Genomic DNA, 230,686 nt, shown 5'->3' on the forward strand with positions numbered 1-230,686 from the left:
ATTTCCTAGAATAGCCTCGGCATAAATTAAATATACATCTGCTAGTCTTTGAATATAGCTATTGTTTGGTGCGTTTTGTTGTTGGCCAAGACCGCCGTTATCGTCTGGAGTACCCACTATATATTTTTTAAAGTGTGCCATAGTTTCCCAAGCATCATCAGCAGGGATCGGCTCTTTCCAGCCTCCTTTGGCTTTTATTAGTTCGGGATAATGGTCTCCCGGAAGCATAAATGTGGCTTTTCTTCGAACAGAATCCGCAGGGTCAGCATTTACTAAATAGTCGTAGGAAGCTCCGTTTCCGCCTCCCCATCCGTCTTGAAAGCCGGTTAGCTGGCTATTTGCTGCAAACTGAGACTGAAATTGGTTTCCTGAACCATAGCCGCCATTGCTAACCCATAATAGCCCAAAAAGTTGTTCAGGGTTATTGTTGTTTTTGGTTAAAAATAAATCCGGATAGTTAGGCATAAGTTGATACGTACTATTTTGGATTACATCTTTTGCATAAAATTTGGCACTGTCTAAATCTGCTTGGTTTCGTTGGCCATTGGTAGAGCCATAGCCCGCATGTGTTAGATATATTCTGGCTAACATACCTTTTGCCGAATATGAATTTAAACGACCAGAACCTGAAGGCGTAACTGCAGGAAGCAGGTTTTTGGCAGCTTGCAAGTCCCGAATGATAAACTGATACACGGTTTCTACGGTGTTTCTTCTTAGTGTAGTGTCGGCTCCTTGTTTTAGATTGTCAGTAATGATGGGTACTGGACCCCAGTTTTGAACCAAATACGAATACGCCACTGCTCTCATGTAACGGGCTTCGCCTATAGCTCTATTTTTTGCTGCTTCAGTTACTGCTGGTTTTGCGTAGGTGTTTACATTGTAAATCAATACGTTAGACTGAGCCACAATAGTAAAAAATGAGTTCCAAGAGTTTTTTAAATCCGTGTTTGTGTTCGAAACATTGAATTGGTAAAACTGCTGCCAATTGGCATTATATGGACTAATCATGTTTCCGGCACGGCCATCGCCAAAGGCCAAAAGTGCCTGTCCGTTTGAGCCAAACCAAACTTTGTTATAAAGTCCAGCAGTACCTGCCAATAATTCGGCATCGGTGTTAAAAAAATTGGGAGCTGTAAGGCTTCCTTGAGGAGGAGTATCCAAAAAATCGGGATTACATGCGGTAAAACCTATAGCTGTTAAGGCTATAAGAAGGAAGGTATATATCGAATATTTTTTCATAGTATTTAATGTTTTTTTTGCTTGCATTGGGTGACTTATAATTCAAATGAAGCTGAGAACGTGTACATTCTTGAAGAAGGGTAACGGCCGTTGTCAAAACCAGGTACGCCCGCTGAAATTCCCACTTCAGGGTCATATCCTGTATATTTTGTAAACGTAAGAGCGTTTTGGATACCGCCATTAAATCGCAATCCGTTTATTGGTAAAAATTTCTTCAACATGGCTTTAGGCACATTATACGTAAGTTGAATGTTTTTCACTCTCAAGTATGAACCATCTTCCACAAACTGGTCTGTAGCTCTTCCACTATTTCCATAGCTAGAATATGCGATTCTTGGCACAGTGGTTCCAGGATTTAAAAGAGTAAGGTTTTCATCTAAAACATTACTCGAGGGTATCGCAAAATTTGCTGCTTCTTTGTATGCACCGTGTATGTAGTTTCTAAAGGCACTGTTGTCAAATTTCAATTGGTTAAAAATTTGATTTCCATAAACCCCTTGCATAAATATAGACAAGTCGAAGCTCTTGTAGGTTAAGCTATTGGTAAAGCCAAAGGTGAACTTAGGCCAAGGGTTGCCTATAAACGTTCTGTCTTTGTCGTCAATAACTTGTACGTTCTTACCTAGTACGGGGTCGTAATATTCAGTTTTATCTAGGTTTACATATTTGATGTCACCTACCCACGCTTGGCCTGGTGCTATGTGCACATTTGTTGGCAATGCGGCCGTGGTTAGGTCTTTGTAGTCTTCTATAAGACCGTCAGCTTGGTATCCGTAAAACTGGAACAATGGCTGACCTACTATAGAGCGAGAGATTACCCTACTAAACCACGGGAACCTGTCTATAATTGCACGGTCAGTGTTCAGTTTTAATAGTTTATTACGGTCAAAGGACATGTTTAGGCCACTTCTCCAGGTAACGCCATTGGCATTGCTGGCTTTAAGTGGAATAGTGTTTATCGAAAATCCGATGCCTTTATTTTGCATATCGCCGATGTTTACCACAGGAGCACCTATGCCACCTTGGCCAGAAGTACCAGCATAGGCAGGTAATGGCAAGTCTGTAATTAGATCAGATGTTCTTCTTAAATATGCATCAAAAACTAATTGGATTCTGTCTTTTAATAGATTCATATCAAAACCTACGTTATAGGTTCGTGTATTTTCCCATTTGATATCTGGATTGGGGAATTTTCCGGCTAAAAATCCTTGGCCTGACTGCGTAGCTACTGTGCTTAATGGTGCGTAGGTGTTTTTGCCCCAATATTGGTTTCCTGTAGTACCCAATTCAACTCTGATTTTTAAGTCATTGATTAACGTTTGGTTTGCCATGAAAGGCTCTTTGGTTACACGCCAAGCGGCTGATGCCGAAGGGAAATATCCCCACCTGTTATTTGGCCCAAAATATGAAGAAGCATCTGCTCTAAATGTACCTTGGAAAATATATTTATCATCAAAAACATAACCCACTCTTCCAAAATACGACTCTTGTGAGTTGTCGTCTCTATTGCTGCCACTAAGCGAAGTTTTTGGGTCACCTAGGCTAAGTTCCGAAAGGGCATTGTTTGTAAAACCCGTAACTCTTCCTGACAGCGTTTCATAAAATCCGTACTGTGCCTCGTGGCCAACAGTCACATTAATGTTGTGTTTTTCAAAAAGTCTTTTTGAGTAGTTTACACGTTGATTGGCACTCCAATAATAGTTATTGCCGGCATATCTTTCTGAAACAGAAACTGGGTTAACTGCACCAAGTGTGATGGCATTGCCTCCAAAAGAATAGGAAGGTCTAAAAATAGCCCGGGTATCATTTCCGAAGTTTCCGTTAAATTCACCATGGAAGGTAAAGTCTTTAAGGAATGTCAGATCACCGTACATAGTACCAAAAACAGTGTTTCTTTTAAAATCATTGGTGTTGGTATAAGCCAAAGCCACAGGGTTGGTTATCTGTGCCGAATATTTACCTGGTACCACGTCTTGCGGACCGCCAAAAGAGCCGTCAGGGTTATAAACCGGAGCATTAGGCGACTGCTGAATGGCTGTACTGATTACATTGTCTTCATTGATAGAGAGCTTCTCTGCTGTACCAGAAACCGATAAGTTGGTTCCTATTTTTAAGTAGCTGCGTACTTTGCTTTCCACATTCATTCTGATTGATTTTCGTTTAAAACCAGAGTTTGGAGCTATACCGTCTTGGTTCATCAATTCGGCAGAGATATAATAGGTGGTGCGTTCGGTTCCGCCACTTAGCGATAGCTGTTGTTTTTTCATGGCAGCAGTTTTAAACAAGGCCGACTGCCAGTTGGTGCCTTCTCCCAATATTTCGGGGTTAGAAAACTCGAAGTTAAAACCAGAGCCTACCTCTTTGGCCCAGGCATTGCTATATCTCGCATATTCGCGGAGGTTCATCATTGGTAGTTGCTTCGGTAGTGACTGAAAGTTGTACATCGACGTAAAACTTATTTTAGACTCTCCTGCTTTTCCTTTTTTGGTTGTCACCACGATTACACCGTTGGCGGCTTTTGAACCATAGATAGACTGAGCAGCTGGACCGCTCAATACGTTCATAGACTCTATGTCGTCGGGGTTAATACTCGAAATAATATTTGACTGACCGTCAGAACCTATGCCTTGTGAATTAGCGTCTTGTGGGATAATCTGCACACCGTCAATTACATACATGGGCTGGGTGTTTCCGTTAATAGTAGATAGACCTCTGATATAAACTGCTGCAGCTCCACCCGGCTTACCCGAGTTAGAGGCCACATATACGTTAGGGGCACGCCCTTGAAGTGCCTGGTCCAAGGTGGTGTTTACTGTCCTATTAAGTTCGGTTTCGCCTATGTTTGTTTGAGCACCAGAAAGCAAACGCTTGCTTGTGCTTCCATAACCTACTACCACCATTTCATCGAGAGCGTTTAGGCTTTCGATGATGGTAATGGTAATGTACGTTTGGTTTTTAATTTGGACTTCTTGCTTATCATACCCAATAGATGAAATAATTAAAGTTGCTGTGTTTGGTGCCTCTATGTTAAACTCACCAGATGCATTGGTAACTGTACCCGTTTTGGAGTTTTTAATGACCACACTTACGCCGGGTACCACCTCCCCATTTTCTCCAATTACTTTTCCGCGTATTTTTGAAGCCTTCTGGGCTTGTAGTTCATTAGAAAAGAGCAATAAAATGGAAATAAAAAAGAGGGGATAAAAAAGCTTCATACAGCTAATACATGTAGGTCTTATCCTACTCAATTGTAGATTTTTAGGCATAGTTTTGAAAAAAATAAGGTTGAATAAATGCTGTCTAAAAGCTAACGGAGTTGTTTTAACTTGTCATCATTATGCAAATTTAACTTTCTTTTATCCTATTTATGTCAGTAGATTCCCCCAAATAAAAAACTCAGGGTTTACCCTGAGTTTTTTCAATTCTTTAATAAATGTTTGTACAGAAATACCCTTATTTGAGTGGAATAGAAACTGTAACGCTGGTTCCTGCGGTGGGGTCTGTATGTAAGTTTAAGGTGCCTTGTAGATAATTTACCCTCGATTTTATGTTGTGCCAGCCGCTACTTGCTGTTTTTGTTTTTCTTTCATCAAAGCCTACTCCGTCGTCTTCTACTGTTAGATTTAGGCTTTCCGAGGTAAACATTATTTGTATCAAAATCTCATTTGCAGATGCGTGTTTAAGTGAGTTAGTGAGCAATTCCTGCACTATTCTATAAATCATCAGGTTTTCGTTCATGTTTAACTTCACTATGTCACCAAAATACTGAAACACAATGGCCGGTTTTTGATGGTTATATTTTGACACAAAATCTTCGATGGCCTTTATTAATCCAAAATTAGTGAGGGTGTTGGGCTGAAGGTTAGACGATATATTTCGTACCTCAGAGCAGGCTTCGTCTATCATTTTCAGCGAGCTTTCGAGCGAGGTACCTTTTCCCATCAATATTTTGGTTCGGGAAAGCATAGTCCCGAGTCCGTCGTGTAGTTCTTGGGCTATACGGATACGCTCCAGTTCTTGGCCTTTAATCAAGGCATTGAGAGTTTCTATTTGGTTGTTTTTAGTAGCTTCGGCTACTTTAAGGGTATTAATCCTTTTTCGGTTAATGTAGGCTATGGTAAGTAAAATCATGATTAGCATCGAAAAAATCAATATTCCGATATACATTTCCTGCCTTATTTTTAGCTTTTCTATTTCTATGTCAGACAGTTTTTTTTCGAGTTCTATTTTCGAAACTATCATCTTTTGCTTTTCCAGAAGATTGTACTCGCTAAATGACCGCAGGTCGCTCTCTATTTTCGAATTATAAATAAAATCGTTATGCTTATGCGATATCAAGAGATATTCGTAAGCCTTTAAGTAGTTTTTAGTCTTAAAATAATGGTTTTGAATATCATAATACACCTCTTTTTTTAACTGATATAAGTTGGTGTTTTTATCTATAATATTCATTGCCTCAAAGAGGGCCTTTATTCGTAAGTCATCTTGTTTTAGGTTTTCGTAGCACTTGGCTTTATAATAATAAGCAAGGGCTTCTATCCAGCCTATTTTGAGGTCTTTGCCTATTTTTCTACTTATTTCGGCATTATCTATGGCTTCTTTATATTTGCCCAATCGAACATAATAGTCAGCATATGAAGAGTGTATTCTGCCATTAAAGTCTTGGCTTTTAACCTCCAAGTTGAGTTTTATAGCTTTTAGCAAAAGTTTCTCTACAGGGGCAAAATTGTTTTCATGGATATGTATGTTGGTTAAGTTAATCAAATGCCCGATTTCACTTTCTGGTTTGTGTATTTTTTCGAAATAATCGACGGCACTTTGTATGTACTCTTCGGCATATTTTTTTATGAAATTTCGGTCCATAAAATAAGAGCCGATAGCTCCTTTTACATCATAAAAATTTGAAGAATCTTTGATTGCCTGAAAGCACTCCATACTTTTTCGGAGATTGGTCAGCGGCGAATCGTTTAAACTATTAGCATTTTCCTCGTTTTTGGCATACGCCCAATAGGCAAATGCCAAACCAAGCGTATCTTTTTTTTCTTGGTAATGCTGAACCATTTCTTCTAACTGGGCTCTGCTGTATATCTTATCAATATTGGGATATTGAGTTTGTCCAAAACAATTTTGAATCGCAAAATAAGCCAAGAAAATGAGGGATAGTTTTATGTTTTTACCTTTATTTGTCATATTCTTTTGGTCGATATTTTTTAATTATAGCCACTTATGATTCGTGTTTTGTTAGTTGATGATCACAAAATTTTTACCGAGGGTGTAGCTTCAATCCTTTGTCACGAGCCCGACTTAGAAATAGTGGGGGAGTGCCAAAAGGCCGAACAAGTTAAACATTTTTTGGAAACAAACGAGATAGATGTGGTTTTGTTAGACATTAACCTAGGTGAGGAAAGCGGCCTCGATGTCTGCAAATATATAGTGGAAAAATATCCGAAAGTACGTGTTTTGGCGATGTCTATGTATAACGACGAGAGTTTTATAACGCGTATGCTCAAAAATGGAGCCTCGGGTTATATACTTAAAAACACAGGAGCCGATGAGGTGATTAATGCCATTCGGACGGTATACAAAGGCGAGAGTTATCACTGTAAAGAAATCACGGATATTATAATGCGTGGGCTTTCTCGTCAAAAAACACAAGAGTTAAATCTTTATCAGCTGCGAATAACACGGAGAGAAAAAGAAGTTTTGGCATTAATAGCCAAGGGCAAAACCTCCAAAGAAATGGCACAGGAACTTTTTATCAGTGAAAAAACCGTAGAAACACACAGAAGTAATCTACTTTCAAAATTTGATGTAAAAAATATGGTGAGTCTACTCAAAATAGCGATTGAATACGGCTATGTAAGTTAAGTTTTATTTAAAGTAAAGTTTAGTTAGCTGATAATCAACTTATTGAATATTTGTAAAAGTAAATTTATCAAAACAAAACTGCAAGTTGTTACTCGTAAATGTTTAGCTTGTTTTTTGCAATGATAAGTTCACGCTGTAAGTCTTCTATTTTTTTTAATAAATTAAAAATAACGTCTATACCTTCTGGATTAACTTCGAGGTCTTGGTGTAAACGCAGCATTTTTTCTATTTCTGTCAGGTTTTCTTCTGGCACGAAGTGAGCTTCATTTACGGCCGTAATCTGGATTAGCCCAATGTTTTCGAGCGATTTGAAAAAAGACTGCTCTACTTCAAAATGGGTGCACAAGTGCTCGATTAATATTAAGTTTTGATTGCTCATCGTAGTTTTTTTAATTCTTCAAACAATGCTTTCTCTTTTTCGGTCAATTGGCTTGGGTTCTTTATTTTGTATGTAATTATTAGATCGCCAAACTGTCCTTCTTTTTTATAGACCGGAAATCCCTTTCCTTTTAATTTTACCTTGGTTTCGTTTTGAGTTTCGGGAGTTATGGTGAGTTTCACTTTTCCGTCAAATGTATCCACGGTGATATTGCCCCCTAAAATTGCCGTGTACAAATCCAAATCTACGGTAGCGTACAGGTTGTCGCCGTCGCGTTTAAATGCCGTGTCGTTTTCTATCGAAAACTGAATATACAAGTCGCCATTTGGCCCTCCATTTACACCCGGGCCGCCTTTACCCGCTATTTTTATTACTTGGCCGTTTTCTATGCCGGCAGGTATAGTGATTCTTATTTTACTATTATTTACCGTCAAAACCTGCTTTTGAGTTGTAAATGCATCGCGGAGGCTCATTTTAAGCTCTGCATTGAAGTCTTGGCCTTTAAACTTGGCACTTTGGCGAGAGGATCTACCACCACCGCCAAACATCGATTCAAAATAGTCAGAAAAGTCGTCTTGCCCAAAGCCTCCTTGCCCCGAATAACTCTGTTGGCTACCGCGGCTACGGTTTTGTTGTTGGGCTTTTTCAAACTCTTCGCCGTGTTTCCAGTCCTTGCCGTATTTGTCGTATTTTTTTCGGTTTTCGGGGTTGCTCAAAACCTCATTTGCCTCATTTATTTGCTTAAATTTATCCTCTGCCGCTTTGTTGTTTGGGTTTACGTCTGGGTGAAATTTCCGAGCCAATTTTCTATATGCTTTTTTGATTTGGTCTGGCGTAGCGGTTTTATCTAGTTCTAATATTTTATAATAATCTACAAATGCCATGTTGCTCAAAATTAATGTAAATGCGAATGTGAAATTGGTAAAATTAAAAATACGCTGAATATTACCAAAGGTATTGAAATTCAGTTTTGTACAATATGATTTAGCTTAGTTTTCAATTTATTTTTTCTCATAAAAAAAGCTTGTTGAATTGTCACACAAGGTAGTGGTTTAATTGCCTTTAGTTAAAAATGCCTGTTTTCTTTTTCAGGTATTTTTACCTAGAAGATTACCCAAAATTATATTGAGATTTGAAAAGCGTTAAGTTCTTTGGTAACAAAAGAATAAGTCCTATGGCTCAAAAAACAAGAATTCTCTTGGAAAATGCCATTAAATCATAAAAACATGAAAACTATTAAATTTGTATTTTTGTCGGCGATATGCCTGCCTCTTTGCTTCGGTTGCTCCACTTCCTCTGAAAATTCAGATGAAGACGTAAATGGGGCTAAATATGTTTCCGTAAAAAGCACCACGTGTGAGGCTCCTTCAGATTGGTTTAATTTGGTAAACGGAACTCGAAAGACGCTTGCTCCAAACGAGGGGAGTAGCAGTGTTTTTGCCGATAACGCGACGGTGTCAAACTGCGATTTCCATGCGTGGTCGTGGCAGAAATTCCTGTTTCTGACTTCATATACTAACGGTAAGCCTTTTTTTTTAGATAGCTTAATGCAAGTTAGTGCCATAGGTACGCAGTTGTCTCAAAATCAGGGTATTCAGCTGACGGATGTAGGGCAGGCAAGCAGTGCTACTGATATTCTGAAAACAAACCCTGATTTTGGTAAAACTCAAAAATCGGATACGGTTTATTATTCCATTCACATGAACGATCTGATGTATAATACGATTCAGAAATTTGCCCCCATTGCAAAAATGAACCCGGCTTTGGTACAAAACCAGACGTTTCCGGTGGGAGCTTTGGAATTGAAAATCTCTTGGGTTAATGTGCGTTCGTTGGCAGATTCGAGCACCTATTTTATTACGGATGGGCTTATAAACGGCAAAAAAGCACGAATTGCACTTTTGGGTATGCACGTAGTGGGTGTTGTCGAAAATCATCCAGAGTTTGTTTGGGCTACTTTTGAGCATGAAAAACTAGCTCCTGATTATAATTGGAGTGTCGCCACTCCTTCAAAAGACGCACCTGTTAGTAGTACAAATAACTTTCTACTTTTCAACAAATACGCGAACGCCACAGTTAAAAATATCACTACTGGAAATGGCATTTACACTAACGTGTTTTCGGTATATAAATTCGGTGTTCCGGTAGAAAAAGCGATAAAAGGAACCGCAGATGTGCAGCTTTATATGGAAACCAGTCAGCCCGGAGCCGAAAATTTTAATAATATAAGAACTATAAACCAAAGTGTAAAAACTCAGCTTTCGGGCATTTGGGATAATTACTTTTACAACGGGTCGGTTTGGATAAATACGGCAGGTTTTCCTACAAATGCTTCCCAGGCCAGTTTGCTCGATTCGCTCGGTGGTAACCTTTCAAGTTCGAAGAAAGGAGACCTAACGAGAGGGTCAGTTTCGGCGTATAATATTACGATGGAAACTTATGTGCAGGTGGGATTTGCTCCAACTTCTATCCACGAAAACTCGGTAGGTAACTTAGTAAACTGCTTAACCTGTCACAACGCTTCCGGAAATAAAAGTAACCTTTCTCCGCTGTATATAAGTCATATTTTTACGGGATACTTAAAAACACTGCAAGGTGCTACGCCTAAGCAAGTTAAGCAGCAGCATGTAGATGAAATAAAGGCATTTTTCTTAAAAAGAGCCAAAACGCTAAAGTAAATTTTTTATAACCCGAGCTTCGAGAGAGGCCCGGGTTATTTTTTGAAATAATAATACTTAAAGTCTTGAAAACTCAAACGGAATCTCTTTGCCTTCGCCTGAACCGAAGCATTTAGTTTGTCTTTGGTTTTCCAATATTTAATCAGTTTTGGAAAATCGTGTTTGGGGTTTTCTACGTTAAATGTGGAGTCACTGTATGTCGTCATTTCAAACTTTACCATATCTTCATTTCCTGGCGTAACGATAGACATTGTCCAGGTCGAATCGCTTAAACTTAAGTCCATTTTTTCTTGCCAAGTGGTATCTTTTCCACTCATCACAAAGCCATGACCCGCGTATTGGGTTTCGCTTATTTTAGCCCAAAACTCAAAGGTTTCAGTTTTTGTATCTTCGTTTATTTGCTTCCAATTTCCGATTAGCCAATCAAAATTTTCTCTTTTATTCGGATAGTTTTCAGCTGACTCTGTAGTTTTTTGATTGCATGCGTTTAGTGCAAATAGTAGCATTGCTGGGAATAAAAACTTTTTCATTTGAGGCGATTTTTTTTAGTAAATCTACTCACTTTTGGTTTAAAATTCCATTCACAAACTCACTTCATTTGTAGTTTGGTCTACTTTTCTTGAGCATATAATTTTAAAAGTCTGTAATTCCTACTGCTATATTTTGTTAAACTTCATTTTCATTTTTTTCAAAAGTCTTGCGTAACCAAGTAAAATTTGAGGAGCAAGCATAGACTTGTGCAAAAGAAAAATTAGAGATGAAAATCACCAATAACAAAGTGTTTTTTAGTGATTTCAAAGCGTAAGATTTTAAGTTGAATTAAGATTATGCAAGAGTAAAAAAAAGCAAACTCTTTAGTAATTGAAATAAAGAATCAACTGATTTTATATTCGAAAGTGTGAGTTTTTGGACTAATGTTTTTTTATAAATAATTATTTTTTTTGGCTCTTTTTTTATGGAATGTTAAGTTCTAGTTAAATGCTTGTAAATCAGAAGTTTAAATATTATTTTTTGATTTTTTTTCAAAGCTTTAATATCTGTTTTTTTGACTTACCGAAAGATAAAATTAGGTTGATTTATATCAATTTAGCAATTTTTAAAAAATAGCTTTGTACCACATACAGTTCTAAAATAAATTATAAAATCCATGATTACTATTAAAGAATTCACCAAATCCGCAGTCGTTGTTCAGACTGTTTTTTTAGTCTTTTGTGGCTATTTGGCTTTGGCTCAAAATGTAATAATTAACGAAGCGATGTCTCAAAATTCGGATAGTTTTGAAGATCCTATTTTTGAAAAAACATTCGACTGGATTGAGCTTAGAAATACTACAAATACAGACATCAACTTGTTTGGATATTACCTTACGGATGATAAAACTAACCTCCAAAAATTTCAGTTTTTGAATCCAAGCGAAATAGTAGGAGCACAGGGGTATCGGATTTTTTGGGCGAGCGGAACTCCGCTTTTAGGAAGTGATCATTTAAATTTTAAACTTTCAGACAATGGAGAGTCTATTTATCTAGTGGGGCAAGATGGGCTAACGATAATCGATAGCCTCATAATGCCAAAACTCTCACATGACATATCGTACGGTAAAGAAGTTACTAACCCCGCAGTTTTACGGTACTATTTCCCGGCATCACCTGGTATTGAAAACAAGACCGAGAATGCATTTTTAGGAATACTTGAAGATCCAACTTTTAGCCATGAAAGCGGATTTTATTCCAATGCATTTTCTTTGACTTTTCTTGATACCATGCCGGGCGATAGTATTGTGTATACCGTAGATAGCTCAGACCCAGAAATTGGGAACATTACTCCTAAAAACTGGTCCTATATTTCGAGTTATCCTTATGGCTCTGGGGTTACTAGTTATACCCAAAATACTAAAACGGCCCAAAGTTACTTATATCAAAATGGCATTTCGGTTTCAGCTGCTAGTCCAAGTTTGCGGTATTCTGATATTCCAACAGATTGGTCTGCAAATCCTCAATATTTGTATTCGGGCCAATATTGGGATGCCTGCAAAGTGGTGACCGCCAAAAGAATAAAGCACGGATATATTTCGTCAAAAACTGTTTCTAAGAGCTACTTTAATACTTTAAATAAGGTAAATCCAAGTTTCCCGATTGTGTCTTTGCGTGTAAATCCTAAAGATTTATTTGAAAAAAACGGAGGAATCTATATACCCGGGATGGTGCCTGTGTCATATAAAATTTCGAACAACCAAAGTGAGCCCATTTATAAGAAATTCAATAGTTTCAATTTTAAAGACAAAAACCTATACGGAACCTTTACATATATAGAAAATGGCGAGAATATCATTGATAATCAAGTTAGGGTAAACATTAGGGGGAAATATTCTTCTCAGTTTCCACTTAAAGGATTTAATCTAAAAATGCGAGATTCAAATGAGGATGATTTTGATTTAGAAAAATTTGGCTGGAGTGGAACTGATAAAAGCAATAAAATTATGCTTCGAAATGGAGGGAATGACTATTTAGCCAGCCATTTTAAAGATGCTCTCACGCATGAAGTGTCTAAAAATATGAATTTGGAGCTTATGCGATATAGGCCGGCTAATCAGTTTTTGAATGGAGAATATTGGGGCGTAATAAATATCCGAGATAGGATTAAATCAGACTATCTAGCCAATAAGTATGGCATTGAAAAAAACTTTATTGAAATCAATGAATTCAATGTGGAAGGAGACGACCTTTCGCCTGACTTTGAAAGTTTTTTGGATTTTGTAAAAAACAACAACATGGGGGTTTCTTCTAATTTTGAGTATTTTAAGAAAAAAGTTAACATTAACAGCCTGATCGACCACAGTATTTCTTACGCTTTTTTTGGAAACTGGGATGCGTTTTTTAACAATAATAAATTTTGGCGAAGTGTAGACAGTACATCCACTTCCATAGATTCTAGCTACCTAAAATACAACTATGTTTTATACGATATGGATTTGAGTTTGGACCGCACCAATACCTTTGATATACTGAATTCACCTAATAATACCGACTACTTTTATGGTTATTTGATAACAAACACGGCATTCAAACATATGTTTATCAATAGGTTTGCTGATCTTTTAAATACCAATTACAAGCAGTCTAATTTAACGAATGCTATTGACTCCTTAAAAAACAACATAGATGGTCAAATGGCTAGTCATTGGGAAAGGTGGCGGAAACCGTGGGATTATTCGGAGTGGACTTCGGTGGTAGGTGATGCCAAAACAAAGTTGCTTTTGAGGCCTAATAAAGTCCTACAAGATATTTTAACGGAGTTTTCGCTTGGAGGTACTTTTAATTTAAACTTAAATGTAGCAATCACTGATGGTTATGTGCGGGTAAATACAGTAGATATTAAAAATGGAACCAAGGGTGTTCCTGCTGATTATTCAACTTGGACAGGCAAATATTTTGACAATATACCTTTTCAAATAAAGGCCATTCCACATAACGGCTATAAGTTTTCACATTGGATAAAAAATGGAGTCACTATAACTGACTCCGTATTAACCATAAACTCTAGCGTAGACCTAACGTATTCGGCTTATTTTACTCAAATAGTGCTTTCAGAAAACCCAATTCCCGCAGCTTTTAATCTGAGTGCTTGCAGCTACGAACTAAGGAGATGGGACGCCGACAATGCCGCCGAAACATATCCGAATAATATGCGATTTGTATATTTTCAAAACCAAGACACCCCATATACCACCACTACTTTTGATTTTCAAGCCTTTACTTCAGGTGCGTATAACCATACCTCCAGAACCCGTATAGTGGGTGATAATCATAAAGGCTTTAGTTTTATAAATACATCGGGTTCTAACTCAAATCCGGGATACCCTATTGGCAAAATGGGAGGAGCAGTTTTAGCATTAAATACTCAAAATTTAGATTCGGTAACGGTCTCATTTATAGCCAGAACAGTGGGCTCAAATAGTAGAAGATACGGTCTGAGTTTACAATATAGAATCGGCGATGTGTTAGATTTCCAGGAGTTTGATACTCCGATAAACTACGTGGGAGCAGAAGTAGCCGATGATTCGGTCGCTTTTGAAAATATATATCTGCCAGAAATTTTGCTAAATAAGCCTTATGTGCAGCTTCTTTGGAGATACTATTATATTTCGGGTGAAACCGGAAGTAGGGATCAGCTTGGCGTAGATGATATAGTGGTGAAGGGTATTGTGAAAGATGCTGCAGTGGTCAATAACAGCGTGGTAAGCATCAATCGCCCTGCTAAAATTTATAGTACGGGTCAGATAGGAAACAATTCCAATGTGGTGTTTGAATCTCAAAATTCCATCACCTTGTTACCTGGTTTTAGTGTAGAGCCGGGTTCGGTTTTTAAAGCAGAAACCCAAACATGTTTGTAATGGTTTTATAGAGAGATTTTAAAAGAAATTTTGGTATGTCTTAATTTGGTGATTTTACAAATAGGGGATGTGATTTATTCGTCTCCTATTTTTTTAAAAAAATCACAAAACATCTTTAAAATCATCGTTTAAGTGCATGACTTTGTTTGCAAATGGGCAAAGTGGTACTATTTTGATGTTTTTATTTCTTGCCATTTCTACTGCTTTCATCACCAACTGTTTTCCAGCTCCCTTGCCTTTTAGAGCCTCCGATACCTCGGTGTGTTCTATTATTATGCGGTCGGTTCCGGCCCAATGATAAAATAGGCGGCCTAGTTTTTTGCCCTTTTCTTCTATATAAAATTCTCCTCTCTCGTCGGTTTCTTTATGTTTAATTTCCATGATTATTAGTTTTTAAATTTAAGGGGGTTTAGGTGCTGATTTGCAGCAATTTAAGGTCGTGATAGATTTTCTAACACATAATTCGGGTTAAATCAAAAGTTACGAATAATGACTACGCCAGCTACCACTAAAACTATGCCGAGCACTTTCATAAAACTTATGGGATTTTGCTGAGAAACTAATATATTAAAGTGCTCAAGAAGCACCGAAACTATCATTTGCCCAGCCACTACTAAACCAAAAGTTAGTCCAGGGCCCAGTTTTGGGAAAGCTAAAATAATGACCGTTACATAAAATGCCCCTAACAAACCTCCGAGCCAAATATAAGCGGGTGCCTCCTTGATTCCTGATAGCGAAACCGTTTGGCGAGTTAAAACAATATATCCGATTAACCCAACTGCTCCTACCACAAACGAAAACATAGAAGCATGTACGGGGCTCGCTACGGCTTTGCCTAACTTGGTGTTTAAGCCGGCTTGTATTGGTAAAAAGGCTCCTGATAAAAGGGCCATAATGACCCAAATGAATTTGTTCATGGTTTTAAAGTTTTCATGTATAAAAAAATAAAGAAAGGCCACTCAAGTGTAACCTTTCTTTAGCAAATATAAACCTTAAGCCTGTTTGATAAACTGTGCTTCTACCTGAATTTTCACTTTGTCAGAAACTACTATGCTTCCGGCCTCGGTTACGGCGTTCCAAGTCAGGTTGAAGTCTTTACGCGAAATCTCCCCTTTTATTTCAAAACCAGCCTTTGTTTGGCCGTAAGGGTCTACCGCTATGCCGTTTAGGTCTACGTCTAGTGTTACTTCTTTGGTTACGTCTCTTATAGTTAAGTCGCCTACCAATGTTTCGCCATCAAATGATTTTGAAACGAATGTCATCTCTGGATAGGCCTCTGCATTAAAGAAGTCGTCTGATTTTAAGTGCCCATCTCTGTCTGCATTTTTGGTGTTTATAGAGTCTATTTTAGCAGAGAAATTGATTGATGCATCCACGAAATTTTCATTGTCAGTTTCTAGGTTTGCGTCAAATTCTTGAAAATGACCCGTAACTGTAGAGATCATCATGTGTTTTACTTTGAATGTAATTTCTGAGTGCGTTGGGTCAATCGCCCATTTTGTTTTTAAAGCTTCCATTGTATTAATTTTGATTTAATTATTGTTTGTATTAAAGACTCATTGGAACTTCCATGAGTAATATTTTCGATCCTTCGTTGACTGAAACCGAAACACTGTCTAGGTCCCATACTCCGTATCCGTCTCTTTTTTCTAATTTTTGGCCATTTACGGTTGCTTCTCCTTCTAACACAAAGAAGTAAACGCCGTTTTCTTTGCTATGTAGCTTATATTCCTGGATGGTTTCTTTCGTAAATTCGCCTAAACTAAACCATGCATCTTGGTGTATCCAAACTCCTTGGTCGTCGGCATTGGGTGATAATATTTGGTAGAATTCGTTATCTTTTCTTAAGTCAGCTATCGATATTTGGTCGTAACGAGGGGCCACTTGCTTTTTGTTAGGGAATACCCATATTTGTAGAAATTCTACTTCTTCGCCTTCGTTTTTATTGTATTCGCTATGGAAAATCCCTGTACCAGCACTCAATACCTGCACATCGCCTTTTCTGATTACTGCCACATTGCCAAGACTATCTTTGTGCTCCAAATCGCCCTGAAGCGGAATCGATATTATCTCCATGTTATCGTGTGGGTGGCGTCCAAACCCCATGCCCCCAGACACTTTGTCGTCGTTTAGTACTCTTAAAACCCCAAAGTGCATACGCTCAGGATTGTGATAATTTGCAAAGCTAAATGTGTGGTGCGAGTCTAACCATCCGTGGTTGGCGTGTCCTCTTGTGTTGTTTTTGTGAAATACAGTGTTCATGATCTTATCCGTTTTATTTGGTAAATGATTAAAACCTACTTGTTGCATTAGGGCGTCGAGCGTGGGGCTTTCTGTTGAAGCCGAAAGGGCAGCTGGGGCTGTTAAACCTAATAAGCTTGCTCCGAGCGACTGTTTGATAAACTTTTTGCGATCCATTTTCTTTGCCTTTTGTATGATACAAAGGTCTACACAAATCAGAAGCTAGAAAATATAATAAAACGGTACGGACATATGAAAATCCGATATTTAGCCTTGAGGGCGAAATTTTGAGGGGGAAGTGCCTACGCAATTCTTAAAAAAAGCAGAAAAATTTGCGGGTTCAGAGAAACCCAATGTGTACCCGATTTCTTTGGTAGAAAGCTCACTGAAGTATAGGTAGCGTTTGGCGGCTACTATTATTCGGCTTTGAATATGCTCTTTGGCGGTTTTGCCTGTTTGCATTTTTACCACGCGGTTTAGGTGGTCGGGGCTTATGTTAAGTGCATCTGCATATTCGGTGGTGGTGTGCCAGGTTTGATGGTGCTCGTCTATTAGGGTTTTAAACTGACCTAATATTGAACTTTGCCCTGCAAGTGACTGCTCCGTGGCCTTGGGCAAAGAACAAATATTATTACACTGAATCAATATTAGTTTTAACAATGAACCAATGGCCTCATATTTAAAAGCAATATCGGATTGGTTAAGCTCAAAAATCTCTTTTGCATATCCATTTACCTTGGAAAGTTCGGCTTCGTTGAGCATTAGCGGCGGGCTTTCGCCGAAGTCGTTAAAAAGGTTAAGGTCTGCAATAAACCGAACGGGGATATTATTTTTAACCAAAAACTGATGCGAAAACACCATAGAAAAACCAACCGAAGCTTGCTCTTCTATAACTTGATGCACCTGCCCGGGCGAAATAAAAAAAATCTGATTGTTGGCCAATGCATATTCACTAAAATCTATAAAATGCTTTCCTTTGGCAGTTTGAACTATTAAAACCGTAAAATAATCGTGGCGGTGTGGTTCGTCTGGCTTGCCTTTATGTTTCAAATAGATTTCCTCCATTTTGGATATACCAAAACTCAGGCTGCTATCGGCTTTGTTAACTACCTCATACGTTTTTACGGCGTCCATATTTTTGAAGAAAGTTTGGCTATTTGTTATTCAAAGAAATTTAAAACTTAGGTGAACAAGAAAGATATTTCTAAAAGATAATAATCCAATAAGCGGAAAATATGAAACGAAAACCTAAAGGGACATTTGCATTTTCACAAAGTCAATTCCTTTTTTTGTATAAGTTTCATCGGTAGTTTTAAATCCGAATTTTTCGTAGAAATACGCTTTTTCCGAGCGTGCATTGCACCAAAGCAATTGAACGCCTTTAGACTTTGTGAAGTCAATCATGTGATGGAGCAACTGACTGCCATAGCCATGCCCTTGTTCGGTAGTTTCGGTTGCAAATTTCCTAAACTGGGCTTCTTTTTCATTCAAAAAAACAGATACGATGCTGATTAAGACCTCGTTTTTCCAAAGGCCAAAGTGTACGCCATTGGCATCTTCGGGCAGTATAGCAAAAGAAATCGGTTGGTCGGGCCACATTACACGGTGCCGCAAGTCGTGGGTTTGTTCGGCGGTTATTTCGCTTATTTTTGTTTCCATTTCTTAAATGATTGCTTTCGAGCGGCAATTAATCTGTTTTATTTTTTAGAATTGCTTATTTTATCTTTTTTTATCGGGGAATAGTCGGTTTTTGTTTCTCCGTTTACACTTAAATTTTCAAAATAACACTTTACGCCCGTGGCGATATTCATGTCTTCCACATTTTGAATATGAAAATGCAAATGCGGCTCCGAAGAATTTCCTGAGTTACCACATAAGCCCAACAGCTCTCCACGTTTTACTTTTTGTCCTTCTTTTACTACTATACTATTTTGCTTAAAATGTGCATAAAACAGATATTCGTTATTGGCGGTTTTGAGTATCACGGTGTTGCCCGGCACGTATATCGGGTTTAGTGTACCAGGCGTGTTATCTTTTATGCCATCTACCGCCAGTACCACTTCGGCATCGCACGGTGCCAATAGTTTTTTGCCAAAGGCATAATAGTCTTCGTTTTTGCTGCCTGTGTTTTTATGTGAGCTTCCGTTTAGGTCTGTTATTACAAAATCAAATGCATTTTTCTGGGCATCACTTTCTACGTGATAGTTGAGTTCTTTAGTGTCACCTCCCCAAGTTACGGTCCATTCTTCTTCAAATGGCAAGTCTAGTTTAGTGGTATTTCGGGTGGGTTTTGGTAGTTTGTTTTCTACAAGTGGTTTTACCAAGAAGCCGTTTATTTTCGAGCTGTTATCTACCGAAATATTAAGTGCCCAAGTGGCTCTTTCAAAAACAGTTTTATAGGAAGCGTAGCTTTGCTCATATTTAACAAAATCCCTCTGTATGATTTTTCCCGATTGAGTCATTAATCCGCCTAAAAATGCGGTTGTTTTATTGATTGGCAGAGCATTTTGCATTTCAGGCGAAAATGAATCAAAAATGGCTTGGTAGTTTTCTGAGTTAAAGTTTTCTTCAAATGCTTTAGCTGTAGCAGCGTAGTTTGCTTTTTCTTTTTGGGCAAAAACAGTGCAACATGATATAGAAAATAAAAAGAGTAGGAGGTAGTTTTTCATAAAAAATAAGCAGTTTTCTGTTTGATTAAGACCTTTTTGCTTAAAAATAACAGGATGAACAGATTTTAAATACTAATAATATTTAAACGGTTAAGGTGTATTTTTTTGAAAACGCTCAAAGCTAATAATAGTTATTCCAGAACTTAAAAAGTCTTCACCATAGATTTGGTGTATGTATAGCCAATTTTAAAAATCGCTTCCATTTTATTTATATCAAAAAGGCCAAATTTATGTAGATCTTCGGGTTCAATGTACATAAAACAGTCTTTTGCAGAGCGACTTACCATTTCTCTAAAACTAAGGTGAAGCGAGCGGTCCATGAGCTCAAATACGCCCGTGTCAAGTTTAAATAGTTTGAGCGGATTTACATAAATACTCACTACGTTTTGTTTTTGATCTGCAAAAGGCTCCACCGGCAAATTGTTTGAAAGGCCGCCGTCTACATACGGCACATCGTCAATAAAAGTAGGCGGAAACAGCACCGGGATAGAACTTGCGGCCATTACGGCATCTACGACATTACCTTGTGTAAAAATCTTTTGCCGGCCATCTACAAAGCTGGTGGCGGTAACATGAAGCGGTATCGGTAGCTTATCAAATTCGGTATAACGCAGGTTTTTCTCTAAAAACTCTCGGATGTCTTTGTGTGAAATAAGGCCGAGTTTAAAAGAATTCCATGAGAGCAAATGCAGGCTAAATCTCGAAACGAGCATTTCAATGATTTCGTCTGGGGTAAAACCATTCGCCAAAAACGCACCCGCTATGGCTCCAGCACTAGTTCCGGCTATTTCAGAAGGGACTATATTGTGCTCAGCCAAAGCCTTAACCGCTCCCAAATGTGCACAACCCCTAACGCCTCCTCCTGACAAAACAAACGGCTTCTTTTTCATCAAATTTAATAATTCAAAAACGACAATAATCTGTAAATTCTTTGCTCAAATATACAAGGTAATTAGCGGATGTGTAAAGATTTGTTTGAAGTGTTTATACAAATATTTTGACAAAAAAATAGCCCCGAAGGGCCATTTAAAAGTCTGTGGGCCTTAACTCATTTTTCGTAATGTATTTACGGTAACGTGCGGCCAAACCACCATTTGTTTGGCACCGGTAGGAGGGAATACCAAATTGATAGTCTGTGTGTATTGTAGCTGGAATATGTTAGCTTGCCCTGCCACAGGATTTGGAAGTTCTTCTATCCAAAAAGTGGCCTCCATGTCTGTGGTTTTAATGTTTTTTTGAATAAACGGAATGTTTAGCACCCCTCCATCTGTATTTTTTGTAGAAAAATCAAGTGTGGTCATTGCTGATAGTTTTTGGTCGCCGAGTGTTTTTTGTAAGAAAAGGTTAGGGTTAGTTTGTGGAAAATTCGCAAACTGAAGTGTGTTAAATTGCCCCTCGCCATACCCAAACGGTAAACTTCCCGTAACCGCCGAAGGCTCAGTGCTTGCTTCACCAAAAAAATCGTTAGTTGCTGGTATGGTATTGTTAGAAGTGCCAGGAGCTAAAACAGAGTTGCCATGCGGAATAGTAGAAAGCCTGACAACGTCAAACCCCGAATTAAAATTAGCGACGTTTAAGAAAATGCCGCGTTCGGCGTGTATCATGGCTCCACTCGGAAAACCTCGTTGTTTGCAAAAGTCGGTGTCGCATTCGCTAAAAATCTCTTGCTCATACAGCAAACCTACTAGATTCTGCGTTTCCTCTTGGCCTTCAATAAATGGCCCGCGGTTACTGGCCGCCACTACAGGCGTAAAAGTCAGTTTTTCGGTATACGGAATTACTTCATACACAAATTCCTGCTCTTTAGTGCCGGGTACAGATATTACGTTCCAGCCCATTCCCGAACTGCTGCTCCAGGCTCCTTGGAGGTTTTTTAATGCTCCGAGGTCTGCGGTACTCGCCTCTATTTCTGTTAAGATTCTAATTCCTACTCCAAATGGTAAATTGTCGTTATTCATGGTTATAAAGTTTAAAAATTTTTAGATTTTTGGACAGATAAACGGATAGTTCGTTTCGTCAATAATTGGCTTAATATGAAAGAAGTCATTGAGCACAGACTCGGCTGTACAATAAGCTCCCTCAACCCAGGCTTGATCATTTGAGTAGGTTTCGCCTACTATAAAAATGTCAGCGTCTTCTTCAAAGAGCAGTTGAGAGGGTTTTCGGATAGACTGCTGCACATCACCGATATCAAAATGAGCGGCATAGGCATGATAGCCCGCATTAAACGGCGGCAGCGACCAGTCCATATACGAAGTTTCGATAGGTTCGGGCACGGCGGTGTAGTCAGCACTAGGTCCAAAGTGAACCTGAGCCAGTTGTTTTCTGAGCATTTTTACCATGTCGGCAGGTGCTTTTCTTGGTCCTTCTAGCGGTTGAGTGTCGTCAGAAGTAGGAATTTCCTTGTTTCTGTCCGGACCAATTTCTAATTCTTTCCAAAAACTCGTAAACATCTCGTCGTCATAAGAAGCCAATAGGCCATAGACGGCTTTTTCGCTGTCTGCTGTCGCATTATTTCCAAAATACACCACTTGCCTGATCGGCATGTCGGTTACACTTGGGCCTATCGTATTTCTTTTTGCTTTCGTTAGAACTTCGTCTTCTTGTGCGTAAGTCAGCTTTGTTTTTAGGGTGTTTTCTATGGTCGCCAAAAAGTCTTTGGCATTGTCATAAGGCGTCTCTAAAAGGTTCTCGTTGTTTAATATTTCCTCTTTTTGGTTTTCAGAAAAATGAGTTAAAGAATCCGCTACTTTCTCTGTGATTTCGTAGCTCAAAAGCTGAGCAGGGTAGGGCGTAGCCGGGTTAACCCACCATTCGGTATCGAAAAACATTCCGACTTTGTACGAGGGCTGCATAATAGCCGATTCTAAGTAAAGTTGTACTTTTTGATCGTTTAATACATCAAGACCTTCTTCATCAGAAAAGCGGGTGGCCTGAGCTACCAAATCTATGGCAGCACGTGGCATGGCTAACCAAGCGGCATCACAGGTTTTGGAGGCACTTTTCTTATTTGGATTTTGGCGGGTCGCCAGTGTGAAGTGTATTTTGTCACCTTTTTTTAATATTGAATGTAGGCGTGTATTTGGTTGATAGTCAAGCAATACGCCTTTTTCGTGAGCGAGTTTTTCTATGGCATCAAATAGTGCATTAAACATACTCGAAAAGCCCGTAGTCAGTGTTTTGTATTCGTTTCCAGGCGTAAATTCATTGTTTGCCTGAAAAGCCACCGCCGAGTTCCAGTTGATAACGTTAGAAGAATATCCGTTGCCGTCTGCAGTATAGTTATAACCTTCAGCACCCAGTTGGTCAAACATAAGGTTCCAGTATCCGATGTCTTTTAGCAAGTCGCCTTTTTTATACACAGACGAATCAGGCAGGTCAACTTCTATTTTTCCTTTTTGGTAAAATTCACACCACTCGGCTCGGGTTTGAGGGCCGGTGGTAGCAGTCACAGCTAGGTTTTCTACAGTAGCAAAACCCGTGTCGGGAGAGTCGGTGGCTCCGTAATTATTGACATTGTATGGAGCTGGATTATCAGAGGTTATCTGATTGAGATACATGTTTTTTGCTCGTAAATAATACAAAGGATTGGTAGATTCATTAAACGGTACCGAGTTTATGTCGAGTCCAAGCTCTTTTATTACGGTAGTTACCAGTCTATGGCCCGGGCTTTCTGCGTCATTATTGCCGTCCCAATAAGCATACCGCATGCCGCCCAACTCCAAATACGAATTGTCTTTGTTGTTTTCAAAATGCCAAGTACACACCCTAGCACCCGGTGCCCGCGTGCCCGCGTGTTTGTCTGAGAAATTATATTTACCCCAGTCATAAAGCTCCAATCGGTCGCCTTTGGTGAGTTTTTTTTTAAGGCCTTCGGCTTTATGTTTTTCAGATAAATCGCCGCTCAAAAGTCTCCAAGCAGTGTATAGGCCAGAGGCACCTGCCCCAAAGATGGAATAAGTTTTCATGTTTTTATAAAGGTCAAATAGTGAAATAATATAAATTTCAAAAACAGGCAGTGTGGGCTAATTTATAGCAGCAAAAGCTTAAATAGCTCGGAAATATTTAGAGCCAAGTTGAAAATGCGAAATGTCGTATTTGGTTTTGCCATCAATACTTAAGTCGCTCAAGATTTTACCCATAAACGGTACAAATTTACCCGCCCAGCCGGTAGCATAAAGCACGATATTTTCGTGATTCGGGATATAACTTGGAGCAAAATCTATGATAAGTTCTTTGGTAGGGACATCGCTAAGTGCCACTAAACACGTGGAGGTAAAATGTGGCGTCGGGTCAAGGCCTGTCATGTGTTTTTTTACCCATTCGGCTGTGTATGCCAACTCTTTTGGGTTGGGCACCAAGGTCCGTTGGTTTGGATTCGTGAGTGGTTCCATCACAAAGTCGGGTGCTACACGAATGTATTCTGGATGGTTCCAATCTACACTCGGGAAGCCATAAAACTGATTGCCGCTTTCACCTACAGGATTTTGAAAAACAAACCAAGTAGGGTACTGCACCTCAGGGCTTTTCTTTTTAAAAAACGCCGAAGACATGTTCCAATACGTGGCACGAATGGTGAACCCGAGCATCTGAATAATGTTATCTACATACGGCCCAGGTACTATCACCAGCTTTTCAGACAAAAAAGTACCTTCTGGTGTAGTTATTTCAAAGCTGTTGCTGTGTTGTTTTATTCCTATTACCGGACATTCCTCTCTTAGGTCTACATACTCGCTTTGTTTGTTAATTTCATAGAGCGATTCTTGAGTGGCTTTGAGGTCTATACTGGCTCCGTCTGCCTGAAAAAGCCCCGTATATTCTTTCGGAAGATCCTTAAAATGGTATTCTTTTTCGATGTCTGAAGCTGTAAGTGTGGTATAAGGTACGTTTAGTTCTTTGAGGGCCTTTTCGGCTTGGCCAATGTTACCTTCAGTAGAGTGTACACTTGGGTCACCAAACCAAAGTGTGCCCACAGTGTCTAGCAGTTTCCGTTTGGTTTGACTTTGGAGTTCAGCCCAATATGGCTCAGACTCCAGTACCATTTGTACCATGTAGCTTTCGGGATATGGAATGCGGAATTGGCGAGAAACGCCTGCCGAGCTACCGAGTTGATTGATGAACCGAAACTGCTCTAAAACAAGCGTTTTGATTTTCCGTTTGCCGAGGTGATAACCGGTAGAGAGCCCCATGGACCCTCCCCCGATTACGATTACATCGTAAATTTTATTCATGGCTATAAAGTTTAATGTGTTAAGGTTGGCACTTAAGTGCTTGTAGTTTTCATTAAACAAATCTAGTCATACTGCAACTGTCTGGTAAGCCAATATATACCTGTTTTTAAAATCAGGTATTTTTACCCGTTAGTAGGTATTTTTTGGTGTATTTGATTAATTTTAAGTGTTTTCAAACTTTATGTGTTACACTAATTTTTTGCAGATTTCTGAAACTATTTGACCTGCAAAAGTTCCAAATGTTTCTTTGTTAATAGGCCTTTTGGCCATATAGGCTGGGATTGTGTTCGCAATTTCAGAAATCAATCTAAATTGGGTTTCTTCCATTTGCATACCTTTTACTAAATATTTGCGATAAGTGTTATTAATCAATTGTTGGGTTACTTCTATTTTTGAAAGTGTATTTATTTCTATATCTTCTTCTCCGATTTCTATAAAAACTATGCCCAATACTTCATGTTCTTTTTGCGAAAAGTCATTATGAAAAGAGAAGCCGTATTTGTTAAATTCTACATCTTGAAGGAGCCGTTGCTTTTGATTGTGGTCAAATAGGTTTTGGTTTTCAAAACTTTTTTGCCAAAGTCTTATCATTGGGTATGATGCTGTGGCAAATACTTTGTTGTCTTTTTTGTGTAAAATAGCCGTGTCATCAGTAAAAACGGGATAACCTTTTTCTTGGAGATTAATAGCTGTGGTAGATTTTCCTGTACCTGATTTTGCCGCTATCAGAAGAACCTTATTTTTGTTCAAAAATACGCCAGAAACATGAAATGGGATAACTCCTCGCTGATAAAGTGCTGCGGCTAATCCATTTGAATAGAAATATAAAAGCACATCATCCAATCGTGAGTTAAAGGTTTCCAAAATTACCAATGACCCATTACTTACATAAATTTTTATCTTTTCTGGCACTTGAAATAAAAATTCTGTCTTGCTAAAGCATATGTTTTTATTTAAAGAAGGTGCTTCATTTTTAATATTTTCAGGTACTTTCCCTATTTTGATGTAAATAGCATTTTGGTCTGAGTCTGTTGTTTTTTTAGAAAGTGCAGGTAGTAGTATTTCTGATTGTATAAGAATTCCAAAAGCTGAGTATTCATATATTTTAGTTTGAGCCATTGAGTTTCGTGTATTTATTTGATTTAACATGAAGTTAGGTGCTACAATTTTTTGGGTTTGTATGTTATTAATAGCCCTTAAAGGTCTCATTGGAAGGAAAACCGAATAAAACGCAAAACTCAGAGCAGGTTATTTTCGAATAAGTTTTCATAATCATTCGTATTTTAATATAAAAAAACCAGCCATTATAGATTTTAGTAAGCTATTAACTTCGCCAACATTCGCTTTTTTAGGGTCAGATATTTTTAATAGATTCCAATAATTTTGAAGTTTTTTGACGTCAAACAAATAGTTAAAAGTATGGTTTTTGGTAATTTTCATTAAAGCATCATCTACCTCATGAGGTTTGTTTAAAAGCCTAGCAGTAATGTCGGAAGACTGAAGCCCAAACTTTAATTCTGTGCGAATTTTCTCTGGAAGGCGGCCTTTCATCATGGTTCGGGCTATATTTCGGGTGCACCCTTTTGTTCCAAAAAATGCCTCATTGGGCAATGAAAAACAATATTCGATTACATCTTCAGACCCAGTTGGGTCGGCCATAGAATATCCAAAATGCTTGGCAAATACCCCTCCAGGGGGCATTCTGCTTACTCTCGCCAAGTCTATTAATGTTGACATTTTGGCTTTTGAGGAAACTTTACTTCGCGTAGAGTGATCTGATTTGTAAGCTTCATCTAAGTCAAGTTCACAGATGATATTTTTGTTTAAAAAATGAGGATAATTGTCTAAAATAACCTGCTCTTTTATGTTTAAAAAGCTTTTTAATTGGTGACTTATTGGGCCATAAATTTTGTCTTTTATTCTTCTCAGTGGCATGTTAGAATAAAAGGGATGATTCCAAGGAAGTAGTGATCGAATTCCATCAAATGAAATAGTTCCGTTTCCGTTTTCACCACTTAGCAGCAAATCGTGGCCGTTGATTGCGGCTTGGAGGTGTAAATCATACAACCAAAAAGCATTACTTGCTCCATGGATAATTTCAGCACTGATTTCTAAATATTTTTCTAAGCCTTTTATTGGTGAAATCTGCTCAGATTTAAGCCAATTGGCTTTAATGTTACTGTATTTTTGGAGTACTGTTTTAGCATGCTCAGTTTCATCACCAAATCGATGTGATTTAGTGCTATATTCATTCCCGAATAACGGAATGTGTGTGTATGTCTCTAAGTTTTTATTTGCTTTTTGGAGCAGATTTGCTGCTACACAAACTACCGAACTAGAGTCTAATCCACCACTTAACATAGAGGCGGGTTTTACTGATTTGTCGAGTGCTTTTTTTACCGAGTTTTCGAAAATTAGATATAGTTCCTCTGCATATTCATTGGTGTTTGAATACTTCTTTGTAATCGTATTTTCTGGAAACCAATATCTTTTGATTTCTAACTTTTTTTCTTGTATTATTAATTCATAGCCAGCTGGTAAGCTATGTATTTCGTTGAAGTGCGTTTGTGTTACTTCATCGGTTTTGTAGAAAATCATTAAAGCTGCTATTCTTTTTAAGTTCAGCGTAGTTTTTTTGATTTTTAAAAGTGATTGTATGTCTTCAGAAATATAAAGTGTTTGGTCAGTTATTAAATAAAAAATAGACGTGTAGCCATGTTTATCTCTTATAAGTTTAACTGTTTTTTTTTCTTTATCCCAAACACAAAACCACCACGTTCCTTTGTAGTTATAGCCTGATTTTAAGCCTTTTGCTTGATATTCTCCTTTGACTTTTATATCAAAATTTTCAGTGTTAATATTTTTAGCTAAAACCAGGAGTTTTTCTGAGTTTCTGGATAAAATATTAAGTGATTGAGAAACAAAATTGACGCATTGTATCAAGGTTGAAAATATTAAAAATGTATGAGAGCTTTAAAGTTGAGACTTATACTTATAAATGAATGTTAAGTGATTTAGGGAGCAACGAAATTATTGTTACTCCCTAAAAAAGATGATAAATTTAGCTTATACCACCTGCTCTTCCATCATTTAACGCATTTGTGCTCCCATCAATATGCAGCATTTCTATTTTGGGTTCTACCCATGTTTTCTTTGGTGCTATTATCGTTTCTTCTTTTTCTTCCTTCATTTTTCAAATTGTTTAGTTATTTTAATATTTGATTAATTTCTACTTGGGAAAATTCCGAATAAACAAATGCAAAAGTTTACTACTAAATAAGGCTGAAGATTGTTAAAAGGCACGTTCCCACCTGTATTTCCCACATTGATAGTTAATCCACTTGCATCAATCACGTTATCGTCAAAATAGTTGTTTTCTGTAAATTTTGGGGATTCGTCCATTATTTTTGGTCTTTGCCCATCACTTAAGGCAGCGGCTCCTTGACCAATTGCTCTGCCAATTGTAGCAAAACTATCAGCGGGGTCATCTCCTATTCTGAATTTTATGATACCACCGTGAGTTGCAGTATGTGCGTGTGAAGGTAGGTTTGGCGTTACAAGTGTAACAGTCTCTGTACCACCTAATTCACCAAGCGTGCGGGTACTTAAGCCTGCTCCATGTCCTGCATGCATAGGTACTCTGCTTTGTAGATTTGGCAGACCAAAAGTAGTACGGCCATCACCGCCGTAGGTTGTGCCAAGAATTGAAAACAAGGCAGTATTTGAAGCAATTGCCAATAATTGACCATTACAAAAAGCCCATCCACGTGGGGCAAAATTTCCTCCAAACATATCGATTGAAGCTATAACCGGATCTCCAGACATATTATTTTTATTTAAGGTTTGAAAAATTATTTACAAAATATATTAAGGTCTTCGAGTTGTCTAATTTGCTTTGGGCCAATGTTTGTATTTGGCATGGCATGCACTACTTTAAGTTTAGTTTGCTTTTCGCTTAAACCATTAAATGCATCAATTTTATTGTCGGAACAGTATAAGTCACTAAGATTCAATAGGTTTTCAAGTGGTTTTAGGTCACTGATGGAGTTAATGTGGCAATACAGCTCTTCTAAGTTTGCGAGGTTTTCTATGCCTGCTAAACTTTCTATTTCGTTGTTATTAACATATAGTTTTTGCAATTTTTTATGATACTCTAATTCTCTTAATCCTTTGATTTTGTGAAAAGTGAATATCAATATTTCGAGATGCTTTAAATCGCTTAAACCTGATAAGTCAGAAAGCTCTTCTGTAAAATTTGCATAAGGGCCCTGAGGTCCAACTATTCTAAGAACTTTCAGATTTAGGATGTCTTCTATCTCTGTTTCCGTAGGTTCTTCGGTCTCTTTTTTATTTAGTACAACGGTAGAAAATGCCCTTTGCCACTGTTGACTAAGGCTGTTCCACCAATTTAGGTTTTTCGTTTTCATGGCTATTTCGTTTTCTATGCTTTTTCTAGAAGACAAACTCTCATACTAATTTGCCTACTAAAAAGCGATAGGTTGCTTTTTTGGTATTGTTGTATTTCCTATTAAAAACTATTAGGAAGGTTATCCGTAAAGGCTTTATCTAGAAAATCAGTTTAGTTGATATGGAAAATGGTATTATTAGATATCATGTTATTTGTGTTACAAAGTTGGCTTATTCTGTGCTCTCAGTTACGGGTAAAATTGCCTATTGTTTAAAACAGGTATTTTTACCCATAGCCTTTTGTTTTTTTACCGATTCCTTTGTAATCCTTAGCAGAAGGTGCTTTTTGATTATCCTATGTGCTTTTTTCGATGCATGAAAATTATAAGAAATAACTCTTTTTGAGAATAAAAACTCAACACCTATTACATGGAAACATATAAATTCACTTCGGTTTTTGATGTTCAAAAATTAAGGCACGACTTGGGTATTTGTCAGGGAAATTCATGGAGAAGCCATTTTAATGCCTCTGACTATTCAGGCACTTGGTCAAGTTTTTCCTTAAGGTCTATTTCTGGATTAGAAAACGACATTTTGGCCACTGCCAATGCTCCATATAAAGACACGCCCACCCTCGAAAAATGTACTTATTTTAAAGAAATAGTAGATTCTTTTAAATGTGAAAAAGAAGCCATTAGACTGCTGTCGCTTGCTCCCAATAGTTACATAAAAGAACACACAGACCCAGACGGCGGCTATCAAGATGGTTTTTTTAGGATTCATATACCGATCATGACCAACCCAAAAGTTGAATTTAAGCTAAACGGCAAGTTGCTGCCCATGCAAGCAGGGGAATGTTGGTATGCCAATTTTAGTTTGCCCCACTTTGTGTCTAATTTTGGTGAGGAAGAAAGGGTACATTTGGTAATAGACTGCATTAGGAATGAATGGTCAGACGCACTTTTTGGAGACATTGGGTATGATTTTGATAAAGAAAAAGCAGTAGTCAAAGATCCAAAAATCACACGATTGATTATACAAGAATTAACCAACCAAAACTCTGAAGCTGCCCAAAAATTAATAGCAGAGTTAATGTTAGAACTCACCTAAAGTGGAGCAACAGGGCATTAAAAACTGGATACCATTTAAGTTGGATTTTAGAGAAAATTCAATTCTGTGTAAATGGGTGCACTTGGCTGATAAACAATTTATTGAGCCTTTTTTTCAAGACACGGTTTCGATATGTTCTGTTTTTGAAGAAAATAAAAAAATATATAAATCTGCGTCTACGCTTGAGGGGTTAATTACTTTGGCTGAATCGCTTCCTGAAGTAAAACCAACTGCATTTGTTTTTCATGTTTCAAGGTGTGGCTCAACTTTACTGAGTCAGCTTTTGGCCTTGGATAGTCAAAATGTAGTGATTTCAGAAGCTCCAATTTTGGATGATGTGTTGAGAGAATTACGATTTAGCAATGAAAACTTTACGGATAGGTGTTTAGATGAAGTATTTAAAGCAGTAGTTAAGTTTTTAGGCCAAAAAAGAACAGAAATCCAAAATCACTTTATTGTTAAATTAGACAGTTGGCATATATTTTATGTAGATATTTTAAGAAAACTCTACCCCGATGTGCCCTTCGTTTTTTCTTACAGACAACCCGATGAGGTTATCAACTCGCACCTCAAAGAGCGAGGTATGCACATGGTGGCAGGTTTAATTCAGCCTGAATTGTTTGGCTTTGAATTTCAAAAATCAATAGAACTTTCGCCTGCTGAGTTTATTACCAAGGTTTTGGAGCGGTATTTTGAGGAAATTCATGCATTTGTAAAAAAAGACAGTAACTGCGTTTTGCTTGATTACGGCGATGGCGTTTGGCAGAATTTCGAGAAAATGTGTGGCTATCTAAAATTGGAGTTACCAAAGGAAGTTAAACTTAAAGCCCAAGAGCGATTAAAATATCACAGTAAAAGGCCTTCGCTAACCTTTGATGAAGATAAAGTTGTGCGAGAATTGGATAATTCTCAACAAAAATTGATGGAGCTTTTTGATAGGTTAAATGATTGTAAATAAATCCATTACATTTTTTATTTTACAAGTATTTGTGAGAGCCGTCACAAGTGGGCATTCTTTTCGAATGGCCACAGGTGCAGTCATTTATGCCTTTGCCGCTTAATATTTTGGGGGTATATTTTTCAATTCTATCGAGTCTAGATTTCGCTTGTTTGGCTCCCGAAAAATACAAGTTATACGCCCGCTGTCTTCCAGGAGTAAGTGCTGTAAAAGCCGCTTTGAAAGTGACATCGGCATCAAGTTTGGTTTGAAGCTCTTCGACTAGCACCAATTCATCATTACTTTTAAAAGGAACTTCAATTCCTGCTTTTTCTACTTCAATGGCCTCAAATATGTATGCTTTTAGGGTTGCTTTAAGCGTAGTAATTTGTTCTAATTCCGTGATTTTTACTATGCGAGCCGACTGCGTGTTTTCGCCCTGTTTTACCAAAATGCCCGCCTTGTCTTGTAGTAATACTCCTTTGAAAAAACTGAGGACACAAAAATCTTTGAAACCACCAATAATACAAATGTTTTTTCCTTTAAATGAATAGCACGGCTGTTTCCACTTTAAGTCTTCGGTTAGGCCGCAGTCACGTAATATTATTCGCAATTGCTCAAGTTCGGCTTTCCATTTTTTAATGTTTTCAAAAAATACGTCTACTTCGGGGTTTGGGGCGTTCATGTAGTTCTAATAAGTTTTATATCAATCATTTAGTCCTTTTCCTTCTAAGATCATCGGGATGTATTTCTCTACTCTAGCCTCCCTGGTTTTAGATTGCTTGGGTTGCGAAAAGTTTAACAAATAAGCTCTTTGGCGACCTGGCGTGAGTGCCTCAAAGGCGGCTTTTAGCTTTGGCATTTCGTCTAATTTGGTTTGAAACTCTTCGGCTACTTCAAATTCCTTCGCTTTTTTGAGTTCCACTTTTATACCGGCCTTGTCTAATTCAATGGCTTCAAAAATATATGCTTTTAATGTAGCCTCTAAGTTTTCTATTTCTGCTAAACTGGTAAAACGCATTTGTCTGGCCGCTTGCACGTTTTCAGTTTGTTGGATCAATATGCCGTCTGCGTCTTGAATCAATGCACCCTGAAAAAACAATACGGCACAATACTCTTTAAAGCCATGAATAAGTACGATGTTTCCTTTGTGGTGAATGTAACACGGACAGCCCCATTTTAGCTCTTCTATCAAGCCACACGAAAGTATTATACTTCTAAGTTTTTTGTATTCTTCTTGCCATTGCTTGGCCTTGGTGAAGTAAAAATCTACTTTTGGGTTCATCTTTATCAGATTAAGTGATAAATAAAGTCTAATCTCAATTTTTAAAAAAGCCGCTTCATTTGTCTATTAAAACGAAGGTAAGAAAAGGTTTTTTTATTTTCAATTTACTGCATATTCGCAAAGGCTTTTTAACTATTGTCTTTTGGTATTTTAGCACCTAAAAATACAAGCCATGCCAAAAATATCACCTCACCAAATGTCATGAATTCGCATCCATTAATTATGTTTTCAGCTGCTGGAAATAAGATTTTGATAAATGAACCTGCTAAATAACCGATGCCCCGATAATCACTATAGGACCCAAAACTTTAGGGAAATACCCGGATTTGTAGACCAGGTAACCAAGAGGAAATAACCATAAACCCCAAAATATGGCGGCTATTACTACTCCCATTTTGTGTAAATACAAGAAAAGCTCCAACAATTCGGGGTTATTTAGGGTTTTCAAAACCGCTAAATAGTTGAGTTCATTAAGCATGGCAATGGGTACGCCCACAAGTGTAAAAATCAACATTAAAGTTGCTTGAGTTTTGTGAATGTGTTTAAAAAAGTGGTACAGTAAAACCGCGGCACAAATGTATATTAATTGGGTAAGGAGACTAGCGGCGATGCCGGCTCTGAAAACTAGCTCGTTTGCTAAAATATTCTGTGCGGTTAAAGTGAGATCATTTGCTACTAATAGTTTGCTTGGAATATACATGATGCCAAACATACCGGTGAGCATCCAAATCGGATATAGAATTCTGAGCGAAGTGAGTGTTTTTCGGAGTGACATGCTTTAAGGTGTTTATTTTAAACAAAATAGGTGTAGTTATTTAGAAAAAACTAAAGAGCTTTATAGAAATGTTGATGAAAATTGACAAGAGGATATTATCTCTTTTGAAAGGAGTCGATACGAAATTTTAATTGTAATAATTGACTGGTGGTCAGCGATAACTGTCTTGAATATTTTCAACTTTTATTTTAGCCCGTGTTTACTACTGTTTAAACTTAGGTTTTTGTGGGCATAGTTTTTTGAACATTACTTTAATTCAAAACATGCATAAATGCCCCGCGGCATGGGATAGTAATGGAGCTCTTTTGGCTGGCCTTTGGCCTGACAAAAAGCGGGAATGGATAGCCCGGTGCCTGGCGAAGACGGCAGCCGCCCTAATAATATTGTATTTGTTGTTTTGTATTCGAGTAAGTGCTTGAGATTTAGGTGGAAAATGAGTTAGATTTTGTTTTAAAAATTTGATTGTAAACCGTTGAAGAATCTTATATTTACGCAACTATTTTATTTGACCTATATGAAAAATCTACTTTTGGCGGTATTGGCTTCATGTTTTTTGTGGGCTTGTGTGAATTCTGAGCCTATCAAAAGGGCCAAACCTAGGACCATAATTACGACCGATGGCGAAATAGACGATGTGGATTCGTTTGTGAGAATGTTGCTCTACGCTAACGAATTTAAGATTGAAGGCTTGGTGTACAGCAGCTCCATGTGGCATTACAAAGGCGACGGCAAAGGCACTACGTTTGTGTCAGAAATGGAGATGACCAAACAGATATATCCCAAACCGCGGACAGACCTAAGATGGGCGGGTGTAAACTGGATTCAGGACTTGCTGAAGGCTTATGCTGAGGTGTATCCGTCATTAAGTAAAAACGGAGAGGGATTTCCTTCTGCTGAAGAATTGGGTGGTTTGGTAAAAGTTGGCAATATAGATTTTGAAGGTGAAATGGCAATAGATACCGAGGGCTCAAACTGGATAAAAGAGAAGTTGTTAGACAGTGACTATAGCCCCATTTATCTGCAAGCATGGGGCGGAACAAATACCATAGCGAGGGCCTTAAAGTCGATAGAAGAAACCTATAGTGGGAAAGAAAATTGGAAGGAGATTTATAAAAAAGTGTCTGAAAAGGCGATTATTTACACGATAATGGACCAAGACGCTACCTATAAAAACTATGTGGCGAAGGCGTGGCCTGATATAAAAGTGTTGTATAATTCTAACCAGTTTTTTGTGTTGGCGTATCCTTGGAAATCGGTTATGCCCAAGGATTTGCAGAAGTATTTTGACGGGAAGTTTATGGGTGAAAACATAATAAACGACCACGGTCCGCTAATGAAAATGTACTATAGTTACGGTGATGGGCAAAAACAGACAGGCGATGAGGAGCACATTCATGGTGACCCTAATAAAATGACGAATGCCCAATGGGGGAGTTTTGTGAAATATGATTTTATATCCGAAGGAGACTCTCCGGCGTATTTACACTTGATAGATGTGGGTCTTATGAACTTAGACCACCCAGACTATGGCGGGTGGGGCGGAAGATTGGTGCAAAGTAAAACCAATCCAAACCGTTGGGAAGACGGTGTTACTGCGGCCGATTATAACCCACAAAAAGATACTTTAGATTTAGCTTACGCACAATTGCGATGGTTGGCAGCTATTCAAAACGATTTTGCAGCTCGGGCAGACTGGTGCGTAAAACCCTTCGAGGAGTGTAATCACCCTCCTGTGGTGGCAGCAAAAGCCATGACATTCCGATCAGCCATAGCAGGTGAAACGGTAAATTTTGGGGTTAATGCCACAGACCCTGACGGAGATAAAATGAAAATTAGATTTTGGGAATATAGAGAGGCGGGGAAAAATAGCAGTGCCGTAGCAGTGTCTTATCATGAGGACCTTGCGAGTGTTAAAATACCAGAAACTGCGAAAGCTGGAGACACTTATCACATTATCTGTGAAGTGGAGGATGAGGGAAAACCCGCTCTCACACGATACGCCCGTTGGGTGTTTACCGTAAATTAGGGCTTGATTATTTTCCCCATTTTGCTACCCATGCCGGGTATTCCTTGTTTATGAGGTTATAAGGCCAAGTTCCGTAGTAGGCATATCCGCTTCTTCGCTCAAACTCTATCTCGGCGATTGCATATTTGACTTGGCTGTCGCGACCTACAAAAATAGGTCGGTTTGTTTCTAAGTCATAAAACCTCGCCCAAAGCGTATGTCCAGGAGCTGAAATAAGCACCCGGTCTTTTCTTTTAGAGCCATTTGGGTCGTCCACGAATTTTACATCAGCATCGGGAATTTTCACTTGGTCTAACCATGAGACCGCAGCCTCAATAGCAGTTTTTATTTCTTCTGAAGGGTGCTCTATTTGCATTAAAAATCTTACGATTCCCACGCTTTCGTTTCCACTTAAGGAGGGCAATTCAAACATACGAGCTTTGGCTGGTTCTAGCGTTTGTGCATCGTGTTGGGCACACCAAGCGGTTAGTTTTCCATTTTGTTTGTATTGGGTGTTGAGTAAACATTTAATCCCATTTTCCATGGCCGCTTTGGCTTTGGGTGCATATTGCTCTGGAAGTGAGGCAAATGCCCCAATTTTGTAGGCAGCCATTTTCATGATATTCATTACGTCAATCATGGCCTGGTCGTTGTAGGTGATATGGGTATGGTAGCCTTTTGTATCGGGGTACCATTGTGGCCATCCGCCAGCCTTATTTTGTGCTTTCAAAAGATAGTCGATACCTTTACAAGCAGCATTTAGGTAGGTTTTATTTTGGGTTTTAGAAAAGGAATTTATCAAATATTCTATTTCTAAAGTGGTTGATTTGTCATCTATGGTAGCATCTCCCTGGTTTTTATCTGCTAATAGCATTTTCTTTCTGGCGTCATCTATGGCCAAGTCATAATTAGTAGCATCGCCATGATACTGTGGCCAGCCTCCGTAGCTTCTTTGATACAGGAGCATTTTTTCGGCAGTACTGTCTGTCGCAATTTGGGCAAAAGTACCAAAACTGGCCAAGAAACAACACATAAGTATTTTGTATCTCATTGGATATCAGTGTTTATTTTAAACTAAAAGCCTTTTTTGAAGCTTTAGATTTAAATGTCGCTACGTTTTGAATACCTTTAGTTAGGGTATTGCTCAGGCTGATATTTTTGCTTCGTGCTCCATTTATTTCTACCAAAAGATTAGCCGTAGGGCTATAGCTAATATTTGATAATCGAATGTCCGTACTGTTTTGAATTTGGGCCACTGTTTTTGACTTTGTGTCTAACAAAACGTTTTCGAGTGAAATATTTTGGGCTTCTATGCAAACTAGGCCTTTATTGCTTGAGAAAGTACTATTTTTAATGCTGATGTTTTTGATGTTTTGCTCGGGTAAACCTCTTAACATAATGGCGGTTTCGGCACCTTTGCAATTTATGTTTTCTATATAAAAATCTTTAAAAGCAGGTGTGCCATCGTTATATGGCATCGCCAGAATTTCGGGGAGCGTGTTTTCTTCGCCCTCGAGCGGTACAGGGTCTTTGGCTTGGTAGTACATATCGAAAAGTATGGCCTCGCCCGGGATGTTATTCATCTGAATGTCTGAGATGAAGATGTTTTCTACCACGCCGCCTCGGTCTCTTTTGGTTTTAAATCGCAGGCCGATGTCTGTACCTAAGAAATTGCAATTGGTAACAAAAAGATTTTTAACACCACCGGACATTTCGGAGCCTATTACAAAACCGCCGTGACCATGAAAAACGGTGTTATTTCTGATAATGAAATTTTCGGTTGCTTTGCCGCGAAGTCTCCCTTCTTCGTCTTTACCTGACTTGATACAGATGGCGTCGTCGCCAGTATCAAAAGTGCAGTTTTCTACGATTCCGTTCTTACAAGATTCCAAATCGAGGGCGTCGTTGTTTTGTCCAAACCATGGTTTTTTTACATTTACATTTTTGATGGTTACGTGTTCACACAAAAGTGGGTGAAGTGTCCATGCTGGTGAGTTTAAAAATGTGGGGCCGTCGAGTAAAACATGCTTGCAGTTACTCAAACTGATCATGTTTGGCCTCAAAAAATCGCGATAAGCCTCATAATCGGCTAAGGTTTTTCCTTCGGTTTTTTTATTTAACCAAGTTGGGTTTTCGTTGCCATACTTTGAGGTTTCAGACGGGTACCAAGCATCTTTTTTGTCATTTAAAACCCCTCCTGTGTTGAGTAAAGTTTTCCACTGAGATTCGGTGAGCTTCGATTTTTTTACTTGCTTCCAAACTTGGCCTGCACCATCTAATGTGCCTTTGCCTGTAATGGCAATATTATGGAGGTCTTTGCCCGATATAGGGGCTTGGCAGCGATACGCCACATTGCCCTCCCAAGTGGTTTCTATGATCGGATAGTCTGCTCTATTGTCTGAAAACTGTAAAAGTGCTCCTTCGGCTATGTGTAGGTTTATGTTACTTTTTAGAGTTATCGGACCTGAAATCCAAAGCCCTTTAGGTATTAAGACTGTTCCGCCACCGTTAACTGCAGCCGCTGCTATCGCTTGGTTGATAGCAGCAGTATTTACAGTTTTGACATCGCTTCTGGCACCGAAGTTTCGGATATCGAAGGTGTCTTTTCTAAAAATTGGAGTAATAATTGCCGGTAACTGAAACGTAAATGTGTTAGGATATGGCGATTTTTTGAGCCAATCTTTAAGTGGTATTTTTTGATTGAAAATGTCTTGTGCCACTGCTGCGGCCATCACTTGGGCACCATACGCAGTGAAATGTGTGTTGTCTTCTCTTGCTTCTTTAAATTTTGGATAAAGGCCTCCCTCAAAAATCATGTAAAGGTCTTTGGAGCCTTCTACGCCGTGTTCTTTAATGATGTTTTGGCTTATGGCATGTAGGTCTATTAGAGATACCTGGTTTTTAAGTGCTACCTCTTTTACCACCTGCGGGTAATCGCCGTGGTCATCTACAATAGCTCCGTTCTCGTCAAATTTTCTACGCATTACAGGGGTAATAAGTACCGGAATTCCGCCTTTGGCTTTGGCTTCGTCTACATAGCGTTGGAGGTTTTGGCGGTAATCGGTTTGAGGGGCGGCATAGCGTAGGCTATCGCTTATTTTTTGGTCGTTATGTCCAAACTGAATCAATACATAGTCGCCTTTGCTGATGTTATCCAACACTTTTTTCCAATGCCCTTGGTCTCTAAAACTCTTGGTGCTGCGGCCATTTATGGCATAGTTGATTACTTCTACATCTTCCACAAAAAATGAATGGAATACTTGGCCCCATCCGGTTTCGGGAGCATCATAGCTATTTTTGTTGGCCATGGTGCTGTCGCCCACCAGGTGAATTTTTGGTCCGCTTGATTTCGGAGCAAAAGCAGTGGCTATACATAGCAAGCCAATGGCAAGTATATTTTTCATTTTAAAAAATATGTTTAAGGAAAAATTTGAGAAAAACAGAGAGCCCGAGTGGCTCTCTATAAGCTTTTTTGGTATTATCTTAAATGGTTAAGATTTACGAAGTCCATATCTGTAAAATCTTTGTTTTCACCAGCCATTCCCCATATAAACGAGTAGTTTGCCGAACCTGCTCCTGCATGTATACTCCAAGGCGGCGAAATGATGGCTTGGTGGTTTTGAATCCACATGTGACGAGTTTCGTCTGGTTGTCCCATAAAGTGCATTACGCCTTGGTTTTCAGGTACATCGAAGTAGCAATAAACCTCGCTACGGCGATCGTGTACGTGAGGAGGCATGGTATTCCAAATACTTCCTGAGCTCAATACGGTTAGTCCCATTACCAATTGACAACTCATGATGCCGTCATTGTGAATGTATTTGTATATCGTACGGTTGTTTGAAGTTTCTGCCGCTCCTAACACTACTGGCGAAGCGTCTTCTTTGGTAAAGTGCTTGTTTGGGTAGCTTTGGTGTGCAGGTGCGGAAAGCAAGAAAAACTGAGCGGGGTTGCTTCCATCGGCTGATTCGAATGTTACTTTTTTTGTGCCTTTTCCTAAATACACACATCCTAGTTTCTCTACTTCAAAAGTCTCACCATCGGCAGTAACTGAACCTTTTCCGGCTACGTTAATAACGCCAAGTTCTCTTCTCTCTAGAAAATAATCGCTTTTGATAGCGTTGTACACTCCCAACTCTAAAGTTTGGTTAACTGGCATAACACCACCTAAAATCATACGGTCGTAGTGTGTGTAAGTAAGTGAGATTTTATCTGCTTCAAAAAGGCTTTCCACCAAAAAGTTTTCTCTAAGGGCTTTAGTGTTCATTCCTTCCACTTCGCGTGGACTGCTTTCGTATCTTTCGTTCATGATTTATCGTATGTCTATTTTATTAAAAGCTTTATTTTAAGATTGATTATCGGCCCATCCAGCCGCCGTCTACGGTCAATATGGTGCCATGTACATATGAGGAAAGCTCAGATGCCAAAAATACAGTAGGACCTACAAAGTCTTCAGGCTCTCCCCATCTGTTGGCAGGTATTCTACTTAGTATTGAGGCACTTCTTTCAGGGTCGTTTCTTAGAGCTTCTGTATTGTCAGTAGCGATGTATCCCGGTGCTATACCATTTACATTTACGCCTTTTCCGGCCCATTCGTTTGCAAATGCTTTAATTAAACTGCCTATGGCACCTTTACTAGCTGCATAACCTGGTACATTTATGCCACCTTGGAAGGTGAGTAGCGATGCCGTAAATATTATTTTTCCCGAGCCATTTGCTATCATAGTTTTGCCTATTTCTCTGGTTATAATAAACTGAGCGTCAAGGTTTATAGCAATCACTTTGTCCCAATATTCGTCAGAATGTTCTGCTGCTGGGTTACGCATAATGGTTCCAGCATTGTTTACTAAAATGTCTATTTTGGGATGTGTGCTTTTAACTGAATTTAAAAAAGCATAAATAGAGGGTCTGTCGCTAAAATCGGCTTGGAAAGGGTAAAACTTACGACCAAGTTTTTCGATATTGGTTTGTACTTCTGAACCGCTCGCGGGCATTGTACCAGAAACTCCAATAATATCGGCTCCCGCTTTGGCTAGACCTTCTGCCATGGCTTTGCCTATTCCTCTGTTGCAACCAGTTACAATTGCAAGTTTTCCTTCTAAGTTTATTTCTATCATTTCTCTTTAGAATACTGTTTTTTGAAATGTAAGATTAAGCCACTTTTAGCTGTTAAACAAACAATAGAATTAATTAATTTATGCAATCGTTGCCATTCAAAATATTCAGGCTTCTTTTTTTAATTCTTTTTTAATTCATTTTTGATTATGTTTGTAAACAACCTTTTGTTTATCCCAAAAATTAATTTGACTCGTGGAAATTGTTACACTCAAAGATATTGCTAAAGCACTGAACCTGTCTACCTCTACGGTGTCAAGGGCTCTCCGTGATAGCTATGAGATTAATCCAGTCACCAAAAAAATGGTGGTGGATTATGCCGAGAAAGTTAATTACAGGCCTAATCCAATTGCCTTAAGTTTAAAAGAAAACAAAAGCAGATCTATTGGGGTCATTGTACCCGAAATCGCCAATAATTTTTTCTCCCAAGCCATAAACGGCATTGAAGACGAAGCTTATAAAAGAGGCTACCATGTAGTTATATTCCAAAGTCACGAATCGCTCGAAAGAGAAATCTCGAATGTGAGCCATTTGTATGCACGCAAAGTAGACGGCTTGGTGATTTCGCTATCTGGAGCCACCACCGATGTTTCGCATATCAGCAAATATGGCCATGAAAACTTTCCTGTAGTTTATTTTGATCGTGTTCCCGAAATTGAAGATGTGCACAAAGTGCAAGCCGACAACTTTGGAGGAGCTTATGACGCCACAACTTTCTTGATTAATAGCGGAAAACTAAATATTGCCCACATTACGAGCCCGCCCACGCTTTCCATCACACGCGAGCGTTTAGCAGGTTACAGAAAAGCCCTTGAAGACAACGGAATTGCCTACAATGAAGATATCGTTAGGTTTTGTAGGTTTGACCCCGAAGAGGCCATTGATGTTATAGACGACTTAATTATCAATCACAATCCGGATTCGTTTTTTACGTGTAGCGACAGGCTCGCCATTAATACCTATCAGGCGTTTCAGGCGAGGTATGCAGATGTAAATGACCAGTTTTTGTTTTTTGGATTTACGAATCTCAATGTGGCTCATTTGTTTAAACCACCGATTCATACTGTAGTGCAGCCCGCTTACGAAATAGGCCTAGAGGCAGTGAAAATCCTTTTAGATGATATAGAAAAGCCTAAAAAACGTGTGGGTTTTGAAAATAAAATATTGAAGACCGAAATAAATGTGAAGTAAGCCAAGGTTTTAATTCACTTGACACTTTAGTTTGTACTTTGTTTCAAAAAATAGTACCAATACAAAAAGCCTAGTATATTTGTGTTTTCGAATAGCAATACCGCTAATATGATACCTATGTATAGACCTTTAAAGGTACTTTTTAATGTCAGGCTACTGTTGAGTTTTTTGTTGGTAGTTTTACTTTTCCTTTCGTTCGATTTTCTTTTCCAAAAGCTTAATATTGGTATTTTGCCTGCGTCGCAAAGCGGCATAGCGTATGCAATCAAACTCACTATTTATTGGTTCTTATTTTGGGTTAATTTTCCTGTTTTAAAGCCCGTCAAAATACTCATTCTTACCCTAGCTTTCGGTATCGCCGAATCTTTGCCTTTTTTTCTTGAAACCCCATTACATTATTTAGACCAAGAAAATCTCCTTTTTGGTGCAGTGTGTATGGGTTTTGCGGCATTGGTGTTGCTGAGTTTAACTTTGAAATTCTCGTTTCAGACCATGGTTTTGGTTTTGCTTTTTGCTGTTTTGCCTTGGGTAAACTTAGGGTATGCCAATCACTTCGAAGGAAACTACAGCATGCTTGGCTTTTTTGGAATGTCAAATTGGTCTCAAGTAGTTTTTTCAGACCATATTCTGATTGATTTTAACTTGGCTTTGATTAATGGAAGTATGTTTCTGGGTGTTATTTTCTTGTTACAAGAGCTTATAAATCGAAACGAAAAAGGCCGTAAGGTCAGATTAAACGAACAGCAGTCTTTACAAAAAAAACATATTGTAATTCTAATTTTAATATTCAAAAATCTAGTATTTTGGCTTTTGGCTACCGTTTTGGTGACCTTATTAGGTATAGGAAACTTTAGTTTGTTTTCAAATAAAATCTCTGCGGTTTTAAACAGCCTAGGGGCATTGTTTTATCTGATTTGGTTTGCGTGGTTTATTCGCTCCAAAATCATGCTTTTCTTTTACGACCACACCCACGTGAAAAGCTGGCTGCCCATGTTGCTATTCTTTCCGTTTACCGATGTTTTTACGGTGCTATTATTAGCACTTATACCTGTTAGAATGCTAAGTGGATGGCTGAGTGTGGGGTATTCAAAACTAAACGGCTTATTGTTTGTTTTGGGACTCATTGCGGCGTTTGCATTGTATAATTTTTTCTTTAGGGTGGCTAAGCTGCCCGTTAGTGCCACTGAGCTAAAATCAGCTTTGCTTCAGTTAGATGTGTTTTTACCCATTATTATCGGTGCATTTTTAGCTTTTGTATTTAAAAAGCCTAAAAGCTACTTTTCTATTTTGATATTTATTTTGTTTGGCTTACCTGTCATTGCCCAGTTTATTCTCCCGAAAATTTCCGGAAATATTTCAATTACTACGCTCGTTTCGGATCTTAATTTTTACTTGTTTATTGGCCTAATTATTTTCTTTATTTCTCCAGTTTTTCATTTCAAAACCTTTTTAGGTTTAGATGATCAATAATTCCCTTAAATAGTATTTGTTTTAGAAGAAGTATTTATCTTCTAAGGTTTTTTATAGGAGAGTAAAGGAGAGTATAAGGTATATGTTCGTGTATTTTTGATTAATACAGATTATCAACCTTAATTACACTTTAATGAATGCACTTTTAGGAATCATTTTTCATTCAATCGGCGGGTTTTCGTCCGGTAGTTTTTATATGCCTTTCAAAAAAGTGAAAGGCTGGGCTTGGGAAAGCTATTGGATAGTAGGAGGGCTGTTTTCATGGCTTATTGTACCGCCTATCGCCGCATATTTAACCATTCCAAACTTCGCAGAAATAATCTCAGGAGCTTCCTCGACTGTTACAAATTTTACTTTTTTAATGGGCCTTTTGTGGGGAATCGGTGGCTTAACCTACGGTTTGGGAGTTCGGTACTTAGGCATGTCTCTTGGCAATTCGGTGGTTTTGGGCTTTTGCTCAGCTTTTGGAGCTTTGGTTCCAGCCATTTATTACGACTTTAATCCAACCGAAGGCAAAACTACCTTAACCCAAATGCTGCATAGCACAGGCGGTCAATTGGTGCTTTTTGGAGTTCTAGTTTGCATTATTGGCATCGCCATTTCGGGTAGAGCGGGCATATTGAAAGAAAGGGATTTGACCCAAGAACAAAAACTAGAAAGTGTAAAAGAATTTAGCCTAGTGAAAGGTCTAATCATTGCCATCATATCCGGAATATTGAGTTCGTTTTTTAACTTCGGAATTGAGGCAGGGAAACCTATGGCAGACGTGGCCGTAGAAACGGGAAATAATCCTTTGTTTCAAAATAATGTTACCTACATAATTGTGATGTGGGGCGGCTTAACTACCAATTTTCTGTGGTGTATGTACTTGAATTTTAAAAATAAGACTTTCGGAGATTATACAAATACCAGCACGCCCATCGGTAAAAACGTCATGTTTTCGGCTTTGGCGGGTACTATGTGGTTTTTGCAGTTCTTTTTCTATGGAATGGGAGAGAGCAAACTTGGCAACGGAGCCAGTTCGTGGATACTTCACATGGCCACTATCATACTAACGGCCAATATTTGGGGATTGTACCTGAAAGAATGGACGGGGGTGTCGCCAAAAGCATTCCGAACTTTTTTGGTGGGAATCGCCACTATCATGCTATCAATCGTTTTGGTGGGAATTGGAAATGCAATGTAAAATATGTTTGAACATTAATTGATTTATTTGGTTTAACTTTCGATATTAGTTATCGGTTTACAAACAATCAATTTAAATCTTATGAATAAGTTAATTTTCTTTTTGCCTTTGCTGTTTGTGTATTCGTTTATCAATCCATTTTTTGGGTCGGTTTCGGAGCAAAAATTAGACAGCCAAATTACGGTTTGTCATAACGTTCCTTTCGACGATATGCGTCAGTTTGCTTTAGACCCGGAGTTTCAAGCCTTGCATCCATCGCCAATAGCACTTGAATATGATGGCATGGGAGAGAAAGTAAGTTTCAAAACCACTGATGGGGTTGACGGGACGGGCTATTTTATTAAAGCTAAAAAGAAATCAGATAAGTGGCTTTTGGTTTACCAAGAGTGGTGGGGACTAAATGAGTACATTGAGCGTCAATCAGATATTTTTTACAAAGACTTGGGCGAAAACGTAAACGTGTTAGCAGTAGATATGTATGATGGAAAATCTACTTCGGATCCACAAGAAGCAGGAAAACTCATGATGGGAGCCAAAGAAGACCGCTTAGTAGCCTTGGTAAATGGAGCAGTAGCTTATGCAGGTCCGAAGGCCAAAATAGCCAATGTAGGTTGGTGTTTTGGGGGAGGTTGGTCACTTAGGTCTGCGATTTTAGGGGGCAAAAACACCGTAGGTTCTGTGATGTATTACGGAATGCCTGTGACAGACATTAACGAATTGAAAAAGTTAAATTCAGATGTTTTGGGACTTTTTGCCACAGAAACTAGAATCTCTAAAGAGGTGATTGAGAAGTTTGCGGAAAACATGAAAGCGGCGGGAAAAAAACTAGATTACAAGATTTTTCCAGGCGTGCATGGTTTTGCTAATCCTAGCAATCCTAAGTTTGACGAGGAAGGTAGTAAAGAAGCCTATGCAATGGCAATAAAATATCTTAAAAGTAAGTTTTAAGAAGAATCGCAAGTATTAAAATATTAGATAATTAAAGCCCGAAAGGGCTTTTTTTATTTGTTTGTGTCAAGATGACATTTATTTTTGAAAATACCTTAATTTTTAATAGCTTGCATATTAGAGTTTCAACCTATAATATAGTTTAAATGGCAAATTTAAATACAACCTTAAATAAAACTAACGCTTACGATGCAATCGTGATTGGATCAGGAATGAGCGGAAGTTGGGCAGCTAAAGAACTTTCCGAAAAGGGGCTTAAAACCCTGGTTTTGGAAAAAGGTCGAATGGTAAATCACATTGTAGATTATCCTACCATGATGCAAGACCCTTGGGACAAGGAACACCGCGGTTCACTTACACCCGAAGAAAGGGAACGTCACCATATTCAAATCAGGAGTGGTTTTGTGGGAAGCGACACCAAGCATTTTTATACAAACGATCAAGAAAACCCCTACCAAGAAATTCAGCCTTTCGACTGGATTAGAGGAAACCAAATAGGTGGGCGTTCACTTTTGTGGGGAAAACATACATACAGATGGTCTGATTACGATTTTGAGGCAAATGCCAGAGAAGGGATAGCAGTAGACTGGCCGATTCGCTACAAAGACATTGCTCCATGGTACAGTTATGTTGAAAAATTCGTGGGTATTTCGGGAGAAAAACTTGGGCTTAGTCACTTGCCAGATGGTGAGTTTCAGCCGCCTTTTCCGTTAAACTGTTTAGAGAAAAGTTTCAAAGAAAGCATTCAAGGGAAATTTAAAGATAGATATGTAACTACCGGTAGAGTTGCTCACTTAACGGAGCCAACCGAGGAGCAGTTGGCCTTAGGAAGAGGAAAATGCCAAACCCGAAACAGATGCTCACGTGGATGTCCTTATGGTGCTTATTTTTCTGCCAATTCAGCTACCTTACCAGCTGCAAATAACACAGGAAATTTTGTGATTCGACCAAACTCTGTAGCTGCTGAGATTTTGTTTGATCCCAAAACCCAACTTGCCACAGGCGTAAAAGTAATTGACTCTGAAACCATGGAAGAGCATATTTTTACAGCAAAAATTATATTCTCATGTGCTTCGGCTATGGCTACTGCCCAAATATTATTAAACTCTACATCGGAGCGTTTTCCGAACGGAATGGGCAATGACAGCGGCGAACTTGGGCATAATATTATGGATCACCATTATCATGTAGGTGCCATGGGCGACTTTGATGGTCTTGAGGAAGACTATTACAAAGGCCGTAAGCCAGTGGGTATTTTTATTCCAAAATATGTAAATATCGACAAGGCCAGCCAAAACAAAAGCTTTTTGAGAGGGTATGACTACCAAGGTGGTTCAGGAAGAGCAAATTGGGGCAGAGGTACTGATGCCGTGGGAGTAGGAGCAGACTTTAAGGAGTCGCTTTATAAACCAGGCCCTTGGAATATGTCGCTTATGGGCTTTGGTGAAGTATTGCCTTACCACGAAAACAAAATGCATTTGGATAAAACTAAAACAGACAAATGGGGAATTCCTCAGATAGTTTTTGATGCTGGTTTCAAGAAAAACGAAATTGAAATGCGTAAGCAAATCAAGGCCGATGCAGTTGAAATGTTAGAGATAGCAGGTTTTAAAAACATTCAATCGTTTGATCACTCAGGTGGAATGGGTGTGGGAGTTCACGAAATGGGAACTGCTAGAATGGGTCGTGATCCAAAAACTTCGGTTTTAAATGGAAATAATCAACTTCACAGTGTAAAAAATGTCTTTGTGACGGACGGTGCATGTATGACAAGTTCAAACTGCGTAAACCCTTCAATTACCTATATGGCATTAACCGCTCGTGCGGCAAATTTTGCAGTGGAGGAGTTGAATAAGAAGAATTTGTGAGTATTGAGTAGAGAGTAATGGGTTTCGGTTCTTTATTATTTTGTAAATGAAAATAAATAGATTTGAGGATGTTATTGCTTGGTAAAAAGGCCAGGAATAGGCAGTTCATATTTATACAAATTTTTCAACTTTGAAGGATTATAGACTTAAAAATCAAATATGTCGATGAATTTCAAAATTAATTCGAAGGAAACTCAAACATTATTATAGACTTATTAAAATCACTTGAGTGAATTCATTGAACATTTAACTCGCTACTCTTAATGCTATACCAGAAGTACAGTTTTTCAACCTATTAAAATAAAATAAAAATGAACAGAAGAGATTATATAAAAAATACAGCCGCAGCACTTGGCTTATCTTTGGTTGGGGTTTCTATGTCTGAGATTCTAATATCTTGTAAAGAGCAGGCTAAGTTAGACTGGAAACCGGTTTTCTTTACCAATAACCAAGCGGCTTTAATTGCGGAAATAGCAGAAACTATTTTACCTAAAACCAAAACTCCGGGTGCCAAAGACATGGGCGTGCCTCAGTTTATTGATGTAATGGTAAAAGAAACCATGGACGAAGCTGGTCAAAAGGAATTGGTTGCTGGATTAGATGCTTTTGAAAAAGATGTGGAGTTGCAGTATGGCCATTCCTTTCTTAAGCTTTCTCCTGAAAAGAAAATTGAGTGTATCACCAAAATTGATAAAGATAAACCCCGTTCGGGACTTTCTATGTGGGGTATACCCTTAGAAAATGACCCACCGAAACCTACTTTTTTCAAAACCATAAAAGGCCTTACGCTTTTTGGTTTTTATACTTCCGAAGATATCGGTAAAAATATATTGGTCTATGACCCAGTTCCAGGAGAATTCCAAGGTTGTATTCCTCTAAATGGCCAAAATGCTTGGACTGAGTAAAGTTTTAGTTGTAGTAAAAAGCTCCATTTTGTTAGTTCAATATGGAGCTTTTTTGGTTTTTAATCAAACTGAAAAGCAAAATAGGTTACTTGTTTTTTACCCACATTTTTGATTCCATGTAAGTCCATCGATTGCAAAAATATCACGTCGCCATCTGTGGCAGCATGTGTTTTTTCGTTGATATATTCTTCTACTTGCGAGCTACCTGGCTCCAGCTGAATAGGTAAAATAATTTCGGCAGGTAGGTGTGTATGTGCGGCATGGCTCATAATGCCTGGGTTGAGCGTAGTGGTATGCATCTCAAGGCGATTTAACATGTTTGTTGGTCTATTCAAAAAATCCTTTCTTCCGCCTTTTGGGTTTTCTATAAACTTTGCTTCTTCCCACGGTATCATAACCGAGCCGCCACTGCTTTTTCCTCTTGCCGTATTTGTGGAGTCTTTTGAGAAAAACTGAAACACGTAATACGTTACATTTTGTGAGCTAGTGTTTTCTAGTTTTCGCGTGTCTTCAGGCATTATTAAGGCCAAACTACCAGCAGGTAAGTCTTTGCTTACACCGTTAATCGTTAAGTGTAAAACACCTTCTTTTATAATGAGCATCTCTTCATTTGCCTGAGTATAGTGCTCTTTTAAGAAGCCCTTTGGGTATAGCGTAGTGGCGTGCACTTTAAAAAGGGAAAGGGTTGGAGTTGTAGTCTCCAAAATTTTCCGTTGCTGAGCTATGGGTCTTTCTATCACTTCCTGTTCGCTCCATTTTATAACCTGCGATGCAAGCCGTTTTTGGGCAAATACTGAGGTAGATAAAAGTGATAAAGTCAAAACGAGTGGTTTACTGTTCATGGTTGTTTTGTAGTTTAAATAAATGATATTTATTTGCCTTCTGAAAAACGGAAGACTTAGGCTGAATAATGTCAAATATAGGTTCAAAAGTTTATATTTTCTTATTTCTTTATATTTGTGAGATTTTCATATAATAATTCATTTTTTATAAAAATCAGGTATTGGGATTTCCTCAAATGTCACGAATGTTGAATACCAAGAATACCCTTTTTTAAGCCTAAAGTCAGTACAGTAAAGGACAGTTGCGGGTCGCTATACATATATTTTTACACGATAAACATACCAGAATAATATACATGTCTTCTAACAATTCTACATTCAAACACGTAAGCTATCTATGGGATGACGCCAAAGCCGCTTCAATGGCCGGTGACGAAGTCGCATTGTTTATTTATAGATCTAATTTATTAGGAGCAGACCTCCGATTAACTAATTATGGAGGTGGAAACACGTCTGTAAAAATCACCGACAAAGACCCACTAACTGGCCAAGAAACCGAAGTTATGTGGATCAAAGGCTCAGGTGGCGATATCGGTACTTTGAAAAAGTCGGGTTGTGCGGCATTGTATATGGAGCGTTTACTTAATCTCGAAAAAGTATACAAAGGCATAGCCCAAGAAGACGAAATGGTGGAACTTTTTAACCACTGTATTTTCGATTTGGCTTCAAAAGCCCCTTCGATAGATACACCTTTGCATGGATTTTTACCATTTAAACATATAGACCACTTGCACCCTGACGCTGCCATTGCGATAGCAGCCGCCAAAGACGGCAAAAAAATCACGGACGAGCTATTTAATGGCGAAATCGGTTGGGTAGAGTGGCAAAGACCAGGTTTTGATTTAGGACTAAAGCTTAGGGCTTGCCTGCAAGAAGCAGCCGCAAAAGGAATCGCACTGAAAGGAATCATGTTGGGTTCTCACGGTTTGTTTACGTGGGGAGACACCGCTTACAGCAGTTATATCAACACCTTAGAAGTTATAGAAAAGTGTGCAGAATTTTTGGAAGAAAACTACGGCAAAAAACGTCCAGTTTTTGGAGGAGAAAAAGCACCAAGTTTAGCAGAAGCAGATAGAAAAACCAAAGCGGCGAGTTTAGCTCCTACGCTTAGAGGGTATTGCTCTTCAGAACGAAAAATGGTGGGCCACTTCACAGACGATCCAAGGGTTTTGGAGTTTATCAACTCAAACGACTTGGCTAAGTTGGCACCTTTGGGCACCTCTTGTCCCGATCATTTTTTAAGAACAAAGATTGCTCCTTTGGTATTAGACCCAACCAAAGTGGAAGACGCAGCCTATCTAGAAAGTGTATTTGAAGCCTATAGAGCTGGATATAAAGCGTATTACGACGCATGCAAACATGCAAATTCACCTGCTATGCGTGACCCCAATCCGGTGGTTATCCTTTATCCGGGTGTGGGTATGTTTACTTTTGCCAAAGACAAAACCATGGCACGTTTGGCGTCGGAATATTACACCAACGCCATCAACGTAATGAAAGGTGCTGAGGCGGTTTCAGAGTACACCTCGTTGCCTCACCAAGAAGCATTTGATATAGAATATTGGTTGCTAGAAGAAGCCAAACTTCAGCGTATGCCTAAAGCAAAGGCCCTTTCGGGTAGAATAGCGGTGGTAACAGGAAGTGCAGGCGGAATCGGAAAGGCGATTGCCAAGAAATTTGCCAAAGAAGGAGCTTGTGTAATTTTAAATGATATCAACCAAGAGAGACTAGACGCAGCCACTGCAGAATTTACAGCCTTGTTTGGCAAAGATGCCGTTTCATCCACATTGTTAAATGTAACGGATACTGCTTCAGCACAAGCCGCTTTCGATGCAACTGCCCTGGCTTTTGGAGGCGTTGATTTAGTAGTAAATAATGCTGGAATCAGTATTTCAAAATCTATTACCGAACACACGATTGAAGAATGGGATAGACTCTATGACATTTTGGTTAAAGGTCAATTTATCGTGAGTCAGGCTGCGGTGCGTGTCATGAAAAAGCAAAATATTGGCGGTGATATCGTAAATATTGCGTCAAAAAATGCCGTAGTGGCGGGGCCAAATAACCCGGGATATGGATCTGCAAAAGCAGCACAAGCACACATGACGAGACTAATGGCCGCGGAGTTAGGGGTAGACAAAATAAGAGTAAACACGGTGAATCCCGATGCCGTTATTTCAGACTCAAATATTTGGGCAGGCGGATGGGCCGAAGGCCGTGCAAAAGCATACGGAATTACGGTTGAGGAACTTCCTGCATATTACGCCAAAAGAACTTTGTTAAATGAAATCATCCTTCCAGACGATATCGCAAATGCATGCTTTGCCTTAGTAGGCGGCTTGCTCAATAAGTCGACCGGAAACGCCATAAACGTAGACGGAGGAGTTGCAATGGGTTTTTATAGATAAAAAAATAGCTAATAAACGTTTTTGAAAAAATATTGAAAAGGCAGTTTTTGGAGTATCTTTAAACTGCTTTTTCTTACAAAACATTTAATTATTAGTTAATTATAGATTTTAAAATTAGAATAAAAAATGATTCTTTCGGAGAAAATAATACAAGACCACAATACCAGTTTGTTAGCGAAGCATAAACTACACTTTGAATTTGCCAAAAGCCAAATCAACGATGTAGACAGTATAATCAAAAGATTGGTGGATTTCCAAGTAGCCATACCTTCATGGGCATTGGGAACTGGAGGTACACGTTTTGGTCGTTTTCCGGGAGGAGGAGAGCCTCGTAGTTTAGAAGAGAAAATAGAAGATGTGGGTCTTTTGCATGCATTAAACAAAACTTCGGGTGCTATTTCGTTGCACATTCCTTGGGATATACCGACCGCCCCAAAGGATATTCAGACATTAGCTGCTCAGCATGGTTTGGCTTTTGATGCCGTAAATTCCAATACATTTCAAGATCAAGCAGATCAAGAATATAGCTACAAGTTTGGTTCGCTTCAAAACGTCAACAAGGCCATTCGTAAGCAGGCGGTAGATCATAATATCGAGGTTATCAAGCACGGCGTAGATTTAGGTTCAAAATCGCTAACGGTTTGGTTGTCTGATGGTTCGTGTTTTCCAGGGCAGTTAAACTTTAGAAAAGCTTTTGAGAATACTTTAGAAAGTTTACAAGAGATTTACGCAGCATTGCCAGCAGATTGGAAAATGTTTGTGGAATACAAAGCATTTGAGCCTAATTTTTATTCAATGACCGTTGGCGACTGGGGGCAATCCCTTCTTTTTGCAAATAAATTAGGTGAAAAAGCATATACTTTAGTAGACTTGGGCCACCATTTGCCAAATGCCAACATAGAGCAAATCGTGAGTTTACTCATGATGGAAGGCAAACTTGGAGGTTTCCACTTTAACGACTCTAAGTATGGCGATGACGACCTTACGGTAGGAAGTATTAAACCATACCAATTGTTCTTGATTTTCAATGAATTAACACAAGGGGCTCAGTTAAATAATGCCCCTTTTGATCAGGGTTCTGGTTTTGGTTGGATGATAGACGCTTCGCATAATATCAAAGACCCATTGGAAGATTTGCTTCAATCAGTAGAAGCCATTCAGATTGCCTATGCCCAGTCGCTTTTGGTAGATACCATAGCACTTGAAGACGCCAGACAAAACAATGACGTAGCCAAAGCTCAGGAGATTTTACAAGAAGCATACCGAACAGATGTGCGTGCCTTGGTAGCAGAAGCACGAATCAGAGCAGGTGCCTCATTGTCGCCTATTGCTGCATATAGAGATTTAAAAGTAAGAAAAGAATTAATATCGGAGAGAGGTTTGAAAACCATTGCGACTGGATTGTAAAAAGTAGTATATTTAACTCTTAATCATTGGAAGAGCATTAAAAATGAAAGTAGCTTTATTTGTACCATGTTATATGGATCAGTTTTATCCCAAAACTGCGATTGCTACCTTAGAATTACTCGAAAAATTAGGGTGTGAGGTTTTTTATCCCGAAAACCAAACTTGCTGCGGACAACCGATGGCAAATTCGGGTTATGAGCACCTTAGTGGCTCTTGTACCGCTTTGTTTCAAGACAATTTCAATGATTATGACTACGTTGTTTCGCCTTCGGGAAGCTGCACGTTACATGTAAAAGAACACATTGAGCTAAAAGGCAAAGTGTATGAGTTAATAGAATTTATCACGGATGTATTAAAAATCCAATCTTTAGAAGGTAGTTTTCCTCACAAAGTTGGCTTACATCAGAGTTGCCACGGACAGCGAGGCTTATTTTTGTCTCAAATGTCAGAGCTAAATGCAGCCCCATTTTCAAAACCCGAGCTATTACTTCGTAACCTGAAAGGTATAGAACTTCAGTCTTTATCCCGAAAAGACGAGTGCTGTGGCTTTGGCGGCACATTTTGTGTTACCGAGGAGGCCGTTTCGGTCAGAATGGGAAAAGATAGAGTGGCGGACCACATGCACAGTGGAGTAGAAATAATAATAGGAGGTGATACCTCATGCTTAATGCACATGGAAGGAATAATTAAGCGTGATAACAATGCCATAAAAGTAATGCATATTGCGGAGGTCTTAAATCAAGCAATCTCATGAAAACACATAGCGAAGCTGCAGATATTTTTAACAAAGATTTTGACAGAACTACTTGGCACGACGAAACCCTTTATTTTGTCCGCCAAAAAAGAGATAAAGCCGCTTTTCAAATAAATGATTGGGAATTACTTAGAGAAACTGCCTCTCAAATCAAAAACAATGTACTGTCTAACATGCACGACTATTTGGTGCAGTTTGAGGCAAATGCCTTGGCAAATGGCGTTAAAGTTCATTGGGCTGCAGACGCTAAAAAGCATAATGAAATAGTTTACGACATTATCAAAGATTATTTTGGTGGAAATATCCCCAAAGATACCTTCAAAGGCATGGTAAAGTCTAAATCAATGCTGACCGAAGAGTGCCATATGAATGATTTTTTGAAAGAAAAAGGCATTGAAGTTATAGATACGGACTTGGGTGAAAGAATCGTACAACTGGCCGAAGAGCCGCCGTCGCACATCGTGATGCCATGTATCCACTGGAAAAAAGAAGAAATAGGGGAGCTGTTTCACAAACACCTCGGTACTGAAAAAGGGAATAAAGACCCGCAGTATTTGACAGAAGCGGCGAGGCAGCATCTCAGAGATAAGTTTTTGAGTAGAGAAGTTGCCCTAACGGGAGTCAATTTTGCGGTAGCAGAAACAGGAGAGTTCGTTGTTTGTACAAACGAAGGCAATGCAGACATGGGAGCTCACTTGGCCAATGTACACATAGCCAGTATGGGTTTTGAAAAAATCATTCCTCAGAAAAAACACCTTGGCGTATTTTTAAGGTTATTGGCCAGAAGTGCTACTGGGCAGCCTATAACCACATATTCGAGTCATTTTAAGAAACCACGCGAAGGTCAGTTGATGCACATTGTTATCGTGGATAACGGCCGATCAACACAGTTGGGTCGCGAAGACTTCCGAAATTCGCTGAAATGTATTCGCTGTGCGGCATGTTTTAATACCTGTCCTGTATATAGACGTAGTGGCGGGCATTCGTATCACAGTGCAGTTGCAGGGCCAATTGGTTCTATTTTAGCTCCAAATTTAGATATGAAAGCAAATGCCGACTTGCCATTTGCAAGTACACTTTGTGGCTCATGCTCCAATGTGTGCCCAGTCAAAATAGACATACACCAGCAGCTATATAAATGGAGACAGGTTTTGGTAAAAGAAGGTTATACGCCAAAGTCTAAAACCATCGCCATGAAAGGTATGGAAGTGGTACTTTCTAAGCCCGGTGTTTTTAAGTTTTCGGGAAAAGTAGGCCGAATGTTGATGCGTAAAGTGCCTGGCATGGTAAATAACAAGTTAAACCCGTGGTACACACAAAGAGAAATGCCAAATCCACCCGATGAGAGTTTTGGAGAATGGTATAAAAAAAATAGAAAATGAGCAGAGAATCTATACTTTCTAAAATAAAGAAAAACCAACCTGAGTTATTGCCATTGCCTGACCTATCGGTTTTGGGTAGAGAGCAGTATGACTTGGTGGCAAAGTTTACTGAAATATTAGAAGGAATAGGAGGTAAGGTTCAGCTTGTGTCTCATATTGATGAAATCAAATCTTATATTATAAATACATTTCCACTTAATACACGGGTTATCTCTACCTTGCCCGAGTTTTCTACCAATTCGGATTGGCTACAAGCAGACCCACACACGCTGCAAGACGCCGATTTTTTGATACTAAAAGGTCAGTTTGCTGTGGCTGAAAATGGTGCCATTTGGTTGACTGATACCGAAATGGGACAGCGGGTTGCTCCTTTTATTACCCAATACTTGGCAATCATAATTGAAAAAAACAGCATAGTACCTACCATGCATCAGGCCTACCAAAACATTGGTACTTCTGACTATGGCTTTGGAGCATTTATAGCGGGACCTTCTAAAACCGCCGATATTGAGCAGTCGCTCGTGCTAGGAGCACACGGGGCTCGCGGACTTCACGTGTTCATAGTTTAATTATTTTTTCTACTTGGCAAGCAGGTTAGAGCAGGAGACTTCTGTATGTTTTAAAATATAACTTTATAAATATTATTTTGGATAAACTTAACTGGAGGTACTTTTGAAAATTCCTTGATTTCAAATTTCATATTAGGCAGTAAAATACTATTTTTTGCGGAAAATGAATATTTTATATAGGAATCATACAACTACATTTGCAGTAAAGTAATTTAAAATATTATTTATCTAAGTTAAACCTTTTCAATCAAATCAATTCTATCTATGAAAAAAAGTCTATTTGTTATGTTGGGTATCCTTATGGCCCTTCAAACACAATTTGCTTTCGCCCAAGGCCTCACGGTTTCGGGAAAAGTAAATGATGCGGAAGGCAATGCCCTTCCTGGTGTGAGTGTTACTGTCAAAAAATCTAGCAAAGGGTCAATCACCGATGCAGATGGTAAGTTCTCTATTACTAATGTTGCCGCAAATTCTACTTTGGTTTTTAGCTATATCGGCTTTGTATCTCAAGAAGTAGAAGTGGGAAACAAGTCAGTTGTTAATGTAACTATGCAAGAAGATGCCGCTTCACTTTCAGAAGTTGTAGTAGTGGGTTATGGTACTCAAAAGAAGTCTCAAACTACCGGTGCAATCACGCAAGTAAGTGCAAAGCAAATCAATGAAATGCCTATCACAAACTTAGGTCAGGCTCTTCAAGGTCGTGCTGCTGGTGTTGACGTTTCTCAATCAGGATCAAAGCCGGGTTCTACTCCGAAAATTTTGATTCGTGGTAGACGTTCATTCAGAGCAAGTAATGATCCATTATATGTAGTGGATGGTATTCCATTGGCGGGTGGTTATGAAGATTTTAACCCAAATGACGTACAGTCTATGGAGGTTCTAAAAGATGCTACAGCTACCGCTATTTATGGTGCAAGAGGTGCAAACGGTGTAATTTTAATAACTACTAAAAGAGGTGCTCCTAAAGGCAAAACTACAGTTTCATACGATACGTACTTTGGCCAATCACAAGCTCTTAATACAGTTAATCTTTTTTCAGGAGAGGAGTTTGCTGAATATGTAAGAGAAGCATATAGATCAACTGGAATATACAAAGATGCTGCTGGAAATATCGTTCCTTCTGGTAAGTCTGATCCTGTAGCTGACAATAAAATAGCCGTATTAGGCGGTGACCCTAATGTGGCCGCTGGTATAGCTGCTGGAAGAAATACAAATTACCAAGATTTAATTCTAAAAAATGGTTTTATTCAAAATCAATCGCTTGGTATTCAGGGTGGAAATGATAAAACACAGTTTTATGTTTCTGGAGGTTTTTTCCAAGATAAAGGTATTACCGAAGGTCTAGACTATACCAGATATTCATTAAGATCTAATATTGACCATAATGTAAATAAATTTCTTAAGGTTGGTTTGTCTTCATACATGATGTTTGCGGATAGAAACGGAGAAAACTTAAATCCTTATAGTTTTACTCTTAATCAAAACCCTCTTGGTTCTCCTTATACTGCGGATGGTCAAATTAATTTCTCACCTACAAATGACGCACTATTAACTAACCCATTAGCCGAGATAGTACCTGGAGCTCAAGTTAACAATCGTAAATCTTACAGAATTTTTAATTCAATATTTGCTGAAGTAAAAGTAATGGAAGGTTTAAAATACAGAGTTAATTTTGGTCCTGACTTTAGTATTGATAGACAAGGAAGATTCATTGGTGCTCAAACCAATGCTCGTAAAGGTGGTGATCCACAAGCTAGTAATACCAATGGATTTGGATTTAACTGGACACTTGAAAATATATTGTCTTACAATAAGTCTTTCGGAAAGCATAATTTAAGTGTTACTGCTGTTCATTCAATACAAAAAGATAGAGCAGAGTCATATGGTATCAATGTGCAAGGGATTCCAGCTGAATCACAAGAGTTTTACAATTTCGGAAATGCAAGTTCAGTAACAGGTGTTTCAAGTAGCTTAACTGAGTGGACTATCAATTCATACTTAGGTCGTGTAAACTATGACTTTAATGATAAGTATTTGGTTACGTTAACACTTCGTCGTGATGGTTCATCAAGATTTGGTCAAAATACCAAATACGGTAATTTCCCTGGATTGGCTGTTGGTTGGAACGTTTCTAACGAGCCATTTATGAAAGACATCACGTGGTTAGATTTGTTAAAAGTAAGAGCAGGTTGGGGTACAGTAGGTAACCAAGCGGTTTCTCCTTATCAAACACAAGGACTTCTTAGTAGAACGGTTTATGCTTGGGATAACACGGCGGCTTTTGGTTATAGACCAAACACTATCGGAAACCCTGACCTTAAATGGGAAAGTTCTACTACTGCTAACATTGGTTTTGACTTTAGTATGTGGAGAGGTAGACTACAAGGTTCATTAGAACTTTACCAATCTAATACTACAGATTTACTTCTTGCGGATCAATTACCAGGGTCAATCGGTTTTGACCAAGTAACACGTAACGTAGGTGAAACCAGAAACAGAGGTATAGAATTAGGTATTACAACGGTTAATATGAACACAGCCTCGGGTTTCAGATGGTCAACAGATCTTCAGTTTACTAAAAACAACGAAGCTATTGTGTCCCTTTACAATGGTGCAGTGGATGATATCGGTAACAGATGGTTTATTGGTCAACCTTTAAATTCATACTATGACTACAAAAAAGCAGGTATTTGGCAATTAGGAGAAGAGGAAGCTGCTAAATCTTACGGAAGCTCAGTTGGTCAAATCAAAGTACAAGACACTAACGGTGATGGTAAAATTACTGCAGATGATAGAGTTCTTGTAGGTTCAGATGTACCTAAGTTTTCTATGGGATTAACCAACAGATTATCATATAAAAATATAGATTTATCGTTCTTCTTATTTGGTCGTTTTGGAAACACAATCGTTTCTGGTTTCCACCAAAGCAATAACTCCCTAGCAGGAAGATATCAGCAGATTAAAGTGGACTACTGGACACCAAGTAACCCTACTAATGAGTTTCCTCAGCCAAAAAGCACGCAAGAGTTTCCTGTAAATAACACTACTCTAATATACTTTGATGGCTCTTTTGTGAAATTGAGAAACATAAATTTAGGATATAGCTTTAGTAATGCTATTGCTTCAAAGCTTAAAATGGAATCTCTTAGAGTATTTACTAGTATTCAGCAACCAAAGATTTGGGCTAAGTACATATCTAAATACAATGGCGTTGACCCAGAGGTTAGTATCACAAACGATTCAGGTGGTTCATCACTTGGAAATAACATCGGTGGAGGTGTAACACCTGCTACCAAAGTGATAACAATAGGCTTAAATGCTAAATTCTAAATTTATTATTTCTAAAAACTTGTGAAAAATATGAAACTCAAAAATATATTAAAACCAGCAAAAGTATTAGGCTTAGCCGCACTTATGCTTAGTGGGCAATCTTGCCAAGACATACTTACCGAAACCGTCGTTTCTGGAATTGGAAATGATTATATCAATACCCCAAAAGGATTTGAAGATGCCGTTAATGCAGCTTACTCATCACTAAGGTATTTTTATGGAACTCAACAAGGCCTTACCCTGACCGAATATGGTACCGATATCTATGCCACAGGTGCAGATGGTGGTTATAAAGGCTTTCACTTTTATGATACTCAGTTAAACCCAACTGTAAATTATTTACAAATGGTATGGGACGAACTTTATAGAGGTATAAACACTTGTAATGCAATTATTGATAGAGCACCAGCTTCAAAGGTTGATGAAGCCACCAAAAAGTTGAGAGTTGCTGAAGCAAAATTCTTAAGAGCACATTATTACTTCATATTGTTTCAGCAATACGGAGGAGTAGACTTAAGACTTAGCGAGACATTGGCTCCTACAAAAGCTACCTCAAGAGCTACTGATGCTCAAATGTACGCTGCTATTATTAAAGATTACACAGAAGCGATAGCGGACTTGCCAAATTCTCAAGGTCAATATGGAAGAGCCACAAAGCCTGCTGCAGAAATGGCACTTGCCAAAGTATATTTAGCAAAAGCTTATTCTACTCAAAAGGCGAGTGACGATTTCAGTAAAGCCGCAACTTTATGTACAAATGTTACAAATAATTACGGGTTCAGTTTACTTCCAGACTTCGCAAGTGTATTTGACGAAAACAACCAAAGAAACTCTGAAATTGTATTTGCAGTTCAGTATACCTCTGATCCTTTGACTAACATCACGAACAATACCGGTGCTGTAAACGGGGGAAACAACCTACACTTATTCTTTGGAATGCAGTATGACGTACAAGCAGGTATGGAGCGTGATGTATTAAATGGTCGTCCATTTAAAAGACTGAGACCTACTGAATATTGTATAGAAAAAGTATTTGGTGAAAGAGTAAATGACTCACGTTATAAGAAAACGTTTAAAGATACGTGGTTAGCAAATAAACCAGGTACGTACAATACTGCGTTTGATGATTCAAAAGCCAAAGTAACTTTTGCAGCTGGCGATACGTGTATTTTCATACCGGGTTATGAAATGTCGAAAGAAGAAAGAGCAAAACGCAAGTATCAAGTTTTGGTTCCAAGTAAATATTCGGAAGCTTTATTCCCAACAAACCGTAAGTTTTTTGATACAAAACGTCCAGACAAAACATATGAGTCTGGAAGCCGCGATTATTTTGTATTCCGTTTGGCTGATACATATTTAATGTTAGCTGAAGCTCAACTAGGAGCAGGAAACGTGCAAGCCGCTACTGATGCTATAAATATGGTTCGTCGTAGAGCTGCATGGCCAGGTAAATCACAAGCAATGGAAATTACGCCAGCTCAAATGAATATGGAGATGGTAATTGAGGAAAGAGGACGTGAGCTTGCGGGTGAGCAAACGAGATGGATGGACCTTAAGCGTTGGGGTAATTTAGTAGAAAGAGTTGCTAAGTATAACCCACAAGCAACTCCAAATGTAAAAGCAATTCACTTGTTAAGACCAATACCTCAAACTCAAATCGATAGATCTGATGCGGGAGTTTTTGCTCAAAACCCAGGATATTAAGATTTTAATCAATCATACCGATTAGAATTGGAGTAAAATTAAAAGCACCGCAATTTTTGCGGTGTTTTTTTGTTTTTTAGAGCCTTATTGCAGTATTTTCCGTATATCAAAAGAAACAATACATTTTGGACGCACTCATTATATTTATTAAAAATCCCGAACTCGGAAAAGTAAAAACTAGATTGGCCGCTACCATTGGCGACCAAAACGCTCTCAAAGTGTATCACTTCTTGTCCAATCACGCCAAAGAGGTTGCTATAGAACTGAATGCCGATAGGTTTCTTTTTTATTCTTCATTTATTGATAATTCAGATATTTGGGATAAAGATTACTTCATCAAAAAACTCCAAGATCCTTCGCCTGACTTAGGTCAAAAAATGTTTGCCGCTTTTTCACAATTAAAAGACCAAGGCTACCAAAAGGTCATGATAATGGGTAGCGATTGCTATGACATTAATGTTGATATTTTAATAGAGGGATTTGCTCAATTAGACAGTCACGAGGTGGTCTTAGGGCCTGCTTTTGATGGCGGATATTATGCGATAGGTTTTAACTTTAATCTTTTGGCTGAAAAAGATCTTTTAACTGATGTATTTTTAAATAAAACCTGGAGTCACGACCAAGTGGCAAACGAAGCAAAATCAACGATTGCCAAACATGGTTTTTCGCTTCACCAACTTCCCACTTTATCAGATGTGGATGTAGAGGCTGATATTGAAAATTTTAGAAAAAAAATATTTTAGTCTATACAATAATTGCATTAAACTAAAGTTTTAGTTAAAATATCCTAAATTTTCAATTCGGGTAAAGGTAATCTCGATTTTTATTTAGATTATTGTGCCATAAACTATTACGATACATGAAAAAAATCTACACACTAATGCTATTAGTGAGTGCTAGCTTTGCGGCTATGGCACAAAGTGCATACACTATCAAAGGAAACCTTGTTGATTCCACCGGCGGTTTGCCTTTTACATCCGTTTTTTTACTTACGCCCGGAGACTCGTCTTTAGTTACTTTTACTCGGTCTGACGACAAAGGTGCTTTCGTGTTTAAAAACCTCAAAAAGCAGGACTACTTAGTAAAAGCAACCTATGTAGGCTATTTGCCTTATCAGGAATTGCTAAAGTATGACCCTGCTAAACTTACTGTCGACTTGGGGGGCATTTCTTTAAAGCCCATTCAAAAAGAACTGTTTGAGGTGGTAGTGCGAACTGCAAAGGCTCCCATCAACATAAAAGGAGACACCATAGAATATGACGCTCGTAAATTTAAAGTGCCACCAGGCTCTTCGGTCGAAGATTTGCTGCGGAAGTTACCTGGCTTCCAATTAGACGCCGAAGGAAACATAAAAGCACAAGGTGAATCTGTGAAAAAGATTTTGGTTGACGGAAAACGTTTTTTTGGTGATGATCCCAAAGTAGCTACTAAAAACCTACCAGCAGAAGCAATTAACAAAGTGCAGGTTTTCAACGATTCATCAGAACAATCGAAGTTGACCGGAATTGACGATGGAAAGCACGAAAAAACCGTAAACCTCGAATTAAAGGAAGAGTTTAAGAAGGGTGGCTTCGGGAAAGGTACTATTGGCGGCGGCTCTGACGAAAGGGTAATGGCTAAAGTCAACTACAATAAGTTCGATTCTAAAAATCAGTTTGCAGTGGTAGGTTTTGGGAATAATATCAATCAATCGGGTTTGTCAAATAACGACTACCAAGACTTTAAAGGAAGTCAGTCGTATAACTGGAATGACAACGCTGACTTCGGATTTTCTTTAGGTGGAGGCGTCAGAATCATATACTCAGACGGAGACTCTGAAGACGAAGGCTTGGAAATACCGCAGACTTGGGGTCCTGGGCAGGGTTTTTCTAAAAACTATGCGGGAGGTATCAACTATAACTATGATACAAAAAAAACCAAAGTAAGCACCAACTATTTCTTTAATCAAACTACGCAGACTTTAGACCAACTCACGCGTTCGCAATATTTTTTACCGAGTTCTAGTTATCTGCTTTCAGATTCGAGTTTCAATAGAAATTATGCTCAAAACCATAGAATTAGCCTTCGCGTAGAAAAACAATTAGATTCTTTAAATACGGTTATCTTTAACGTGAATTCTAAAATTGGAAACAAAAGCCAAACTGCAACCAATGACAAACAATTTGACAATGTGCAAGGTGAAAACTTCAGAGACCAAAATTTGAATAACAATTACAATGGCCAAAACTTCATATTTTCGGGAGCTTTGATTTATAGACATAAGTTTATGAAAAAAGGCCGAAACTTTGCGTGGTCAGGTACTTTTAATAAAAATAACAACGATCAAAATGCCTTACAGAAATCTTCTTTGGACCAATTTTCGGTTGTGGGAGATAACTTCCCATTGGGCATAGGCTCTTTCAATATCAACCAAAATGTATTGGCTTTAAATGAATCTCAAGAATTAAAAACTAGTGTACTTTTTATTGAACCTTTGAGTAAAAAGTTTTCACTTGAGACATTTTATAATTTCAGCAATCTAGCTCAAAACGTAAATCGTGATGTATTTGATCAGTTTTCAGACAACAAACCAAGGGTTGACTCGCTAAGTAGGTATTATGAAAATGACATTCAGTTTCAAAGACTCGGAGCCTCTATTAGGTATTCATTTAAAGGTTTTAATGTTGCCGTAGGTGCTGCCGCACAGCAATATGGCATAAACGGTAAGTTTTTCAACCAAAAGGGCGGAGCACTGCAAACGGAATTAAATAAGCCATACTTTAATGTGTTGCCCAATTTGAGTATCAACTATGACCTTAAAAACAACAGGTTTATTTTTGGAAATTATAGTGTAGGTGTTTCAGCTCCAAAACTGAGAGATTTGCAACCGTTTACAGACAACAGCAATCCGCTTTATGTCCGTTTAGGAAATCCAAACCTTACGCCAACTACTTCGCATAGTTCTATGATAGGTTTTGGCTTATTTAATTCGGTTTCGTTTATAAATATTTGGACTAACCTGAGTTTTAATTATTATCAAAACCAAGTGGTTTATAACCAAAAAGTAGGCAGCGACCTCGTGACTACCCTTACGCCAGAAAATATTTCGGGAGGAAAAAACTTCGGCCATTACTTTAGTTTTGGATTTCCTATCAAAAAAACAAAGCTCTCGGCTTCGGTAAATACCAATGTTAATTTTGGTAGAAATTTGGTTTACATCAACAACACCCTAAATCAAAACGACAACCAAATGTATAACCTAAACCTGAGGTTTGACCTCACGCCGGTAGAATGGTTCTCTATGTTTACTACTTTTGGCAAAGGGCTCAATTATGCCAATTATTCTATAAACTCAACTCAAAATCAGCAATATCAAAATAATTTTATACAGTCAAATACCGTCATTCAATTTCCTAAGTTGATTTTCTTAACCGCAGATTTAAATTATAGCAATTACAAAAACGAAAAGCTCAACTTTAATCAGCATTTGCCTATATTAAACATGAGTACGTATAAAATTTTGGGTAAAAACAAGAAGTCTGAAGTGAGAATTAGTTTATACGATGTATTTAAAAGAAACATTGGTGTTAGGCAAAGTGCTTACCAAAACGTAATATCGTCTTCGGTTACACAGACGCTTTCACGTTATGTAATGTTTACGTATACCTATAATATGCGTGGTGTTTCGGCCAATGTCAAAAAGTCGCGTTGGGAATAAATCGTAACACAGTTTTTTAATTCAAAAAAAAGTAAAATGAAGAAGATATTAATCGTATTGTTTTTGGGAGTAAGTGCTTTTGCAAGTGCTCAGAATATAAATGGAAAGATTGTTTTTGAGAGAAAATCTGATTGGATAAAAATTCAGAGTAAAGCCACTTATTTATCAAAAGAAGAAAAAGACCGAATGGCTCAAACTTGGAAAAACGATTCCGAGTTTAAACAAAAAATGCTTTTGGTTTTTGATCAAAACCAAAGCCATTATACCTATGAAAACCAACAAGGAGAGTCTGAAGACGGAACCTATACATGGCGAAACGATGAATACCAACTCACGCGAGATTTGGCAAAAGGTAAAGTCTTAGAAATTCATGAGATGTTAGGCAAAACGTATATTTTAGATGACAGTTTGTATGCCCCAAAATGGAAGATTCACAATGAGATAAAGGAGGTAGCGGGTTATATCTGTATGAAAGCCTCTACAAGAGACACTGTGCGTTCTCAAGATATCGTGGCTTGGTTTGCTACCGACATTCCGGTTTCTATAGGTCCAGAGCGAATAGCAGGCTTGCCGGGTATGATCTTAGAACTGAATATTGATAATGACGCTGTGGTAATAGTCGCAACTTCAATTAAACTAAACGAGGCTGCAGAGATACCAAAGCTACCTAAGAAAATGAGAGGCAAGCGAATAAGCCAAGCCGAGTATGATAAAATAGTATATGAATATATTAAGCAGCAAGAGAGCATGCACCGTTTTCCGTGGGGAATCCGTTATTGAGTTGGCTTTTTAGCAAACCACTTGTAAAAATAAGAGTGCTCTATGTCTGCCATGTAGTTCCAAATCACCTCGTTTTTAGGGTTTAATACCGTTCCGAAGTCTTTTATACAGATGTTTTCATCTTTAATGTCCTCAAGTGCATCACCCATTTTTTGTAAAGTTGGTGTGCTTGAGGCTTGTAAAACATCATCGAAGTTAGTGTTGTGGCTGATGTTTTCTATACCAGTCATTGCCATCGATCTACCAGTTTCTATCACATTGTGCCCAATAGCAGAAACTGCCAAATAAGCCAAAACGGCAATTCTTAAAACGCCAGTTTTTACTTCTCTCAAATACTTACCAACCAAAAGCATTAATAAAAATAACGCGGGTATAGAAACCCTTCCAGGAAAGTCAATTCCATAGCCTTGTTGGAAAAACGGCAAGGGAATCAAAACCCCAACTATTAGCCAAAACAGGGGTTCTTTTTTGTATTTAGGTAAAATAAACACCGCAATAAGTCCCCACGAAAGCAAGATAAACACAATCCAAATTTTGAGGTTAGCGTTAGGTAAAAGTTGAAAAAACTTGCCGGCCTGATTGGTGCTTAAATAAAGTAGATTTAAAATAGAAACAGAACCTGCTCCTATTAAATTTTGAAAGCTAAAGTGCAATTTGAGGTTTTTCTGCCAATCTGCGGCTGATGCAAGGCTTCCTTCAAAGTCTTTAACTGAAATATAAAGCAAAAATGGGATTAGCCCCACAAAGGCAAATGGACTTAAAAAGAAACAAAAGCTACTCAAAAACCACATGTTTTTGATAGAACCTTGGTTAAAAATTAGCAGTATGATAATCCAAGCAGGAAGCGACTGATTGAATGTCCAATAGATGAGCCCAAGATTACTGTCGGCATAGAGACGCATGCCTGCCCACAGGTAGTTTTGCTCATTTATTACCTCGTAAAATGAATATTTGTAAAGAGCACCAATAAAAAACAGAGTGCCCCAACCAAAAAACAGAAGTAAGATTTTGAATGAAAAAGTCTTTAGAAACTTGCCAATCTGGTATGTAACCAATACGGTTCCTATGACTGTCCAAAGGAAAAGTGAAAACTTAGCAAAGCCGAAACCAAATATTTTGCCTAAAGCTGCTGCGGGCAGATAATAACCCAGATAATAGGTCATCATGGTGGTTTTGCCATCTAATATGTGGCCTTCAAAACCTTCAACTTTGTATATGACCGGCCAAGGAGTTTTTACCAAATCTCTAAAAATGGCATTTCTGTATAGGTGATCGGTGTTTTGGAAGGTATATGAACCTATGCCAGAGAAGAATATCCAAATTATGATGATACCTAGCATCCAATAGATACTCTTTTTTTGATTTAGAAAAAGAGCATCTACTGAAGTGTCAGAATGGATATTTTTAAAAACTAAAAAAAGAGAAACTAAAACTACCCCCGAAAACCCGATAGCAGAGGGGATATTGAGCCAGCAGGTAGTAAAAACCAAATAGGGAATGGCTACGAAAAGGATTGATAATCGAGTAAGTAAACCATCTATTTTTGGTGTCATCTGCCTTCTTCTTCTAATATAGTAGTGTATTTTTTTATAAACTTAAGTATCAAGTAAACCACGGTGCTGATAGCAAAACCCCAGAACCAGAAGTTTAATTTTAATTCAACTCTTTCGGTTACAATGTATTGCCTTACCAAGTCAAATATATAAAATAAGCCAAATAGAGCCGCAACCCCGTTTTTCTCTTTCTTAAGTACTTTTTTAATCGAAAATGGATATTTTGGTGTAACAGGTGCTTTGAATTTTGGAATAAAAGCAGGTTTGTCAGAAGCCCATTTTAGATATGGCTCGCCAAATTTCCTCCTTAAAAACGCCTCTTCTGCAAACATGATACGCTCATAGTAAACCCAATACATAAACGTAAAAGCTACTAAATACCACATGTCGGCTGTTAACATGGCAACTCCTAGCCACATCAAAAAATTTCCAAGATAAAGCGGATGTCTCACTAATGAATATATGCCTGTTTGGTTTAGCTCATCGGCTACCTGACCTTCGCTTGTGTTTCGGCCCGAAGTGTTTTTGGGTGTATGAGCTACGGTGTATATTCTTACAAAAAGTCCCAAAAGGCCAACTCCAAGGCAAATGTGCCAGTAATATTGTCCCAAATATGGGTAATCTAAATTTTCTAATTTAAACGCAAAAACAAGTAAACCACTTGCTAAAAATACGATTGGTATATAACTTCTGTACTTAAAAAGTACGTTTCCTTGCTCTTCTAATTCTTCTATAAGTGCCATTCATTAATATTTATTCTGCAAAGGTAATATATTTTTTATCTCAATCAGCCCATTCAAAGTTTTTGGTACTTTTTAAGTGAAATTCTAATATGACTTTTATTGTAAAAAAAACAAATATGTGGTCAAAGACAGTGATAATAGGTGGAGTATTTAAGCTTTAAAAACCAATCAAATATTTTATTCTGAGGTTTTGTTTTCAAGTAGTATTTGAGGTTTAATAGGAAATGCCTTTACGTCTATTTCCCAGTTCATGGAAGCCGCTAGCTGCTTCATCATCACTTGTACTTGGTTTTCGGCTATTTTAGGTAGGTCACTTTCATAGGCTTTTTCTTGCATGAGTTTTTTAGCTTCTGACAGTATAGAGGTGTAGTCGTCGTTGTTAAACTTATTGAGCAGGCCTTGGTTGATGTCGTAAAACTTATAATCTGTATCTATCGAGATTATCTCAGCAGGAGCAAATTCCTCAATTATGAGCATTCGTTCAGTTCCGTCTTTTCTAAATTTCATTTTTGAAAAATCAAAACCCACAGATACTTTGGCTTTGGCTACTACCAAGGCCTTGTTATTGGTTTTAAACACGCCAAACCACTCTTTTTTAGAGTTATGGTCATATATTTCGGTAAAATAACCTTCAGCCAATACCACTTTAAATACTTTCTCTATACGCTCCAAAAGTATGTTGGACTCTACGCGAAGACTCTCTTTGTTGTCTTTTAGTTTTTTGCCATATACCCAATGGAATATCTGCCAAGCGGCTATTCCACCCAAGCCAAGAGCCAATACAAAAAGCAAAAATTCAGTCATCTATTTTTTTATTATGTTTCCCAAATTAACAAACAAATAATATAAATAATAAATTTGCACCTAATCATTTTATTTTGAAAGGAAATAAAATCGCAAAAAGTAAAGGAGAGTTGATGTCGAAAAAATATTTGGTATTGGTGGTAGGGCCTACAGCAGTGGGCAAAACAGAGCTATGTGTGTCATTGGCCCAAAAGCTCCATTGCGATATTGTTTCGTGTGATTCCAGGCAGTTTTATAAAGAGATGGAAATAGGCACTGCCAAGCCGTCGCTATCAGAAATGGGTGGCGTTACACACCATTTTATTAATAGCCACAGCATAACTCAGACGTATTCGGCTGGAGATTATGAGCGAGACGTGGAAGCTTTGTTGGCTACTTATTTTGTGCAAAAAGACGTGGTTATTATGACTGGTGGCTCAGGCCTTTTTGTAAAAGCCATCACCGAAGGTCTTGACGATATGCCCGTTGTTCCGGCTGAGCTTCGAGCACAATTAATGCAAGACTTGGCCGATAATGGCGTGATTTTCATGCAAGAGAAGCTGAAGGAGTTAGATCCTGTGGCCTTTGAAAACATGGATATTTGGAACCACCAAAGAGTGGTGAGGGCCTTGGAGGTGTGTATGCATACGGGCAAACCGTTTTCTTCTTTTAAAAATAATCTTTCTAAGAAAAGAGATTATGAGATTATAAAAATAGGAATTCAAAGGCCGCGTGAGGAGCTTTATGAACGAATAAACTTAAGGGTTGACGGTATGATTGCCAAAGGACTTCTGGATGAAGTGAAGTCACTGCAAGCGTTTGAAAGCCATAATGCACTCCAAACCGTTGGTTATAAAGAGGTTTTTGGATTTTTCAAAAATGAATATGACTTTGCGGCTATGGTGGAGCTGCTCAAAAGAAACACCCGAAGGTACGCAAAGCGTCAGATTACTTGGTTTAATAATCAAGACAGTTTCACATGGTTTTCGCCCAAACAATTCGAAGAAATTTTGGCTTTTGTTAAGTCAAAAATCAGCTAAACCTTAGATCTCTTTTTAGAATCTGGTTTTTAAAACCAACATTATTTTGCACTCTTATCTTATAAGCCTTTACTTTGTGAATTCTAAAATAAACTAGCATATGTCAAAGATAATAATAGCAATAGATGGGTATTCTTCATGTGGTAAAAGCACCACAGCCAAACAGGTGGCGGCTCATTTAGGCTATGGATATATCGACACCGGTGCTATGTATAGAGCGGTTACTCTATATTTTATCCAAAACCACGTCTCGTGTACCAATCCAAACGAAGTCAGTAAAGCATTATCTGAAATATCGATTGAGTTTAGACTCGATGAAAATCAGAAAAACAATACCTACCTAAATGGCCTCAATGTAGAAGAAGAAATACGTAAGCTATATGTGGCAAATAGAGTAAGTGAGGTGAGTGCTGTAGCGGAGGTGAGGCATGCCATGGTAGATCAGCAACGCAAAATGGGTAAAAAAAGAGGTTTCGTGATGGATGGAAGAGACATAGGTACGGTGGTGTTTCCAGATGCTGAGCTTAAGGTTTTTATGACAGCCGACCCACTAGTGAGAGGGCAAAGACGCCAAATAGAACTTATGGAAAAGGGAGACTTGTTGGATTTAGAAGAGATTATGCAAAACCTTAAAAAGCGAGACCTGATAGACACCACAAGAACCGAAAGTCCACTAAAACAAGCGGAGGATGCTGAGGTGATAGACACTACCTACATGACCTTAGATGAGCAAATAGACCAAGTCTGTATTTTGGCGTCTTATGCGATAGCCGAAACTAATAGGAAACCATGAAAGTAGACTATTTGATTGTAGGCGGCGGACTTGCTGGCTCACTGTTAGCAAATGAACTTCTGGACCAAAACAAAAGTGTACAACTAATAAATGACCCCACACTAAAGTCAAGTTCGAGCGTGGCAGGTGGCATGGTAAATCCGGTTACGGGTAAATACCTAACTAAAACCTGGCTCGACGATAAGTTATTTCCCTATCTTTTTCCTTACTATAGAAAGCTACAATCCGAATTTGGTATTACGTGTATTCACGAGACGGGTATTTTCAGGCCTTTTTCGAATGAAGAAAACAAAGCTCATTTTTTAAACCAAATAGAAAAAAACGAACTGCAACACTATGTTTCTGTCATAGAAGATTCTGAAAAAGTAGCTCCTTTTTATGCAGCACCTTTGGGTGGGTTACTGATAAATTCATCGGGATGGGTAGACGTGCCTAAGCTTTTGGCGGGTATTGAAAATAAACTAAAGTCAAAAGAAGCTTATCTCTCAGAAAAGTTTGAGTTTGAAGATTTAGTTATAAGCGACGAAAAGATTAATTATAAAAATATAGAAGCAGACCGCATAATTTTCTGTGAAGGTTTTTATGTAAAAGACAATCCATACTTTAACTGGCTGCCTTTTAATCCTGTAAAGGGCGAAACTTTGCTGGCGACTTTACCAAACTATACGGTGCCTTATATCGTAAATCAAGGTAAATGGGTGATGCCCATTGCCGAAAATACCATCAGAATAGGGGCGACATATTCGTGGCATGAACTAGACTTTATTTCTACCGAAAGGGCTCGGGCGGATATATTGGCTCAGGTTTCTAAATTTTTAAAATCAGAAATAGAAATAAAAAGCCAAGCTGCTGGCGTTAGGCCATCTACCAAAGACCGCAGGCCTATAATGGGGCCTCATCCGAAGCATAAAAATGTATTGATTTTTAATGGATTGGGTACCAAAGGGGTGTCTTTAGCCCCATATTTGATCAAAACATTTTTAGAATTCTTATTTTTAGAAAAAGATATTCAATCTGAAACAACCATAGAGCGTTATTATGCGTTATATTCGTAGGGTAAATTTTCTTAGAGTTCTATAGGTAAAATAGCGACTTATATTTTTCTGAAATACATATGCAGATTCCAAAAAAGCAGTACGTAATCTTATTATTGGTTCTAATTACGATCGGTTTTCAGTCGAAAGCTCAGCGATATTATGGGGTAACAGAAACCACGTATGGTCAAAATAGACTTCAAACCAAACGGATTGACTGGAAAACTATTAAAAGCAATAACTTCGAATTTAACTTCTATAGAGGCGGCGAAGAGTTAGCGAAAAAAGCTGCGAGGAAAGCAGAATCTGAGTATCTCAGAATTACCGAAACACTAGGATATACGCCTTTTTCGGTAATGAAATTATTTATTTTTAATAATCCGGAAGACGTCAAACAAAGCAATATCGGCCTTACTTCTCCAACAGACCTAGACGGAGGTATCCTGAACCTTTCAAAAGCCCGAGTGGAATTAGCTTACAATAAAAACGATTCTCTTTTTGAAAAACAGTTAATCAAAGAAATTACCACTTTGTTTGTTTATGACATGCTCTATGGTGGAAGTTTGAAAGAAGCCGTACAGAGTCAGTTATTGCTAATGGTGCCCGATTGGTATATCAAAGGAATATCGGCATATATAGCCGAGCCAAACAATTCGGCGAGGTTTTATGATTTTAAAGCGGCTATAATTGCAAATGAAAAAACTAAAATTTCACATCTAAAAGACGAGGAGTCTGAATTAATAGGGCAGTCAATCTGGCATTACATTGCCTTAAAGTACGGCCGAGACAATATTTCTAATATTTTGAACTTGACGCGTATTATAAGAAACGAGCAGTCGAGTATCACGAGTACGTTGGGGGTATCATACAATAGGTTTTTAAAGGAATGGAAGGCGTTTTATGTCAATAACGCAGCTGAGGAAACCACCCAAGAAACTTCACCTGCATTGGAAGAGAAGAATGTGGCAGAAGTTCCCCTTAAGTCAAAAATGAAGGACTTGAGGCCGGGAGAGGTGGATACTGATTTTTATGAATTTGATGGTGCAAGCGTGCTTAAATATCAAGAGCAAATAGCTTTGGAGGGAATTTCGGAAAAAGAAAGCGTGTACCAGAAAGACGTTAAGTTTTCAAGACTTACCGAAGAGTTAAAACTAGGGCCTACTAAAGCGTATCAAAACCTCTTGGTTTCAAATGAAATAAAGAAAGAAATACTGATAGATCCGGTTAGAAAGTTTGGGATTGGGGCCGAAATGATACTTAATGATTTATTAGAAAATCACGTGATAAGTATTGGAGGCTATGTAAAACCTTCCACTCCTTTCTTTAAAAACTACGATTATCATGTAGAATATGCCAACTTTAGCAAAAAGGTGGACTTTAAGTTGAGGTTTGATAGAAGGTCCGTAAATTTTGAAAGTATCGACAAAACCAATGACTTCTTGTTTAGGCCTTTAAATGTTTTTCCGCTTGATAATACTAACGCTACTTTAATCTCTAGAAGGGTATTTATGCAAAAGATATCGGCATCTGCTGCTTATCCGCTAAGTCCCAATTTAAGAGTAGAATTTAAGCCGTTTTATACCAAAACTACAGATATAGAATACGAGGTTCCGGGAAGAGACAATATCAGTAACTCATATTTGAGTGGACAATTTAACTTGGTTTTCGACAATACCGTTTTTACTTCTAAACAAGTGCAGCAGGGCACAAAAGTGTTGCTTAGTTACGATAGGAATATGGCGATATCTAACCCCGATAAAAACTTCAAAACCTTAAACATAGACGCCAGGCACTATCAAAAAATAGTGAAAGGTTTGTCGTTTGCTGGGCGTTTTAATTTGGGTAGATCTATGGGCAACTCTCCAAAATATTCGTTTTTAGGAGGCGTAGAAAACTGGATAAATCGGAGCATATATCCTGCACAGGGTTTACTCCCTGGTACCGAAGGGGACTTTCAAGACATATTGTTTTACAACTTCCCTGGAAACCTTAGAGGCTTCGATTATGCAAGGCTATTTGGCAGTAATTATATTTTAACGAATCTTGAGCTTCGCACCTCTCTTTCTGAATATTTCCCTAAAAGTTCACTAACTAGCTCATTTCTTAGAAATCTACAGTTTGTATTGTTTAGCGATATCGGTACTGCCTGGAACGGTAATAAGGGGCCATTTAGCAAACAAAACAGTTTAAATACCATACTAATTGGAACTGATCAAAGAAGCCCATTTTTCGCAGAGGTTACTAATTTCAAGAATCCGTTTCTTCAAGGATTTGGAGTTGGTCTTAGAACCAACATTTTGGGGCTTTACGTAAAAGGTGATTATGCTTGGGGCAGAGAAGATAAGCAATTTAACAAGCCAATGCTTCACCTTTCTTTCGGTACCGATTTCTAATTAAAATGCCTTTTTTTGATTTAAAAAACCTCGGAGCAACGCTTCGAGGTTTTTCGTTTATGGGACCCACTCTAAAACGTGGCATAGTTTTAGTGTAATACTAATTGCACCTTTTAATAATAGATTTTCATGCATGGGTTATCAATGCCAAAAGTTTATTGTGCGGATAGAAAATTTTGTTAGTTGCTCATAATCAGAGTGTTAAATTGAAATTAGTGTCGATGAATATTTTTAAGTCATTAAAAGTACCATTGGCATAGTTTTGGATTAATATATATTGATTGAACTGCTATAAGAAATTTTTCAAAAAAAAAACAACCAGTTCAGATTTCAATTAATAATAATTCGATATGGATAAAATATTTACATCCAGTAGCATTTTTAACTCACTCAAATTGGCCATTGCGGTTGTTTTGAAGGTGGTGGTGAAGTCTAATTTGAATTTATTTCCAAATCAGAGCACCAATAAAAATGATTACAACACAACTGACTTAAACAACAAACGTTCGGTTAAGGTATTGTATTTCAATATGTTACCTACTGTTCGGAACCTTGATTTCCTTTTAAAATTAAAAACAATTAGTATGAAAATGCTTTCCTTTCTGTCAATTTTAATAAGCTTCGTTACGACGCTCATTAAAGGCTTAGGCATGACGATGGAGAAACTTTCCTTTGAAGTTATTCCTGTAAACAACTTTTTTATTCAAAAAAACAAAAAAGCAAATTTCTTGCTTTTGTTTTTGTTTATTTTGAGTTCATCTTTTGCAAGTGCTGCTGAAGTAGATCTAGCTCTAAGTCAGACAGTTAGCTCAGGAAACTTTAAAATAGGTGACCCTGTAACGTATACCGTTAAACTTACTAACCAAGGAAATACCACAGCCACTAATATTGTAGTTGAGGATATTGTTCCGATTGGTGGTTTGACTTCAATAGTAGGGACTTCGGCTTCCGGATCTTGGACAATGAATCCAGTTTCTGGAATCGGAACTTGGACTGTGCCAACACTAGCAGGCGGTCAAGAAGTTATTTTAACTGTTACAGGAAATATTATTGAAAGAGGCGTTTATTTTAATATTGCAACAATTAAATCAAGCCCAGATACAGACATTGATTCTGTTCCGGGAAATTATACATTATCTGAAGACGATGCTGCCACTTCATGTTTTACGGTTCCATTATTATGGTACGTAGGAGATGAGTACTTGGTAGAAATTCCAAGTATGTTTACTACAGGTACGGGAATCGTTTGGTATAGAGACGGGGTAGAGATTACACCAACCACTCAAGAGGCAACGGTCAATCCTGATTATTCATTATCAATTAAAGGAATTGGTTCTTATACATTTTCTACTACACTAACTACTTGCCCGGCTACGGGCTGTTGTGCTATATTGGTAGAGCAAGGCCCTATCTTCGATTTGGCTTTAAGAAAATCATCAGTTGCATCGGTTGTTGTAGCGGGTGGTCAAGTAACATATAATATCGAAATTTTTAACCAAGGAAATCAAACTGCTAAAAGTATTCAAGTTGCAGACTACGTTCCTACGGGCTTAACATTATCTGATCCAAAATGGACAGTGGCTTCTGGGATTGCCACATTGGTAAATCCAATTGATTCGTTAGCGGCAGGAAAAGATAGTACTATTACCATTACTTTTAATGTTTCACCTTCTATAACTGGTAATATTACTAACGGTGCAGAAATTAGTTCGGCAAAAGGACCGAATGGCGAAGATATATTAGATGAAGATTCAACACCAGATAGTAATCCACTAAACGACGGAGTATCTATTGACGATGAAATTACTCAAAACGGTAAAAATGGAGGTGATGAAGATGATAGCGATTTTGCTACCGTTACTGTGACTGCAGCTCCTGTTTTTGACTTAGCTTTAAGAAAAACAACATCTACAACTGGCCCATTATATCCAGGTTCGATGGTTACATTTAAAATAGATGTATTTAACCAAGGTACCATGATGGCTACCAACGTTAAGATTTCGGACTATGTGCCGACTGGTCTTACCCTTGCAGATGCTAACTGGACCATGGTTGGAAATAGAGCTGAGACTAATAATCCGAACTTTACCATTCTTGCAGGAAACGCAATACCGCTTACTATCACTTTTAAAGTGAATGATAATTTTGAAGGTACTGCCATAACTAACTCAGCTGAGATAAGTGCAGCAAAAGGTCCATCTGGCGAAACAGTAACAGACATCGATTCATATTTTGATACAAACCCATTAAACGATGGTGTTGCTATAAATGATGTAATCAATCAAAATGGCAAAACGGGCGGAGATGAAGATGATTCAGACTTCTCTACTATCACCATTACACCACTTGGTAGTATTGGTAATTTTGTGTTTGCTGATTTAAATCAAAATGGAATTCAAGACCCAACTGAATTAGGAATAAACGCAGTAGTGGTTACTTTAGAAAAAACAGACGGCACGATACTTAAATATACCAACACAGATGCAAACGGAAAGTATACTTTCACTGGTTTGCTTCCAGGAAACTACGTGGTTGGTTTTGGTAAGCCTGCAGGTTATACAGCTACTATAGCTAACCAAGGGTTAGATAGTTTAGACAGTGACGCAGATGTTCTTACTGGAAAATCGCCAGTAATTACTTTAGCCTCTGGCCAAAACAATATGACCATCGACGCTGGTTTTTATATTCAGACTTGTGCTGATATTAGTTCAGTGTTGGCTGCTTCAGGAGATATTTGTTCGGGAGACTCTACAAATATTTCGGCAATTTCTTCAAACGGTGCTGCTATAAAATGGTATTTAGTACCATCGGGCGGCACAGCACTTACTACCACTAACAGTGGAAGTAACTTCTTGGTTTATCCTACTACTACTACCGTTTATTATGCTCAGTTAAGCGTGATACCAAGCGGATGTTCTACTACAAGAACTCCTTTGGCAGTTGTGGTAAACCAAAGACCACTTAATCCTTCATGTGGAAATGTCATAGAAATATGTATTGGTGAAAAAGCAAACTTAAATGATCATATTATAAATGGAATTACCACTCCAGGTGGTACTTTCGAATGGCATACTACTGCAAACCCAAGCTCACCATTGGTTTCTAATCCTTTGGCGGTTGGTGCTGGCAAATATTATTTATTTGAAAAATCAGGTGCAGGTTGTTTCAGTAATCCAACTGTTGCTACAATAGTAGAGAAAGCTTGTGATAAAATAATTGACCTTTCCTTGTTGAAAACTGCAAACAAGCGTACAGTTAATATCAATGATATAATTACATATACATTATTGATAAACAATGCAGGACCAGATGCGGCAACAAATGTTCAGATAAAAGATATTTTACCTGCAGGTTTATTGTTTGTGTCAAGCAGTGACATGACGCACTTGTCAAGTGTATTAACCAAAACTATTCCTACTATAGCTGCTGGTCAAACCATTACATTGACATATTTGGCTAAAGCAATTTCGGCTGGTACAATTATAAACGTAGCTGAAATTATAGCCGCTGATCAAAAAGATTCAGACTCTACTCCAGGAAATGGTTTATTAACAAATGAAGATGACGACGATGACGAAATAGTAAATGTGGTTACACCAAACCCAATTGCTGACTTAAGCATTAAAAAACTTGCAAGTAATAGCACGCCAAACAGAAACGACAATATAGTATACACCATCAGTGTATCAAATGCAGGACCTAACATCGCTACAAATGTAGAAGTTAGAGATATATTACCTGAAGGTTTAACCCTTGTTTCAACTTCTGGTGCTGATCAAATCATAACCAAAGGAGATACTGTAATTGCAATCTATAACTCTATTCCTGTGAACTCTGAGCTTGATTTTACAATCACAGCCAAAGTAACCGGAACAGGTTCACTTTCTAACAGAGCAGAAATTACGAAATCAGATCAATTAGATCCGGATTCAACTCCAAATGCAGGTTCTAACGAAGATGATGACGCTACAAATACTATAACTATTATAGAACCTTGTAATCCTACTACTCCAATTATCGCCACAGCCACTCCATTTATATGTAGCGGAGAAAGTGCTACTTTGAGTGCTGTAGGTTGTAACGGAACTATTTCTTGGTCAAATGGGATGACAGGTAACATGATTACCGTTAGCCCAACTGCCAATACCTTATATAATGCTACATGTAAAGTTGGTATTTGTGAAAGCCCAATATCAAATAACATTCAAATAGTTATAAACGCTATTGCTCCTCCTACAATCGCTTCGTCATCGCCAACAGTTTGTGCGGGCGGATCTGTAACACTTACAGCTACAGGTTGTACAGGAACAGTAACTTGGTCAAATGCAGTAATCGGTGCTTCTATCGAAGTGGTTCCTGCATCGCCTTCAAGCAGCTACACAGCTACTTGTAAGCAGTTGACATGTACAAGTGGAAACTCTAACACTGTAACAGTAACTACTACAGGTGCTCCAACTGCTCCTAGTATTACAGCAAACAAAACATCAATTTGTGCTGGTGAATCAGTTGTATTAACAGCAAATGGTTGTGCTGGAACTGTAAATTGGTCAAATAGCCAAACTGGTGCTAGTATCACGGTATCGCCAGTAGCTACTTCTAATTATACAGCTACTTGTTCTACAGGTTCATGTATGAGCCCAATATCTAATATGATAACTGTAAATGTTGGTTCACTTTCAGCTCCAACTATTACAGCATCTAACGAAAATACATGTGGTGGAGAGCCAGTAACATTAACGGTAGGAAATTGTACTTCAGGTATACTTTGGTCTAACAATCAAACTACTGCTTCTATTACAGTTACGCCAACAGCTACGACTACATATTCAGTAACATGTGGAACTGGAACTTGTGCTGGTACTGCATCTAAAGCAATTAACGTAGGAGGCTTAGGTCAAACCCCAACCTTAACTGCTTCTAAAACATCAATATGTGTTGGTGACTCAGTAACCTTTACCGCTACTAGCTGTTCAGGTACATTGACATGGTCATTAACTTCAAATACTACAACTGTATTAGGAACCGGAAATACATTAAAAGTAAAACCTATTACCACTACTTCGTATACCGCAACATGTGCTACAGGTACCGGTTGTAAAGGATATGCTACAATAAGTGCTACGGTGGCAGCTCAACCAATAGCTCCAGTAGTAACTAGTAATAAGCAAAGCATTTGTGCAAAAGATACAATTGTATTAACAGCCTTTAACTGTGAGGGTGTGGTGAATTGGTCAAATGGTGTTACGGGTTCTTCAATTACCGTATATCCTATAGCTACTACAACCTATACAGCTACTTGTACTGTAAATGGTTGTGTTAGTCCGGGTTCAATTCCAACTACAATTACAGTGACAACGCAAACGCCAATAATAACGGCCTCTGCTAACGAGGTTTGTGCAGGTGGCTCTGTAACCTTAACAGCTTCGGCTTGTACGGGAGGAACTTTGTTGTGGAGCACGGGAGAAACTACCTCTTCTATTACCAAAACTATCAATGAGCCTACTACATATAAGGTAACTTGTACAGCTTCTGGTTGTGTGGGTGAGGCATCTAAAGCCATTGGTGTAGGTAACGGTCAAACACCGGTAATTGCGGCTACAAAAAATAACCTTTGTGCAGGAGAAAGTACAACGCTTTCAGTAACAAACTGTACAGGAGCAATATTATGGAGCACAGGCTCTACGCTTAACACCATAACTGTCTCGCCTTTAGCTACTACAGCATATTCTATCTCTTGTGGAGATGGCTCTTGTAAAGCTAATGGTAGTATTTCTATCAATGTAAATGCGGTAGAAAAACCAATAGTTGCAGCTTCAAAAAGCACGATTTGTGCAGGTCAAAGTACTGATCTTACAGTTTCGGGTTGTTCAGGTGGAATCACTTGGAGCAATGGAGCTACATCGGCTACTATTACGGTAAGCCCTTCGGCTACTAAATACTTCTCAGTAAGTTGTGGTTCAGGAGCATGTGTAGGAAAAGATAGCGTAAACATAATTGTTAGTCCATTAGCGAGTCCGACTATTGCTGCCAACAGGACTTCACTATGTGCTGCTGGGGATGTAATATTTACAGCTACAGGTTGTACTGGAACTGTTAACTGGTCTAACGGAAAAACTGGAGCTTCAATGACAGCTACAGTTGCTCAAAACACCACGTTTACTGCTACTTGTGACAATGGAACATGTACGAGTACAAACTCAAATAGCATTAATGTTACGGTAGGAGCTATACCAGCACCAACTATTACTTCAAACGGAACAGCAGTTTGTAATGGGTCAAATGTTACCCTAACCGCTTCGAATTGTGCTACAGGAAACGTACTTTGGTCTAATGGAATGACAGGAACACAGATTAATGTGTCACCTGTGGTTGCTACTGATTACACTGCGGTTTGTAGATCAAATGATGAGAACTGCCAAAGCACTAATTCAAATATTATAAATATTAAAACATCAGGATTGCCAGATGCTCCAACTATTACATGTAGTGCGAGTCGAATCTGTCAAGGAGATTCATTGACATTAACAGGAATCGGATGTGCTGGTACTGTGGTTTGGCATTTTGACAACACTACGGCTACAGGAAATACATTGATTATTAAGCCAAATGTAACTACAGTTTACACGGCAACATGTAAGGTAGGAGCTTGTGAAAGTATTTCATCTGGTGCTGCCACTATTACGGTTGGAAAACCAATAGCACCAATAGTAACTTGTAACCAGCCTACTATTTGTTCAGGTTCTTCTACTACAATTGAAGCAGCCGGTTGCGTGGGTACAGTTAAGTGGTCAAATGGAATGGAAGGATCTGTGATTACAGTTTCTCCAACGGTTTTAACTACCTATTCAGCTATATGTGATGCTGGTAGATGTCAAAGTGATAATTCAAATTCTGTTTCTGTCGTAATTACAGGAAATGGAATTACTGCTCCAAAAGTGTCTGACTTAACCAACGTTTGTCCACTGACAAGTGTTGACTTAACTACTTCGGTTACTAGTCAACCTACTCAAGGTGGTTCGTTTGTCTTCAGAACTGGAAATTCGCCTACTTCACCAATAGTAGCTACGCCTACAAATATTACCACTTCGGGTACATTCTATGTATTTGAATCTGCAGGAACTGGATGCTTTAGCCCAGGCACTAAGATCAATGTGGGAATTGTAAGTTGTGAGCCAACGGTTGACTGTAGCTTATCACCTGCTACTGCTTATGCTGGTAAAGACACAACATTGTGTTTAAATCAAAACTTCATTGCCCTAAACGGAAATATAGGCGGATCGGCAACAAGTTCTAAATGGACAACTTCAGGTGCTGGTACTTTTGAAAACTCACTTAGTCCAATTACTAAATATTACTTTGCTCAATCGGATATAGTTGGTGGAACAGTAACACTTACACTTACCACAAATGACCCTGATAACGGTGGCCCTTGTACTGCGGCAACTTCAAAAATCGTGGTAAACGTAAATGGAGTTAAAACCAGACCAGTGGTTACTGCTTCTAAATCGCCAATCATTTGTTTGGGAGACTCAGTTACTTTAACTGCTAGTCCAGAAGGAGCATATACATACTTATGGAGCAATGGAAAAACTACGAAGAGTATAGTAGTGAAAACTCCAGGTATCTATACAGTTAAGTTTATAAATACAAACGGGTGTTCTTCTTTACCATCAGAAGATATGACGGTAAATACTAACACTTCTATAGTAGCACCTACAGTAATAGCTTCAGCAGCTAATACTTGCCCGGCCACTACAGTAGATCTAAATACGAAAGTTACGAGCACGCCAAGTACACAAGGTGGAGCCTTTGAATTCAGAACATCGGATTCTATTACATCGCCAATGCTTGCTACTACCAATGCCGTAACGGGTGGTACATACTATGTATTTGAGAAAACAATAACAGGATGTTACAGCCCAAGTGCAGCCATAAATGTTACAATTGATAATTGTAATGTTCAAACAGGCGATGCAGACATACAAGTAAGCATAACTGCTAACAAAACCAGCGTAGTGAAAGGTGACACCGTGGTGTATACCATCATTGTGAAAAACAATGGACCTTCTACTGCTACAAATGTTAAAATTAGCAACAAACTTCCAAGTGGCTTAGAAATAGTAGGTAGCACACCAGGACTTAACCTTGTAGATGGAAACTTAGAAGCAATCATTCCTAGCTTAGCGATTGGTGCTACTAAAACATATGTTTACACGGCTAAGTTGATTGAAGCCGGATTAGTGGCTAACGTTATCGATAAAGTTTCGGCTGATCAAAACGACCCTGTTACAAGTAACAACACGTCAAAAGTAGAAATAGAATGTTCTACTTGTCAGGCATCTTGTATAGCTACTGCTCTAAAAGCAGATACATTAAGACAAGCAAACGGAAGTTTCAATATTAAGTTTACAGCACTTATTAAGAACTGTGGAAACATAGACTTAACAGGAGTTGAACTTGAAAATGATTTAGCTTCGATGTTCCCTACGCCATCTACGTTTACTGTGGTTCAAAAACCTACTCCAAACGCAACTAGTGGTTTAGTAGGAAACGATAGCTACAACGGTTCTTCTGATATTTCGATATTAAATAAATTAACGAGTGTATTAGCACACGGTAAAACAGATACTGTAGTTTATGTGATAAATCTAATTCCTAACGGAAAAGAAGGTCCATTCTCTACAAATGCAATTGCAAAAGGACTTGGATACTCAGTTGAGTTTGATAGAACACTTTCTGTGTCAGATGTGTCTAACAACGGTAGCGTAGTAGTAAAAGACAACGCAGATCCAACGGTGGTTAAGCTTTACAAATCTCCAAGTATAGCATTGTCTCTTGCAGTGAAAGATACAGTGAAACTTGCAAACGGAAGCTATGACATCAAGTTCCAGGCGACAGTTTTAAACAACGGCTCATTAGACCTTGCAGGTGTAGTTATTAGCGATACGCTTTCTAAGTACTTCAGAAGCCCAGCTTCATATACAGTGAAAACGTCTCCATCTAAAAACACAGGAAGTGCATTGGTTGTGAACCCAGCCTTTAATGGCTCTTCTGATCCTAACTTGACATTAATCGGAGGTTCGCTAGCTGTAGGTAAGAAAGACACGATTTGCTTCACTATCAATCTAGTACCAGAAACAGTTACACAGTTTGAAAATCAAGCAATAGTAAAAGCAACAGGTACACTTGCCAATGGTGACCCAGAAGTTGTAACTGATATTTCAAATTCAGGTTATAACCCAAGTTTACCAGGAAGCAGCCCTACGCAGCTGATCCTTGGAACTACCGGAGAGGCTTCTGTTATCAATACATGTGTAGGAGTAGCATTAAGTGTTTCTAATAAAGTAAAAGAAAACGACGGTTCATTTACCATAACTTATCAGGCAATCTTGAAAAACTGTGGTAATCTAGCCTTGTCAAGCGTGTCACTTTGCGATACCTTATCAAATACCTTCAACAGCCCAACTACTGTAAAAGTAGTAGGAGCACCTACCGTAGGAGTTGGAAGTACATTGGTGCCAATGGCTAATTATGACGGAGTTACCAATACATGTCTACTTGACTCTACCCTTAGTAAGCTTGCTTCTGATAAGGTAGATACAGTAAGGTGGCAGTTGAATATATTGCCGAATAGCAATAACGGACCATTTAAAAACAATGTTACTGTGACTTCTAAGAGTCCAAGTGGTCAAATAGTGACGGATATTTCGAATGACGGAATTAACCCAAGTGCTGAAGGAAGTGTACCTACTATTCTTAACTTCAATGACAACATTAAAGATGAGAGTATCGGTCTTGCAAAGCAATTGGTTGGTATCACACCAGTTCCTAATAAATCGAAGGTGTTTGATGTAGAATTCAAATTTGTAATCAAAAACTTTGGTATTGTTCCTTTCCCTAAGGTAGAGTTGTTAGATAACCTTTCACATACCTTCGGAAATAAAGTAATGATTGATTCGGTTTACATCAAGAGTGCAGATGCCGGTTTGGTTGCAAATGCGAACTATACAGGTAAAGGTGACTTGATTAATATCTTAGTTGATAGTTTGAGTTCACTACCGGTTAATACCACTAGAAGTATTGGTATAGTAGCACGAGTAGATTTAAATTCAGCAGATACTTTGGTTTACGAAAACATCGCGATGGCGGTTGGACATATCGAAAACGGTACAGTTTCATCTGTTGACGATGCCTCTAACTCAGGCTTAAATCCTGATGAAGATCAAGACGGTACACCAGCGAATGATTCGAAGCCTACAGTAATTGACTTTACTGGTTTGTTAGACATCACACCAAATACGCCTATCGGTGTTGCGAAAGCAATAACAGATACAGTAAGTAGTGCAGATGGAAGTTACTTAGTGACATACACCGTAATAGTTAAAAACTTTGGACAAACTGAGTTAACTAAAGTTCAGTTAGTAGAAGATCTTGCAGATGTATTTAGCAATAAAACACAATTTGCATTGATAACTGCACCAACAGTCAACACAGGAGCAACTTTAAAAGTTAACCCAGACTTTGACGGTGATACTGACAAGAACATGTTAATTGATTCAGTAAGTACATTGGCGGCAGGGCAATCTGATACCTTAGTATTTAAAGTGAAAGTAGCGAACAACGATTTAGATGCTCAAACGTATAAAAACATAATAACGGCCACTGCTTATGCTGACACTGTAATGTTTACAGACAAGTCAACAGAAGGTATGAATCCGGATAAGAATGTAGATGGTAATCCAGGAAATGACAATGTTTCTACAGACATTACTATAGCTCCTGCTAAAGAAGATACCTCTGCCTTTGAAGTGTTAATTACGAATGGTATTTCGCCAGATGGTAACTCGAGCAATGATGTGTTAGTCATTAAGGATAAAAATAACACGGACGGTGCAAACGGTTCATTCTCAGAAGCTGATAATATCACGGTTTACATCTATAACAGATGGGGACATATGGTTTATCAATCTGAAAACTACGTGAAAGACTTTGAAGCAGGTAAAGGATGGGATGCTACATCTAACTTAGGTGTACGTCTTGAGAAAGATAAATATGTATCGAATGGTACTTACTATTATGTGATTGCAAGTACAAACACTAGATTGTTTGGAGGTAAGCCAGTAATAGGATATATAACAGTTCAGAGATAAAAAATGATTGGGGGTAGATTTATTTACCCCCGATTAAATATTATATAGAAAAATTTTTACATTTGTTAAATAGTTGTTATTCAGTAATATGTAGTAGCAATTATTAAAGTCAGGTTTCAGGAAAAATTGAATTATAAATAAAAAAATGATGAAAAACTTTATTTCAATCAAAGTTAAGGCTTTGCTTATTGCAGGTCTGTGTTTTTCAAACATTGGTACTTTATTCGCACAACAAGAGGTAATGTATTCCCAATACATGTTTAATACCTTAGCTATAAACCCAGCTTATGCCGGTAGTCGCGATGTATTAAGTTTGACAGCTTTAGGTAGGTATCAGTGGCTTGAAAGAAATATTCCTGGCTCACCCACCACATATTCATTTACCTTGGATATGCCCATCAAAAACGAAAAAATGGGACTAGGCTTAATCGCTTATAACGATGCCATCGGTGTGGCTAACAATACAGGTCTAAATCTTGCTTATTCGTACAGGTTTAAACTTGGGGCCAAAACTACCATGTCACTAGGTTTACAACCAACAGTTACGAACGTAAGTTTAGCTCTCTCTCAGGTGAAGAACCTTATTGATTTAAACGACCAAGTTTTTATTGGTGGAGATCAGAATAAATTCTTATTCAATGCCGGCCTGGGTATGTTTATTTCAAATGATAAAAGTTATTTCGGATTCTCAGTTCCTCAATTATTGGAGCAAAAAATTGACCCAAATAGCGTTTCTTCTACTATCAAACGTCACTATTTTGCTATGATGGGCTTTGTGATTGGAAAAGGGAATTTTAAAATCAAGCCTTCTACCATGTTGAGATACACAAATGGTTCGCCTTTAGGTGTAGATGGAAACATCAACTTCTGGTTTAAAGACAAAATCTCTTTTGGTATTTCGGGAAGAAAATCTCAAACTGTACTATCAGGAAGAGACAATATAGACGCCGTGGTAGGTATGTTTGAGTTGCAGTTAACCCCTCAAATTAGAGTTGGATATGCGTATGACTATAATAACAACCGATTAAATACTTCAGCAGAAAACTCGAAGATATACAATAAGTTAGTTGGCACTCCTACACACGAATGGTTATTGAGATATGAATTTGGATACGGTAAATCTAAGATCTTGACGCCAAGATACTTCTAATTTACCTTTTCCCCACAAAAAGTAAAAATTTACAATTATGATTGTCAGGTTAAAAAGAAAAATTTCGTTTATGGCGTTGGCTTTACTGCTGTCTTTTATGGCATCAGCACAGAGCACATTGCTAAAAACTGCCGAGCATCATTTTGAAAATCTTAGTTTTGTTAAAGCTATCGATGCTTACGAGCAGGCTTTAGGCAAAAAAGGACTTTCGGATGTTGAGCAATTTACAGCCAGGAAAAATCTTGCTGAAAGTTATCTGAAAATAAAAGATGCTCAAAATGCAGAAAGGATTTACAGAGAGCTAGTTTCTAATACAAGCGATTTTACAGGAGAAAACGCAAGCGTTTTATTGAAATATGCTCAAACTTTAGCCAGTAATGCAAAATATAAGGAGTCGCAAGAGCAGTATCAAAAATACATGTCTATAGTAGAGTCTGATCCAAGAGCTAAAGGGTTCTCAAAGCTATATAATGACGTTTCTATTTTGTCAAAAAATGCAGCTTGTTATAAAGTTGATTACCTTTCGATAAATACCACAGCGGCTGATTTTAGTCCAACGTATTATCAAAATGGGTTAATTTTTGTTTCTAACAGAAGAAATACCTCAGGAGTAAGAAGAGTATTTACTTGGAACAACACTCCGTTTTTAGATTTATATCATTTAGACGACTTAGCATATTTGACTTCTTCTGAAGCTGGTCTTGGTGGAGGTGGTTCAAGTTCTAAAAACAGGAAGAAAAGTGGAGGTGAAGTAGGTTCAGATGAGTATACAGCACCTACAGCCAACGACTCAAGAACTATCGGAAGCTATGGTGGAAAAAACATTTCTTCGGGTTTAGGATACGCAGACAAGCCATTGACTGAAAGTGATAGAATGGGTGGGTCAATAAACTCTAAATATCACGAAGGACCAGCCGCATTTTTTAAAGATGGCTCTAAAGTTATTTTCACAAGAAATAACATAAGTAGCAGCGGTGTAGCTAAGAAAAGTGCTGACGGTATAGTTAAACTTAAAATGTATATCGGCGAAGCCAAAAAAGATAGTTGGGGGAATATCGTAGAACTTCCGTTTAACTCAAACGAATACTCTACTGGTCACCCTGCATTATCACCTGATGAATCTTTGCTATATTTTGCTTCAGACATGCCAGGTGGTTATGGCGGAACTGATATTTATGTAACCCGTTATGACGGAAATGCATGGTCAGCACCTATCAACTTAGGAAAAGAAATTAATACAAAAGGAAACGAAATGTTCCCGTATATAGACGACAAAGGAAACCTTTATTTCTCTTCTGACGGTCACCCAGGCCTAGGAGAACTTGATATTTTCTTTACTCAACTTGACGGAGTTACTCAAAAAGGAAGAATCATAAACATTGGTGCTCCTTTAAACTCAAGCAAAGACGATTTCGGTATTGTAACAGATGGCTTACGTAAAAGTGGGTATTTCAGTTCAAACAGAAAAAGAGGTGGAAATGACGACGATATCTACAAATTTGATAGAGAGTGCGAAATAAAAGAAGGTTGTGAATTGCTTTTGGCAGTTTACGATGCTGAAACCAAAATGCCACTTGATAATACGCCAGTTTCGTATGTAGACGAAGACGGAAACAATATAGAACTAAACACAGATGGCGAAGGAAATATTTTGATTGATAACATCGCCATTGATCATGAATATGTTTTTAAAACTGTTAGAGAAGGATATAGCAATAGCACGGTAAGTTTTTCTACAGACGAATGCGACAACGAACCGTCTAGACTAGAGATTCCACTTGAAAGACCAAAAGAAGCTAAGGTAGAAGAAACCGTTACTTCTATTGGAGGAAAGGATGGGTCGGATAGTTCAACTTCTTTAGATCCTAATGATCCAAACTACTCTGAAGCTACAGGTAAAAATGGATATGCTGACGGGCAAAATTCTGACTCGAAGCTGAAAGGCAAAACATGCGTAATCAGAGGTAAAGTTAAAACTCAATCTGATAAAGCTGCTGTGAAAGGAGTGTTGGTTTCACTTAGAAACAGTTGTGATGGAAGTGTGATTACTACCTACTCTGATGCAAATGGTAATTTTGAGTTTACTGCCGTAGAAGGCTGTGACTATAGCTTAGAAGGCAAAAAAGAAAACATGGCTTCTAAAGCAAAGTCTGTTAAGAAACTTAATTGTAACACCGCCTCAAGCATCGATTCTGATATTTTGATGTTCTCTACAGGCGATATCGTTCAAGTTGATAACATCTATTTTGATTATGGAAAATGTAACCTTCGCTCTGATGCAAGACTAGAACTTGATAAATTGGTTAAGCTTATGAGAGAGTATCCTAAAATGAAAATTGAATTAGGTGCTCACACCGATAGCAGAAGTTCGGATGCATTTAATATGAAGATATCTGAAGGTAGAGCAAAAGCATCGGCTGACTATTTATTTAAAAGAGGCATAAGCCGCACCCGCGTTACCTACAAAGGATATGGCGAAACAATGCTTGTTAATAAATGTGCCGACGGCGTGCAATGTTCGGAGCAAGAGCATCAGCAAAACCGTAGAACTGAAATAAAAATCCTTCAAATGGATTGATAAAAATATATAAAACCTAAATTGGCCGTTTAAGAAATTAAACGGTCTTTTTTTATGTCAAAATTAAGAAATACCCTATTGCTGCTTTTAGTTTTTTATAAAGCTCAAGCTCAATTTGGACTCACTAGTCAATATCAATTTAATTACCTTTCCATTAATCCGGCTTTTGCAGGTGAAAACGGATTGTTTTCTGTAAAAGGAGTCTTGGGGAATCAATTTAATGGTACGCTTGTGCCTAACCAAGTTTCCCAAGTGGCGGCTATCGATGGGCAACTCTATAACAACAGCGGTTTGGCATTTCAAGGATTTAGAAATAACCTTGGAAACTTAATATCTACAGGTTTTGGCTTTAGCTATAGCAAAGGAATGGAACTTGGAGATGTTTTGGTAAAATATGGTGTTGACTTAGGCACAACAGTTCAGCCAAACTTGCTCACTATTCAAGGCAGTCAGCGTTTATCTCCTTTTGCTGGTCTTGGAGGCTTAGTAGACTACAAAGGTGTTTATTTGGGTATTTCTAAGCCTATGTTGGTTTCCTCAAAGCGAATCACAGAGGCTAAGCCTATTTATTTTAATTTAGGTTTTTATCACGATATCGACAATCTGTTTTCATTCAATATTAATACCTTATTTAGTTACGATGCCGTTTCTAAAAAACAAAATACCGACCTTAATTTAAAAGTATGGTTAAACAAAAGATTAGGCGTAAGTGCGGCTTTAAGAAACCATAATATTTACAATGCTTTTGAGAAGAGTAAATGGGTTATTCCTGCTATCGAATATAAGTTTACCGAAGGGTTTCAAGTTGGCTTAAGTTATAATAATAATCCGCTTAAATCTAGTGTGCCTACACAGACAGAAATTAAAACTAATGGTGTTTTCCTATTGACTTTTAGGTACCTAAGTACATCTTCGGACAATGACAGTAGATTTTTTAACAAATTATAAGTTATATTTTTCTTTAAAAAAATGAGAATATAAATATTTAGACAACTGTCTAATTAATTGTGTAAATTTTATGATGCAATTCGGTTCAAAATCTTGTAAATATTCAATAAATGGAAATAATAGGGTCATTATTTATAAATAAAACACAACAATTTTGCTAGTTAAAAATAAATCTATTTAGTTAGCAACAAAATACCGCTACCTAGGTATTTTAAGTAGTTAAGAAAAACAATTTGTAACAATATATCCAAAGCGATATCATATATACAACCAATGGATCAGTTTTCATTTATTGCCAATGCAGATGTGGCAGCCATAGAGTCTTTATACTCTCAATATCTTCAAAATCCAGATTCGGTAGACGCTAGTTGGCAAAATTTCTTTAAAGGTTTTGAGTTTTCAAAAGTTTGGAACTCTGACGAAGCCCCAAGTGCCTCAAATGCAGGTGGTGTGGATAAAAATCATGTACTAAAAGAAATCGAGGTGGTGCACTTCATTAGAGGTATGCGTGCTCGTGGGCATATGATTTCTACCATAGATCCGCTTTTCCCAATCAGAAAGTACAATCCAAATCTAGAACTAAAAGATTTTAATCTTTCTGACAGCGATTTAGATACCGTTTTCGAGGCAGGTATTGAGGTTTTTGGCAAACCCGCAAAACTTAGAGATATAGATTCTGCTTTAAGAACTATATACGGAGGTAAAATTGGTTTTGAATATCAATATATTAGAGATAGAAAAATAAAATCTTGGTTTAGAAAAAAACTTGAAACTGAGTATTTGAACTTCAAACCTTCTTTAGATTCTAAAAAGAGAATTTTAAAGAAATTAAATCAAGCAGTAGCTTTCGAAAATTTCCTTCATACCAAATTTTTGGGAAAGAAAAGATTCTCTCTTGAAGGAGGAGAATCAACTATTCCGGGTTTAGATGCGGCCATACTTAGAGGGGCTGACTTAGGAGTAGAAGAGGTAATAATTGGAATGGCACACCGTGGTAGACTAAACGTGCTTACAAACATTCTTCAAAAACCATACGATCAGGTATTTAACGAGTTTGAAGAAAACGTTCCTACGCTTGAATTTAGCGATGGTGACGTAAAATATCACATGGGGTACTCTAGTCAAATAGAAACGCCTAACGGCAAAAGAGTTTCTATGAAACTAATGGCCAATCCTTCGCATCTTGAAACTGTAGACCCTGTGGTTTTAGGATATGCGAGAGCTCGTGCTGACGCTCACTTCGAAAGTGAAGGTGTTAAGCCAAATGATTTCGATGATATTTATGACAAAATCCTTCCTATCATTATTCATGGCGATGCCTCATTGGCTGGCCAAGGAATTGTATATGAAGTAACACAAATGTCAAACCTGCCGGGTTATTATGTAGGTGGAGCTATTCACTTTATAATAAATAATCAGATAGGTTTTACTACAGACAATCAAGATTCTAGATCAAGTTTATATTGTTCAGACGTAGCGAAGATTTTAGACACGCCTATATTCCACGTGAACGGCGATGATCCTGAAGCGGTAGTTTATGCGATGCAGCTTGCAATTGAATTCAGACAAGAATTTAACAGAGACGTATTTGTAGACATGATTTGCTACAGAAAACATGGGCACAACGAAGCAGATGAGCCTAGGTTTACACAGCCAGCCATGTACAAAATCATAAATGAGCACCCTTCGGTTAGAGAGATTTATATCGAAAAACTAAAATCAAGAGGTGATATAGATGAAAAATTGGCAAAACAAATCAAAAGTGATTTTGATGATAACCTTCAGGGTATTCTAGCAAAGGTGAAACAAAATCAACTGCCGTATCAGCTTCCTAAACTTGAGAGGGATTGGGCAAAGTTGAGACGATCTATGGTTTCTGATTTTGAGCATTCGCCAAAAACAGGCTTATCCGCTCAGGCTATACAAGCAGTTGGAAATGCATTATCTTCAATTCCTGTTGGTTTTACACCTATTAAGCAAATAGAGAAAGTATTAGAAGAGAGAAAATCGATTTTTGCTGGTGAAAAGCCATTTAACTGGGCTGCTGCAGAGTTATTAGCATTTGGTTCTGTTTTAAATGAAGGACTTTGTGTTCGTATGACCGGTCAAGATGTGCAGCGAGGAACATTCTCTCACAGACATGCCGTTTTACACGATATCAATACATACCAAAAATACAATAACCTTCAGCACATTTCGAGCAGCCAAGGCAAATTCGAGATTTACAACAGTTTCTTGTCCGAGTATGCGGTTATGGGCTTTGAGTATGGTTATGCCATGGCCAATCCTAACGCATTGGTTATTTGGGAAGCACAGTTCGGTGATTTTGCCAACGGTGCTCAAATCATGATTGACCAATTTATTGTAGCTGCCGAATCAAAATGGAACACCATGAACGGCTTAGTATTGTTGCTTCCTCATGGATATGAAGGTCAAGGTCCTGAGCACTCAAACGCTCGCCCAGAAAGATTTCTACAGCTAGCCGGTGAATACAACATGTATGTTTGTAATTGTACTTCACCAGCTAACTTCTTCCATATGTTAAGAAGACAACTTGCACTTCCGTTTAGAAAACCATGTGTACATATGTCGCCAAAGTCTATGCTCAGACATCCAATGGCTATTTCTAATATCGAAGAATTTAGTGAAAATACATCATTTAGAGAAATAATTATCGACGAAAAAGCGAATCCTAAGAAAGTTCGTAAGGTATTACTTTGCTCTGGAAAGGTGTACTATGATTTAGAAAAGAAAAAAATAGAAGAGAATAGAGAAGACGTAGCTATCATTAGAGTGGAGCAACTTCATCCTTTCCCTAAAAATCAACTAGAGGCTGAACTAGCTAAATTCCCAGATGCTGAAAAGATTTGGGTACAAGAAGAGCCTCTAAATATGGGTTATTGGTCATTTATAATCAGAGAATTCCCTGTTGGAATAGACGATGTCATTTCTAGAAAAGTGAGTGCATCGCCGGCTACGGGTTATACTAAAAACCATAATGCCATTCAGAATAAAATTATTGAGAAAGCATTCCAAATGAACTAAAATAAAGAACATGGTAATTGAAATGAAAGTACCTTCAGTGGGTGAATCGGTAACAGAGGTTACAATAGCCGCTTGGGTAAAAAAAGACGGGGATTTTGTAAAAATGGATGAGGTTATTTGCGAACTAGAGTCTGACAAAGCCACATTTGAACTTCCAGCTGAAGCGGATGGTATCTTAAGAATCATTGGAAAAGAAGGAGAAACCTTAGCTATTGGTGCTCCAATATGTAAAATAGAACCTTCTGCCGGTGCCGAAAAAAGCCCAGAAGTAAAACAAGAAGAGCCTAAAAAAGAAGCTGCTTCTGCAAGCACTCCTGTGGAAGTTGTAGAAGTTACAGTTCCTACAGTAGGAGAGTCTATTACAGAAGTGACTATTTCTAGCTGGATAAAAAAAGACGGTGACCAAGTAAACATGGATGAGATTATCTGTGAACTGGAGTCTGATAAAGCTACTTTCGAACTTCCTTCGCCTAAGGCGGGTATTTTGAAAATTATTGCAGCCGAAGGAAGCACTGTTGCTATTGGAGGCAAAATCGCGAGTTTAACCATAGGTGGTACTGCTCCAGCTGCTGCTGCACCGGCAGCTACTCCTGCTGCGGATGCTGCACCTCCAGCTGCTTCAGGAAACTATGCATCAGGTCATCCTTCTCCTGCTGCTGCAAAAGTTTTAGCTGAAAAAGGAATTTCTCCTGATGCAGTTTCTGGAACTGGCGTTGGCGGTAGAATTACCAAAGAAGATGCAATGTCAGCAAACAAAACTGCTGCACCAGCAGCACCTGCTTCTGCACCAGTAGCGGCTGCCGCACCAAGTGTAGCAACTGGAGCGAGAAACTCTCGTAGAGAAAAAATGTCTTCGCTTAGAAAGACAATCGCCAAAAGATTGGTGGCTGTTAAAAACGAAACAGCAATGCTTACCACATTTAATGAGGTAGACATGAAGCCAATTATGGATTTGCGTAAACAATACAAAGATAAGTTCAAAGATATTCACGGTGTAGGCTTAGGCTTTATGTCATTCTTCACCAAAGCGTGTGCTATTGCTTTACAGGAGTTTCCAGTCGTAAATTCATTTATTGATGGTGAGGAAATTGTCTATAATGACTTCTCGGATATTGCAATTGCGGTTTCTGCTCCAAAAGGTTTGGTAGTGCCAGTTATTAGAAGTGCTGAGAAATTATCTTTTGCAGAAATAGAAGCAGAAGTAGTGAGATTAGCCTTAAAAGCACGAGGAAATAAATTGACCTTGGAAGAAATGACAGGAGGTACATTTACAATCACCAATGGTGGTATTTTTGGTTCAATGTTATCAACGCCTATTATCAATGCTCCTCAGTCTGCTATTCTGGGTATGCACAATATCGTAGAAAGACCAGTTGCTATTAACGGTTCGGTTGAGATTAGACCTATTATGTATTTGGCCTTGTCTTATGATCACAGAACCATAGATGGTAAAGATTCAGTGAGTTTCTTAGTAAGAGTAAAACAGCTTTTAGAAGATCCAATGAGGATGTTATTAGAAGTATAGAAATATTAAAGGCATCTTTTAGATGCCTTTGTTTTAATAATTAAGTCATAAGTTCGTTTTAAAATCGAAAAAAAATAATATTATGCAATACGATGTAATAGTGATAGGTTCAGGTCCAGGAGGGTATGTTTCAGCCATTAGGTGTTCGCAATTAGGTATGAAAACCGCACTTGTAGAAAAATACAATGCACTAGGAGGAACATGTCTAAACGTAGGTTGTATTCCTTCAAAGGCTCTTTTAGATTCTTCGGAGCATTATTATAATGCCACACACCATTTTGAAGAGCACGGTATAGCTACAGGAAAAGTAAAGGCTGACCTACAAAAGATGATAGATAGAAAAGCAGGTGTAGTTAAAAAAATGAACGACGGGATTAATTTTTTAATGAAAAAAAACAAAATCGATGTTGTGAATGGATTTGGCTCATTTGTAGATAAAAATACAGTATCTGTTAAGAAAGAAGATGGTTCGGATGTTTCTATTACAAGTAAAAATATCATCATAGCTACAGGTTCTAAGCCAACGATCCTTCCATTTATGAATTTTGATGGAGAGCGAATTATAACTTCTACAGAAGCGTTGAAATTGCCAGAGTTGCCAAAACACCTAATTGTGATTGGTGCAGGAGTAATAGGTGCTGAGTTAGGGTCAGTTTATGCTCGTTTGGGTTCTAAAGTTACGTTTGTAGAGTTTGCCGATGGCATGATTCCGACTATGGACAAAACCATGGGGAAAGAACTTTTGAAGTCAATTAAAAAATTAGGAGCAGATTTTCATTTCAATACCAAAGTCTCATTAATTGAAAACTTAGGAAAAGAAGTAAAAGTAACGGCGGAAGACAAAGACGGCAAGCCAGTTGAAATTAAAGGAGATTATTGTTTGGTTAGTATTGGAAGAAGACCATATGTAGATAACCTTAACCTTGAAGCTGTTGGAGTAGCTACCGAAAGAGGAAAAGTTTTGGTCGATGAGCACACTCTTCAGACAAACATACCTGGCATTTATGCCATAGGCGATGTGATCAGAGGTGCTATGCTTGCACACAAAGCGGAGGAAGAAGGTGTTTTTGTGGCAGAAACTATTGCAGGTCAAAAACCGCATATTAACTATAACCTCATACCAGGGGTAGTTTACACATGGCCAGAAGTAGCCGCAGTAGGTAAAACTGAAGAAGAATTAAAAGCAGCAGGTGTTGCATACAAATCGGGTAGTTTCCCATTCAAAGCTTTGGGTAGAGCAACTGCTAGTGGAGACACAGACGGTTTGGTTAAAGTACTCTCTGACAAAGCTACAGACGAGATATTAGGGGTTCATATGATAGGTGCTAGAGCTGCCGATATGATAGGGGAGGCAGTTACAGCTATGGAGTTCAGAGCATCTGCAGAAGATATCTCAAGAATATCACATGCTCACCCTACTTATTTGGAAGCAATGAAAGAAGCATGCTTGGCAGCTACTGATAATAGAGCCATTCATTCTTAAGGTTTTCAGATTAAGAAGGACATAAAAAAAGCGGCTTAAGCCGCTTTTTTTATGATTAGTATGTTTGCTTTACTTTATTTCAGCAAGAATAACCAATTCGTTTTTAACCACATCTTTTTGATCTTGGTTAAAAGATTTAAAAGCATCACTTTCTTTAAATTTCGTTATCTCTTCTTCAGTTGTAAAAGTTAAGTAATGCATTACATCATAATTTTCGTTTACATCCGATGTGAAGCCACCTGAGTAGTTTAAAATTTCGGGACTTTGTTTCTTTAGAGATTTAAAGTTATTCAAATGTTGATTCTTAGCGGTTTCGCTAAGTCCATCATTGAATTTGTAACAAATAACCATTTGTTTTTTCGCAGGTCTTGGGCCAATCGCCATGCTTCCCAAAAATATTACCCCCATAAAAGTGCCAAATAGTGCAGCAGGTAATAAATATTTTAATATACTTTTTCTTGACATTGTATTTTCGTTTTAAGAATTATCTTTTGTTTCTTGTTGCAAAGGTACAAATTATAGTCCAAAAAATTGTATTAAATTTATATTATAATGTACTGAAAGTATAATTTTGATTATATTGCAGAATATAATTCTGTGTATAGTCTAAATCGTAAAATTTTTAATAGGTTAGGCTTTTTGTTAGAATTTTGTCTTTTCGAAGGATTAGTATGAAGAATCGCTGCACTATTTTTAGAAAAATATATTATTTAAATTTTTTTGTTTCAAAATGAGCTTTAAAATATTTTAAATTAAAGTTTTTCGAAAATAAAGGTTCGTTTTTATTTAGTATTTAAACCAAATATAATTTTTTAATAAATTTCAGACAAAATCATAGTTTAATATCTAAAAGCTAAGTTTGTAAGTTTAGGGGTATTAATTTCCCAAATAATAAATAACTAAATACTTGAGAATAATTTTGTTGAAACATACTTAAATTTGTGACAAAATTGTTCTAAATAAATGAAAAAAGGGTCCATTCTAATGATTGGTGTAATATCAATCGTTTTGAGTATTTCTACATTCGCCCAGTTCCCTGCGGGTTTTTCTAAAGTTTCTGTTGGGAATTTTGATGGTCCTATGGGTTTAACTTTTGATAATGATGGCAGAATGTTTGTTTGGGAGAGAACAGGCAAAGTTTTTAAAGTCGAAAACAATGTAAAAACTTTAGTAATAGATATTGAGGAAGAGGTGGTTACTTATGGCGACTACGGCCTTATGGGATTTGTTTTAGATCCAGAATTCCTTACAAACGGTAAGGTTTATCTTTCCTATGTAGTTGATCCATATTATTTATTCAATTTTGGTACAGAAAACTATAATCCATATGTAAGTGAGCAAGGGGCTACTATTGCACGAATTACAAGGTTTACTTTAAATCCAAATATGAACTTTAGTGAGTTGGTGCCAAATTCAAGGTTAGTTTTATTGGGAGAAACTGCACAAACAGGAATGCCATTGACAGGTATTTGGCATGCTGGTGGCGACTTGAAATTCGGAGAAGATGGGTCACTTTTAGCAACTTTTGGCGATGGTGCGGCAGGGGCAGACTATGAAGATGAAGCCTTTGCACTCGGTATATTAAGTCAGGAAGAATATGATGCCAAGAGGTTATGGAGATGCCAATTACAGAACTCTCATGCTGGAAAGTTATTACGTTTAGATCCCGAAACTGGAAATGGCCTAGCGTCGAATCCATATTATAACCCAAGTGCTCCTCGATCGGCCGAAAGTCGCGTTTGGGCTAAGGGATTAAGGAATTCATTTAAGTTTTTTGTGAAGCAAAATTCAGGTGTTCATAATATGGAGGCTGGAAATCCCGGAGTTGTTTTCGCCGGAGACGTGGGGCAAGACACAAAAGAAGAAATAAATATTATTAAAACAGCGGGGCAAAACTTTGGCTGGCCCAGATTTGAAGGGATAGATCATTCGCATCTTTACAATGAACTTTTTGATCCTATAAGTTTTATACTACCAGCCATAGAGTGGGGCAGAGGGGGCTCCACGGCTAGGGTTGTTTCAGATAATAATATTTTGGAAGTCGGTTCAGAAAGTTTTTCTTCTCCAAATTTTACAGGTGGGTGTGTAGTCGGAGGCTTAATTTATTCAGGGAACATATATCCGGCCGAATATCAAGGGAAATACTTTTTTGCCGACTTTAATGATTCATGGGTTAAAGTGGCTGGTTTTGATGCCATGGATAATCCGACTACTATTTCTCCATTTTGTTCCTCTTGTGGTGGACTTACTACATTCGCATATAATCCAAATGATGGCTTAGTCTATTTTAGTTCAATTTCAGGAGAAATTGCCAAAATAGCGTATACTCCTTCAGGAAATCAATTTCCTGTGGCGAATTTTAATACAGATAAATATTTCGGAAACAATCCATTAACGGTGACTTTTGATGCTTCAAATTCCTCTGATCCTGAAAATGGATTATTAACATATGCGTGGGATTTTGGTGATGGGAATGTTGGTGCGGGCGTAAACATAAGTCATCAATTTAATTCACCAAATAATCAAGTTTCAAATTATATCGTAACTCTTACAGTAACAGACGATGGAGGCTTGACTAGTGTTAAGACTTTAAAGATTTTTTTAAACAATACGCCACCAAAAATATTGTCAACTAACCTTGATTCTCTATTTTCATTTAATAGAACAGGCGGAGTTGTCCAAAACCTAAGTGCTATAGTTTCAGACTTAGAGGAAAGTAATTCTAATTTAACCTATTCGTGGGAAGTAGAATTGCATCATAATCAACATTTTCATCCTGAGTTTTCAAGCCAAAGTCTTTCTACAAGTTTTATTTTAGATGCTGTGCCTTGTGATAATAATGTCTATTTTTATCGTTTTAAGTTTACTGTTTTTGATTCTGATGGTTTAAGCACAAGCTATATTAAAGACCTTTTTCCTAATTGTAATTCAGAAGATATTGTTCCCCCTTCCCAGTTTAATTTGAAAGTCCAAAATATTACATCTGATGGATTTGATATTTTATGGTCAAGTATTACTGATAATTACAATATTAAAAATATTCAAATTTTTGTGAATGGCCAATCTTTAGGATTCTTTTCAAAAGATATGGATCTTCATCATTACACTAGTACGACAAGTTTATTTGGTAAAAGTCAAAAAGTTCAGATAATAGCGAGAGATTTTGCTGGCAATCCAACTGTTTCTCCTCAATTGCTTTTCACTCCAATTGCATCCTCTTGTATTTCGAGTTTTACGCTATCGGAATTGGTGCCTCAAACATGGACTAACGGCTTTGGCCCTTTTGAAAAAAATAAAAGCAATGGTAATGATGGCAATGGTGATGGTGGTACACTTACTTTAAATGGCGTAACATATACCAATGGATTTGGGGTACATGCTCCTTCTGAATTGAAATTTGATATTTCTGGTTTGAATTTTACACATTTTGGAGCCGATGTAGGGATAGATGACGAGGTTAACGATTACAGTTGTGGAGAAGTGATTTTTAAAGTTTATTTAGATGGGATAGAATCCTTTAATAGTGGTAGCGTTTTCCCTGTTTCTGCAACACAGTCAATTAATTTACCGTTAGCTGGAGCCACTGAGCTAAAACTTGAAGTAGATCAAGCAAATGGCTCAAACTGTGGCGATCACGGCGACTGGGCAAATACCAGGCTTTTCAATAATTGTCCAAGCTCAGATTATGAAGCACCTAGTTTTGGTATGTTTTTAAACGGGCAATTTTCGCAAGGAAATTTAGATATTACGTGGAATGAAGCCACTGATTTAATTGATAGTAATATTGAATATGAAGTGTTTTTAAATGGGGTTTTAGTACAGGTGGTTTCTTCGTTAACTTATCAGTTTCAAAATATGCCGGTTGGAATAAATAAAGTGATAGTTCAAGCTTTAGATGATGCTGGCAACAGGGTCAATTCTAATGAGTTGGTTGTAATAAAATGTCCCGAAAATCTTTTGATTTCTAATATAAGTTCAAATGTTTTTAATTCTGGAGTAATAAGCAAAGATGCCTCAGTGAGTATAAGTGCTGAAAACCAAATTTCAGGAGCTTCAAATGTTACGTATTCTGCAGGGAATTATATTTTATTATTACCCGGTTTTTTGGTAGATAATGGGGCTGTGTTTTTGACGAAAATTGAGGGATGTAACTAAAAAAAAGCCCGATTTCTCGGGCTTTAAGATATTCATTATAAAAATCCATTCATCACCTGCTTAAGCTGGCTTAGTTGCAGTACGCCACTTTGTCGCCACTTTTGCTGTCCTTTTTGGAAAACCATCATCGTAGGTACTCCAGAAATGTTATACTTCCTCTGCAAAGCTGGGTTTTTATCGATGTCTATTTTGATAATTTTTATTACATCACCCATGTCATTTGCCAATTGCTTTAAGATTGGAGCCAAGGCTTTACAAGGTCCGCACCATTCTGCCGAAAAATCTATTAATACAGGCTTTTCGGAGTTTATTAGTTCTTCAAAACTTCCCGTCATTCTTTTATTTGTTTATTTATTTTGTTAATTCTTTTTTTTCTGGTTCATACTTTATCATAATCATCAACCAAAGTGAGCGAGACATTCTATAAATCCATTTGGTGAGTATCAGAGTTAATATTACGTAAGAAATTATATATCCTCGCCAGTCCACGGAGTCTTCGAAAAATAAGTAATATCCCACAGTTACGGTTACAAAAAGTGCAATATTTAGCATATAAGAAATATACATAGCACCATAAAAAAAACCGAGTTCCTTTTCATATTTCAAGCCACACTCCGAACAGTTGGTATTCATTCCAAACCATCCTTTTTTAGGCAAAATCCCAGTGTTTTCAAACAACTCACCTTTTCCACAACGAGGGCATTTCATTTTTAATGCCGCTGATAATTCACCCATTTTTATTTAATTTCTATTGTTGCTCAAATTTAAGCTTTTATGGCTCAAATAGTAAGTTTTATGTTGGTTTAATATATGAACATATATTCATATATATTGATTCCAAAACTTCAAAAAATACTAAGGCAACATATTTAATATGATTAGTGTTATATTCGTATATATGCTCAGTTGAAAAACAATTATGGAAGAAGAAAACAATAAACTTGATAGGATTATAGAAGCTAGAATGAAGCTGAAGGCGAGATTTGAATCCAAAATGGAAGCATCACCTTCTGTTTCGGACGAGAAGCCTTTGGGCAAAGGCCCAATTAACAGACATGGAATGCCCCAAACGCCCATTGGTCAAACTTTGACAGAGAAATGGCCTGTTTTAGATTTGGGATATCATCCTAAAATTGAACTACAAAACTGGCGATTAAAAATTGACGGTGAAGTAGAAAATCCCGTGATTTTAAACTGGGAAGAGTTTATGAATATGCCACAAACCGAAGATATAAGTGATTTTCATTGCGTAACCACTTGGTCAAAATTGGATATGCCTTGGAAAGGGGTAAGTTTTGCTGATTTAGCCGCATTGGCTATGCCCAAGGCTACAGCTACGCATGTGATGTGTTATGGCTATGATACTTACACCACTAATCTTTCTATCGAAGAAGCCTTAAAGTCTGATGTGCTTTTGGCACATACGGTTTATGATGCTCCTTTAGAACTAGAACATGGCGGACCTGTACGTATGGTCACTCCACAGCTTTACGCATGGAAAGGTTCTAAATGGATAAAGAGAATTGAATTTCTCAATACCAATAAAAAAGGATTTTGGGAAGAAAGAGGTTATTCTAACACGGCATATCCCTGGCGAAACGACCGCTATTCTTGATGAAATTCAACCAAGGCGTCAATAGGTTTCTCCACTATTTTGCTAATAATTAGATTATGACTCGCCGCCACTTGGGTTAATATATCTCCAAAATGGTGAGCAATAGAACCCACAAAACCGATGGGGCTTTGGTTCGGGTATTTTAAAACATATTTGGCAAAAAACTCGTCAAAAGACTGAATTATAAGTTTTTGGCATTGATAGTCTTCTTTGTTTTCTAACAAAAAAGGAGCAAACGAAGCAAAATATTTATTAGGCTTTGGCTGTGAATACGCTTGGTTCAATATTTCTAGGCGGTCTATTGTACCGTATTTTGATATAAATTTTGCGTTTAACTCTTCACTTAAATTTTTGTGTAAATAATCTAAAATAAGTGTTTTACCTAAGTGGCCGCCACTGCCTTCGTCGCCAAGCCAAAAGCCCAGAGGGGGTATTTGAAAAGAATTCATTTGCCCATCCCAATAGCAGCTGTTTGAGCCTGTGCCTAAAATACACGCCAGGCCCTCATAGTTGCCAAACAGGGCTCTTGCAGAAGCAATTATGTCGCTATAGGTAAATATTTCAGTCCTGTTTTTAAGAACTTTACGAATTCCATTTTTTATTATGTCGGCTTTGCTTTCGTCAGTTATTCCTGTTCCATAAAAATGAACCTCGGTTATTTCTTCATTTCCTAAGCTAGCAAACGAATCTTTGATGGCCATATATACCTCATCTGAGCTAACGAAATATGGATTTAACCCAACGGTGTTAAAACTTTTGGAAGTCTCGCCTATACACCGCCAATCAGTTTTTGTAGATCCACTTTCCGCTATAATTTTCATAAAATATGCCTTGTTTTAGTTTGTTCAAAGATAATATAAACTGACAAATTAGTACAAAGAGCTCTAAATGAAATATAATAATTGATTTGGTATTGTTTCCTTTTAGGAACAAAGAGTATTTTTATTGGGTTATGTGTCTATTAAATGTAATTAGCGTAACTTTGCAAATTATTTTTTTGGATTTTAAATTTTAAAATGACTGAATTTCAGCTTCATACTCTTCCAAATGGAATCAGAGTAGCATATAAGCAAGTATATAATACCAAAATTGTTCATTGTGGAATAATGTTGGATATCGGGAGTCGTGATGAGCTTCCACATCAAGCTGGCCTTGCCCATTTTTGGGAACATATGGCTTTTAAAGGCACCAAGAAAAGGAAGTCATATCACATTATCAATAGCCTAGAAGCAGTAGGTGGTGAGCTAAATGCCTATACTACTAAAGAAAAAATCTGTTTTTATGCTTCTGTTTTAGACTCATATTTTGAGAAATCGGTTGAGCTTTTAACTGACATCACATTTAATAGTATTTTTCCTGAAAAACAGCTTGAAGTAGAAAGAGGTGTGATTTTAGAGGAAATGTCTATGTATTTAGATTCGCCAGAAGACGCCATTCAGGATGAATTTGATTCCTTAATTTTCCCGAATCATCAGCTAGGAGTCAATATTTTGGGAACGCAAGAAAGTGTGCAGCGTTTTAAACGTCAAGACCTTATAGATTTTATTGACGAAAATTTAGATACCGAAAAAATTGTTTTGTCTATCGTTGGAAACCTAGATTTCAAAAAGGTTATAAAAGTGTCGGAGAAGTTATTGAGTGACATTCCGGTGAAACGTAGAGTTAAAACTAGGCTTTCGCCCACAGAATATGTTTCTACAAACCACAAAATAGATAAGAAAAACAATCAGGCCCATGTGGCCATTGGTAGGCCTTCATATGCTATTCATGATAAAAATAGGCTCCCATTTTTCGCTTTGGTAAATCTCTTAGGTGGCCCAGGTATGAACTCGCGGTTTAACCTAAGCCTTCGTGAAAAATACGGTTTAGTTTACCAAATAGAGGCTTCTTATTCTAGTTTTATGGATACAGGCTTTTTCGGAATTTTCTTTGGCACAGATCCCCAAAATCTAAATAAGGCCATGCGTCTTGTTAACAAGGAAATGGAGCAGTTAATGCAAAAACCTTTGGGCCTTGTGCAATTAAAGACCTTAAAAGATCAGCTAAAAGGGCAGTTGGCTATGGCCGAAGAAGGCAAGCAGGGCTATATGTTAATGATGGCCAAGAGTCTTTTGGATTTAGAAAAAGTGGAGAGCCTTACCCAAATATTTGATGATATCGATAAGATTGACCAAACTGTACTTATGGATTTGGCAAATGATATGTTTGATAAAAACCAATTGTCATCTTTGGTTTATGTATAAAAAAAGGCCCTTTTGAGGCCTTTTTCTTACTTTTTGTTGGGTTACTTTCTTATTATCCTAAAAAAGTAATCTTCTTTTTAAAAATTACTGAATCAAACTGAAAACTCCCTAACTCATCTTTAATCTTTCTAACTGCTTTAACAACATCCTGTTTTTGGGTGTGTTTGCAAAAGTTTGTATGAGGGAAAGGCATTAGCGGAAGGCCTAGAAATAAAAATGGGTAAAGGTTTTTTTTCAAATCACTGTAATTTTATATTTTGACTTTGCTAAGAAATAATGGTCACTCAATCTTCTGTTTATTTAAAGAAAATAGGTCACATATTTTTACTTGCGTATAAAGCAAAAAAAAGCTCACTTCGAATATTCAAAAGTGAGCTTTTTTGTATCTAAATAAAACGCCAATTACTCTATCTCAAGTACCACACCTTCTGACATAGGGTGAGCCACACATGTGAGTATGTATCCTTCTTTTATTTCACTTTCGGTTAATCCGTCTTCTTCGTCCATCAATACTTTACCTGAAGTGCATTTTCCCATACAAGCCGTACACATACCGGCTTGACACGAGTATGGCAAGTCAATGTCTTTTTCTAATGCGGCCTCTAAAATCGTTTGGTGAGGGGCTACTTCTATATCATGTGTTTCACCATCGTATATAACTTTCACTATTTGGATTTTTAACTCACTTGCTTCCGCTTCGTTAAGCTCATCCAATATTGAGGTAGCATGAAATTTTTCAGAGTGAATATTTTCTGAAGGAGTATTAAATAGTTCTAAAGTTTTGTTTACTTCTTGCATAAGGCCTTCTGGTCCACACATGTAGAAAAGGTCTTTTTGGAAATCCACTCCCCAGTCTTTAAAAACCATTGTAGCACTAGCTTGGCTTATTCTACCTTTAAGTCCGAGCCAATTATCGTTAGCCTTACTTAGGACATGTACTATTTCAAATCTCTCTGGGTACGTATCACACAGTTGCCTTAGTTGCTTATTAAAAATGATATTTTCTTCATCCTTGTTGCCATATAACAAGAAAACCTTGGTGTTAGGCTCACTTTTTAGTGCGGTTTTGGCGATCGACATTAGAGGTGTAATGCCGCTACCAGCACCAACCAACACCACGTTTCGGTCAGTGGGTGTTTCCGAAGGTTCAAAAAAGAAGGTCCCCATAGGTTCTACCACTTCTAGGAAATCACCAATTTTTACATGGTCGTTCAGGTAATTTGATACTATGCCGTCTTTTACCCGTTTCACAGAAACAGCCACGGCCGTATCAAAACTAGGAGAGCTACACATCGAGTAGCTTCTTTTTATTTTCTTTTTGTCTTTATCAGGTACCGTAATGGTGATAAACTGGCCAGCTTTGTATTTTACTTGCTCGTTTATAGGGTGCCAAAACTGTATAGTTATCGTATCAGGCGTTTCTTGGATAACTTCTTTTACCTGAAGGAAATATGATTTCATTTCGTTTTTTTTAGACCCAAAAGGTCAATTGTTTTTAAACTGTTTGCCTAACGTATAAAACGTAAAAGTTTACAGTTTGTTTAGTAAATCTGCCATTTCGTCGCTGTCTTCAAAACAAAACAACAATTCTTTTTTAGGAATGTAGTCGTCGTCATCTGGGCCGAGGTCTTCGTCAGGCTCCATCCATTTCCAGTCTTCGCTTATGGCATCAAGCATGTCTAACAAACTCAAGATTTTGTCTTCGCTTCTTTCGTTAATTAGGAAACTTTTAGTGTTTGTAAAATAAACCGCAATTTTTTCATCTTCCAACCAAGATAAATCATTTAGGAGCTCATCGAGTGAGTCCATATTAAATCCAAAATAATCTGGAAAATAGAGTGAAGTAGCTAGAGTTTCGTAAAATTCTCGAAGAGAGGTTACTTTTTTAGAATCAATAGTGATGACTACAAAATCTTTGTGAATTTCTTTCGGCTCACAAATCAAGAGATTTTTCATTGCTTTGTTAAAAAATTATTTTTTTGATGGTTTTATTTTAATAAATGATTGATAATGGTCAGGCGTATAGTACCCATTATTATAATTGTCTGTGACTATTCGTCTTGCTCCTCTGTTTTTACCTTTTATTTTCGGATAAATATCCCATTCTTGATATGAAATATTTTTTCCATTTGAATTTTTTATTGGGAGAAGTTTTTCAAAATTATTGAATTTTCTGCCTCCTACATATCCGTCAGGGGCAGACTGATTCTTTATTACATATGCGTACATTTCAATAGCCTCTGCAGGTATGACTTCTTGGCGGCCCGTAATATCCGAGTTGTGAATGTCTTTTGGAAAGACATCTTGGGAGTTTATGGAGTTAGTTTTTGGAGAAACGCCTTCGGTTTCATTTTCATGAAAGAAATATCCTGCGAGAGCTCCAAAACAAAAAATGGCTACAAAAAGTATTACTTTTTTAAACATGTAAAAAGTAAGGTGTTATTTTGTGTTAAAATTAATAGCACGAAAATAAGACTTGTTTGTTTAATTCTTCAATTTCAATTAAAAAGAATTACTTTAAACCTTACTTTTGTTAAAAAAAAGCCAAAATGAAGGTCTTAGTTACAGGTATTACAGGTTTGGTTGGAGCCGAAATAGGAAAAACATTGCTAGCCAAGGGTTTTAAAGTTCGGGCACTCGTAAGAGAAACTTCGGATCTTAGTGCGTTATCTGAGATCTTGGATGAGATAGAAATAGTCAAAGGTGACATCCTCGATGTTCTTTCATTAGAAAAGGCATTAGAAAACATTGATACTGTAATTCATACAGCGGCCATAGTATCGTTTGCTCCAAAAGATAGAGCAGATATGTATAAAGTTAACATAGAGGGCACTGCCAATGTGGTTAATTTATGTTTGATTCAAGGTGTTTCTAAATTGATATTTATTAGTTCAATAGCCTCTTTGGGTAGACCAACCGCTCACCAATCGGAAGGCAATAAAGCTATCGAGATTTCAGAAAATCAAAAATGGGAAGATTCGGACCTGAACTCGCACTACGCCAAAACCAAATACTTGGCTGAATGTGAGGTTTGGAGAGGCGAAGCAGAAGGCTTAAAGGTTGTAGTTTTAAATCCATCGATAGTGCTCGGTGCAGGAGATTGGACCAAAAGTAGCACTAGGTTGTTTAAGTATGTATTTGATCAAAAGCCTTTTTATACACCTGGTTATATAAATTACGTAGACGTAAAAGATGTGGCAGCTTTAGCTGCTTTGTCTTTAGGTGAGGAGGTTTACGGTCAGCGATTTGTGGTATCGGGTGGTAATATTAAGTATGCAGATTTTTTTAAAGAAATAGCAAAACGGTTTCACAAAAATCCTCCGAATAAGCTTTTGGGGCCGAGGAGCATCGCCATTCTTTGGCGAATAGAAGCTTTGCGTTCTTTTGTTTTTGGGACTAATCCATTAATTACAAAGGAAACCGCCAAAACAGCTCAGACTCAAATTTTATACAAAAACCAAAAGGCAGAAAAATATTTTAATTTCGAATTTAGACCACTAAATCAAACACTTGATGAAGTTTGCGGTGACCTTCTGAAAGAATATTCAGAAGTAATTTGAATTTAAAATGATATTTAATCGTTAGATTTATTTCGAAAAAAAATATAGAATTATGAAAAGTTATCATAGACTTTTATTAATTTTATTTGAGTGAATTTAATAGCAAAACCCCTTCCGCATGAGTCAAGAATATGGTGACCACTTTGATGAGTTTAATGAAGCAACCTTGGCGGATGCGGCTCTGAGATTTGAAAATATGCTCAAAAAAAAAGAGGCTCCTTATTTTTCTGAAGAAACCTTTGAGTCTCTTTCAGAATATTATCTTCTGAAAGGCAAGTTTGAACTTGCTTTTAAAGCCTGTAAATATGGACTAAAGCATTATCCAAATTCTTTGGAGTTGATGTTAAATAAAGTACAGTTGTTGATCAATAAGTTTGAGCTTGAAGAAGCAAATGAGCTTTTAGACCATGCCAGTATTTTTCATCCATCAGACAACGAAATCGAGTATTTTCGCGGTGTAATCTTGATTTATACAGGAGAAAACGAAAAAGCATTGGAGCTTTTTAATAATCTTTTGATTTTAACCGAAGAAAAAGAGAATATCCTCTTTCAGGTTGGCATGGCTAACATGAATCTAGGAGCTTTTGATGAGGCTGTGGTTGCATTTAAAGATGCCATAGAGGGTGGCTCAAGAAACGAAATATTGTTTAATGAACTCGTTTATTGCTACGAAATACAGGGAAAGGCTGAAGAAGGAATTGTCTTTTTTCAAAAATTAATAGATTTAGACCCGTACAATCACCTTGCTTGGTTTGCATTAGGTTTAAGTTTCAATTGTCTTAATTTATTTGAGAAAGCCCAAGAGGCTTTTGAATTTGTGGTGGCTATTTCGGAGGATTTTTCTACTGGATGGTATAACCTGGGGTTAACTTTCATGAATTTGGAGAGTTTTGAAAAAGCAAAGGAGGCTTTTCAGAATACACTAAAATACGAAGAACCTAATGCCGATGTGTTAACTCACTTGGCTGCATCGCATGAGAAATTAGAAGAATATGGCGAAGCCTATAAGTTTTACAAAGAAGCATCTACTTTAGATGAGTTTTGGGACGACGCATGGTATGGAATGGGTTCGGTTTTGTACGAACAAGAGAAATACCTAGAGTCTATTCATTTTGTAAAAAAAGCAATTAAGTTAAATGATATAAATGCCGACTATTGGTTATTGTTAGGTGATAACGAATCAAAGTTAGGCAATGTGGTTTCTTCGGGGGAGGCCTATTATAAAGCCGCAGATTTGGATCCAATCAATCCTGATATTTGGTTAAACTGGTCTTTGTTATATTTCGAAAATGAAGAGTATCACCGTGCGTTTGAAATTGTATATGAAGGTATAGAAGAGTTGCCAGAAGACGCTGATCTTTATTTTAGGGCTACGGTTTATTTACTTTATGATAGCAATTTTAATGAAGCGTATAAGTACTTGCAAGAAGGATTGATATTGGATTATGATAAACATGTACAGTTGTATGAGTTTTTTAGTAACCTAGATACCCTCAAGGCCTTGCAGCGTATAATAGATCAGTTTAGGAAATAAAAGTATTTCAAAATCAATATTTTAGAGTATTTAGCTGATATTGAAGAAAAACTTCCATTTCTTTTTTGCATTTCTTTTACTTATTCCAAAATTTCCTTACCTTTGCACTCCCTTTTTAGGGGAGAAAAATATTTTTTAATTAATTTTTAACAGTTTACAATGCCTACTATACAGCAGTTAGTAAGAAAAGGAAGAGAGACACTTAATTACAAGTCAAAATCTCCGGCATTGGATTCTTGCCCTCAACGTCGTGGAGTTTGTACAAGAGTTTACACTACTACGCCTAAGAAGCCAAACTCGGCTTTGCGTAAAGTTGCTCGTGTGCGTCTTACGAATCAGAAAGAGGTGAATGCCTACATTCCAGGTGAAGGTCACAACTTGCAAGAGCACTCAATCGTATTGATTAGAGGTGGTCGTGTGAAAGATCTACCGGGTGTACGTTATCACATCGTTCGTGGGGCATTAGATACCGCCGGTGTAAACAACCGTAAGCAAAGTCGCTCGAAGTATGGTGCAAAACGTCCTAAGCCAGGTCAGGTTGCAGCACCAACAAAAGGTAAAAAGTAACAAACATTGATCTTTATTAAACATCTTTAAATAGATGTATTGATATAGGGGAAGTAATGTTCAGGTTTTACCGAATGTGAATTAGTTTAAATCATTAAACGAAACCTTCTTAAAAATTTAAGAAATGAGAAAAGCAAAACCAAAAAAGAGGTACGTGTTACCTGATCCTAAGTTTAGGGATGTAACTGTTACCAAATTTGTAAACAATCTTATGTATGATGGTAAGAAATCTCTTGCCTATGCAGTGTTTTACGGAGCACTTGAGATTGTTGAAAAACGTACAAGCGAAAATCCATTAGAAGTATGGAAAAAAGCATTGAACAATGTTATGCCAGCAGTAGAGGTTAAAAGCCGTAGAGTAGGTGGTGCTACTTTTCAAGTACCTACTGAAGTAAGAGCTGAGCGTAAGCAGTCGCTAGGTATGAAATGGATGATTAACTACGCTCGTAAGCGTGGAGAAAAAACCATCACAGAGCGTTTAGCAGGTGAGATTATCGCTGCCTCTAAAGGTGAAGGTGCCTCAGTGAAGAAAAAAGATGATACGCACAGAATGGCTGATGCCAACAAAGCGTTCTCGCATTTCAGAATGTAATTTTTTTGGACTACGACATTATCACAGCCTTTGGCCTTTTGGTCAAAGGCTTTTTTGTTTTAAATTCTGTCTATAATCATTTTTTATTAGTACCCGCTCCTTTAAATTCATGTTTCAACCATAATATGAACATAAAATGACGAGTTTTAGAGTTAGACCAAAATTTGCTTTTGAAACCGATAAGCCATTAAAAGAGGTTTTGGAGCGAATGGCTAAAAACAATGGGTCTACGCACCCACATGTAGAAGGAAGGTTTTCTAAATCTCATGGTTTTTTTACCATCAAGGCATCTGAGCAGCATTTTTGGTCTCCTCAACTAAATATTTCTTTCGAAGAAACCGATCGGGACACTTTGATAATAAGAGGACGGTATGGTCCAAATCCTTCAGTTTGGTTAATGTTTCTTTTTGGCAATATACTCCTCGGAATTGCTTCTTTTTTTATAACCATCTGGGGCTTAGCTAAGCTTAATTTGCACCAAGACGCCACTATACTCTGGATTTTGCCATTTCTACTGGGAGGGTTCGTTTTTTTGTATATAATAGCTCAAACCGGGCAAAAGCTAGGTGTAGAGCAAACTTTCCAAATACATCATTGCTTTGAAGACTGTTTGGGAGAGTCAATTCACATTCAGTAATTACCTGATAAATACAAATTCGTGTTCGGATGAGGCTTTGTCATCGTATTCGTAGTTTCCGTAGTTAAATGTTTTTAGGCTTTCGGCGGCATCTAAGTTGTGGTCTAAAATGTACCTTACCATCATTCCTCTGGCTTTTTTGGCGTGGAAACTCACGACTTTTAGGTTCCCATTTACAAAATCCTTGAAAACGGGGGTAATCACCGGGGTTTTTAGTTTTTGAGGTTTTACTACTCCGAAATATTCTTGTGAAGCAAGATTAATAAAAGGCTCACCTTCAGCTAGTTCCTCATTTATAGCATTTGTGATTTTGTCATCCCAATATTTATAAAGGTTTGGTTTTCTTCCGATTTTCAAAGAAGTGCCCATTTCCAATCTATACGGCTGAATCAAATCTAAAGGCTTTAATAAACCATATAATCCAGAAAGAATCCTCAGTTTATCGTTCATTTGTCCAATCTTAGCTGAATCTAAAGTATATGCATCTAAACCCAAATACACGTCTCCTTTAAAAGCAAATACAGCTTGTCTTGCGTTTTCTTCGGGGTTTTCTAAGTCTCTTAATTGATTCCTTTCAAAATTAAGTTTAGATAAAGCTTCCGAAATACTCATCAAATCAGAAAGTTTTTTAGCTGACTTCTTTTTAAGTGACTCATTTATTATTTTTGATTCTTCTAAAAAACGTGGCAAAGAATGCTCATTGGTAGGTAAAACTGATTCAAAGTCTAACGTTTTGGCTGGCGAAATTACTATCTTCATTTACTAAATATCTGGGTTCAAAAATTAAACAACAAAAAGGGGGGTAGGGTTTCAGTGGTATGAAAGTTATTCCATGTTTTTATACCTTTTCCTAATCCATTTTTTCCAACATACGAAGTATTTATTTTAAAAGTTTAATAGAGATAAAATTCAAGAAAATCGATTTTAATAATTATTTGGTACCGTTTATATAGCCTTAGGCATGAATTTTGAGCGATTATCTTTTTTTTTGACTTTAATTCGCATACATGTTTACAAGAGTATTTGGGATATTATTTTTCATTTTTTCGGGAACCGTAGTTTTCGGCCAAGACTTTATTTTGGATTGGCAAAAGGCATATGGTGGTGAAAGAAACGAGATTGCTTATGACGCTGTAGAGTGTACAGATGGCGGATTTATAGTGGTAGGTTCTACAACTAGTAAAAACTCATTTGATGTAAAAGACTCCCAAGGTTTTGATGGAGCAGGGGGTAGTGATTTTTGGGTAATTAAGGTTTCGGCAAAAGGAAATTTGGAATGGACCAAAACCTTTGGTGGCTCAAAAGAAGATATAGCCACAAGTATAGTAAAAACTATCAATAACGAATATGTGATTCTGGGCTCAACACTCTCTACCGACGGCGATGCTAGTAGCAATGGTATAAATGGCGGACTATTGATGGTAAGGCTAAAGCTCGATGGTAGTGTAGTTTCAAAAAGGATGTTTAACGGCGGAAATAGTTCAAGTTCGAATTCATATCAAGCTACAAATAGTTTTTCGAAACCTACCTTAAAAGTGTTGCCAAGCGGCCAAATGGTAGTAGGAGCTACACGATCTATTAATGCAAGTCCCTTTTCTAGGGCTGATTTTTATTTTGCTATGCTTACTCCTTATGGGGATACCATGTGGGAGAAAACCTATGGTGGTGGTTTAGAAGATTACCTGAATGACATAATTCCAACCTCAGATAATGGATTTTTAATGGTAGGTACCACACTTTCATTAGAGCGTGATATTCCGGGTGCGGGTCAAGGATTTTATGACGGTTTGGCTATAAAAATAGATGCGTCTGGAAGACAATCTTGGGCAAAAGGCTTCGGTGGGTTAAGTTTGGATGTTTTTCATTCTGTAACAGAAATTGGCAGTACCAGAACCTACGCGATAGCCGGAGAGTCTAGCTCTACATCTGGAGTTTTAGGTAGTTCTTTGGGCGAAAAAGATGGTTTAATTGTAAAAATAGATAATCAAGGAAGTCTTCTAAGTGCCACACGAAATGGAGGCACAGGAAATGATGGTTTTTATAAGGTGCTCGAAAGCTCTGATGATAAGCTTTATTTTATAGGAACGAGTGAATCTACTATAGGAACAGTAAAGCCCAAAGGTACCCTCACCGATGTTTGGGTACGTGTGGTTAAAGCTTCCACAGGTCAGGTGCTATACGATAGGTTGCAAGGAGGGGCAGATATCGATTTGGCCCGAGGTGGAACTTTCTCAAAAGATGGGGTGCTATTCTTGGCCGGAAGTTCCCGCTCTACAGACGGAGACTTAAACCTGAATAGAGGTCAATCTGATTTTTGGTCACTTACGCTGGATACACCGCCTCCTGTGGTTTTTGGTAGGTTTGAGTCATTTTTAAATGAATTTGAAGAAATAGAATTATTGTGGACTACCACGTATGAGCGTGGCTCTCAATATATATATGTTGAAAAAAGTGACGATAATAAAACTTTTGTAAGGCTTGATGAAGTCTTTGCAGCGATAAACTCGAGTATTACCAAAACCTATAAATTCAAAGACAAAAATCCTGTAGTAGGTACAAACTATTATAGGCTTAAATACTCGGACCAAGCAGGTAAAACATACGATGGACCTAATTCAAGTTTTAGATTTGTGCCTTTGGCCAATGAGCCACTTCCTAACCCTGAGATAGTTGCATACCCCAATCCGGCTACAGACTATTTAATATTGGAATCTTCTGTTAAAGACTTTAAAGTTCAATTGGTTGATGTACAGGGGTCTGACTTCGGCGTTACTGTGATGGAACTCGATCGCGATACCTTTAAAATTACATTTAATCAAGGATTAAAACCTGGCGTTTATGTTTTAAAAGTCAGCAGTCCCATTTATAAGCAATCAAGAAAAATAGTTATCAGATAATTATTTTACGTTCAAGGTTTGTGGACGCATATAACTTGCCTAAATTTGAGCAATGGAGAAAAAAATAAAGTGGGGAATAATAGGTGCAGGGCGAATTGCTGAAAAATTTGCATCAGATTTAAAAAGTACAACATACGGCGAACTGTTTGCAGTTTCGAGTACATCTTTAGCACGAGCACAAGACTTTGCTCTTAGGCACGATGCAAAGCATGCCTTTGGAAATTACGAAGAGCTTTTCTCCGTTGAAGTTGACGTGGTATATGTAGCCACTCCTCATCCATTTCATTTACAACATACTTTACTTTGTTTAAACAACGGTACTCCGGTTTTGTGTGAAAAACCATTTGGTATGGAAGAGAGCGAAGTGAATCAAATGATTACCACAGCTAGAGAAAAAAAGGTGTTTTTAATGGAAGCAATGTGGACGCGTTTTTTGCCAAGCACCCTTAAAACGTTAGAAATAATACAATCAGGGGTTTTAGGTAAAATAATCACTCTCCATGCAGATTTTGGTTTTAAAGCTATAAAGGATTTTGAAGGCAGAGCTTACAACCAGAAGTTAGGGGGAGGAGCTTTGCTCGATATCGGTATCTATCCTATATATTTATCTTTATTAATTTTGGGGTATCCATCTGCTATCAAGGCTTCAAGTATTTTTGCTCAAACCGGTGTAGATGAAACCACATCGATGCTTTTTCAATATGATAATGAGTCAACGGCATTGCTAAATTGCACATTTGGGTGTGATACTAACTGTGAGGCTATTATATATGGTGAACTTGGAAAAATAACGATTCACACCAAGTTTCATGAATCCAAAAAGGTGACCTTACACCTCAAAGATCAAGAACCTGTGGTTTTTGACTTCCCTCGCGATACTTTTGGGTACAACTATGAAGCAGACGAAGTTCATGCATGTCTACAAGCAGGAAAACTAGAAAGTGAAATTTTCCCGTTAAGTGCAAGTCAAAAACTTATTCATTTGTTAGATAAAACCCGAGAAGCAGCCAAAATATTTTATTAAGTTTATCTGATTGGGATATTCAAAACTGTATTTTCCCAACCCAAATAAAAGTTTAAGCCGTTTTCCTCTTTTTCGAGTTTAATTGTGAGTTGCTCTATTGGCTTATCAGAAGTTTCTGCTTTTACTTTAAATCTAAGGTAATCTGCTTTTTCATCGTAGTTTGTTCCCCACTGACCTGTTTCGTTATTTAATATGACGGTCCAGTAGTTAGGTGAAGGAATGGTCCAAAGGCTGTATTTTCCAGCTTTTACTTTTCTGCCACCGAATGTACCAAAACTAGTAAATTCGATTGTTGTTGCTTCGTTAGCTCCTGTTCTCCAGACTGTTTCGTATGGCACCACCGAACCAAAAATTTTGCGGTCTTTTTTTAATGGCCTGCAATACCCTATCTCAACTTTCCCTTTTTTGGTGTCTCCTTTTATTTTCTCAAAAGGGCTATGGCTTTTTGTCCAATATCTGATTGCAAATAAGGTGATTACCAATACTCCAACTGCAATAAATAAGATGTTCAGTATTTTTTTCATTGAATTATATTTTAAATGTTTTTGAACCAGAGTCGTAAAGTGATATCAGGTTTAGGTTATAGTTTTTGTTTTGTTCTTGTAGGTTTTCTATGTACCATTTTTTATTGGAGCCATCTATTATTATTTGACCTTTATAGTGTTTTAGGATTTCTAAATCTCTAATGGCATCATTCGAAATCATAAGATAGTCCGCTGTCAGGTCAAGGTCTGAGATTGCATTTTGATCAAGTACCCATTGCACCTTTAAGTTTTCTTTCGAAATTTTTAACATACTTCTATTTTCACTCGAAACTCTAGTTTCTGCTTTGATTCCCATGTGGTCATAGTAGTTTTTTAAGTGAAACTGTGTAATCAAGGGGTCATCAATTAACTCTTTAGTAGAAATAAAATTTGCTTCTCTTTGGTCTAAAATACTAATTCCATAACCTCTAGGTATGTAGTGAAAGGTAAGCTCGTTGCTTTGGTTTTGCTCGTAAGTCTTATATATTTTTTGAACACTTAATATTAATACTAAAACACTTGCTGCTATAAGTGAAAGTTTATTTCTTCTAGTGAAAAAATGAATTATTAAGCCGATAAACATAAAAAGCAAAATAACAGAATATGTACCAAGTTCCAGACGCGTAGTAGTTGAGAACTTTAAATCAGAAATATAAAACACCAAGTAATTGAGCACTGCTATGAGCGTTTTGAAAATATATACTAAAAAAGCCCCTATAAACGGCACCTCAAAGAGTAAAATTACAAAGATGCCAACTGGTAAAATTAGCATACTTAATATTGCCACAATGGGGTTTGTTAGTAAGAAATAATTCGGAAATTGATGGAAATAATACAGACTTAAAGGAAATGTAAGCAATTGAGCTGAAAATGAAACCAAAGAGATTTCCCAAAGCCAGCGTAAGTATTTGTTTTCTATTTCAAGGAGGTTTCTGAGTCGAGGATAGAGGAAAATGATGCCAAAAACAGCTAGGTATGACAGTTGGAAACCCACATCGTATATCCAATTTGGGTTAATAATTAATAACACAATTGCAGAAACTAGTAAAACATTAATAGAGTTATGGTCGCGTTTTAAAAGTGGTGCTAATTGTATAAGTGTAAACATAAAAGTGGACCTACATACACTTGGGCTAAGGCCCGTAAATAAAGCATACAGCCACAATACACCTAAAACTGCTACCGTAAACCAGATTTTTTTAGGATTGAGAATCTTTCCAAATATTATTTTTAAAATAAGAAAAAGAATACCGACATGAAGTCCTGATACTGCCAATATATGTACTGCCCCGGCTGCTGAATAAGACTGTTTAGTTTCAAAGTCTAGTCCTGATTTTTCGCCGGCCACCAATGCATTTGCTACTCCTAGTGCTTTTGGATTGTCAAAAACTGTTTCGAAAATTTCTTGGGTGCGATTGTTTAGGCCGTAGGCAAATTGAAATAACGAACTAATTGGGGCTTTGCCGGCATATTTAAAATCTCCTTCTCGGAGAAACTGGTGCGTATAAATATATTTTTTTTGAAGGTATGCTTTGTAGTTAAACTCCAAAGGATTTTTGGGTGCTTCTATTTCTCTTGGAGAGCCTTTTATAAGATATACCTCACCATATTTAGGCAAAACGCCCATGTCTTTTGAGAAATAAAGCAAAGTTTTTTCAGCTTTTTTTTGCCAAAGGCTATCCGTTTTAATTGCTAGTATTTTGCCTTCTACTTTATAGGTCTTAGGTTTTATTTCGGCAGGAGAATTAATTTGGACTAGGTAAGAACTAAATGCTGATCCAGATATAGGCTTTGAAGCGTTTATGCCAATCGAATGAATTTTTGAAATAACTACTCCAAACAAAAACCAAGTGACAAATGTGAGGTTTTTGAAGATACTGTTTTTGTTACGAATGAATACAAAAAACAAAACCAACAAAGAAGTTACGAATAGTCCAATGCTGATTTTGAATGGTATAAATGACTCCAAGACAATGCCTGCCACAAGCATCACTAAAAACAATAGGGCAGGCGTAGACTTGAATTTCATGCTCAATACGATTCTTTTTGGTTAGGGAAATCTCCTGACTTTACGTCTTCTATATATGAGGTAAATGCACCATGCATTATGCCTGCAAGGTCGGCGTATCGTCTTAAAAAACGCGGTGAAAAATCTTTGTTTATTCCAAGCATGTCATGAACCACCAATATTTGGCCGTCGCATCCGTTTCCTGCTCCAATTCCTACCGTCGGTATTTCAATTTGCTGGCTTACCAAAGTTGCAAGTTTGGCTGGTATTTTTTCTAACACTAAAGCAAAACAGCCTAGTTCTTGTAAAAGTTTGGCGTTTTCTATCAATAATTCAGCCTCTTCATCTTCTTTGGCTCTTACCGTGTATGTTCCAAATTTGTAGATAGACTGTGGCGTTAAACCTAAGTGGCCCATAACAGGAATACCCGCACTTAAAACACGAATTATTGATTCTTCTATTTCTTTTCCGCCTTCCATTTTTACAGCATGGGCACCAGATTCTTTCATGATTTTGATAGCTGACCTCAAAGCTTCCTCTGAATTACCCTGATAGCTACCAAAAGGAAGGTCTACCACAACCAATGCTCTTTTAACTCCCCTTACTACACCCTGGGCGTGATAAATCATTTGGTCCAAAGTTATGGGCAAAGTGGTTTCGTGACCGGCCATTACATTTGAAGCCGAATCTCCAACCAATATTAATTCTATACCTGCGGCGTCTACAAGTGTAGCCATAGAGAAGTCATAAGCAGTCAAACAAGCGATTTTCTCGTTTTTCTTTTTAAGTTCTTTTAGTGTGTTGGTTGTTACTCTTTTTATTTCAGAATGTACTGACATACGATTATTTGTTTACAAGCCAAGGCTCGGGGTTAAGTTTGTCGAAATTATGCCAAATTTGGAAATTAATTTCATGATATCCATCTTTTTTTGCGGCAGTGCCTAAAGCTTGGTTAATATTTACTTCTTGATTTATTCTCACATTTACAGTCTCAAGATTAGCATAAACCGTATAATAGTCGCCGTGCTGTATAGCCACCACATTATTTAATCCAGGTATTTGAGAAATATCCAAGACCAGACCTTCAAAAACTGCTCTTACAGTAGCTCCGTTTTCGGTTTGAATATCGATGCCGTTGTTGTCTACTTTTACGCCTTTTAGTACCGGGTGGTTTTTCACTCCAAATCTATCTGAAATAAAGCCATTGACGGGCCAAGAAAGGTTATGTTTTGCAGCCGCAAAATTTTTAAATTTCTTACTACTATTGGTAGCATAGCTAACGGTTTCTTTTTTCTCGGGTTCAGCAGCCTTGGTTTTAGACTCTGTCTTAGCGGTTTTCGTTCTGGTTTCTTCTATCTCTCTTCTTGATGCCGGTACTTTCCGAGTAGTTTTTTCTGCTGTAATTACCTTAGAAATTAAGCTATTAAGGTTAGAAACGGCAGCTTTCGACTTTTCTAGTTGGGCTTTTAACTCTTCTTCTCTTTTACTTAAATCTTCCAAAACCAGACTTTGTCGGTCTTTCAATACCGCCAGATTTTTATTTTCTATTTTTAGCTCTTCTATTAGTTGCTGTTGGCTTATTTTTTTGTGAAGAAGCGTTTTTTGACGCTCGCGGAGCATCTCCGCTATTTTATTGATTTGTACTAATTGTTGCTTTCTGTTTTCAGTATATTGTTCCAAATACTTATACCGCATAAAAAGCTCATTTATAGAACTTGAAGAAAAAAGAAAGCCTAGTTTGGTAAGTTTACTGCTATTTTTTGACTCTTTATAAAGCATTTCTGCGTATTCGTGTCTCAGATTTTTGAGTTTTAATTCCAATTCAGATTGAGCCTTTTTTAGCTCTTCCATCTCTACCTTTATCAGGTTTATATCTTTTGAAACCAATTCGATTCGCTTCTCTTGGTTGTCTATTTGTTCGCCAATTGCTTTTATTTCGCCTACACTACTTTCTTTCTCTTTTTGGGTATTGTTCAGGATTTTTCTAACACTTGCTATTTTTCGGAGGTTGTTTTTTTTCTCTTGCTCAAGCGATGCCCTACTTTTTTTAGTTTGTGCTTGGGCAGCCACAAATGTGGAAAGCGTTATTAATAAGAATATTATTTTTTTTAGGTACTGCACTAATTCTGGAATTAAAATTTAGGAAGTGGCTCAATCGAATATCCTTTAGGAATATTAAAAGGGAACCTAACATCTCTATCTAAAAAATCAAATTTAGAATGTTCTATCTCTATACTTACGTTAGGCGAGCTCGGGTTATTGTCTGTATTTAGTAACACTAAGATAAGCTTAGGTATCAGTTTTTCATCTGCTTTGGTATAGCTTTTATAGGCTATTTTAAGATTTACATCTGAGTTAGTGTCGTTTGCTTCTATTTCAAAAATACGGTTAAGCTCTAAATCAAATTTGTTTAAAACTTCTACCGTGTTTCTTTTTTGAAAAACCTGATTAAAGTTAGGGTTTTTAGTAAAAAGATCTTCGCTGTTTATAGATATCGGGAGGTTTCCAACCAAAAAGGATTGCAACATTTGATAAGTGATTTCAAAATTGAACTGTTTGCTCAGTTCTTTAAAGCTCGCCATGTATGCTTTTCGATTTAGCCTGTCTAACAAAAAAATGGAATCTTTTGTGATACTTGCTCTTGCTGCTTCTAGACCGATAGCCACCGAAATCCAGATGGTGCTGTCTTTTTTGATATGTATGTTTGCAGGTATCGACTGATTTAGCTTTTCCGACTTTATGCTAATTTTAGATTTGATCTTAATACTTTCAAAATTTGTCTCTAAAGTTTCAAAATGAACCTTAGGAATAGCTTCAATAGCCTTAATTGTATCTATTTGAGAGGGTTTAATTTCTTCAGGGATACCGGGGTTCGCTGTAATTACTACCTCGTTTTTTTTGAGTTTATGACTTTTGCAACTTGTAAAACCAGCTACAAAAATTGTTATTATCAGTAGGTTTAAGAATTTCATTTATGGTTTATTATTTTAGGACTAGATACCTTCGTTTAGTTTTTTGTCTAAAGTGGCGTCTTCTGGAGAAAGAGTTTTTGCTTTTTCCCAATACGTTTTAGCTTCTGTTTTTAGGTTTAATTTATATAGAATATCTCCTTTTAGGTCAAATATATATTTTGAGTCCTGAGGTGCATTTTTTTCTGCCTCATTTATCTCTGTTAGTGCTTTTTTGAAGTCGCCCGTTTGAGCCAAAGTTTGTGCATAGATGGCCAAATAGTCGCTTTCTTTTGGTTTAATACTAATAAGTTTTTCGGCTAAAGACTTGCTAACCGGTAGGTCTTTTTTTAGAACCAATAAAAATTTACAATACCCAAAAAGAGCCTGCTCTTGGTTTGGATTTTTGGTTAATATCAACTGGTATGACTTCTCTGCTTTTCTGTAATCTTTGGTAATAGCATACAAGTCAGCCAATTGGGCTTGAATGTGCGTACTGAGCTCAAGATTTTGGGTGCTCAATGCAGCTGCCTCCTCCAATGAGATAATGGCATCCTCATATTTTTTGTTTTGTGTGAGGGCAAAACCGTTATGATACCAAAAGAAACCTTGATTTGGGTAATATTCTAAAGCTTTTTCAGAGTGTTTTTCTAGGTCTTTCATAGACCCTATTTTTGTGTCAAGCTCTACGATAGCCAGCCATGCTTCGTACAAACCTTTATTTAAATCAACCGCTTTAAGATAGTTTTCCCTTGCTTCTTTGAGATTAGCTTTTTTATAATTCAAATCACCTTTTATTACATAAAGTGTAGCTTCGTTAGGATTGCTTACTGAAAGTTCCTCTGCTATTTTTATGGCGGTGTCGGTTTCTTCTAAGCTAAGTTTTCCTTTTGTGCTGCCAATATAGTTAAACAAAAGTTTGATTTTCATTGAGGCCGTCAGGCTCTCCGATTTCAATGCATTGTTAAGTAACTCTAAGCTTTGCTTGGGAGATTCTATTTTAAAATAAATGTCAGACAGTAGGCCATACGCTTCGCCAAAGTTTGGAGCATCTGCAATTGCATTTTTTAGCATCTTCTCTGCCTCATCCGTTCTGTTGTTGGTGAGCATTATTTTCGCTTGCTCCAGTATATACGCAGGGTCATTTTTTACAATTTTGTTGCCTTCTTTTAAGGCCGCATCAACTTTGTTTTTTGAGAGTAGCAACATTTGTTTTCTCTGACTCGCTTCTTCAGAATACCCGATATTTTTTTCGATATCATCAAAAACTCTTAGTGCATCTGAATCTTTGCCTTCTACTGATAGCACTTCTGCAAGTTTAAAATAATTAGCAATTTTGTTTGGACTAATTTTAATTAGTTTTTTAAGCACGTTTGCCGCTTCTTTAAATTGTTGGTTGTGGTTTAGAAGAAGTGCGTATTGCTCTAGATAGTAAGTGTTTTCTTTTTCTATTTCTACGGCCTTTTCAGCCGATTTCTCAGCGAGTTGCCATTTTTCTAAATTCGTCTGACTTTTAGACAACATAAAAAATGCAGCACCTGACTTTGAGTCCTTTTCGGTCAGTCCTTTAAAGACGGTTTCTGCCATTTTAAAATTTTCGATGTTGTAATATTTCATACCATCCATAAAAGTCAATTCGGCTTTTAGGTCGTCAGCGGCCACAAGATTATCTCCTTGTTCGTCTACCGCATTTTGGGAGTAAGACGACAATGAAATGAACAGGCAAAAAATAACAAGACGTATTGGCATAATATATGTTTAGGTAGTTGTAGTTCGTGTTTTTTTAAATAAACTTATTCAAAACCCTATGTTTGGGTGTTGCTAATTATTTATTTTTGTAAAATCAAAGTACAGCAAAACGTAAATTTCACGAATTTGTTACAAATTATCAAACCTAAAGGCTTTTGATTCTAAAGAAAACGTGCATTAACAATGGCAAAAAAAAGTAAAAAAACGATTAATCCAGAAATCTCCGAAAATATAACTTTAGACGCTCCGTCTACTTTAAAACCACTTTACGTATTTTTAGGTTTGGCCGTAGGAGTTTTTCTTTCGTATGCTATGGTTTGGCAAAACGGTTTTGTATGGGACGACGACCCTTACATAAAGCTAAATGAAGCCGTTAAAACCTTTGATTTAAACTCTTTACTTACGGGTTTTCATGTGGGTAATTATCACCCGCTTACCATGCTTACTTTGGCTTTAGAGTATTTGTTGGTGGGCGAAAGTACTTGGCTGTATCATTTTAATAATTTGGTGCTTCATACTATTAATAGTTATTTAATTTTCAAGATATTACGTTACCTGGCTTTTTCTGAATTTGTAGGTTTGATTACCGCAGTTTTCTTTGCTCTTCACCCTTTACACGTGGAATCGGTGGCGTGGGCCGCAGAGCGTAAAGACGTACTTTATACTTTATTTTTGTTGCTTTCGTTTTTCTATTATTTAAAAGTAAAAAAAGAAGAAAAAAAGTCATTTTATGCGATTTCACTTGCCTATTTTGTGCTCGCTTGTTTATCAAAAGGTATGGCTGTAGTGCTTCCTGCATTGTTAATTATTACAGATTGGTGGATTTTAAAGAAGCCTTTTTCAGTAAAAGAGCTTTTAGATAAAATCCCGTATTTTGTCGTTACTTTAATTTTTGCTTACATAGCTACTCATGCCCAAAAAGACGCCGGTGCAGACGCCACCGCTGTTATCAATGCAGCCTATACGCCTTTTGAAAGATTTAAGATTGTATCTTATTCGTTTTTGATGTATTGGGTAAAGGCAATTTTTCCAGTTAATTTGATTCCATTTTATCCGTACCCTCCCAAAATTGACGGCTCCATACCGGGTATTTTTTCATTAGCTGCACTTGGATTTATTTTGTTTGCAATAGCCGCGTTTCTTTTAGGTAGAAAGAATAAGCTCATTTGGTGGGCGGTATCGTTTTTTGTAATTGCCATTTCTACCGTTATTCAGATTTTGCCTGTGGGTAGTGCCATATTTGCAGATAGATACTTTTACCTTTCTTCCATTGGGCCATTGTTTTTGTTTGCGTTGGGACTTGATTATTTAAAGAAGAAAAGTTCTATGTTTCAAGGTTTTGGATATTTAATAGCATTGATATTTGCTGCCATTACTTTTTTCCAAACTACGCACTGGAAAAACCTATATACTTTGTTTAAGCCCGCCGAAGAGTCTTACCCAGAAGACGCTATGGTTTTGAGTAACTTGGGCTGGTATTATTTAGGTATAAATGATTTTCCCATGGCCAAGCAGTATTTACAAAGGGCTGATAACAATGGATTTAAAAATGCCGATGTATGCCGAACTTTGGGTTCTATGTTTGTGGATGAGCAAAATTATCCTGAGGCACTTAAATACATTGAAAAATCGCGAGAGTTTTTGCCGATTTCTTCACGTACTGAGTGGCTTACGGCACTTGCTATGCTTAGGACGGGTCAATTTGAAAAAGCTCTGCCTTATTCAGTAAAGGCGATAGAACAGAACCCTACTGATTTTGATTTCCTAACCACGCATGCTCAAATACTGACGGAATTAAAAATGTATGATAAAGCGGAGGCTACTAATAAGGAAATAATTAGGCTCTATCCTGATAAATACGATACCAGGCTAAACTTAGCTTTTTTGGAAAGGTTACGAGGAAACCTACAAAAAGAGATAAGTATGCTCGATAAGCTAATTTCATTGGCTCCAAGTTATTTGCCTGCTTATAGAAATATTGGGGTGTCTCTTAGCGAACTCGGAGAAAACGACAAAGCCGTAGAGTATTGGCAGAGGGCTATTGTCTATGACACCACGGGTGATTATGAGTATAATATCGGAATAAACTATGCCAATAGAGGTAAAATAGAGGTAGCTAAAGAGTATTATATTAAAGCAGCCAAAAAAGGGAAGCCTGAGGCTATTCAGATATTAAAAAATAACGGTGTTTCTTTCTAAAAAATGATGACAAACATTTCACCCACTGTGTATTTTTGTTTGGTTAGCGGGTGATAAGTGAGCTTTTCTTGGTCTGTTATTAGACAGTCAAAGGACTCTTGTTTTTCGGGGAAATGAAGTTCTGGAAATGGATTGATGTGTTCGAATTTCTTATGGGGGTTCATAACCCAAAGTGGGTATTCCATGGCATCAAAACCTATTTGTAAGCCTATATTTTGACAGTTGTCTTTTTCTAATATGCTTTTTATTTTGTTGTATTCTTCAAACAAATACGGTTTGTTTGCAAAATATTGCTCTGTTCTACTTTGTTTAAATATCCCTTCTCTAGTATTTAATAAGTTTTTCTTTTTTAAGAAGAGATACGCTTCTTTTTTCTGATTTTCAGATAAATGTTTTTTGATTAAAAAGCTGTTGTTAAAGTTTTTGTTTTGGTCTAAATAAAAAAGCTTTAAAGAGTCAATAAACGGTTTTTGAGTAATCGATTTGTCAATTTCAAGCATATTGGGTGGCTGATGAAGCAAGTTTCGTGCGGTTTTCTCGATGACCCAAATAGGCTTTGATTTGTTTACAAAAATTAAAAAAGTACTAAATGCTAAAGAGACTAAAGTAAAATATCGGAGCTGACGCTCTGAAAATGTCAACGCAAACCAAACACAAATCAAACTTGAAATAGGTAATAAAAGCCGCTGATGCATGGGCTGATATTTTAACAAAAAACTAAAAGTTAAAAAGCCAGAAATACAAAAAAAAGCAATTAAGCGTGCGGGCTTTAGTTTTTGCCAGTTTTTGAAAAGTAAAATAAGTGCCCAAACTGAAAGTATAAACCCTAGGAAGTAGCCGATGTTATCTTCGGTATATCCAAAAAAAGCTTTAAACTTTACTTCTCTATACGTATTTACGGGAGAGTCTATCTTTAGATTGAAAATATCATGAAGCCACACAATAATACTATCAATGATATTGTTCCAAATATTAAACGGCAGCCCAAGACTATTGGCTAAATTTCGTAATGCGTTAGAATATAAATTTTGAATATTAAAGGTAGAGTTTAATACTTGGATGTTTAATTTACTATCGCCACTTGGTCCAAACACGCCACCAAAAGTGTGATAGTTTCTATAAAAGAAAGGCGTAAAAAAGAATAAAAAAGCCAATACACCATATGCTGCAATGTGATAGACAGCCCTGAAATTTCTGACTGTAAAGTAGATAAGTATAGGCAAAAAGAAAATCCAAACTGAGAACTTTACCAAGCCACCTAAAGTAAGCGACAAGACAAGCCAAAGTCCGTCAGATTTCTTTTTGGTAAAATTAAAATATTGAAGTCCGAAATATAAAGCACTTAAATAAAAGAAAGTGGCAACGAGGTCATTTTGAGTGGTGGTAGCCTCTAAAATTGCCATTGGGTTTGAGCAAATCAAAATACCCCCTAATAACTGTATATTTTTAGAAGTTGTAAATTTAGAGATTATAAGTGAAATGCTTAATGATGAACCTAATAGGGCGAAAAGTTGAATAAGGTTAACGAAATAGTCATTTCCGAAAATTAAGATTAAGTGTAAAGAAAGGTACTCCGCTAATGGGTTGTAATATAGCTGCCTTAGTATGCTTGTAGGGTAGTGTTCAATATTTCCATTTTGGATCCAATGCATCACCCTAGCCAAGTGATAGGCCATGGAGTCGTAGTTGTTTGGTGGGGTAAAAATGGCGAGTATCGCTAGTAAACCCAAGACACTGAACCAACAGATATCAATAAATTTTGGCTTGTAGTATGTTTGTGGTGTTTTGAACCTAAAAAAAACAAAAACTACTATTAAAAACAAAAGCCAAAATACACGAAACACTCCGCTCGAAATGATATCAAAAAAAGAAAATAGTTCAGTTGCAATATAGGTGACGGCAAATAATAGAATGTATATTTTGACAAATACTTCTCTGCTGATGGTGATACGAAAACGACGTATGTTCGGGTACATTTACCTGAGGTTATCTTCTAAAACTATTAGGCTACATCGAGCCAAAATTTAAAACTAGCAAAAGCTCCCCCAATTTATGAAATAATAGTTCTATTTTTATTTTACGGACGAAATAGAAATTTGAAACTAAACTAATTTGAAGGTTTGCTTCTCTTTTCAGCGTTTAGTTTTATTGACTTTTCTATGCTTTTAGGAGCAAGTTTTCTGGCATAAAATGAGTTCATATCGCCGTGGTATTGATAGGCCTCTCGTTCGGTATATCTTTTCAATAGATTCTCATGTATGTCGGTATATGCATCAAAAACTTTACTATTTTGGTTTTTTTCTAAAAGGAAAACATTACTAAGTTTTAGGTCTTTGGTTTGGTTTTTTAGGGTAGGGATAAAGCCCGAAATGTAAATAATAAACAATAGAATAAAAGATGGGCTTTTGATAAAAGTCTTAAAGTGTTTAACAGCTACAGAACCAAACGAAAAATGTAGAATTAGCAACGGAAGAAGTGTAGATTTTATTAAAAAGTCATTGTAATACCCAAGTTTCAATATTGAAGCAACAGAAAGATAAATTAGCACACTTATTAAAATAGCCCGATTTTGTTTGACCTTAAAAATCAAAAATAATCCGAGCAGGCCAAAGTTTAACAATATGAAAATTAGGTAAGCAAATGGTCCATTTTCTCTTCCAATAGCGGGTAGGACTTCAAACTTTCCTGACATTTGATTACTCCCTAAAAAAAATAAAATTGGTAAGCAACTAACTATCACCAGCAAAAGGCTGAAAATCAATTTGTATTGTTTAAAAAGATAGAAGTCGCTTTTGTTTATACCATTTATTATCACATAAAAAACAAGTATACTTGTAATACTCATACTAACAAATGGCCCCCAAAGTACGGTTAATGGAGCAATCAGAATCGCTAAAATCGGCCATTTATGATTTTTGGTTTCAAATAATATCAGTCCCGCAAATATAAATGAGGGAATAAGTTGGTGAGGTTCCCATTGTAAGCCTTTAAAGAAATCGTGCAGCCAAAGGTTATTGCCCACGTGGACGTATTTTGAATAAAAACCAAATGTGATAAAGTTCAAAAAGAAAATAGACGGAGTAGATACTAATAAGCCTAAAATTATTTTTTTAAAATCAAACTCAAAATAAATGATAAACCACATTAATCCCACAAAAACGCCAAGAGTTAAATAGGCAAAGTTTGTAAATAATAAATAACCGCCTAATATTTTCGAAATAAGCACTGGGGTCAAATAAAAACCAAAATAGTATGCATAATAGGTGTGATTGTTTTGCAAAGTGGCTGGAAAGGCGTGCTCGTATAAGTCGTTAAGTCGGGCATTATGTGTCCAGAAATCATAGCATTGCGGAAAATATCCTCCTGTGCCCGATACTACAACTATTATTGCCGATAATATCAATACTGTCAATGCCGATTTGAGTGGAACTCCCGATGTTTGATAGGCGTATTTAGATCCGACATACCAAAAGTATGAGGCTAGTAAGGGTGGGATTGTTAAAAAATTATACGGGTTGTCTAACCAACAAAACAAGAAAATAATATTAGGCAATAATAAATACAGTATCGTTACGATACTTAAAGTACGTATGTTCATTTCAGTGTATTAGGGGGTGTTTGTGCTTACTAGGTTATATAAGAAAAAAATATTTACCTTTAAATAACTTTTTAACGCTGCAATATACTGAATTAACTTAAAATTCGTTAATAGCCTTTTTCTATTTTAATTAGGTTGGATATTATCCAGAAGTTTGTTGTAGATGGCAAATCGCTTTTCGTCTATTTTTGCCTTGGCTATTATCTCTGCTTTTTTAAATCCTCCTTGGTAATATCTTTGAAACCAAGGCAATACCGCAAATGCCGCATCTAGTGGGCTATTTACAATCGCCGAATGAATACCAAGTGTAAGCAGGCCGCCGGTTAAGATGAATGAATTGAGGCCGTTTTTGATGTCGCCCACGTAAAGTTGGCCCAAGCCGGGGATAATCATACTGAGTACTTTGGCTGTTTTGGGTTTTATTCTGTCTACTTTTTTATTTTGAACAAAAAGGGAATTGATTTTAGTGGTATCTGAGGCTACTTGATTAAAAGAGTTGCGGGACGCTTCAAACTCGTTTTTGGCGAAGTAAATAATGGCTTCTAACGTGTTTTTTTCTTTTTGCTGCTCTTCGGTTAACGCTTCTGGTAAATTGTAAATTTCAATAAGTGCATAGTCGTATTGTTTCAAAATCAATAGACTAGCCGCTTTTTTTAATAAATGATCTGACTTTTTTTCTTCGTTTGATTCTGAAAAATAAGCCAAATCAAAATAGGTAGCTGCTTCGTCGTATTTTTCGGTTTGAAATAGGCAGTCCGCTATTTTAGGGTATGTTTGGTTTGTGTAAACGCCATTTTTGTCAAAAAAAAGTACTCTTTTGTAAGATTCCGTTGCCAGTTCGTAGGTTTGGTTGGTGTAAAGCGAATCTGCAAATCTCAAAGTCTCAGAAAGGCTTTGGGCGTTTACAAAAATCGAATTAATAATACAGATTAAAGTGAGTACTAGCTTCATGCTGTAAGGCGTTGATTTTCTTTTTGTTATAGTTTTTTGCTGACTTTACGGAACCGTATATATTGCCTAAGTAAAATCCCAAGCCAATGCCTCCATACACCCAGCCGCGGTAGTTTTTAAATCCTTTGTTACTAAAGTTTCGGTACGACTGAAATGCCATTCCTCCCACAAAAATCATGGAAACGAGGCCGTCTTTCCAGTTTTTGGTATAGGCTTTACCGCTACCCGGTATTATGGTAGACATTATTCCAGCGAGAGCAGGACTTTTCATTTGTGATAGGTTGCCTCGGTCAAGTATTGAAGCGTAGTTTTTGGCGAGGTAGTTTTCCTTGTTTTGGATTTTAGACAAATAGCCATTGGCGGCTTTAAAGTCAGACTCAAATATACTAACGGTTGTGTTTAGTAATACTTTTTCGTCTGCCGGAAGGTTTTTGCTTTCTTTCCAAAATTCTCTCGCACCCATCCAATCCTGTTTGTTTAGTAGTAGTTTTGAGTACTCCAAAGCAGTATCAAATGGCAGTGCACTTTGGTCTGGGAATAATTGCAAAGTTCGCTTAATTCCCAAGTCAGTTCGGTTTGATAAGCGATAGGCCTTTAAAAGGTTTAGCTTAAGAGTATCATCTGCGGGTTTTAGGTATACGAGTCGCTCATACTCTCTCGAGGCTATCTCGTATTGACCTGATTTTAGTAGGTATTCGCCAAATTTTTTTGAGTTTTCAAACGAAAACAAATCCTGTGCAACTACTTTATGAAAGGAAGCAAAAAAGCAAATATAAATAAATAGTCTTTTGGTCATTTAGGTTTATTTGTTTGTAGACACCAATTGGATTTTTGATTCGGCTCCTGGCTCGTCTTTAAGCAGAAGTGTTTGTTTATCTAGCTCGTAGTTGCTTGGCGAAAGGCCATTGCAGCGGGTAAGCCTGTCCATTGTCATTACACCGCCTTTTACCATTCCGAATTTTTTTACGGCCAAAATTCCATATTCCGAACACGATGGCGTAAAGGTACACACCGTAAGGTCTTGGGAAGAGAAGAAGGTTTTGTACATCAAAAACAAGCCCGAAAACGTGGCTTCTATTTCATTTTTGTTTCCTTTGGCTTCGGTATATTCTCTTTTAATATTGCCATCTGGCAATACTTTTCTGTAGAGCGAGACCGAGGTGGCTTGGGCGTTACTTTTTTGCGGCAGCAGTCCTAGTAATAGGAAGCTTATAACGATATATTTCATCATCGGTATTTTGGTCTATTATTACATTTTTGTAGGTAGTCAGCTGTATATTTTTGTTTCCTTTTTCGCCGTAACTTATCATCGTTACTTCAGACGGAAACTCTACGCCTTTTACGTTTACATATTTCTTAAAAAACTGACGCGAAACTATATTTCCTTTTGGGTCATAGAAAACCATGGCGTCTAGTTTTTTATTAACATTCAGCATTTTTATATTTCCAAATAGCTTTTTGAAGCTTTCTTCAGCTGGCACAAAAGTAGTCATTATGCCTTTAGAGGTTTTCTCTACACTCGCTATTTTATAGATAGATTTTTCGTTGGCAGCGGGTTTGAGTCCATAGTCGGATAGTTTGCCGGTTAGGGCCAAGTGAAACGCAGTAAACTCGGGTATAATTAGCGACCTGCTGGTGCTGCTTATAAGGTTTTTGTCGTTTATGGTATAAAGTACAGTGTCTTGCGATACAATGGTTTCTTTTTGAGGAAAGTGTAGCTGATATACGATTTTTTTGTATAGTTTGTCGTAGTATACTTTACCCATAGTGAGCCTATATGTGCCATTAGCTAGCTTGTCTTTGATAGATATATCGGCTTTAAATCTATAAAACTGCTGGGCTTTAGAGCTGAATAAAAACAGGGAAAATAAAACGATTAGTAAGGAGGTTTTTTTTAACATTTCAGATGGTTTGGCTTATTTCTCTATTTGATAGAAAGTTAAACTTTGTTATGCAAAAATAGCATATTATATGGCTTTAACGAATTTGAGGATTTAAAATTGAAAAGCGTTTAACAAAAAAACCTAAGACAGTTGGCCTTAGGTTTTTTATAATGAATTATTAGAAATTTTTAGATTGCACTAGCTGCAGCTCCAAATATACTTGCTACGAATATTAAGTAAATTACGATACCTGCTCCCCATCCAACTAAACAACCTATTACGGCTTTTTTAGTAAGATCTTTGTCGTTATCGCTTAAGATATAAACTAATAAGATACCGATAACACCCAGTACACAACCCCAAAGGAATGGAGGAATGTTAGCAGGAAGGTCACCAGCTAAAAACGTAGCACTGTTTTCGTTAGAAAGTTCAATGCCAGAAAGTAACTGAGCGTTTTCTTTTTGGATAGACTCCAAAGTAGCACCTTCGTTAGAATTCACATAGTTTTCAATTTTGTTAAGTTGGCTAAACTCTTTGTTTAGGTTTTGCTCATCATAGTTGAATGTGTCTTCAGCAGAAGCCGCTGTAAATGAAAGAGAAAGGATAGTGAGTAGGGTAAGGATTTTTTTCATGATTTTAGAATATTTAATTAAAAACTATACAATAATACTTAAATAAAAATATAAAACAATGTTGGGGTTTTTATTTTTTTTGTAAAAAGTTCCCTGTTATTAAATTAAAACTTAAACGTAACGCCTATTGAACTTAAAGGAACTCCCGCTTCAGCAAAAACACCGATATTTTCTTTAATTGAATATCTTAGACCAGCATAAAGTCCACCAAAAATCCTAACACCTACATCATTAGTTCCTGAGTAGTTGTCACCATAAGATATTGCCTTTATTCCACCAGTGATACCTATATAAGGGTCAATTTTGCTCTCGTCAATATTTAATGGTTCTGCAAGGTATTTTCCTAAGTGAACACCAACACGAGCACCACCAAGTATGTAATTTTGTTTCCATCGATACCCTACTAAACCATAGCTTCTTCTTGAGTACGATCCAATTACACCAACCGAAATAGCATCAGTAACGCCAATGTCAAATGAACCGTTTAAGCCAATACCATACCCTAAACCTAAACCTAGGTTAAGGTTTTTAACGCCTTTGTCAAAGCCTTGTGAGTACGTTGTGAATGAGGCCAAGCAAAATAAAACCAACAGAATCTTTTTCATTTTTTAAAATTGAGATTTTTGTGACTGAGAATATTATATTATGATTTCAAATCACGTCAAAAATACGCTTGGAAGTAATTTTATTCAAGATTTAAACGCTTAAATTTTATTTAACGGAAAGAAGATTTAAATATTCACCTAGATTTTGGCTATTTCCAAAGGTTAGGGATAATGTTTTTAGCACTTCGAAATTATAGACTTTGTCTATTTTAATATTTTATTCATAAATTTGATTTATATATCAAAAAAAGACTCAATGAATATACAGCAGTTAGAATATGTGTTAGCAGTAGATAAATATAGGCACTTTGCAAGAGCAGCTGAAGCGTCTTTCGTGACGCAGCCTACATTGAGTATGATGATTCAAAAACTGGAGGACGAATTAGACGCCAAAATATTTGACAGGAGCAAACAGCCTGTAATACCTACAGACATCGGCGAAAAAATGATTACCCAAATTCGGCAGGTATTGGCTGAAATAGATCATTTGAAAAATATCAGTAACGAAGAAAAAAATATAGTGGCAGGAGAGCTCCGCATCGGAATTATCCCGACGATAGCCCCGTATTTGTTGCCTATGTTTTTGGGGAGTTTCAAAGATAAATATCCCGATGTGAAACTGAAGATTTCGGAAAATATCACCCCGACTATTATTCAGAAATTAAAAAATGGAGAGCTAGATGCAGGAATATTAGTAAATCCTGAAGACGGCGATAGTTTCACCGACTATGCATTATTTACGGAGGCATTTGTGGTTTACAGTCCCAAAAACTTCAAGAAAAAGTATCTTTTGGCCGAAGATATTGATATTTCGGAGCTGCTATTGTTGGAAGAAGGGCATTGTTTTCGATCTCAAATATTGAAGTTTTGTGAGCTGAGCAAAATGCAACATAACAATGTGGAGTATTCGTCGGGGAGTTTAGAGACACTTAAAAACCTTACAGACCGACACTTAGGCATAACCATTTTGCCCGAAATGGCCACCTTGAATTTTTCTGAGCAGGATAAAGCAAAAATAAAGTACTTTGCATCGCCCCAGCCGATCAGGAAAGTAAGCCTGCTCACGCACCGCGACTATATCAAAAAACGACTGGTTTCGATTCTTATTGAAGAAATCAAAAATAACCTCCCCGCCGAAGCTAACAACCCAAGCGAAAACGTGGTAGGGTTTAAGCTGCGGGAGTGAGAATGGACTTCAAATCCTATACATTTCCCTAAAAGCCATCATCCGGTTCTGTCAGCCACGGCCGAAAGTTGGGTAGGAGCGGAGTGACTTGAAGTAAGTTATTCGTTGGTAATTATAAAAAAATGGCCAAGACAAAGCCTTGGCCACAGGAAGTTAGGATTGGTAGAAAATATTTTTTTTATGCCTAAAGGCCTGCTGGTGGGCAAATGATACTTGGGTTTATGGTTGCACTAAATATTGCCCCTAGCTCTGCTTGAAATAAGATGCCTGAGCCAGTTGTTACTAGGTGATTTGCGTTTTTAGCGATAAATGAAACATTCGCCAAGTTTTTTATTTGACTAGTGCTGGTTATTGTTCCTGATGAGTAGACGTATTCGGGACTTGGAGTCGGGTAAAACTTATTATTTATGGTCACATTTCCCCAACAAGAACCGTTAAAGGTAAATCTGTAATCATTTTTTATACATCCGTATTGGTCTGTAATCGAATAAATAGCTCCTATATCTGGAGTTATCACTGGTATAGAGGTTGTTGTGTAAGTACCCACTAAGCCTGAATATTGATTTATGAGTTTATACGTAGGGGTTGGAATTGGCCAATCTATTGGTGTTGTTATATTTTGAAGGTCAGTGCCATCTGTTTCAGATATTTGTAAAACATTTGGTGGGGTAATATTTACATCCTTGATGATGGTAAACTGGTCTCCAACTATACCATCCTCATCTATAAATTTTGATATAAGTACATTATCTTTCACTTCAATATATACAGATCCACCTTTTTGGTCTTGAATAGTACCTCTGTCTGAACTATTGGGAATATTAAATTGGGCACCGTTCAAGGCTAAATGCCCTTTTAAGTTAGTCCCGTCCGGGTTTGAATGTGTGGATTGTTGAAGCTGAGCTGAAGATCCTGCTACCACATATACAATTCCTTCATTTGCTGTCGTAATGTCCGATGATTTTATATAAGGGCAACTTCCTTCACTGTTATAAGAGCCACTTGAGGTAGCAAAAGAATTTAAGTTCGGGTTGAGGTTTGGGTTGTTATGAATAGTTGGATTATATGTGTTTTCAGAAGAATGATGTCCTTTTAGCAATTTTGACCTTTCATAAGAATGACTGTGCCCTCCAATAATCAGGTCTATTTTGTAGTTTTTTTCGTCAAGGTATTTTACTAAGTTTTCCCTAATTCCTTTTAAAATAAACTCATCTGATTCAGTTAAATCAGAATAGTGTCCTCCACTTCTGGCATAAGGAGGATGGTGAAAATACATAATAGTCCACTTTTGGGTGTTTGAATTTAGATCAGCTATAAGCCACTGCAGTTGCGGATTATTAGTGTTTGTATTTGGTGCATTTGGCATATTTGCAAAAAGCATATAGTTGTCGTAAAAACCGTAGGAGTCAAGACATACAAAATGGATATTGTTGTGATTGTAAGAATAGTATGCTTTATTGTCTGAATTGTCCGAAGTTGAATATTTGCCCTTATAACCGTTAGTGGGAAGTTTGAAAATATCGTAATAATGGTTAGATTTTAAAATTCTTGAAACTGAATTTGCTAATCCAAATTGATTAATAACTGTAACAGGGCCGCTGCTTAACTGGTTTTGGTTTTCTAAAATCGAAATTTCTGGAAAGCTAATAGGTCCACCTTGGTAATAGTCATGATTTCCGATACATGGCATAATGGGAGTTTGCTTCATTATGTGATTTGATGTGGATATCCCAATGTTGTCATCATCATATTTATCAAAAAAGCCTGATTGATATTCTGAGTCAAGTCCAAAAGTGTATGCATTGTCTCCTAGCAATAGCCACAGGTCTAGTTCTGCTGCACTTGGGTTTGCTGCTTGGTAGGTTTTAAAGCCATTTATTACATTATCATGTCTGTGAATATAACTCCCTTCGCTAGGGTCGCCCGTAATCCATATTTTAGTAGTAATAGAATTGTCAAAATTTGTTGGAGGGGTTCTAAACGTGTATTTGTCTCCAGCTTCGATAACAGAATTTGGCGTGCTACCCACACTATAGTAGTATCTTTGGTTGGCCGTTAGTGTATTTAAGCTTATGTGATGTTTGGTTGTTGCAGTAACTTCGTTTATACAAAAAATTGCATTATTTTCGGTGGTTATCATGTTTGTGCTGTAACATACCCTTCCTATTTCTGTAATGTCTGTCTGCCAAACTAAGTCCATTGATGTAGGGCTTGGCAGTTGTAAATATGGCCCACGCGTTATATTTGCAGACGAATAGTTTTTTTTATTAGAGGCGTTAACTTGTTCTTCTAGGTAAAATATTTTACTTAAATAATTCTCAGATTTTTGCGGTAGTTGTGCCTTGGTAAATATGGAAGAAAATACTAAGAACGAAAATATAAGGAATTTCATAAAAAACTCGTTTAAGAAATATCAAATTCTATTTACAATAATTCTATTTACAATAATTGTTTAACTGTATCGTATCGGACTTGATTGTCTATTATTATTTTTGGAGATAGCTTTTTTAGGTTTATTGCCGCATTAGTTTTATCTCCGATCAATGCTAAACAATAAGCTTTATTCAGGTAAGTTATTTGATACATATCGTCATATGATAAAACATAATCGTAAATAGCTAATGCTTTATCGTATTGCTTTGTCATCATATACATAGTGCCAAGGTCAAGAATATTTGTATGTCGATATGGAGCTATCTCTTTTAAATGAAGATACGTTTTAATAGCTTCCTCAGGATTGCCAGACTCGAACTGAATAAATCCTAATTGTGATAATAATATGGGATGTTCTGGGTAGTCCTTAAGTGCATTTTTAAAATTTGATTCAGCTTTTTTATAGTAATCGTCTTTAACCATTTCAAGGTTTCTATTATTTGGAATAAGAGATCTCAAAAGTCCTAATTTTAGTAGAATATCATACTTTCCTATTTTTGCTTGACTCAACAAATCATTATATTGATTAACAAAATAAATATTGTCTGTTGTTAATTTTATGTTATTCCATGTTTTATAATTTTGGAAGGTTTTAAAAACTAACTGATATCCACTAAAGATTAAAATTACAATATAAGCAGAAAATGCGATTTTTAAGTTCTTTCTGATTGTAAACTGATTTGCAGTACTGTGTTGTGTGATAAAAATAAAAATAGAAAAAATAATTATGTAGGAAGAGTAAGTCTCGAAATTTGTAAAATGGAAAGATATGAAACTTACAATAAATGCCAATAAGGCTCCTTTTTGAATTGGAGACAAATGGTTTTTTCTATTAAATATACTCAAAATTGAAACACTAATAATTAAGCAATAACTTACTAATCCCAAAATTCCAGACTCAAGGAACTTGTCGATTAAAAAATTATGAGATCTATCGTACCATTCGTCTGAATTATGGAAAGCATTTTGATAATGTGTTGTGAAAAAATAGACAAAGTGCTCTTTCCCCCATCCCAAAAATGGCTTGTCTTTCCAAAAGGTAAAAACTGTTTTCCAAAGGGCAATTCTAGTAAATGAGCTATTATCTAAAAGAGAGAAGTCGCCAATTCGAGACATTAAACTTGTCAAACTGCTTATCTTAACTATGACCGTAATACCCAAACCTGAAATTATTCCAAAAAGGATAAGTATTTTTTTTCTATACCCTTTGAATACAGCTAAACTGTATATTCCTAGAGTAATTATTCCACATAAAAGTGATACAATTGCAGACCTTGCAGAAGTGGTAAAAATACCATAGCCAATAATAAAAAGGATTAGTATGGTGACTAGTTTTTCAATTGATTTATAAGGACTTTGGCTGGTAAGCTTATTGATTAAGTTGCTGAATACAAGTAGAAAGTGGAAAACTAGGTAATATGCCAAAGTAAGTGGGTTTGCAAATGTAGATTTGGCTCTTACAAAATCGTCTTTATGAAATTCAATAATCGCAATTACAGAGATTACAATTGCAATAGCAGTTGAAAATTTTAATATTCGTTGCCAATCATGAATTTCTATTTTTTCGTTAGATAGTAAGAGGTAAAAAACAATTAAGAAAATATAATTTATTATACCGTCCATCCTTTCAAATGTAGAAAAGAAGCTCAATGAGGGGCTTTGGGCGTTAAAACCGGATGCTATTAATACAGTCAAGTATGTCAATAGACAAACTCCAATGTGGTTCAATGAAAAGCTGATTTTGTTGGTGCTGAAATACTTAAAAGATTTTACTAATGCGAATGCAATTATGACAAACCAAAAGAAGAGTATTTTAGGAGTATGGTAACCAAAATCATATTTTTTTAAATATATCAATGGTGAAATTGATAAAATTATAAAAAGCCAAAATCCTATTTTTTTCATGAAACTTAGATTCAAATAACAAAAAGGGCTACTAATGCCATTATAGCCCTTTTTGTTTGATAATTTAATTGCAACCTCCCGGAGTAGCTAGAAAAACTTTATTAGTTTCTGCTAAAAATCCGGGTAGTAAGTTAATGGCTCTAGCAGTATATTTTACATCTGCAGTACCATTTATTTTGTTTGTGGCCGATATGTTTCCTCCAGCATTTGCTGAAGCCGTTTTTAACAGGGTTCCACTACCAATATCGTCTGCTGTACTTGCTAAGGTCAGAGTCATAGGGCATGGTCCTATATTTATAGTATAAGAACCTTGACCGCTAGAGGTGCATGGAGAATTAAAACATCTAAAAGTATAACTTGAACTTGAACTTGGTGATACAATCCGAGGGTTTACCGAACTTAGGTCATCCCATATTACACTTTGACCTGCACAACCATTTGCTGTTAAAGTTATCGGAGAGCCAGGTGAAGGCGAGGTAGTAGGCGATGCTATCAAACTTGTGGGCTGGTTTATTATAACCGGAGAGATAGTTACAGAGTTTGATACAGCAGATGTGTAACCCGTACCAGCACACATAGTAGTATAGGTAGTAGTGGCGGTAGGTGTAACTACTATACTACCATTTGAAGAAGCAAAAGCTACGGAGCTTCCACCTTCAAACCAAGCTGTTTGACTAGGACTAGGACAATTGGTACCAGTCAAGGTGACTCCGGCAGGGGAATTTCCAGAGCAGTAGGTTGCAGAACTTGTTGTAACTACAGGTGTTGGAGTTACTGTTCTAGCAATTATTGTTTGTAAACCTCCAACGTCAGTTTGGTTATTTGTTATTGAAGGTATTCCTCCATTTGGCAGTTCTATTGTAGTCGGATTAGAAGATCCGTCAATTTTGAAATTGTGGCCCACCACACCTGTGCCTTTAGCTCTTGCAATTAAGAAAAAATAACCCGATTGGCCAGCCGCTATAATTGGTGAACTGTCAAAAGAATAAAAAAATAAAGAATTAGTGGCTAGGTAAGGATTTTGGTTTCTCCAACTCCCTGCTAAAAAAGTGGCAGTGTTAAAGTCATTTATTGTGTTGTAAAATAAAAAGAAGCCACTCATGTCTGGTCCATACCAAGGCGAACCTGTGATAGTTCCAGTATTTTGTATTGTTATTGAAGATATGGTTGCAGGCAGAGATGGCGATTCAACCTTTAAGATATATAAAGGATTTCCATATTCTCCTTGATAAACATTGGCGGCAGGTGTTGGTAAAGAACTTAAAATTAATGGAACGTCCTTTATTGTTTGAGTGCCTGCAATATCACTTGGCATTTCTGGTATTAAAGAAATATTGGGATTCTCAAAAAAAGTTAATGTTAATGGATTCGAACTCGCATTAATTTTAATTGTATTATTATTTGTTGCAGATGGACTTGCATCCGCAGTTATCCACAAATATTTATCACCAGTGATGGAAATAGAATTTGCAAAAGTTGAACCTAAGGTACTAGTAAAAGTTACTGATTCTCCGTTGCTTGTTGGTGTTGTGTTTAAATTGTGATAATAATAAGTCGGAATTAAGTTTACGTCGTCGCTATTGGTTATTGAAAGTCTAAAATTCGTAAAATCTCCAGTAGCGTAAGTGCCTGACGTTAGGAAACTTATTGAGTTTAAGTTTACAGCTGGGTTGAGATTACTAATTTTAGCTTTATATATCACATTTTTTGTGCTTCCTTTTACAATATTAGTAGCAGGGACTGCGAGTGGCGTTAATGTGATATTAGATGTTATAATTGACCTACTTCCGGCACCATCTGTCTGAAAGTTGTCTATAGCTGCTCCAGCGGTAGTGAATGTGGTTGTTATTGGGTCTGTAGAGCCATTAATTTTTATTAATCTGCCTACAGTTGCAGTACTACTAATTTTTCCTAGTACATAAATATACGTAGGTGTGCCAGCCATTATAGTTAAATTAATTCCTGTAAAACTTACGTTTTCAATATTGGGTCCTGAAGCTGCAGTCCTTGTAGCCCCGGGTCCTAATAATGAAGTAATGTCAGATACCGTTCCGTATGCTATTCTAAAATTACTTATATCAGCGGGTAAATATGTTCCTCTTGTTTTAAAGCTTAAAGAATTTAAAACGGCATTACTAGTGCTCGGGTCAATTTTTAGTTTATAAAGAATTGGACTTTCATTTTTATAAACATTTGTGGCTGCGAGTGTTTCGGTACTTAAAGTTAAACTGGGTTGAACAATGGTCTGTGTTCCAGTTCCTGACTGTAAATTTATCGGAATAACAGCTGGTTCTTCTGTGATAATACTTGGTGGATTACTATTGGCATTTGTTATATAGGTTGAAGCTGTTAATGCTGTACTTTTTGGTGTCACTTTTAAGAAAAAATATTTTGTTTCTCCATCCCCTACGGTTGGCCAGTATATACTACATGCTCCATTGTTTATAAGAATATTATTTATTGACCCACCTCCAATACTTATAGTTGTAGAAGCACTACAATAAATTGGAATCGCATTTGTCGCCGTGCTTATATCATTTACAGTGTTTTGTAATAATTGAACACTTGTAGATAACTCAGAAGCAGGTAAAGTACCTGTAAATGGAAAATTAAACGACTTAATTTTGTGGTCACCACCTGTAGAAGTTACTTTCATAGTATAAATGTGAGAACTTACAGACGGAAACATGTTTGAAGTGGGTATAATCGTTGTTTCTAACTTTATACTTTTACTTGCTATTGTTGCAATGCCTGCATTATCAATATTCGGATTTGTGAAGGTTGTTCCTAATGGTAAAAATTCAGCCACTGCAGGGTTACTCATACCGTTTATTCGTATAGTATGGCCAACTGTAGCGGTAGGTTTTATCGATGCTCTTAAGTATAGATATCTCTCCTCGCCTGGAGAAACGGTAAAATAAGTATAAAAACTTGGGTCAACATTAAATTCTAAAAATTCTCCATTGCCAGTTGATGTAACAGCAGGTGCAAGGTTGTAATTGATGTTAGCAGTTGGAGAAGCTGCTACTCCCAACGAAAAAGAACTAACATCAGCGGAGGTATAACTACCAGCTTCTGAAGATGTGGAAAAAATGATTTTTTTTAAATTGCTTGTGCCTGAAACAGCTGTAAATTTCAAAGCGTAAACATTTGGACTGCTATTTTGATATCCAGTAAACGCTGGCGTTGGTATTTTAGTTAAGCTTACCGATTGCCCAAATGTCGAAAAGCTAATTAATCCAAACACGATTAATAGATATTTGTATACTCTTTTCATATTTAAAATGGTTTAAACTTTTACCTACCCCCTTTATGCCGGCTCAGTGTTCTGCTTTTATGTTACGCTCTATTGTTACTCTCAAACTGCCCATAAAAGTCCTTGGCTCTTCGTCTTGAAGGCACTACTTTTTCGCCATTTATGAGGTAAATCTTGTTGTTTTTGATGCGTTTTATGCAGTTCATGTTTATGATAACCGAGCGAGACACTCTAAAGAAATTTGGGTAGTCTTCTAGGCGTTCTTCTATGCGTTTGAGGGTAGTGGCTACCGTTACATTTTTCTTTCCTTGCTGAAAGTGCACCGTGGTGTAGTTTATTTCGCCTTTGAGGCTGATCACTTCCTGTGGGTTAATAGTTTGGCGACCACCGATGGGGATAAAATTTTCCATGATTATAATTATTTGTTTTTGGGACTATTTTCTTACATATCTAAGCCGATAGGTATTTTGTAACCATTGGATCAATATTTTTTTTTCGAGTCTCAAATTTCTACAAAATCAGGAAGCAGCGGTATCGCTAATGTTAGGGAGGAGTAGGGGTTTTTAGTTTAAAATAGCAGTTATTTGGGGTAATTTTACCGTATTACTTTTTACAAGGTAGATTTAGTAGGTAAGTTGGCAAGTAGGTGTTTTTCTCCAATTGGTAGATACTTTTTGTGTTTCCTTGAATATTAGGGGACTTTATTTTTTATTTAATGGTAAAAAAAATACATTTGTACATAGCTGTAGCCCCTATCAACCCATAAGTATTTATTAATGTCTGATGTATTTTTAAGCGATTCTTTAATTTTAGAAGGGATTTTGGCTGGCGGATTTTCCGAAACCAAGGCCATAGAGTCTTTGTATAATCAAAACAAAGCCTTCTTTCTTAAGTTATTAAATGAGCCATTGCGGCTTGAAAAAAGCAAGCTACCCGAAGATATTATTTGGGAGGCAATAGAGGCATTTGTTTGGAATGTAAAAGACGGCAAATACGTGTCACAAGCCAATGTGCCTATGGCAGCTTACGTGAGGGCCATCGCCAAGAACCTACTTTTAAAATACCTTTCATCTGAAAACTCTCGTGGCAATCGCCAGGGAATATATATTGAAGAAAACGATGCGTCCGTAGCAGATGTGTCCGAAGCCATTGCAGAGAAAGAAAAATGGGATGTTTATTTAGAGATTTTCGAAAAAGCAGGGAAAAATTGCAAGCGGATATTACAAATGGTGTATGGACTCGGATATAGTATAAAAGAAGTTGCAGACGAACTTATTTCTGAAGGTGTTTTTGAAAACGAGCAAGTAGTAAGAAATGCAAAAAGTAAGTGTTTGAAAAAAGTGATGCTTCAGATTAAATAATATGGAAGAAAAAGATTTAGATATATTAGACCTATACTTGAGAGGAGAGCTATCTCCTGAAGATGCCCTTTTGGTGGAGGTTAGGCTTGCTAATGAGCCGGAGTTGAATGCTATTTATGAGAAAATGCAACTGCTAGCCATGGCTGCCAAAAAGCAGGAGTCGCGGCTAAAAATAAAAGCCGTGCACCAACAAAAAATGCAAGAATGGAAGGAGGTTGGTGTATCAGATAAAAAGAATTTCTCAATTCTGAAATGGACTTCATTTGCTGCTGCGGCGTGTTTAGTGGGTATTTTATACTTAGGCAATGCCGATTTTGATATGCCTAGCCCAGTGGAACTACAGGAAAGAAGTGCCAAGGCAGAAAACAACAGTGAGTCGGTTTATGTGGAGTTTATGAAAGCCAATGAGTTATTGAATAATAAGCAATATGCCGCTGCCGCTGAGCTTTTCGGCAAAGTAAGTTCCGATGAAAACTACATGCCTTATTACAGAGAGATGTCGCGGTGGTATCAGGTGGTGGCAGTCAGTAATGTAGACGAACGCAAAGCTAAAGAATTTTTAGAAGCGATAGAACAAACGCCCAATACCAAATACGAAATACCTGCTCTAGAGAAAATGAAAATGAAAATTAGACTGGCGTTTTAATAGGCAAGTATTTTTCTGAATATTTACTTTAATAGGAATTTTAATTTCAGAAATAAATAAATGATTTTTTTTGTTTTAGTTGATTGATAGCTAAGCAAATAAGGTTAAGGCAAGAGGGTCTATCTCTTGCTTTTTTTGTAAGCTAAAAAGGCTATTAAAACCAGCACAACTAAGCCCAAAATTAGTTGCCATTGATATTTGTTCCAAAACGAAATCTGCAAAGGGGCGTCATTGCCAATCAATATAAAGTTTGCCCAATAGTAGGGGTGGTCAAAGGCTTTTCCAAGGTCAGAGTTTCTAAAATCAATCTTTGCTTTTCTTACCGCTTCGGCTTTTTCGAGGCCATCGTTGAGGTATTTATGTATTCGGCTCGATATCCATGCTGAGCTTTCGTCGTGGGCTTTCCAAAGGGTGGTTATCACTGCTGGGCAACCGGCATACGAAAATCCTCGCGACAACGAAAGTAGCCCCTCGCCTGCCAAAAGTTTTCCATTTCCTGCTTCGCATGCACTTAATATCACAAGCTGGGTTTTACTGAGGTCGAGGTTATAGAGTTCTTCCGTAAATAGCTTATAGTCTTTTGAGTTAGGAAAAAACGCAATGAAAGATTTTGATGGGTCGCTGTCGTCTACCTGAGCGTGAGTAGCAAAGTGTATAACGTCGTGTTTTCTGTAGTCTTCCATAAAGCGATTTTTAGTGGCTTCGTTGTTTCTGAAAATCGACCCACTTATTTTCGAAATTTCTTCATCAGAGTAGGGCAGAGGGTTAAGGTCTTTCTCTCTAAATGTATTTTTAAGAATACTGTTTTTATCAGCAAAAGGAGCTATACCCATTTGATTTTTAATCAGATATTGTCTCAAATTGTTTTTGTTGGCATAATGAATAGATGCCGAATAGTCGTATGAAAAGGTGTATTTGTCAATTAAGTATTCCGAAGGCTTCGACTCCAACACCTCAAAGGGTATAAGGTTAAGTTCTACGTCTCTAATTACCGTAATTCGGTTTTTATCCTTTAAAAAAGGCAATATAGGTTCAAATAATAAGGTGTAAATAAGGTGACTTTGGGTTTGTTTGTAGGTGCCGAGTCCCGGATTTTTATAAAGTGTTTTTATGAAATTTCTAATAATTTCCAGGTAGTTTTCAGGTAGGGCTTTCTTTACTAAAGCTATCTTTTCTTTGGTTATAACGGAAATATACAGCGTGTTGTGCTCTCTAAAATAATTAAGAAATGCGGCATTGGTTGCCAGTCCTTTTTGGATTTGTTCGGCGTTGACTATTTCTTGCTCATATTTTAATTTAAAGTATTGCGGGCTTTCCTTTTCTATTTTTTTCTTCAAAATCCCCAGTTCTAACTCTAAGCCAGTAAGCTCTTTTTTGTCTGTTTTATCGGTATTTAGTCGGAGTTTGTTAATTTTTTTTAGAAGGTCTTTTTCTGCTTTAACTAACTCGGGTTTTACGTTTAGGTGTTTGTTGTATTTATCAAAAAGAGCATCGTTAAGCACTTTTGCTTTGCCCAATTCTATAAAATGAAACGCCGTGTTTGGGTTCGTGTTTATCAAAAGACCTTGGTTAAGTAGCGTTCTAAATTCTTCTTCAAACGCATATTTTTGGTCTTCAAAAACCAACGATTTATTTATCTGCGTGGCTATTTTGGCCGTATTTTCTAATGTTTTAGTAGCAGTGTTATGGTCTTGAACTCCAGCTAGTTTTTTATTGGCGAGCATGTAAATGTCTGGAAAGATAACATCTTCAGCTTTGATGGAAGTTAAATCTGAGGCAGCCACACTTGCCAATACAGCTTCGCTATAATATTTAGCTTTATTTGAGCTTAGGTCGCCCAGTTGTATGTATGCATTACCCAAATAACTACTTTTCTTATTGTTTGTATTTCTTTTGTAAGTTTCTATTTCATTGGATAGCAGAGAGGGAGACTCGGTTATTTGGTTTTCTAATAGAGCAATCCGGAGTTTTGAAAGGTGATATTTGTCCTCCTCGTTTTTCGATAATTCTAAAATTGACTTCGCTTCCTTAAGTAGTCCTCTTAGATTTTTGGGTTCATTTACTTGGATATATATTTCACCTAATGTTAGTAATCGGGTAATTTTATAATAGGGCTTCTTAGTGTCTTTTATCGATTGCTTTATGAAATTCTGTGCAAGCGTAAAATCTTTTCTTTTCACATATAATTCTGCTATTTGGCTTTCTATTATTCCTTTATAGTCATTTTTTTTGAGTCTGGTACTTAGATTCAGTGCACGGAAAAGTATGTTTTCTAATAGATCAAAGTCACCACTTCTAGCCAAAAAGGAAGTGTAGTTATTGTAAAATGCAATTACCTCCTCAGGAATAGTAGTCTCTAGAGAAGGATTATTTTTAAGTAGGTAGAAGTTTTTGTTAAAGTAAGTGGAGGTTTCTGCATAATCTTCATTTGCTTTGTGAAGCAATGCAGCCAAGTTATAATATTTAAAAGAAAGTGAATCGTTTTTAGGTCTAATGTTTTTAATGCCTTTTTTTATTGTTGCTATACCTATTTCAGGTTTATTACTGAAATAATAAATAGCACTTGTAAACAATTCTTTTTCTTGCGAAAGAGTTATTTTCCCTCTTTTCTTAAATTCGTTGTGAATATATTCTATCCGACTAAATGCTTGTTTTTCAGTAATTTTTCCCTCAATAAAAGAATTCGGAATTCTATCTCTTTCTTTCCACAAGCTATCATAAGAAATTTGCTGTGCTACTATATTATGGTAGCACAGCAAAAACAAAAACACATATTTTAATTTATCAATTATCATTGGTCATCTCTCCCATTTGAAGTAGCTGGTAACGGTGGTGAATCCAATGGCTCTACCAATAAGAAATTTAATTTCTTAAAATTCATCTTTGAACCAGTATATGGATTGTATTTGCGGTTGTTGCAGTCACATTCAAATCCTTTTATAGTAGGTTCTAAGTGCCCTGGGAATACTTTATTATTGAGATAGTTAAACCATTCGTTATTGCTTGTTGAGTTTGTAAAACTATTTTCATCTCGTTGGAAATTACAGTTTACCTGCGTTACACGATCAAGGTTGCAGTTGGATTGGCTTTCGCAAAAGTATTTTTTTAAGGTAGAATCGGCGTGTTTTACATATATATGGCGAATTCTATAGCTAAAATTGCTAGGGCTAATACTTTCAAAATATATTTTATCTGTTTTGTCAGCTGCTGTTGGAGCTAAGGTATTATAATCTAATTTTCCTGATGGTATAAGCGTATTGTTATACCTCATTGTGAATTTGGTTTGGTCTAACTCAATCCTGTCAAAAAGGTTTTCAGTCGGCATGTTTGGTCTGAGGTATTCATGAAACCGGAGGAAGTTTTTATAGTCTTCAACCACAAACCTGTTATAATATTTATATATTTTATTCCCATTTATTACGGCAGAATATATGGGATATTCGCCTTTTTCTCTCATATAAATAGTGAAATTCATTTCGTCTACACATATTTCAGCATCCAAGTCTAGTGAATAGGTCTTTTCTCTTGTCCAGTTGGCTTTATTTAACAAATTACACAACACTTTTTCCGCAGTTTGTGTGATATTTTCTGGTATTTTGTTTTCCTCAAAAATATATACATTCCCCTGTGGGTCTTGGTAGGCATTATTTGGCGGGCAAGTTACTTCAGTGTTTATTCTGCTCGGGCCAATAATTGGGGTAATTCTTCCCATGGCGTTGTCAGAAATATGAAATCCTCCATCCGGATTTTTGACATAATTAGAATTGGTTATGTTACCAGACTCTACTGATACTGCCTTTAAAGTGCAATTTTTTATTGAAGGTTTGGTCACCTTGCAATTAACTAACAAAAATGGCAAAATGGCCATTGAAAGCATAAAACTGATTTTTTTCATTTTATTAAAATGGTTGTTTTATAGGGAAATACTACTGGGGTCATTTTTTGTAACCTTTTTGGGTTAGTTTTTTTGAAAGGTTAAGTTTTTTGGGCAAGTCAGTGTGTGTTTTGGTTGTAACTACGAAAAAGTTTAATTGACATGGTTATTCACAAATCTATAAAATTCTGCTATGTGGATGAAATCTTTGAGGTGCTTTTTTTAGGGTTTGGTATATACTTACGGGTCATATATGGGCCATTCATAAGACTGTAATATTATGGTAGTTTTTTGCTAGCGGATTCATTTTGTCTGTTCTCCAACTCCTCATTTATCAACATGTCCAAAATATCAAAAAAGCTATAGTTGTAGTCCCAGTTTAGGGTGTTTTTGGCTTTGGAGTTGTCGCCGTAGATGTCGATTATTTCGGAAGGTCTAAATAGCTCTGAATTTGATTTGTATTTGGCTTTATCTACGCCTATTTTATCAAATACGTAGTCGATTATTTCTTTTAGCGACACTGATTTTCCGGAGCAGATCAAATAGTCAGAGGGTGTGCTTTTTTGCAACATTAGGTGCATAGCTTCTACGTATTTCGGAGCAAATCCAAAATCTCTTTTGATGGAGATGTTTCCTACTTCTAAAATGTCTAGTTCGCCTTTCGATATTTTTATACAGCTCGTTATTACTTTTTTTACGAAAAACGTGGTGTCTCTCAAGTAAGATTCATGATTAAACAAAATGCCGCTGCTGACATGCATCTGATAACTTTCTCTAAAAAAAACGCAGGTGTAATGGGCCGAAGCTTTCGATATAGCGTATGGACTTACGGGGTGTAAAATACTATTTTCGGTAATCGGTAGTGCATTCACTTTTCCGAACATTTCGCTACTGCTGGCCTGATATATACGTATGTTTTTATCGAATTGCTTCACCGCATCCAAAATATTAAAAACACTGAGCGTGTTAAACTCAAAAGTGGCTTTTGGAGAAATGAAAGATTCATATACAGAACTTTGGGCCGCTAGGTTGTAAAATTCTTGTGGTTTGTATTTTTCTAATAAAACATCAATCGCTTTTTTATGCAATAGATTTGCTATTTCAATGGTAATTTTATCCAAAACCTTTAAATATCGAAGTTTCTCCAGGTTGGCCTGCTTTCTTCTGATAACTCCAATCACACGGTACCCCTTGCTGAGCAAAAGTTTTGATAAATAGGCACCGTCTTGTCCATTTACCCCTGTTATAATTGCAGTTTTAATATTCATTTTGTACTGCTTTTTGAAATATTTCAAAACATTCGTCTGCAGTCTTTTTCCATGTAAACTTTCCTGATTGGGCGTAGCCTTTTGTGATATACGCTTTTCTGAAATCCTCGTTTTCCAATACTTTTTTAAGGTTGTCTTCTAAACCTTTTTCGTCATTGAGCTCAAAATAAATGCCTGCCTCACCTGCTACTTCAGGGAATGAGCTATATCGAGGTAAAATCACCGGACATCCGCAGGCCATAGCTTCAAGCACCGGTATGCCAAAGCCCTCATATTGAGAAGGAAAAACAAAGCATTGGGCATTTTGATAGAAATAAAATAATTCATTGACTTCAAATGTTTTATGGATTATTTTGTCGCTTAAGCCTTCGTTTTTAAACAACTTAATTTCTTCGGGTTTAAAAGCATATCCGCCTGCACAAATGAGGTATAAATCAGGGTCAGTTTTTAAAAGTGTTTTGGCTGCGTTAAAAAGGCAAATGAAGTTTTTGTAGGTCATTCTGTAGCCTACAAATAAGATGTATTTTTTTGGTAAATCTATTTTTACTTTCTCGTCTATTTCTAAGCTTTGAGCCAAATGTACCACATCTATTTTATTGGCGTCAATGTGGGGGTATATTTTCACAATGTCTTTTTTAGTATTCTCCGAAATCGCAATTATCCGAGTTGCTTGTTCCATCAGAGTTAACTTTTGAGGCACGGTGTGTTTGTCGTCTAAATAATAGTGCGGTAAGATCTCATGCAGCATGTCATATACAGTGAGCACAAAAGGTTTGTTTCCTATATATTTAAGGAAATCAATATCAAAGTAAGTAGGAACAAAGACATCAAAGTTTTGTTGCTTTAAATAATATCTGGTGAGGGTGGTGTTTAGGCGAGGTGGTGCTTTTTTAATTAATATTTGGGGTGTGTATTTTGTGTAAAATAGCCTGTTTATTAATTTATTAGTAAGTTTTTTGTCTTGTAGTACGAGGTTTTCAGTAAACACTACCGGAAGGGTAGTTTTTGTATTTGCTTTGGTTTTTAAGTTTTTAATTACCTCTGTAAAATACCAAGAAATGCCTCCAAATTTTTGTCTATCAAAAATATCAGAATCAAAAAGAATTTTAATGGCCATGTAAGTTTATTTAATTTTCAAAATTACAATCTTGAGTAGCTATATTTTACGAAATTAAGGTTTGTTTTTTTGTGGAAGTTATTTTCTCTCAGTTATCTATTAAAATTTTTGTTTTGGGGTTAATTTTTTTTTAAAAATGGGTACATTAAATTGAGTAAGGTTTTTATCAGATATATCTAATTCTAAAAAAGCACCCAATTTTATGAATTGAGTGCTTTTTTGCTGTTCTACATTTCTTTACGGTGTAGGTGTTGTGGTAGGAGGGGGAGTTGCTTTTGCACCATCTCCTGGGCCACCACCACCACCTATAAATTTGATGTCAAGTATAGGTTTTCCAGAAGGTATTAAGTCTCCATTTGGTCCTGTTGTACCTTTATAATAAAACACAGCCGGTTTTGGACTTTCTTCGCCTTGGGCATTTATAGATATGCCTGGGTAAACTACTAAAAAGTCCCATTTTACATAATTAGAAGAATCTAAAGGGAGGTTTATTCCTGATTCGGTAAAACCGTTTAGAGCTTGTGCCAATTGCGATTTTGGAATAACTGTGCCATTAGCCTCACCACAATTGTGCTTTTTCTGGAAATTCAGCATATTTATAAAGCTTTCGTTTACTTCACTGCTTCCATAGTCTATTTGGCCAGCTATGAGTGAATCTAGGTGAGCTTGATGTTTAAATTCTACTAAAGCAACACTTTCATTGTTACTTTTACAAGAGTAAAAAGCGATTGCTGTGCAAATTGCTAGTGAAAGAAGAACTTTTTGTTTCATTTTCATTATTATTTATTGTTATTTGATTAAAATTTAAATTTCATATGGTCTTACTTTATTCTGAATTTTTGTATCAAGTTTATAACCTTTCGGCAGATTTATTTAATTTCATTATTTATATTCTAGCTTTATTTACTTTGCTTAATTTTAGAGTCTTTAAAGAAGAATACAAATGGATTTTAATCGCAATTATTGGTTTCGCACTTTTTGAAGTTTTAATGTCTTCGGTTATATTATTAGGTATCACAGATAATCGTTTTTTTAATAATCCATACGCTGTTTTTACAATATTAACAATTGGTATATGGTATTCTAAAGTGATTAATTCTAAGTCTATCAATTGGATTATTGTTGCAATTGGTAGTTTGTTTTTATTTATTATGTTTTACCAAATTGCCATTCCAACCTCACCCCTAAGAGGCTTTAATAATTCAATTATTTTATTTGGCTTGATAATTTTTATGTCATTTATAGTTCATAGAAAGTTAGCCAAATCACCTAAAATTAAAAACTTAAAGCAAGAACCACTTTTCTGGTTTAATTTAAGTTTTCTAATCTACAGTTTACTTAAACTTATCTTCAAACCAATTACTGATGCCATTACTCCAATTTCTGATGACTTGGCATTTATTATGGGAACTATAAAAAACTTATCTGATCCTATATTTTATTTCCTTTTAGCTGTAGGACTTTACAAGCTTAAATCGCAAACCTTCAGACCAATCGCATCTCTATGGCCTTAATGATGGCCTCAGGTGCTGAGTTTACATGTAGTTTCTCATAAATGTGTTTAACATGCGTGTTTACAGTAGCATAGCTAATTTCACAAGCATCGGCTATCATTTTGTAACTCATTCCTTTTACCAAACATCCCAATACGTCTTTTTCGCGAGCCGTCAAGTCTATATAGGTAGGTTGTTGTTTTACAAATTGATTTTGAAACATTTTCATTACTTTAGCTGCTATCGAAGGCGACAGATGTGAGCCCCCATTTTGTACCTCTTCTATAGCTTGTACATATTTGTCAGGGTCTGGATTTTTTGTAATATAACCAGACGCTCCACCACATATTGCTTGAAATATCCGCTCTTCGTCTTCAAAAACAGTTTGTATCAATATCTTAGCATCGGGTACTGCCTTTCTGATTTCTATCAAAGCTTGTAAACCGTTTACGTATGGCATTTCTATGTCCATTAGAATTACATCCGGCTTTTGTTTTTTTACTATTTTGGAGGCATCTCTTGCGTCTGGGTATGACCCAACCATCAAAATATTATCACAGCTACCCAAATATAAGCTCAGACTCTCTCTGAGGTTTTTATTGTCTTCAAATAGTACTACTCGTATCATGGGCTTAGTGTAACTGTAATTGTTATATATGTGCTGTGCGATTGTTACCATTTTGCTTTTTTTTAACAAAATTGGCTTTTTTTTTTAATGTTTAAAATCGCTAATATTAGGGAGAAACCTCAATTGAAATTTCGGTTCCGGTATCTTTTATAGAAATAATTTTCAACTTGAAATTAGACTCTTCGGCTCTATCTTTAAAGTTTTTTAGCCCATTGCCTTCGCTTTGTTGGTTAAGGTCAAAACCATTCCCATTGTCCGTTAATACAAATTCGATTTTGCCATTTTTTGAACTCACTACTAATTTTGCTTCTGATGCTTCGGCGTGTTTGGCAATATTATTTAAACCTTCTTTAAGTATTAAATAAAGGTTTTTGCGGTCTTCCATATCTAATATTAATTTTTGAAAATCAATATTCACATGCTGTTTATACGTTATATTTTTTGATGTAAGAAGTCCTTTGGCATAAGAATCTATCCTACTAAAAAGCTTCTCTGGGGTGTCGTTTTTGGGATTTATAGCCCAAACTGTATCTTGCATAAGGGTAACAGACTCTTTGGAGTTACTTGTTATTTTGTCCAAAATGGAATCATATTCGGCACTTTTTAACTTTTTTCGTAACACCTGGGTGTAAATAGCAATACTGCTTAAGTTTGAGCCCACTTCATCGTGGAGGTCTGATGAAATTTTATTTCTTATCTGCTGTACTTTCATTTCTTGCCTAAAATTGTAAAGGAAAAAAAAGTACATGCCAATGCCTATCAGTAGCAAAATATAGAAAATTATCATCGGAAAAAACCACCATTTTTGCCAAATAGCTTCTTCTATATTTACTTTAATAATACTATACTTTGGCTGGCTTGCAAGTCGATATTTTAGTTCATAATCGCCGCCGACAAGGTTGGTATATCTGATTTTCGGATAAGCAGATTTTGCCTGTTTTTCATCATAACCCATCAGTTGATAATAAATAGAATCTTTACTGTTTGGAAATTCAATATCAACCAAGTTTTCCAGGCCTTTTATAGAAATAGAATCTTTTGATTTGCTGACAAACGTTTGGCCTCCAAGTCCGTTTAAGGTAATGGTAGGAAAATTTTTCTGGCTTTGTGGAAAAGCAAAAAATGAACTAAATAAGAATATTAATAGTGTAGAATATCTCAATTTTTGTAGGTTTAATTGGGTCGTGCTACCAAAATACTGAAAATTATTTAACCGTTAGATAAAATAAAAATAAAAATTATAGAACTTAGACAGAAAACGCCTATTCAGTATCACTCTTCAATCTTAACCACAAAAAAAACAGAGCCTTGTGAGCTCTGTTTTTTTATAAAAACAATGAATTTTAATTATTTGATTTTTGCTAAAATGCCATTTAGTGTAGCACTTGGACGCATAGCTGCTGATGCCAATACAAAATCAGGCTTGTAGTAACCACCTGTGTTTTGTGGCTTTCCTTGAGCCGCTATTAATTCTGCGTTTATCTCTGCTTCTTTCGCTGTCATTTCCTCTGCTATTGGCGTAAATGTAGCCTTTAGATCCGCATCTTTCGTTTGAGCAGCCAAAGCCTGTGCCCAATATAGCGAAAGGTAAAAATGTGAGCCACGGTTATCTAACTGTCCCACTTTACGTGCAGGAGACTTATCGTTGTCTAAGAATTTACCCGTAGCCTCGTCAAGCGTGTCTGCCAATACTTGAGCTTTTGGATTTCCAAAAGTATTAGAAAGGTGCTCAAAAGAAACCGCAAGTGCTAAAAATTCACCTAGCGAATCCCATCTTAAATATCCTTCCTCTAAAAACTGCTGTACGTGCTTCGGAGCTGAACCACCTGCACCTGTTTCAAACAGTCCACCACCGTTCATAAGCGGTACTATTGAAAGCATTTTGGCCGAAGTACCTACTTCTAAAATAGGGAAAAGGTCGGTATTATAGTCACGCAATACGTTTCCAGTTACCGAAATGGTATCCAATCCTTTTACGATACGCTCCAACGAAAACTGTGTAGCCTCTTGAGGCGTCATGATTTGAATATCAAGGCCTGTAGTATCGTGATTTGGTAGGTATTGGTTTACTTTACTTATTATTTGAGCATCGTGAGCTCTGTTTTTATCTAACCAGAAAATAGCAGGCGTTCCAGTTGCTTTCGCTCTGTTTACGGCAAGTTTCACCCAATCCTGAATCGGAAGATCTTTGGTTTGGCACATTCTAAATACGTCACCAGCCTCTACCGCTTGCTCCATCAATACGTTTCCTTCAGTATCTGTTACTTTTACAGTACCTGCTGCCGAAAGTTGGAAAGTTTTGTCGTGCGAGCCATATTCTTCGGCTGCTTGGGCCATCAAACCTACGTTAGAAACGCTTCCCATAGTTACCGGGTCAAGGGCTCCGTTTTTCTTACAGAAGTCTATCACTACTTGGTAAATACCCGCATAACTACGATCAGGAATAACATATTTGGTGTCTTTGGCTTTTCCGTCTGGTCCCCACATTTTACCTGAAGTACGAATAGCCGCCGGCATAGAAGCATCTATGATCACGTCGCTCGGTACATGTAGGTTTGTGATTCCTTTGTCAGAGTTTACCATCGCCAAAGCAGGATTTTTCTCATAAACTGCTTGAATGTCTGCTTCTATTTCTGCTTTTTTATCAGCACCTAAAGTAGAGATTTTAATCAGCAAATCGTTTAGCCCGTTGTTTGGGTTAACGTTAAGTTCTTCAAATACCGCTGCATGTTTTTCAAACACATCTTTGAAAAAAACCGAAACCGCTGCTCCAAAAAGAATAGGGTCAGAAACCTTCATCATGGTAGCTTTTAGGTGTATCGAAAACAATACATCTTCGGCTTTAGCGTCAGCTATTTCTTGAGCCAAAAACGTTTTCAGTTTTCCAAGACTCATTACCGAAGAGTCAATTATTTCTCCGTCTCTAAGGTCAGTTTTTGCTTTCAATACTGTCTCAGTGCCGGCAGCATCTACAAAAGTTATTTTAACCGAAGTTGCTTTTTCTACAACTACTGATTTTTCGCTGCCGTAAAAATCTCCATCTACCATGCTCGCTACGTGCGACTTAGAGTCTGCAGACCAAGCTCCCATGCTGTGTGGGTGCTTTCTCGCGTATTCTTTAACTGCCTTAGGAGCTCTACGATCCGAGTTTCCTTCTCTCAAAACTGGATTAACCGCCGAGCCTTTTATTTTATCAAATTTCGCTTTTATCGCTTTTTCTTCATCAGTAGCAGGTTCATCAGGGTAGCTAGGTATTTTGTATCCTTTCTCCTGAAGTTCTTTTATGGCCGCATTAAGTTGTGGCATAGAAGCACTGATATTTGGTAATTTTATAATGTTGGCTTCTGGCTCAGTGGCAAGCGTACCTAAGTAGGCTAAGTCGTTCGTGATTTTTTGATCATCGCTCAGAAACTCAGGAAAACTAGCGATTATTCTACCCGATAGCGAGATGTCACGCGTTTCTACCATTACACCAGCTGGCTTAGCAAATGCCTCTACTATTGGCAAAAACGAATAAGTAGCCAAAGCGGGAGCTTCGTCAGTGATAGTGTAAATGATCTTAGCTTTTTGTGTCATTATAAAATATTGTTTTAAGTTTTTAAAAAAAATATCCCCCAGCCCTTTCGAATAAACCTTTTGCAAAAATAAAGGGCTAAAATTGTCTCTGATTTGCAAATGTTGCAAAGTTAATAATTCTTACTTCTTTTCCCATGTTTATATCTCAGCATTTTTTGGTATAAAAATATTAATTATGCCCAAAACTTGTTTTTTTTGTGTCTCACTTATTGTTTATACATTTCATGAAAACCACCAAAGCCTTACTTGTCTTATTCTTTTCTTTGATTTTTATTCCTGAAATCTCCTTTTCTCAACATGTAACTGATTCAAAAAGAGCGGAATATATTGCCAAGACCCAAAAGGTTTTTCCGGGAGTCAAACAAGATTTTTTTGACATAGATGAAACTTGGAATACCTTGGCGAAGCTGAAAAAAGCTAAAAATCAGGACGTGGTTTCGTTTGCAACTTCATCGGGTGGTTTCAAAGATTTCGTGCCGTATGGTATTTTGACCTTTAAAATAAAGGGTAAAAAGCAAAGTTTGGTTTTATATGCCTCTTTTCCGGTAAATCCTCTTTATAAGGATTACCTGTTTTTGCCATTTAAAGACCTGACTTCAGGAAAAGAAACCTACGGTGCAGGCAGGTATATGGATATAAACATTCATGATATCAAAGACAGTTTGCTTTGGTTAGACTTTAATACCAGTTACAATCCCTACTGTGCCTTTGCTGACAACTATACCTGCCCGATTCCCCCTAAAGAAAATCAGTTGAAAATTGCAGTTACGGCAGGCGAGAAAAAACCACTTTAAGTAATTGAAGAGAATTATTATTTAAAAGGTTTTGATTGAAATTTACTTTTCAAAAACAATCAGGTGTTAAATTGCAGGTCTAATATTTTAGTTTTTTATGATTCAAAAACAAGTTTCGCTTAAACCATATAACACGTTTGGTTTCGATGTAGTGGCCAAATACTTCACTACGGTTTTTCATGTGTCTGATTTGATTAAGCTTTATCAAAACGAAGAAATGAAAGCCGAACGCAAGTTGATTTTGGGTGGAGGTAGTAATCTACTCTTGCTAAACGATTGGGACGGTTTGGTGATAAAAAATGGAATATTAGGCATAGAAAAGACCTTTGAAGACCAAAATGAAGTGGTTTTGAAAGTGGGTGGCGGCGTAGTGTGGCACCAACTAGTGATGCACACGGTGGGCCTAAACTTGGGAGGAATAGAAAACCTGTCGTTAATACCAGGTACCACAGGAGCTGCACCCATGCAAAACATTGGGGCGTACGGCGTAGAGATAAAAGACGTTTTTGTGAGTTTGGAAGCACTAAATATTGAAACCCTCGAGACAGAGATTTTTTATCTAAATGACTGTAAGTTTGGCTACAGAGAATCAGTGTTTAAGCACGAAGGCAAAGGCAAATATTTTATATTAAATGTCAGTTTTAGGTTTCAAAAAAATCCAGAATTTAAGACAAGCTACGGAGCCATTCAAGATACCTTAACCGAGAGCGGTGTAACGGAACTTTCGGTAAAGGCCATCAGCGAAGCCGTCATCGCGATTCGAAAGAGTAAGCTGCCGGATCCTGCCGAAATTGGCAATTCGGGGAGTTTCTTCAAAAATCCTGAAATACCAACTGCTCAATACAATAAAATAGCATTAGAATACCCTGCAATGCCAAACTATCCGATATCAGAAGGTGTAGTGAAAATACCTGCAGGCTGGTTAATAGAGCAGGCAGGTTGGAAAGGAAAACGATTTGGTGAGGTGGGCGTGCATGACAAACAAGCCTTGGTTTTGGTTAATTACGGTAAGGGTAAAGGCATTGAAATAAAACAGTTGGCCGAAAAAGTGCAGGCATCGGTTTTTGAGAAATTCGGAATAGAAATTATGCCAGAAGTCAATTTTGTTTCTTAGGTTTGTGTAACATTGACCGGTATTTAAATCATATAAACCCTCGCTTATTATTAAGATTATGGAATTATCACATGTTATTTCTGACTCCGTATTAGCTGCCACTAGTTTATATGTATTCTTTAGATATTTAATCAAACTTGACCTTTCGAGCACCATTCTATGGGAGTCATTTGTGCTTTCTGTAGCAGGTGCTGCCATATTTGGAGCCATCCGGTTCGCGGGTTTTGAGCAGGCGGGTCTTGCTTCTATGTTTTTTCAAAAAATAGCTACCATTACGGGTAGTGTGGGCCTTATAGGGGCTTCTTTTTCTCTTGCGAGTGGTATTCCTTTAAAACGAATATTTGTATATCTTTTACTTTCTTTAGGCTTTGTATTGTTTGCCGTATCAGAAGGTTTTGGTTTCAAAGCCATAGCCGAATTTATGCCAATTATGGCCATGACTGTAGTGGTTATTATGGGTGTTTTTGCTCTTACAAAAGGAAACGTAAAAATAGGGTTTTGGATGATTGCGGGGGTTATTTTCTTCGGATTAGCTACGTATAGACACTTGATTTTTGGTAAAGGCGAAATGTCAATAGATGTGTTTCATTATCTTACGGCAGCTGGTATTTTGAGTCTTGGAATGGCGGTTTCGGGTTCAGAAAATTAATTTTTTTGAAAAAATACTTGGCTGTTAAGTTTTTAATCTCCTACCTTTGCACCCGAAATCTCATAAAAGGGGTGCCTGAATACAACGGGCTGAGATCATACCCATTGAACCTGATTCGGTTAGTACCGACGAAGGGATTTGAGCTAAAGTTTTGGATTTTACACCGGTCATAAATCTAATTCCTCTCAGAAATTTCAATAGTAAAATTAAGTTTTAATAGGTCTAAAATAGGCCCGAAGACAGCGTTTTGCTCCTTTATCTGCTTCGTAATAATTTTTTATAATTGTTATGAAAAAAAAATCAGTTCGTTTAAAAAACCTTTCAGTGGTTTTTGCCTTCTTTTTTGGAATATTGCTTTCCAACAGTTCTTTTGCTCAAAAAACAAGTGATAGTTTATCTAAAGAGTTAGCTCTGAGTGAGTTGGTGGTTAAGTCTACACGTGCCAACGACAAGTCTGCAATGGCATTTACCAATGTTAAGAAAGCCGATATTCAAAAACAAAATTTAGGTCAAGACCTGCCATTTTTGTTAAATCAGCTGCCATCGGTAGTGGTTACTTCAGACGCAGGAGCGGGTGTGGGGTATACGGGAATCCGTATCAGAGGCTCAGATCCAACCCGAATTAACGTAACCTTAAACGGTATTCCTTACAATGACTCGGAGTCACAAGGGGTATATTGGGTAAACATGCCTGACTTTGCATCGAGCGTGCAGAGTATTCAGGTTCAGCGTGGAGTAGGTACATCTACCAACGGTGCAGGTGCATTTGGAGGTAGTATAAATGTAAATACCTTACAACTAAACAAAGAAGCCTACGGCGAAGTAAATACTTCAGTTGGTTCATTTAATACATTTAAGACCAACGTTTTGGCTTCTACAGGCTTGTTAAATAACCATTTTGTATTAGATGCAAGACTTTCTAAAATCACCTCAGATGGATTTGTAGACAGAGCAAGTTCTAATTTGCAGTCGTATTACCTTTCTGGTGGATATTATGGAGACAATTCGTTTGTACGTTTAAACGTATTTTCGGGACATGAAAAAACATATCAGTCTTGGAATGGTATACCGGAGGCTTTGGCCAAAGGAGACGCAAAAGGTTTGGATGCTTTTATAGAGCGAAACTATTACGACGAGAATTTCAAAAAAGGAATGTTAGCGAGTGGTCGTACGTATAATTTTTATACCTATGACAATGAAGTAGATGATTATGCACAAAATCACATTCAATTGATATCTTCATTTAAATTTTCGGAGCATTGGAGATTTAACCCAACGCTACACTATACACACGGACAAGGTTTTTATGAGCAATTTAAATATGATCAAAAGTTTGCGGACTATGGTTTAGATAATGTTACGGTAAACGGAACAGTAATAAAACGTACTGATTTGATAAGAAGGAAGTGGTTAAACAATGATTTTTATGGTGCGGTATGGTCATTTGACTACGAAAGTGGCAAAAAGCTAAACGCCAACATTGGTGGTGGATGGAATAAGTATGATGGCGGCCACTATGGTGAAATCATTTGGGCCAAATATGCTTCAAATAGCGATATTAGACAACGCTACTACGACAATAATTCAGTAAAAGATGACTTTAATATGTATGTAAAAGCTAACTATGAGTTGTCTCAAAAACTGAATGCCTATGTGGATTTACAGTTTAGAACCGTAGGTTTTAGCATGAAAGGAATAGAAGATGCTTTGCAAGAAATAAACTACAGCAAAACGTATAATTTCTTTAATCCAAAACTTGGTTTAACGTATACAGTTAGCCCAAGTAGCTCCGCATATTTAAGTATGGCAGTTGGAAACAAAGAGCCAAGTAGACAAGACTTTGTAGACAATGCACCTAAAGTGCCAAAGGCAGAGAAACTGGTAGATTACGAGGCGGGATATAAAAAAGCTGGAAGCAATTGGAATGCTGAAGTAAACGGATATTTTATGAACTATAAAGATCAGCTGGTACTAACAGGGCAAATAAACGATGTGGGTGCTTCTATCAGACAAAATGTAGATAAAAGTTACCGTGCAGGTATTGAGCTTCAAGCTGCTGCCCAGTTAAATAAGAAATTTATGGTGGCGGGAAATTTGACTTTATGTAAAAACAAAATAGCGAGTTTTACGGAAGTGATACCAAGCTATGACGACAGCCCAAATGAGGTGAATAGTTTTAAAAATACAGACATTTCGTTTTCTCCAAATGTGATTGCGGGTGGTTCAATAAGCTATTTGCCATATAAAGGAATAGAAATAGCGTTGCTTCCAAAATATGTGGGCAAACAGTATTTGGATAACACATCTTCGGACACTAGAAAATTGGATGCGTTTTTTGTGAATGACTTGAGAATGTCATATACCTTGAAGCCAAAATATATGAAAGAAATAAACGTGAGCCTATTGGTAAATAATGTATTTAATCATCAATACGAATCAAATGGGTACACGTACAGCTATTTGTATGATGGCAAAATCACGGAGAACTTCTTATTTCCACAGGCGGGAACTAACTTCTTGGCCGCTTTGAGATTGAGATTCTAAAGGTTTTATAATATCTCCATTTTGGCAAAATCGGCTAATAGTTTATCAGTAGGCTTTAGGTTGGTTACCAAGGTGGAGATGTTTTCTAAATCACATACTTTGTAAGGCTCTATAACGCCAACCTTTTCCTCCACTACACAGCATATCGTTTTTTTCGACCTCGCCATCATTTGTTTTTTCAAAATAGACTCCTCTTGGTTTCTAATCGTAAAACCATGGTCTTTGTCTATGCCATTGATGCCCATAAAGTACATATCAAAGTTGAAGTTTCTGATTTGTTCGCTTACTTCTAAGCCCATGGTTATTTGGTATCTTTTATAGTATTGGCCACCGAGCATAATCACATTTATGTTTTCGTGGTTGTTTAAAGCCATAGCTAGGGGAGGCGAGTTGGTGATTATGGTTAAGTGTAAAGTTTTGGGTATTCTTTCTGCCAAAAAGAAATTAGTAGTGCCGCCATCCATCAAAATAACCTGATTTTTATGAAAAAGTTTTACGGCTTTGTTAAATACTGTCTCTATGTCGTTTCCGTTTTTAACCCCTGTTCTTTGGCCTCCCAATATGTCTAGATAAGAATTAGAAACTATCCCTCCGTGCACTTTTTTCAAAAGTCCTTTGTCTTCCAGTTCTATTACGTCACGTCTGATACTGTCATAAGAGACAGTTAATAAATTACTTAGGTCTGCAAAGTTTATTTTTTTTGCAGATTTCAATTGTTCGAGTATCAGTTTTTGTCTTTCTTCTTTCAGCATTTTGAGTTAAATCTTGCTTGAATAACGCCTTATTCTTGTATTTGTGCAATAAAATTAAAGAAAAATTAATTATTTGTGCAATTTTTTGCAAATAAATTTGCTTCGTATATATTTTTTTGCATAAATTTGCATATCTCAAATAAAGATATTGAAATAACCTATGATGAATCAAAGAACCTTGGCCTTGCCGAGGTTTTTTTGTAACACTTGAATAAACCCCAAAAAAAGAGGCGTCTAAATCTGATTTAGACGCCTCTGCTATTTTAAAGGTATTTGCAAAAAAATTAATACCCTGTGTTTTGGGTTAGACTCGGATTTAAATCTATTTCTCTTTGAGGAATAGGTAAAACGGTTTTAGGAGCTCCAAAAGCCGCTAGAGCCGCTGTTGGTCCTGTAGTTCTAAGTGGCAAGCCTTTTCTCAGTAAGTCCATTCTTCTGTGGCCTTCAAAACAAAGTTCTTTTCTTCTTTGGTCTAATATACCCGCAATGAATGCTGCTTTTGTAGCAAAGGTAGTGGTAGTCCATGCCGGTAGTCCTGCTCTAGTTCTGATAGTATTAACCAAAGTCAGAGACTCAGTATTTATGCCATTTAACTCTGCAAGTGCCTCAGCTCTTGTAAGATATATTTCAGATACACGCATAAGAGGAGCAAGGTCTGTGTTTGTAGCCGCATCTTGAAACTTGGTGGTCATTCTTCTTGTAGCACCGTCTGCAGCAGACACAACATCCGAAAGGTCGGTATATCTTTTATCTGTTGGTTCAGTCAAAAATGCCGTAGTTAAGCTGCTCGAATATGCACAGTCACCTCTTCCGCCTTTGGCAGCAGGTCTATGGTAAGAAGCCCAACCACCTGAACCCGTTCTGCCGTTGTCTGTGGCACTGTTTACCAGGGCAAATACATGCTCAGAAGTAGGAGTGGCTCCATAAAACGAGTAGTTAGTAGCAGGGGCATACAAAGAACTTGTAATTACCTGATTTGCAAAAGTAGCGGCTTCCTGATATTCTCCTCTCAACAAATGTAGTCTTGATAAATATCCTGCGGCTGCACCTTTGGTGGCTCTCGCTCTAGTTTGAGTTGCTACGCTGTATTGAGCTGGCAAGTCTACAAGTGCCTCTGTTAAATCTTTTTTGATTTGCTCATGCACTTGTGCTACAGTAGCTCTAGCTGGGAATTCAATGGTTCCGGTAAAGCTTTTTAAAACCAATGGAACACCCGGACTTGCACCAGCTTGTACTTGAAATGGCTGAGCAAATGAGTTTACAAGAGATAAGTAAACGATGGCTCTCAAAAATTTGGCCTCTGCCACATATTGCTTAGCCAACTCTGGGGTAAGTTTAGGGTCCACTATACCAGGTACGTTATCAATAACCGCATTGGCGGCGTTAATTACACGGTATTGTACTTGCCAGTAGCCTTGAACCGTAGCATTGGGCGAAGTAGTAATGTAATTATTGATGTCTTGTAGGGTCGGAAATGAACCCACAAACTCGGTGTTATCTGCTTGGTAGTCTTCGATGATTTGTGGTCCTGAACCAAAAACTTCAAGTAGCTGCCCTTGCGAGTATACACCCAGAAGCGACGCTTGAGCATTGGCTCCACTCACAAATGCCTGCGAGTCAGAAAGTGACTGTTCTGGCAAAATCTCTAATCTACTATCGCAACTTGAGGTGAAGAGTACACCAAAAAGCAGCGAACTTTTTAATATTATCGATATTTTTTTCATGTGTTTTTTTCTTAATAATGTTTAATTAAAAGCCTAGGTTTAAACCAAAAGTAAATGTTTTGGCTTGCGGAAGTGCAAAAAACGATTCTCCTTGGATTACGTTGTTTGGCCCGTTTGCCGATACTTCTGGATCTGGTCCTCTAAAGTTTTTATCTTTTACTAAGAAAAGATTTTGTCCCATTCCGTATATTCTAGCAGATCTGAATATTTTTTGACCTTTTAGTATAGAACTAGGAATTGTGTAACCCAATGATACATTTCTTAATCGTAAAAACGATCCGTTTTGTAACTGTAGGGTAGAGGCTTGGTTAAATAAACCTGCGGTAGGGCTTGCTAGGTTTGGCACAAAAGTTTGATCGCCTGGTGCTTTCCAGTAGTCAAGTAAGTCTATTGACTTATTAAAGCCTGCCGAGTTTACGTTGTCTGTAAATCTTAAACCGTCAATTAATATTTTGTTGCCATATGAGAAGTTAAATAAAAATCCTAAGTCTACGCCTTTGTAGCTTACGTTAGAGTTTAGTCCACCCACCCATTTTGGAATTGCTGACCCTACAAATACTCTGTTGTTTGCCGAATAGGTAGTTGTCGGGTTGCCATCTTTGTCTAACCACTCAAAATTACCTGTTTCAGGATTTACGCCATTTGCCCTTACCATATAAAACTCATTTAATGACCTTCCTTCCACAGCTCTTTGTGCTGCTGAACCCGCCACAAATCTGTTTCCGTCTGGATCTACAGAAGCATTTGGTAACTCAAGAACGGTGTTTTTAACATAACCTGCGTTTAGACCTACAGTCCAGTTTAAGTCTTTTTTGTTGATGATATTTGCAGAAAAATCTATATCAACTCCTTTGTTTTGCATACGTCCCACGTTTTGTGATGCACTTGCAAATCCTGTAGTAAACGGAAACGGTACATCTAACAATAAACCTGAGGTGATTTTGTCATAATAATTTAGATTTAAAGTAAAGATGTTTTTGAAGAAGGTAGTTTGAATACCTAAGTCAAGTTGAGCTGTTTCTTCCCAAGTTAAGTTCGGGTTAGGTGTTTGTGTAGGTCTTAAACCAGGTAAACCCAAATAGTCAGCAGTAGTACCACCACCATATAACGGAAGCGAGCTAAAGTTACCTATTCTGTCGTTTCCGGCTGTACCGTAACTAACGGTTAGTTTCATGAAATTAATGAAATCTTGATTTTTCATGAAGCTTTCTTCAGACACTAACCAACCTCCACTCATGGCATAAAATATACCGTAGCGGTTGTTGACCCCAAATCTCGACGAACCGTCTCTTCTGATAGTTCCTTCTAATAAGTATTTATTGCTTAAACTATAGTTAAGTCTTAAAAACTGCGACTGAAGTGCCCACTGAGAACGCTCTTCAATTGTAGAAGTAGGCGTAGCAGCAGAGGATACGTTTGGTAAGCCATCGCTGGCATAGCCAGAACCACCTACTGCTATTCTGTCAAACTGAGAAGTTTCGTAACTGTAACCAGCTAAAACATCAATTGTGCTTTTGCCAAATTCCTTGAAATACTTTAGGGTGTTTGTGCTTAACCATTTGTTGTCTATTTGTAAGTCTCTTGAGCCACTACCTGAGGGAGCAAGTAAATCTACCGAACGGGCTTTCGAGTCTCCTGTGTTTTTGTCCATTCCGAAGTCGGTTCTAAAAACTAAGTCTTTGGCAAGTTTAAAATTGGCAAAGACATTTCCAGTCAAACGACCTGCTTTGTATAAGTTTGTATTTAACTCTTCAATAGCCAATACGTTTTGGATAAAACCTGTATTCAAGAGGTTGCCGTTAGCATCACGAGGCAATACATATGGTAACTGTAGGTAAGCAGATGTCAATGGAGCGAAGGTATTGTTTTCAACCCCGATTCGGTCCAGATTTACGTTAGATAAACTGATGTTTGTTCCTATGCTCAAGAAATCATTTGCTTTGTGCTCGAGGTTTAATCTTCCAGAAAGTCTATTCAGGTCGTTTCCGATAGTAAAACCAGACTCTTTGCCATAAGTACCCGAAACATAAAAAGTAGTATTGGCACTTCCACCTCTCGCCGAAAGGCTCAAGTTGTTAGTTCTTCCTTGTTGTACTACCGCGTCAGGCCAGTCAAAGTAATCGGTATTTGGAGTTACCGCTGCCAAACCTCTTGCCGTACGGGAAGCATTTACTTGCTGATAAAACTGGTCTGTATTCATCATCCCGATTAATCCTGTAGGAGACGAAAAACCTGTATAGGTATCCAAGTTTATCTCTGTTTTTTTGTCTTTTCCTCCTTTTTTAGTGGTAATGATGATTACACCATTCGCACCTCTTGAACCATATATGGATACAGCTGCTGCATCTTTAAGAACCGACATTGACTCTATATCATTGGTATTGATATTTATTAAGGGATTTATAGAAGTACCGCCTCCTTGGTTTGCCGATAAGCTTCCGTCGTTTAGTGGAACACCGTCTACCACAAATAGTGGCTGTCCACCTCCCGTAATTGAGGCAGCTCCTCTGATTCTGATAGAAGAGTTAGCTCCCAACTGACCCGAAGAGTTTACCATTTGAACTCCAGCCGCTTGACCTTGAAGTAACTCTTGTGGCGAAAGTACCGGGCGATCTTTTATGGATTTTGAAGTTACGGTAGAGATAGACTGTGTACTGAGTTTTTTGGATTGCTCACCATAACCCACTACCACTAATTCATTTAAAAAAGTATCGTTGTCAGATAAGATTACGTTGATAATCTTTTTATTCCCAACTAATACTTCTTGAGGTAAATACCCAACAAAACTAAAAACCAAAAGGTCTTTGTTTGAAGCATTAATGCTGAAACTTCCTGTTTCGTCAGTGATACTACCGGTGGTGGTGCCCTTTACGGTTACACTTACGCCGGGTAATCCTGATCCATCTGAGGCTGAGGTTACTTTTCCAGTAATTTGGCTGGTTTGACCAAACGAAACCAAACAAATAAGACTAAAAAAGAAACTCAATAGAAGTCGTTTTCTTTCCATAGTGATAGTTTTTAAATTAGTTAATTGATAAATAAATAAGTTTAACTCAAAAAAGTCATTTATTGTTTTGACATTACTTGTTATACAAATCAAAACCAATATTAAAATAACCAACCTCAGAATATTGTATGGTAGCCGACACTTATAAGAAAAGTGACAAGTGAAGTGTTAGTTTTAGTTGATTGCGGAGAGGATTGAGGGTGCTTTAAACATAAAAACGGCGTCCAAATTGAATTTAGACGCCGTTTTAGTTATCGGATAATTATGGAATTAATATCCTGGGTTTTGCTGAGCTGCTAGTGTAGGGTTTCTAGCAAGTTCGTCAGCAGGTATTGGCCATAAAAACTTGTAATCAGCGTAAGGAATTGCCGCAATGTTTTTGGTCAAAGCCGGGTTTGTTACAAAATTGTACGTAGCAAAAGTAGCATTACCGTAAGCCATTTTAGCTGGAATACCACCGGTGGAATAGTCAGCATCAAGAGCCAATCTGTGTATATCACCCCATCTTTTACCTTCTGCCATAAATTCAATACGTCTTTCTATTAATATGGCATTAATCAAGTCTTTTGGAGTTGAAAAATCAGATAATGCATAAACACCGCTTGCTGTTGCTCTACCTCTTACGGCATTTAATAGGCTAATTGCTTTTGAAGTTACTCCGTTTACTCTTACTTCGGCTTCAGCATAGTTTAATAAAACCTCAGCGTATCTTAAAATAGGAGCATTGTCTGATCTGTTTGTGTAGTCCGAATACTTTGTAGTAAAGTAACTTCTACCATTATTTACCATAAGGTTTCTTCTAGAGTCGTCTGCTTTAAAAGCCGGAAGGTTATAAACGATAGGACTAACAACTACAAGACCTCTTCCTCCTAGTGCTGGGCTACCTAACATAGCAGCTAAAGCACCGTTAACACCTGGGTTGTCTTGAGCATTGTTTTCGATTGAGAAAAGAGCCTCTTCCGAAAACATGTTTTTGAACGGACCGTCAGCAGTAGCTGTCAATTTGTATCCGCCTATTGCACTTGTAAATGGTGCAGAAGCAGAAACGATTTTAGCAGCCTCAGCAGATACACCAGCCCAGTCTTGCATGTGTAATTTCACTCTAGTTTTTAGACCGATTGCAGCACCTTTTACAGCTCTTACTATTTTAAGGTTTCCAGCTCTTGTAGCCGGAAGGTTAGCTTCCGCAAAATCTAAATCCTTCAAAATAAATGCATAACCTTCGGCCACTGTACCTCTACCAGTTCCTACAGCTTTTTCAACTGTGGCAGGTGAGTTAACTGCAAAGTCTCTGATTGGAATACCCACACCAGCACCTTTGTTGTCAGCGTATGGTCTTGAGAAGTTAATCAACAGCTCGTGCATAGCAAGTGCTCTTAAAAACTTAGCTTCGCCTTCGTAAGCCAAAGCAGCTTCGCTTGTAATCAAACCTTCTGTTCCTGCTTTTTGAACTCCTTCAATCGTGATGTTAGCTTGATTGATAAGAGTAAAAAGCGTATTCCACATCCACACATTGTTAGCGGTTGTAGGAGTATAGGTAGACTCGTTAGTGATCGCATAAAAACCAGCTTGGTTTACCATATCTTCGCCTCGCATGTCACCTTGCTCTATAGCAGCGGCTCCAAACGGATACCCTCTTACTACGTTACCAGCATAGTTACCAGATTGAGCGGCGTTGTACATTCCTATTACAGAAAGTTCAGCTCTTTTTGCAGAAGAGAATGCGGTAGTTTCTGAAAACGCATCTGCTGGCTGCAAGTCGGTAAGGTCTTGGCATGAAGTAGTTGCTAAAACGCAAATACCTGCTGCTAGACCAAATTTCAATATATTATTTTTTAATTTCATTTTTTTTGAATTTGAAGTTTTTACAGTCCAAGGTTAATTCCGAATGAAGTAGTTTTGATGATTGGGTTTGCGTTAGCATCTACACCAAAATCACTGTTTCCAGTATTTGTGCTAATTTCAGGATCAAGACCTGTATACTTTGTAAATATCAGTGGGTTTTGAACCGTAGCATATACTCTTAAGCTTTTGATTCCTGCTTTTTCTATTTTAGACAAAATAGAAGCCGGTACTTTGTAACCTAAAACTATGTTTTGGATTCTGAAGAAATCACCTTTTTCAAGAAATCTTGTAGAAGCCGCTCCAGTAGTGTTTATGGCAGCTTCACGACCTGTCCAAACTCTAGGGATTTCGGTCACTTGCCCTGGGGTTGTCCATCTGTCCATTATGATTTGACCGTTGTTTTGGAAGCCCATGTTTAATAGGGTTTCTTGTTTCGTTACGTTCATTACCATGTTTCCACCTTGGAATCTCGAGAATATTTCAAAATCAAATCCTTTGTAACGGAAATTGTTTGTAAAACCACCCATCCACAATGGATTAGAGTTTCCAAGGATAGTTCTGTCAGTTACGGCACTCAAAGTCGATGCTTTGCTTACATCACCTGGTTCAGCTGGGTTGTACTCTCTATAGTTGTTTCCAGCTATGTTATACTGAACAATCGTTGACGTTAGGTTTCCTTGACCGTCTCCTTTGTACCACATAGGGTTACCATTTGCTGGGTTAACACCCGCAGAAGTATATCCGTAGAATGACCCTATAGAATACCCAACTCTGTTGATATGGTAAGTTCCGATGATGTCTTCATTGTTATTCAATGCCGTGATTTTGTTGTTGATTTTTGAGTAATTAACACTCATATCCCATTCAAAATCTCCTTTCTTAAGCACGTTTGCATCGATAGTGAATTCCAAACCAGAGTTTGTCATGGCACCGATGTTTTTGTTGATACCGTTTCCAGGAAGACCAAGTGAGTTGGCAGTAGGAGCAAATAATACCAGGTCAGAAACTTTGTTGCTGAAGTAATCCGCTGATAGTTTAATTCTGCTATTGAAAAGACCTAAGTCAATTCCAAAGTTAGTCTTGCTACTTTTTTCCCATTTCAAATCAGGGTTACCTGTGTTGTCAAACGCAATCCCCGTTTGAGAAGCATACTGAGATGCACCAAATGTTCCTAAGTAAGGGAAGAAACCGATGTTAGTGTTTCCCACTACTGCATATGATGCCTTGATTTTGATATCGTTAATGTACTTGGCTGCTGTGCTTTCTTTCCAGAAAGATTCTTCAGACAAACGGTAAGCTACTGATCCACCAGGGAAAGTACCTCTACGGTTAGCTAATGGAAGCGAGGATAAACCGTCATTTCTAGCAGTTAAGCTTAAATAGTACTTGCTTGCGTAGTTGTAGTTAACTCTTCCAAAATACGAATCAAACGCATCTTGGATAAAACCACCACCAGATAATTGAGTTCCGTAGCTACCACTGATTAGGTTGTTTTCTTGGAAGAAAATCTCTGAAAACCCTTGTCCTTGTGCATCAAAATATCTCGAAGTTCTTTTTTGGTATTCTAATCCACCTACAAAGTTGATGTTATGGTTTCCGATTGCCTTGTTGTAGCTCACGGTGTTTTGCCAGTTCCATAATTTAACAGGACGGAATCTTTGTAAAATAAGTCCGTTAGAACCACGACCATCACCATGTCTTGAGTCTAGGCTTTGGAAGTCATCTTGTGTAAGAAGGTCAGTTGCTATTTGAGATCTAACTTTAAGTCCTGGAAGAACAGTTATTTCACCATATGCATTACCGATAATACGGTTATTGTTTGTAACATACTTATTGTTGGCCAGGATAAACGCAATGTTTGTGAAGTTGTTATCTACAGATCTTAAGTTAGCACCTCTACCCAATGCAGCACCGTCTGGCGTTATGTTATATCCAGCAAATGCTGTGTTAGTTTCGTCAAAAGGAGATACGTTTGGCAATAATCTCGCTGCACCGATTACGTTACCCGAAAGGGCATTAGAACCTGTGTTTAGGTTTGTAAACTGTGAGCTTGTGTAGCTTAAGTTTGTTCCTACGGCTAACCACTTGTTTACATTGTGGTCTAAATTTGCTCTGAAGTTATAACGTGTCATGTTATTGCTTACGATAGAGCCCGCGTTGTTTAAGTAACCCATAGAGAAGAAATAGTTAGTTTGGTCATTTGCTCCATTTAGAGACAAGTTATGACTTTGAACAAATCCTTTTCTAAAAATTACATCTTGCCAGTCAGTGTCAGTACCTTTTCCGTCAGCTACAGCTTGGATAGGTTGACCCGCATTCGTGAATTTTTCGTTGGCGATTGTAATGAAATCAGCCGCATTTAATAGGTCAAGTGTGCTTACTGCTTTGTTTTGACCTACACTTACGTCATAGTTAACCGCCATTTTACCTTTGTTTCCTTTACCTCTTTTAGTAGTAATCAAAATTACGCCATTTGCAGCTCTTGAACCATAGATAGCAGTTGCAGCTCCGTCTTTTAATACTTCAAACGACTCGATATCACTTGGGTTGATATCAGAAAGAGGATCAGATGCACCTACGCCACCGTAAGGGTTAGTTGCTACTGGCACGTTGTCAATCACGATAAGTGGACTGGCACCCGACGAGATAGAGTTTGTACCTCTAATTCTGATTCTAGGAGCTTGGCCCAAAAGACCGTTAGGAACAGAAACCTGCACACCAGCCGCTCTACCGCCCAATTGGCTTGCAAAGTTAGGAGTGATAAGGCCAGAAATTTTTTCTCCTTTGATAGAAGTAAGTGAACCTGTGTTGTTGGCTCTTTTTTCGGTACCGTAACCGATTACTACCATCTCTTCCATCATAGTTTCGTCTGACTTTAGTGAAACATTTACCGTAGTTTTGTTACCAACCGCAACTTCAGAAGTAGCCATGCCGATAAATGAAAATACTAGTGTTTCGTTTGGAGAGACTTCTATTGAGTATGACCCATTAGAATCAGTCTGTGTACCCTTGTTGGTACTTTTAACTTTTACTGTGACACCTGGCAAAGCAGATCCATCTTCTGAAGATGTAACTTTACCTGAAACTTTCTTTCCCTGAGCGAAGGCTTCGCTAGCCGAAAAGAAAACAATTAGCCCCACAATTAGAAGCAAAATTTTCTTCATAAATAAAATGTTAATAGTTTGTTAATTTTTAAAAAATGAGTGCAAATAAGAATTTAGAATTTCAAACAAACAAATTTTTTATATTAAAATGTTGTGAGAATAGTTGTTTTGCTAAATTTTAATACTGTAAAAGTTGAAAAGTACAATTTTTGCTACCACTAATTATTAAAAACACAAGTTTTTATTTTTTATTATATTGCATTAAAATTAGATAAAAACGATGCAAGAAAAGTCCGAAAATCAGTTATTGAAACTACTTGGTGTGGGGTTCGGAATAGCCGTTACTATTGGTGGTACTATAGGCACAGGAATATTAAGGAAACCAGGGCCGATAGCCGCTCTATTAGGTGACCCATGGTTAATTATGGGCGTGTGGGTTTTGGTGAGTATTTATGCCTTTCTTGGAGTGCTTTGTGCTATCGAGTTAGGGGTGTCTATGCCACAGGCCGGTTCGTGGTATATCTACGCCAGAAGGGCATTTGGTAACTATTTTGGCTTTTTAACGGGCATTACCAGTTGGTTAGGCACAGTGGCGGCTTTGGGTTTTGGAGGCTACACCATGAGCGAGTACATTATATTGTTATTGCCTGATTTTGAGCCCTATATTAGATGGATAGCTATCGGTATATTAACTGTGCTTACTGGTTTTCATTTTTCAGGTACAAAATCGGGTGGGAGGTCACAAGAAATCCTTTCTTTTTTGAAGGCTATCGGCTTATTAATATTTGTGGTCTTATGTTTTGTGTATAGTAAAGATTTGGATTACAGTTTGCTGCAAAAAACTACGGAGAAAGTTCAAAAATCAGCACTACTTTTTGGGGTAATCGCAGCACTTCAGGCAGTGTTTTATACCTTCGATGGGTGGCATACAGCCTCTTATTTCTCCGAAGAAAATGCGGACCCTACAAAAAGCCTGCCAAAATCGATGATGATAGGTGTTTCTGTCGTCATAGGAATTTATTTGCTCGTCAATGCGGCTATTTTGTATGTGATACCGATAGATATTTTGGCCAACTCAAAACTGGCCGCGGCTGATGCTGTTTTGCTTATGTTTGGAGCCAAGTCAGCCAAGGTGGTTACCTTCTTTTTGATGCTTTCTATTTTAGGAATGCTCAATGCCCAAATCATGTTTGCTCCGAGGGTTATTTTTTCAATGAGCCGAGACGGGCTATTTCATAAAAGCGTGCAATATGTCAACAAATTAGGAACGCCTTCTGTGGCCATGCCAATTACAACTTTGGGTTCTGTTTTGTTAATATTGGCAGGTAAAGATATATGTGCGGTTTTGTCTGACATCGCTACTTTTTTCTTTGTGATGAGTTATGCAGCGGGTTTTGCATCCCTAATAAAACTCCGAAAGTCGGAGCCAAACTTATCAAGGCCATTCAAAGTGCCGTTTTTCCCATATATTCCATATATATTGTTGATATGTTCGGTTTTGTTTTTGGTAGGTGCGGTTTTGCAAGACCTAAAGAGTAGTCAGTTTGCCTTGATATTTTTGGCTATCAGTTATCCGCTTTATCGATTGCAGCAGCGTTTTTTGAAGTGATTAATTATAAAACCAGTCCTTTTTATAAGTTTAATGAATTTGATAAAATAGCTTTTAGCCAATAATAGCTTTTTGTTTTGATTGATATGAGCGTTTATCTAAAACTTTTTATGTTAAAATAAACTTTTTATTGCTTTTCGTAAACCCTAATCAAGTAGTTTTGTTAATTGTAACTAATACAATTTTTTTTAATGGCATTGAAATTATATCTAGAAGCTATAAATAAAGAGATAGCTGAACATAAATACGGCAATCATCCTCAAGAACTCTATGATCCATTGGAGTATATTATGAGCCTTGGTGGCAAAAGGTTGAGGCCTGCACTGACTTTGATGTCAGCCAATCTGTGGCTTTACAATTGGCAAAAAGCCGTGAAACCGGCCTTAGCGGTGGAGGTTTTTCATAATTTCACGCTCATGCACGACGACATCATGGACCAGGCTCCGATTAGACGTGGCCAAGCAACTGTTCATGAAAAATGGGATACCAATACCGCAATTCTATCGGGAGATGTAATGTTAGTGGCCGCCTACGAACTTTTGGCGGAGGTAGAAGATGCTAATTTCAAACATGTAATTAAGCGATTTAACCGTACCGCCGCCGAGGTGTGCGAAGGTCAGCAGCTCGATATGATGTTTGCCTCCAAAGAAAACGTAAGTAAAGAGGAATACATCGAAATGATCCGTTTAAAAACCTCCGTGCTTTTGGGCTTTGCTCTCGAGCTAGGAGCAATAGTAGCCGGGGCCGACCAAGAATCAGTAGACTTACTTTACAGTATAGGAGTAAATTTGGGCTTAGGTTTTCAAGTAAAAGACGATATTTTGGATGTTTACGGCGAACAAGCCAAGGTGGGCAAGCAAATAGGCGGCGACATCATAGAAAACAAAAAAACGTGGCTAATGATAGATGCCCTCGAAAAAGCCGAAGAGTTTGGGGTTGTAAAAGAACTTAACACTTGGCTACAAAAAGAAACTTTTGATAACACTGAAAAAGTAACTGCAGTAAAGGCGATTTTTGATACCATAGGTGTGAAGCAAGATGCTGAGCAGGCCATGCATGGATATTTTAATTTAGCCTTTGATTCATTGAAAAAACTCAATGTGTCAGAAGATAAAAAACAGGTAATCAGGAGTTTTGCAGAAGATTTATTAAACAGAGAACATTAATTATGTCCATAAATATTATTTTAATTATAGCTATTGTAGCAGTTAGTCTTTTTGCATTTAAAGACTCAAACCTGATGTACAAGTTGATTCACAATCCATTTAAAGTAAGTAGATATAAAGAATATTACCGTTTGCTTACTTCGGGCTTTATACACGCCGACTACCTGCATTTGTTTTTAAACATGTACGCCATGTATCTGTTTGGTGGTGCTGTGGAGGCTTATTTCTCCTATTATTTTGGGGCTTTGGCCAATATCTACTTCATAGGACTTTTTGTTTTAGGAGTTATTGTGGCAAATATCCCTGATTTTTTACAGAAAAAAGACCAGCCGTATTATAACTCGCTTGGTGCATCCGGTGGGGTTTCTTCAATAGTTTTTGCAAGTATTATCTTGTCTCCACTTACTAAACTGATGCTTTTTCCTATTCCTATACCTATGCCCGCATATATTTTTGCGATGGTCTATGTGGCATATTCGGTTTATATGGACAAGCGACAGTCAGACAATGTCAATCACATGGCTCACCTTTGGGGCGGTTTGTGGGGTGTGGTATTTATGGTTTTGGTTTATCCCGATTCTCTAAAAAACTTCTTTACTCAAATATCTGAAAGCTTCTGAAAAAGCTCCTAAACATATTTCTTCAGCCTTACCCGGTTAGAGACCGCACGGTGTGGCAGTCTTTGATGCATTCGGCGGCCGAAGGATTGTTTTTGTTCTTGTTTTTTGTGTTTTTTCAGCCATTTGATATGGCAGAGTGGCAAGATCCCAACAAAAACCTAAAGATTCTGGGGTTTGGTGCCGTCACTACATTTTGCACATTTGCAAGTAGAGTTATTTTCCCTGCACTTTTCCCTCGTTTTTTTGAAGAGAAAAATTGGGTGGTTTGGAAAGAAATACTCAATGTTTTATTTCTCCTCCTTTGTATTTCTATATGCAATATGCTTTATGGAAGTTTGATTTTGAAGTGGAACTTAAGTTTAAATAATCTACTTCTTTCGTTTTGGTATGTATTAGTAATGGCCTTCTTTCCTGTTGTATTTTGGGTGTTAGCAGACTATATCTATAAATTAAAGAAATACAGCAAACCCGTCGTTATTCACGAAAAAGTAGATGTTGAGTCAGACGAAAGCCTCGTTTTAGTTGCAGAAAATGGCAAAGATTTTTTAGAATTAAAAAACAAAGAGCTTTTATATATAGAATCAGCAGATAACTACTGCACTATTTTTTATTTGGTAGAAAAAGAAATAAAGAAGTTTTTGCTCAGGAGTAGTTTGACTAGGTTAGAAGGTCAAATAAAGGATCAAAATATTTTAAGAACGCATCGCTCGTATATCGCAAACCTTAGCCACACCGAAAGCGTCAGTGGCAATGCACAAGGTTATTTTCTGCATTTAAAACAGAATGGAATAGTAGTGCCTGTGGCTCGGAAGTATTCGGTGATAGTGGAAAATCTCAAATAATAACATTTTCTTTAAAAAAAATAAGAATACTGTTTTCTTCTATTGATTCAATCTCTAAAGTCGAAGTATTGGTTATAGTGAGACCCTCATTTTTTTGGATCAGTCTACCTTCTATTTCAAAAGCACCCCAAATGCAATAAATAAAGGTATTTTTTTGCGTTTCAAATCCAAGTTTTTTCTCATCCCTATTCGATAATTTATAAATCCAAATTTCTGAATTCAAGTCTGAAAAAAGCCTATGAAAATTAGATTCCATAAAGTTGAATTTTTTGAGATCTTCATGGACCTTTAATTGGGTTGCAAGTATCAGTATTAAGACATCTACCTTTTGGTTGATTAGTGGGTTCGATATGCAAAATGACCTAGAGCGATTTTTTAAAGTATAAACCTCTCCAGCGGTAATGTAAGCTGTGTTTTGATTGGTTATTTCTATTGCACCTGTTATTGGAATAAGTAGTAATATTTCACTTTCTGCCAATAAAAATTTAAAATCCTGTTTGTGCTCCAAAAATATATGGTAAAACGTATTTAAATAATCGGTCAAGCATTCTTTGTCTAATTCAGAGTTCACATTAGAATATACTAATCTTGAGCTTGTTCCAATTTGAGTCTGATTTTTTTCAAAAAAGAAAGCCCCGTTTTTCCGAACCATATAAAGCAGTTTAACTAGTTATAAAGGTTTTAAGCCGACACTACAATATTGTGAGTTAAAACATATCCCTCAGAAACGCTTCCTGTTAAAGTGCCCATTTCGTTTGCAAATCCATCTCTAAATACATTATCAATTTCGTTTGTAGTGTCTTGTATGCCCTTTGATTTGTAGTCGCTAGCGGTAGTATAAACGGTGTCACAAATTGATTTTGGAAAGGCAATTTGAGTTACCAATAGCGATTTCCCTCCTGAAGTATATACATGAACATGAATGTGTGGAGCTCTGCCGCTGTACCATCCTGGAAAAATACTCTCAAAAGTACTTAGGCCGTTAGAGTCTGTGGTTTGTCTTCCTCTTAACCAATGCACGTTGGTATTGTTTGCAGCTTGTAATCCAGTGCCACCATATTCAGAATATTCACCTTTTGCGTCACAATGCCATACATCAACTAACACATTAGGTAAGTTTCCGCAACTTGTGTTTATGTTTTTTATATTGATCTTTAAAGTTAAAGGAATTCCCAGTCTATCTCCTTTTATATTATTCATTACCAAAGAAGCCGCATCTTTAATTGGAAAAGGGCCTGCTGTTTCAGCATTGGTTACTGAGCAATCTCCCGGCGAAGTTCCATTGGTTGAACCTATATTTGTAGAATCTGTCTGATTGTCTGTGCTAACAGTTTTACTCTCGCAAGCATTTAAAACTGGCAAGATTGAAAACATTCCAAAGCTGGTTATACTCTTTTTTAAAAATTCTTTACGATCCATTCTTGCTTATTTTGAGACTTTCTAGTCTACTTAGTTATTTGTTTTTCTTCTTCTTTTACTTCGGTCACTTCTTTCATGCCATCTTTAAATTCCTTTATGCCTTTGCCCAATCCTCTGGCAAGGTCTGGAAGTTTTTTTGCTCCGAAAAAAAATAACACTACAAATACAATTAAGAATATTTCAGTACCGCCCAAGTTTCCCATTTTATTAAATATGTTTTTATACTAAATAGACGCTAAAATTACTTGGTTTGTTGCTTAGACCATGCGTTTTTTCTAAATATTTATGAGAAGTTATAATTACTGAATTGTCGCTTAAAAGTGTTTTCTGCTTTGTCAAACATCCCAAAGGCTTACTTTTAATCCCAAATTCTTGTCATTTCTCCCAAAGGCTTGGTGTTTATCCCTTCAGTTTGCAGCTGAGTTTTTAGGGTTATAGTTTTGGTTATCAAAAAATACAAAACAAATGGAAAATTTACTTTACAAATCAGGAATCGCTCTTCATGTAATCGCAGGTTTTTTATCATTAGTATCCGGTATGGTGGCAATGTCATACGGCAAAAAAGGCGGCAAAGTTCATAATGTTTCTGGTATTATTTTTTACTGGTCTATGGTAGTTATCTTCGTGACCACGTTATTGTTTTTTATACTTAATCCTACTTTATTAAAATATCAGTTTTTCCTTACTATCGGTATCGTGAGTTTTTATCCAACTTGGTCAGGCAAGCGAATGTTAAAAATGAAAAAAGGGCTCGTGCCCACTTGGTATGACATTACAGCCGCATTTTTGGTAGGTATTTCGGGCCTTATAATGTTGGTTTATGGCAATGTGCTTTTGTTTAAACTTAGCATTGACTCTCCTTTGGTTTACTTGTTTTTTGTGTTTGGAATAGTAAGCATCCTTAATTCCTTCGGCGACTTAAGGTTCTATCTGAAATTCAAAGAAGAGCTTAAAATGCATTGGTTTTTTGCTCATGGAGGCAAAATGATCGGTGCATATTCTGCCGCACTTACGGCTTTTTGTGTAAATATTGTACCGAGGTTTTTACCAGAAAACTTCCCTGCCCTAGGCAATATGATACTTTGGACTGGGCCAAGTGTTATTTTTGCTATTGTTTCGGTTAAAGTTTTGAGGAAATATAGGGTAAAGTTTAAAATTATTTAATATTGGTAAATCAAAAAATAATATTTGAATAATTATATTTTATTGGTAATATTCTTATATTTGCATCATAATAATATGCAGGTAAGATGAAGGGTTTTATAGGAATGATTTTGGGGCTTGTTTTTTTGAGTAGTTGCTCGAAAACCTCATTTAATCAGTTTGTTACATCAGACAAGACATTTGAGAAGCCAAGCCTAGAAACCTTTAATGTAGTTTTGGCTCAAAACCAAAATGACCAAATAAAGGAATTGCTCGTAAATTCACTCATAAGCAAAGGGGGGATTTTAGACAATCAAAGACCTGACTATTTGGTGTTTTACAAAATTTACGATTCTAAAGTTGCACTAAAAGACTTAGAGACTTTTTATGATGGAAATGTAGAGCAAATAAGAGCCACAAGAAAAGTCACAAAAGGGAAGTCGTTTTTGATTCAGATTATGGATGCTAAAACCAATAAGACTTTTTACAGGTCTATAATAACTGGATTGCCAAATTCGCTGAGCAGCACGCAGTTTGCTCACATTACCGAAAAATCATTTAAGGATTTCCATATAATGAACCAAGGGGTTTTCACAAACTCGGTGAGTTATAGCATTAAATAATTTCATGTTTTGTATTTTTTGAAGACTTGAAAGACAGACGCAATTGTGTCTGTTTTTTTTATTAAAACTACTTCTTATGTAATGTTATGTCCTAATAATTAAGAAAAATAGAATAAAACAGTTTCAATCAATACTGCGTTATTGTTAGAAAATTACAAGAAAATATTAAAAATATCTTGTATTATTGTACATCAACATAAAAACTATAAACCTGTGGAAAATATCATTAATTATTTTGCGACTATTCCGAGTTCGCACCGCTCTATTCTATTAATAGGAGGTATTACTTTTTTTTGGCTCATAGAAAACGCCGCTCCCTTATTTAAATTTAAATACCAAAAAGGTAAGCATGCCGTAACTAATATTTTCTTTACCATTACCAGTATTTTGGTCAACCTGCCTTTGGCGTTTATTTTGGTTCGGTCATCAGACTGGGCCATCGAAAATCATTTTGGAATAATCAACTGGCTCCCCGAAATGCCAATTTTGGTTTATACCATTTTGGGACTCATGGTTTTAGATTTAATTGGAGCCTATTTTATTCATTGGCTCGAGCATCAGGTAAAATGGATGTGGATGTTCCACCTAATACACCATTCAGACCTACATGTAGACACCACTTCGGCCAATAGGCATCACCCGGGTGAAAGCGTTTTTAGGTTTATTTTTACCACTATCGCTGTGGTTATTACGGGTGCACCTATGTGGATGGTTTTTATGTACCAATCTATTTCGGTAGTGCTTTCGCAGTTTAATCATGCTAATATTTCGCTGCCAAAAACATTAAACTCGGTGCTGAGTTATTTTATAGTGACACCCAATATGCACCATGTACATCACCATTATACCCAACCGTACACCGACTCCAACTACGGCAATATATTCGCAGTTTGGGATAGGCTGTTTGGGACCTACCGAGAATTAGATGGAGATAAAATAAAATACGGAATAGATACTTATATGGACCCTGCTGAAAATGAGCACATTGGGCCAATGCTCAAAATTCCGTTTCAAGCATATAGGCCTCCAATTAATAACTAAAGGCCTTATTTGCTACTTTTGCACAAAAAATACACTGTTGATTTATAAACTAAAAATAAAAATTTGAAAACGATAATTAAAGCCACTGGCACCAAACTACCCGAAAGGAGAATAAAGAATGATTATTTTCTCAATAATATCTTTATGGATGAAAACGGCGTGCCAAATCCTAAGCCTACCGAGGAAATAATAGCCAAGCTAGAGCAAATAACGGGTATAAAAGAGCGTGGTTATATCGCTGAAACGGGAGATTCTGTGCCTCTTATGGCTGACGCTTCAGAGGCAGCTATAGCAGATTGGGGACAAGACCGAAACTTAATTGACGGCATAATAGTGGCTCACAATGCAGGAAATATGCTTGAAGGTCGTGACGGTTTTCACACGGTGCCAAATATGGCGGCTTTGTTAAAACATAAACTAAAAATAGAGAATCACGAGTGCTTTGCTTACGATATGCTATTCGGCTGCCCGGGCTGGCTTCAGGGAATCATACAGGCACATCAGGCCATACAAATGGGTGATGCCAAAAACGTTTTGGTGGTGGGCATTGAAGTAGCTTCGCGTTTGCTGGATCCGCATGACCTTGACTCTATGATTTTGGCAGATGGCTGTGGTGCTGCCATAGTTCAAGCAGGCTCTGATGACCAAAAAGGCATCATTTCTTACGCAACCTACTCGCATGCACAAGAAGACCTCGGGTGTATTTATCTTGACAAATCATATAACAAAGAGATTACGGCTCCTACCTTATTTAAAATGAATGGAAAAGACGTTTATAAATATGCGACAGTTTGGGTGCCAAAAGTTATCAAAAATGCTCTAGATAAAGCCGGAATGGACGCTTCGGATATCGACATGTTTTTGTTTCACCAAGCAAACGGAAAAATGCTACATGCTTTTGCAAATAATTTGGCCCAAATGTACGGCATTGAAGGTTTGAGTTTTGAAGGTAAAATTCCGACTACGATAGAGTTTACAGGAAATACTTCGGTGGCCACCATACCCACTATGTTAGATTTAATACTAAAAGGAGAATTAGAAGGTTATACCATTAAGCCAGGCGACAAAGTGGTTTTTGCATCAGTTGGTGCCGGAATGCACTGTAATGCCATGGTTTATCAATTTTAAAATATAAAAAAACATTATGCTCAATTTATCAATACTGCTTGACCAAGCTGCAAAGCGTACGCCTGCTGCCAAGGCCATGACTTTTATGGATACTACGCTATCCTATGCCCAACTAAACGGAGCGGCTAACCAGGTGGCCAATGGATTGGTAAATAAAGGAATAAAAAAAGGCGATAAAGTAGCCCTTAGCTGTCTCAATGTGCCGTATTTTCCTATCATATATTTCGGTATCTTAAAAGCCGGAGCGACGGTGGTTCCTTTGAGTGTGTTGTTAAAAGAAGACGAAATCGCATATCATTTGTCAGATAGTGAAGCAAAAGCGTACTTGTGTTTTATAGGTACGCCAGATTTGCCAATGGCCAAAATGGGAATTGCAGGTTTTAACCAAGCCAACTCTTGTGAGCAGTTTTATACCATTACTGCACAGCCCACAGACCCAAGTCCGTTTGAAGGGCATGGTACTTTAGGTAGCCTAATGCAGGGGCAGTCACCGGTTTTTGAATCTGTGGCTACTTCGTCAGAAGACACCGCCGTGATTATTTATACCTCGGGTACCACAGGAAGACCCAAGGGTGCGGAGTTAACGCATATAAATTTGTTTTCGAATGCAGTGGCCACAGCTGAGCTTTTTGAGTACTCTGAAAAAGATACCAACCTGATCGTATTGCCACTGTTTCATATTTTTGCCATGACTTGTATGATGAACTCGGCAGTTTATAAGTCGGTTCATTGTGTGTTGTTGCCCAAGTTTGACGCTCAGGCCGTTTTTGGGTTAATGCAAAAGCATAAAGTGACAGTTTTTGGTGGTGTTCCTACCATGTATTGGGGTTTGGTAAACTACGCCGGAGAAGAGTTTGATTATGCCGAGATAGCTAAAAATCTCAGGAAGACGATTTCGGGCGGTGCGTCATTGCCGGTTCAGGTATTAGAAGATTTCAAAACTCGCTTTGGAGTAGATATACTCGAAGGTTACGGCATGTCAGAGGGCTCGCCAGTGGTGACTTTCAATCAGGAAAAAGTAGGCTGCAAGCCGGGCTCTATAGGTACGCCTATGTGGGGTGTAGATGTAAAACTGGTGGATGCTGAAGGAAACGAAGTGCCACAAGCCCAAAAGGGCGAACTGATTTACCGAGGGCCAAATGTAATGAAGGGTTATTTCAATAAACCTGAGGCAAATGCAGAAACGCTGAAAGATGGATGGCTATATTCGGGTGATGTGGCGGTGCAAGATGAGGACGGATTCTATTTTATAGTAGACCGAACCAAAGACATGATTATAAGAGGAGGCTTAAATGTGTACCCGCGAGAGATAGAAGAAGTCATGATGCAGCATCCGGCGGTTTCGTTGGTAGCAGTTATAGGTGTGCCTGACAATGAGCGAGGAGAGGAGATAAAAGCATTCGTGGTTTTAAAACCTGAGCAGACCATAAGCGAAGAAGATTTAAGGGAATGGACTAAAAGCAAAATAGCAGCATACAAGTATCCGAGGATTATCAGTTTTATAGCTGCATTGCCCATGAGTGCTACAGGTAAAATATTAAAGAAAGAACTTCGATAAGGCAGAAAGAGATTGTGAGAAAAAGTATATAAAAGCGGGGCTTCGGTCTCGCTTTTTTTATGTCTAATATTTCATTTTCCATATTTTGGAATGATTTTCCAGAATATGCTTTTTGGAATTTTTGCAACAAATCTAAGTTTTTTATTACATGTGACTAAGAGCCTTATTTTTTTGGTTTTGGTAAAAAAGCCGCGAAATACGCTTTTTTTTATTACAAATCATATTTTTTAAAGCTTTAGTTATCAAGCGGTAGCACAAGATTAGAATTTCATTTTTTGGTCAAATTTCCTTCTCCATATTGATTTTTTGGTACGGTTTTTTCCTGATATAAATGTTCGGCTAAACACAACATATATACACCCATTTGGTACCGCTCAATAATTTTTCGCACTACATTTTTTCCAAATGACACCGCTTACTAATTAAACCTCCCAAACCTCACTTTTAGGTACACTAATTGAAATACTTAAGGCAAATGCAATTATAAATTTTACGATTATGAAGCCTTACAGTACATTAACATTGAAAAACTTAATTAGAAAATCAGCAGCTATCCTGTTCGTTTTGTCTATCATTAATGTTCAAGCACATGCTGGCGAATTTACATCTGCTGTAGCAAAAAGTCAGATAGCAGCTGTAGATGTTGCCATCACTAAAACTACTTCGGCTATTCGTCAAATGAAGTTTGGCGAGGTTATAACATTTACAGTTAAGGTCTTTAGACAAGACAAACAATTTTCTTCGGTTAATATCGAGGTGAGAGACAGTATTTCTTCTAATTTTCAATTAGTTTCGGCTACACCTTCTCAAGGTACTTTCCAAAACGGACTTTGGACGGGAATATCGATAACAAACAGTGATACTGCTACTTTAGAACTTGCATTACGAGTAAATACAATGGAGGGCGGATATCAACAAATACCAGCTTGGGTAAGTTACATGTCTGCACCAGACGTTGATTCGTCGCCTTATGACGATTCAGTTACGGAAGACGACTACGCAAACACCAACATAATGTTGGCAGCGAGTATTTGTACAAGCAAAAAAACAACCAAAGAACTAACTGCTCCAGAAGGATACACGACCTACCAATGGCAAAAAAATGGTGTAAATATAGAAGGAGCTACGAGCAATACATACACGGTAGATGCCATCGGTACCTATCAAGTATTGATAGACAATAGATATAACATAGACACAGGCTGCTGCTCAATGGTAGTAGAAGACTACTGCGAAACGCAAGTGGCGTATAACATTCCGTTTTCGGTTAAAAAAGTTAGCAAGTTATAGTTTAGGTGAGATTGAAGGTAAAGGGGAAGCCAATGGTTTTCCCTTTTTTTGTTTTTAAAGTAAAATGAAAATGTTTTTCCTAAATTTAAATTAAAATTATTCGTTTTTACAAAACAGCTTTTAAAACATACTTAAACAATGAAACACACTTATATAAAAAGATACATTTGGCTGGTTTTTGTACTAAGTTTAACCCTGTTATTAGAAAATGATTTTTATTTGAAGGCCCGATTTAATAATTCTATAACGGGAAAACTCTCAGATTTAGTAGGTCTTATTTTATTCCCATGGTTTTGGAGTTTGGTTTTTAAATCAAATGTTAAGTCAATTTACATCTTTACGTTTCTCTTTTTTATTTTTTGGAAAACAGAAGCATCTACTCTTTTTATAAACACGCTCTTTACCAATACTGGCATTGGGTTTGGTAGAGTGATAGACTATTCAGATTTATGGACATTATTGGTTTTGCCTATCTCTTACAGGTTTTATAGCATCACCAAAGATCAATTAATTTTGTTTAATAGGCCATTTAAGTCTTTTGTTTCTACTGTTTGTATATTCTCTTTTTTTGCTACGAGTCAACCAAAAGTTTATATTGAACCCAACTGGGATTTTGATAAAGACTATGGTTTGCCATTTTCTAAAAAGGAACTGTTGACAAACAGAATGAGCTATCAGTATGGTCAAGCAGTAGATTCTACAGTTTTAAGATTTGAGAAAATCATAATAAATAGTTCATCTAGCGGCTCTTATTATTTCACAACTACCGCAAACCTCAAAGAAATAGATTCTACTTCGTGTGTACTGACTTTAACCAAACTTACAAACTATACAGTAGTGGGTGTTAGTAAAAAGAAAAAGGCGGAATTAAGCAAAGGAGAGTTTTTGAAGGAATTTGATCTTGTGATTAAAAATATCATAGACAATCCTACCCCAAATGGAGTAGAATATTCCGCGTATAAAAATTGATATGAAGCACAAAAAAACACTCTCCAAACGGAAAGTGTCTTTATACGTAAATTATATATTATTCAAAATTAACCCCTATTGCCTCCTGCTCTGTTTTTAAGGTCGTCTGTGGCGGTGCTTCTTCTTCTTGCACTTTTCACGTTTTGGTTTCCAAAGTTGTAGGTATACGTAAGCGATACTCTACGGCTGGCCCAACGGTTGCTTACCTTTAAGTCTATGTTTTGATAGTCGATTTTTCCATTAAAAAACGAGGTAAGGAAAATGTCGTTTGCACTCAATTTAAGTTTCGAAGACTTGTTAAGTTTCTTCTGGATTCCTGCATTTACGGCATATTGAGGCTTAGTTTGTTTTATGATTCCAAAAATATTGGGCGAGTTATACCACATGCTTAACTCCGCAGACCAGTCTTTTTTGAAAGTGAAAGTATTTCCTGTATAAAAATTGTAGGCTACTTGACCTAAGTCTAACACGCCGCCGCTCACGTTGTTGTCACGGTATCTGGTGTAGTATACACTCATGTTGTTATTCATCATCCACCATTTTCTCACAGGTATCGGAAACGATAAGTTAGCTGAGTAGTTCTCTACTTTTTGTAGGTTGGTAGTCGTCTGAAACGTCTTTCTCGTGATATCTTCTTGCTCTATAATATCAAACATGTTGTCTCTCGTATGAGCATACCCAAGCGAAAGCGAAACCGCGTCTTTGTAGGTATACGTAAACTCCAAGTTATCGGTAAATTCAGGTGTCAAAAACTCGTTTCCTTTTTGAAATGTAAATGGGTCTAAGAAAAATATGAACGGATTAAGCTGCTGATAGTTAGGTCTTCCTATTCTACGGCTGTAGCTATAACGGGTAGCATGTTTTTCTCCAATTTTTTGATTAATAAACAAAGTAGGGAATAAGCTCAAATACTCTCTCGGCACTACTTTGTTTAGCGTAAGCGAATTACCTTCAGACTTGGTATATTCTGCTCTTAGGCCAGTTTGGATGCCTACTTTTTTAAATTGTTTTCCGTAGTTTATGTAAGCTGCGTTTACAAACTCTTTGTAAATGAAGTGATTGGTTTTGCCGGCATCATTTACCCATTGGTTATCTGTCAATTGTTCAAACGTGAAATCATTGTCAGTTTTTACAAAACTACTTTTGGCACCAAAGTCTATTTTAGCTTTGCTTTTGGTAGGTATGCTAAAGTCAGTTTTTATGGCAAATATGTCAATGATAGTTGAAATAGGGTTTCGCTGAATAAGTGAGCTCGTTTGAACTTGGTTAGCATCATAAAACCTGTTGTCGAAGTTTTGATTACCGCTGTTGTTAAACCCACTGTAGTCAAGGTCAACGGTCATTTCTTTTCCGTTTTCGTCAAAATTATGCTTTAAGTTAAAGTTTGTCGTAATGTTAAATTCAGAATTAGTAGAATTTGAAGTCGGAATTAATGAACTGGCTGTTCGGGTACCATTTTGTATTTCTACAATATTTGTAAGGCCTGTACTGTTGCCTTTTCCATCCCATTTGTTTACATCTATCATGGCACCAAGTGTGGTTTTTTTGCTTAAAAAGTAATCAGCACCCACTTTACCATTCAAATATCCGCCACTACCCAATCTTTGCGACACTTGGTCAAATTCCGATCGCAGGCTTTCATAGTTGGTTGATCTAACCAAGTTATTGTCGTTGTACCATTTGTTTCTGCCTGGGTTTATATTTCCATAAATATTCCACTTTTCGGTTCTGTGGTTAAGGCTTAAGTTAGTCGAAAGTCTCGTGATGTCGTTTGGTGCATTGGGCAGAAAAGTATTTCCGGCTGAGAGCGTCAATGTTCCGTTTGTACCAAAGTTTTGGTTCTTTTTAAGTTTGATATTGATTATTCCCGAGTTTCCTTGTGCGTCATATTTAGACGATGGGTTAGTGATTATCTCAATAGAAACCACCTGCTCACTGTTTAGGTTATTTAAAAACTGAATCAAAGCCTCGTTAGAAAGGTAATTTCTCCTGCCGTCAATCATAACGGTTACCCCCGTTTTGTTTTTTAGTTTCAAGGCGTTGTTCTGTCTGTCCACCACCACACCGGGTGATTTCTCCAAAATCTCAAGCAATGTGCTACCAGAAGCCACTATGCTATTTTCTACATTGACCACAGTTTTGTCTATTTGCTGCTCTATAAATGGCTTTTTTGCTACCACTTGTAGCTCCGCAAGAGCGTTTTCTGCTACTTGAAGTTTAAGCGGCTGAAATGCAAAGCTCGGGTTTTGGGAATTGATAACAAACTTGGGTGTAATCAAGTCTTGGTAACCCACCATGCTTATTTTCAGGTAATAGGCATTGTCTTTCGAAGGCTCCAAAACGAAGTTTCCCTCTATGTCAGAGGTGACGGCTTTTGCAAGCGAACTGTCTGCTGCTGTGTATAATAGCACATTTACAAACGGCAGTATCTCAGATTTTTCGTCGAGAATAGTACCCGTAACTTTCCGGTTGGTTTGGGCAAAGGAATTCATGGTTGCCCCGATAAGGCAAATTAATAGTAATAACTTTTTCATGTGTTGTTTTTTAAATGTGCCCCGCATTTTTCAGCGGGGCGAGTAATAGCTCTTTTAATTTTGATTCAAAGCTAATAGTATTATGCATAACAAGGTAATGTATTATACACAAGTGGTTATTATTTAGGTTTGAATGGCTTTCATGACTTTTATTAATTTTCAATGACTTAGAAATCTTTCAATTTTAAGTATTTGGCTTGGTAAACAACCCTAAAAGGTGTTCGCTCAAATAGATGTCGCAATCAATTAGAAGGTTGCATCTTATTCAATAAAAATTCTAATAAAAGAAAAAAACATACAGAAATGTATGATAATGAGGGTGTTATTGTGTGGAGGTTTTGTGATTTAAATTGAAAATCAAGAATTGAGCTCTGCTTTTATGGTTTTTCCTACTTTATTTAGGTCTATCACGTAGGTGTTGTCTACTGGAGAAAGTATGTTGTCAAATTTGTGGCCCCAAAGTATTTCTTCGTACAAATATGAGCGGCGAGTATGCACTTTGTCGGCTTGAGTATCATCTGTACCTTCCAAAGAGATCAATATTTCGGCGTCTGCTTCTGCCAATGACTCTGCCGTTTCGTTGAATAAAATACTACTTTCGGTTATCGGATGTACCACGGTCCAGGCCATCGCAAAAAACTTCACTTGTTTTCTTTCAAGTTCTAGGTTGTAGTATTTTCGTTTTATTTCGCCATTGTCAAGTTCATTTCTTGAAAAAATCACGCTGACTTCTACGTTTATCAGTTGGTTGTTTTTTTCGTTTACCATTCTAAACATCAGGCCGTTTATGTTTAGGTATGGAGCCACTACCGCATTTTCAGAAAAAACGACTTTCGGGTTTGGTCTAGAGAACCTACCATAGAGCAAGCCAGTCATTATTGAGAATATCAAAAGGCCAATCATGGCCTCAAACGCCGCGATGCTGCTAGTTAAGAAACCGCTTGGACTTACATGGCCGTAGCCCACTGTGGTGAGGGTTTGGCTACTGAAAAAAAACGCCTCACCAAAGGCCGTGAGGGAGTTTTCGGAGGTTATGCCTTTTAGGTTTTCAGTTCCTACAAAATAATAAACACTCGCAAAAATGAAGTTTATAGACAAGTAAAATGCCATGATATAAGCAAAAAACTTGGGCCAAGACATCAAAATTAGTTTGTTGTAAACATTGACCCTGGCACTAAAACTTTGGCCGAGTTTTTTGACATTAAACTCCCCGTTGGCTTTAATTATTCGGGCTTGGCGACTGGTTACGTTGGTTCCAAAACCCAAATCTTGCCTTTCTTTTTCTTTATCTACGAGGGAGTTTTTTTTGATAGCCATAGGTTTATTTGCAATTTGACTGATAACAATCCAAACCTAGTTTTAAGTTTATTTTAAATGTTTTTTTTTACTGGTGTCAGACTAAAGTATATTCTAGAAACAAATTGGCCTCGAATTACCATTCATGCTACTTTTTTGTCTTAAGTGAAAATGACACCTTACTTACTTTGTGTCGGCTGCCGCCTAGGCCTTCATTTTTTTTCAAAAAAAAACGAAGCAAAAAAAACAGCACCCAGCAAACTCACGCACTCAAAATTCTTTTAATCAGTAGTTTATATTAGGAATGTTTTCGAAAAAGAATTTTGATTGCGTTCAAACAGTGCTGGCTGTTACAATGAACAAAAAATATTTATTTTTATTCGGATACCAGTAGTTTTTTTTCTCATTTTAGTCAAATAATAATAAGGGTTCATAGGGTGTATTTGCCTGCTTATCTACTCATTTGTATGAAACATATTATATTTTGGTTTTAGAATTTCGAAAAAACTATATTTGAAAATCAACCAGAATATAAATGTAATGAATCCTATCTCAAGAAAATCCTTTTTGAAACAAAGTGCCGCTTTAAGCGTACTTCCGTTTTTTGGGATGCCTAATCTAAGCCGTAATATCCACGACCCTGCTTTTAACGAAATAGTCAAAGCAAACAACGAGGAGGTTAAGAAACTGCTCGCAGGTTTTAAAAATGAAATAGTAGACGTTAGAAGAAGTTTAGGGTTTGACTTTGCCAATATTACCGCTGCATATATAGAACCCAGTTCGGTTTATCACAGAAAAGACGAACTCGTGCTGGTTTTAAATCGAATATTAACTTTTTTAGTTAAAAATCAAAATCCTGATGGCACACTCGATTTAGGCAATCTGGCTTCGCCGCCAGACACCGCCTTTATTTTTGAGCCCATTTGTGCGGCTGCATTTATTTTAAAGGGCAATACTTCGCCAGTTTTTAAAGAAACACAGGCCTTATTAAAGACATTTATAACCCAAGCCGCCGAGGGACTTAGGGTAGGAGGAGTACATACGCCAAACCACCGTTGGGTTATATCGGCTGCTCTTGCCAGGGCACATGCGGTTTATCCCAATCAGGGCTATGTGGACCGTATAGAGCAGTGGCTTTCTGAGGTGGTTTATATGGACGCAGACGGCCATTACCTCGAACGCAGCATGATTTATGCCAAGGTGGTAAACACCAGTTTGCTGGCCATAGCGAGGATATTGAACAAACCCGAACTTTTTGATTTGGTGAGGCGAAATCTCTCCATGACGTATTATTATATGGAGACCAACGGCGACTTGGTTTCGTTTGACTCGAGGAGGCAAGACCAGTTTATGCAGGTAAATAACCTTGATTATTACCTCGACTATAGATATATGGCCATCAAAGACCAAAGCGGTGTGTTTTCGGCTATCTCTACCTCGATAGAGTCGGTGGCGGGTTTTAACGAAAAAGTGCTTCCTGAGTTGCTGTTTTATTACCAAGAAGTCCCGCTTTACAAACAAAACCTACCCAAACTAAAGGCTTTGGATACCAACTTTGAGCGTTTCTTTGAAACCACCAATTTGGTTAGAATCAGAAGAGGTGACACCACGTCTACTATATTTGGAGGAACCGATCAGCCACTCGTGATTGCCTCAGGCAGGTCGTCGAGTCCCAATATTTTTTCTTTTAGAAAAGGAGAGGCTATTTTAAAATACCTACGTTTTTCTACTAGTTTTTTTAGTACCGGATATTTCCGTAGTCAGGGGATAAAAAAAGTAGGCGATACCTACGTGCTTTCTCAAAAAATAGAGGCACCGTATTATCAGCCCTTGCCAGATAATCTAAAAAAAGCAGATGGCGATTACACCCACAGCGAAAGCACAGACGGCAGGTTTTGGAATAAAATGGATTTTCAGAATCGTCCGCAGTCTAATGTTCAGCATTTAGAAACACAGATATTAGTAAAAGAAAAGGAAGGCAAACACGAACTCGAATTTAAGGTTGATGGCACCAAAGGTGTTTATGTAACCATAGAGTTGTGTTTTAAAGAAGGTGGTCAATTACTTGGTATTAAGCCAATTGATGGCGAAAGTAACTTTGCATTAGAGCAGTCAGAAGGTACGTATGTGTATGGGAAAGACAAAATAAAGTTTGGACCAGGGACCTTTAAACACAACCGACTACGCGGTATAGAAGGCGAAAAATACACTTCACACTTTGGTACCTTACGCACCGAGGGCATGCATGTGTTTTTGACCGGTATCACGCCTTTCTCTCATGTTTTGATTATAGAATAATAGTTTAGTATATGTTTAGGAGGTATAGTGGTAGTTGCATTTTGCGGCTACCACTTTTTTTTAGCCCGGTTTGTTCAATAGAACTTCGTTATGAAGGCTTAAATTGCAATAAATCAGATAATTAATTTTAATTAGCCAGGGCTATGGTGATTAAATTTAAGGGGGTACGTATTGATTTGCAGCAATTTTAGGTCGTAATAGATTTCCTAATGGTTAGTGGTCATGGCACGAGCAATCGTGCGTTCCTGCTGCTTTTTCTAAAGATTCCTTTCCTTCTGTGTAAGAAAAATACGCAATACCAATGGCTCCGATGGCGTCTATATACGGTATTTGGATAAAATATGCGAGCAAACTTGAGCCCAATAGCACCATAGACATATACATGCACACGCGGGCACAGTTGGCATCTGCCACTATAGCGGCAGAGTCTAAGGCCTTGCCCACTTTGATTTTTTCTTTAATTAGTAGATACATAATACCAATAGAAACACATGATATGATAATACCCGGCAGGGTGTCTTGGGGAATGTGAGCTTCGTAAATACTTACGGCCGCCGTCAGTACTAAAATAATGGCGAGGGCATGAAGGCAGTAGCCGGTGAGTTGCAAGGCTTTTTTTTCGAAAGTCGAGTTCGGACTGTTTGGGTTTTTCTCAATTCTGAAAATCATCACCAATATACCGATGCTCGATATCATCTCGATGAAGCTGTCTACCCCAAATCCAAATAGTGAGAGGGTTTCTTCTTCAAAACCATAGAAGGTGCTTATTATGCCTTCTGCCAAATTATATATGATAGTAAACCAAGCCAAGGCCTGAGCTACTTTGTAGTGTTTTTGTATTGGTTCCATACTCAAAATTAGACTTTTAAGTAGTGCAACAGGGAGTCAAAAAAGGTTTTTATTTATTTGGGTGGAGGAAAGGGCCCTTCGGCATCTTCGCGATTGCACTGCTAAATAATGAGGATTAATAGACCGATGTGTGGATTGCTTTTGTCTAAACGGTAGCTGATCCGTTTGGTCTCTTTACAAAGAGTAAATGACTATTGGTTTTCGGACAAATGAAAGTATAAATGTCTGATAGCAATTAAATTCTATTTGCCTTTATTTTTAGTTTTACACGGTCAGTTCGATTATTCTTAGGCTATTTACTTTTAAGTTTTGGCTAATTACATCAATCTTAATATTCTTTAGAGCTTCAAGATAAATCTTATTTGAAATTTCCTTAAAACTGTTTGATGTATTTAGAAAACCGTTTAATTCGTCCATAATGTTGTTTTCTTCAAAATAGATAATAACCTCAGAGTTATTTTGATTAGGTTTTATAATCAATTGATTAATGTCTAAGAAACTTGTTTTGTAGTAACTCCTTAACCCGACAAATTTGCTAGGTGAATTGTCAAACTTTAGGTAAACAGAGTCTAATTGCACAGTATTCCGTAATTCCATGGTGGAGACAAAAACAGAATCAATGCTCATTTTAGAAATTTCAGAATTATCACCACATTTTGAAAAAAGAGAAATTGAAAATAAGGCTAACACCACTACTAAAATAAAATATTTTTTGTGTTTCATTACCAGTGAATTTATTGGTTGGTAAAAATATCACTCCCTCAGCCCAAATGGATGCACTGTCAGATAAATGGTTTTGTGTATTTGGTTTTTCATTCACCATCTAAAACCAAAAACTACTTAGGCAAATCCTGCAAGTAAAACTCATCTATTTCTTTGTCTTCTTGCCAGGTATATTCTATTTCGTAGGCTATTTTACGGGCTAGGGCTAAGCCGTGCATATCTCTTACAAAACCCAAGGTCATGTCCATGCCCGCCGATATACCCGAAGAGGTATAAAACTTGCCGTCTACCGCCCAGCGTGCTTTTTTTATCCAGTTTACTTTGGCTTCTTGTGAGCTCACCCATTCAAATGCCCGCTTGTTAGAAGTGGCATCGAGGCCGTTTAATAGCCCCGTTTTGGCCAATAGTGCCGAGCCCGTACATACGGTGAGCACATGTGGCGTAATGTTTGAGATTGCAGCTATTTTCGAAATCATCTCGGTGTTGTTTACCTCTAGTCGTGTACCCATTCCGCCAGGAATCAGAAAAATGTCGAATTTCTGGGCATCGGTGAGTTTTTGGGTTACTATTTTTACATTTTGGGTGCTCTTAATAATGCCACCACCTAGCGAGTAAAATTCGATTTGGTACATGTCTTTTAACCTTCCGAGAATCTCTACAGGGCCAAAAACATCCAGAGTCTCAAAGTTTTCGAATAGCAGAATGCCAATATTTTTCAGTGCGGGTTTTTCCATGGGTGTTTTGTTTTCTGAGCTATTTTGATTTTGGGAAAATGCCGTTGAGTTAAGTGCAAAAACTAACAGAAAGATAACTTGAGAGATATTTTTTTTCATTTTGAGGAAAATTAAATATCAGAGTGCGGCCTCCTCCAATAATGGTTTTAAATTTAACATCTATATTAAGTTTTTGAGAGAAAATGCAAGGACTTCATTCTCTGGGATTCTAAATATTTGATGGTCTTACAAACATAAATAAAATACCGTATTTTTGGCTTCTTAAAGCTTATTTTTAGCTAAAATTAAAAACACGATTTCCTCTCAGAATATCTGTAGATACGCGGTTTTAAGAGATAGTAGAACTTTGCATCTATTTTGGAGGTTAAACTATACAATCAATTTAAAACTATGGCTTCTTGTTCGAAAAGATCGTATGTGACCGAAAACTTGGCGGTAGATGCCCTCATAGAGGCTCGCATCAGGTTTTTGTCTAACTCCGCGTCTACAGTTTATTGCTGTGACGACTGCGGCATGTGGCATTTGACCTCACGGGGCGACTTACACCCAAAGCTAAAGACCGCCATAGAAAATGGAACTATACAAAAAGAGAATAGGGCTTATCAATGGGAGCGAAAACTTCGGTAAGTTTTTTTGAGTAAAAAATAAGATAAATGGCGATTTTGAAATAAAAATTAATTAGAATTGTCGTTAAGTACTAAAACAGGAAAGACATTGAATTTTGTTGCGATAGATTTTGAAACTGCCACTTCGTATCCAGACAGTGCATGTGCAGTAGGTATAGTTTCGGTGGTAGACGGCCTAGTGGCAGAAGAATACTACACGCTGATTCAGCCGCCAAATAATGAATATAATTTTCATAACACCCGAGTGCATGGTATCACGGCCAAAGATACTTTGTTAGCACCTAGTTTTGCAGACATATATCCTAAAGTAAAAGAACTTATGCAGGGGCGTCAGGTGGTGGCTCATAACGAGTCTTTTGACAGAAATGTGCTGTACCAAACTATGACAGCTTTTGATTTAAACTACAATGAGCTAAATATTGGCTCCAAGTGGGAATGTACCGTTAAGATTTTCCGAAAAAAAGGACTTTCTAAAGTGAATCTAGCGGCTTGCTGTGACCGTTACGATATTCCGCTAGACCACCACAATGCCCTCTCTGACGCCAAGGCTTGTGCTCAGCTATATTTGATACATAAGATTCCATTGTTTTCATAAAAAAAAGCTCCTCGAAAAAGGAGCTTTTTTGCTATAGAAGTAAGTCGATTTTTAGAAACCTTTAAATTCCCACCAATTGTCGGTCACAAAGCTCGATGCGGGCAGATTGTCTTTGTCTGTTAGTTTTGATTCTGAAATATTCCCCCAAGCAAACCTCGCAAACTGCGGATAGTTTATTCGCGAGTTACTCAGTGTAACGGTGTTGCTCCTTACACGTACTTTTGCCTCTTTAAACTCGCCGCTGGTGTCGGCTATTTCAAACTGATTTTCGCACTCGCGGCCGCAGTTGAGCACGGGCGAGTCAAAGTATAAAATAATTTTGCCGTTTTTGAGCTCGTAGGTAAGTAGTTTTGGTCCTGAGATAGGTTTCACCGATCCATAATATTCGTTTTTCATGGCTGCATTTGCCAATCTTTCGCCTACGTCTTTTTTGTTTCTTGGGTGAATGTCGTTTATGTTTCCGATGTCAGAAATAACCACCATGTGCGTGTTAGGGGTATTTTTCTCCACCATTCGCTGAGCATTTCTGAGTATCACGCCTTCTTCGGGTTGGCCATATTTGTATGGGGCAATCTGTACCAAATAAAACGGAAATTCGTATCCCCATTTGCTTCTCCACGAAGTTATCATATTGTTGAGCAGCAGGTCATAGTGGCTGGCATGCACCACATTGGCCTCGCCTTGGTACCAAAGGGCTCCTTTTATTTTGTAAGAGACGATCGGGTGAATCATGCCGTTATAAAGCGAAGCCGTTTTTACGGGTCCCCAAGGCACTTCTTGCAGTGCTGCGGCGTCTTTTTGTAAGATAGGATTACTCGCTATGCTTTCTGCGGGTGTCCAAGCTTCTGCCGGTGTGCCACCCCAGGATGAGTTTATGATGCCAATCGGAATCTGCAGGTTTTGATTGATGTTTTGAGCAAAAAAATAGCCTACCGCACTAAACTGTTTCATGGTTTCGGGCGTGCAAACCTGCCATTGGCCGTTGAGGTCTTTTTGTGGGTAATCTGCCGAGCTGTTTGCTACCGTAAATAGTCTGATGTTTGGGTAGTTTGCTTTTGCTATCTCGGCCTCGCCGCCTTCTATGCCGGCTCCAGCGGTCCATTCCATGTTGCTTTGGCCCGACACTAACCAAACTTCACCAATGAGTACATTTGACAGCACCACTTTGTTGTATCCATGCAGCACGATGTCGTACGGTCCGCCGTAAGAAGGAGTTTTTACTTCAAACACAAAGTTGCCGTTTGCTTCTGCTTTGGCTACGTAGGTTTCGCTGCTCCAGCCCAAAGACATGCGAATGGTTTCGCCTGACTTTGCCCATCCCCATATTTTTACCGTTGATTTTTGTTGTAAAACCATATTTGAGGTAAATATTTCGGGCAAAACGATATTTGCAAAAGTGGCTTGTGATAGAAAAAGGAAGAATAAAATGTGTTTAAATTTCATTTTTAAGGTTGGTTCATAAGGGTTTAAAATTCCTTTTTGAAGGAATAACAAATTTAGAAGAATTCTCTCAATATTGGCTTGATATTTACATATTTAGAATCAGTTTTTGTGGTTTTACAGAATAAGCTCGCCCGTTTTGCTTTAGCAGAGTCTCCGATAGGGACTCTGCGGACTTTTATGTAGGAAGTGACTATTTTTTAGCAGAATACCGGTATTTTGTGTGCTTTAACAGAGTCTCCGATAGGGACTCTGCGGAGTTTTATTTAGGGAATGACTTGTTTTAGTCAAATACGGGAATTTTGATATTTAGAATTAGTTAATATATTTTTATCAAAAAGCTCTACGGCTTTTACCTACCAAGTTTCAATCAGGTATATAAGTTATTCATTCTAAGCACAGCCTATAGTTGATCCTGTTTTTTTAAGAATAAATTTCGAATCGCAATCTTTAAGTTGTTTCTATTTTGGGTGAAGGTATTTTTCAAAATTTGCCACTTCATCTTTTAGGAAAACCAGTATTTCAATGTATTTTTACACCATAACAAAACTTAATCATGAGCAAACAAATCATTTTTTCAGAAAAAGCACCTGCAGCCATTGGGCCATACAGTCAAGCGGTTTTGGCGGGTAATACCTTATATGTTTCAGGTCAAATAGCCTTAGACTTGGCTCCACTTGGAGATATAGAAGCTGAGACAAAAAAAATAATGGAAAACTTAGGCCACATATTGGCAGAAGCAGGTATGGATTATACCCATGTAGTAAAAGCGAGTATTTTCCTAAAAAGCATGGATGATTTTGGAACTGTAAATACAGTTTATGGATCGTTTTTTATCGAAAATCCGCCAGCAAGAGAAACTGTGCAAGTAGGTAAATTGCCGAAAGACGTAAACGTTGAGATTTCGGTGATAGCTGTGAAGTAAGCAAAAAAAAATCTCCGCGAAAAGCGGAGATTTGTGTTATAAAGTTAAGATTGATTGTTGTATTAAGGTTAAATAGACAGTACAAATATAGTACTTAGGCAAGAAAAAATATAATGAAAATTCACTATTTTTAAATAATATTTTTAAGTCACTAATTATCAGGCGGTAGTAAATATGAATAATAGAAGAAATTTTATAAAACAAACATTGAGTGCTGTTGCACTTGCGAGTTTGACTGGCTTTGAAACCTATGCAAAAAAAGCAATGACTATAGAAAAGCATAATTTCAAACTGTTATATGCTCCCCATTTCGGCATGTTTAAAAACTCCGCCGGCGACGATCTTTTCGACCAATTACAGTTTATGTCAGACGTGGGCTTCAAAGCCTTGGAAGACAACGGCATGATGGCACGGCCTGTGGAAACACAAAAGAAAATAGGCGAAACCATGGCTAAGTTGGGCATGAAAATGGGTGTTTTCGTGGTAGACGGCGGCGACAATTGGAAAACATCTTTGGCTTCGGGTAAAAGTGAGTTTAAAGAGAACTTCTTAAAAACATGCCGAGCTGCCGTGGAGGTTGCCAAAAGAACCAATGCCAAATGGATGACCGTAGTGCCAGGTTTTTATGAAAGAAAATTGCCGATTGGCATTCAAACCGCTAATGTGATAGACGCCTACCGCAGGGCGTGTGATATTTTTGAGCCGCACGGGCTCACTATGGTGATGGAGCCACTCAGCGACACCCCCGATTTGTTTTTGAGAAACTCAGATCAGAGTTATTTGATATGCAAAGCCGTAAATAGCCCTGCGTGTAAAATCTTGTTTGATATGTGGCACATGCAGCGAAACGAAGGCCAAATGACCCATAACATGGATTTGGTATGGGAAGAAATCGCTTATTTTCAGATAGGAGATGAGCCCGGCCGAAAAGAGCCAACTACAGGTGAAGTAAATTACCGACATTTGTTTAAACACATTCACGAAAAATCAAAAGCAAACCACCAGGAGTTTATCTTGGGTATGGAGCATGGGAATATGTTTCCTGGCAAAGAAGGAGAACAAAAACTAATACAAGCATATGTGGAAATGGATACGTTTTAATTCAGCAATTCTCGTAGTATTGGGTCTAGCATTGGGCAGTTGTAGTACCTCCTTTTATGTGGTAAGGCACGCCGAAAAAATGCAAACCAACACCTCAGACCCCGCCCTGACAGACGAGGGAGAGGATAGAGCGGTGCGTTTGGCTAAAATATTGGTTGATAAAAATATCCAAGAAATATATAGCACAAACTACATAAGAACCATGTTTACGGCACAGCCATTGGCGGAGCTAAAAAACATAGAAATACAAAAATATGCTCCGAAAGAGCAATCAGAGTTGATAGAAAAGTTAAAAATCTCTAAAAAAAATACCCTGATAGTAGGGCATAGCAATACCATTAAGTCTATTATTAACGGTTTGGCCGAAAAAGAGGTGTTGGCCAAAGATTTAGAAGATAGCGAATATGGCCATTTGTATCTGATAAAAAGAGGCAAACTGGGGAAACCAAAATTCATCCAAAAGGAATATTGATTTTTTCTATTTAATAAAAAAATACGAGTTACCGACCACCTATAAATGAATCATCCTCAGCTGTATGTCTTTCAAAATCGGACGCTAAAAGACTTGAGTTTTCAGGATGTGTTTAGGTTTGGGTTAGAATTGAGCTTTACCATGCAAAAAGTGGAAGTTCAAGCCCTTCAAATAGAGGTGGACTCTGGCCTTTTTGGAGCTCAAGTTTCTGAGGGCTTCCCTGAGGTTTTGGTGACCCAAACAGCCGATTCACTTACATTTAGTTGCCCGTGTACCTATCACAAATCCACCTTGTGTGTGCATCAAACGCATGTGTTGCAAATGCTACTTTCTAAGCCCGACTTACAGGCTTTTTTCAATGCCGAACTAAGACATGAAAACATCAAAAAAGCAGCCAAACTGTACGGTTTGGAGGAAAATGAGCATCCGGAAAAGTACCTGGGGATAGTTTTTAAAGACAAAAGGCTACACGTAGTACCTGTGGTAGAGGGCTTGGTTTTGGTAAACCAAAGTACGGCAATTTTTCAGAAGACGCAGAGCTTTTTTGAAGCTAAATCCGAAGTTTTAGAAGAAGAACTTAGAGGCTTAGTTTTTCGAAAAAATAAATATACAGATTCGTTTTCGATAGTTTTGATAGCGGGTCAAAGTACCCAAAAAGGCACCTTCAAAAATCCACTGCGGGTTATTGACCCTTTAGAGGAAATATGGACGGGGCTTTCGTCTTCACTTACCTTGTTTTATTCGGCTTTAGCTAAGTTTCAGAAGCCTTTCGGGCGTCACAAAGCTGATTTTTTAGCTTTGAAAGTTTTGGTAGACAATCCCTTGATGCTTCCGGTGTTTAGATGTGATGCTGAAAGTTTAACTGCTGCTAATTTAGAAGAAATAACGTTGTCATATAACCCATTAGAACTTCGGGTAAATGTAAACTTAAAAGCACCTTTTTATGAAATATATGCGGAGGTCTTCGTTAATGACCTTTGGTTGCCTCTGCAGGAACTCAGTATTCAATATGACTATTTCCTAAAAATTCAGCAAACGCTTTATTTAATTCCCGACCAAGAGCGTCTTGAGACCATTTTGTTTTTTGTTAATGTACATACCAAAATGCTCATTCATCCCACCAAATTTGATGAATTTAAAATTCAAGTTTTGGATAAATTGGGGCCAAATATTGGAATCGATTATACGTTTTTAAAACCCAAAGTTCCGAAAGAAGAAGTTTACTTTTGGAAGCCAAATTATAACATTGAAAAAATGCTGTATTTGTCTGATCAGCAAGATTTTGTATCTATTACGCCGGTGCTAAAATATGGAGATATAGAAATACCCGTTTTTTCTAAAAAACAGATTGTAGACAGAGACCCCAATGGAAATCTTTTTACAGTAGAAAGAAACGATGAAATGGAGGTAGAGCTAACGGCATTTATCAGCAGGTTACACCCCGAGTTTGAGGAGCAAATGGGCGAAATGGATTATTTTTACCTGCAAAGACAAAAGTTCTTAGATGAAAACTGGTTTTTGGAGGCTTTTGAAAAAATCAGAGCTTCAAACATAAAAATATTAGGATTTAATACCCTCAGAAAAAACAGGCTGAGTCCGTACCAAGTACGCGTAGAAGTGGCGGTAGCCTCTGGTGTAGACTGGTTTGATACCAAACTAAAAGTTGCATTTGGAAAACAGCAGGTTTCTATTCAGCATTTGCATAAGTCGCTGAGAGACAAGTCAAAGTTTGTGGAACTTGGCGATGGTACTCTAGGTATTTTGCCCGAGGAATGGATTCAAAAGTTCAATGGGTATTTTAAACTCGGGAAATTAGATGGGCAGGTGATTCGCACTCCCAAAACAAAGTTTTTTGAGGTCTTAGAACTTTATGAAACGGAAGTACTTGGTCCCGAAATCGCCAATGAGTTTAGAACACTGCAGACCCGACTGACGAAGTTTGAAAGTATAGAGCCCGTAGAGGTACCTGCTAAACTAAATGCCACGCTTAGACCCTATCAGCAGCATGGACTGAATTGGCTGATGTGCCTCGATTCGTATAACCTAGGCGGATGCTTGGCCGACGATATGGGGCTCGGGAAGACCATACAAATGATTACCTTTCTTTTGCTTCAAAAACAAAAGCACCCCAATGTGCCTAATTTGATAGTGTTGCCTACTTCCTTGATTTTTAATTGGTTGGATGAGTTAAGTAAGTTTGCTCCTGATTTAAAAGTATGTACCCACTATGCGGCAGAAAAGGTAAAAGTTATATCTGAGTTCAATAATTTTGATGTGGTCATTACCACTTACGGTACTTTACTTTCTGATTTGCATTTGCTCAAAGCCGCCACATTTAATTGCATAGTTTTGGATGAATCGCAGGCCATTAAAAATCCGGATTCGCAACGTTACCGAGCCGCAAGGTTGTTAAAGTCTCGCAACAAGTTTGTGCTCACCGGCACCCCTATAGAAAACAACACGTTTGACTTGTATGGGCAGCTTTCGTTTGCTTGTCCGGGTTTGTTGGGTTCTAAAAACTACTTTAAAGACATTTATGCCTTGCCTATAGATCAGTTTCATGATCAGGAACGAGCAGCAGACTTGCAGAAATTGGTGGCACCGTATATTTTGAGGCGAACTAAAAAGCAAGTGGCTACCGAATTGCCTGCCAAAACCGAGATGCTTATTTACTGCGAAATGTCTACTGAGCAGCGGCTTGTGTACGATAATCTCGAAAAAGAACTGAGGGAGTATGTGCAAAATCAAAAAGAGCAAGACTTGGAGAAAAACAGTATGCATGTGCTTACGGGTATTACAAAACTCCGCCAAGTGTGTAATTCTGTTTTGCTTTTGCCCGAGGAAAACCTCAGCGAAACTCCTTCGGCCAAAATTGACACTTTGATTGAGCAAATTTTGGATAAAAAGAGTAACCATAAAATCTTAGTGTTTTCACAGTTTGTAGGTATGCTAGACCTCATAAAAGAGCGATTGGTTCAGCAAGGCGTTTCTTTTGAGTATCTCACTGGCCAAACCAAAAATAGGGCAGCACGCGTCAAGAATTTCCAGGAGAACCCTGCTGTTTCGGTGTTTTTGATTAGTCTCAAAGCCGGTGGAGTAGGTCTAAACCTCACTGAAGCAGACTATGTGTATTTGGTGGATCCGTGGTGGAACCCAGCAGTAGAAAATCAGGCGATAGACAGGGTGTATAGAATTGGACAGAAAAAACAGGTGATAGCGGTAAGGCTCATTTGCCCAAACACGATCGAAGACAAAATATTGAAACTCCAAGCCACCAAAAGGGAGCTTTCGGGTAAGCTAGTTAAAACGGATACGCAGATGTTTAAAAGTATGAAAAAGGAGGAGCTTTTAAACTTGCTTTGAGGAATTGATTTCTAATTCTATAACTTCTACCATTGAATTTTAAACTAAATTAATATTCTGGTAATATGTGATGCGTATTTTTGTGACTGAGGGCTTTTTTGATTAAATAGCCACTAAAATAATTACAAAGATTTTATGTCATCTTTTGCGAAGCGTTTTTTCCTAGGTGTGTTTTCATTTGGCTTTACTATTTCGAGCGTATACGCCCAAGTAAATCTATCTACAAGCACGTATAGCCAAGATTTTAATACCTTGGCCAGCAGCAGCACTAGCTCTTCATTGCCTACGGGTTGGCTATTGTTAGAAACTGGATCGTCTGCCGACCTAACCTACGGAACTTCAACAGGTTCAAGTAATTCTGGAAATACCTACAGTTTTGGTGCTGCTTCTAACGCAGAGAGGGCACTTGGTGGTTTGCAGTCAGGCAGTGTAAACCCTACGGTTGGGGCGTCTTTTAAAAACATTACGGGAGCAAAAATAGCAAGTTTAGTAATTTCATATACCGGCGAACAATGGCGTTTGGGGGCATTAAATAGAGAAGACAGACTCGATTTTTCTTACAGTACCACCTCTACAAGTTTGGCAAATGGTACTTGGATAGACGTAAATGCTTTAGATTTTGTAGCACCGATCACTACGGGGACTACTGCTTTAGGAACTACGGGTGCTTTAGATGGTAATTTAACAGCTAATAAGACGAGTATTTCGTATACCATCACGGGCTTAAACATAGCGGCTGGTGACACCGTCTGGATAAAATGGTCGGACTACAACGCAACTGGTTCAGACGACGGACTTGCGGTCGATGACTTCAGTATTACGCCAATATTGGCTGATCCAAGCGTAAGTCTTACGCCAAACACTATTATAAATCTTAATTATGTAGTAGGAAACGGCCCTTCGGCGGCTCAAACGTATACATTGTCAGGAACTAATCTCAGTCCCGAAAATGGCAATTTGACACTAACTGCACCTGCAAATTTTGAAATATCTAATACAAGTGCATCCTCTGGTTTTTCGGATATTCTTACACAAGCCTATTTGGGCAGAAGTTTAGATACACTTATTTATGTAAGGCTTAAATCGGGATTATCTATCGATACATATACAGGTAATATCGAGCATTCAGGTGGAGGTTTGCTTTCGAGTGCATCGGTGTCTTTAAGCGGTATCGTGAGCAGCGTTGCTTTGCCCAATATTTCCATTGCAGATTTTAGTGCAAATGAAGGTAACTCGGGCACCACTACATTTACTTTTTTGGTTAGTTTAAGTTCCCCAGCGGGTGTGGGAGGAGTTAGTTTTGATATTGCTACTGCCGGAAATGGCTCTACTTCCCCATCGGATTTTACTCCAAAAAGTTTAACTAATCAGACGATAGCTGAAGGAAACAGCACTTATGAATTTTATGTAAACGTAAATGGAGACACGTATTACGAAGACGACGAAACTTTTTTGGTGAATATCTCAAATGTAAGCAATGCGGCTGTGGTGGATGATCAAGCAGTTGGGACTATCTTAAATGATGACAGCAGGCCCATCACAAAAATCCATACGATTCAAGGAGCAGGATCAGCCACTACAATGTCTGGTTTTTTAACCGTGGAAGGTATTGTGACCGGTAATTACCAATTTCCGGGAGGAAGCGGGCAGATTCGTGGTTTTTTTGTACAAGAAGAAACTACCGATATAGACAGTGACCCTGCTACTTCAGAAGGGCTTTTTATTTACTGCGGCACCTGTGCTACCGTGGTTTCGGAAGGGCAAAAGGTAGAAGTAAGTGGTTATGTGTCTGAATACAATACCGTTACGCAGATTTCTTCTGTGGAAATAATAATTAAAGATGCCGGCAATCATTTGTCTGAAATAACACCTGCCACCATAGATTTACCGATAGTAGGAGACATCAATACTTATTACGAGGCTTTTGAAAGTATGGTGGTACAATTCGCCGATGTGTTGACACTTTCGGAGTATTTTGAGTTGAGCAGATTTGGTCAGCTAGAACTTTTTGAAGGCGACCGCCCCAAACAATTTACAGAGGAGAACTCGCCAAGTGCAGTAGGTTATGCGGCTCATATTGAAAGTTTAAATAGGCGAAGAGTAATTTTAGACGATGGAAATAATACGCCAAACTCTTCTGTTACCACTCCAGACGGCTACCAGGCTGAGTTTTTTCCTGCTACCAATGGCGGTTTTTCTGCAGGTACTCAAGGCGTAGACTTTTTCAGAGGAGGCGACCAAGTGTCTAATCTGAGAGGAGTTTTAAATTGGTCGTATTCAGGTTTTGGAAGTGCCGATGCATGGCGAGTAAGGCCTTTAAATGCCTATCCCGCGATATTTACTGCCGTGAATCCACGCCCTGAAACTGCTCCGATAGTTGGAGGAGACCTAAAAGCCGCAAGTGTAAATATGTTAAACTATTTCACAACTATAGACCTTACAAGTAGCAGCACCTCGGGGCCATGTGGGCCAAATGCAGACTTAGACTGTAGAGGAGCAGACAGCAATGCCGAATTGGCCCGACAACGTGAGCGAGCCACTCAGGCACTTTGTGGGTTAAATGCAGATGTTTTTGCTCTTATGGAAGTAGAAAATACAAACCTTACTGTTATAAACGACATCGTGAGTTCAATCAATACTACTTGCGGAAGTGGTAACCCATTTGCAGTAGTAGACATTGGCGGTACCTCATTGGGTACAGATGCCATCCGAGTAGCTTTGGTATATAAAACAGGTACTTTGGCCCCCGTTGGCAGTGCTATGATAGACCTAAACTCCATTCACAGTCGCCCACCATTGGCACAAACTTTTGAGGTTGTTGATGTAAATAATCCGTCTTTTGGGCAAAGGTTTACCGTGGTGGCTAACCACTTTAAGTCCAAGGGTACTTCGGGTGCCACGGGCTTAGATATGGACCAAAATGATGGTCAAGGAGGATACAATCAAAAAAGAGTGAACCAAGCCAATAGGTTAATCACTTGGGTAAACACGGTGGTACTTCCCACAGCCAATGATCCAGACGTACTCTTATTGGGGGATTTTAATTCATACGCCAAAGAAGATCCAGTAGTTGCTTTAAATTCAGCGGGTTATATAGATCTAGAAAGTGCGTTGATAGGGCCATCTGCATATTCTTATGTTTTTGATGCTCAAATCGGCCACCTAGACTATGCCTTTGCCAATCCAAGTATGGCACAATATATTACGGGCATAGCTCCATGGCACATAAATGCCGATGAAAGTCCACTTTTTGATTACAACGACGACATAAAAGACGTAGGAGAAGATGCCTATGAAGAGAAACCTAACGGCAGCTTGCTTACGCCGGCTCGAACCCTGTTTCAGTCAGGTACGCCTTTTAGAGCCTCTGATCACGACCCTATTTTGGTTGGTTTTAGTTTTGCTTGTAAAGCAAATCTAGTATTTGAGGAAGTTATTAACACAAACCAAAAAGCGAGCGTTTCCATTACAGGAAAAACGGCTAACATCATTCCTTCGGGGAGTGTGGTAAAATATCGAGCAGGAAACTTTGTATCGCTAGAGCCTGGTTTTGTGGCCGAGAACGGAACCGTTTTTACAGCCGAAATTGGAGGTTGCGAAAATTAACTTTAGTTTTGAAATCTTAAAGAGAAAAAGATGGAAACTAGAAAGGTGATTTTGTATATCAGCATGAGTGTGGATGGTTTTTTAGCCACAAAAGATAATGACCTCAGTTGGCTGTCTATCGTAGAAAAGGAGGGCGAAGACTACGGTTACGGTGTGTTTACTAACCAAGTAGATACGTATTTAGTTGGGAGAAAAACCTACGAAATAGTAAAAGGATTACTAGGAGGCGATTTCCCACAAGCCAAACAATACGAGTGCTATGTAATTACACGTCAAAGCTTAGAAAATGCCGATGGCGTACAGTTTTATAACGGCGATATTTCAGAATTGATTGCTAGGTTAAAAGTAAAGCCAGGTGGCCATATTTATTGTGATGGCGGTGCCGAAATTGTACAGATGCTGATGAAACAAAACCTGATTGACGAGTACATCATTTCGGTTATTCCGATTATGCTGGGTGAGGGTATTCGGCTGTTTAAGGGAGGAATAGATAAAATAAACTTAAAAGCGAAACCAAGCACCTATTTTGAAAGTGGTTTGGTGCAACTTCACTACGAAAAAGCGTAGTCACCTTATTTATTTCTACCTTTCTACCATGAAAAAAATATCGCCTGTATTATGCTTGCTTTTAATGCCTTTTTTGAGTTTTGGGCAATTTATAGGCACAAACGCTATTTCTCCCAAAAACATTTCTAAACTTACGCACCAAGAACTCAATGGTCTTAGTGGCGTCTATCGCTTTGGTGAGAGCGAATCCGAGAGTGAGTTGCTTATTGTTCAGTTAGATACAGTAGTGGTGGCTCAATTAAAGTCAGGTTATTGGGAAGAGCCCAATATGGTTTGGAAGTATCGCTATCAAAACTTAAATAGGGTCAAAATTTCCACAAACGGAACTTTTACTTCTTCCGAATTTCAAGGTGAGTTTGTGAACTATTCTAAAAATGGAATAAAGCAAATGGGCTTAAAAATTAATAATACTTGGTCAGGTGCTGCTCCGGAAGGCAAATATGAAGTTGGACTTAAATCTCAGGAAAAGTTATCAACTTTTTTCGCAGGTAAATATCCGCAAGTCTCTTGTGAAATACTTAATAGTAGTGATTTAGTGTCGAAATCAAAATCTGATTTTGCAATTATGCGAAACGAAATTTATGCGAGATACGGTTTTGTTTTTACCAAAGGTGGCCCAATGGATACGTATTTCAGTGCTCAAGATTGGTATCAGCCCCAACATAAAAATGTATCTGCTTTTTTAACGCAAATTGAGCTACTAAACATAGAAAGAATAAAGCTGTTTGAGAAATGATAGCAACCTTATTTGTCAAATGTAAACCTCATTTTTTACTTAAAAGTGACTTGTTTTGGAGGTGACTTTTCTCCATTAATCAATACTTTTTATTATTATCTTCTTTAAATTTTCATAGCTTGTAGTTTTGTTGTATTTTTAAATAAGAATGATGCATTGTCAATCATTTTGTAGCTAAAAAACTAAAAAAGTATAACAAACATTCTTTTAAGAAATGATTGAAGATTTGCCTTTATATATTCCAATATCCTTTGTTCTTACGTGTTTAGCAACCCTTTTTTTATTTTTCAGAATTCTACAAGACGCTACATTAGAAACCGTTAGGAAAAACAAAATCAAGATAATAGGTGGGATAGTTTCTTGGATATTTTTACAAGGAGTTATATCGTTCAATGACGTTTACTTTTCGAGTATAGACACACTGCCTCCCAAAATTTTCCTCTTAGGCATTTTGCCTTGTATCGTTTTTATGATTTGGTTGTTTAATAACTCCGCAGGCAAGGTTTTTATAGATAGCCTACCACTTGAGCGAATCACTTTTTTAAATGTGGTTCGTATTCCGGTTGAGTTTGTGCTTCTTTGGTTATTTTTAGAAAATACAATCCCCAAAATCATGACTTTCGAAGGTTTGAATTTTGATATCTTAGCTGGAATTTCTGCTGTTTTTGTGACATTCATTGGGTTTAGACAAGGCAAATTAAACAAAAGGGTTTTCCTTGTTTGGAATATCGTTTCCTTGCTACTTTTGATAAATATAATTGTGCTCGCTTTTCTGTCTACTCCATCACCAATTCAGAAATTTGGATTTGAGCAACCGAATATCGCCCTTCTAAAATTTCCATTCGCTTGGCTGCCGACTTTTATAGTTCCAGTGGTTTTGTTTGGGCATTTTGTTTCAATCCGTCGCTTATTAATATGTAAGACCAAAAAATGCATCGATAGTTAATTTTTAAACTCACATTCATTATGCTTATTCATCTTCTTTCAGTTTCGCTAGCCCTCATTTTTTTTATTATTGGAGGAGTTCACATTTATTGGTTTTTTGGTGGAAAATGGGGTTTAAATTCCGCTATTCCTTCAACTGATAGTGGTGATGTTTCTATGCGACCATCTAAATTTGCCACGCTTATGGTGGCTTTTGGCCTCATTTCGTTTGGTTTGTTTTATTTGGTAATGGGCGGACTATTAAAAATAGAAAGTACAGATGCTACATTGAAATTTGTTGGGGTTTCTATCCCCATTATATTTTTGGTTAGAGCGATTGGTGATTTTAATTATGTTGGATTTTTCAAAAAAACGAAGAACACACATTTTGCAAAAATAGACAGGAAATATTTTTCTCCTTTGTGCCTTTTGATTGCAATTAGTGGATTATATATCTATTTTTTCAGATAAAAATTATACTAAAATGGAGACTTATTTAGAAGGTGTAAAAAAACAATATTCGTATTATAAACACTTGGGAGACCAAACTTTGGAAAGGCTTTCGGAGGAACAACTGTTTTGGAAATATAACGATGAAAGTAATAGCATAGCAGCCATAGTAAAGCACATGTGGGGCAATATGCTTTCGCGTTGGACGGATTTTTTGACTACTGATGGCGAAAAGGAGTGGAGGCAGAGGGATGCAGAATTTGAGCATGATGTATATTCCAAAGTCGCACTTTTAGAGATTTGGGAGGCAGGCTGGAAATGCCTTTTTGATGCCTTGGAAAGTCTAACGGAAGATGATCTTAATAAAACTATTTTTATAAGAAACCAAGGACATTCGGTTACGGATGCTATCAATAGGCAGTTGGCCCATTATGCGTATCATGTGGGTCAGATGGTCTTTGTGGGCAAAATGCTCTTAGGCGAAAACTGGGCCTCGCTTTCTATTCCCAAAGGGGATTCTATAAAGTTTAACACCGAAAAGTTTTCAAAAGAAAAAGTTAAGGTACACTTTACCGAGGAGTTTTTGAAAAGTAAAAAATAACACTAAAATATTATTTAGTCTCTTGGTCCAAAGGTTTATTGCCCCACCAAGAGGCTAATATTGAACCGCTCAAATTCATCATCGGGCCAAATATGCCTGAAGCCAAACCCACGGTTGCCAATTTGCCCATTTCGTTTGCCAAGGCAGATGCCAAACCTGCATTTTGAAGCCCTACCTCTAGGGCGATTGTTCTGGCATTTTGTTTATTTAAACCAAATGCCCTCGCTGAAAAATACCCAAACACATACCCTCCAATATTGTGCATAATTACCGCTAAAAGTAGTGTAAGCCCTACCGTTTTTAAAGACGCATTTCCTGCTGCGGTAACTGCTATTATCACAAAGCTTATGCCTATCATCGATAAAACCGGTAGCAAGTGTTTTACCTTAGACAGATAAACAGGAAATAACTTATTTATAGCAAAGCCGATAATTACCGGAAGAAGTACAATTTTGGTCATGTCCCACATCATGCTCAGAAAATCTATCTCTATCAATGTGCCTGCTAATATTTTCATTAAAAAAGGTGTCAAAATAGGAGCGAGCATAGTAGCAAAGGCCGTCACTGTGATAGAAAGGGCCACGTTTGCTTTAGCCAAAAGGGCCATTACATTAGAGGCTAATCCACTTGGACTGCATCCCACCAAAAGTATTCCTGCGGCTATTTCAGTTGAAAAATCAAAAATCTTAGTTAAACCCAAGCCCCAAAAAGGCATGATGAGAAACTGACAGCCAAGGCCAATGAAAACTAATTTTGGAGTGTTTAATATTCCTTTAAAATCCGCCAGGCTGAGTGTGGTGCCCATTCCAAACATAATCAGTTGTAAAAATGGCACAATAAACGCACTGAGCTTAACTCCGTTGTAAGAAATAAAATATTGAGGAAAAAAATAGGCGATAGAAACCGCAAATATGATAACGAAAGAAAAGGTGTATTTTTTCATAAAAAAGGATATGGGTTTTCTAGGCTTTTCTGATTGGTTTTGGGTTCTTTTTATTTCTTTAAAAAAAATAAGAGTCGAAAATAAATATTATTTCTAAGATAAAGTTGAATCTGATATAATTTCGGAGTTCATTTGTAAGTTTTAATTGTTTGGGACATTTCGGTTTCTGTATGCTATTTATTTGAGGGCTAAAATTATGACTAAAAACCTGATATATCTATTCTGTTTTTTTCTAATTTCATGTGGGGTTACAGACGATGTCTTAGAACCCTCGGTAGATCCTGAGGTTATTGAAACCTTTGGTATTCGGCATGATAAAACCTTGTGGCAATACGAAAAAATAGCAAGTAACGAGGCTCCATTTAATACTGGTGATTATCCGGATTTCTCTTCGGTGGTTTCTTTAGAAATGGATATAAGTAAAAATGACGTTGGGATTTGCTCAGGTGTGTTAATTGCTCCAAACTGGGTGCTCACGGCAGGGCACTGTGTATATGATTATGACACTGACAAGTCGCCTATGGCGGCAAGCAAAATAAAAGTCAATGTTGGGAATGATCCTGAAAACCCGATTCAAACTGTTAATGTACAGCAGATTTTTTTAGCCCCAAGTTGGTTAGCCAAAGGAGATTTTTTTGTGTACGGAAATGACCTCTGCCTTTTAAAATTAGCGAGCCCAATCACAAAAATACCTACGGCGACACTCAACTACGATACATCCTCTGAAAAAGTAAACGCAGAACTGTGGTTTAGCGGCTTTGGCGATTATAGCCAACAAAAAGGACAAAACGCTGACGTATTCTCAAAAAAACATGCGTATCAAAATATTTTGGATAGGGTAAAAGAAGGCCTTGGTCATTTTATTAGTAACGAAACGTACACTGGCGGCATGTTGGCTTTTGACTTTGACGATCCCGCAGGTTTAGTAAACACTCTTGGAGACTCTTACGCAAACGAGGAAGAAAGAAGTTTAGGCGAAGGTAGCAGTCAAAATGTATGCCTTAATTGGGAAGGTGGCACTGTGGAAGGAGATAGCGGCGGGCCTATTTTTATGAAAATTAATAATAAATGGGTGGTGATAGGCATACTAAATGGTGGCGTAACTGAGCCACTAAAAGGCATAAAAGATAGTGGCTATGGAGATATCAGCACTTTTACAAAATGTTCGTCTCACGCCAATTGGATAAAAAGCATTTTGAGTAAAAATTAAGTACAAATGCTTTTTAGTTTTTGATTTATTTAAATTTTTAACAAAAAAAGTGCACCCCATTTTACAGAAGTACACCTTTGTATATAATTTCAATATCTGGAACTTGGTAGTTAATTTTTGGTTTTACAGGTTGTCACCCCAAAAATAGTGTATAGCGGACAAAAACTTACGGTGCTGGTAAGTGCGAAAATTATCCCTACTACCAAGGCCACTATGCCCAAAGTGCCCGTAAGTGTTCCCGTAAAATAGGCTACGAAAGCAGCGATTGCGATTGTTAAGCGAATTATTCTGTCTGACGACCCCATATTCTTTCTCATAAGTGTTTTATTATTTAGGTTTAAAATATGATTTCAAAATTAGTGTACGTGCTTGATAATAAAGGTGATAAAAATCACTTTTATGCTTTTTGAAATATGTTTCTAGATAGTTTTTTGTTAAAAAGAGAGAAATACTCACATTAACATTAGATTTGTATCTCTTTTTTTACCCTTAAAATAAAATACTAAATGCAGCCAAAAGGAAAAGTACTGTGGACCGACTTAACTGTTGAAAATGCCCGCGAAGTTACCGAGTTTTATGGTGCAGTGGTGGGCTGGACGTTTTCGGAGCAGCCCGTGGCAGACTACGTAGATTTTAACGTACACAATGGCGATGAAGTGATAGCAGGCATCTGCCATAAAAAGGGTACCAATGCCAATTTTCCTTCGCAGTGGTTAAACTATGTGATAGTGCCCGATATGACCGAAAGTATAAAAAATGTGTTGGCTCTAAATGGTAAAGTTTTAGATGGCCCAAAGCCAATGGGCAAAGACCTGATAGCAGTGATTCAAGACCCTGCCGGTGCTTGCATGGCCATTATGCAAGAAAATTAAGAACCCAAAGCAGGTGTTTAAGCCAGACTAATCATAAAAATAGATGGCCCAAATAATATGGGCCACCTATATATACTAACTATATCCCTAAACTTTAAATCAACCAGCCCTTCGGCTAGTGTCAATTTAAATACACTTGATATTGCAGCACCAAATTGGTTTTGCGAGACATCTGAGTAGCGTCGTTGTTAAATATCGGCCTGTTCTCAAATGCCACAGTGAACTTAGACGTATGACCGGCTAAAAGCCAGTTTACACCTGCACTGTAAAACGTCATCGGTTTTTGTAGCTTCTGCAAGTCACTCACTTGTAGCGACACATACGGCATTAGCGAGGTTTTTCCGATGAGATTATTTTTTGTTTTGTACCCCACTTGGGTATAATATACATTTCCTGTTCCGATGGCCGGATATCCAAATCCTGAACCATTAAGTGAAGATCCGCTGCCCGTGCCGTTTGCAGGGTTCATTACACTTTGGTTTCTGAAATAGTTTTTGCCAAAGTCAAAGTGTGAGGCATTGGCATAAATACTGATTGCCGAACCATCTTCTTTGAGCGGAGCGTCATAAAACACATCGGCCGCTATTTGTAACATATTGGTCTGTACAGTGTCTTTCAGGTTATCTCCAATGTGATTCATCGCCTTTGCTTGATAAACAATACCTGCACCTACATTAAATACTTTTTTGGTCCCCAAATACGTACCCGTCATGTATGGGGTCTGATTTGACTCTTGCTCCTTAAATTGATATTGCAAATAACTGTTCCACTGCATCTTGGGTGGAAGTCCCGAAAAACTTGAGTTGGTAGTTATGGCTGCATTGTACCCAGCCGATTTCTGAATCGCCATAGGTTGGGCCATCGCTACTCGGTAGTCTAGTTTGCCTAGTTTTCCTTTTGCAAAAACCGAAAGCTTTCTCAAGAATTGGTCTGTAACGTCGTTGGTGCTCTGTTGGAAAAGCGGTGCGTCAATGCCCATGATAGTTCCCACCGAAGGAGAAGCAAATCTAGCTAAACCAGACCATGCACTTAACCCACCTCCAAGCGATAGCTTTTTAGGAATCACAGCGTAGTCTGCCATTGCATCGTGCACAAAGAAACCTTGTTTTCTATCCGCTATGTTATTGAAGTTATTTTCACCAAACTGCGAATACACAAAAACACGGTCTGTGATTTGACTCATAAACTGCACTCTGTATCTTCGGATGCCGATGTCTACGCCGCCTTTTTTCGGGCTACCAAAAATCGTGCTTCCTGGGTTATATTCACCTGCACGCATCCATATTTGGGTGTTGAGTGTAAGTTTTACGTAGTGACTTCCGTCTTCGTTTAAATACAGTTTTCCGTTTTTTATGGCTTGGCCAAAACCAAGGCTCGGAACTAATATAATTAAGAAAAAAACTACTTTTATGTATGTTTTCATTGATATTTTTATGTTTAAACAGTTTACTTTTGATGCATACTTATCCAAAAGCAAGCAGTTGCAAAGGTATCTGTCAACTATTTTAAAATTTTAATAATGTCATTAGAATCGGTTAAGAATCTCATTTTGATGAAATCCTTAAGCAATAAAATTTATGACGACCTGTATGCTATTTCGTGGTATGTTTTTAGGTGAGGTCCCAAAAATACCCTTCCGTATATTCTGATAATGGCTAGTCCGTCTAAGATAAAACTCAAAGAAACCAAACAAGCCAAAACTATCTGATGCTCATTTATGTGCGAGTATATCAGGTCTTCGCCAATAAACGTAGGCGTGATAGGAAAACCGGTGACACCCAAGCAAGAAATGAAAAACAAAAGGGCGATTTTTGGATGCTCATACACATGCCCGTGAAACTGCACAAGGTTAACGTTTCCTTCTAGGTTCTTTAGTCTTTGTAAGCCGATGTATCCGATAATTCCGAAAACTATAATTCCACTTAAATAAATGATTACCTCGTAAAAACTAAAATTTTCATTAAATGAAATAGCCAATGCTACCCAAAAGTGATTGAGGATTACTAAGAACCAACCCAAGCGAGCGTGCTTACGCTCCACAAAAGCTTTCATGACTGATACTAAGCCAATTATAGAAAATACTATCGGCAAGTAATCGTGGTACCCAGCAGGAAGATATTCTTTGTAGATATATAATACAATACCCACAAAATAGGCCGGAATGAAAATATAGATGGAACTTTTTAAAGTTAAAAAATCAAACTTTTTGCCGAATGTCTTCATTGGGTTCCAAAGATACTGATACATCATAGAGTCTAGGTTCCACTCTTTTAGCGAAAGCACATAAAGGCTATTTCTAAGTTTTTCAGGGAAATAACTTTCGATTGTTTTTTCTCTCGGCGAAAAATTATAGAACTGCTCACGTATCAGATAACTCACTACTGAAGGCGAAACCAACAGCTGATAAGTTCTTAAAAATGCATTACCTGCAAAGTGAAACAACGCCAAGTTTTCTAATCCAAGGGCCAATTCCACGAAAATGATACCAATCTGTGCAATTGAAGAATACGCTATTTGACTTTTTACCGATGATTGTACACGGGCTATTCCAGTAGCCAAAAGCATAGAGATTAATCCCATTACGGCTATGAATATCCTTACCACCAACTGATGCTCCCAAAAAGGGAATGTACGTAACATCAAGAAAACACCGATGTGCACCGAAAGTGAACCATAAAAAATCGCTGACGATGGGGTAGGGCCTTCCATGGCTCTCGGCAACCAAGACGAAAACGGCATTTGAGCCGATTTAGCATAGGCGGCTATCAAAAACATAAACGAAATAAAAACGCCCAAATATGAATGTGAAAGCAAGTGGTTACTCACCAATTCGTAGTTGTTAAGTTTCAAAAACGTGATGTTTTCATGAAAAAGGTGGTGACTCATCCACATGGCCAACAGTAAGCCTACGTCTCCAATTCTGTAAATTGAAAACACTTTGATGGCGTTTTTGACTGGCAAATAACGATCTCTGTAGAAAGCAATAAGTAAGAATGATGAAATTCCCAAAATCTCCCAACCCGTAAACAGTGTCTCGAGGTTACCAGAGAAAATGATAATCATGTATCCAATAAAGAAAAACAAAATGGTGTTAAAAAAACGCTTGTATCCGTTTTCTCTATGTAAATAATAACTGCTGTATACGGTAACCAAGAATGTCAAAAATGAACCCACTAACAAGTAAATGGCGGTTATTTTATCAAAAAGTAAATCAAAACCAAAGCGATAATGGTCCGAGTTAAAAAGTACCACAGGTTCGCTGCTCAGGTTTGGTCTGCCATCTATTAACCATTTTATGGTCAAAATATTAGCCATGATAAACACCAAACCCACAGTGCCAGAAGTAAGACCTGAAATCAGCTTTTCGTTTTTTTCTGGAAGAAATAAACTAAGCAAAAAACCGGCGATAGGTATGGCTAAAAATAATATCAAATATTCGTTCATTTCTTTTTAGTTTAAAATCACCACAGGTAAGTTTTCTTGGGTACTTTCTAGCATGTACCATTCGCTGTTCACGTGTTTTATGTCGTGCTCTAAAGTTTGATATGGCACAAATCCACCCTTCTCAAATTTCCAAAGTTCAGACGTTTCAGGATTTAAAACCACGAGTTTTACCCATTGATTTTCAAACCACTCGTAGGTAGCAGGTACTGACTTAATCACATCTAACACCACCTGAGGGAAGTGCTCCACTATCATAAGTAGTCTAACCGGATCGTGAACTTCCACCATTTGGCTTGGAAGACCCGGCCTTAGGTCACCGTCTATTCCGTTTGCCACGCCTACTAGTCCCATCACATTGTGCGGGAGTTTTGTGCCTGCACCAAACTTCTGATTATCTACTCGCGAAAAGAAATATTCCAAATTGATACCTCCACAAACAGGAGCTGCAGCATTTAGTATACGAATCAAAAACTCACCTTTGGGGTCTATTTCATAGTCGTACGAGTTCATGAAAGCCCGTCTATCTAAAAAGACTTTTTTGGTCAGCATACGTTTTCCTACTATACAAAGTGCATTGGTAGCATGGTTAAGCTCAGGTCTTGGCTCAAAAAGCGATACCGAACGCGTCTTAATTTGTTCGTGAATTTTTTCTGCTTTTAGATTAGTGTCTATCGACTCAAATCTTCTCGAACGCTCCTTAGAGTTAAAATCTAAGGCTCTTTGGAAAGCCACTTCGTGTTTGGTATGGCTCTCGAAATTTTCGTGGCTCAGGGCATCTTCGTCATAAAACATGACCTCGTCTCTGGTGGTATCGTGCAATGCACCCACAAATTGCGTTTTGTCAGGTATAACCAGGCCACCTTCTGCCAATATCGCCCTTACTTGTGGGTGGTTGGCCATGTAGCTAAACACACGTGCATTTACCGAACCCGCTCTACCTGAGCACGCACCGCAGTCATATGCCGAATAGTGTGGGTTGTTAATAGTAGACGCACCGTGACCTACTATGTAAACCACTGGAGCAAAGTCTTTTACTAAGCCAATGCTTTTTAGTACATTACCTACACGTAGGGCCATTTCTGGTATAGTGAAACCAATCTGAAGTCCATTTTCCATGTCAGATGGATCGCGATTTTCAATCGTAAGTTTTGAATACTTATACATGTGATTGAAAGACGAAGACATAGCAGGACCCATAGATGGTCTAAATATGTTTGCAAAAAGTTTTACGGCAGACCAAAAACCAATAGTTTGGCTAAATAGCCAGCCTGAGTAAAAATTATGCGAATGCTTTGAAAAGTTAATGTCTACCCCTCGTTTGTTTTCACTCTCCATTTCCTTAATCAGATATTTGGGAGTAACCGGAGCAGGACAGAGTTTGGTATAAAACTTACCGTTTTCGGGTTGATAAAAGAACTCTACGCCAAAGAAACCCGGAGTGCCGAAAGTCTCGCAGTTAGGGTCTTGTTTCTCAAGGTGTCTTCTTACCGAACACTCTCTGTCATCGATACAGAAAAACGCCTGAAAAGATTTGTCTTTAGCTGGCTCAGCTACTACACCACCTATTGATTGTTTGATACCATTGAGTACTTCGTCGTAATAACTCCACTCAAAAGCCTCCTGCCAGAGCACCATCACGTGGTCTAGTTCGTGGGTTTGAATTGGGTCAAAAAGCATCGAAACGTAGTTGCTTATTCTGCTTTCGAGCGGCTCCCATTTGCCATCAAAATGATAGTCAAGAGCATCTATTTCTAACAATAATTCAAAAACGACTAAATCATGAAGCGAAATATGACGGGTATCTAAAAGTGACTCCGGAAGGTCTTCGATAACAGAAACAAGCCCCGACCAACCTTGGTGCGAAAACTGTTGGTCAAAAAGGTACTCTTTGTAAAGCGATTTGTCTTCGCCTACAAGCATTTTAAGTAAGTCCTCTATTTCACATGGGCTGCCTAAAAGCAAAGCTTTGGCTCTTTTTCCTCTAAAAAAACTAACCGAAGACTTTCGCTCAATTTCTCTAATAGCCGTCAAGAAGCTCTTGGTTTTAACCGGAAATCCCCAAATGGAGATTCCCTGGTCAAGATAGCTACAAAGGATTCTAAAAAGCACAGGGTGTACCAAAGAATCTAAATCGAGGTTAAATTTAAATTTCCAGAATTTTCTCAAAGAGCCAATCCTAGGTTTTTCGTCTTGTTTATAGTCCTTCAAAAGCATTTTTTCTTTCCACTCCGAAGCATTTCCTCCTTCGATTTTTTCAGAAATAACGCGTTCTAATATCTGATCCGTAATCTTACCAGTTTTATATGCATTTCTAAAGTCGTTTAGACTCAAAGAAACTTTGTAACCAAACATTTTAGAAGCTTTTTGAATAGCCGCCGTAAACTCTAGATGTTGGTACGCATGTAAAGTATTGTGATGAACGAAGTCTTTCAATGGAGCTTGGGCAGGCAAAAAATGCTTCAAGTCATGCAATGCCTCATGCTCATCAAAACCTTCGATTTCAATGTGTTTTTTCATTCTAATTGTTGATTTAAAGTGTTTAACCTTAACCTTTGTTTATACGAGCAGCTGCCGGGTGATCAGACACTGGCTTGTGTGTATTAAGGCCAATAATGGTTACTTTGCCACCGTTGTTTTCGTAGTCATGTTGGAAATTATGCAGGTTTTCCATCACAGAGTGATCTACAAGTTTGGTGTTTTTTAAATCTATTGTTACGTTAAAACTTGGCGGTATAGCATCCAATTTACGCTTGATTCCAAGGTAGTTTGTAAATATAGCCGACTTGTCTATTTCTACTAGATATTCGTTTCCTTCAAATGAAACCTCAGTGGGAGCTTTGAAAAACGAAGAAATAGGTGTTCCGTTTATTAGGTGAATTACCATTTTAAGCACTACACCAGCTGCAATACCTACCAAAAGGTCTTCGAAAAGGGTAAAGAAAATCGTTACTAAAAATATAGCAAGCTGCTCTTTGCCAATCTTAAACATATGGATAAACTCCTTAGGATGAGCCAATTTGATACCTACTGAGATCAACATAGCCGCAAGTGCCGTGTTAGGTATTAGTTCTATTAAATGCGAAGCCAATAATACAAAGCCTAGTATAAAAACACCGTGGAAAAAGTTTGCCCAGCGAGTTTTTGCTCCGTTGTTTACGTTTGCTGACGAACGAGCCACCTCTGATATCATCGGTAAGCCACCCAATACTGCTGAAATCGCATTACCAATTCCCAAAGCAATCATGTCTTTGTTTGTATTTGCTTTTCTTTTGAAAGGATCTAAAAGGTCAATCGCTTTAACTGTCAATAGCGACTCTAGTGAACCAACCAATGCAAACATGATGACATATTTGATAAAGATTCCCATTTGACTTATTCCTGAAAAGTCAACGTTTACTTTAATGTTTTCGGCAAGGTTTCCGATGTGCACCAAGGCATAGGTAGGCTCAGTATGTTGGAAATCCATGTATAACTCAGCAGGAATCGCAATTATTAACACCATCAAAGGTGCAGGTATCATTTTAATCCATTTGTTTTTTATCATTGGCCAGCCAAGCATTATGGCCAAACTAACCGCTCCAATTAAAGTGGCTCTTGGGTCAAGGTTTGCGATGAATTTTGGAACAGCACCAAGTAGTTCAAATGGTCCTAAGCCTTTCGAAAGTGAAGGGTTTACATCTAACAGTACAGGAATCTGTTTGGCTATAATAATTAGTCCAATCGCTGCCAGCATACCATGTATGGCCGATAGCGGGAAGAAATCAACGAGTCGACCGAGTTTAAAAACTCCGAAAAGTATTTGAAGAACTGCAGCTACAAACATAGCTCCAAGAGCCAAATGCCATCCTGTTTCGCCACCGCCATATTCACCTACTGCACCTGCTACTATCACGATAAGTCCGGCTGCTGGCCCTTTTATGGTAAGTTGGGCACCCATAAACAAACTCACGATAATACCGCCAATAATAGCCGTAATAAGACCCATAATAGGAGGGAACTCAGATGCTTTCGCTATACCTAAACTTAGAGGTAAAGCCAACAAAAACACCACAAAACCAGACATAGCATCTGCCGACCAGTTTTCTTTTAAGCCAGCTAAGCCATCTTTTGGCAAAGCTTTTACTTTTGAAAAATCCATTTTTGATTATAATTATTCCATCGGTGTGTCTAATAGACTACACGATGTAAGTTTAGAAAATATAAATTCTTTTGAAAATGGCCCGAAATGAACCATAGGGATATACCTAAACCCGAATGGGTTTAGCGAATAGGAGAAAATTTACGGCCTAATTGCGTAAGTTTCTGTAAAGAATAAAGAGGTTGTTAAAAGAACGAATAGGTGCCGAAAGCAAGTCGTAGAATACTAACTGGCTGGCACTTAATATCTTATTTTCTAAAAAAGCAAAAGAATGGTTTGTATAGCTAAAACTAAAAAACTCGGTGTCTTGGTCGTCTTCAGACTCTTCTTTGGTTTCTTCAAAGAAACTGAATGAGTTTGAATAATTGGTGAGGTGATTTCTGTGGTCGCTGTCTGAAAGTTCTTCTGAATAACTGTGGTTGTGAATTTTATATGTAGTGAAGGCCACGGTTTTTGAGATAAAACCGAATACGAAAAGAGCTAAGAATAAAGAAAAACTTATTTTTTTCATAACCTTAAAACACAGAACTTCTAGAGGATATTGTCAGTACGACGAATCAAAGTTGAAAATAATTTTCATTGATAAAATACGCATAGAAAAAAAGTCCAATCAAATCTTTGAAAAATATCTAAATAGTTTTGTTTTTTTCTTTTTAAACCTTTTTTGATCTCCAAAATGAAAATTAAAATCAAATTCGGAGCGTTTTTCGAAAGAAAAAAGAATTGATTTTAATAAATCAGAACAGACTTGGCGTAATTTTGTTTTTTCAATATTAAAAACTTGTCTTTTGAGATTTAAACTACCTAAAACAGCACAAAAATACATTTCATCCTTTGATTTTTTCAGAGGCTTGGTCGTTACCGCTTTTTTGTCTGTGATTCTGTTTTGGGGTTTAAGTGCCGATCGATTTCCCGAGGCACTCTCGCTTGCCTTGGGTGTCATGTTTGGGTATTTTGCCAATATTGAAGGTACCAATAAGCACCGGATTTACGGCATGGTCATTTCGTTGATTTGGGCCACGTTCGTCATGTATGTAAGTTTATGGGCAGCCGAAAACCCCTCTTATATCAAAATTCCATTGCTCAGTTTACTTGTCTTTATTTCTTCCATGATATCTGTATATGGATATAGAGGCTCCATGATTTCCTTTGGCGGTTTGTTTTCGGTGGTGTTGAGTTTCGCACTGCACAAAACCAAGCTACCAGTAGATATCATTATTCAAAATATACTGATAGGAGGCACGGCCTATGTATTTGTGTCGTCGCTGAGTCAGTGGTTTTACCAAAAACACCACGTGCGTATTTTGCTCGCCGAGTGTGTCACACTTACGGCATCGTATTTTCGGCTAAGCGAAAACCTACGTTGGCAAACAGCCACACACTCCACCGAAAAACAGCATCAGCTGCTCAAAATCCAAAGCCAATTAAACGACAAACACGAAGTGCTGCGGTCGCTGCTATTGAGCGAGAGCAACACCCTCATATCTTCTAATAGTACGCGAAAGTATTTTTTACTTTTCTCCGAAATGATAAACATCTATGAGGTATCCATAGCCAAATCAGACGATTACGATGCCTTTTTGGATGAACTTACTGAGGCCCATATTTCTAAAATGGACACATTTATAGAAATCTCAAATCTGTTGGCAGATAACCTCGACTTGCTGGCAGACTCGCTTCAGTTTGGAGGCAACTATTGGGCAAACGATGCCATAGAAAGACTTTTGGAAACCTGCGAGAATCAGATAAGTGCCTATGTGGCAGAGGTGAAATTGCCCAAAGCCCGCGACGGAGCCCTTATGATGCGGAGTCTCTTAGACCACCTCGCCAAAGAGTACCAAAAGCTTTGCCTACTCGACCGAATTTTTAATAATATTGCCGAAGGAGATCATCCAAATGTCAAAACTGCCAATCTTTTCATAACGCCTCAGGACTATTCTTTTAAGACTTTCAAGGCAAACTTCAGTTTAGATAGCATCATTTTTAGGCATTCTTTACGCATCACTGTAGCGGTGCTCATTGGGTTTATCATAGGTAGGTATCTTAACGAAGGCCAAACCAACTGGATTATTGTAACCGTTATCGTTATACTAAGGCCCAATTTTGGTTTATCCAAAAATCGAGCGTTAAACCGTATCGTCGGCACCATTTTGGGTGCACTCATTACCATTGGTGTGGTCTTTGTCACGGACCAGTCTATCGTCTACGGCATTGTGGCCATCGTAAGTATTTTAATCGGATTTTCATTTATTCAAAAAAACTACAGAATAGCTTCAGCGTGCATAACCATCAGTATTTTGCTGCTGTATGTCCTCAAAACCGACGATGCGTTTTACACCATTCTGCATCGCCTCAGCTACACCGCCATTGGCGTTCTTATTGCCTATTTTGCTATGTATGCACTCTGGCCAGTTTGGGAAAAAGGAGGCATCAAGGTGTCGCTTGCCAGTGCCATTCAGGCCAATGCCGAGTATTTTAATTCTGTTTGTGAAGTCTACAGGTCCAAAGAAAACGTCAGTATAGAATACAAGCTGATTAGAAAAGACGCTTTCCTTAAAAACGGCAACCTAAACGGCAGTTTTCAGCGGATGACCGAGGAGCCCAAGTCAAAGCGAAAGCCCATCAGCAACTATTATGCGGTGGTGTTGCTTAATCAGACGTTCTTGTCTGCTGTGGCGGCATTTTCGGCGTATATTCAGGGGCACAAAACCACGCAGCCTTCCTTAAATTTTGAGCATATCGTGCAGGCCATTTTAATCAATATGGACCTCGCCGTCAAAACTATTCAAAATGAACCCATCAGCCAGGCAGAAATATCAGAAAGCCAACTCGCAGACGATTTCCGTACGTTGGAGTCAAAATATAAGCAACTAAACGAGATCCGAAACAAAGAATTAGAATCGGGTGTACTCACACTTTCTACCGAACTTCGTAGTCAACTCCAAGAGGCCAAGACCATCATTCAGCAGATAAACTGGCTCTATAGCTTATCCGAAAATCTTCGGTCATCTGCCAAAGTTATCGCTGAACTTAATTAATTTTTTTTTCTGTTTATCTTGTGATTAATTGGTTTTAAATCAATTTATTGTGTGTTCATTTGGGCAGCCGGGCGGGCTTTCGGCACTCGCTCTTATTTTGCGGCTTTCGCCAGCAAAATAAGGAGCTCAAACAATGCCTCCATCCCTGCTGCAAGATTCTTAGTTCTAATAAACGTCACCCCATAAAAACAAAAAAGGATGCCATAGCAGTTACGGCATCCATCCTAATAATATAGCTTTTTAGCTTAAAATAATTTCTTAATTCCCATACTTAGTATACCTCCATTCCCAAATCTAAATGCTTCCGCATCTGACTGTAAACCACTTTCTTTTATTCCAAAACTCAGACTCACAACATTGATTTTGGCACTTAAATACAAATTTGGCTTAATAGCATACAAACAACCCGTATTAAGATTAATATAGTTTACATTCGACTTTTCTTTTCCTGTTATTTGTAAAGCGGCATTTTCCTTGGTGTTTGCTCCCACATATTGGTATTCAGGTCCAATGAAGAAATTCGCTTTTTCGTTTTTCGAGAAATAATAATTAAAACCTCCTGAAATAGTTTTGCCATAAAATACAGCCTTGTACGTCTGCGACGAAAGCGTATTTTCAAGTTTAAGTTTCGAAGTAATCATGCTTCCACCTACATTTAAAACAACCGAAACCCTGTCTGAAAGCATTCGCTCAAAATTCGGAGCTAAAGTTAAATTACTTGTGGTGTTTTTGCTCTGTGAAGTGTTAGTTCTTGAAACTGAAAAAGTCAAATCGCTACCGATTAGATTATTGCCTTTGCTCAAACTTTGAGCCGATACTGTGCCTGATAAAAGCACTAAAATTGAGAATATTTTTTTCATTTACTGTGTTTATTAATTATTCTATTTATTTCAAAAAATGCACCAATTTGATTTTTAGTAATATATTTAACCCGGTTAATGTATTTAGACTTAGTTGTGAGAGCTTAAATTGCGATAAATCAGACACTTAAATTTAATTAACATAGCAGTTTACCCTGAGAGTAGCCGAAGGGCTACGGGGATTAAATTTAAGGGGGTTTACGTATTGATTTGCAGCAATTTAAGGTCGTAATAGATTTTCTAATGCATAAATCGGGTTTAACTGATCTAAAATAAAAAAAATGAGCCAAAGGTGTCAAAGGCTCATTTTGGGAAGTGTTTTTGTTTTTATACTATGCTTTATAGTTTACATAATTTACATCAAACTGTCCGTCGGTGTGTAGGTCTATAACCGCATATCCCGGAGGTGTTTGTTTGTATTTGCCCATCCACCAAGCACCGCTCACGGCACCGTTGCAGCAGTAAGTTACACCGTTGTATTCTACTTTGTCGAGCAAATGTATGTGCCCACTTATGGCCAGTTTTACATTTTTATGTTTGTAAAAAAGCTCTATCAAATCTTGTGCATCGCTGTGCATCCAGCTGCCAGACACTTGCCACGAATGGTTATTGAAATTTTTACCATCAAAAAACACACAGGCAGACAAAATAGGCACATGACTCATGATCATTATGTGTGTATCTTCGGGGGTGTTTTGAAGTTCGTTTTTCAGCCACTCTAGCTGTTGCTCGTCTATTTGAGCCGTGTATTTCTTTTTGTTGGTGTGTTTTTGCACACTGTCCAATACTATTATTTTCCAAGTGCCTTTATCTATGCTGTAGTAGGGGATGTCAAGGCCGATTTGGTCAAGAGCACGTCTTTTTTCTCCTTCAAAATCCGCTCCATACCATACATCGTGGTTTCCCATACAGGCATTGTAAGGCAATTGGTTTTCGGAAGAAATTATGCTGTTAAATAATTCAAACTGACGCGTAATTTGTTTGAGATTTGAGTTTTTGGCACCCATTATACAGTCACCGCCATTGAGTATTAAATCGGGCTTGATTTTAAGCGATTGGATATGGTGGAGGCACTTTTCGAAGCCTTTGGCGGCTCCAATAAATGGCTGCACATGTACATCTGTGATGTGAGCTACTCGTATCGACTTCTCCTTTAAATCCAGTTTGGCATCAAGTAAATCAGGGCTAGTTACAAACGCCGCTAATCCTAAATTCTTGAGAATTGTTCTTCTTTTCATTAATACATTCATTCTAAAAATCGGTCAAAGGTAATGTAAAATTTATTTTTATTTAGAGAAATAACAGTACTTATGTCTTGGTTAAAAGCTTTCTTTTGGGTTGAAATATAGTTTTTGGATAAAAAATCAAAAACAAACTCAGATTTAAGAGTAAAATAAAGCTTCTGTATATAAAGGTTTTTGTGAAATTTATAGCTTGTGTAGCTGAGTAGCGATCTAATTGATTTTTGTGTGTAGTTCTAACAATCGGATTAGTAAATACCTGTGCAGAAGCATTTTCTGCCTCAAGTCTTATATAATGCCTTACTCCATTTAAATGTATTGTTCCCTCGTATTCGGAAGTAAGTTTGGCTTTTTTCCCATCTATTATTATGGCTACTTGAGTTACGTTGGGCGAGAATTTAAAACGTAATGTTCCTTTTGAGATTCTTAAATATTCAAGATTGAAATCTAAAGACCTTTCTAAAGTTTTTACTCCTAAATAAGTTCCTGATTTTAAGGTTTCTATGGGGTCGTTTTTCTCTGATAAAAGATTGTAGAAACTGCCTATTTTCTGTTTGGTTATGTCGTGGGTGTCGTCATTGGCAAGTAACCACGAAAGATTGCCAGAAAGCAACGCTCGGTCCCAAATATTGCGTGCGTTTGCATAGTGGCTAAGCACTTCTGTAAACTGATACCCTCGCATGTCGCTCAAGTCCACATGTCCATTTCTGACATTGGGATGGGCGATGGCCACCATGCCACCGCTTTGTACTATCTCTTTTATGATTTGCTGTTTTTGTGAGCGGTTTTGCCAAAGCGGAAAGTCAAAGTAGCTTACCTCGGGCGTGTTTATGGCCAGTTTGTGTGCTTTGTTGAGGTTTATGCCGTGTTCGTAGACCCATATTTTTTGATTAAAATGCTCATCATCTGAAAGGTGATAATTAGACACTATTTGAATTTTATATCCTGCTTTTGAGTAAGCTGTTTTTAATTCCTTTTCGGTGTTTTTGCCATATGTAAGTCCTGCCCATGCGTGTGAGTGAGCATGAAGGTTTAATTTTTGGAGATTTTCGGGTTTCCAGTTTTTATATGGGTTATAGAATTCATTTCCGTGAAAAGGTTGTGTAGGCTCAAAGTCGTAGATTTCGGTCCTGTAATATGGCAGCGAAATGCCCACGAGTAGGATAAATAAACTAAACTTAATAATTTCTTTACCCGCTTTTGGTGCCTTCCTTAAATATTTACGGGCAGTTTTGTTTTTTATAAAAATCACAAAATGATATTTGCTATACACAAAAGTATACTTACCGTTTTAGGTAAATATATCCTAAATATTAAACTTAGGTTAAGGCATGAGCCGCACTTTTATTTGGCTCTTCTGGCTTACGTTTTGATCTCACTTTTAGGCATGATTTATAGCCCACTTTTCGACGAGGACGAGGGCTTTTTTGCGGAGGCGGCACGTAACATGTTGCAATCCGGTGATTTTTTCTCAACTTGGGTAAATGCGGAGGCTCGTTTTGACAAACCCGGTTTATATTTTTGGCTGGAATGCCTCTCTATGCAACTTTTCGGTATTTCGGCATTTGCGGTTCGTTTGCCTTCTTTCTTGTTTTTCCTAGCCTTTATTTTCGAGATATATAGGTTTTCGGAGCGTTATTTTATTAAAATTGATCCCAAACACGTTGTTTTCGTAGGTTTAGGTATGCTCCAGTTTCAGGTCCTGAGCAAAGCTGCGGTGGTAGACAATGCCCTCAATTTTTTCTTATGTTACGCACTTTTTAATTTTTATGAGCTTTATTTATCATTTAGTAAAGGCAGGTTAATCAAAATTGGATGTGCCATTGCTTTGGGAATACTCACCAAAGGGCCTATTATGGTGGTTTTGTTTTTCGCGGTCGTCGGTATGTTTATTTTATATACCCGAAGTTTCGGTTTGATTTTGAAATTTCTAAAACCTTCCTTCTTATTGTCAGCGTTTTTGTTGCCTGCCGTTTGGTTTTTTGTGGTTTGGCAACGCTCAGGTGAGGCCCTGTTTGTAGAGTTTTTCTTGAAGCACAATTTGGGAAGATATACCGCCACTATGGAGAGCCATGGAGGAGTTTGGTATTATTATTTTCCGGTTCTTTTACTTTCGTTCTTTCCGTTTAGCCATTTGGTATTCAGTGCTTTCAATCAAAAGTTCAACCCTTTGGTCTTTATGCTCATTTCTTGGTTTGTGTTTGTTTTTGTGTTCTTTTCATTTTCTAAAACCCAACTGCCGCACTATATCAGTTACGGTTACGCACCGTTATTAGTTTTAATTTCAAATGTAAAATTCAATAAGAAATGGCCGAGTTACATCCAAATGTGCATTTTAATAGGCGTTTTGTTTCTATTGCCATTGAGTATTCGTTATGTGTATAATGTAGAATCGGTGGGCTTGCCTTTTACTCAAAATGAATTTAATGCTGTTTTTGACCAAACTTACTTTGTGGTAGCCGAATTGCTTTTTGTTGGCTTTGTTTTTCTAAAGCGTTTTGAATTCAAATGGCTTATTTTTATCAGTTTTACCTCTTTATTTATATTCAAATATGGGCTCTTGCAACAAGGTTTTGTAAGGCAAATAGGCATTAAGTTAAAAGCACAAAAAGAGACTGTCTATATGCACGACCACTATAATCCGAGTTTGTCTTTTTATGCTCAAAGGAGTTTTCCAATACAAGAATCATTTGGTGAAAATGAAATCCATTTTTTAAAACTTAGTAAAATTGATACCTCAAAAGTAGCTTTGATTGACTCTGGAGGTGGATTTGCTTTGGTTGGGACTCGCTAATGTTAAGTTTTTACAAATACTTAACACAAAGTTAACGATTTAATAATATTGTGTTTAATTTGTACTATTCAAATAAATGATAGTGCAAATGAAAAATATATACAACTTATTAATTGGCCTAGTTGCCTTAGGTTTTACTTCCTGTCAGGTTCATTCGTATAGGTTAATTGCATCAGATTCTATTCCAAAGTCTGCTGAATGGCGAGGTTTTAATTTGGTTTTGGATGAGAATATCACGGATACAGATAAAATAAAGGCCCGATTGATAAGTGAAATGAAAAAGAAAAAGTACTTTTTTGACCCAGAAGGGGCGGAGTTGGTAGTTTTTGTGCAAATAATGCATAAGCCCATAGAAACATATGTGTGGGCAGCTGATCAATATAAAAGTAAAAAGGCATTTCCGGTGAAAACCCACGGACAGTCTATGATGGTTCAAGTTGTAGACACCCAAAACTACGAGACCATTTGGAGGTCGGTTTGCAAAAGCAAAAGTGCGAGCCAAGGTAATTTTGGAAGTGAAACCCTCGCTTCGCGGGCATTGGCTGAGTTTTTGAAATAATCAAACTAAAAATGCTTTGTTGTTTGAATACTATAATTTTGAACCATTTTGGCTCTCGTTTACTTTTTTACTTAATAAAAGTCCTTCATCAATCAATACAGAAAACTTTTCTAGTGTATTGTATATCCCTACTTCCAAATAAATGAACTTAAAAGACATCGTCATCACATCCTTGATTGGCCTTGCGGCCATTTACGTAATTTACCGAATACCGCAGCCTTATGGTTTAGGTGCATTAGGCATCATAATACTAACAGTAGCTTTTGGGTTTATTTTCAAAAAACATCAGCCCGAAATATTAAGTTGGGGCAAAACCCTAAGTTTGGGAGTATTAGGAGCGGCAGCTTACTTTATTTATTTGGGTGAATCGCAAAAGAGCAAATTTGACCAGCCCACAGCGGTAACGTTTTCAGATAAATCTTACGAAGAAGCTTTGGCTTTGTCTAAAACTACGAAAAAACCTATATTCATTGATTTCTATGCTACATGGTGTGGTACCTGTGTTTATTTTTCTAAAAATATTCTTACCGTGCCTGAGGTAGGAGCAGCTATGAATGCCTCATTTATTAACCTGAAATATGACGCCGAAAAGGGAGTGGGAAGGCAACTGGCCAAAAAATATGGCGTAGTGGCATATCCAACTTTAATAGTGGTTGATTCTGCTGGGAATTTAGTAGAAGAGCTAAGTAGCAATACCGTACCTACTGCAGAACAAATGGTCATTTATGCTCAAAAGTATAAAAGGTAATATGGGTCTTAGAAAATAGGGATTTTTAGTAATTATACTATTTCGCTAATTAGTTTAAATATCACGTTATTAATATTTTTTAATATTTCTTTAATTCTGTTATGAAATACCAGTTATGGGCTTTTTCTGCTATTTTCAATATCAAATTTCTTCTTTCGTTTCTTTGTTTTGTGCAATTTTAGGTTGATTTGTATCAATAATAATATTCTGCTAATTTCTAAAAATATTGCCTTTTTAGGTGTTTTGGTCTGCATTTTTAACTTTTTCATCGCCACATTTTTTTTACAGCAAATTATATTTCTATTTTGATATTTTAAAAAATATTAATAATACACAATTCTAAATATTTTTTATTTAGTGGTGTTTTTTTTGTTCTAAATCAAATTTCTTGTTTTATATTGGCACGTTAAATTTTATTAACCAAACTAAAAACCTATGAAATATTTTTATTCGCTATGTGCAGCGATGCTTATTTTCTGCACAAATTCATTCGGTCAAATTACCGGAAAAGTCCTGGATGGAGGAGATCAATCACCAGTTATTGGGGCTACCATCAAAAACAAGTCTAACGTAGGTACATCGTCTGATGCCACGGGTTCATTTACCATCAATGTGCCAGCTGGTACAGACCTAGAGTTCAGTTTTATCGGCTATGAAACTAAGACAGTAAAAGCAGCAAACGGTATGGTTGTTACTTTGAGTCCATCTTCTACGAGCCTTTCTGAAGTTGTAATTTCGGTAGGTAGTAGAAACTCTAAGCGTACGTTGACTGACACGCCGCTTCCTGTAGATATCGTAGCTACTAAAGAGCTGACAAGCACAGGTCAAACCACTTTTGACAAGGCTTTGCAGTATCGAGTGCCTTCATTTAACACGGTTCAAACTCCGGTAAATGATGCAACATCGCTTCTTGATCCTTACGAAATCAGAAACATGGGACCAAGTAGAACGCTAATCTTGATAAACGGAAAGCGTAAAAACATGAGTTCATTGCTTTATACCCAAACATCGCCGGGTAGAGGTGAAACTGGTGCTGATATCTCTGCAATACCTGTGGATATGATCAAAAGAGTAGAGATACTAAGAGACGGAGCTTCTGCTCAATACGGTTCTGATGCCATTGCCGGTGTTATGAACATTATCTTAAAAGACGACGCTAACAACGGTGGCGTTACTTTGAGGTCAGGAATCACTTCGAAAGGAGACGGAGAAATGTACGGTGTGGCTATCAACAATGGTAACTCACTGGGTAAAGACGGATTTGTGAACTATACATTAGATATGTCTCAGTCAAAACTTGCCAACAGACCTGGTACCGTTGATGCTGCTGGTGAAGCTGCCGATTTTGGAGCTAACATAAACGATGTTAAGGCGTTTTTGGCTAAATACCCAGATGCACGTAACATTAACGGATCTCCTAATACTACTGCAATGAAATTTGCGGGTAATGCAGGTAAAAAGATTTCTGCTACAGGTGAGATATACGCTAACTTCGGATATGTGTATAAAAAAGTTAACTCATTTGCTAACTTCCGTACGCCTTACTGGAGAACACTCTCGTCATTCCCATATCTAAAGGATTTCTTTGGTGACGGTACTGCCGCTTCATACCAAGGATATGTGCCTACTTTTGATGGAGACCTAGTGGACTACAACGGTACTTTAGGATTTAAATCAAGCAGAAACGATTGGAACACGGACGTAAGTTTCACTACAGGTGGTAACGAGCAAACATACACAGTTACCAACTCGCACAATAGAAACGGAACACTTAATCCGGACGGAACTAACAAATACAAAGAAAACAGCCCGATCATATTCAAGCCAGGTGGTACGCGTTTTACCCACAATGTAGGTAACATCGATATCAACAGAAGACTTAATGACAAAGTAGGCGTGGCATTCGGTTCGGAGTTTAGATCAGAAAACTTCACAGTAATAGAAGGAGATTTAGCTTCTTACGAAGACGGTGGTGCTGACTCATTTGCAGGAAATGACCCACGTAACTCGGGTACATTTAACCGTTATAACATCGGTGCTTATGCTGACGTGGCGGTTGACTTTAGCGATAATTTCTTAATCAACGGTACTGCTCGTTTAGAAAACTATTCAGATTTTGGTAGTGCTTTTGTTTGGAAGTTAAGTACAAGATACAAATTTGCAGATGATAAAGTAACGCTTAGAGCTTCGGCTTCAACAGGTTTTAAGGCTCCAACGCTTCACCAGATTTATACACAAAAAGCTCAGTACAGCTTCGTGCCAGGGCAAGGAATTCAAGTAGGTGGTTTGGTTTCAAACGTTTCGCGTGAGGCGAGACTATTGGGTCTTCCAAGTCTTAAGCCTGAAAAATCTATGAACATTACGATGGGAGTAGGTTTAAATCCTTCTAAAAATCTGAGCATTACATTAGATTACTATAACATTGCGGTTAAAGACAGGATTATCCTAAGTACTGAAATTGGTTCTACTGCAGCTGGAAACACGAAACTTGACGGCGTATTGAAAGAAAACAATCTTTCAGACCTTAGTTTCTTCGTAAACGGACTTAATACACGTACTGCCGGAATTGATTTCGTATCGAGCTACCGTAAAATCGCGGTTGGCGAAGGTAAGTTAAATGTAAACCTTGCAGGTAACTATACTATGAAAAACGAAAGAGAAGGAGCAGTTAATAACCCTTCGATTGTAGCTTCTGCTGGTCAGTCAGTAGTAAACGGTACACAAGAGGCTTTGTTCTTTACTTCACGTCCTAAGTTTAAGGCGATTCTTGGTTTAGATTACCAAATCAACAAATTAGGAATTACGCTAAACAATACTTTGTTCGGACCAACGAAGTTCCAACAACAAGGTATGAGTTTAGATCTATACACGGAGTTTAAAACTAAAATGGTTACAGACTTAGGAATCTCTTTTGAGGCTACTAAAAACTCTACTTTACAGTTAAATATCAACAATATTTTGAATGTATTGCCTGAGTGGTCATTTAAAGCACATAACGCCAAAGGCGAGGCATTGTTAAAAGATGCAGCTGCTTTGAAAAACGAATCAAACCTGATTACGTTTAACCAAAGATATTCTCAAATGACGTATGACGGATACCACTTTAGTCAATTAGGTACAATATTTAACTTAAGCTGGAACTTCAGATTCTAATTTTTAGAACGCATATTTTTTACTTAAAAAGGTTGCCTCAAATAAGGCAGCCTTTTTTATTTTGATAGGTTTTGGTTTAAAATTACTGTCAAAAGGTTAATTTTTATTTTTTAAAGAAAACTTAGCTTAAACCTACCATTGAAGCCATTTTTTAACCATTTTGCCCCCTCCCCCCTTTCATTTACTGGGTCGCTTGCCAGCGGGGCCTCCATTTTTCCGGTAGGCCGGACCCTTCAAAAAAAACGGAGCAAAAAAAACTGCACGGCAGCGGCCGACCGTCCTGCAAACTCGCACAATTAAAATTCTTATTATCAAAGTTCTAAAAAAAATATACTTCCCAAAAGAATTTTAACAGTGCTCAAACAGTGCAGGGCGATATAAAGATTTATTTTCTATTTTTTTACCCGTTTGACAGAAGTTTAAAATCAAAAATCAGAGCCTCTAAACTGAAGCTCTGATTCGATTTTTATAGTTCAAGTGTTAACGCGATTCGTTTTAAATGCGGTTTATACATCTTTAAAGTGATAAACCAAGGTTGGGATTTCTGTATTAGAAACTATCTTTTTACTCACACTCGGGTTTAGTAAGCCATCCAATAATCCTCTGTGGTGCGATGCCAAGACTAACAATACATCCTCTTTACTAGCACTAAAATCAATGATTTCTTTTACTGTATGGTGTCCATCTATGTCTATCAGTTCATAGGTTTTATTGCCATATTTTGCTTTAATATCATCCACAAACTGAAAGTCCTGATGTATATCGAGCTCCGTGTCATTTTTTATATGCAAAAGCTGAAGATTGGCTTTTAGGGTATCAGAAAGTGAAAAAACATGGTCTAAAACTTTTGTCTCGTCAAATTCTAACTGGGTTGCATATACAATATTAGAAACATGATGGCTAGTGTATCTTTCGGGTACAACCAACATCGGCAACTTAACACGATTAAGAATACTAGCCGCGGTGCTTCCTAGCAGTTTGTCTAAAAAGCCACTTTGTCCTGTTTTACCTAAAACCACAAAATCGGCTTGATCTGACTCCATGAGGTCGTTTATAGCAGTAGCCACGTCAGAAATCATAACCTTTGCGGTGGCTTTAACTCCTTTTTCTTGTACTTCTCTTGCCTTGGCTTGCATAGTATCGTCAAAGGCGTGGAGGTCAGGCATCTCTACTGTAGAAGTAATGCCGCCTGACATAGAAGGGTCAACATAAACGGGAATATAACAGTGCAACAAAATTATTTCAGCAATATG

At 37.6% G+C, this 230,686-nt stretch carries 177 protein-coding genes and 1 riboswitch (2 of these 178 cut by a window edge); of the genes, 83 read left to right on the forward strand and 94 right to left on the reverse strand.

Going from position 1 to position 230,686, the window contains the following annotated elements; all coding sequences use genetic code 11:
- The 3 genes from ACFOOI_RS18340 to ACFOOI_RS18350 all read right to left on the reverse strand — a co-directional run.
- Positions 1-1,239: the 5' portion of a RagB/SusD family nutrient uptake outer membrane protein gene (locus tag ACFOOI_RS18340; RefSeq protein ID WP_379839512.1), read on the reverse strand. Its footprint begins 402 nt before the window's first position; only the first 1,239 of its 1,641 coding nucleotides appear in the window; the start codon lies at positions 1,237-1,239; its stop codon lies beyond the left edge, outside the window.
- Between the two features lie 35 nt (positions 1,240-1,274).
- Positions 1,275-4,505 carry a SusC/RagA family TonB-linked outer membrane protein gene (locus ACFOOI_RS18345; protein WP_379839513.1) on the reverse strand — a complete coding sequence of 1,077 codons (3,231 nt, stop codon included), beginning with the start codon at positions 4,503-4,505 and terminating at the stop codon, positions 1,275-1,277.
- Positions 4,506-4,692: 187 nt separating this feature from the next.
- On the reverse strand, positions 4,693-6,429 hold the full coding sequence (locus ACFOOI_RS18350) for a tetratricopeptide repeat-containing sensor histidine kinase (protein ID WP_379839514.1): 1,737 nt from the start codon (positions 6,427-6,429) through the stop codon (positions 4,693-4,695).
- A gap of 36 nt (positions 6,430-6,465) precedes the next feature.
- On the opposite strand from ACFOOI_RS18350, the gene ACFOOI_RS18355 reads away from it, so the two are divergent.
- Positions 6,466-7,107, forward strand: a complete 642-nt coding sequence (locus tag ACFOOI_RS18355; protein ID WP_379839515.1) for a response regulator — start codon at positions 6,466-6,468, stop codon at positions 7,105-7,107.
- Between the two features lie 88 nt (positions 7,108-7,195).
- Here ACFOOI_RS18355 and ACFOOI_RS18360 read toward each other — a convergent pair whose 3' ends face one another.
- The gene (locus ACFOOI_RS18360; RefSeq protein ID WP_379839517.1) at positions 7,196-7,486 is read right to left on the reverse strand and encodes a chaperone modulator CbpM; all 291 of its coding nucleotides are present in this window, start codon (positions 7,484-7,486) and stop codon (positions 7,196-7,198) included.
- Complete coding sequence (locus ACFOOI_RS18365) at positions 7,483-8,370, reverse strand: DnaJ C-terminal domain-containing protein (RefSeq protein WP_379839518.1); 888 nt, start codon at positions 8,368-8,370, stop codon at positions 7,483-7,485. Before ACFOOI_RS18365 ends, ACFOOI_RS18360 begins: the two co-directional genes overlap by 4 nt.
- Before the next feature lie 342 nt (positions 8,371-8,712).
- Between ACFOOI_RS18365 and ACFOOI_RS18370 the strand changes: the two genes are divergently transcribed.
- Positions 8,713-10,164 (forward strand): hypothetical protein, encoded by a 1,452-nt coding sequence (locus ACFOOI_RS18370; RefSeq protein WP_379839519.1) that lies wholly within the window; start codon positions 8,713-8,715, stop codon positions 10,162-10,164.
- 35 nt (positions 10,165-10,199) lie between these two features.
- On the opposite strand, the gene ACFOOI_RS18375 is transcribed toward ACFOOI_RS18370, so the two are convergent.
- Positions 10,200-10,694: a hypothetical protein gene (locus tag ACFOOI_RS18375; protein WP_379839520.1), complete on the reverse strand. Its 495-nt coding sequence runs from the start codon at positions 10,692-10,694 to the stop codon at positions 10,200-10,202.
- Between the two features lie 617 nt (positions 10,695-11,311).
- Between ACFOOI_RS18375 and ACFOOI_RS18380 the strand changes: the two genes are divergently transcribed.
- Entirely contained in the window at positions 11,312-14,554 is a 3,243-nt protein-coding gene (locus ACFOOI_RS18380; RefSeq protein ID WP_379839521.1) for a CotH kinase family protein, read from the forward strand.
- 102 nt (positions 14,555-14,656) lie between these two features.
- On the opposite strand, the gene ACFOOI_RS18385 is transcribed toward ACFOOI_RS18380, so the two are convergent.
- The 16 genes from ACFOOI_RS18385 to ACFOOI_RS18460 all read right to left on the reverse strand — a co-directional run bounded on the left by ACFOOI_RS18385 (position 14,657) and on the right by ACFOOI_RS18460 (position 29,122).
- Complete coding sequence (locus tag ACFOOI_RS18385; protein ID WP_379839522.1) at positions 14,657-14,935, reverse strand: GNAT family N-acetyltransferase; 279 nt, start codon at positions 14,933-14,935, stop codon at positions 14,657-14,659.
- A gap of 92 nt (positions 14,936-15,027) precedes the next feature.
- Positions 15,028-15,471 (reverse strand): DMT family transporter, encoded by a 444-nt coding sequence (locus ACFOOI_RS18390; RefSeq protein ID WP_379839523.1) that lies wholly within the window; start codon positions 15,469-15,471, stop codon positions 15,028-15,030.
- 75 nt (positions 15,472-15,546) lie between these two features.
- Entirely contained in the window at positions 15,547-16,071 is a 525-nt protein-coding gene (locus ACFOOI_RS18395; protein WP_379839524.1) for a YceI family protein, read from the reverse strand.
- A gap of 31 nt (positions 16,072-16,102) precedes the next feature.
- Positions 16,103-16,972 carry a pirin family protein gene (locus ACFOOI_RS18400; protein ID WP_379839525.1) on the reverse strand — a complete coding sequence of 290 codons (870 nt, stop codon included), beginning with the start codon at positions 16,970-16,972 and terminating at the stop codon, positions 16,103-16,105.
- Between the two features lie 90 nt (positions 16,973-17,062).
- The gene (locus ACFOOI_RS18405; RefSeq protein ID WP_379839526.1) at positions 17,063-17,929 is read right to left on the reverse strand and encodes an AraC family transcriptional regulator; all 867 of its coding nucleotides are present in this window, start codon (positions 17,927-17,929) and stop codon (positions 17,063-17,065) included.
- A gap of 114 nt (positions 17,930-18,043) precedes the next feature.
- Positions 18,044-18,454 (reverse strand): GNAT family N-acetyltransferase, encoded by a 411-nt coding sequence (locus tag ACFOOI_RS18410; RefSeq protein WP_379839527.1) that lies wholly within the window; start codon positions 18,452-18,454, stop codon positions 18,044-18,046.
- A gap of 38 nt (positions 18,455-18,492) precedes the next feature.
- Positions 18,493-19,464 (reverse strand): peptidoglycan DD-metalloendopeptidase family protein, encoded by a 972-nt coding sequence (locus ACFOOI_RS18415; RefSeq protein WP_379839529.1) that lies wholly within the window; start codon positions 19,462-19,464, stop codon positions 18,493-18,495.
- 143 nt (positions 19,465-19,607) lie between these two features.
- Entirely contained in the window at positions 19,608-20,354 is a 747-nt protein-coding gene (locus ACFOOI_RS18420; protein ID WP_379839530.1) for a patatin-like phospholipase family protein, read from the reverse strand.
- 153 nt (positions 20,355-20,507) lie between these two features.
- Positions 20,508-21,422 carry a heme-binding protein gene (locus ACFOOI_RS18425; RefSeq protein WP_379839531.1) on the reverse strand — a complete coding sequence of 305 codons (915 nt, stop codon included), beginning with the start codon at positions 21,420-21,422 and terminating at the stop codon, positions 20,508-20,510.
- A gap of 21 nt (positions 21,423-21,443) precedes the next feature.
- Entirely contained in the window at positions 21,444-23,432 is a 1,989-nt protein-coding gene (locus ACFOOI_RS18430; RefSeq protein WP_379839532.1) for a hypothetical protein, read from the reverse strand.
- Positions 23,433-23,510: 78 nt separating this feature from the next.
- Positions 23,511-24,695 (reverse strand): FAD-dependent oxidoreductase, encoded by a 1,185-nt coding sequence (locus tag ACFOOI_RS18435; protein ID WP_379839533.1) that lies wholly within the window; start codon positions 24,693-24,695, stop codon positions 23,511-23,513.
- A gap of 186 nt (positions 24,696-24,881) precedes the next feature.
- On the reverse strand, positions 24,882-25,844 hold the full coding sequence (locus ACFOOI_RS18440; RefSeq protein WP_379839534.1) for a hypothetical protein: 963 nt from the start codon (positions 25,842-25,844) through the stop codon (positions 24,882-24,884).
- 123 nt (positions 25,845-25,967) lie between these two features.
- Positions 25,968-27,638: an asparagine synthase-related protein gene (locus tag ACFOOI_RS18445; protein ID WP_379839535.1), complete on the reverse strand. Its 1,671-nt coding sequence runs from the start codon at positions 27,636-27,638 to the stop codon at positions 25,968-25,970.
- 118 nt (positions 27,639-27,756) lie between these two features.
- The gene (locus ACFOOI_RS18450; RefSeq protein WP_379839537.1) at positions 27,757-27,885 is read right to left on the reverse strand and encodes a hypothetical protein; all 129 of its coding nucleotides are present in this window, start codon (positions 27,883-27,885) and stop codon (positions 27,757-27,759) included.
- A 32-nt stretch (positions 27,886-27,917) separates the two neighbouring features.
- Positions 27,918-28,520 carry a phage tail protein gene (locus tag ACFOOI_RS18455; RefSeq protein ID WP_379839538.1) on the reverse strand — a complete coding sequence of 201 codons (603 nt, stop codon included), beginning with the start codon at positions 28,518-28,520 and terminating at the stop codon, positions 27,918-27,920.
- A 26-nt stretch (positions 28,521-28,546) separates the two neighbouring features.
- Positions 28,547-29,122, reverse strand: coding sequence for a leucine-rich repeat domain-containing protein (locus tag ACFOOI_RS18460; RefSeq protein WP_379839539.1), 576 nt, complete (start codon positions 29,120-29,122; stop codon positions 28,547-28,549).
- A gap of 409 nt (positions 29,123-29,531) precedes the next feature.
- On the opposite strand from ACFOOI_RS18460, the gene ACFOOI_RS18465 reads away from it, so the two are divergent.
- Together ACFOOI_RS18465 and ACFOOI_RS18470 are read left to right on the forward strand one after the other, a co-directional pair.
- A complete protein-coding gene (locus ACFOOI_RS18465; protein WP_379839540.1) occupies positions 29,532-30,212 on the forward strand; it encodes an aspartyl/asparaginyl beta-hydroxylase domain-containing protein in 681 nt (226 codons plus the stop codon).
- A gap of 1 nt (position 30,213) precedes the next feature.
- Positions 30,214-31,170, forward strand: coding sequence for a sulfotransferase (locus ACFOOI_RS18470; protein ID WP_379839542.1), 957 nt, complete (start codon positions 30,214-30,216; stop codon positions 31,168-31,170).
- Between the two features lie 19 nt (positions 31,171-31,189).
- Here the strand turns inward: ACFOOI_RS18470 and ACFOOI_RS18475 are convergent, their stop codons facing one another.
- The 3 genes from ACFOOI_RS18475 to ACFOOI_RS18485 form a co-directional block, all read right to left on the reverse strand.
- The gene (locus ACFOOI_RS18475; protein WP_379839543.1) at positions 31,190-31,834 is read right to left on the reverse strand and encodes a DUF1801 domain-containing protein; all 645 of its coding nucleotides are present in this window, start codon (positions 31,832-31,834) and stop codon (positions 31,190-31,192) included.
- 21 nt (positions 31,835-31,855) lie between these two features.
- On the reverse strand, positions 31,856-32,434 hold the full coding sequence (locus tag ACFOOI_RS18480) for a YdeI/OmpD-associated family protein (protein ID WP_379839544.1): 579 nt from the start codon (positions 32,432-32,434) through the stop codon (positions 31,856-31,858).
- 265 nt (positions 32,435-32,699) lie between these two features.
- The gene (locus ACFOOI_RS18485; RefSeq protein ID WP_379839545.1) at positions 32,700-33,209 is read right to left on the reverse strand and encodes a DUF4386 domain-containing protein; all 510 of its coding nucleotides are present in this window, start codon (positions 33,207-33,209) and stop codon (positions 32,700-32,702) included.
- A 514-nt stretch (positions 33,210-33,723) separates the two neighbouring features.
- On the opposite strand from ACFOOI_RS18485, the gene ACFOOI_RS18490 reads away from it, so the two are divergent.
- Positions 33,724-35,235, forward strand: a complete 1,512-nt coding sequence (locus ACFOOI_RS18490) for a DUF1593 domain-containing protein (RefSeq protein ID WP_379839546.1) — start codon at positions 33,724-33,726, stop codon at positions 35,233-35,235.
- 7 nt (positions 35,236-35,242) lie between these two features.
- Here the strand turns inward: ACFOOI_RS18490 and pelA are convergent, their stop codons facing one another.
- The 4 genes from pelA to ACFOOI_RS18510 form a co-directional block, all read right to left on the reverse strand.
- Complete coding sequence (gene pelA, locus ACFOOI_RS18495) at positions 35,243-36,265, reverse strand: pectate lyase (RefSeq protein ID WP_379839547.1); 1,023 nt, start codon at positions 36,263-36,265, stop codon at positions 35,243-35,245.
- A gap of 13 nt (positions 36,266-36,278) precedes the next feature.
- Positions 36,279-38,618 (reverse strand): glycosyl hydrolase family 28 protein, encoded by a 2,340-nt coding sequence (locus ACFOOI_RS18500; RefSeq protein WP_379839548.1) that lies wholly within the window; start codon positions 38,616-38,618, stop codon positions 36,279-36,281.
- 74 nt (positions 38,619-38,692) lie between these two features.
- Positions 38,693-39,523, reverse strand: coding sequence for a 5-dehydro-4-deoxy-D-glucuronate isomerase (gene kduI / locus ACFOOI_RS18505; protein ID WP_379839549.1), 831 nt, complete (start codon positions 39,521-39,523; stop codon positions 38,693-38,695).
- A gap of 46 nt (positions 39,524-39,569) precedes the next feature.
- Positions 39,570-40,331 carry an SDR family NAD(P)-dependent oxidoreductase gene (locus tag ACFOOI_RS18510; protein ID WP_379839550.1) on the reverse strand — a complete coding sequence of 254 codons (762 nt, stop codon included), beginning with the start codon at positions 40,329-40,331 and terminating at the stop codon, positions 39,570-39,572.
- Between the two features lie 193 nt (positions 40,332-40,524).
- On the opposite strand from ACFOOI_RS18510, the gene ACFOOI_RS18515 reads away from it, so the two are divergent.
- The 6 genes from ACFOOI_RS18515 (at position 40,525) to ACFOOI_RS18540 (ending at position 47,897) form a co-directional block, all read left to right on the forward strand.
- On the forward strand, positions 40,525-41,520 hold the full coding sequence (locus tag ACFOOI_RS18515; RefSeq protein ID WP_379839551.1) for a LacI family DNA-binding transcriptional regulator: 996 nt from the start codon (positions 40,525-40,527) through the stop codon (positions 41,518-41,520).
- A 117-nt stretch (positions 41,521-41,637) separates the two neighbouring features.
- Complete coding sequence (locus ACFOOI_RS18520; RefSeq protein ID WP_379839552.1) at positions 41,638-42,990, forward strand: hypothetical protein; 1,353 nt, start codon at positions 41,638-41,640, stop codon at positions 42,988-42,990.
- 133 nt (positions 42,991-43,123) lie between these two features.
- Entirely contained in the window at positions 43,124-44,176 is a 1,053-nt protein-coding gene (gene rhaT / locus ACFOOI_RS18525) for an L-rhamnose/proton symporter RhaT (RefSeq protein ID WP_379839553.1), read from the forward strand.
- An 81-nt stretch (positions 44,177-44,257) separates the two neighbouring features.
- Positions 44,258-45,124 (forward strand): dienelactone hydrolase family protein, encoded by an 867-nt coding sequence (locus tag ACFOOI_RS18530; protein ID WP_379839554.1) that lies wholly within the window; start codon positions 44,258-44,260, stop codon positions 45,122-45,124.
- Between the two features lie 146 nt (positions 45,125-45,270).
- On the forward strand, positions 45,271-46,992 hold the full coding sequence (locus ACFOOI_RS18535; protein WP_379839555.1) for a GMC oxidoreductase: 1,722 nt from the start codon (positions 45,271-45,273) through the stop codon (positions 46,990-46,992).
- A 311-nt stretch (positions 46,993-47,303) separates the two neighbouring features.
- Positions 47,304-47,897, forward strand: coding sequence for a gluconate 2-dehydrogenase subunit 3 family protein (locus ACFOOI_RS18540; protein ID WP_379839556.1), 594 nt, complete (start codon positions 47,304-47,306; stop codon positions 47,895-47,897).
- 59 nt (positions 47,898-47,956) lie between these two features.
- Here the strand turns inward: ACFOOI_RS18540 and ACFOOI_RS18545 are convergent, their stop codons facing one another.
- Positions 47,957-48,739: a cupin gene (locus ACFOOI_RS18545; protein WP_379839557.1), complete on the reverse strand. Its 783-nt coding sequence runs from the start codon at positions 48,737-48,739 to the stop codon at positions 47,957-47,959.
- A gap of 296 nt (positions 48,740-49,035) precedes the next feature.
- Between ACFOOI_RS18545 and ACFOOI_RS18550 the strand changes: the two genes are divergently transcribed.
- The 10 genes from ACFOOI_RS18550 to ACFOOI_RS18595 all read left to right on the forward strand — a co-directional run bounded on the left by ACFOOI_RS18550 (position 49,036) and on the right by ACFOOI_RS18595 (position 64,770).
- Positions 49,036-51,147 carry a bifunctional aldolase/short-chain dehydrogenase gene (locus ACFOOI_RS18550; RefSeq protein WP_379839558.1) on the forward strand — a complete coding sequence of 704 codons (2,112 nt, stop codon included), beginning with the start codon at positions 49,036-49,038 and terminating at the stop codon, positions 51,145-51,147.
- A 126-nt stretch (positions 51,148-51,273) separates the two neighbouring features.
- Positions 51,274-52,554 (forward strand): sugar isomerase, encoded by a 1,281-nt coding sequence (locus ACFOOI_RS18555; RefSeq protein WP_379839559.1) that lies wholly within the window; start codon positions 51,274-51,276, stop codon positions 52,552-52,554.
- Positions 52,555-52,597: 43 nt separating this feature from the next.
- Positions 52,598-53,308, forward strand: coding sequence for a (Fe-S)-binding protein (locus ACFOOI_RS18560; protein WP_379839560.1), 711 nt, complete (start codon positions 52,598-52,600; stop codon positions 53,306-53,308).
- Positions 53,305-54,690 (forward strand): lactate utilization protein B, encoded by a 1,386-nt coding sequence (locus ACFOOI_RS18565; protein ID WP_379839561.1) that lies wholly within the window; start codon positions 53,305-53,307, stop codon positions 54,688-54,690. The genes ACFOOI_RS18560 and ACFOOI_RS18565 overlap by 4 nt, the downstream gene beginning before the upstream one ends.
- Complete coding sequence (locus tag ACFOOI_RS18570; protein ID WP_379839562.1) at positions 54,687-55,259, forward strand: LutC/YkgG family protein; 573 nt, start codon at positions 54,687-54,689, stop codon at positions 55,257-55,259. Before ACFOOI_RS18565 ends, ACFOOI_RS18570 begins: the two co-directional genes overlap by 4 nt.
- Before the next feature lie 285 nt (positions 55,260-55,544).
- Positions 55,545-58,589: a SusC/RagA family TonB-linked outer membrane protein gene (locus ACFOOI_RS18575; RefSeq protein ID WP_379840231.1), complete on the forward strand. Its 3,045-nt coding sequence runs from the start codon at positions 55,545-55,547 to the stop codon at positions 58,587-58,589.
- Positions 58,590-58,619: 30 nt separating this feature from the next.
- The gene (locus ACFOOI_RS18580) at positions 58,620-60,293 is read left to right on the forward strand and encodes a RagB/SusD family nutrient uptake outer membrane protein (protein WP_379839563.1); all 1,674 of its coding nucleotides are present in this window, start codon (positions 58,620-58,622) and stop codon (positions 60,291-60,293) included.
- A gap of 125 nt (positions 60,294-60,418) precedes the next feature.
- Positions 60,419-61,036, forward strand: coding sequence for a TIGR04282 family arsenosugar biosynthesis glycosyltransferase (locus tag ACFOOI_RS18585; protein ID WP_379839564.1), 618 nt, complete (start codon positions 60,419-60,421; stop codon positions 61,034-61,036).
- A gap of 116 nt (positions 61,037-61,152) precedes the next feature.
- Positions 61,153-63,990, forward strand: a complete 2,838-nt coding sequence (locus ACFOOI_RS18590; protein ID WP_379839565.1) for a TonB-dependent receptor — start codon at positions 61,153-61,155, stop codon at positions 63,988-63,990.
- A gap of 36 nt (positions 63,991-64,026) precedes the next feature.
- On the forward strand, positions 64,027-64,770 hold the full coding sequence (locus ACFOOI_RS18595) for a GLPGLI family protein (protein ID WP_379839567.1): 744 nt from the start codon (positions 64,027-64,029) through the stop codon (positions 64,768-64,770).
- Here the strand turns inward: ACFOOI_RS18595 and ACFOOI_RS18600 are convergent.
- The 3 genes from ACFOOI_RS18600 to ACFOOI_RS18610 all read right to left on the reverse strand — a co-directional run bounded on the left by ACFOOI_RS18600 (position 64,764) and on the right by ACFOOI_RS18610 (position 67,870).
- Positions 64,764-66,323 carry a hypothetical protein gene (locus ACFOOI_RS18600; protein ID WP_379839568.1) on the reverse strand — a complete coding sequence of 520 codons (1,560 nt, stop codon included), beginning with the start codon at positions 66,321-66,323 and terminating at the stop codon, positions 64,764-64,766. The two genes, ACFOOI_RS18595 and ACFOOI_RS18600, sit on opposite strands and share 7 nt — an antisense overlap.
- Positions 66,320-67,066 (reverse strand): methyltransferase family protein, encoded by a 747-nt coding sequence (locus ACFOOI_RS18605; RefSeq protein WP_379839569.1) that lies wholly within the window; start codon positions 67,064-67,066, stop codon positions 66,320-66,322. The genes ACFOOI_RS18600 and ACFOOI_RS18605 overlap by 4 nt, the downstream gene beginning before the upstream one ends.
- A 177-nt stretch (positions 67,067-67,243) precedes the next feature.
- Complete coding sequence (locus ACFOOI_RS18610; RefSeq protein WP_379839571.1) at positions 67,244-67,870, reverse strand: DUF4230 domain-containing protein; 627 nt, start codon at positions 67,868-67,870, stop codon at positions 67,244-67,246.
- Positions 67,871-67,944: 74 nt separating this feature from the next.
- Here ACFOOI_RS18610 and miaA point away from each other — a divergent pair, with 74 nt between their 5' ends.
- The 11 genes from miaA (at position 67,945) to lpdA (ending at position 94,988) form a co-directional block, all read left to right on the forward strand.
- Complete coding sequence (gene miaA / locus ACFOOI_RS18615; RefSeq protein ID WP_379839572.1) at positions 67,945-68,889, forward strand: tRNA (adenosine(37)-N6)-dimethylallyltransferase MiaA; 945 nt, start codon at positions 67,945-67,947, stop codon at positions 68,887-68,889.
- 100 nt (positions 68,890-68,989) lie between these two features.
- Complete coding sequence (gene cmk, locus ACFOOI_RS18620) at positions 68,990-69,682, forward strand: (d)CMP kinase (protein WP_379839573.1); 693 nt, start codon at positions 68,990-68,992, stop codon at positions 69,680-69,682.
- Positions 69,679-70,737, forward strand: coding sequence for an NAD(P)/FAD-dependent oxidoreductase (locus tag ACFOOI_RS18625; RefSeq protein WP_379839575.1), 1,059 nt, complete (start codon positions 69,679-69,681; stop codon positions 70,735-70,737). Before cmk ends, ACFOOI_RS18625 begins: the two co-directional genes overlap by 4 nt.
- 59 nt (positions 70,738-70,796) lie before the next feature.
- A complete protein-coding gene (locus ACFOOI_RS18630; RefSeq protein ID WP_379839576.1) occupies positions 70,797-73,109 on the forward strand; it encodes a hypothetical protein in 2,313 nt (770 codons plus the stop codon).
- Positions 73,110-73,459: 350 nt separating this feature from the next.
- A complete protein-coding gene (locus ACFOOI_RS18635) occupies positions 73,460-84,259 on the forward strand; it encodes an SdrD B-like domain-containing protein (RefSeq protein ID WP_379839577.1) in 10,800 nt (3,599 codons plus the stop codon).
- 145 nt (positions 84,260-84,404) lie between these two features.
- Positions 84,405-85,409, forward strand: coding sequence for a PorP/SprF family type IX secretion system membrane protein (locus ACFOOI_RS18640; RefSeq protein ID WP_379839578.1), 1,005 nt, complete (start codon positions 84,405-84,407; stop codon positions 85,407-85,409).
- Between the two features lie 37 nt (positions 85,410-85,446).
- Positions 85,447-87,987: an OmpA family protein gene (locus tag ACFOOI_RS18645; RefSeq protein ID WP_379839579.1), complete on the forward strand. Its 2,541-nt coding sequence runs from the start codon at positions 85,447-85,449 to the stop codon at positions 87,985-87,987.
- Between the two features lie 54 nt (positions 87,988-88,041).
- Entirely contained in the window at positions 88,042-88,935 is an 894-nt protein-coding gene (locus ACFOOI_RS18650; protein WP_379839580.1) for a type IX secretion system membrane protein PorP/SprF, read from the forward strand.
- A 273-nt stretch (positions 88,936-89,208) separates the two neighbouring features.
- A complete protein-coding gene (locus ACFOOI_RS18655; protein WP_379839581.1) occupies positions 89,209-91,980 on the forward strand; it encodes a 2-oxoglutarate dehydrogenase E1 component in 2,772 nt (923 codons plus the stop codon).
- A gap of 10 nt (positions 91,981-91,990) precedes the next feature.
- Positions 91,991-93,505: a 2-oxoglutarate dehydrogenase complex dihydrolipoyllysine-residue succinyltransferase gene (gene odhB / locus ACFOOI_RS18660; RefSeq protein ID WP_379839582.1), complete on the forward strand. Its 1,515-nt coding sequence runs from the start codon at positions 91,991-91,993 to the stop codon at positions 93,503-93,505.
- A gap of 82 nt (positions 93,506-93,587) precedes the next feature.
- The gene (gene lpdA / locus ACFOOI_RS18665) at positions 93,588-94,988 is read left to right on the forward strand and encodes a dihydrolipoyl dehydrogenase (RefSeq protein WP_379839583.1); all 1,401 of its coding nucleotides are present in this window, start codon (positions 93,588-93,590) and stop codon (positions 94,986-94,988) included.
- 69 nt (positions 94,989-95,057) lie between these two features.
- On the opposite strand, the gene ACFOOI_RS18670 is transcribed toward lpdA, so the two are convergent.
- The gene (locus ACFOOI_RS18670; RefSeq protein ID WP_379839584.1) at positions 95,058-95,453 is read right to left on the reverse strand and encodes a Dabb family protein; all 396 of its coding nucleotides are present in this window, start codon (positions 95,451-95,453) and stop codon (positions 95,058-95,060) included.
- Positions 95,454-95,951: 498 nt separating this feature from the next.
- Between ACFOOI_RS18670 and ACFOOI_RS18675 the strand changes: the two genes are divergently transcribed.
- On the forward strand, positions 95,952-99,143 hold the full coding sequence (locus ACFOOI_RS18675) for an NPCBM/NEW2 domain-containing protein (protein ID WP_379839585.1): 3,192 nt from the start codon (positions 95,952-95,954) through the stop codon (positions 99,141-99,143).
- A gap of 35 nt (positions 99,144-99,178) precedes the next feature.
- On the opposite strand, the gene trxA is transcribed toward ACFOOI_RS18675, so the two are convergent.
- Together trxA and ACFOOI_RS18685 are read right to left on the reverse strand one after the other, a co-directional pair.
- Positions 99,179-99,478, reverse strand: a complete 300-nt coding sequence (gene trxA / locus ACFOOI_RS18680; protein ID WP_379839586.1) for a thioredoxin — start codon at positions 99,476-99,478, stop codon at positions 99,179-99,181.
- Positions 99,479-99,494: 16 nt separating this feature from the next.
- Positions 99,495-99,878: a DUF983 domain-containing protein gene (locus ACFOOI_RS18685; protein WP_379839587.1), complete on the reverse strand. Its 384-nt coding sequence runs from the start codon at positions 99,876-99,878 to the stop codon at positions 99,495-99,497.
- Between the two features lie 184 nt (positions 99,879-100,062).
- Between ACFOOI_RS18685 and ACFOOI_RS18690 the strand changes: the two genes are divergently transcribed.
- Entirely contained in the window at positions 100,063-100,758 is a 696-nt protein-coding gene (locus tag ACFOOI_RS18690; protein ID WP_379839588.1) for a molybdopterin-dependent oxidoreductase, read from the forward strand.
- On the opposite strand, the gene ACFOOI_RS18695 is transcribed toward ACFOOI_RS18690, so the two are convergent.
- Positions 100,749-101,579, reverse strand: a complete 831-nt coding sequence (locus ACFOOI_RS18695; RefSeq protein WP_379839589.1) for an N-acetylglucosamine kinase — start codon at positions 101,577-101,579, stop codon at positions 100,749-100,751. The genes ACFOOI_RS18690 and ACFOOI_RS18695 overlap by 10 nt on opposite strands.
- 195 nt (positions 101,580-101,774) lie before the next feature.
- Between ACFOOI_RS18695 and ACFOOI_RS18700 the strand changes: the two genes are divergently transcribed.
- On the forward strand, positions 101,775-103,001 hold the full coding sequence (locus ACFOOI_RS18700; RefSeq protein ID WP_379839590.1) for a M16 family metallopeptidase: 1,227 nt from the start codon (positions 101,775-101,777) through the stop codon (positions 102,999-103,001).
- 52 nt (positions 103,002-103,053) lie between these two features.
- On the opposite strand, the gene ACFOOI_RS18705 is transcribed toward ACFOOI_RS18700, so the two are convergent.
- The 4 genes from ACFOOI_RS18705 to ACFOOI_RS18720 form a co-directional block, all read right to left on the reverse strand.
- Positions 103,054-103,239, reverse strand: a complete 186-nt coding sequence (locus tag ACFOOI_RS18705) for a hypothetical protein (RefSeq protein WP_379839591.1) — start codon at positions 103,237-103,239, stop codon at positions 103,054-103,056.
- Between the two features lie 164 nt (positions 103,240-103,403).
- Positions 103,404-104,462, reverse strand: a complete 1,059-nt coding sequence (locus ACFOOI_RS18710; RefSeq protein ID WP_379839592.1) for a 2Fe-2S iron-sulfur cluster-binding protein — start codon at positions 104,460-104,462, stop codon at positions 103,404-103,406.
- Positions 104,463-104,531: 69 nt separating this feature from the next.
- Positions 104,532-104,957, reverse strand: coding sequence for a barstar family protein (locus ACFOOI_RS18715; protein ID WP_379839593.1), 426 nt, complete (start codon positions 104,955-104,957; stop codon positions 104,532-104,534).
- Positions 104,958-104,972: 15 nt separating this feature from the next.
- Complete coding sequence (locus ACFOOI_RS18720; protein WP_379839594.1) at positions 104,973-105,425, reverse strand: ribonuclease domain-containing protein; 453 nt, start codon at positions 105,423-105,425, stop codon at positions 104,973-104,975.
- 125 nt (positions 105,426-105,550) lie between these two features.
- Here ACFOOI_RS18720 and ACFOOI_RS18725 point away from each other — a divergent pair, with 125 nt between their 5' ends.
- The 5 genes from ACFOOI_RS18725 (at position 105,551) to ACFOOI_RS18745 (ending at position 109,891) form a co-directional block, all read left to right on the forward strand.
- A complete protein-coding gene (locus tag ACFOOI_RS18725) occupies positions 105,551-106,561 on the forward strand; it encodes an SDR family NAD(P)-dependent oxidoreductase (RefSeq protein ID WP_379839595.1) in 1,011 nt (336 codons plus the stop codon).
- Between the two features lie 118 nt (positions 106,562-106,679).
- Complete coding sequence (locus ACFOOI_RS18730; protein WP_379839596.1) at positions 106,680-108,095, forward strand: tetratricopeptide repeat protein; 1,416 nt, start codon at positions 106,680-106,682, stop codon at positions 108,093-108,095.
- 159 nt (positions 108,096-108,254) lie between these two features.
- A complete protein-coding gene (gene rpsL, locus ACFOOI_RS18735; protein WP_379839598.1) occupies positions 108,255-108,662 on the forward strand; it encodes a 30S ribosomal protein S12 in 408 nt (135 codons plus the stop codon).
- 124 nt (positions 108,663-108,786) lie between these two features.
- Positions 108,787-109,254 carry a 30S ribosomal protein S7 gene (gene rpsG / locus ACFOOI_RS18740; RefSeq protein ID WP_379839599.1) on the forward strand — a complete coding sequence of 156 codons (468 nt, stop codon included), beginning with the start codon at positions 108,787-108,789 and terminating at the stop codon, positions 109,252-109,254.
- A gap of 136 nt (positions 109,255-109,390) precedes the next feature.
- Positions 109,391-109,891 (forward strand): hypothetical protein, encoded by a 501-nt coding sequence (locus ACFOOI_RS18745; protein WP_379839601.1) that lies wholly within the window; start codon positions 109,391-109,393, stop codon positions 109,889-109,891.
- Here the strand turns inward: ACFOOI_RS18745 and yaaA are convergent, their stop codons facing one another.
- Positions 109,892-110,650 carry a peroxide stress protein YaaA gene (yaaA, locus tag ACFOOI_RS18750; RefSeq protein WP_379839602.1) on the reverse strand — a complete coding sequence of 253 codons (759 nt, stop codon included), beginning with the start codon at positions 110,648-110,650 and terminating at the stop codon, positions 109,892-109,894.
- Between the two features lie 248 nt (positions 110,651-110,898).
- Between yaaA and ACFOOI_RS18755 the strand changes: the two genes are divergently transcribed.
- A complete protein-coding gene (locus tag ACFOOI_RS18755) occupies positions 110,899-112,788 on the forward strand; it encodes a T9SS type A sorting domain-containing protein (RefSeq protein WP_379839603.1) in 1,890 nt (629 codons plus the stop codon).
- A gap of 52 nt (positions 112,789-112,840) precedes the next feature.
- Positions 112,841-113,812 carry a Gfo/Idh/MocA family protein gene (locus ACFOOI_RS18760; protein WP_379839604.1) on the forward strand — a complete coding sequence of 324 codons (972 nt, stop codon included), beginning with the start codon at positions 112,841-112,843 and terminating at the stop codon, positions 113,810-113,812.
- 2 nt (positions 113,813-113,814) lie between these two features.
- Here the strand turns inward: ACFOOI_RS18760 and ACFOOI_RS18765 are convergent, their stop codons facing one another.
- The 6 genes from ACFOOI_RS18765 to ACFOOI_RS18790 are packed head-to-tail and all read right to left on the reverse strand — an operon-like array spanning position 113,815 to position 121,041.
- Complete coding sequence (locus ACFOOI_RS18765) at positions 113,815-114,336, reverse strand: DUF2911 domain-containing protein (RefSeq protein ID WP_379839605.1); 522 nt, start codon at positions 114,334-114,336, stop codon at positions 113,815-113,817.
- A 4-nt stretch (positions 114,337-114,340) separates the two neighbouring features.
- Entirely contained in the window at positions 114,341-116,365 is a 2,025-nt protein-coding gene (locus ACFOOI_RS18770; protein ID WP_379839606.1) for a ComEC/Rec2 family competence protein, read from the reverse strand.
- Between the two features lie 2 nt (positions 116,366-116,367).
- On the reverse strand, positions 116,368-117,183 hold the full coding sequence (gene panB, locus ACFOOI_RS18775; protein ID WP_379839607.1) for a 3-methyl-2-oxobutanoate hydroxymethyltransferase: 816 nt from the start codon (positions 117,181-117,183) through the stop codon (positions 116,368-116,370).
- Between the two features lie 4 nt (positions 117,184-117,187).
- The gene (locus ACFOOI_RS18780; RefSeq protein WP_379839608.1) at positions 117,188-118,465 is read right to left on the reverse strand and encodes a murein hydrolase activator EnvC family protein; all 1,278 of its coding nucleotides are present in this window, start codon (positions 118,463-118,465) and stop codon (positions 117,188-117,190) included.
- A gap of 11 nt (positions 118,466-118,476) precedes the next feature.
- Entirely contained in the window at positions 118,477-119,316 is an 840-nt protein-coding gene (locus ACFOOI_RS18785; RefSeq protein WP_379839609.1) for a DUF4292 domain-containing protein, read from the reverse strand.
- A gap of 21 nt (positions 119,317-119,337) precedes the next feature.
- Positions 119,338-121,041, reverse strand: a complete 1,704-nt coding sequence (locus ACFOOI_RS18790; protein ID WP_379839610.1) for a tetratricopeptide repeat protein — start codon at positions 121,039-121,041, stop codon at positions 119,338-119,340.
- Positions 121,042-121,224: 183 nt separating this feature from the next.
- On the opposite strand from ACFOOI_RS18790, the gene ACFOOI_RS18795 reads away from it, so the two are divergent.
- The gene (locus ACFOOI_RS18795) at positions 121,225-123,240 is read left to right on the forward strand and encodes a glycosyltransferase family 39 protein (RefSeq protein WP_379839611.1); all 2,016 of its coding nucleotides are present in this window, start codon (positions 121,225-121,227) and stop codon (positions 123,238-123,240) included.
- Here ACFOOI_RS18795 and ACFOOI_RS18800 read toward each other — a convergent pair.
- From ACFOOI_RS18800 to ACFOOI_RS18835, 8 genes are all read right to left on the reverse strand, one after another.
- The gene (locus ACFOOI_RS18800) at positions 123,237-125,216 is read right to left on the reverse strand and encodes a hypothetical protein (RefSeq protein WP_379839612.1); all 1,980 of its coding nucleotides are present in this window, start codon (positions 125,214-125,216) and stop codon (positions 123,237-123,239) included. The genes ACFOOI_RS18795 and ACFOOI_RS18800 overlap by 4 nt on opposite strands.
- A 131-nt stretch (positions 125,217-125,347) precedes the next feature.
- Positions 125,348-126,838 carry a hypothetical protein gene (locus ACFOOI_RS18805; RefSeq protein WP_379839613.1) on the reverse strand — a complete coding sequence of 497 codons (1,491 nt, stop codon included), beginning with the start codon at positions 126,836-126,838 and terminating at the stop codon, positions 125,348-125,350.
- Between the two features lie 126 nt (positions 126,839-126,964).
- A complete protein-coding gene (locus ACFOOI_RS18810) occupies positions 126,965-127,789 on the reverse strand; it encodes a tetratricopeptide repeat protein (RefSeq protein WP_379839614.1) in 825 nt (274 codons plus the stop codon).
- Positions 127,755-128,585 (reverse strand): tetratricopeptide repeat protein, encoded by an 831-nt coding sequence (locus ACFOOI_RS18815; RefSeq protein ID WP_379839615.1) that lies wholly within the window; start codon positions 128,583-128,585, stop codon positions 127,755-127,757. The genes ACFOOI_RS18810 and ACFOOI_RS18815 overlap by 35 nt, the downstream gene beginning before the upstream one ends.
- 6 nt (positions 128,586-128,591) lie before the next feature.
- Positions 128,592-129,020 carry a membrane protein insertion efficiency factor YidD gene (gene yidD / locus ACFOOI_RS18820; RefSeq protein WP_379839616.1) on the reverse strand — a complete coding sequence of 143 codons (429 nt, stop codon included), beginning with the start codon at positions 129,018-129,020 and terminating at the stop codon, positions 128,592-128,594.
- The gene (locus ACFOOI_RS18825) at positions 128,962-129,690 is read right to left on the reverse strand and encodes a hypothetical protein (RefSeq protein WP_379839617.1); all 729 of its coding nucleotides are present in this window, start codon (positions 129,688-129,690) and stop codon (positions 128,962-128,964) included. The genes yidD and ACFOOI_RS18825 overlap by 59 nt, the downstream gene beginning before the upstream one ends.
- 170 nt (positions 129,691-129,860) lie before the next feature.
- Positions 129,861-130,304 (reverse strand): hypothetical protein, encoded by a 444-nt coding sequence (locus tag ACFOOI_RS18830; protein ID WP_379839618.1) that lies wholly within the window; start codon positions 130,302-130,304, stop codon positions 129,861-129,863.
- Between the two features lie 104 nt (positions 130,305-130,408).
- Positions 130,409-130,909, reverse strand: coding sequence for a hypothetical protein (locus ACFOOI_RS18835; RefSeq protein WP_379839619.1), 501 nt, complete (start codon positions 130,907-130,909; stop codon positions 130,409-130,411).
- A gap of 256 nt (positions 130,910-131,165) precedes the next feature.
- Here ACFOOI_RS18835 and ACFOOI_RS18840 point away from each other — a divergent pair, with 256 nt between their 5' ends.
- Positions 131,166-132,095 (forward strand): hydrogen peroxide-inducible genes activator, encoded by a 930-nt coding sequence (locus tag ACFOOI_RS18840; protein WP_379839620.1) that lies wholly within the window; start codon positions 131,166-131,168, stop codon positions 132,093-132,095.
- 184 nt (positions 132,096-132,279) lie between these two features.
- Here ACFOOI_RS18840 and ACFOOI_RS18845 read toward each other — a convergent pair whose 3' ends face one another.
- The 4 genes from ACFOOI_RS18845 to ACFOOI_RS18860 form a co-directional block, all read right to left on the reverse strand.
- Positions 132,280-134,487, reverse strand: a complete 2,208-nt coding sequence (locus tag ACFOOI_RS18845) for a metallophosphoesterase family protein (RefSeq protein ID WP_379839621.1) — start codon at positions 134,485-134,487, stop codon at positions 132,280-132,282.
- A 47-nt stretch (positions 134,488-134,534) separates the two neighbouring features.
- Positions 134,535-136,433 carry an O-antigen ligase family protein gene (locus tag ACFOOI_RS18850; RefSeq protein WP_379839622.1) on the reverse strand — a complete coding sequence of 633 codons (1,899 nt, stop codon included), beginning with the start codon at positions 136,431-136,433 and terminating at the stop codon, positions 134,535-134,537.
- A 64-nt stretch (positions 136,434-136,497) separates the two neighbouring features.
- Entirely contained in the window at positions 136,498-139,710 is a 3,213-nt protein-coding gene (locus ACFOOI_RS18855) for a 3-coathanger stack domain-containing protein (RefSeq protein WP_379839623.1), read from the reverse strand.
- A gap of 62 nt (positions 139,711-139,772) precedes the next feature.
- Positions 139,773-140,099, reverse strand: a complete 327-nt coding sequence (locus ACFOOI_RS18860; protein WP_379839625.1) for a LytR/AlgR family response regulator transcription factor — start codon at positions 140,097-140,099, stop codon at positions 139,773-139,775.
- A gap of 366 nt (positions 140,100-140,465) precedes the next feature.
- Here ACFOOI_RS18860 and ACFOOI_RS18865 point away from each other — a divergent pair, with 366 nt between their 5' ends.
- Positions 140,466-141,050: an RNA polymerase sigma factor gene (locus ACFOOI_RS18865; RefSeq protein ID WP_379839626.1), complete on the forward strand. Its 585-nt coding sequence runs from the start codon at positions 140,466-140,468 to the stop codon at positions 141,048-141,050.
- Between the two features lies 1 nt (position 141,051).
- Positions 141,052-141,696 carry a hypothetical protein gene (locus ACFOOI_RS18870; RefSeq protein ID WP_379839627.1) on the forward strand — a complete coding sequence of 215 codons (645 nt, stop codon included), beginning with the start codon at positions 141,052-141,054 and terminating at the stop codon, positions 141,694-141,696.
- 119 nt (positions 141,697-141,815) lie between these two features.
- Here the strand turns inward: ACFOOI_RS18870 and ACFOOI_RS18875 are convergent, their stop codons facing one another.
- The 5 genes from ACFOOI_RS18875 to ACFOOI_RS18895 all read right to left on the reverse strand — a co-directional run bounded on the left by ACFOOI_RS18875 (position 141,816) and on the right by ACFOOI_RS18895 (position 148,726).
- Positions 141,816-144,491 (reverse strand): CHAT domain-containing protein, encoded by a 2,676-nt coding sequence (locus tag ACFOOI_RS18875; protein ID WP_379839628.1) that lies wholly within the window; start codon positions 144,489-144,491, stop codon positions 141,816-141,818.
- Positions 144,488-145,591 carry a hypothetical protein gene (locus ACFOOI_RS18880; protein WP_379839629.1) on the reverse strand — a complete coding sequence of 368 codons (1,104 nt, stop codon included), beginning with the start codon at positions 145,589-145,591 and terminating at the stop codon, positions 144,488-144,490. Before ACFOOI_RS18880 ends, ACFOOI_RS18875 begins: the two co-directional genes overlap by 4 nt.
- 257 nt (positions 145,592-145,848) lie before the next feature.
- On the reverse strand, positions 145,849-146,838 hold the full coding sequence (locus ACFOOI_RS18885) for a GDP-mannose 4,6-dehydratase (RefSeq protein ID WP_379839630.1): 990 nt from the start codon (positions 146,836-146,838) through the stop codon (positions 145,849-145,851).
- Positions 146,828-147,955 carry a glycosyltransferase family 4 protein gene (locus ACFOOI_RS18890; RefSeq protein WP_379839631.1) on the reverse strand — a complete coding sequence of 376 codons (1,128 nt, stop codon included), beginning with the start codon at positions 147,953-147,955 and terminating at the stop codon, positions 146,828-146,830. Before ACFOOI_RS18890 ends, ACFOOI_RS18885 begins: the two co-directional genes overlap by 11 nt.
- 237 nt (positions 147,956-148,192) lie before the next feature.
- The gene (locus ACFOOI_RS18895; protein WP_379839633.1) at positions 148,193-148,726 is read right to left on the reverse strand and encodes a hypothetical protein; all 534 of its coding nucleotides are present in this window, start codon (positions 148,724-148,726) and stop codon (positions 148,193-148,195) included.
- A gap of 44 nt (positions 148,727-148,770) precedes the next feature.
- On the opposite strand from ACFOOI_RS18895, the gene ACFOOI_RS18900 reads away from it, so the two are divergent.
- The gene (locus ACFOOI_RS18900) at positions 148,771-149,469 is read left to right on the forward strand and encodes a hypothetical protein (protein WP_379839634.1); all 699 of its coding nucleotides are present in this window, start codon (positions 148,771-148,773) and stop codon (positions 149,467-149,469) included.
- On the opposite strand, the gene ACFOOI_RS18905 is transcribed toward ACFOOI_RS18900, so the two are convergent.
- The 3 genes from ACFOOI_RS18905 to ACFOOI_RS18915 all read right to left on the reverse strand — a co-directional run bounded on the left by ACFOOI_RS18905 (position 149,441) and on the right by ACFOOI_RS18915 (position 153,652).
- A complete protein-coding gene (locus tag ACFOOI_RS18905; protein ID WP_379839635.1) occupies positions 149,441-150,127 on the reverse strand; it encodes a response regulator transcription factor in 687 nt (228 codons plus the stop codon). The two genes, ACFOOI_RS18900 and ACFOOI_RS18905, sit on opposite strands and share 29 nt — an antisense overlap.
- A gap of 55 nt (positions 150,128-150,182) precedes the next feature.
- Positions 150,183-151,238 (reverse strand): sensor histidine kinase, encoded by a 1,056-nt coding sequence (locus ACFOOI_RS18910; protein ID WP_379839637.1) that lies wholly within the window; start codon positions 151,236-151,238, stop codon positions 150,183-150,185.
- Between the two features lie 185 nt (positions 151,239-151,423).
- Complete coding sequence (locus tag ACFOOI_RS18915; protein ID WP_379839638.1) at positions 151,424-153,652, reverse strand: NADP-dependent isocitrate dehydrogenase; 2,229 nt, start codon at positions 153,650-153,652, stop codon at positions 151,424-151,426.
- Between the two features lie 224 nt (positions 153,653-153,876).
- Between ACFOOI_RS18915 and ACFOOI_RS18920 the strand changes: the two genes are divergently transcribed.
- The 4 genes from ACFOOI_RS18920 (at position 153,877) to ACFOOI_RS18935 (ending at position 158,753) form a co-directional block, all read left to right on the forward strand.
- A complete protein-coding gene (locus ACFOOI_RS18920) occupies positions 153,877-154,446 on the forward strand; it encodes a DUF1684 domain-containing protein (RefSeq protein ID WP_379839640.1) in 570 nt (189 codons plus the stop codon).
- A 97-nt stretch (positions 154,447-154,543) separates the two neighbouring features.
- Positions 154,544-155,560, forward strand: a complete 1,017-nt coding sequence (gene murB, locus ACFOOI_RS18925) for a UDP-N-acetylmuramate dehydrogenase (protein WP_379839641.1) — start codon at positions 154,544-154,546, stop codon at positions 155,558-155,560.
- Between the two features lie 58 nt (positions 155,561-155,618).
- Positions 155,619-156,209, forward strand: a complete 591-nt coding sequence (locus ACFOOI_RS18930; RefSeq protein ID WP_379839643.1) for a hypothetical protein — start codon at positions 155,619-155,621, stop codon at positions 156,207-156,209.
- A 57-nt stretch (positions 156,210-156,266) separates the two neighbouring features.
- Positions 156,267-156,363: riboswitch (TPP riboswitch) on the forward strand.
- A gap of 134 nt (positions 156,364-156,497) precedes the next feature.
- A complete protein-coding gene (locus tag ACFOOI_RS18935; protein WP_379839644.1) occupies positions 156,498-158,753 on the forward strand; it encodes a TonB-dependent receptor in 2,256 nt (751 codons plus the stop codon).
- Between the two features lie 5 nt (positions 158,754-158,758).
- Here the strand turns inward: ACFOOI_RS18935 and ACFOOI_RS18940 are convergent, their stop codons facing one another.
- From ACFOOI_RS18940 to ACFOOI_RS18960, 5 genes are all read right to left on the reverse strand, one after another.
- Positions 158,759-159,505: a DeoR/GlpR family DNA-binding transcription regulator gene (locus ACFOOI_RS18940; protein ID WP_379839645.1), complete on the reverse strand. Its 747-nt coding sequence runs from the start codon at positions 159,503-159,505 to the stop codon at positions 158,759-158,761.
- A 284-nt stretch (positions 159,506-159,789) separates the two neighbouring features.
- The gene (locus ACFOOI_RS18945) at positions 159,790-161,229 is read right to left on the reverse strand and encodes a RagB/SusD family nutrient uptake outer membrane protein (protein WP_379839647.1); all 1,440 of its coding nucleotides are present in this window, start codon (positions 161,227-161,229) and stop codon (positions 159,790-159,792) included.
- Between the two features lie 25 nt (positions 161,230-161,254).
- A complete protein-coding gene (locus ACFOOI_RS18950) occupies positions 161,255-164,236 on the reverse strand; it encodes a SusC/RagA family TonB-linked outer membrane protein (protein ID WP_379839648.1) in 2,982 nt (993 codons plus the stop codon).
- A 270-nt stretch (positions 164,237-164,506) separates the two neighbouring features.
- The gene (locus ACFOOI_RS18955) at positions 164,507-166,081 is read right to left on the reverse strand and encodes a RagB/SusD family nutrient uptake outer membrane protein (protein ID WP_379839649.1); all 1,575 of its coding nucleotides are present in this window, start codon (positions 166,079-166,081) and stop codon (positions 164,507-164,509) included.
- A 20-nt stretch (positions 166,082-166,101) separates the two neighbouring features.
- Entirely contained in the window at positions 166,102-169,245 is a 3,144-nt protein-coding gene (locus ACFOOI_RS18960) for a SusC/RagA family TonB-linked outer membrane protein (RefSeq protein WP_379839651.1), read from the reverse strand.
- 220 nt (positions 169,246-169,465) lie between these two features.
- On the opposite strand from ACFOOI_RS18960, the gene ACFOOI_RS18965 reads away from it, so the two are divergent.
- The 4 genes from ACFOOI_RS18965 to ACFOOI_RS18980 all read left to right on the forward strand — a co-directional run bounded on the left by ACFOOI_RS18965 (position 169,466) and on the right by ACFOOI_RS18980 (position 173,422).
- Positions 169,466-170,794 carry an APC family permease gene (locus tag ACFOOI_RS18965; RefSeq protein ID WP_379839652.1) on the forward strand — a complete coding sequence of 443 codons (1,329 nt, stop codon included), beginning with the start codon at positions 169,466-169,468 and terminating at the stop codon, positions 170,792-170,794.
- Positions 170,795-170,985: 191 nt separating this feature from the next.
- A complete protein-coding gene (locus tag ACFOOI_RS18970; protein ID WP_379839653.1) occupies positions 170,986-171,960 on the forward strand; it encodes a polyprenyl synthetase family protein in 975 nt (324 codons plus the stop codon).
- 2 nt (positions 171,961-171,962) lie between these two features.
- Positions 171,963-172,580, forward strand: coding sequence for a rhomboid family intramembrane serine protease (locus ACFOOI_RS18975; RefSeq protein ID WP_379839654.1), 618 nt, complete (start codon positions 171,963-171,965; stop codon positions 172,578-172,580).
- 128 nt (positions 172,581-172,708) lie between these two features.
- Complete coding sequence (locus ACFOOI_RS18980; protein ID WP_379839655.1) at positions 172,709-173,422, forward strand: LytR/AlgR family response regulator transcription factor; 714 nt, start codon at positions 172,709-172,711, stop codon at positions 173,420-173,422.
- Here the strand turns inward: ACFOOI_RS18980 and ACFOOI_RS18985 are convergent.
- The 3 genes from ACFOOI_RS18985 to tatA are packed head-to-tail and all read right to left on the reverse strand — an operon-like array spanning position 173,415 to position 175,044.
- Positions 173,415-174,074 (reverse strand): pirin family protein, encoded by a 660-nt coding sequence (locus ACFOOI_RS18985; RefSeq protein ID WP_379839656.1) that lies wholly within the window; start codon positions 174,072-174,074, stop codon positions 173,415-173,417. The two genes, ACFOOI_RS18980 and ACFOOI_RS18985, sit on opposite strands and share 8 nt — an antisense overlap.
- Positions 174,075-174,103: 29 nt before the next feature.
- Entirely contained in the window at positions 174,104-174,841 is a 738-nt protein-coding gene (locus ACFOOI_RS18990; RefSeq protein ID WP_379839657.1) for a dioxygenase family protein, read from the reverse strand.
- A 26-nt stretch (positions 174,842-174,867) separates the two neighbouring features.
- Positions 174,868-175,044 (reverse strand): twin-arginine translocase TatA/TatE family subunit, encoded by a 177-nt coding sequence (gene tatA / locus ACFOOI_RS18995; protein ID WP_379839658.1) that lies wholly within the window; start codon positions 175,042-175,044, stop codon positions 174,868-174,870.
- Positions 175,045-175,306: 262 nt separating this feature from the next.
- On the opposite strand from tatA, the gene ACFOOI_RS19000 reads away from it, so the two are divergent.
- The 7 genes from ACFOOI_RS19000 (at position 175,307) to ACFOOI_RS19030 (ending at position 182,593) form a co-directional block, all read left to right on the forward strand.
- Positions 175,307-176,005, forward strand: coding sequence for a hypothetical protein (locus ACFOOI_RS19000; protein ID WP_379839659.1), 699 nt, complete (start codon positions 175,307-175,309; stop codon positions 176,003-176,005).
- An 86-nt stretch (positions 176,006-176,091) separates the two neighbouring features.
- A complete protein-coding gene (locus ACFOOI_RS19005) occupies positions 176,092-176,607 on the forward strand; it encodes a hypothetical protein (protein WP_379839660.1) in 516 nt (171 codons plus the stop codon).
- Between the two features lie 213 nt (positions 176,608-176,820).
- On the forward strand, positions 176,821-177,648 hold the full coding sequence (locus tag ACFOOI_RS19010) for a sterol desaturase family protein (RefSeq protein ID WP_379839661.1): 828 nt from the start codon (positions 176,821-176,823) through the stop codon (positions 177,646-177,648).
- Positions 177,649-177,711: 63 nt separating this feature from the next.
- Positions 177,712-178,776 carry a 3-oxoacyl-ACP synthase III family protein gene (locus ACFOOI_RS19015; protein ID WP_379839662.1) on the forward strand — a complete coding sequence of 355 codons (1,065 nt, stop codon included), beginning with the start codon at positions 177,712-177,714 and terminating at the stop codon, positions 178,774-178,776.
- Between the two features lie 16 nt (positions 178,777-178,792).
- Entirely contained in the window at positions 178,793-180,334 is a 1,542-nt protein-coding gene (locus tag ACFOOI_RS19020) for a long-chain-fatty-acid--CoA ligase (protein ID WP_379839664.1), read from the forward strand.
- A 498-nt stretch (positions 180,335-180,832) separates the two neighbouring features.
- Positions 180,833-181,624 (forward strand): hypothetical protein, encoded by a 792-nt coding sequence (locus tag ACFOOI_RS19025; protein ID WP_379839665.1) that lies wholly within the window; start codon positions 180,833-180,835, stop codon positions 181,622-181,624.
- A gap of 138 nt (positions 181,625-181,762) precedes the next feature.
- On the forward strand, positions 181,763-182,593 hold the full coding sequence (locus tag ACFOOI_RS19030) for a hypothetical protein (RefSeq protein ID WP_379839666.1): 831 nt from the start codon (positions 181,763-181,765) through the stop codon (positions 182,591-182,593).
- A gap of 68 nt (positions 182,594-182,661) precedes the next feature.
- Here ACFOOI_RS19030 and ACFOOI_RS19035 read toward each other — a convergent pair whose 3' ends face one another.
- The gene (locus ACFOOI_RS19035; RefSeq protein WP_379839667.1) at positions 182,662-185,127 is read right to left on the reverse strand and encodes an outer membrane beta-barrel protein; all 2,466 of its coding nucleotides are present in this window, start codon (positions 185,125-185,127) and stop codon (positions 182,662-182,664) included.
- A gap of 357 nt (positions 185,128-185,484) precedes the next feature.
- Positions 185,485-186,444 (reverse strand): ion channel, encoded by a 960-nt coding sequence (locus tag ACFOOI_RS19040; RefSeq protein ID WP_379839668.1) that lies wholly within the window; start codon positions 186,442-186,444, stop codon positions 185,485-185,487.
- A gap of 519 nt (positions 186,445-186,963) precedes the next feature.
- Here ACFOOI_RS19040 and ACFOOI_RS19045 point away from each other — a divergent pair.
- Positions 186,964-188,721 (forward strand): hypothetical protein, encoded by a 1,758-nt coding sequence (locus ACFOOI_RS19045; RefSeq protein WP_379839669.1) that lies wholly within the window; start codon positions 186,964-186,966, stop codon positions 188,719-188,721.
- 213 nt (positions 188,722-188,934) lie between these two features.
- Here the strand turns inward: ACFOOI_RS19045 and ACFOOI_RS19050 are convergent, their stop codons facing one another.
- The 3 genes from ACFOOI_RS19050 to ACFOOI_RS19060 all read right to left on the reverse strand — a co-directional run bounded on the left by ACFOOI_RS19050 (position 188,935) and on the right by ACFOOI_RS19060 (position 191,126).
- Positions 188,935-189,570 (reverse strand): cation transporter, encoded by a 636-nt coding sequence (locus ACFOOI_RS19050; RefSeq protein ID WP_379839670.1) that lies wholly within the window; start codon positions 189,568-189,570, stop codon positions 188,935-188,937.
- 264 nt (positions 189,571-189,834) lie between these two features.
- Complete coding sequence (locus ACFOOI_RS19055) at positions 189,835-190,293, reverse strand: hypothetical protein (RefSeq protein ID WP_379839672.1); 459 nt, start codon at positions 190,291-190,293, stop codon at positions 189,835-189,837.
- A 113-nt stretch (positions 190,294-190,406) separates the two neighbouring features.
- On the reverse strand, positions 190,407-191,126 hold the full coding sequence (locus ACFOOI_RS19060; RefSeq protein WP_379839673.1) for a DJ-1/PfpI family protein: 720 nt from the start codon (positions 191,124-191,126) through the stop codon (positions 190,407-190,409).
- A 291-nt stretch (positions 191,127-191,417) separates the two neighbouring features.
- Here ACFOOI_RS19060 and ACFOOI_RS19065 point away from each other — a divergent pair, with 291 nt between their 5' ends.
- Together ACFOOI_RS19065 and ACFOOI_RS19070 are read left to right on the forward strand one after the other, a co-directional pair.
- Positions 191,418-191,654, forward strand: a complete 237-nt coding sequence (locus ACFOOI_RS19065) for a hypothetical protein (RefSeq protein WP_379839675.1) — start codon at positions 191,418-191,420, stop codon at positions 191,652-191,654.
- Between the two features lie 87 nt (positions 191,655-191,741).
- On the forward strand, positions 191,742-192,248 hold the full coding sequence (locus tag ACFOOI_RS19070) for a 3'-5' exonuclease (protein WP_379839676.1): 507 nt from the start codon (positions 191,742-191,744) through the stop codon (positions 192,246-192,248).
- Between the two features lie 51 nt (positions 192,249-192,299).
- Here ACFOOI_RS19070 and ACFOOI_RS19075 read toward each other — a convergent pair whose 3' ends face one another.
- Positions 192,300-193,691 carry a sialate O-acetylesterase gene (locus ACFOOI_RS19075; RefSeq protein WP_379839677.1) on the reverse strand — a complete coding sequence of 464 codons (1,392 nt, stop codon included), beginning with the start codon at positions 193,689-193,691 and terminating at the stop codon, positions 192,300-192,302.
- Between the two features lie 553 nt (positions 193,692-194,244).
- Here ACFOOI_RS19075 and ACFOOI_RS19080 point away from each other — a divergent pair.
- The 10 genes from ACFOOI_RS19080 (at position 194,245) to ACFOOI_RS19125 (ending at position 206,433) form a co-directional block, all read left to right on the forward strand.
- Positions 194,245-194,613, forward strand: a complete 369-nt coding sequence (locus tag ACFOOI_RS19080) for a Rid family detoxifying hydrolase (RefSeq protein ID WP_379839678.1) — start codon at positions 194,245-194,247, stop codon at positions 194,611-194,613.
- 174 nt (positions 194,614-194,787) lie between these two features.
- Positions 194,788-195,714: a hydroxypyruvate isomerase family protein gene (locus tag ACFOOI_RS19085; protein WP_379839679.1), complete on the forward strand. Its 927-nt coding sequence runs from the start codon at positions 194,788-194,790 to the stop codon at positions 195,712-195,714.
- A complete protein-coding gene (locus ACFOOI_RS19090; RefSeq protein ID WP_379839680.1) occupies positions 195,692-196,186 on the forward strand; it encodes a phosphoglycerate mutase family protein in 495 nt (164 codons plus the stop codon). The genes ACFOOI_RS19085 and ACFOOI_RS19090 overlap by 23 nt, the downstream gene beginning before the upstream one ends.
- 45 nt (positions 196,187-196,231) lie before the next feature.
- A complete protein-coding gene (locus ACFOOI_RS19095) occupies positions 196,232-199,549 on the forward strand; it encodes a DEAD/DEAH box helicase (RefSeq protein ID WP_379839681.1) in 3,318 nt (1,105 codons plus the stop codon).
- 135 nt (positions 199,550-199,684) lie between these two features.
- Entirely contained in the window at positions 199,685-203,155 is a 3,471-nt protein-coding gene (locus tag ACFOOI_RS19100) for an ExeM/NucH family extracellular endonuclease (protein WP_379839682.1), read from the forward strand.
- Between the two features lie 30 nt (positions 203,156-203,185).
- Positions 203,186-203,722: a dihydrofolate reductase family protein gene (locus tag ACFOOI_RS19105; RefSeq protein WP_379839683.1), complete on the forward strand. Its 537-nt coding sequence runs from the start codon at positions 203,186-203,188 to the stop codon at positions 203,720-203,722.
- 28 nt (positions 203,723-203,750) lie between these two features.
- Positions 203,751-204,458, forward strand: a complete 708-nt coding sequence (locus tag ACFOOI_RS19110) for a YARHG domain-containing protein (protein WP_379839684.1) — start codon at positions 203,751-203,753, stop codon at positions 204,456-204,458.
- A gap of 214 nt (positions 204,459-204,672) precedes the next feature.
- Complete coding sequence (locus ACFOOI_RS19115; RefSeq protein WP_379839685.1) at positions 204,673-205,404, forward strand: hypothetical protein; 732 nt, start codon at positions 204,673-204,675, stop codon at positions 205,402-205,404.
- A gap of 20 nt (positions 205,405-205,424) precedes the next feature.
- Positions 205,425-205,853 carry a DUF3995 domain-containing protein gene (locus tag ACFOOI_RS19120; protein ID WP_379839686.1) on the forward strand — a complete coding sequence of 143 codons (429 nt, stop codon included), beginning with the start codon at positions 205,425-205,427 and terminating at the stop codon, positions 205,851-205,853.
- Positions 205,854-205,866: 13 nt separating this feature from the next.
- Positions 205,867-206,433, forward strand: coding sequence for a DUF1572 family protein (locus tag ACFOOI_RS19125; protein WP_379839687.1), 567 nt, complete (start codon positions 205,867-205,869; stop codon positions 206,431-206,433).
- 10 nt (positions 206,434-206,443) lie between these two features.
- Here the strand turns inward: ACFOOI_RS19125 and ACFOOI_RS19130 are convergent, their stop codons facing one another.
- Positions 206,444-207,376: a bile acid:sodium symporter family protein gene (locus ACFOOI_RS19130; RefSeq protein ID WP_379839688.1), complete on the reverse strand. Its 933-nt coding sequence runs from the start codon at positions 207,374-207,376 to the stop codon at positions 206,444-206,446.
- Between the two features lie 196 nt (positions 207,377-207,572).
- On the opposite strand from ACFOOI_RS19130, the gene ACFOOI_RS19135 reads away from it, so the two are divergent.
- Complete coding sequence (locus ACFOOI_RS19135; protein ID WP_379839689.1) at positions 207,573-208,586, forward strand: S1 family peptidase; 1,014 nt, start codon at positions 207,573-207,575, stop codon at positions 208,584-208,586.
- A gap of 110 nt (positions 208,587-208,696) precedes the next feature.
- Here ACFOOI_RS19135 and ACFOOI_RS19140 read toward each other — a convergent pair whose 3' ends face one another.
- Positions 208,697-208,903 (reverse strand): YgaP family membrane protein, encoded by a 207-nt coding sequence (locus ACFOOI_RS19140; protein ID WP_379839690.1) that lies wholly within the window; start codon positions 208,901-208,903, stop codon positions 208,697-208,699.
- Positions 208,904-209,092: 189 nt separating this feature from the next.
- On the opposite strand from ACFOOI_RS19140, the gene ACFOOI_RS19145 reads away from it, so the two are divergent.
- On the forward strand, positions 209,093-209,458 hold the full coding sequence (locus tag ACFOOI_RS19145) for a hypothetical protein (protein ID WP_379839691.1): 366 nt from the start codon (positions 209,093-209,095) through the stop codon (positions 209,456-209,458).
- Between the two features lie 121 nt (positions 209,459-209,579).
- Here ACFOOI_RS19145 and ACFOOI_RS19150 read toward each other — a convergent pair whose 3' ends face one another.
- From ACFOOI_RS19150 to ACFOOI_RS19170, 5 genes are all read right to left on the reverse strand, one after another.
- Complete coding sequence (locus ACFOOI_RS19150; RefSeq protein ID WP_379839692.1) at positions 209,580-210,881, reverse strand: hypothetical protein; 1,302 nt, start codon at positions 210,879-210,881, stop codon at positions 209,580-209,582.
- 152 nt (positions 210,882-211,033) lie between these two features.
- Positions 211,034-212,902: a proton-conducting transporter transmembrane domain-containing protein gene (locus tag ACFOOI_RS19155; RefSeq protein ID WP_379839694.1), complete on the reverse strand. Its 1,869-nt coding sequence runs from the start codon at positions 212,900-212,902 to the stop codon at positions 211,034-211,036.
- 6 nt (positions 212,903-212,908) lie between these two features.
- Positions 212,909-215,419, reverse strand: coding sequence for a YbcC family protein (locus tag ACFOOI_RS19160; RefSeq protein ID WP_379839695.1), 2,511 nt, complete (start codon positions 215,417-215,419; stop codon positions 212,909-212,911).
- 28 nt (positions 215,420-215,447) lie between these two features.
- Complete coding sequence (locus tag ACFOOI_RS19165; RefSeq protein WP_379839696.1) at positions 215,448-217,040, reverse strand: SulP family inorganic anion transporter; 1,593 nt, start codon at positions 217,038-217,040, stop codon at positions 215,448-215,450.
- Between the two features lie 148 nt (positions 217,041-217,188).
- The gene (locus tag ACFOOI_RS19170; protein WP_379839697.1) at positions 217,189-217,551 is read right to left on the reverse strand and encodes a hypothetical protein; all 363 of its coding nucleotides are present in this window, start codon (positions 217,549-217,551) and stop codon (positions 217,189-217,191) included.
- A gap of 277 nt (positions 217,552-217,828) precedes the next feature.
- Here ACFOOI_RS19170 and ACFOOI_RS19175 point away from each other — a divergent pair, with 277 nt between their 5' ends.
- Positions 217,829-220,078: an FUSC family protein gene (locus ACFOOI_RS19175; RefSeq protein WP_379839698.1), complete on the forward strand. Its 2,250-nt coding sequence runs from the start codon at positions 217,829-217,831 to the stop codon at positions 220,076-220,078.
- A 245-nt stretch (positions 220,079-220,323) separates the two neighbouring features.
- Here the strand turns inward: ACFOOI_RS19175 and ACFOOI_RS19180 are convergent, their stop codons facing one another.
- The 3 genes from ACFOOI_RS19180 to ACFOOI_RS19190 all read right to left on the reverse strand — a co-directional run bounded on the left by ACFOOI_RS19180 (position 220,324) and on the right by ACFOOI_RS19190 (position 223,431).
- On the reverse strand, positions 220,324-220,938 hold the full coding sequence (locus tag ACFOOI_RS19180; protein ID WP_379839699.1) for a hypothetical protein: 615 nt from the start codon (positions 220,936-220,938) through the stop codon (positions 220,324-220,326).
- A gap of 332 nt (positions 220,939-221,270) precedes the next feature.
- Positions 221,271-222,176, reverse strand: coding sequence for a metallophosphoesterase family protein (locus tag ACFOOI_RS19185; protein ID WP_379839700.1), 906 nt, complete (start codon positions 222,174-222,176; stop codon positions 221,271-221,273).
- Between the two features lie 70 nt (positions 222,177-222,246).
- On the reverse strand, positions 222,247-223,431 hold the full coding sequence (locus ACFOOI_RS19190) for a hypothetical protein (protein WP_379839701.1): 1,185 nt from the start codon (positions 223,429-223,431) through the stop codon (positions 222,247-222,249).
- 3 nt (positions 223,432-223,434) lie between these two features.
- Here ACFOOI_RS19190 and ACFOOI_RS19195 point away from each other — a divergent pair, with 3 nt between their 5' ends.
- The 3 genes from ACFOOI_RS19195 (at position 223,435) to ACFOOI_RS19205 (ending at position 226,280) form a co-directional block, all read left to right on the forward strand.
- On the forward strand, positions 223,435-224,973 hold the full coding sequence (locus tag ACFOOI_RS19195; protein WP_379839702.1) for an ArnT family glycosyltransferase: 1,539 nt from the start codon (positions 223,435-223,437) through the stop codon (positions 224,971-224,973).
- A gap of 88 nt (positions 224,974-225,061) precedes the next feature.
- Positions 225,062-225,532 carry a hypothetical protein gene (locus ACFOOI_RS19200; RefSeq protein ID WP_379839703.1) on the forward strand — a complete coding sequence of 157 codons (471 nt, stop codon included), beginning with the start codon at positions 225,062-225,064 and terminating at the stop codon, positions 225,530-225,532.
- Between the two features lie 142 nt (positions 225,533-225,674).
- Entirely contained in the window at positions 225,675-226,280 is a 606-nt protein-coding gene (locus ACFOOI_RS19205; RefSeq protein WP_379839704.1) for a thioredoxin family protein, read from the forward strand.
- Positions 226,281-226,393: 113 nt separating this feature from the next.
- Here ACFOOI_RS19205 and ACFOOI_RS19210 read toward each other — a convergent pair whose 3' ends face one another.
- Entirely contained in the window at positions 226,394-226,549 is a 156-nt protein-coding gene (locus ACFOOI_RS19210) for a hypothetical protein (RefSeq protein ID WP_379839705.1), read from the reverse strand.
- 166 nt (positions 226,550-226,715) lie between these two features.
- Here ACFOOI_RS19210 and ACFOOI_RS19215 point away from each other — a divergent pair, with 166 nt between their 5' ends.
- Positions 226,716-229,433: a TonB-dependent receptor gene (locus ACFOOI_RS19215; protein WP_379839706.1), complete on the forward strand. Its 2,718-nt coding sequence runs from the start codon at positions 226,716-226,718 to the stop codon at positions 229,431-229,433.
- A gap of 506 nt (positions 229,434-229,939) precedes the next feature.
- Here the strand turns inward: ACFOOI_RS19215 and ACFOOI_RS19220 are convergent.
- Positions 229,940-230,686: the 3' portion of a universal stress protein gene (locus tag ACFOOI_RS19220; protein WP_379839707.1), read on the reverse strand. It continues 81 nt past the right edge of the window; the window shows 747 of its 828 coding nt (coding positions 82-828); its start codon lies off the right edge, out of view; it ends in the stop codon at positions 229,940-229,942.

It is taken from the genome of Lacihabitans lacunae (genome assembly GCF_042649125.1).
In the GTDB taxonomy this organism is placed as follows: domain Bacteria; phylum Bacteroidota; class Bacteroidia; order Cytophagales; family Spirosomataceae; genus Leadbetterella; species Leadbetterella lacunae.

Excerpts from the sequence above, each read along its gene's own strand:
- ACFOOI_RS18970 (WP_379839653.1), top strand. The coding sequence starts at position 170,986 with ATGGCATTGAAATTATATCTAGAAGCTATAAATAAAGAGATAGCTGAA.
- ACFOOI_RS18845 (WP_379839621.1), bottom strand. The coding sequence starts at position 134,487 with ATGAAATTCCTTATATTTTCGTTCTTAGTATTTTCTTCCATATTTACC.
- ACFOOI_RS19160 (WP_379839695.1), bottom strand. The coding sequence starts at position 215,419 with ATGAAAAAACACATTGAAATCGAAGGTTTTGATGAGCATGAGGCATTG.
- ACFOOI_RS18850 (WP_379839622.1), bottom strand. The coding sequence starts at position 136,433 with ATGAAAAAAATAGGATTTTGGCTTTTTATAATTTTATCAATTTCACCA.
- yidD (WP_379839616.1), bottom strand. The coding sequence starts at position 129,020 with ATGATGAAATATATCGTTATAAGCTTCCTATTACTAGGACTGCTGCCG.
- ACFOOI_RS18580 (WP_379839563.1), top strand. The coding sequence starts at position 58,620 with ATGAAACTCAAAAATATATTAAAACCAGCAAAAGTATTAGGCTTAGCC.
- ACFOOI_RS18635 (WP_379839577.1), top strand. The coding sequence starts at position 73,460 with ATGGATAAAATATTTACATCCAGTAGCATTTTTAACTCACTCAAATTG.
- rpsL (WP_379839598.1), top strand. The coding sequence starts at position 108,255 with ATGCCTACTATACAGCAGTTAGTAAGAAAAGGAAGAGAGACACTTAAT.
- ACFOOI_RS18675 (WP_379839585.1), top strand. The coding sequence starts at position 95,952 with ATGAAAAAAGGGTCCATTCTAATGATTGGTGTAATATCAATCGTTTTG.
- ACFOOI_RS19165 (WP_379839696.1), bottom strand. The coding sequence starts at position 217,040 with ATGGATTTTTCAAAAGTAAAAGCTTTGCCAAAAGATGGCTTAGCTGGC.
- ACFOOI_RS18415 (WP_379839529.1), bottom strand. The coding sequence starts at position 19,464 with ATGAAAAACTACCTCCTACTCTTTTTATTTTCTATATCATGTTGCACT.
- ACFOOI_RS19065 (WP_379839675.1), top strand. The coding sequence starts at position 191,418 with ATGGCTTCTTGTTCGAAAAGATCGTATGTGACCGAAAACTTGGCGGTA.
- ACFOOI_RS18935 (WP_379839644.1), top strand. The coding sequence starts at position 156,498 with ATGAAAAAAAAATCAGTTCGTTTAAAAAACCTTTCAGTGGTTTTTGCC.
- ACFOOI_RS19145 (WP_379839691.1), top strand. The coding sequence starts at position 209,093 with ATGCAGCCAAAAGGAAAAGTACTGTGGACCGACTTAACTGTTGAAAAT.
- ACFOOI_RS19045 (WP_379839669.1), top strand. The coding sequence starts at position 186,964 with ATGAATCCTATCTCAAGAAAATCCTTTTTGAAACAAAGTGCCGCTTTA.
- ACFOOI_RS19215 (WP_379839706.1), top strand. The coding sequence starts at position 226,716 with ATGAAATATTTTTATTCGCTATGTGCAGCGATGCTTATTTTCTGCACA.
- ACFOOI_RS18545 (WP_379839557.1), bottom strand. The coding sequence starts at position 48,739 with ATGAACAGTAAACCACTCGTTTTGACTTTATCACTTTTATCTACCTCA.
- ACFOOI_RS19170 (WP_379839697.1), bottom strand. The coding sequence starts at position 217,551 with ATGAAAAAAATAAGTTTTTCTTTATTCTTAGCTCTTTTCGTATTCGGT.
- ACFOOI_RS18565 (WP_379839561.1), top strand. The coding sequence starts at position 53,305 with ATGAAAACACATAGCGAAGCTGCAGATATTTTTAACAAAGATTTTGAC.
- ACFOOI_RS19120 (WP_379839686.1), top strand. The coding sequence starts at position 205,425 with ATGCTTATTCATCTTCTTTCAGTTTCGCTAGCCCTCATTTTTTTTATT.
- ACFOOI_RS18765 (WP_379839605.1), bottom strand. The coding sequence starts at position 114,336 with ATGAAAAAAATACTGAACATCTTATTTATTGCAGTTGGAGTATTGGTA.
- ACFOOI_RS18905 (WP_379839635.1), bottom strand. The coding sequence starts at position 150,127 with ATGGTAACAATCGCACAGCACATATATAACAATTACAGTTACACTAAG.
- ACFOOI_RS18540 (WP_379839556.1), top strand. The coding sequence starts at position 47,304 with ATGAACAGAAGAGATTATATAAAAAATACAGCCGCAGCACTTGGCTTA.
- ACFOOI_RS18690 (WP_379839588.1), top strand. The coding sequence starts at position 100,063 with ATGGAAGAAGAAAACAATAAACTTGATAGGATTATAGAAGCTAGAATG.
- ACFOOI_RS19130 (WP_379839688.1), bottom strand. The coding sequence starts at position 207,376 with ATGAAAAAATACACCTTTTCTTTCGTTATCATATTTGCGGTTTCTATC.
- ACFOOI_RS18800 (WP_379839612.1), bottom strand. The coding sequence starts at position 125,216 with ATGTACCCGAACATACGTCGTTTTCGTATCACCATCAGCAGAGAAGTA.
- ACFOOI_RS18785 (WP_379839609.1), bottom strand. The coding sequence starts at position 119,316 with ATGAAATTCTTAAACCTACTGATAATAACAATTTTTGTAGCTGGTTTT.
- ACFOOI_RS19085 (WP_379839679.1), top strand. The coding sequence starts at position 194,788 with ATGAATAATAGAAGAAATTTTATAAAACAAACATTGAGTGCTGTTGCA.
- kduI (WP_379839549.1), bottom strand. The coding sequence starts at position 39,523 with ATGAACGAAAGATACGAAAGCAGTCCACGCGAAGTGGAAGGAATGAAC.
- cmk (WP_379839573.1), top strand. The coding sequence starts at position 68,990 with ATGTCAAAGATAATAATAGCAATAGATGGGTATTCTTCATGTGGTAAA.
- ACFOOI_RS18385 (WP_379839522.1), bottom strand. The coding sequence starts at position 14,935 with ATGGAAATTAAACATAAAGAAACCGACGAGAGAGGAGAATTTTATATA.
- ACFOOI_RS18360 (WP_379839517.1), bottom strand. The coding sequence starts at position 7,486 with ATGAGCAATCAAAACTTAATATTAATCGAGCACTTGTGCACCCATTTT.
- ACFOOI_RS18355 (WP_379839515.1), top strand. The coding sequence starts at position 6,466 with ATGATTCGTGTTTTGTTAGTTGATGATCACAAAATTTTTACCGAGGGT.
- ACFOOI_RS18605 (WP_379839569.1), bottom strand. The coding sequence starts at position 67,066 with ATGGCACTTATAGAAGAATTAGAAGAGCAAGGAAACGTACTTTTTAAG.
- ACFOOI_RS18435 (WP_379839533.1), bottom strand. The coding sequence starts at position 24,695 with ATGAATAAAATTTACGATGTAATCGTAATCGGGGGAGGGTCCATGGGG.
- ACFOOI_RS18395 (WP_379839524.1), bottom strand. The coding sequence starts at position 16,071 with ATGGAAGCTTTAAAAACAAAATGGGCGATTGACCCAACGCACTCAGAA.
- ACFOOI_RS18990 (WP_379839657.1), bottom strand. The coding sequence starts at position 174,841 with ATGGATCGTAAAGAATTTTTAAAAAAGAGTATAACCAGCTTTGGAATG.
- ACFOOI_RS18375 (WP_379839520.1), bottom strand. The coding sequence starts at position 10,694 with ATGAAAAAGTTTTTATTCCCAGCAATGCTACTATTTGCACTAAACGCA.
- ACFOOI_RS19185 (WP_379839700.1), bottom strand. The coding sequence starts at position 222,176 with ATGAAAAGAAGAACAATTCTCAAGAATTTAGGATTAGCGGCGTTTGTA.
- ACFOOI_RS18880 (WP_379839629.1), bottom strand. The coding sequence starts at position 145,591 with ATGAAAAAAATCAGTTTTATGCTTTCAATGGCCATTTTGCCATTTTTG.
- ACFOOI_RS18985 (WP_379839656.1), bottom strand. The coding sequence starts at position 174,074 with ATGGTTCGGAAAAACGGGGCTTTCTTTTTTGAAAAAAATCAGACTCAA.
- ACFOOI_RS18915 (WP_379839638.1), bottom strand. The coding sequence starts at position 153,652 with ATGACACAAAAAGCTAAGATCATTTACACTATCACTGACGAAGCTCCC.
- ACFOOI_RS18655 (WP_379839581.1), top strand. The coding sequence starts at position 89,209 with ATGGATCAGTTTTCATTTATTGCCAATGCAGATGTGGCAGCCATAGAG.
- trxA (WP_379839586.1), bottom strand. The coding sequence starts at position 99,478 with ATGACGGGAAGTTTTGAAGAACTAATAAACTCCGAAAAGCCTGTATTA.
- ACFOOI_RS18790 (WP_379839610.1), bottom strand. The coding sequence starts at position 121,041 with ATGCCAATACGTCTTGTTATTTTTTGCCTGTTCATTTCATTGTCGTCT.
- ACFOOI_RS18490 (WP_379839546.1), top strand. The coding sequence starts at position 33,724 with ATGAAAAATCTACTTTTGGCGGTATTGGCTTCATGTTTTTTGTGGGCT.
- ACFOOI_RS19035 (WP_379839667.1), bottom strand. The coding sequence starts at position 185,127 with ATGAAAAAGTTATTACTATTAATTTGCCTTATCGGGGCAACCATGAAT.
- ACFOOI_RS18550 (WP_379839558.1), top strand. The coding sequence starts at position 49,036 with ATGTCTTCTAACAATTCTACATTCAAACACGTAAGCTATCTATGGGAT.
- ACFOOI_RS18840 (WP_379839620.1), top strand. The coding sequence starts at position 131,166 with ATGAATATACAGCAGTTAGAATATGTGTTAGCAGTAGATAAATATAGG.
- ACFOOI_RS19200 (WP_379839703.1), top strand. The coding sequence starts at position 225,062 with ATGAAAAATATATACAACTTATTAATTGGCCTAGTTGCCTTAGGTTTT.
- ACFOOI_RS19155 (WP_379839694.1), bottom strand. The coding sequence starts at position 212,902 with ATGAACGAATATTTGATATTATTTTTAGCCATACCTATCGCCGGTTTT.
- ACFOOI_RS18830 (WP_379839618.1), bottom strand. The coding sequence starts at position 130,304 with ATGAAAAAAATCCTTACCCTACTCACTATCCTTTCTCTTTCATTTACA.
- ACFOOI_RS18430 (WP_379839532.1), bottom strand. The coding sequence starts at position 23,432 with ATGAAAACTTATTCCATCTTTGGGGCAGGTGCCTCTGGCCTATACACT.
- ACFOOI_RS18875 (WP_379839628.1), bottom strand. The coding sequence starts at position 144,491 with ATGATAATTGATAAATTAAAATATGTGTTTTTGTTTTTGCTGTGCTAC.
- pelA (WP_379839547.1), bottom strand. The coding sequence starts at position 36,265 with ATGAGATACAAAATACTTATGTGTTGTTTCTTGGCCAGTTTTGGTACT.
- ACFOOI_RS18855 (WP_379839623.1), bottom strand. The coding sequence starts at position 139,710 with ATGAAAAGAGTATACAAATATCTATTAATCGTGTTTGGATTAATTAGC.
- ACFOOI_RS18975 (WP_379839654.1), top strand. The coding sequence starts at position 171,963 with ATGTCCATAAATATTATTTTAATTATAGCTATTGTAGCAGTTAGTCTT.
- ACFOOI_RS19125 (WP_379839687.1), top strand. The coding sequence starts at position 205,867 with ATGGAGACTTATTTAGAAGGTGTAAAAAAACAATATTCGTATTATAAA.
- ACFOOI_RS18860 (WP_379839625.1), bottom strand. The coding sequence starts at position 140,099 with ATGGAAAATTTTATCCCCATCGGTGGTCGCCAAACTATTAACCCACAG.
- ACFOOI_RS18455 (WP_379839538.1), bottom strand. The coding sequence starts at position 28,520 with ATGTCTGGAGATCCGGTTATAGCTTCAATCGATATGTTTGGAGGAAAT.
- ACFOOI_RS18885 (WP_379839630.1), bottom strand. The coding sequence starts at position 146,838 with ATGAATATTAAAACTGCAATTATAACAGGGGTAAATGGACAAGACGGT.
- ACFOOI_RS18530 (WP_379839554.1), top strand. The coding sequence starts at position 44,258 with ATGAATAAGTTAATTTTCTTTTTGCCTTTGCTGTTTGTGTATTCGTTT.
- ACFOOI_RS18595 (WP_379839567.1), top strand. The coding sequence starts at position 64,027 with ATGAAGAAGATATTAATCGTATTGTTTTTGGGAGTAAGTGCTTTTGCA.
- ACFOOI_RS18685 (WP_379839587.1), bottom strand. The coding sequence starts at position 99,878 with ATGGGTGAATTATCAGCGGCATTAAAAATGAAATGCCCTCGTTGTGGA.
- ACFOOI_RS19100 (WP_379839682.1), top strand. The coding sequence starts at position 199,685 with ATGTCATCTTTTGCGAAGCGTTTTTTCCTAGGTGTGTTTTCATTTGGC.
- ACFOOI_RS18460 (WP_379839539.1), bottom strand. The coding sequence starts at position 29,122 with ATGAAAACGAAAAACCTAAATTGGTGGAACAGCCTTAGTCAACAGTGG.
- ACFOOI_RS18400 (WP_379839525.1), bottom strand. The coding sequence starts at position 16,972 with ATGGATCGCAAAAAGTTTATCAAACAGTCGCTCGGAGCAAGCTTATTA.
- ACFOOI_RS19040 (WP_379839668.1), bottom strand. The coding sequence starts at position 186,444 with ATGGCTATCAAAAAAAACTCCCTCGTAGATAAAGAAAAAGAAAGGCAA.
- ACFOOI_RS19020 (WP_379839664.1), top strand. The coding sequence starts at position 178,793 with ATGCTCAATTTATCAATACTGCTTGACCAAGCTGCAAAGCGTACGCCT.
- ACFOOI_RS19150 (WP_379839692.1), bottom strand. The coding sequence starts at position 210,881 with ATGAAAACATACATAAAAGTAGTTTTTTTCTTAATTATATTAGTTCCG.
- ACFOOI_RS19030 (WP_379839666.1), top strand. The coding sequence starts at position 181,763 with ATGAAACACACTTATATAAAAAGATACATTTGGCTGGTTTTTGTACTA.
- tatA (WP_379839658.1), bottom strand. The coding sequence starts at position 175,044 with ATGGGAAACTTGGGCGGTACTGAAATATTCTTAATTGTATTTGTAGTG.
- ACFOOI_RS18425 (WP_379839531.1), bottom strand. The coding sequence starts at position 21,422 with ATGAATAACGACAATTTACCATTTGGAGTAGGAATTAGAATCTTAACA.
- ACFOOI_RS19055 (WP_379839672.1), bottom strand. The coding sequence starts at position 190,293 with ATGAAACACAAAAAATATTTTATTTTAGTAGTGGTGTTAGCCTTATTT.
- ACFOOI_RS18900 (WP_379839634.1), top strand. The coding sequence starts at position 148,771 with ATGGTCTTACTTTATTCTGAATTTTTGTATCAAGTTTATAACCTTTCG.
- ACFOOI_RS18695 (WP_379839589.1), bottom strand. The coding sequence starts at position 101,579 with ATGAAAATTATAGCGGAAAGTGGATCTACAAAAACTGATTGGCGGTGT.
- ACFOOI_RS18575 (WP_379840231.1), top strand. The coding sequence starts at position 55,545 with ATGTTGGGTATCCTTATGGCCCTTCAAACACAATTTGCTTTCGCCCAA.
- ACFOOI_RS18480 (WP_379839544.1), bottom strand. The coding sequence starts at position 32,434 with ATGAACCCAAAAGTAGATTTTTACTTCACCAAGGCCAAGCAATGGCAA.
- ACFOOI_RS18760 (WP_379839604.1), top strand. The coding sequence starts at position 112,841 with ATGGAGAAAAAAATAAAGTGGGGAATAATAGGTGCAGGGCGAATTGCT.
- ACFOOI_RS18770 (WP_379839606.1), bottom strand. The coding sequence starts at position 116,365 with ATGAAATTCAAGTCTACGCCTGCCCTATTGTTTTTAGTGATGCTTGTG.
- ACFOOI_RS18795 (WP_379839611.1), top strand. The coding sequence starts at position 121,225 with ATGGCAAAAAAAAGTAAAAAAACGATTAATCCAGAAATCTCCGAAAAT.
- ACFOOI_RS18560 (WP_379839560.1), top strand. The coding sequence starts at position 52,598 with ATGAAAGTAGCTTTATTTGTACCATGTTATATGGATCAGTTTTATCCC.
- ACFOOI_RS19180 (WP_379839699.1), bottom strand. The coding sequence starts at position 220,938 with ATGAAAAAAATATTCTCAATTTTAGTGCTTTTATCAGGCACAGTATCG.
- ACFOOI_RS18895 (WP_379839633.1), bottom strand. The coding sequence starts at position 148,726 with ATGAAACAAAAAGTTCTTCTTTCACTAGCAATTTGCACAGCAATCGCT.
- ACFOOI_RS18520 (WP_379839552.1), top strand. The coding sequence starts at position 41,638 with ATGTATAGACCTTTAAAGGTACTTTTTAATGTCAGGCTACTGTTGAGT.
- rhaT (WP_379839553.1), top strand. The coding sequence starts at position 43,124 with ATGAATGCACTTTTAGGAATCATTTTTCATTCAATCGGCGGGTTTTCG.
- ACFOOI_RS18645 (WP_379839579.1), top strand. The coding sequence starts at position 85,447 with ATGATTGTCAGGTTAAAAAGAAAAATTTCGTTTATGGCGTTGGCTTTA.
- panB (WP_379839607.1), bottom strand. The coding sequence starts at position 117,183 with ATGTCAGTACATTCTGAAATAAAAAGAGTAACAACCAACACACTAAAA.
- ACFOOI_RS18835 (WP_379839619.1), bottom strand. The coding sequence starts at position 130,909 with ATGAAAAAGATTCTGTTGGTTTTATTTTGCTTGGCCTCATTCACAACG.
- ACFOOI_RS18720 (WP_379839594.1), bottom strand. The coding sequence starts at position 105,425 with ATGTTTAAAAAAGTAATACTTTTTGTAGCCATTTTTTGTTTTGGAGCT.
- ACFOOI_RS19025 (WP_379839665.1), top strand. The coding sequence starts at position 180,833 with ATGAAGCCTTACAGTACATTAACATTGAAAAACTTAATTAGAAAATCA.
- ACFOOI_RS18630 (WP_379839576.1), top strand. The coding sequence starts at position 70,797 with ATGCAGATTCCAAAAAAGCAGTACGTAATCTTATTATTGGTTCTAATT.
- ACFOOI_RS18930 (WP_379839643.1), top strand. The coding sequence starts at position 155,619 with ATGGAATTATCACATGTTATTTCTGACTCCGTATTAGCTGCCACTAGT.
- ACFOOI_RS18730 (WP_379839596.1), top strand. The coding sequence starts at position 106,680 with ATGAGTCAAGAATATGGTGACCACTTTGATGAGTTTAATGAAGCAACC.
- ACFOOI_RS19110 (WP_379839684.1), top strand. The coding sequence starts at position 203,751 with ATGAAAAAAATATCGCCTGTATTATGCTTGCTTTTAATGCCTTTTTTG.
- ACFOOI_RS19060 (WP_379839673.1), bottom strand. The coding sequence starts at position 191,126 with ATGAAAAAAAATATCTCTCAAGTTATCTTTCTGTTAGTTTTTGCACTT.
- ACFOOI_RS19115 (WP_379839685.1), top strand. The coding sequence starts at position 204,673 with ATGATTGAAGATTTGCCTTTATATATTCCAATATCCTTTGTTCTTACG.
- ACFOOI_RS18955 (WP_379839649.1), bottom strand. The coding sequence starts at position 166,081 with ATGAAATTAAAAAATAATATATTGAAATTTGGTCTAGCAGCAGGTATT.
- yaaA (WP_379839602.1), bottom strand. The coding sequence starts at position 110,650 with ATGAAGATAGTAATTTCGCCAGCCAAAACGTTAGACTTTGAATCAGTT.
- ACFOOI_RS19050 (WP_379839670.1), bottom strand. The coding sequence starts at position 189,570 with ATGGAACCAATACAAAAACACTACAAAGTAGCTCAGGCCTTGGCTTGG.
- ACFOOI_RS18590 (WP_379839565.1), top strand. The coding sequence starts at position 61,153 with ATGAAAAAAATCTACACACTAATGCTATTAGTGAGTGCTAGCTTTGCG.
- ACFOOI_RS18500 (WP_379839548.1), bottom strand. The coding sequence starts at position 38,618 with ATGAAAAATATACTTGCCATTGGCTTGCTATGTATAGCCACTGCTTTT.
- ACFOOI_RS19195 (WP_379839702.1), top strand. The coding sequence starts at position 223,435 with ATGATATTTGCTATACACAAAAGTATACTTACCGTTTTAGGTAAATAT.
- ACFOOI_RS18440 (WP_379839534.1), bottom strand. The coding sequence starts at position 25,844 with ATGTTAAATCAAATAAATACACGAAACTCAATGGCTCAAACTAAAATA.
- ACFOOI_RS18535 (WP_379839555.1), top strand. The coding sequence starts at position 45,271 with ATGGCAAATTTAAATACAACCTTAAATAAAACTAACGCTTACGATGCA.
- ACFOOI_RS18625 (WP_379839575.1), top strand. The coding sequence starts at position 69,679 with ATGAAAGTAGACTATTTGATTGTAGGCGGCGGACTTGCTGGCTCACTG.
- ACFOOI_RS18410 (WP_379839527.1), bottom strand. The coding sequence starts at position 18,454 with ATGGAAACAAAAATAAGCGAAATAACCGCCGAACAAACCCACGACTTG.
- ACFOOI_RS18700 (WP_379839590.1), top strand. The coding sequence starts at position 101,775 with ATGACTGAATTTCAGCTTCATACTCTTCCAAATGGAATCAGAGTAGCA.
- ACFOOI_RS18920 (WP_379839640.1), top strand. The coding sequence starts at position 153,877 with ATGAAAACCACCAAAGCCTTACTTGTCTTATTCTTTTCTTTGATTTTT.
- ACFOOI_RS19000 (WP_379839659.1), top strand. The coding sequence starts at position 175,307 with ATGGAAAATTTACTTTACAAATCAGGAATCGCTCTTCATGTAATCGCA.
- ACFOOI_RS18600 (WP_379839568.1), bottom strand. The coding sequence starts at position 66,323 with ATGACACCAAAAATAGATGGTTTACTTACTCGATTATCAATCCTTTTC.
- odhB (WP_379839582.1), top strand. The coding sequence starts at position 91,991 with ATGGTAATTGAAATGAAAGTACCTTCAGTGGGTGAATCGGTAACAGAG.
- ACFOOI_RS18890 (WP_379839631.1), bottom strand. The coding sequence starts at position 147,955 with ATGGCCATTAAAATTCTTTTTGATTCTGATATTTTTGATAGACAAAAA.
- ACFOOI_RS19075 (WP_379839677.1), bottom strand. The coding sequence starts at position 193,691 with ATGAAATTTAAACACATTTTATTCTTCCTTTTTCTATCACAAGCCACT.
- ACFOOI_RS18725 (WP_379839595.1), top strand. The coding sequence starts at position 105,551 with ATGAAGGTCTTAGTTACAGGTATTACAGGTTTGGTTGGAGCCGAAATA.
- ACFOOI_RS18865 (WP_379839626.1), top strand. The coding sequence starts at position 140,466 with ATGTCTGATGTATTTTTAAGCGATTCTTTAATTTTAGAAGGGATTTTG.
- ACFOOI_RS18965 (WP_379839652.1), top strand. The coding sequence starts at position 169,466 with ATGCAAGAAAAGTCCGAAAATCAGTTATTGAAACTACTTGGTGTGGGG.
- lpdA (WP_379839583.1), top strand. The coding sequence starts at position 93,588 with ATGCAATACGATGTAATAGTGATAGGTTCAGGTCCAGGAGGGTATGTT.
- ACFOOI_RS18345 (WP_379839513.1), bottom strand. The coding sequence starts at position 4,505 with ATGCCTAAAAATCTACAATTGAGTAGGATAAGACCTACATGTATTAGC.
- ACFOOI_RS18485 (WP_379839545.1), bottom strand. The coding sequence starts at position 33,209 with ATGTCACTCCGAAAAACACTCACTTCGCTCAGAATTCTATATCCGATT.
- ACFOOI_RS18610 (WP_379839571.1), bottom strand. The coding sequence starts at position 67,870 with ATGACTGAATTTTTGCTTTTTGTATTGGCTCTTGGCTTGGGTGGAATA.
- ACFOOI_RS18555 (WP_379839559.1), top strand. The coding sequence starts at position 51,274 with ATGATTCTTTCGGAGAAAATAATACAAGACCACAATACCAGTTTGTTA.
- ACFOOI_RS18950 (WP_379839648.1), bottom strand. The coding sequence starts at position 164,236 with ATGGAAAGAAAACGACTTCTATTGAGTTTCTTTTTTAGTCTTATTTGT.
- ACFOOI_RS18365 (WP_379839518.1), bottom strand. The coding sequence starts at position 8,370 with ATGGCATTTGTAGATTATTATAAAATATTAGAACTAGATAAAACCGCT.
- ACFOOI_RS19140 (WP_379839690.1), bottom strand. The coding sequence starts at position 208,903 with ATGAGAAAGAATATGGGGTCGTCAGACAGAATAATTCGCTTAACAATC.
- ACFOOI_RS18810 (WP_379839614.1), bottom strand. The coding sequence starts at position 127,789 with ATGAAGCTAGTACTCACTTTAATCTGTATTATTAATTCGATTTTTGTA.
- ACFOOI_RS18670 (WP_379839584.1), bottom strand. The coding sequence starts at position 95,453 with ATGTCAAGAAAAAGTATATTAAAATATTTATTACCTGCTGCACTATTT.
- ACFOOI_RS19105 (WP_379839683.1), top strand. The coding sequence starts at position 203,186 with ATGGAAACTAGAAAGGTGATTTTGTATATCAGCATGAGTGTGGATGGT.
- ACFOOI_RS18465 (WP_379839540.1), top strand. The coding sequence starts at position 29,532 with ATGGAAACATATAAATTCACTTCGGTTTTTGATGTTCAAAAATTAAGG.
- ACFOOI_RS18570 (WP_379839562.1), top strand. The coding sequence starts at position 54,687 with ATGAGCAGAGAATCTATACTTTCTAAAATAAAGAAAAACCAACCTGAG.
- ACFOOI_RS18405 (WP_379839526.1), bottom strand. The coding sequence starts at position 17,929 with ATGGACGCCGTAAAAACGTATGAGGTAGTTAACAAAGCCGATAGCAGC.
- ACFOOI_RS18815 (WP_379839615.1), bottom strand. The coding sequence starts at position 128,585 with ATGACCAAAAGACTATTTATTTATATTTGCTTTTTTGCTTCCTTTCAT.
- ACFOOI_RS18450 (WP_379839537.1), bottom strand. The coding sequence starts at position 27,885 with ATGAAGGAAGAAAAAGAAGAAACGATAATAGCACCAAAGAAAACATGG.
- ACFOOI_RS18475 (WP_379839543.1), bottom strand. The coding sequence starts at position 31,834 with ATGAACGCCCCAAACCCCGAAGTAGACGTATTTTTTGAAAACATTAAA.
- ACFOOI_RS19080 (WP_379839678.1), top strand. The coding sequence starts at position 194,245 with ATGAGCAAACAAATCATTTTTTCAGAAAAAGCACCTGCAGCCATTGGG.
- ACFOOI_RS18650 (WP_379839580.1), top strand. The coding sequence starts at position 88,042 with ATGTCAAAATTAAGAAATACCCTATTGCTGCTTTTAGTTTTTTATAAA.
- ACFOOI_RS18945 (WP_379839647.1), bottom strand. The coding sequence starts at position 161,229 with ATGAAAAAAATATCGATAATATTAAAAAGTTCGCTGCTTTTTGGTGTA.
- ACFOOI_RS18960 (WP_379839651.1), bottom strand. The coding sequence starts at position 169,245 with ATGAAGAAAATTTTGCTTCTAATTGTGGGGCTAATTGTTTTCTTTTCG.
- ACFOOI_RS18870 (WP_379839627.1), top strand. The coding sequence starts at position 141,052 with ATGGAAGAAAAAGATTTAGATATATTAGACCTATACTTGAGAGGAGAG.
- ACFOOI_RS18390 (WP_379839523.1), bottom strand. The coding sequence starts at position 15,471 with ATGAACAAATTCATTTGGGTCATTATGGCCCTTTTATCAGGAGCCTTT.
- ACFOOI_RS19205 (WP_379839704.1), top strand. The coding sequence starts at position 225,675 with ATGAACTTAAAAGACATCGTCATCACATCCTTGATTGGCCTTGCGGCC.
- ACFOOI_RS18640 (WP_379839578.1), top strand. The coding sequence starts at position 84,405 with ATGATGAAAAACTTTATTTCAATCAAAGTTAAGGCTTTGCTTATTGCA.
- rpsG (WP_379839599.1), top strand. The coding sequence starts at position 108,787 with ATGAGAAAAGCAAAACCAAAAAAGAGGTACGTGTTACCTGATCCTAAG.
- ACFOOI_RS18380 (WP_379839521.1), top strand. The coding sequence starts at position 11,312 with ATGATTACTATTAAAGAATTCACCAAATCCGCAGTCGTTGTTCAGACT.
- ACFOOI_RS18805 (WP_379839613.1), bottom strand. The coding sequence starts at position 126,838 with ATGAACATACGTACTTTAAGTATCGTAACGATACTGTATTTATTATTG.
- ACFOOI_RS18980 (WP_379839655.1), top strand. The coding sequence starts at position 172,709 with ATGGCAGAGTGGCAAGATCCCAACAAAAACCTAAAGATTCTGGGGTTT.
- ACFOOI_RS18350 (WP_379839514.1), bottom strand. The coding sequence starts at position 6,429 with ATGACAAATAAAGGTAAAAACATAAAACTATCCCTCATTTTCTTGGCT.
- ACFOOI_RS18745 (WP_379839601.1), top strand. The coding sequence starts at position 109,391 with ATGACGAGTTTTAGAGTTAGACCAAAATTTGCTTTTGAAACCGATAAG.
- ACFOOI_RS18510 (WP_379839550.1), bottom strand. The coding sequence starts at position 40,331 with ATGATAGAAATAAACTTAGAAGGAAAACTTGCAATTGTAACTGGTTGC.
- ACFOOI_RS19135 (WP_379839689.1), top strand. The coding sequence starts at position 207,573 with ATGACTAAAAACCTGATATATCTATTCTGTTTTTTTCTAATTTCATGT.
- ACFOOI_RS18825 (WP_379839617.1), bottom strand. The coding sequence starts at position 129,690 with ATGTTAAAAAAAACCTCCTTACTAATCGTTTTATTTTCCCTGTTTTTA.
- ACFOOI_RS18715 (WP_379839593.1), bottom strand. The coding sequence starts at position 104,957 with ATGAAAAATCTCTTGATTTGTGAGCCGAAAGAAATTCACAAAGATTTT.
- ACFOOI_RS19005 (WP_379839660.1), top strand. The coding sequence starts at position 176,092 with ATGAAGGGTTTTATAGGAATGATTTTGGGGCTTGTTTTTTTGAGTAGT.
- ACFOOI_RS19090 (WP_379839680.1), top strand. The coding sequence starts at position 195,692 with ATGTGGAAATGGATACGTTTTAATTCAGCAATTCTCGTAGTATTGGGT.
- murB (WP_379839641.1), top strand. The coding sequence starts at position 154,544 with ATGATTCAAAAACAAGTTTCGCTTAAACCATATAACACGTTTGGTTTC.
- ACFOOI_RS19095 (WP_379839681.1), top strand. The coding sequence starts at position 196,232 with ATGAATCATCCTCAGCTGTATGTCTTTCAAAATCGGACGCTAAAAGAC.
- ACFOOI_RS18420 (WP_379839530.1), bottom strand. The coding sequence starts at position 20,354 with ATGAAAAAGAAGCCGTTTGTTTTGTCAGGAGGAGGCGTTAGGGGTTGT.
- ACFOOI_RS18710 (WP_379839592.1), bottom strand. The coding sequence starts at position 104,462 with ATGAAATCATATTTCCTTCAGGTAAAAGAAGTTATCCAAGAAACGCCT.
- ACFOOI_RS19210 (WP_379839705.1), bottom strand. The coding sequence starts at position 226,549 with ATGAAAAAGTTAAAAATGCAGACCAAAACACCTAAAAAGGCAATATTT.
- ACFOOI_RS18370 (WP_379839519.1), top strand. The coding sequence starts at position 8,713 with ATGAAAACTATTAAATTTGTATTTTTGTCGGCGATATGCCTGCCTCTT.
- ACFOOI_RS18940 (WP_379839645.1), bottom strand. The coding sequence starts at position 159,505 with ATGCTGAAAGAAGAAAGACAAAAACTGATACTCGAACAATTGAAATCT.
- ACFOOI_RS18755 (WP_379839603.1), top strand. The coding sequence starts at position 110,899 with ATGTTTACAAGAGTATTTGGGATATTATTTTTCATTTTTTCGGGAACC.